The 227,153-nt window shown below is 69.3% G+C and carries 213 protein-coding genes, 1 tRNA gene and 1 pseudogene (2 of these 215 running past the window's edge); 112 read left to right on the top strand and 103 right to left on the bottom strand.

What is annotated here, in order from left to right:
• The 4 genes in view from JOD67_RS04350 to JOD67_RS04335 are tightly spaced (at most 48 nt apart) and all read right to left on the bottom strand, a layout consistent with a single transcriptional unit that may run on beyond the window.
• Positions 1–130: the 5' portion of an ABC transporter ATP-binding protein gene (locus tag JOD67_RS04350; protein WP_205115469.1), read on the bottom strand. The gene continues 893 nt to the left of window position 1, outside the view; 130 of the gene's 1,023 nt are visible here — the first part of the coding sequence; the start codon lies at positions 128–130; the stop codon falls past the left edge of the window.
• Complete coding sequence (locus JOD67_RS04345) at positions 81–911, bottom strand: ABC-2 family transporter protein (RefSeq protein WP_205115466.1); 831 nt, start codon at positions 909–911, stop codon at positions 81–83. Before JOD67_RS04345 ends, JOD67_RS04350 begins: the two co-directional genes overlap by 50 nt.
• A gap of 5 nt (positions 912–916) precedes the next feature.
• The gene (locus JOD67_RS04340) at positions 917–1,717 is read right to left on the bottom strand and encodes an ABC-2 family transporter protein (protein WP_205115459.1); all 801 of its coding nucleotides are present in this window, start codon (positions 1,715–1,717) and stop codon (positions 917–919) included.
• Between the two features lie 48 nt (positions 1,718–1,765).
• Positions 1,766–2,377, bottom strand: a complete 612-nt coding sequence (locus tag JOD67_RS04335; protein ID WP_205115453.1) for a hypothetical protein — start codon at positions 2,375–2,377, stop codon at positions 1,766–1,768.
• A gap of 139 nt (positions 2,378–2,516) precedes the next feature.
• Between JOD67_RS04335 and JOD67_RS04330 the strand changes: the two genes are divergently transcribed.
• Positions 2,517–3,545 (top strand): hypothetical protein, encoded by a 1,029-nt coding sequence (locus JOD67_RS04330; RefSeq protein WP_205115452.1) that lies wholly within the window; start codon positions 2,517–2,519, stop codon positions 3,543–3,545.
• Here the strand turns inward: JOD67_RS04330 and JOD67_RS04325 are convergent.
• Positions 3,542–5,353 carry an NHL domain-containing thioredoxin family protein gene (locus JOD67_RS04325; protein ID WP_205115451.1) on the bottom strand — a complete coding sequence of 604 codons (1,812 nt, stop codon included), beginning with the start codon at positions 5,351–5,353 and terminating at the stop codon, positions 3,542–3,544. The genes JOD67_RS04330 and JOD67_RS04325 overlap by 4 nt on opposite strands.
• Positions 5,354–5,494: 141 nt before the next feature.
• Here JOD67_RS04325 and JOD67_RS04320 point away from each other — a divergent pair, with 141 nt between their 5' ends.
• Positions 5,495–6,130 (top strand): nucleoside/nucleotide kinase family protein, encoded by a 636-nt coding sequence (locus JOD67_RS04320; RefSeq protein WP_205115450.1) that lies wholly within the window; start codon positions 5,495–5,497, stop codon positions 6,128–6,130.
• A 125-nt stretch (positions 6,131–6,255) separates the two neighbouring features.
• On the opposite strand, the gene JOD67_RS04315 is transcribed toward JOD67_RS04320, so the two are convergent.
• Positions 6,256–7,632 (bottom strand): NADP-dependent succinic semialdehyde dehydrogenase, encoded by a 1,377-nt coding sequence (locus tag JOD67_RS04315; protein ID WP_205115449.1) that lies wholly within the window; start codon positions 7,630–7,632, stop codon positions 6,256–6,258.
• A 94-nt stretch (positions 7,633–7,726) separates the two neighbouring features.
• Between JOD67_RS04315 and JOD67_RS04310 the strand changes: the two genes are divergently transcribed.
• Positions 7,727–7,939 carry a hypothetical protein gene (locus tag JOD67_RS04310; RefSeq protein ID WP_205115447.1) on the top strand — a complete coding sequence of 71 codons (213 nt, stop codon included), beginning with the start codon at positions 7,727–7,729 and terminating at the stop codon, positions 7,937–7,939.
• Positions 7,940–8,035: 96 nt separating this feature from the next.
• Positions 8,036–9,187, top strand: a complete 1,152-nt coding sequence (locus JOD67_RS04305) for an ROK family transcriptional regulator (RefSeq protein WP_205115446.1) — start codon at positions 8,036–8,038, stop codon at positions 9,185–9,187.
• Here JOD67_RS04305 and JOD67_RS04300 read toward each other — a convergent pair.
• Positions 9,184–9,888 (bottom strand): hypothetical protein, encoded by a 705-nt coding sequence (locus JOD67_RS04300; protein ID WP_205115443.1) that lies wholly within the window; start codon positions 9,886–9,888, stop codon positions 9,184–9,186. The two genes, JOD67_RS04305 and JOD67_RS04300, sit on opposite strands and share 4 nt — an antisense overlap.
• Positions 9,889–10,315: 427 nt before the next feature.
• Between JOD67_RS04300 and JOD67_RS04295 the strand changes: the two genes are divergently transcribed.
• Positions 10,316–11,194 carry a phosphotransferase enzyme family protein gene (locus tag JOD67_RS04295; RefSeq protein ID WP_205115441.1) on the top strand — a complete coding sequence of 293 codons (879 nt, stop codon included), beginning with the start codon at positions 10,316–10,318 and terminating at the stop codon, positions 11,192–11,194.
• A gap of 74 nt (positions 11,195–11,268) precedes the next feature.
• Here the strand turns inward: JOD67_RS04295 and JOD67_RS04290 are convergent, their stop codons facing one another.
• Genes JOD67_RS04290 through JOD67_RS04255 form a run of 8 tightly spaced genes read right to left on the bottom strand, consistent with a single transcriptional unit; the run spans position 11,269 to position 17,639 of the window.
• The gene (locus JOD67_RS04290) at positions 11,269–12,039 is read right to left on the bottom strand and encodes an IclR family transcriptional regulator (protein WP_205115433.1); all 771 of its coding nucleotides are present in this window, start codon (positions 12,037–12,039) and stop codon (positions 11,269–11,271) included.
• Complete coding sequence (pcaC, locus tag JOD67_RS04285; RefSeq protein WP_205115431.1) at positions 12,036–12,416, bottom strand: 4-carboxymuconolactone decarboxylase; 381 nt, start codon at positions 12,414–12,416, stop codon at positions 12,036–12,038. The genes JOD67_RS04290 and pcaC overlap by 4 nt, the downstream gene beginning before the upstream one ends.
• Positions 12,409–13,644 carry a class-II fumarase/aspartase family protein gene (locus JOD67_RS04280; RefSeq protein WP_205115424.1) on the bottom strand — a complete coding sequence of 412 codons (1,236 nt, stop codon included), beginning with the start codon at positions 13,642–13,644 and terminating at the stop codon, positions 12,409–12,411. Before JOD67_RS04280 ends, pcaC begins: the two co-directional genes overlap by 8 nt.
• Positions 13,619–14,188, bottom strand: coding sequence for a protocatechuate 3,4-dioxygenase subunit alpha (gene pcaG / locus JOD67_RS04275; RefSeq protein ID WP_205115423.1), 570 nt, complete (start codon positions 14,186–14,188; stop codon positions 13,619–13,621). The genes JOD67_RS04280 and pcaG overlap by 26 nt, the downstream gene beginning before the upstream one ends.
• Positions 14,181–14,900: a protocatechuate 3,4-dioxygenase subunit beta gene (pcaH, locus tag JOD67_RS04270; RefSeq protein ID WP_205115422.1), complete on the bottom strand. Its 720-nt coding sequence runs from the start codon at positions 14,898–14,900 to the stop codon at positions 14,181–14,183. The genes pcaG and pcaH overlap by 8 nt, the downstream gene beginning before the upstream one ends.
• Positions 14,900–16,081, bottom strand: coding sequence for a thiolase family protein (locus JOD67_RS04265; protein WP_205115421.1), 1,182 nt, complete (start codon positions 16,079–16,081; stop codon positions 14,900–14,902). The genes pcaH and JOD67_RS04265 overlap by 1 nt, the downstream gene beginning before the upstream one ends.
• A complete protein-coding gene (locus JOD67_RS04260) occupies positions 16,078–16,842 on the bottom strand; it encodes a CoA-transferase subunit beta (RefSeq protein ID WP_307782268.1) in 765 nt (254 codons plus the stop codon). The genes JOD67_RS04265 and JOD67_RS04260 overlap by 4 nt, the downstream gene beginning before the upstream one ends.
• The gene (locus JOD67_RS04255) at positions 16,839–17,639 is read right to left on the bottom strand and encodes a CoA transferase subunit A (protein WP_205115419.1); all 801 of its coding nucleotides are present in this window, start codon (positions 17,637–17,639) and stop codon (positions 16,839–16,841) included. Before JOD67_RS04255 ends, JOD67_RS04260 begins: the two co-directional genes overlap by 4 nt.
• Positions 17,640–17,830: 191 nt before the next feature.
• On the opposite strand from JOD67_RS04255, the gene JOD67_RS04250 reads away from it, so the two are divergent.
• Genes JOD67_RS04250 through JOD67_RS04215 form a run of 8 tightly spaced genes read left to right on the top strand, consistent with a single transcriptional unit; the run spans position 17,831 to position 26,559 of the window.
• A complete protein-coding gene (locus JOD67_RS04250) occupies positions 17,831–18,781 on the top strand; it encodes an ABC transporter substrate-binding protein (RefSeq protein ID WP_205115417.1) in 951 nt (316 codons plus the stop codon).
• The gene (locus tag JOD67_RS04245; RefSeq protein WP_205115408.1) at positions 18,778–19,554 is read left to right on the top strand and encodes an ABC transporter permease; all 777 of its coding nucleotides are present in this window, start codon (positions 18,778–18,780) and stop codon (positions 19,552–19,554) included. Before JOD67_RS04250 ends, JOD67_RS04245 begins: the two co-directional genes overlap by 4 nt.
• Positions 19,551–20,336, top strand: coding sequence for an ABC transporter permease (locus JOD67_RS04240; RefSeq protein WP_205115405.1), 786 nt, complete (start codon positions 19,551–19,553; stop codon positions 20,334–20,336). The genes JOD67_RS04245 and JOD67_RS04240 overlap by 4 nt, the downstream gene beginning before the upstream one ends.
• Positions 20,337–20,344: 8 nt before the next feature.
• On the top strand, positions 20,345–21,133 hold the full coding sequence (locus tag JOD67_RS04235; protein WP_205115404.1) for an ABC transporter ATP-binding protein: 789 nt from the start codon (positions 20,345–20,347) through the stop codon (positions 21,131–21,133).
• Positions 21,130–22,716: a thiamine pyrophosphate-dependent enzyme gene (locus JOD67_RS41685; protein ID WP_205115402.1), complete on the top strand. Its 1,587-nt coding sequence runs from the start codon at positions 21,130–21,132 to the stop codon at positions 22,714–22,716. The genes JOD67_RS04235 and JOD67_RS41685 overlap by 4 nt, the downstream gene beginning before the upstream one ends.
• A gap of 12 nt (positions 22,717–22,728) precedes the next feature.
• Entirely contained in the window at positions 22,729–24,189 is a 1,461-nt protein-coding gene (locus tag JOD67_RS04225) for a benzaldehyde dehydrogenase (protein WP_205115400.1), read from the top strand.
• Between the two features lie 29 nt (positions 24,190–24,218).
• Entirely contained in the window at positions 24,219–25,391 is a 1,173-nt protein-coding gene (locus tag JOD67_RS04220; protein ID WP_205115398.1) for a CynX/NimT family MFS transporter, read from the top strand.
• A 7-nt stretch (positions 25,392–25,398) separates the two neighbouring features.
• Positions 25,399–26,559, top strand: a complete 1,161-nt coding sequence (locus tag JOD67_RS04215; RefSeq protein ID WP_205115397.1) for a 4-hydroxybenzoate 3-monooxygenase — start codon at positions 25,399–25,401, stop codon at positions 26,557–26,559.
• A gap of 494 nt (positions 26,560–27,053) precedes the next feature.
• Here JOD67_RS04215 and JOD67_RS04210 read toward each other — a convergent pair whose 3' ends face one another.
• A complete protein-coding gene (locus JOD67_RS04210; RefSeq protein WP_239553715.1) occupies positions 27,054–29,516 on the bottom strand; it encodes a PQQ-dependent sugar dehydrogenase in 2,463 nt (820 codons plus the stop codon).
• 139 nt (positions 29,517–29,655) lie between these two features.
• Positions 29,656–31,098 carry a cellulase family glycosylhydrolase gene (locus JOD67_RS04205; protein WP_239554436.1) on the bottom strand — a complete coding sequence of 481 codons (1,443 nt, stop codon included), beginning with the start codon at positions 31,096–31,098 and terminating at the stop codon, positions 29,656–29,658.
• 275 nt (positions 31,099–31,373) lie between these two features.
• Here JOD67_RS04205 and JOD67_RS04200 point away from each other — a divergent pair, with 275 nt between their 5' ends.
• Positions 31,374–33,710 carry a glycoside hydrolase family 43 protein gene (locus JOD67_RS04200; RefSeq protein WP_205115396.1) on the top strand — a complete coding sequence of 779 codons (2,337 nt, stop codon included), beginning with the start codon at positions 31,374–31,376 and terminating at the stop codon, positions 33,708–33,710.
• 3 nt (positions 33,711–33,713) lie between these two features.
• Positions 33,714–34,598: a glycoside hydrolase family 43 protein gene (locus tag JOD67_RS04195; protein ID WP_205115395.1), complete on the top strand. Its 885-nt coding sequence runs from the start codon at positions 33,714–33,716 to the stop codon at positions 34,596–34,598.
• 8 nt (positions 34,599–34,606) lie between these two features.
• On the opposite strand, the gene JOD67_RS04190 is transcribed toward JOD67_RS04195, so the two are convergent.
• Complete coding sequence (locus JOD67_RS04190) at positions 34,607–34,984, bottom strand: VOC family protein (protein WP_205115394.1); 378 nt, start codon at positions 34,982–34,984, stop codon at positions 34,607–34,609.
• Between the two features lie 318 nt (positions 34,985–35,302).
• On the opposite strand from JOD67_RS04190, the gene JOD67_RS04185 reads away from it, so the two are divergent.
• Together JOD67_RS04185 and JOD67_RS04180 are read left to right on the top strand one after the other, a co-directional pair.
• Complete coding sequence (locus JOD67_RS04185) at positions 35,303–36,274, top strand: LLM class F420-dependent oxidoreductase (RefSeq protein WP_205115393.1); 972 nt, start codon at positions 35,303–35,305, stop codon at positions 36,272–36,274.
• Positions 36,275–36,288: 14 nt separating this feature from the next.
• Positions 36,289–36,708, top strand: a complete 420-nt coding sequence (locus tag JOD67_RS04180) for a RidA family protein (protein ID WP_205115392.1) — start codon at positions 36,289–36,291, stop codon at positions 36,706–36,708.
• A 55-nt stretch (positions 36,709–36,763) separates the two neighbouring features.
• Here JOD67_RS04180 and JOD67_RS04175 read toward each other — a convergent pair whose 3' ends face one another.
• Positions 36,764–38,626, bottom strand: a complete 1,863-nt coding sequence (locus tag JOD67_RS04175) for an acyl-CoA dehydrogenase (RefSeq protein ID WP_205115391.1) — start codon at positions 38,624–38,626, stop codon at positions 36,764–36,766.
• A 239-nt stretch (positions 38,627–38,865) separates the two neighbouring features.
• Here JOD67_RS04175 and JOD67_RS04170 point away from each other — a divergent pair, with 239 nt between their 5' ends.
• Positions 38,866–39,792 carry a PAC2 family protein gene (locus JOD67_RS04170; protein ID WP_205115389.1) on the top strand — a complete coding sequence of 309 codons (927 nt, stop codon included), beginning with the start codon at positions 38,866–38,868 and terminating at the stop codon, positions 39,790–39,792.
• 470 nt (positions 39,793–40,262) lie between these two features.
• On the opposite strand, the gene JOD67_RS04165 is transcribed toward JOD67_RS04170, so the two are convergent.
• The 4 genes from JOD67_RS04165 to JOD67_RS04150 are packed head-to-tail and all read right to left on the bottom strand — an operon-like array spanning position 40,263 to position 50,048.
• On the bottom strand, positions 40,263–41,297 hold the full coding sequence (locus JOD67_RS04165) for a hypothetical protein (protein ID WP_205115388.1): 1,035 nt from the start codon (positions 41,295–41,297) through the stop codon (positions 40,263–40,265).
• A 10-nt stretch (positions 41,298–41,307) separates the two neighbouring features.
• Positions 41,308–42,672 (bottom strand): hypothetical protein, encoded by a 1,365-nt coding sequence (locus JOD67_RS04160; RefSeq protein ID WP_205115387.1) that lies wholly within the window; start codon positions 42,670–42,672, stop codon positions 41,308–41,310.
• Between the two features lie 23 nt (positions 42,673–42,695).
• The gene (locus JOD67_RS04155) at positions 42,696–46,730 is read right to left on the bottom strand and encodes a hypothetical protein (protein ID WP_205115386.1); all 4,035 of its coding nucleotides are present in this window, start codon (positions 46,728–46,730) and stop codon (positions 42,696–42,698) included.
• Positions 46,731–46,748: 18 nt separating this feature from the next.
• Positions 46,749–50,048, bottom strand: a complete 3,300-nt coding sequence (locus tag JOD67_RS04150; RefSeq protein ID WP_205115384.1) for a hypothetical protein — start codon at positions 50,046–50,048, stop codon at positions 46,749–46,751.
• Positions 50,049–50,264: 216 nt separating this feature from the next.
• On the opposite strand from JOD67_RS04150, the gene JOD67_RS04145 reads away from it, so the two are divergent.
• Genes JOD67_RS04145 through JOD67_RS04135 form a run of 3 tightly spaced genes read left to right on the top strand, consistent with a single transcriptional unit; the run spans position 50,265 to position 53,381 of the window.
• The gene (locus JOD67_RS04145) at positions 50,265–51,221 is read left to right on the top strand and encodes a ribose-phosphate diphosphokinase (protein WP_205115382.1); all 957 of its coding nucleotides are present in this window, start codon (positions 50,265–50,267) and stop codon (positions 51,219–51,221) included.
• 2 nt (positions 51,222–51,223) lie between these two features.
• Entirely contained in the window at positions 51,224–51,892 is a 669-nt protein-coding gene (locus JOD67_RS04140) for a cyclase family protein (protein WP_205115380.1), read from the top strand.
• A gap of 10 nt (positions 51,893–51,902) precedes the next feature.
• A complete protein-coding gene (locus JOD67_RS04135) occupies positions 51,903–53,381 on the top strand; it encodes a purine-cytosine permease family protein (RefSeq protein WP_205115378.1) in 1,479 nt (492 codons plus the stop codon).
• A gap of 453 nt (positions 53,382–53,834) precedes the next feature.
• Here the strand turns inward: JOD67_RS04135 and JOD67_RS04130 are convergent, their stop codons facing one another.
• On the bottom strand, positions 53,835–54,377 hold the full coding sequence (locus JOD67_RS04130; protein WP_205115373.1) for a GNAT family N-acetyltransferase: 543 nt from the start codon (positions 54,375–54,377) through the stop codon (positions 53,835–53,837).
• 98 nt (positions 54,378–54,475) lie between these two features.
• Here JOD67_RS04130 and JOD67_RS04125 point away from each other — a divergent pair, with 98 nt between their 5' ends.
• Positions 54,476–56,335: an ArnT family glycosyltransferase gene (locus JOD67_RS04125; protein WP_205115371.1), complete on the top strand. Its 1,860-nt coding sequence runs from the start codon at positions 54,476–54,478 to the stop codon at positions 56,333–56,335.
• Here JOD67_RS04125 and JOD67_RS04120 read toward each other — a convergent pair.
• The 3 genes from JOD67_RS04120 to JOD67_RS04110 all read right to left on the bottom strand — a co-directional run bounded on the left by JOD67_RS04120 (position 56,332) and on the right by JOD67_RS04110 (position 59,226).
• Positions 56,332–57,861: a helix-turn-helix domain-containing protein gene (locus JOD67_RS04120; RefSeq protein ID WP_205115369.1), complete on the bottom strand. Its 1,530-nt coding sequence runs from the start codon at positions 57,859–57,861 to the stop codon at positions 56,332–56,334. The two genes, JOD67_RS04125 and JOD67_RS04120, sit on opposite strands and share 4 nt — an antisense overlap.
• Before the next feature lie 72 nt (positions 57,862–57,933).
• Positions 57,934–58,734, bottom strand: coding sequence for a hypothetical protein (locus JOD67_RS04115; RefSeq protein ID WP_205115367.1), 801 nt, complete (start codon positions 58,732–58,734; stop codon positions 57,934–57,936).
• Between the two features lie 3 nt (positions 58,735–58,737).
• Positions 58,738–59,226 (bottom strand): ATP-binding protein, encoded by a 489-nt coding sequence (locus tag JOD67_RS04110; RefSeq protein WP_205115365.1) that lies wholly within the window; start codon positions 59,224–59,226, stop codon positions 58,738–58,740.
• Positions 59,227–59,287: 61 nt separating this feature from the next.
• On the opposite strand from JOD67_RS04110, the gene JOD67_RS04105 reads away from it, so the two are divergent.
• From JOD67_RS04105 to JOD67_RS04095, 4 genes are read left to right on the top strand one after another with little or no spacing between them, the layout of a single operon-like run.
• Positions 59,288–60,127 carry a phosphotransferase family protein gene (locus JOD67_RS04105; protein ID WP_205115363.1) on the top strand — a complete coding sequence of 280 codons (840 nt, stop codon included), beginning with the start codon at positions 59,288–59,290 and terminating at the stop codon, positions 60,125–60,127.
• Between the two features lie 11 nt (positions 60,128–60,138).
• The gene (locus JOD67_RS04100) at positions 60,139–61,005 is read left to right on the top strand and encodes an aminoglycoside phosphotransferase family protein (RefSeq protein WP_307782727.1); all 867 of its coding nucleotides are present in this window, start codon (positions 60,139–60,141) and stop codon (positions 61,003–61,005) included.
• A 2-nt stretch (positions 61,006–61,007) separates the two neighbouring features.
• Positions 61,008–61,763 (top strand): N-acetyltransferase, encoded by a 756-nt coding sequence (locus tag JOD67_RS39815; RefSeq protein ID WP_239553713.1) that lies wholly within the window; start codon positions 61,008–61,010, stop codon positions 61,761–61,763.
• Positions 61,760–62,566, top strand: coding sequence for an aminoglycoside phosphotransferase family protein (locus JOD67_RS04095; protein WP_307782267.1), 807 nt, complete (start codon positions 61,760–61,762; stop codon positions 62,564–62,566). The genes JOD67_RS39815 and JOD67_RS04095 overlap by 4 nt, the downstream gene beginning before the upstream one ends.
• On the opposite strand, the gene JOD67_RS04090 is transcribed toward JOD67_RS04095, so the two are convergent.
• The 4 genes from JOD67_RS04090 to JOD67_RS04075 are packed head-to-tail and all read right to left on the bottom strand — an operon-like array spanning position 62,499 to position 67,012.
• Positions 62,499–62,924, bottom strand: coding sequence for a GNAT family N-acetyltransferase (locus JOD67_RS04090; RefSeq protein WP_205115356.1), 426 nt, complete (start codon positions 62,922–62,924; stop codon positions 62,499–62,501). The genes JOD67_RS04095 and JOD67_RS04090 overlap by 68 nt on opposite strands.
• Positions 62,921–63,628 (bottom strand): transporter substrate-binding domain-containing protein, encoded by a 708-nt coding sequence (locus JOD67_RS04085; protein WP_205115349.1) that lies wholly within the window; start codon positions 63,626–63,628, stop codon positions 62,921–62,923. Before JOD67_RS04085 ends, JOD67_RS04090 begins: the two co-directional genes overlap by 4 nt.
• A gap of 28 nt (positions 63,629–63,656) precedes the next feature.
• Positions 63,657–64,469: a PHP domain-containing protein gene (locus JOD67_RS04080; RefSeq protein WP_307782726.1), complete on the bottom strand. Its 813-nt coding sequence runs from the start codon at positions 64,467–64,469 to the stop codon at positions 63,657–63,659.
• Between the two features lie 23 nt (positions 64,470–64,492).
• The gene (locus JOD67_RS04075) at positions 64,493–67,012 is read right to left on the bottom strand and encodes an AAA family ATPase (protein ID WP_205115347.1); all 2,520 of its coding nucleotides are present in this window, start codon (positions 67,010–67,012) and stop codon (positions 64,493–64,495) included.
• A gap of 158 nt (positions 67,013–67,170) precedes the next feature.
• Here JOD67_RS04075 and JOD67_RS04070 point away from each other — a divergent pair.
• Positions 67,171–67,244 (top strand) — tRNA-Gly (locus JOD67_RS04070).
• Positions 67,245–67,497: 253 nt separating this feature from the next.
• Positions 67,498–67,983, top strand: a complete 486-nt coding sequence (locus tag JOD67_RS04065) for a GNAT family N-acetyltransferase (protein ID WP_205115346.1) — start codon at positions 67,498–67,500, stop codon at positions 67,981–67,983.
• Between the two features lie 392 nt (positions 67,984–68,375).
• Here JOD67_RS04065 and JOD67_RS04060 read toward each other — a convergent pair whose 3' ends face one another.
• The 3 genes from JOD67_RS04060 to JOD67_RS04050 all read right to left on the bottom strand — a co-directional run bounded on the left by JOD67_RS04060 (position 68,376) and on the right by JOD67_RS04050 (position 70,588).
• On the bottom strand, positions 68,376–68,915 hold the full coding sequence (locus JOD67_RS04060) for a DinB family protein (RefSeq protein ID WP_205115345.1): 540 nt from the start codon (positions 68,913–68,915) through the stop codon (positions 68,376–68,378).
• A gap of 63 nt (positions 68,916–68,978) precedes the next feature.
• A complete protein-coding gene (locus JOD67_RS04055) occupies positions 68,979–69,893 on the bottom strand; it encodes an aminoglycoside phosphotransferase family protein (RefSeq protein WP_239553711.1) in 915 nt (304 codons plus the stop codon).
• Between the two features lie 116 nt (positions 69,894–70,009).
• On the bottom strand, positions 70,010–70,588 hold the full coding sequence (locus JOD67_RS04050) for a DinB family protein (protein WP_205115341.1): 579 nt from the start codon (positions 70,586–70,588) through the stop codon (positions 70,010–70,012).
• Positions 70,589–70,729: 141 nt separating this feature from the next.
• Here JOD67_RS04050 and JOD67_RS04045 point away from each other — a divergent pair, with 141 nt between their 5' ends.
• Entirely contained in the window at positions 70,730–70,999 is a 270-nt protein-coding gene (locus JOD67_RS04045; RefSeq protein WP_205115339.1) for a hypothetical protein, read from the top strand.
• An 18-nt stretch (positions 71,000–71,017) separates the two neighbouring features.
• Here JOD67_RS04045 and JOD67_RS39810 read toward each other — a convergent pair whose 3' ends face one another.
• The 3 genes and pseudogenes from JOD67_RS39810 to JOD67_RS04035 form a co-directional block, all read right to left on the bottom strand.
• The gene (locus JOD67_RS39810; protein WP_239556677.1) at positions 71,018–71,278 is read right to left on the bottom strand and encodes a hypothetical protein; all 261 of its coding nucleotides are present in this window, start codon (positions 71,276–71,278) and stop codon (positions 71,018–71,020) included.
• Between the two features lie 44 nt (positions 71,279–71,322).
• Positions 71,323–71,982: pseudogene (locus tag JOD67_RS39805) on the bottom strand (phosphotransferase family protein); the annotation flags it as partial.
• Between the two features lie 24 nt (positions 71,983–72,006).
• Entirely contained in the window at positions 72,007–72,903 is an 897-nt protein-coding gene (locus JOD67_RS04035) for a nucleotidyltransferase domain-containing protein (protein WP_205115338.1), read from the bottom strand.
• 128 nt (positions 72,904–73,031) lie between these two features.
• On the opposite strand from JOD67_RS04035, the gene JOD67_RS04030 reads away from it, so the two are divergent.
• Genes JOD67_RS04030 through JOD67_RS04015 form a run of 4 tightly spaced genes read left to right on the top strand, consistent with a single transcriptional unit; the run spans position 73,032 to position 75,499 of the window.
• The gene (locus JOD67_RS04030) at positions 73,032–73,610 is read left to right on the top strand and encodes a hypothetical protein (protein ID WP_205115337.1); all 579 of its coding nucleotides are present in this window, start codon (positions 73,032–73,034) and stop codon (positions 73,608–73,610) included.
• Positions 73,607–74,077 carry an NUDIX hydrolase gene (locus tag JOD67_RS04025; protein ID WP_205115336.1) on the top strand — a complete coding sequence of 157 codons (471 nt, stop codon included), beginning with the start codon at positions 73,607–73,609 and terminating at the stop codon, positions 74,075–74,077. Before JOD67_RS04030 ends, JOD67_RS04025 begins: the two co-directional genes overlap by 4 nt.
• Positions 74,078–74,112: 35 nt before the next feature.
• The gene (gene dcd, locus JOD67_RS04020; RefSeq protein WP_205115335.1) at positions 74,113–74,688 is read left to right on the top strand and encodes a dCTP deaminase; all 576 of its coding nucleotides are present in this window, start codon (positions 74,113–74,115) and stop codon (positions 74,686–74,688) included.
• A 46-nt stretch (positions 74,689–74,734) separates the two neighbouring features.
• Positions 74,735–75,499, top strand: a complete 765-nt coding sequence (locus tag JOD67_RS04015; RefSeq protein ID WP_239553710.1) for an endonuclease/exonuclease/phosphatase family protein — start codon at positions 74,735–74,737, stop codon at positions 75,497–75,499.
• On the opposite strand, the gene JOD67_RS04010 is transcribed toward JOD67_RS04015, so the two are convergent.
• The 7 genes from JOD67_RS04010 to JOD67_RS03980 form a co-directional block, all read right to left on the bottom strand.
• Entirely contained in the window at positions 75,496–75,711 is a 216-nt protein-coding gene (locus JOD67_RS04010) for a hypothetical protein (RefSeq protein WP_205115333.1), read from the bottom strand. The two genes, JOD67_RS04015 and JOD67_RS04010, sit on opposite strands and share 4 nt — an antisense overlap.
• 12 nt (positions 75,712–75,723) lie before the next feature.
• Positions 75,724–76,560 carry a DUF4097 family beta strand repeat-containing protein gene (locus tag JOD67_RS04005; RefSeq protein WP_205115332.1) on the bottom strand — a complete coding sequence of 279 codons (837 nt, stop codon included), beginning with the start codon at positions 76,558–76,560 and terminating at the stop codon, positions 75,724–75,726.
• A gap of 57 nt (positions 76,561–76,617) precedes the next feature.
• Positions 76,618–77,136: a toxin-antitoxin system HicB family antitoxin gene (locus tag JOD67_RS04000; RefSeq protein WP_205115331.1), complete on the bottom strand. Its 519-nt coding sequence runs from the start codon at positions 77,134–77,136 to the stop codon at positions 76,618–76,620.
• Between the two features lie 32 nt (positions 77,137–77,168).
• Positions 77,169–78,239, bottom strand: a complete 1,071-nt coding sequence (locus JOD67_RS03995; protein WP_205115330.1) for a hypothetical protein — start codon at positions 78,237–78,239, stop codon at positions 77,169–77,171.
• An 87-nt stretch (positions 78,240–78,326) separates the two neighbouring features.
• Positions 78,327–80,483, bottom strand: coding sequence for a (Fe-S)-binding protein (locus JOD67_RS03990; protein ID WP_205115329.1), 2,157 nt, complete (start codon positions 80,481–80,483; stop codon positions 78,327–78,329).
• A gap of 246 nt (positions 80,484–80,729) precedes the next feature.
• Positions 80,730–81,743, bottom strand: a complete 1,014-nt coding sequence (locus JOD67_RS03985) for a LacI family DNA-binding transcriptional regulator (protein ID WP_205115328.1) — start codon at positions 81,741–81,743, stop codon at positions 80,730–80,732.
• Positions 81,744–82,304: 561 nt separating this feature from the next.
• On the bottom strand, positions 82,305–82,883 hold the full coding sequence (locus tag JOD67_RS03980) for a TetR/AcrR family transcriptional regulator (protein WP_205115327.1): 579 nt from the start codon (positions 82,881–82,883) through the stop codon (positions 82,305–82,307).
• 93 nt (positions 82,884–82,976) lie between these two features.
• Here JOD67_RS03980 and JOD67_RS03975 point away from each other — a divergent pair, with 93 nt between their 5' ends.
• The 4 genes from JOD67_RS03975 to JOD67_RS03960 all read left to right on the top strand — a co-directional run bounded on the left by JOD67_RS03975 (position 82,977) and on the right by JOD67_RS03960 (position 85,510).
• Positions 82,977–83,408 (top strand): hypothetical protein, encoded by a 432-nt coding sequence (locus tag JOD67_RS03975; protein ID WP_205115325.1) that lies wholly within the window; start codon positions 82,977–82,979, stop codon positions 83,406–83,408.
• A gap of 87 nt (positions 83,409–83,495) precedes the next feature.
• Positions 83,496–84,371 carry an amidohydrolase family protein gene (locus JOD67_RS03970; protein WP_205115323.1) on the top strand — a complete coding sequence of 292 codons (876 nt, stop codon included), beginning with the start codon at positions 83,496–83,498 and terminating at the stop codon, positions 84,369–84,371.
• Positions 84,368–84,928 (top strand): cysteine dioxygenase, encoded by a 561-nt coding sequence (locus JOD67_RS03965; RefSeq protein ID WP_205115321.1) that lies wholly within the window; start codon positions 84,368–84,370, stop codon positions 84,926–84,928. Before JOD67_RS03970 ends, JOD67_RS03965 begins: the two co-directional genes overlap by 4 nt.
• A gap of 30 nt (positions 84,929–84,958) precedes the next feature.
• Complete coding sequence (locus tag JOD67_RS03960; protein WP_205115319.1) at positions 84,959–85,510, top strand: DinB family protein; 552 nt, start codon at positions 84,959–84,961, stop codon at positions 85,508–85,510.
• Positions 85,511–85,524: 14 nt separating this feature from the next.
• Here the strand turns inward: JOD67_RS03960 and JOD67_RS03955 are convergent, their stop codons facing one another.
• Positions 85,525–86,985, bottom strand: coding sequence for a sulfatase family protein (locus tag JOD67_RS03955; RefSeq protein WP_205115317.1), 1,461 nt, complete (start codon positions 86,983–86,985; stop codon positions 85,525–85,527).
• Between the two features lie 11 nt (positions 86,986–86,996).
• Positions 86,997–88,439, bottom strand: a complete 1,443-nt coding sequence (locus tag JOD67_RS03950) for an aromatic amino acid ammonia-lyase (protein ID WP_205115315.1) — start codon at positions 88,437–88,439, stop codon at positions 86,997–86,999.
• 54 nt (positions 88,440–88,493) lie between these two features.
• On the opposite strand from JOD67_RS03950, the gene JOD67_RS03945 reads away from it, so the two are divergent.
• From JOD67_RS03945 to JOD67_RS03930, 4 genes are read left to right on the top strand one after another with little or no spacing between them, the layout of a single operon-like run.
• Positions 88,494–89,603, top strand: a complete 1,110-nt coding sequence (locus JOD67_RS03945) for an ABC transporter ATP-binding protein (RefSeq protein WP_205115313.1) — start codon at positions 88,494–88,496, stop codon at positions 89,601–89,603.
• Complete coding sequence (locus JOD67_RS03940) at positions 89,600–90,247, top strand: ABC transporter permease (protein WP_205115311.1); 648 nt, start codon at positions 89,600–89,602, stop codon at positions 90,245–90,247. Before JOD67_RS03945 ends, JOD67_RS03940 begins: the two co-directional genes overlap by 4 nt.
• Positions 90,244–90,999, top strand: coding sequence for an ABC transporter permease (locus JOD67_RS03935; RefSeq protein WP_205115309.1), 756 nt, complete (start codon positions 90,244–90,246; stop codon positions 90,997–90,999). Before JOD67_RS03940 ends, JOD67_RS03935 begins: the two co-directional genes overlap by 4 nt.
• A gap of 48 nt (positions 91,000–91,047) precedes the next feature.
• Positions 91,048–91,977 (top strand): ABC transporter substrate-binding protein, encoded by a 930-nt coding sequence (locus tag JOD67_RS03930; protein ID WP_205115307.1) that lies wholly within the window; start codon positions 91,048–91,050, stop codon positions 91,975–91,977.
• 57 nt (positions 91,978–92,034) lie between these two features.
• Here JOD67_RS03930 and JOD67_RS03925 read toward each other — a convergent pair whose 3' ends face one another.
• Genes JOD67_RS03925 through JOD67_RS03905 form a run of 5 tightly spaced genes read right to left on the bottom strand, consistent with a single transcriptional unit; the run spans position 92,035 to position 98,727 of the window.
• Positions 92,035–93,831, bottom strand: a complete 1,797-nt coding sequence (locus JOD67_RS03925) for an ABC transporter ATP-binding protein (RefSeq protein ID WP_205115305.1) — start codon at positions 93,829–93,831, stop codon at positions 92,035–92,037.
• Complete coding sequence (locus JOD67_RS41680; protein WP_205115303.1) at positions 93,828–95,651, bottom strand: ABC transporter ATP-binding protein; 1,824 nt, start codon at positions 95,649–95,651, stop codon at positions 93,828–93,830. Before JOD67_RS41680 ends, JOD67_RS03925 begins: the two co-directional genes overlap by 4 nt.
• Positions 95,652–95,699: 48 nt before the next feature.
• Entirely contained in the window at positions 95,700–96,668 is a 969-nt protein-coding gene (locus JOD67_RS03915; protein ID WP_205115301.1) for an N-acetylglucosamine kinase, read from the bottom strand.
• Complete coding sequence (locus JOD67_RS03910; protein ID WP_205115299.1) at positions 96,665–97,960, bottom strand: family 4 glycosyl hydrolase; 1,296 nt, start codon at positions 97,958–97,960, stop codon at positions 96,665–96,667. Before JOD67_RS03910 ends, JOD67_RS03915 begins: the two co-directional genes overlap by 4 nt.
• On the bottom strand, positions 97,960–98,727 hold the full coding sequence (locus JOD67_RS03905) for a 6-phosphogluconolactonase (protein ID WP_205115297.1): 768 nt from the start codon (positions 98,725–98,727) through the stop codon (positions 97,960–97,962). The genes JOD67_RS03910 and JOD67_RS03905 overlap by 1 nt, the downstream gene beginning before the upstream one ends.
• A gap of 70 nt (positions 98,728–98,797) precedes the next feature.
• Between JOD67_RS03905 and JOD67_RS03900 the strand changes: the two genes are divergently transcribed.
• Positions 98,798–99,511 carry a GntR family transcriptional regulator gene (locus JOD67_RS03900; RefSeq protein WP_307782266.1) on the top strand — a complete coding sequence of 238 codons (714 nt, stop codon included), beginning with the start codon at positions 98,798–98,800 and terminating at the stop codon, positions 99,509–99,511.
• Here the strand turns inward: JOD67_RS03900 and JOD67_RS03895 are convergent.
• The 3 genes from JOD67_RS03895 to JOD67_RS03885 are packed head-to-tail and all read right to left on the bottom strand — an operon-like array spanning position 99,457 to position 101,041.
• The gene (locus JOD67_RS03895) at positions 99,457–99,759 is read right to left on the bottom strand and encodes a hypothetical protein (protein WP_205115288.1); all 303 of its coding nucleotides are present in this window, start codon (positions 99,757–99,759) and stop codon (positions 99,457–99,459) included. The two genes, JOD67_RS03900 and JOD67_RS03895, sit on opposite strands and share 55 nt — an antisense overlap.
• Positions 99,759–100,247, bottom strand: a complete 489-nt coding sequence (locus JOD67_RS03890) for a hypothetical protein (protein ID WP_205115286.1) — start codon at positions 100,245–100,247, stop codon at positions 99,759–99,761. The genes JOD67_RS03895 and JOD67_RS03890 overlap by 1 nt, the downstream gene beginning before the upstream one ends.
• Complete coding sequence (locus JOD67_RS03885; protein ID WP_205115284.1) at positions 100,244–101,041, bottom strand: ArsR/SmtB family transcription factor; 798 nt, start codon at positions 101,039–101,041, stop codon at positions 100,244–100,246. The genes JOD67_RS03890 and JOD67_RS03885 overlap by 4 nt, the downstream gene beginning before the upstream one ends.
• A gap of 253 nt (positions 101,042–101,294) precedes the next feature.
• Between JOD67_RS03885 and JOD67_RS03880 the strand changes: the two genes are divergently transcribed.
• Positions 101,295–102,545, top strand: coding sequence for a YeeE/YedE family protein (locus JOD67_RS03880; protein WP_205115282.1), 1,251 nt, complete (start codon positions 101,295–101,297; stop codon positions 102,543–102,545).
• A gap of 4 nt (positions 102,546–102,549) precedes the next feature.
• On the opposite strand, the gene JOD67_RS03875 is transcribed toward JOD67_RS03880, so the two are convergent.
• Complete coding sequence (locus JOD67_RS03875) at positions 102,550–104,454, bottom strand: serine hydrolase (protein ID WP_205115280.1); 1,905 nt, start codon at positions 104,452–104,454, stop codon at positions 102,550–102,552.
• Positions 104,455–104,700: 246 nt separating this feature from the next.
• On the opposite strand from JOD67_RS03875, the gene JOD67_RS03870 reads away from it, so the two are divergent.
• The 15 genes from JOD67_RS03870 to clpB all read left to right on the top strand — a co-directional run bounded on the left by JOD67_RS03870 (position 104,701) and on the right by clpB (position 127,833).
• Positions 104,701–106,647 carry a LamG domain-containing protein gene (locus JOD67_RS03870; protein ID WP_205115278.1) on the top strand — a complete coding sequence of 649 codons (1,947 nt, stop codon included), beginning with the start codon at positions 104,701–104,703 and terminating at the stop codon, positions 106,645–106,647.
• A 45-nt stretch (positions 106,648–106,692) separates the two neighbouring features.
• A complete protein-coding gene (gene hutH, locus JOD67_RS03865; RefSeq protein ID WP_205115276.1) occupies positions 106,693–108,237 on the top strand; it encodes a histidine ammonia-lyase in 1,545 nt (514 codons plus the stop codon).
• A complete protein-coding gene (hutU, locus tag JOD67_RS03860; protein WP_205115269.1) occupies positions 108,234–109,907 on the top strand; it encodes a urocanate hydratase in 1,674 nt (557 codons plus the stop codon). The genes hutH and hutU overlap by 4 nt, the downstream gene beginning before the upstream one ends.
• A complete protein-coding gene (locus JOD67_RS03855; RefSeq protein WP_205115267.1) occupies positions 109,904–111,109 on the top strand; it encodes an allantoate amidohydrolase in 1,206 nt (401 codons plus the stop codon). The genes hutU and JOD67_RS03855 overlap by 4 nt, the downstream gene beginning before the upstream one ends.
• Positions 111,106–112,425 carry a formimidoylglutamate deiminase gene (locus tag JOD67_RS03850; RefSeq protein WP_205115265.1) on the top strand — a complete coding sequence of 440 codons (1,320 nt, stop codon included), beginning with the start codon at positions 111,106–111,108 and terminating at the stop codon, positions 112,423–112,425. Before JOD67_RS03855 ends, JOD67_RS03850 begins: the two co-directional genes overlap by 4 nt.
• Positions 112,422–113,579, top strand: a complete 1,158-nt coding sequence (hutI, locus tag JOD67_RS03845) for an imidazolonepropionase (RefSeq protein ID WP_205115263.1) — start codon at positions 112,422–112,424, stop codon at positions 113,577–113,579. Before JOD67_RS03850 ends, hutI begins: the two co-directional genes overlap by 4 nt.
• A 474-nt stretch (positions 113,580–114,053) precedes the next feature.
• The gene (locus JOD67_RS03840; protein ID WP_205115261.1) at positions 114,054–115,991 is read left to right on the top strand and encodes a M4 family metallopeptidase; all 1,938 of its coding nucleotides are present in this window, start codon (positions 114,054–114,056) and stop codon (positions 115,989–115,991) included.
• A 398-nt stretch (positions 115,992–116,389) separates the two neighbouring features.
• Positions 116,390–118,639 (top strand): M4 family metallopeptidase, encoded by a 2,250-nt coding sequence (locus tag JOD67_RS03835; protein ID WP_205115253.1) that lies wholly within the window; start codon positions 116,390–116,392, stop codon positions 118,637–118,639.
• 85 nt (positions 118,640–118,724) lie between these two features.
• Positions 118,725–119,057 carry a type I phosphoribosyltransferase gene (locus JOD67_RS03830; protein ID WP_205115245.1) on the top strand — a complete coding sequence of 111 codons (333 nt, stop codon included), beginning with the start codon at positions 118,725–118,727 and terminating at the stop codon, positions 119,055–119,057.
• Between the two features lie 43 nt (positions 119,058–119,100).
• On the top strand, positions 119,101–120,321 hold the full coding sequence (locus tag JOD67_RS03825; RefSeq protein ID WP_205115243.1) for a replication-associated recombination protein A: 1,221 nt from the start codon (positions 119,101–119,103) through the stop codon (positions 120,319–120,321).
• A 529-nt stretch (positions 120,322–120,850) separates the two neighbouring features.
• Positions 120,851–122,752, top strand: coding sequence for a molecular chaperone DnaK (gene dnaK / locus JOD67_RS03820; protein ID WP_205115241.1), 1,902 nt, complete (start codon positions 120,851–120,853; stop codon positions 122,750–122,752).
• Complete coding sequence (grpE, locus tag JOD67_RS03815; protein WP_307782265.1) at positions 122,749–123,519, top strand: nucleotide exchange factor GrpE; 771 nt, start codon at positions 122,749–122,751, stop codon at positions 123,517–123,519. Before dnaK ends, grpE begins: the two co-directional genes overlap by 4 nt.
• Positions 123,520–123,556: 37 nt before the next feature.
• Complete coding sequence (gene dnaJ / locus JOD67_RS03810; RefSeq protein WP_205115233.1) at positions 123,557–124,729, top strand: molecular chaperone DnaJ; 1,173 nt, start codon at positions 123,557–123,559, stop codon at positions 124,727–124,729.
• Positions 124,729–125,163, top strand: coding sequence for a heat shock protein transcriptional repressor HspR (locus tag JOD67_RS03805; RefSeq protein ID WP_205115225.1), 435 nt, complete (start codon positions 124,729–124,731; stop codon positions 125,161–125,163). The genes dnaJ and JOD67_RS03805 overlap by 1 nt, the downstream gene beginning before the upstream one ends.
• Positions 125,164–125,208: 45 nt before the next feature.
• Positions 125,209–127,833, top strand: coding sequence for an ATP-dependent chaperone ClpB (gene clpB / locus JOD67_RS03800; protein WP_205115223.1), 2,625 nt, complete (start codon positions 125,209–125,211; stop codon positions 127,831–127,833).
• Positions 127,834–128,079: 246 nt separating this feature from the next.
• Here clpB and JOD67_RS03795 read toward each other — a convergent pair whose 3' ends face one another.
• The 4 genes from JOD67_RS03795 to JOD67_RS03780 form a co-directional block, all read right to left on the bottom strand.
• Positions 128,080–129,333: an HNH endonuclease signature motif containing protein gene (locus tag JOD67_RS03795; RefSeq protein WP_205115205.1), complete on the bottom strand. Its 1,254-nt coding sequence runs from the start codon at positions 129,331–129,333 to the stop codon at positions 128,080–128,082.
• A 545-nt stretch (positions 129,334–129,878) separates the two neighbouring features.
• The gene (locus JOD67_RS39790; protein WP_239553708.1) at positions 129,879–130,247 is read right to left on the bottom strand and encodes an ankyrin repeat domain-containing protein; all 369 of its coding nucleotides are present in this window, start codon (positions 130,245–130,247) and stop codon (positions 129,879–129,881) included.
• Positions 130,147–130,422: an ankyrin repeat domain-containing protein gene (locus tag JOD67_RS03785; protein WP_205115194.1), complete on the bottom strand. Its 276-nt coding sequence runs from the start codon at positions 130,420–130,422 to the stop codon at positions 130,147–130,149. Before JOD67_RS03785 ends, JOD67_RS39790 begins: the two co-directional genes overlap by 101 nt.
• A gap of 56 nt (positions 130,423–130,478) precedes the next feature.
• Positions 130,479–133,259, bottom strand: coding sequence for an ATP-binding protein (locus tag JOD67_RS03780; protein ID WP_205115192.1), 2,781 nt, complete (start codon positions 133,257–133,259; stop codon positions 130,479–130,481).
• A 91-nt stretch (positions 133,260–133,350) separates the two neighbouring features.
• Here JOD67_RS03780 and JOD67_RS03775 point away from each other — a divergent pair, with 91 nt between their 5' ends.
• Genes JOD67_RS03775 through JOD67_RS03760 form a run of 4 tightly spaced genes read left to right on the top strand, consistent with a single transcriptional unit; the run spans position 133,351 to position 136,872 of the window.
• The gene (locus JOD67_RS03775; protein WP_205115190.1) at positions 133,351–134,319 is read left to right on the top strand and encodes a glutamate-cysteine ligase family protein; all 969 of its coding nucleotides are present in this window, start codon (positions 133,351–133,353) and stop codon (positions 134,317–134,319) included.
• Entirely contained in the window at positions 134,316–135,287 is a 972-nt protein-coding gene (gshB, locus tag JOD67_RS03770) for a glutathione synthase (protein WP_205115188.1), read from the top strand. Before JOD67_RS03775 ends, gshB begins: the two co-directional genes overlap by 4 nt.
• Positions 135,284–135,679: an MAPEG family protein gene (locus tag JOD67_RS03765; RefSeq protein ID WP_205115185.1), complete on the top strand. Its 396-nt coding sequence runs from the start codon at positions 135,284–135,286 to the stop codon at positions 135,677–135,679. The genes gshB and JOD67_RS03765 overlap by 4 nt, the downstream gene beginning before the upstream one ends.
• On the top strand, positions 135,679–136,872 hold the full coding sequence (locus JOD67_RS03760) for an MFS transporter (RefSeq protein ID WP_205115183.1): 1,194 nt from the start codon (positions 135,679–135,681) through the stop codon (positions 136,870–136,872). Before JOD67_RS03765 ends, JOD67_RS03760 begins: the two co-directional genes overlap by 1 nt.
• Here JOD67_RS03760 and JOD67_RS03755 read toward each other — a convergent pair.
• Positions 136,832–137,743 carry an EamA family transporter gene (locus JOD67_RS03755; protein ID WP_205115182.1) on the bottom strand — a complete coding sequence of 304 codons (912 nt, stop codon included), beginning with the start codon at positions 137,741–137,743 and terminating at the stop codon, positions 136,832–136,834. The two genes, JOD67_RS03760 and JOD67_RS03755, sit on opposite strands and share 41 nt — an antisense overlap.
• A gap of 73 nt (positions 137,744–137,816) precedes the next feature.
• Between JOD67_RS03755 and JOD67_RS03750 the strand changes: the two genes are divergently transcribed.
• A complete protein-coding gene (locus JOD67_RS03750) occupies positions 137,817–138,737 on the top strand; it encodes a LysR family transcriptional regulator (RefSeq protein WP_205115181.1) in 921 nt (306 codons plus the stop codon).
• A 39-nt stretch (positions 138,738–138,776) separates the two neighbouring features.
• On the opposite strand, the gene JOD67_RS03745 is transcribed toward JOD67_RS03750, so the two are convergent.
• The 3 genes from JOD67_RS03745 to JOD67_RS03735 form a co-directional block, all read right to left on the bottom strand.
• Positions 138,777–139,697: an alpha/beta hydrolase gene (locus JOD67_RS03745; RefSeq protein ID WP_205115176.1), complete on the bottom strand. Its 921-nt coding sequence runs from the start codon at positions 139,695–139,697 to the stop codon at positions 138,777–138,779.
• A complete protein-coding gene (locus JOD67_RS03740) occupies positions 139,694–140,191 on the bottom strand; it encodes a hypothetical protein (RefSeq protein ID WP_205115174.1) in 498 nt (165 codons plus the stop codon). Before JOD67_RS03740 ends, JOD67_RS03745 begins: the two co-directional genes overlap by 4 nt.
• 81 nt (positions 140,192–140,272) lie before the next feature.
• Positions 140,273–140,671, bottom strand: coding sequence for a hypothetical protein (locus tag JOD67_RS03735; protein ID WP_205115172.1), 399 nt, complete (start codon positions 140,669–140,671; stop codon positions 140,273–140,275).
• Positions 140,672–140,712: 41 nt separating this feature from the next.
• Here JOD67_RS03735 and JOD67_RS03730 point away from each other — a divergent pair, with 41 nt between their 5' ends.
• Positions 140,713–141,348: a GNAT family N-acetyltransferase gene (locus JOD67_RS03730; protein ID WP_205115165.1), complete on the top strand. Its 636-nt coding sequence runs from the start codon at positions 140,713–140,715 to the stop codon at positions 141,346–141,348.
• 61 nt (positions 141,349–141,409) lie between these two features.
• Here JOD67_RS03730 and JOD67_RS41675 read toward each other — a convergent pair whose 3' ends face one another.
• Positions 141,410–142,696, bottom strand: coding sequence for a YibE/F family protein (locus JOD67_RS41675; protein ID WP_307782264.1), 1,287 nt, complete (start codon positions 142,694–142,696; stop codon positions 141,410–141,412).
• A 132-nt stretch (positions 142,697–142,828) separates the two neighbouring features.
• On the opposite strand from JOD67_RS41675, the gene JOD67_RS03720 reads away from it, so the two are divergent.
• The 3 genes from JOD67_RS03720 to JOD67_RS03710 all read left to right on the top strand — a co-directional run bounded on the left by JOD67_RS03720 (position 142,829) and on the right by JOD67_RS03710 (position 147,576).
• A complete protein-coding gene (locus JOD67_RS03720) occupies positions 142,829–144,736 on the top strand; it encodes an endo-beta-N-acetylglucosaminidase (protein ID WP_205115164.1) in 1,908 nt (635 codons plus the stop codon).
• Positions 144,737–144,740: 4 nt separating this feature from the next.
• The gene (locus JOD67_RS03715) at positions 144,741–146,168 is read left to right on the top strand and encodes a family 20 glycosylhydrolase (RefSeq protein ID WP_205115162.1); all 1,428 of its coding nucleotides are present in this window, start codon (positions 144,741–144,743) and stop codon (positions 146,166–146,168) included.
• 70 nt (positions 146,169–146,238) lie between these two features.
• Positions 146,239–147,576 carry a hypothetical protein gene (locus tag JOD67_RS03710; RefSeq protein WP_205115160.1) on the top strand — a complete coding sequence of 446 codons (1,338 nt, stop codon included), beginning with the start codon at positions 146,239–146,241 and terminating at the stop codon, positions 147,574–147,576.
• Here JOD67_RS03710 and JOD67_RS03705 read toward each other — a convergent pair.
• From JOD67_RS03705 to JOD67_RS03675, 7 genes are all read right to left on the bottom strand, one after another.
• On the bottom strand, positions 147,573–148,385 hold the full coding sequence (locus JOD67_RS03705; protein WP_205115158.1) for a glycoside hydrolase family 16 protein: 813 nt from the start codon (positions 148,383–148,385) through the stop codon (positions 147,573–147,575). The two genes, JOD67_RS03710 and JOD67_RS03705, sit on opposite strands and share 4 nt — an antisense overlap.
• Before the next feature lie 85 nt (positions 148,386–148,470).
• Positions 148,471–149,490, bottom strand: coding sequence for a LacI family DNA-binding transcriptional regulator (locus JOD67_RS03700; RefSeq protein ID WP_205115156.1), 1,020 nt, complete (start codon positions 149,488–149,490; stop codon positions 148,471–148,473).
• A gap of 160 nt (positions 149,491–149,650) precedes the next feature.
• Positions 149,651–151,060: a glycosyltransferase family 28 protein gene (locus JOD67_RS03695; RefSeq protein ID WP_205115154.1), complete on the bottom strand. Its 1,410-nt coding sequence runs from the start codon at positions 151,058–151,060 to the stop codon at positions 149,651–149,653.
• Positions 151,057–152,139 (bottom strand): non-hydrolyzing UDP-N-acetylglucosamine 2-epimerase, encoded by a 1,083-nt coding sequence (wecB, locus tag JOD67_RS03690; RefSeq protein ID WP_205115152.1) that lies wholly within the window; start codon positions 152,137–152,139, stop codon positions 151,057–151,059. Before wecB ends, JOD67_RS03695 begins: the two co-directional genes overlap by 4 nt.
• Positions 152,136–153,314, bottom strand: a complete 1,179-nt coding sequence (locus JOD67_RS03685) for a glycosyltransferase (RefSeq protein ID WP_205115150.1) — start codon at positions 153,312–153,314, stop codon at positions 152,136–152,138. Before JOD67_RS03685 ends, wecB begins: the two co-directional genes overlap by 4 nt.
• On the bottom strand, positions 153,308–154,957 hold the full coding sequence (locus JOD67_RS03680; RefSeq protein WP_205115148.1) for a glycosyltransferase family 4 protein: 1,650 nt from the start codon (positions 154,955–154,957) through the stop codon (positions 153,308–153,310). The genes JOD67_RS03685 and JOD67_RS03680 overlap by 7 nt, the downstream gene beginning before the upstream one ends.
• A 100-nt stretch (positions 154,958–155,057) precedes the next feature.
• Positions 155,058–157,970, bottom strand: coding sequence for a M36 family metallopeptidase (locus JOD67_RS03675; RefSeq protein ID WP_205115141.1), 2,913 nt, complete (start codon positions 157,968–157,970; stop codon positions 155,058–155,060).
• Positions 157,971–158,392: 422 nt separating this feature from the next.
• Between JOD67_RS03675 and JOD67_RS03670 the strand changes: the two genes are divergently transcribed.
• On the top strand, positions 158,393–159,646 hold the full coding sequence (locus tag JOD67_RS03670) for a nucleotide sugar dehydrogenase (protein WP_205115139.1): 1,254 nt from the start codon (positions 158,393–158,395) through the stop codon (positions 159,644–159,646).
• Between the two features lie 183 nt (positions 159,647–159,829).
• Positions 159,830–160,960, top strand: coding sequence for a glycosyltransferase (locus tag JOD67_RS03665; RefSeq protein WP_307782263.1), 1,131 nt, complete (start codon positions 159,830–159,832; stop codon positions 160,958–160,960).
• A 3-nt stretch (positions 160,961–160,963) separates the two neighbouring features.
• On the opposite strand, the gene JOD67_RS03660 is transcribed toward JOD67_RS03665, so the two are convergent.
• On the bottom strand, positions 160,964–161,155 hold the full coding sequence (locus tag JOD67_RS03660; protein WP_205115132.1) for a hypothetical protein: 192 nt from the start codon (positions 161,153–161,155) through the stop codon (positions 160,964–160,966).
• A 120-nt stretch (positions 161,156–161,275) separates the two neighbouring features.
• On the opposite strand from JOD67_RS03660, the gene JOD67_RS03655 reads away from it, so the two are divergent.
• On the top strand, positions 161,276–161,674 hold the full coding sequence (locus JOD67_RS03655; protein ID WP_205115130.1) for a helix-turn-helix domain-containing protein: 399 nt from the start codon (positions 161,276–161,278) through the stop codon (positions 161,672–161,674).
• Positions 161,671–162,084 (top strand): ImmA/IrrE family metallo-endopeptidase, encoded by a 414-nt coding sequence (locus tag JOD67_RS03650; protein ID WP_205115128.1) that lies wholly within the window; start codon positions 161,671–161,673, stop codon positions 162,082–162,084. The genes JOD67_RS03655 and JOD67_RS03650 overlap by 4 nt, the downstream gene beginning before the upstream one ends.
• 102 nt (positions 162,085–162,186) lie before the next feature.
• Here the strand turns inward: JOD67_RS03650 and JOD67_RS03645 are convergent, their stop codons facing one another.
• Both JOD67_RS03645 and JOD67_RS03640 read right to left on the bottom strand, forming a co-directional pair.
• Complete coding sequence (locus tag JOD67_RS03645) at positions 162,187–162,843, bottom strand: response regulator (RefSeq protein ID WP_205115121.1); 657 nt, start codon at positions 162,841–162,843, stop codon at positions 162,187–162,189.
• Positions 162,840–163,961, bottom strand: a complete 1,122-nt coding sequence (locus JOD67_RS03640; RefSeq protein WP_205115119.1) for a sensor histidine kinase — start codon at positions 163,959–163,961, stop codon at positions 162,840–162,842. Before JOD67_RS03640 ends, JOD67_RS03645 begins: the two co-directional genes overlap by 4 nt.
• A 132-nt stretch (positions 163,962–164,093) precedes the next feature.
• Between JOD67_RS03640 and JOD67_RS03635 the strand changes: the two genes are divergently transcribed.
• Positions 164,094–164,999: an ABC transporter ATP-binding protein gene (locus JOD67_RS03635; RefSeq protein ID WP_205115117.1), complete on the top strand. Its 906-nt coding sequence runs from the start codon at positions 164,094–164,096 to the stop codon at positions 164,997–164,999.
• Positions 164,992–165,753: an ABC transporter permease gene (locus JOD67_RS03630; protein ID WP_205115115.1), complete on the top strand. Its 762-nt coding sequence runs from the start codon at positions 164,992–164,994 to the stop codon at positions 165,751–165,753. The genes JOD67_RS03635 and JOD67_RS03630 overlap by 8 nt, the downstream gene beginning before the upstream one ends.
• 104 nt (positions 165,754–165,857) lie before the next feature.
• On the opposite strand, the gene JOD67_RS03625 is transcribed toward JOD67_RS03630, so the two are convergent.
• Entirely contained in the window at positions 165,858–166,811 is a 954-nt protein-coding gene (locus JOD67_RS03625) for a helix-turn-helix transcriptional regulator (protein WP_307782262.1), read from the bottom strand.
• An 82-nt stretch (positions 166,812–166,893) separates the two neighbouring features.
• Here JOD67_RS03625 and JOD67_RS03620 point away from each other — a divergent pair, with 82 nt between their 5' ends.
• Complete coding sequence (locus JOD67_RS03620; RefSeq protein ID WP_205115111.1) at positions 166,894–167,292, top strand: DUF3224 domain-containing protein; 399 nt, start codon at positions 166,894–166,896, stop codon at positions 167,290–167,292.
• 18 nt (positions 167,293–167,310) lie between these two features.
• Here the strand turns inward: JOD67_RS03620 and JOD67_RS03615 are convergent, their stop codons facing one another.
• Positions 167,311–168,513 (bottom strand): DUF7373 family lipoprotein, encoded by a 1,203-nt coding sequence (locus JOD67_RS03615; protein ID WP_205115109.1) that lies wholly within the window; start codon positions 168,511–168,513, stop codon positions 167,311–167,313.
• A 98-nt stretch (positions 168,514–168,611) separates the two neighbouring features.
• On the opposite strand from JOD67_RS03615, the gene JOD67_RS03610 reads away from it, so the two are divergent.
• Positions 168,612–169,271, top strand: a complete 660-nt coding sequence (locus tag JOD67_RS03610) for a maleylpyruvate isomerase family mycothiol-dependent enzyme (protein WP_205115107.1) — start codon at positions 168,612–168,614, stop codon at positions 169,269–169,271.
• Positions 169,272–170,339, top strand: coding sequence for a winged helix DNA-binding domain-containing protein (locus JOD67_RS03605; RefSeq protein WP_205115106.1), 1,068 nt, complete (start codon positions 169,272–169,274; stop codon positions 170,337–170,339). It begins immediately after the preceding gene.
• Between the two features lie 3 nt (positions 170,340–170,342).
• Here the strand turns inward: JOD67_RS03605 and JOD67_RS03600 are convergent, their stop codons facing one another.
• Positions 170,343–171,848 carry an alpha/beta hydrolase gene (locus JOD67_RS03600; RefSeq protein ID WP_205115104.1) on the bottom strand — a complete coding sequence of 502 codons (1,506 nt, stop codon included), beginning with the start codon at positions 171,846–171,848 and terminating at the stop codon, positions 170,343–170,345.
• 208 nt (positions 171,849–172,056) lie between these two features.
• Entirely contained in the window at positions 172,057–173,226 is a 1,170-nt protein-coding gene (locus JOD67_RS03595) for a pyridoxal phosphate-dependent aminotransferase (protein WP_307782261.1), read from the bottom strand.
• Between the two features lie 87 nt (positions 173,227–173,313).
• Here JOD67_RS03595 and JOD67_RS03590 point away from each other — a divergent pair, with 87 nt between their 5' ends.
• From JOD67_RS03590 to JOD67_RS03575, 4 genes are all read left to right on the top strand, one after another.
• The gene (locus tag JOD67_RS03590; RefSeq protein WP_205115102.1) at positions 173,314–173,835 is read left to right on the top strand and encodes a hypothetical protein; all 522 of its coding nucleotides are present in this window, start codon (positions 173,314–173,316) and stop codon (positions 173,833–173,835) included.
• A gap of 5 nt (positions 173,836–173,840) precedes the next feature.
• Positions 173,841–174,620, top strand: coding sequence for an SDR family NAD(P)-dependent oxidoreductase (locus tag JOD67_RS03585; RefSeq protein WP_205115101.1), 780 nt, complete (start codon positions 173,841–173,843; stop codon positions 174,618–174,620).
• Positions 174,621–174,730: 110 nt separating this feature from the next.
• Positions 174,731–175,294, top strand: coding sequence for an orotate phosphoribosyltransferase (gene pyrE, locus JOD67_RS03580; RefSeq protein WP_307782725.1), 564 nt, complete (start codon positions 174,731–174,733; stop codon positions 175,292–175,294).
• A 15-nt stretch (positions 175,295–175,309) separates the two neighbouring features.
• Positions 175,310–176,008 carry a hypothetical protein gene (locus JOD67_RS03575; RefSeq protein WP_205115100.1) on the top strand — a complete coding sequence of 233 codons (699 nt, stop codon included), beginning with the start codon at positions 175,310–175,312 and terminating at the stop codon, positions 176,006–176,008.
• A 171-nt stretch (positions 176,009–176,179) separates the two neighbouring features.
• Here JOD67_RS03575 and JOD67_RS03570 read toward each other — a convergent pair whose 3' ends face one another.
• Positions 176,180–177,451 carry an MFS transporter gene (locus tag JOD67_RS03570; RefSeq protein ID WP_307782260.1) on the bottom strand — a complete coding sequence of 424 codons (1,272 nt, stop codon included), beginning with the start codon at positions 177,449–177,451 and terminating at the stop codon, positions 176,180–176,182.
• Positions 177,452–177,816: 365 nt separating this feature from the next.
• Between JOD67_RS03570 and JOD67_RS03565 the strand changes: the two genes are divergently transcribed.
• Together JOD67_RS03565 and JOD67_RS03560 are read left to right on the top strand one after the other, a co-directional pair.
• Positions 177,817–178,443, top strand: coding sequence for a LemA family protein (locus JOD67_RS03565; protein ID WP_205115099.1), 627 nt, complete (start codon positions 177,817–177,819; stop codon positions 178,441–178,443).
• 98 nt (positions 178,444–178,541) lie between these two features.
• Positions 178,542–179,129 carry a Uma2 family endonuclease gene (locus JOD67_RS03560; protein WP_205115098.1) on the top strand — a complete coding sequence of 196 codons (588 nt, stop codon included), beginning with the start codon at positions 178,542–178,544 and terminating at the stop codon, positions 179,127–179,129.
• Between the two features lie 268 nt (positions 179,130–179,397).
• Here JOD67_RS03560 and JOD67_RS03555 read toward each other — a convergent pair whose 3' ends face one another.
• Genes JOD67_RS03555 through JOD67_RS03545 form a run of 3 tightly spaced genes read right to left on the bottom strand, consistent with a single transcriptional unit; the run spans position 179,398 to position 182,420 of the window.
• Positions 179,398–180,090, bottom strand: a complete 693-nt coding sequence (locus JOD67_RS03555; protein WP_205115097.1) for a lytic transglycosylase domain-containing protein — start codon at positions 180,088–180,090, stop codon at positions 179,398–179,400.
• A gap of 49 nt (positions 180,091–180,139) precedes the next feature.
• Complete coding sequence (locus JOD67_RS03550) at positions 180,140–181,060, bottom strand: TIGR03619 family F420-dependent LLM class oxidoreductase (protein WP_205115096.1); 921 nt, start codon at positions 181,058–181,060, stop codon at positions 180,140–180,142.
• Positions 181,061–181,070: 10 nt separating this feature from the next.
• Positions 181,071–182,420 carry an FAD-dependent oxidoreductase gene (locus JOD67_RS03545; RefSeq protein WP_205115095.1) on the bottom strand — a complete coding sequence of 450 codons (1,350 nt, stop codon included), beginning with the start codon at positions 182,418–182,420 and terminating at the stop codon, positions 181,071–181,073.
• A 180-nt stretch (positions 182,421–182,600) separates the two neighbouring features.
• On the opposite strand from JOD67_RS03545, the gene JOD67_RS03540 reads away from it, so the two are divergent.
• Entirely contained in the window at positions 182,601–183,380 is a 780-nt protein-coding gene (locus JOD67_RS03540; protein WP_205115094.1) for an HAD-IIA family hydrolase, read from the top strand.
• Here the strand turns inward: JOD67_RS03540 and JOD67_RS03535 are convergent.
• Positions 183,377–183,985, bottom strand: a complete 609-nt coding sequence (locus JOD67_RS03535) for a TrmH family RNA methyltransferase (protein ID WP_205115093.1) — start codon at positions 183,983–183,985, stop codon at positions 183,377–183,379. The two genes, JOD67_RS03540 and JOD67_RS03535, sit on opposite strands and share 4 nt — an antisense overlap.
• Positions 183,986–184,050: 65 nt before the next feature.
• On the opposite strand from JOD67_RS03535, the gene JOD67_RS03530 reads away from it, so the two are divergent.
• Positions 184,051–184,959 (top strand): helix-turn-helix domain-containing protein, encoded by a 909-nt coding sequence (locus JOD67_RS03530; RefSeq protein WP_239553706.1) that lies wholly within the window; start codon positions 184,051–184,053, stop codon positions 184,957–184,959.
• On the opposite strand, the gene JOD67_RS03525 is transcribed toward JOD67_RS03530, so the two are convergent.
• Entirely contained in the window at positions 184,960–185,778 is an 819-nt protein-coding gene (locus tag JOD67_RS03525) for a class I SAM-dependent methyltransferase (protein ID WP_205115089.1), read from the bottom strand.
• A gap of 99 nt (positions 185,779–185,877) precedes the next feature.
• Here JOD67_RS03525 and JOD67_RS03520 point away from each other — a divergent pair, with 99 nt between their 5' ends.
• Positions 185,878–186,855 (top strand): hypothetical protein, encoded by a 978-nt coding sequence (locus JOD67_RS03520; protein WP_205115087.1) that lies wholly within the window; start codon positions 185,878–185,880, stop codon positions 186,853–186,855.
• Between the two features lie 112 nt (positions 186,856–186,967).
• Positions 186,968–187,855, top strand: coding sequence for a cobalamin-binding protein (locus JOD67_RS03515; protein ID WP_205115078.1), 888 nt, complete (start codon positions 186,968–186,970; stop codon positions 187,853–187,855).
• Here JOD67_RS03515 and JOD67_RS03510 read toward each other — a convergent pair.
• Together JOD67_RS03510 and JOD67_RS03505 are read right to left on the bottom strand one after the other, a co-directional pair.
• A complete protein-coding gene (locus JOD67_RS03510) occupies positions 187,847–188,641 on the bottom strand; it encodes an ABC transporter permease (protein WP_307782259.1) in 795 nt (264 codons plus the stop codon). The genes JOD67_RS03515 and JOD67_RS03510 overlap by 9 nt on opposite strands.
• Before the next feature lie 14 nt (positions 188,642–188,655).
• The gene (locus tag JOD67_RS03505) at positions 188,656–189,609 is read right to left on the bottom strand and encodes an ATP-binding cassette domain-containing protein (RefSeq protein WP_205115076.1); all 954 of its coding nucleotides are present in this window, start codon (positions 189,607–189,609) and stop codon (positions 188,656–188,658) included.
• 108 nt (positions 189,610–189,717) lie between these two features.
• Here JOD67_RS03505 and JOD67_RS03500 point away from each other — a divergent pair, with 108 nt between their 5' ends.
• From JOD67_RS03500 to JOD67_RS03480, 5 genes are all read left to right on the top strand, one after another.
• Positions 189,718–190,470 (top strand): TetR/AcrR family transcriptional regulator, encoded by a 753-nt coding sequence (locus JOD67_RS03500; RefSeq protein WP_205115067.1) that lies wholly within the window; start codon positions 189,718–189,720, stop codon positions 190,468–190,470.
• On the top strand, positions 190,467–191,729 hold the full coding sequence (locus JOD67_RS03495) for a cryptochrome/photolyase family protein (RefSeq protein WP_205115065.1): 1,263 nt from the start codon (positions 190,467–190,469) through the stop codon (positions 191,727–191,729). The genes JOD67_RS03500 and JOD67_RS03495 overlap by 4 nt, the downstream gene beginning before the upstream one ends.
• Before the next feature lie 10 nt (positions 191,730–191,739).
• Positions 191,740–192,228, top strand: coding sequence for a DinB family protein (locus JOD67_RS03490; protein WP_205115063.1), 489 nt, complete (start codon positions 191,740–191,742; stop codon positions 192,226–192,228).
• Between the two features lie 81 nt (positions 192,229–192,309).
• Positions 192,310–193,290 (top strand): sigma-70 family RNA polymerase sigma factor, encoded by a 981-nt coding sequence (locus JOD67_RS03485; protein WP_205115061.1) that lies wholly within the window; start codon positions 192,310–192,312, stop codon positions 193,288–193,290.
• A 57-nt stretch (positions 193,291–193,347) separates the two neighbouring features.
• Entirely contained in the window at positions 193,348–193,803 is a 456-nt protein-coding gene (locus JOD67_RS03480; RefSeq protein ID WP_205115059.1) for an SRPBCC family protein, read from the top strand.
• Here the strand turns inward: JOD67_RS03480 and JOD67_RS03475 are convergent.
• Positions 193,791–194,996, bottom strand: a complete 1,206-nt coding sequence (locus tag JOD67_RS03475; protein ID WP_239553705.1) for an MFS transporter — start codon at positions 194,994–194,996, stop codon at positions 193,791–193,793. The genes JOD67_RS03480 and JOD67_RS03475 overlap by 13 nt on opposite strands.
• Positions 194,997–194,999: 3 nt before the next feature.
• On the opposite strand from JOD67_RS03475, the gene JOD67_RS03470 reads away from it, so the two are divergent.
• Positions 195,000–195,746, top strand: coding sequence for an AraC family transcriptional regulator (locus JOD67_RS03470; protein ID WP_205115057.1), 747 nt, complete (start codon positions 195,000–195,002; stop codon positions 195,744–195,746).
• 43 nt (positions 195,747–195,789) lie between these two features.
• Here JOD67_RS03470 and JOD67_RS03465 read toward each other — a convergent pair whose 3' ends face one another.
• The 4 genes from JOD67_RS03465 to JOD67_RS03450 all read right to left on the bottom strand — a co-directional run bounded on the left by JOD67_RS03465 (position 195,790) and on the right by JOD67_RS03450 (position 198,492).
• Positions 195,790–196,302 (bottom strand): hypothetical protein, encoded by a 513-nt coding sequence (locus tag JOD67_RS03465; protein ID WP_205115055.1) that lies wholly within the window; start codon positions 196,300–196,302, stop codon positions 195,790–195,792.
• A 131-nt stretch (positions 196,303–196,433) separates the two neighbouring features.
• Positions 196,434–197,270, bottom strand: a complete 837-nt coding sequence (locus tag JOD67_RS03460) for a peptidoglycan-binding domain-containing protein (RefSeq protein WP_205115053.1) — start codon at positions 197,268–197,270, stop codon at positions 196,434–196,436.
• Entirely contained in the window at positions 197,267–197,785 is a 519-nt protein-coding gene (locus tag JOD67_RS03455; RefSeq protein ID WP_205115051.1) for a hypothetical protein, read from the bottom strand. The genes JOD67_RS03460 and JOD67_RS03455 overlap by 4 nt, the downstream gene beginning before the upstream one ends.
• Entirely contained in the window at positions 197,782–198,492 is a 711-nt protein-coding gene (locus JOD67_RS03450; RefSeq protein ID WP_205115049.1) for a hypothetical protein, read from the bottom strand. The genes JOD67_RS03455 and JOD67_RS03450 overlap by 4 nt, the downstream gene beginning before the upstream one ends.
• Positions 198,493–198,608: 116 nt before the next feature.
• On the opposite strand from JOD67_RS03450, the gene selA reads away from it, so the two are divergent.
• Positions 198,609–199,895 (top strand): L-seryl-tRNA(Sec) selenium transferase, encoded by a 1,287-nt coding sequence (selA, locus tag JOD67_RS03445; protein ID WP_205115047.1) that lies wholly within the window; start codon positions 198,609–198,611, stop codon positions 199,893–199,895.
• Here selA and JOD67_RS03440 read toward each other — a convergent pair.
• The 6 genes from JOD67_RS03440 to JOD67_RS03415 all read right to left on the bottom strand — a co-directional run bounded on the left by JOD67_RS03440 (position 199,882) and on the right by JOD67_RS03415 (position 203,195).
• Positions 199,882–200,676 carry an RNA polymerase sigma factor SigF gene (locus JOD67_RS03440; protein WP_205115045.1) on the bottom strand — a complete coding sequence of 265 codons (795 nt, stop codon included), beginning with the start codon at positions 200,674–200,676 and terminating at the stop codon, positions 199,882–199,884. The two genes, selA and JOD67_RS03440, sit on opposite strands and share 14 nt — an antisense overlap.
• Positions 200,673–201,101 carry an ATP-binding protein gene (locus tag JOD67_RS03435; RefSeq protein WP_205115043.1) on the bottom strand — a complete coding sequence of 143 codons (429 nt, stop codon included), beginning with the start codon at positions 201,099–201,101 and terminating at the stop codon, positions 200,673–200,675. Before JOD67_RS03435 ends, JOD67_RS03440 begins: the two co-directional genes overlap by 4 nt.
• 45 nt (positions 201,102–201,146) lie before the next feature.
• Positions 201,147–201,437: a hypothetical protein gene (locus JOD67_RS03430; RefSeq protein ID WP_205115040.1), complete on the bottom strand. Its 291-nt coding sequence runs from the start codon at positions 201,435–201,437 to the stop codon at positions 201,147–201,149.
• Positions 201,438–201,502: 65 nt separating this feature from the next.
• Positions 201,503–201,646, bottom strand: coding sequence for a GPGG-motif small membrane protein (locus JOD67_RS03425; RefSeq protein WP_205115039.1), 144 nt, complete (start codon positions 201,644–201,646; stop codon positions 201,503–201,505).
• A 57-nt stretch (positions 201,647–201,703) separates the two neighbouring features.
• Complete coding sequence (locus tag JOD67_RS03420; protein ID WP_205115037.1) at positions 201,704–202,522, bottom strand: class I SAM-dependent methyltransferase; 819 nt, start codon at positions 202,520–202,522, stop codon at positions 201,704–201,706.
• Between the two features lie 70 nt (positions 202,523–202,592).
• Positions 202,593–203,195, bottom strand: a complete 603-nt coding sequence (locus JOD67_RS03415) for a TetR/AcrR family transcriptional regulator (protein ID WP_205115035.1) — start codon at positions 203,193–203,195, stop codon at positions 202,593–202,595.
• A gap of 62 nt (positions 203,196–203,257) precedes the next feature.
• Here JOD67_RS03415 and paaZ point away from each other — a divergent pair, with 62 nt between their 5' ends.
• The 7 genes from paaZ to JOD67_RS03380 are packed head-to-tail and all read left to right on the top strand — an operon-like array spanning position 203,258 to position 209,275.
• Complete coding sequence (paaZ, locus tag JOD67_RS03410) at positions 203,258–205,291, top strand: phenylacetic acid degradation bifunctional protein PaaZ (protein ID WP_205115026.1); 2,034 nt, start codon at positions 203,258–203,260, stop codon at positions 205,289–205,291.
• Positions 205,288–206,214 carry a 1,2-phenylacetyl-CoA epoxidase subunit PaaA gene (gene paaA / locus JOD67_RS03405; RefSeq protein WP_205115024.1) on the top strand — a complete coding sequence of 309 codons (927 nt, stop codon included), beginning with the start codon at positions 205,288–205,290 and terminating at the stop codon, positions 206,212–206,214. Before paaZ ends, paaA begins: the two co-directional genes overlap by 4 nt.
• Entirely contained in the window at positions 206,211–206,489 is a 279-nt protein-coding gene (paaB, locus tag JOD67_RS03400) for a 1,2-phenylacetyl-CoA epoxidase subunit PaaB (protein ID WP_205115022.1), read from the top strand. Before paaA ends, paaB begins: the two co-directional genes overlap by 4 nt.
• Before the next feature lie 7 nt (positions 206,490–206,496).
• Entirely contained in the window at positions 206,497–207,339 is an 843-nt protein-coding gene (gene paaC / locus JOD67_RS03395; RefSeq protein WP_205115019.1) for a 1,2-phenylacetyl-CoA epoxidase subunit PaaC, read from the top strand.
• Entirely contained in the window at positions 207,336–207,815 is a 480-nt protein-coding gene (gene paaD, locus JOD67_RS03390; RefSeq protein ID WP_307782258.1) for a 1,2-phenylacetyl-CoA epoxidase subunit PaaD, read from the top strand. The genes paaC and paaD overlap by 4 nt, the downstream gene beginning before the upstream one ends.
• Positions 207,815–208,870 carry a 1,2-phenylacetyl-CoA epoxidase subunit PaaE gene (gene paaE / locus JOD67_RS03385; RefSeq protein WP_205115010.1) on the top strand — a complete coding sequence of 352 codons (1,056 nt, stop codon included), beginning with the start codon at positions 207,815–207,817 and terminating at the stop codon, positions 208,868–208,870. The genes paaD and paaE overlap by 1 nt, the downstream gene beginning before the upstream one ends.
• Before the next feature lie 45 nt (positions 208,871–208,915).
• Positions 208,916–209,275, top strand: a complete 360-nt coding sequence (locus JOD67_RS03380) for a Rossmann-fold NAD(P)-binding domain-containing protein (RefSeq protein WP_205115003.1) — start codon at positions 208,916–208,918, stop codon at positions 209,273–209,275.
• Here JOD67_RS03380 and JOD67_RS03375 read toward each other — a convergent pair.
• Both JOD67_RS03375 and JOD67_RS03370 read right to left on the bottom strand, forming a co-directional pair.
• Entirely contained in the window at positions 209,253–210,368 is a 1,116-nt protein-coding gene (locus JOD67_RS03375) for a sensor histidine kinase (protein ID WP_205114995.1), read from the bottom strand. The two genes, JOD67_RS03380 and JOD67_RS03375, sit on opposite strands and share 23 nt — an antisense overlap.
• On the bottom strand, positions 210,365–211,021 hold the full coding sequence (locus JOD67_RS03370) for a response regulator transcription factor (RefSeq protein WP_205114993.1): 657 nt from the start codon (positions 211,019–211,021) through the stop codon (positions 210,365–210,367). The genes JOD67_RS03375 and JOD67_RS03370 overlap by 4 nt, the downstream gene beginning before the upstream one ends.
• 93 nt (positions 211,022–211,114) lie before the next feature.
• On the opposite strand from JOD67_RS03370, the gene JOD67_RS03365 reads away from it, so the two are divergent.
• From JOD67_RS03365 to JOD67_RS03345, 5 genes are read left to right on the top strand one after another with little or no spacing between them, the layout of a single operon-like run.
• Positions 211,115–211,627, top strand: coding sequence for a hypothetical protein (locus JOD67_RS03365; RefSeq protein ID WP_205114991.1), 513 nt, complete (start codon positions 211,115–211,117; stop codon positions 211,625–211,627).
• Positions 211,628–211,629: 2 nt separating this feature from the next.
• Complete coding sequence (locus JOD67_RS03360; RefSeq protein WP_205114990.1) at positions 211,630–212,697, top strand: peptidoglycan-binding protein; 1,068 nt, start codon at positions 211,630–211,632, stop codon at positions 212,695–212,697.
• Positions 212,694–213,353: an ABC transporter ATP-binding protein gene (locus JOD67_RS03355; RefSeq protein ID WP_205114988.1), complete on the top strand. Its 660-nt coding sequence runs from the start codon at positions 212,694–212,696 to the stop codon at positions 213,351–213,353. Before JOD67_RS03360 ends, JOD67_RS03355 begins: the two co-directional genes overlap by 4 nt.
• Positions 213,350–214,558 (top strand): ABC transporter permease, encoded by a 1,209-nt coding sequence (locus JOD67_RS03350; protein ID WP_205114986.1) that lies wholly within the window; start codon positions 213,350–213,352, stop codon positions 214,556–214,558. The genes JOD67_RS03355 and JOD67_RS03350 overlap by 4 nt, the downstream gene beginning before the upstream one ends.
• Positions 214,559–214,568: 10 nt before the next feature.
• Positions 214,569–215,156, top strand: a complete 588-nt coding sequence (locus JOD67_RS03345) for a hypothetical protein (RefSeq protein WP_205114984.1) — start codon at positions 214,569–214,571, stop codon at positions 215,154–215,156.
• Between the two features lie 790 nt (positions 215,157–215,946).
• Here JOD67_RS03345 and JOD67_RS39785 read toward each other — a convergent pair.
• Complete coding sequence (locus JOD67_RS39785; protein ID WP_239553704.1) at positions 215,947–217,683, bottom strand: glycoside hydrolase domain-containing protein; 1,737 nt, start codon at positions 217,681–217,683, stop codon at positions 215,947–215,949.
• Between the two features lie 171 nt (positions 217,684–217,854).
• Between JOD67_RS39785 and JOD67_RS03335 the strand changes: the two genes are divergently transcribed.
• The 3 genes from JOD67_RS03335 to JOD67_RS03325 all read left to right on the top strand — a co-directional run bounded on the left by JOD67_RS03335 (position 217,855) and on the right by JOD67_RS03325 (position 220,927).
• The gene (locus tag JOD67_RS03335; protein WP_205114982.1) at positions 217,855–218,436 is read left to right on the top strand and encodes a TetR/AcrR family transcriptional regulator; all 582 of its coding nucleotides are present in this window, start codon (positions 217,855–217,857) and stop codon (positions 218,434–218,436) included.
• Positions 218,433–219,647, top strand: a complete 1,215-nt coding sequence (locus JOD67_RS03330) for an MFS transporter (RefSeq protein ID WP_205114979.1) — start codon at positions 218,433–218,435, stop codon at positions 219,645–219,647. Before JOD67_RS03335 ends, JOD67_RS03330 begins: the two co-directional genes overlap by 4 nt.
• A gap of 62 nt (positions 219,648–219,709) precedes the next feature.
• Complete coding sequence (locus JOD67_RS03325; RefSeq protein WP_205114977.1) at positions 219,710–220,927, top strand: cytochrome P450; 1,218 nt, start codon at positions 219,710–219,712, stop codon at positions 220,925–220,927.
• On the opposite strand, the gene JOD67_RS03320 is transcribed toward JOD67_RS03325, so the two are convergent.
• Positions 220,914–221,645 (bottom strand): carbonic anhydrase, encoded by a 732-nt coding sequence (locus tag JOD67_RS03320; RefSeq protein ID WP_205114975.1) that lies wholly within the window; start codon positions 221,643–221,645, stop codon positions 220,914–220,916. The two genes, JOD67_RS03325 and JOD67_RS03320, sit on opposite strands and share 14 nt — an antisense overlap.
• A gap of 68 nt (positions 221,646–221,713) precedes the next feature.
• Between JOD67_RS03320 and JOD67_RS03315 the strand changes: the two genes are divergently transcribed.
• The 3 genes from JOD67_RS03315 (at position 221,714) to JOD67_RS03305 (ending at position 224,944) form a co-directional block, all read left to right on the top strand.
• Positions 221,714–222,097, top strand: a complete 384-nt coding sequence (locus tag JOD67_RS03315) for a sterol carrier family protein (RefSeq protein ID WP_307782257.1) — start codon at positions 221,714–221,716, stop codon at positions 222,095–222,097.
• A 210-nt stretch (positions 222,098–222,307) separates the two neighbouring features.
• Positions 222,308–224,431 (top strand): RecQ family ATP-dependent DNA helicase, encoded by a 2,124-nt coding sequence (locus tag JOD67_RS03310; protein WP_205114971.1) that lies wholly within the window; start codon positions 222,308–222,310, stop codon positions 224,429–224,431.
• Between the two features lie 60 nt (positions 224,432–224,491).
• Positions 224,492–224,944 carry a hypothetical protein gene (locus JOD67_RS03305; RefSeq protein ID WP_205114969.1) on the top strand — a complete coding sequence of 151 codons (453 nt, stop codon included), beginning with the start codon at positions 224,492–224,494 and terminating at the stop codon, positions 224,942–224,944.
• Here JOD67_RS03305 and JOD67_RS03300 read toward each other — a convergent pair.
• On the bottom strand, positions 224,941–225,822 hold the full coding sequence (locus tag JOD67_RS03300; protein ID WP_205114967.1) for an oxidoreductase: 882 nt from the start codon (positions 225,820–225,822) through the stop codon (positions 224,941–224,943). The genes JOD67_RS03305 and JOD67_RS03300 overlap by 4 nt on opposite strands.
• Before the next feature lie 63 nt (positions 225,823–225,885).
• Between JOD67_RS03300 and JOD67_RS03295 the strand changes: the two genes are divergently transcribed.
• On the top strand, positions 225,886–226,476 hold the full coding sequence (locus JOD67_RS03295; protein ID WP_205114958.1) for a TetR/AcrR family transcriptional regulator: 591 nt from the start codon (positions 225,886–225,888) through the stop codon (positions 226,474–226,476).
• 155 nt (positions 226,477–226,631) lie between these two features.
• Here JOD67_RS03295 and JOD67_RS03290 read toward each other — a convergent pair whose 3' ends face one another.
• Positions 226,632–227,153, bottom strand: partial view of a sulfite exporter TauE/SafE family protein gene (locus JOD67_RS03290; RefSeq protein WP_205114956.1) — the 3' portion only. It continues 384 nt past the right edge of the window; 522 of the gene's 906 nt are visible here — the last part of the coding sequence; its start codon lies off the right edge, out of view; it ends in the stop codon at positions 226,632–226,634.

Raw genomic sequence — 227,153 nt, 5'->3', positions numbered from 1 at the left:
GCCGCACGAGGTTGGTCAGGGCGTCGCGGAGCTTCTCCGAACGCTGCCGTTGCTGGTAGCGCTTCAGGACTCCGCTGATCTCAACGACGGTGTCCGAAGTTGGAGTAGCGCTGCGAACCGACGCGGGCATAGTGCTGCAGCCCCTTTCTGAAGACGAAGTACGCCGCGGCCGCGAACAGCGGAGCGGCGAGCGGTGCGACAAGCCCGCCAGGGAAGAGCGGCGACACGTCGGCGATCGAACGAGCGGGCAGCCAGGCCGTGAAGCCCACGGGGATGACGGTCAGCAAGCCGCCGAGCAAGAAGCGGTTGACGCCGTCCAACGGCAGCGGCCCGAGCGAGCCGACGACGCGGTTCGTCGCGCTGTTGATCTCCTCCGCCGATCGCGGTGCCCAGAACGCGATCGCGCCCCACGCGACCTGCAACGCGAGCACGATCGCCGCGGACGCGAACAGGTTGAGCAGCAGAATGCCCAACCATACAACGGAGAACGGCCGATCCAGCAGCGACGACGTCCAGGACAGCATCGCGATCGAGATGATCAGCCCGAACGGTTGCCCGAACGGCGTGAAGCCTTCCGTCAGGAACATCCGCCACAACGGCTGCGGCTGCACAAGCATGTGGTCGAGCTGTCCGCGCCCGATCCGGCGGCTGATCATCTTGACGTTGTAGCCGAACAGCGTGTCCAGCAAGGAGTTCACGAACATCGCGTACCCGAGCATGAACAGGATCTGCGCGCGGTCCCAGTGCCCGATGCCGTCGAACCGTACGGCCAGCAGGAACGTCGTCGAGATCGACGCGACGATCAGGACGGCGTCGGAGAGCACGTACATCGCGGCGTCGCGCGGCCCGCGCAGGACCCACAGTAGGTCCATGCCCGCGAACAGCTTCCACATCCGCAGCAGTTGGCGCACCGAGATCAGCCCCCGTACCCGACGAGACGTTCCCGGGTCGCCCGCCACAGATAGCCGGCGAGCAGCCAGAGAACGAGAGCCCAACCCAGCTGCAACGCCATCAGCGGCAGCGGGTCTCCCGTCCCGGTGTAGATGCGCAGCGGCGCCGAGCCCATCGAGGCGAACGGCAACCAGCCGAACACGTTCCCCAACCCCCACGGGAGAATCGCCAACGGCAGCACCGAGCCCGCCAGCAGCGCGAGCAGGGCGCCGCGGAGCGTGTCGACGAGCCAGATCGACAGGTTCAACGCGACCGTCATAGCGCCGAGGATCACGTCCAGCGCGAGGCCGATCGCGATCGACAGCACCAGGCTGGGAACGAACCACAGCCCCGCCTGCCAGCTGTCCGGCGAGATGTCGACGCCGACGAGCGGCGCGACGACGAGAATCGGCAGCGACACCGCGACGAAGCCGAACAACCAGCTGCCCAGGAGCTGCGCGACCAGCTGGCCGACGAGCGTCATCGGGTACAGCAGCCGGCTCGCGATCACGCCTTCCCACAGCCAGCTGTCGAGCTCGGACTTCGTGAGCAGCTGTTGGGCGAAGATCTCGGCGATCAATGTGTACGTCAGCAGCCCGGCGAGCGTGAACCCGCTGACCACCTCGCCCGGCTGGACGAGCGTCTGCCAGATCGCCAGCAGAACGAGCACGCGGACGATCCGCAGGCCGGCGTCGAGCAGCATGAGCCGGCTCTCGCCGATCGCCGCCGCCGCCGACATGCCGACCGTCTTGCCGAAGGCATGCACTCGGGCTTGGGCACTGGACACTTCTGAAGGGTGCCTGACGTCGTGCCGCGGACGCGAGCGACTTATCGCTCAGCAGGAGCCGATGTCACTGAGCGTCGCTCGACCGACGGCCTTGTCGAGCACCTTGACCGTGTTCTCGTTCGCCGGCTCGCCCGCGTGGTCGTAGACGACCACCGCGACCTGCGTACTGCCGGCAGCGCTCTTGGCGAGCCGCCACTCGACCGTCGCGGCCGACCGGCCCTTGCCCGCGACCGTGCCGTCGCCTCTGACCTGCGTGAACCCGTCCTCGCCGAACGGTCCCTTCGCCAGCTCGACCAGGTCGCTGCCCTTGACCGGGCCCTCGACCTTGGCGTACTCGCCGTACACGGCGACCGTGCCGCCCGCCAGGTCGTAGGTCCACACGTCGTCGCGGCCCTGGGAGCCGTTCCAGTCGGCCGGGGGCTTCAACATGAGCATCGCGCAGTCGATCGGCAGCTGCCCGGGCTTGGGGGAGGGGGCCGCCTTCGCGCTCGAGCCCGCCTGCGGCTTGTCCGTCGGTGTGGCAGGGGCGGCCGTGGCCGTCGCGTCGCTGCCCGCGGGCACGTCGTCGAGGGTCGCCGGCTCGTACGACACCTGCTTCGAGCACCCGCCAACGGCAAGGAGCGCGAGCACGCATCCGACGATCATCCTGGCCCTCGACACGCCGGGCACTGTACCTGCCCGACCTGACCGGAGCCCACCTACCGACGGAGGTTTCCCGCCAGGTGGCGAAGCGTGCGAGCCGGCTCGTCGCGCTCCTGACCCGGTTCGGGGAGTTCGTCGACTCGCTAGGGTCGGGCGGATGAACCGCTGGTCCTCGCGCCTCCTGCAGCTCGGGTTCGTCCGCAATGTCCGTGCCTCGACGCACCTCGTGCTGTTCGTCGTCGCCGCGGTCTCGACCGTGCTGATCACGCGGATGTTCCTCGCGCTCACCGGCTATCCGCAGATCGGCGGTGGCGGGCTGCACGTCGCGCACGTGCTGTTCGGCGGGATCCTGATGCTGGTGGGGATGTTCCTGCTGCTCAGCTACATCGGCCCGGTCGTACGCCCGATCGCGGCGTTCGTCGGCGGCATCGGGTTCGGGCTGTTCATCGACGAGCTCGGCAAGTTCATCACGTCCGACAACGACTACTTCTTCCGTCCGTCGCTCGCGATCATCTACGTGATCTTCATCGGGACCGTCTTCGCCATCCAGGCGCTCCACGCCAGGCTCTTCACCGACACGCGCGAGTACCTCGCGAACGCCGTCGACCAGGCTGTCGAGGGCGTCGCCGGCGGCTTCACCCCGCACCGACGGGCCGAGGCGGACGCGCTGGTCAGGACCGCGCAGCAGGACGAATCCCACCTCGTGCACGTCGGCGGCGAGGTCAAGGCCCTCGTCGACGCCTGCCCCGCCGACGACGTCGAGGTGCCGCCGGTCGCGGACCGGGTCCGGAGCATGGCGAGGAGGCTGTTCGACGCGCTCGCCGTACGGAAGTGGACGGGTCGCGTCATCGTGATCGTGCTGCTGCTCAACGCGGTCAGCGCGATCGTCTTCTCCGCCCTGTCGAGCGAGGGCAGCGGCTTCTGGCACGTGCTGGCGTTGGTCGCGCTGATCGGCAGCGCCGCGTTCGGCATCGTGCTGACGATCCTGGGCGCCCGCCGGCTGGTCCGGGATCGCGAACGCGCGTTCCGCCGCCTCCAGCTCGCGATCCTCGCGTACCTGCTGGTCACGCACGTCTTCGAGTTCGCGTACAGCCAGCTCAGCGCCGCGATCGGGCTGCTCGTCGACCTCGTTCTGCTCGGCGTCACCGGCGCCGAGCTGCACCGGCTCCGGCGCCAGCAGACCTAGTCGGCCTCCACCGCCCCCGACAGGACGAGCGTCAGCGTCGAGTCGCCGTTCGCGGACAGCCGCACCGGAACGCCCCAGTCCTGTTGGTGAATGTGGCAGGTCGGGTGCTCCGCGTCGATGTCGCACGACGCCGCGTTCGCCGCGACATGCAGAACGCCGTCGCCGACGTGCGGATCGAGAACGAGGCGGCGCGTCAGCTCGGTGCCCTTCCCGGCGCCCTCACGTAGCAGCGCCGGCGGCGTCGCCGAGACGAACAGCCGCGTCGCCGGGCCCTCGCTGTCGTCCAGCTTCTCGCCCGGCGGCGGCTCGAACACCACGACCAGCTCCACCTCGCCCGCCGCGAGCTCGGTCGTCGGCCGCTTCGTCTGGTGCTCGAACTCCGGCACCTTCACCGACGGCGCGTCCAGCGCGATCCGGGCCAGCGCGTGCGCGGCGGACTCGACCACGACGAGTTGGTCGTCGGCGACGTACGCACCGCTCGGCTCGCTCAGTCCGAGCGCGATCGTGCTCAGCTCGCGCGTCACCGGGTCGTACCGCCGCAGCGCGCCGTTGTACGTGTCGGTCACCGCGACCGTTCCGTCCGGCAGCGCGCAAACGCCCAACGGGTGTTGCAACAACGCCTGCTCGGCCGGACCGTCGCGCAGGCCGAAGTCGAACAGCCCGGTGCCGACCGCGGTCGTCACCTCGTCGCCCTCGACGTACCGCAGCGCCGATGTCTCCGCGTCCGCGATCCACAGCCGCGAGCCGTCCGGCGACACGCTCAGCCCGGACGGCTGCGCGAACCAGGCCTGCGCGAGCGGCCCGTCGACCAGCCCCTCGTTGCGCGTTCCCGCGACCGGCGAGATCTCGCGGCTGATCGGGTCGTACGTCCACAGCTGGTGGATGCCGGCCATCGCGATCCACACCTTGCCCTGGAACCAGGCGACGTCCCACGGGCTCGACAGCGTGGTGTCCTCGTCGCCGGGCATCCACTGCTGACCGGAGCCGGCGAGCGTACGGACGTCGCCCGACGGCAGCCGGACGCCGCGCAAGGCGTGGTTGACAGTGTCGGCGACGACGAGGTCGTAGCCGACCTTCCGCGCGACGTCTTTCGGCAACAGGCACAGGCCGTTCGGCTCGCGGAAGCCCGCCTCCGCGGCCGTGCCGTCGAGGAGCCCGCGCTCACCGCTGCCGATCCGGCGTACGACGGTCGTCAGGTCGGCGCCGAGGATCGCCAACGAGTGGTTGCCCGCGTCCGCGACGACGACCTCGCCGTTCGGGAGCCGGATCGCCTTGGCAGGAAAGCGAAGCGCGGTGTCGGGCGGTGGCGGGGCGACGTACGGGGAGCTCGCGCGGTGCAGCGTCGAGCGCGCGTCGTGCGCCGGAACGAGCTCGCCCAGCAGGGACTCCAACGCGTGCGTGTGGCCCTCGCCGGAGAACTGCGCGACGACGTACCCCTCCGGGTCGATCAACGTCAGCGTCGGCCATGCCCGCGCCGCGTACGCCTGCCAGGTCGTCAACGTCGGGTCGTCGAGCACGGGATGCCGGACGGCGTACCGCTCGATCGCGGCACGGAGCGCGACCGGGTCGGCCTCGTGGGTGAACTTCGGCGAGTGCACGCCGACGACCACGAGCACGTCCTCGTACCTCACCTCGAGCGCGCGGAGCTCCTCCAGGACGTGCAGGCAGTTGATGCAGCAGAACGTCCAGAAGTCCAGCAGGACGAAGCGTCCGCGAAAGTCGGCCAACCGCAACTGCTCGCCGCCGGTGTTCAACCACCCGCCGCGACCGACGAGCTCAGGGGCTCTCACCCGCGCACGAGGCTGCATTCCGCCAGGGTAGAGCGCGGTGCCAAATGGTGGCAGTGGGCAACTCCTGCTCCGCTGGGGCGGGGCTGTTTGTCCAGAATGGACCGATGTCCGAAAGATCCCTTGTGTTGACCAGGTCGGAGGCCGGACGATAGTCCTCCCATGAGCGTCGCACGTTCGTTCACTGTCGCCGATCTGGTCGATCGGGCCCGTGGCCTGATCCAGCCGGGTCGGCGTCGCATGCTGGGCATCACCGGTTCGCCCGGCGCGGGCAAGTCGACGCTGTCCACCGTGCTCGTCGACTCTCTCGGTGCCGACGCGGTGCTCGTTCCGATGGACGGGTTCCACCTGGCGAACGCCGAGCTCGAGCGGCTCGGCCGTCGCGATCGCAAGGGAGCGATCGACACGTTCGACGCCGCCGGCTACGTCGCGCTGCTGCGACGGCTGCGCAACCCGGCCGAGCAGTGCGTGTACGCGCCGGTGTTCTGGCGCAAGATCGAGGAGCCGATCGCGAACTCGATCCCGGTGCAGGCCGACGTTCCGCTCGTCATCACCGAGGGCAACTACCTGCTCCAGGACGCCGCGGGCTGGGCGCCGGTACGCGGGCTGCTCGACGAGGTGTGGTTCCTCGACCTGCCGGAGGACGTCCGCCTCGACCGGCTGATCCGGCGGCACGAGGCGTACGGCAAGACGCCGGAGCAGGCGCGTGCCTGGTCGAAGGGAACCGACCAGCGCAACGCCGAGCTGATCGAGGCCGCCCGACACCGGGCGGACCTCGTCGTTCATCTGATCGGCTGAGCTGATTGTCGCGCTCCGCGCGCCTAGCCGGGTGCTTGAACGTGGCCTCTCCCCACCGGCCGAAAGGCCACGTGGTCGGTCGAGTACAGACCGACCGGCCGGAGGGGAAAGACCACGGCACCCGGCTAGGCGACCCAGACCGTCTTGGCGTTGCAGAACTCGCGGATCCCGACCTTCGCCAGCTCGCGGCCGTAGCCCGACCGCTTGATGCCGCCGAACGGGAGCTCCGGGTACGAGGTCACCATCCCGTTGACGAACACCGCGCCGGCCGCCAGTTCGCGCTCGAACCGCTCCTTCTCGTCGGCGTCCTCGGTCCACGCGTTCGACCCCAGGCCGAACGACGTCGCGTTCGCCACCGCGATCGCCTCGTCGATCGACGGCACACGGAACAGCGACGCGACCGGTCCGAAGACCTCCTCGTAGTACATCCGCGCGTCCTGCGTGATCTCGGAGACGACGGTCGCGGGGTACCACCAGCCGGGCTGGTCCGGGCGCTCGCCGCCGCACAGCACCTTCGCGCCGTGCGCGACCGCGTCGGCGACCAGCTCCTCGACGTCCTCGCGCCCGCCCTCGGTGGCGATCGGGCCGAGCTGGGTGTCGTCGGCCATCGGGTCGCCCATCCTCAGCGCGGACATCGCGTCGACGAACAGCGCCGCGAACTCGTCGTAGCAGTCGGTGTGGACGATGAACCGCTTCGCGGCGATGCAGCTCTGGCCGTTGTTCTGCACGCGCGCGGTCACGGCGACCTTCGCGGCCTTGGCGAGGTCGGCCGAGGGCATCACGACGTACGGGTCGGAGCCGCCCAGTTCGAGCACGGTCTTCTTCAGCTCGCGTCCCGCGATCGCGGCGACCGCTGCTCCCGCTCCTTCGGAGCCGGTGAGCGTGGCGGCTGCGACGCGCTGGTCGGTGAGGACGCGTTCGACCTCCCTGCTCCCGATGAGCAGCGTCGCGAACGCGCCTTCGGGGAAGCCGGCTCGGGTGAACAGCGTGTCGAGGTAGAGCGCGGTCTGCGGGACGTTCGACGCGTGCTTGAGCAGACCGGTGTTGCCGGCCATCAGGGCGGGTGCGGCGAACCGGATGACCTGCCACAGCGGGAAGTTCCACGGCATCACGGCGAGGACGACGCCGAGCGGTTGGTACGCGACGTACGCGCGCGAGGCGTTGACCTTGGCCGGGTCGTCGAGTGGCTCGTCGGCGAGGAACGCCTCCGCGTTGTCCGCGTAGAAGCGCATCCCCTTGGCGCACTTCGCGACCTCCGCCTTCGAGGCGGCGAGCGTCTTGCCCATCTCGGTGGTCATCGTCCGCGCCAGCTCTTCCGCGTCCGCGTCGAGCAGGTCCGCCGCCACCCGCATCCAGCCGGCCCGTTCCGCGAACGTCGTCCGCCGCAGCGCCTCGACAGCCGCCGCGGCCAGCCCGATCCGCCGGTCGATCTCCTCCGCCGAGTGCGCCTCGAACTCCTGGAGCGTCTCACCCGTCGCCGGATTGATCGTTGCGATCGCCATCGTGGCCGTCCTCTCCCGCGGAAAGTCGAACGGGTCCCATCTTGCCCAACATCCCGCCGACGTACCGACCTCGACCAAGGCATCATGGCTCGCCATGACGGGCAGCACGAACTTTCGCGACGGCCACGCCTGCACCGGACCCGGCGCCATCACCCCCGACGGCTGCCCGGTCGACCTGTACCTGCGGCTTCCAGCCGGCCGCGAACCCGACCTCATCCAGTCGGCCGTCCCCGCCGATGGCGGGCTGGTGGTCGACGCGTACCTCACCGACGACGAGTCCTGGGTCTGTGCAAGAACGGCACGCTAAGGCGCTGACCTGGGTATCGTTAGACAGTCTTTCTAACCGATCCGAGGAGGCCCGGCCGTGACCCGATTGGCGGGGTCTTCTCGCTTGCTGCGCAGCATGAACGAGACCGCGGTGCTGGCGCATCTGTTCGACCGCGGCCAGCTCACCCGCGGCGACCTGCGGGAGCTCACCGGGCTGTCCAAGCCGACCGCGTCCGAGGTGCTGCGGCGGCTCGAGGAGGCCGGGCTCGCGATCGTCATCGGCCACGAGAGCGGCGGCGGGCCGGGGCCGAACGCGGCGATCTACTCGGCCAATCCCGAGGTCGCCTACACCGCCGCGGTCTCGATCCGCGACACCGGCGAGGCCGCCGAACGTCCCGCGCTGGCCGCCGCCGTCGCCAACCTCGCCGGTGACGTCCGCGCGCGCATCGAGGTGCCGGTCGCGTTCTCCGACATCGACCCCGCCGAAGCGCTCGCCGACGCGGTCGCCGAGCTGTGCCGCAAGGGCCGCGTACCCCGCCGAAGGCTGCTGCACATCGTGGTCGGCGTCCCGGGCTCGCCGGACGAGGCGACCGAGACCATCCAGTACGTCGACGTGCCCGGCTTGTCCCGGCCCCACCTGCTCGCCCAGATCCGCGAGCGTCTCCGGACCGACGTCGCGTTCGACAACGACGTCAACCTCGCCGCGATCGCCGAGCGCGCGCACGGCGTCGCCACGGACGTCGACGCGTTCGCGATGCTCTGGCTCGGCGCGGAGGGTGTCGGGTTCGCGACCGACCTGGACGGCACCCTGCTCCGCGGCGCCCATGGCGGTGCCGGCGAGATCGGCTACCTGCCCGTGCCCCCGACCGGGACGAACGCGGTCGACTACCAGGACCTCGTCGGCGGCATCGCGATCCTCGACCTCGCGCGCTCGTTCGGGCTGGCGGAGCCGACCCCGCACGAGGCCGTCGCAGCGGCGGTCGCCACCGGCGTCGACGAGTTCCTCAAAGCGCTGGGCGAACGGATCGCCGTCGGCCTGGTGTCCGCGGTGGTCCTGCTCGACCCGCCACTGATCGTGCTCGCCGGCGAGGTCGGCCAAGCCGGCGGCAGCCGCCTCCGCGACGCCGTCGCCGAAGCGCTGCGGACCCGTACGCCACTCGGCACCAAGATCGAGTGCACCGGCCTGACCGACGACGCGGTCCTGCTCGGCGGACTCCGCTCCGGCCTCAGCGCCGTCCGCGAACGCGTCCTGTCCAGCCTCGCCGTCCCCACCGCGGCGACCAGCTAGACAAGCTCATACGCCTTCAGGTTGCGCAGGAGGAGATAGGTGCTCTGCAGCGAGCCGGACGTGTCGCCGAGCGAACGGTAGATACCCCACTTCGGGCGCACCCGGTCGGCGAGGAACGTGTCGACGCCGGTCTTCGTGACATCGAGCACCGTACTGCTACCGTTCCGGATCACCCAGCGCACCGAGCCCGCTGTGCCGGTGCCGACCTTGAGCTCGTACTCGATGTCGATCCACTTGTTCTGCAACGGCTCGAGGTCGGTGCGGCCCACGAGGATGTTCGGCTCGAAGATCTTGTGCTCGATCGTCTGCCGCCCGCTGACCCGGCGCAGTGACGTGACGGTGATCGGGCCGGTGCCCGTTCCGGGCTGCTTCGTCTGCATGATGTGCGTGAACGTGGTCGTCGCCTTGAGGCTGCTCGGGACGTACATCTGGTACGTCACCCGCCACGACTCGCCGTTGTTCCATTGCAGGAACGAGCTGCCGTTGCGGCAACCGGTGACCTCCTGCCGCTGCCGGTCGGTCGACGTGTCGCGATCGACGGTGTGCATGTTGAACCGGAACGTGTTGCCCTCGACGAAGATGTGGGGCTGGCCGGCCGGATGGGAGTCCGCCCGGTCGTCCTCGATCGTCTCGAACGCGCGGGTCCCCGTCTGCGCGGGATCGGGCGACCACCGCAACGCCCAACTCGCGGCCTTCGCCATGGACGGGAATGCTACTGCCGCGGCACCTCCGACGGCCGCGCCTAGGACCGTGCGGCGGCGCGGAAAGCTCGTGCTCATGCAGGTCACCTCCGATGATAAGTCAGTTAGTCTTCCTAATAGACAGATCATGACCTGCCGCAGCAGGGCACGTCAAGCAAGCGCTTTCCCGAACGAGAGGCACTATCCTCGACTGGCATGGGGGAGCTACCTGACCAGATCCGTGCCATGACCGCGGTGGTCAAGCGCCTCGGCTTCCACCTCGCGAGTCCAGAACCCCACACGTACGAGGAACACGGCCGCATGGTCACCGTCCTGCGCTGGGAGCACAAACCACTAGCCTCCAACGCCCGTCCCTCGCTACCGTCGTCGCGTGGCGTGATCTCCGGCAAGCACCTGGCCAACCCGCGAGCGAACACCGGAGATCGGCATGTCCACTATCCAGAACGCCACAAGCGCACTCCGCGAGATCAACGATCAGCAGCACACCGAGTACGAGCTCGGCGACCAGCCCGCCGGCGGCATGACCCGGGGCGCCTGGCGCGTGTACGACCCGAACGGCAACAGCGCGATCCTCAAGCTGGGTTCGGGATTCTCCCTCGACCACCTCCGCCGCGCCGACCAAGCCGTCAAGCACCTGCGCGCCAACGGCTACCCCACCCCCGCGTGGCTCGGCACCGGCAAGCTCGCCGACGGAACCCGCTACCACCTGCAGGAACGCCTCCCAGGAGAGCCCGGCGACCCGCTCACCGCGGACAAGGCACGCCAGCTGGTCACACTCCTCGCCAGTCACCAGGGACTCGACCCCTGGCCCGAGCGCGACTGGAACCAGTACGTCCACGAGACGTACGACCACGCCAAACGCGAGCTCCGCCGCAAAGCCCCCGCGTCCAAGGACCTCGTCGACAGGATCGACCGGCTCCACGCAGCACTCGGGAGCGTGGAGCTCCCAAAAGGCGACCTCGTCCATGGCGACTTCAACAGCTGCAACGTCCTCTTCCACCACGGGCAGCTCACTGGCGTCATCGACATCGAGGCGCTCGGCGGCGGTAGCCGCGTGATCGACCACGCCTACCTGTACCGCGAGGCCCACGCCGAGGGCAGCAAGGACCCGGAGATCTTCCACACGATCCGCACCGCTGGCGAAGCGGTCGCGGGCAAGGAGGCGTTCGCCTACTGCGTCGCGTTCAACGCCTGCGAATGGCTGCTGTGGATGGCCATTCACCTCCCCGACTCGGTGAACGAATGCCTCGGCGGTCTGCACCGGCTCATCGACGACGTGAGTCAACCCACCAAGCCCGTTTGGTAAGCGACCACGATCAGCTGCGCGCGCACGATCACCCCATCCGGCCCGTACGCCAACGCGTCGGGCGGAACGGCGGGCTAGGCGCCGCTGAGATCGGTCTCGATCGCCTGCGCGGCCTTCTGCAGAGGGGGAAGCAGCTCGCGGCGGATCGCCTCGGACGAGCCGCGACTCGTGCGCGCCGACACGTTCATGGCCGCGACCACCGCACCGCTCGCGTCGCGGATCGGCACCGCCATCGAACGCAAGCCCTCTTCGAGTTCCTGGTCGACGACCGCGAAGCCCTGCGAACGGACCCGCGACAACACCGACCGCAGCCGCTCCGGATCCGTGATGGTCCGAGGTGTCAATGCCACAAGGGAAGTCGTCGACAGGTACGAGTCCACCCACTCCGCCGGCTGATGCGCCAACAGCACCCGACCCATCGAGGTGGCATGCGCGGGGAAACGAGTACCCACGGCGATCGCGACGGCCATAATCCGCTTCGTCGGCACCCGCGCGACGTACACGACCTCGGTGCCGTCGAGCACCGACACCGAGCACGACTCGCGCACCTCGGCGACGAGCGCCTCCATGTGGGGTTGGGCGAGCTCCGGCAACGACAGCGACGACAGGTACGCGTAGCCCAGCTCGAGGATGCGCGGACGCAGCCCGAACAGCCGGCCGTCGGTCCGCATGTAGCCGAGTTCCACCAACGTCAGCAGGAAACGCCGCGCCGCGGCGCGCGTCAGGCCGGTCGCTCGGGCGACGTCGGACAGCGTGAGCTCGGGATGGTCCGCGTCGAACGCGCGGATCACGGCGAGCCCGCGTTCCAACGACTGCACGAACTCCGGGCCACGCCCGCTCGTCATCCCAGCTCCTCTGCCAACACTCGTTGTGCGATGGCGAACGCGCGGTTCGCCGCCGGGACCCCAGCGTAGACGGCGACCTGCAGCAGCACTTCGACGATCTCCTCGCGCGACAGCCCGTTCCGCACAGCGCCGCGGAGGTGCAGCGTGAGCTCGTCGTCGTGGCGCAACGCGGCCAGCATCGCCACTGTGATGCAGCTCCTGGTCTGCCTCGACAACCCTGGCCTGGACCAGATGTCGCCCCACGCGTAGCGGGTGACGAGCTCCTGGAAGTCCGTCGTCACGGCGTCCGCACGCGCGATGGACCGGTCCACGTGCTCGTCGCCGAGCACCTCCCGGCGAATGGTCATCCCGTGCTCGTACCGCGCTGCCTCATCCATGACGCCTTCCTTCCTCGTACGCCGCCAACGCGCGCTCGATCAGCTCGTCCGCGCTGCCCAGCCAGCTCGTCGGGTCCAGCGCGTGATCGAGCTCCTCGACCGAAAGCACCCCGCGTACGTCCGGATCGGCGACCAACGACGCGCGGAAGTCGCCGCCCCCACTCGCCCTCACCACGATCCTGTGCGCCTCGGTGCGACCGAGCAGGGCCGCGAGGCGGCTCGCCACGCTCTCGGCCATGACGCGTGGATCGAGGTTGGCCAGCATGCGTTCGGGATGGATCTGAAGGTTTCCTAACAGTCGCTCGGTGCGTTCGAGCGTCACGTGCGTGAGCTCGACGAGCTCGCGCAGCGGCTCCCACTCCGCATGCCAGGCGCCGGTCGCCCGGTGGAGCTCGTGCGGTGCGTAGAACGGGCCGAGCAGCCCGGGGACGCGGCGGGCGGCGGCGCCGATCAGGACGGAGCCGATCGGGTTCTGCTTGTGCGGCATGGCCGAGGAGCTGCCGCCCGTTCCCTCCGAGACCTCGCCGACCTCGGTCTGCGCGAGCAACGTCACGTCCAGCGCGATCTTGCCGCAGGCGACGACCGTGCTGGCCAGCTCGTTCGCCACGGCCCGGATCGGAGCACGGTCGGTGTGCCAGGGGAGCGCCGGCACCTCGAGCTCCAGCAGTCTGCCGAGGTGGTCGGCAACCGCGAGCCCGCGCCGGTCGGAAGCGGCCAGCGTCCCCGCCGCACCGCCGAACTGCAGGACCCCCACGATGTCCAACCGGCCGACCAGGCCGTTCAGCCAGGTGGCCGCCAGCAGCCCGAACGTGGTCGGCACCGCCTGCTGCCCCAGCGTCCGCGCGGCCATCACCGTCGACCGATGCTCCCGAACGAGCCCAGCACAGGCGTCGAGCACGCCGGCCAAGGGCATCGCCGTCACGGCTCGCTTGACGGTCAGCATCATCGCCGTGTCGAGGACGTCCTGACTCGTCGCGCCGAAGTGCACCCACGGTCCGGCTTCCGCGCTGATGGCCTCGACCAGGGGAACGACCGGATTGCCCGAGGACTCGGCCTGCTGCCAGATCGCGTCGACGTCGTACCGTTCGACCTCACAGACCGCGTTGATCCGCGCGGCGGCGGACGTCGGGACGAGTCCCATCACCGCGTTGGCCGTGGTCAGCGCTCGCTCGACGTCGAGCATCGCCTCGAAGAGCGCGCGACTAAACGGCGAAGAAGACGGTCTCATGCTCACCCTGCAACCAGATGTCGAACCGGAGCCCGTCCTCGCCCTCCGCCGCGACGAGCGATGAACGGCGCCCTTCCTCGACGGACGCCAGCACCGGATCGGCCGCGTTGGCAGCAAGCTCGTCCGGGAAGTACAGCCGGGTCACCACGCGGTTCAGCATCCCACGCCCGAACACCGAGATGTCGAGGTGCGGCGCCTCCACAGCTCCCTCGGGCGCCGGAAGCAAGCCTGGCTTGACAGTGAGAATCCACCACCGGCCAAGACGATCCGTCGCCGACCGCCCGAACCCGCGGAAGCCAGATACCGACGACTTCGCCGCCCCACGCGGATCGTCCGGATGGTCGAACCGCCCGTCCGGATCGGCCTGCCACGTCTCCACCATCGCGTCCGGAACGGGTTCGCCACGCCCGTCGAACACGAACCCGCCGATGCGCAAGGCGCCTGCCGTCGAGGGCGGAACGACGTACGGCCCGTCCGCCCACTCCAAGCCCAGATGCAGGAACGGCCCGACGGTCTGGGACGGCGTGACCCCGAGCTCAGTCATCGTCGTCGTCCTCCTCGAACGGCGTCGCGCCACGCAGCACGAGGTCGAAGCGGAACGCGAGCGCCCACTCCGGCGAGGTGCGCGCGTGGTCGTACGACGAGACCATCCGCTGCCGAGCCTTCGGATCCCTGACCGAGTTGAAGATCGGGTCCTGGGAGAACAACGGGTCGTCCGGAAAGTACATCTGCGTGATCAGCCGCTGCGTGAACGCCCGCCCAAACAGGGAGAAGTGGATGTGCGCGGGCCGCCAGGCGTTGTCGTGGTTGCGCCACGGGTAGGCGCCGGGCTTGATCGTGACGAACTCGTACCGGCCTTCCGCGTCGGTCAGCGTGCGGCCGACGCCGGTGAAGTTGGGGTCGACGGGAGCGGGCCAGGTGTCGATCGCGTGGTGATAGCGGCCGCTCGCGTTCGCCTGCCAGATCTCCAGCAGGGTGGACGGAACGGGCCGGCCGGTACTGTCGACGACGCGTCCGTGCACGATGATCCGCTGACCGATCGGCTCGGCCGCGCACTGCCGGGTGAGGTCGTGGTCCGGCTCGCCGATGCGACCGTCGCCGAGCAACGGTCCGGTGATCTCGGTCAACCGTTGCGGCAGCGCGACCAGCGGTTGCTTCGGGTGCCGCAGCGAGGTCGAGCGGTAGCCGGGAGAGTCGAGCGGCGGGTGCGCGTCGGGCGGATCCGCCTTGTAGTGCGGGAGAATGAGCCCTGCCATCAGGCCTCCAGGACCACTGCGAGGCCCTGCCCCACGCCGATACAGAGCGCGGCGAGGCCACGGCCGCCGCCGCGTCGATGCAGCTGCCACGCGAGCGAACCGAGGATGCGCGCGCCGCTGCACCCGAGTGGGTGCCCGATCGCGATCGCGCCACCCTGCGGGTTGACGATCCCCGGGTCGAGGTCGCGCCATTCCGCCAAGCAGGCAAGGGATTGCGCGGCGAACGCCTCGTTCAGCTCCACCACGTCCAGGTCGCCCCACCCGATGCCAGCCCGCCGCAGCGCCTGCTCGGCGGCGGCCACCGGCCCGATCCCGAACAGCTGCGGGTCGACGCCGGCCACACCCCGCGACACGATCCGCGCGAGCGGCTCGCGCCCAGCAGCGGCGGCGCCCGCCTCGTCGCCGATGAGCAACGCCGCGGCGCCGTCGTTCAACGGCGACGCGTTGCCCGCGGTCACCGTTCCGTCTGGTCGGAACGCCGGGCGGAGCCTCGCCAACGCCTCGAGCGACGTGTCGGCACGGATGCTCTCGTCCTGGTAGAGCGGGACATCGGGCAGGGGCGAGACCTCGTCGGCGAACGCGCCGGCCTCCCACGCAGCAGCCGCATGCTGATGGCTGCGCAGCGCGAACTTGTCCTGCTGCTCGCGGGTGATGGCGTACTTGTCCGCCAGGATCTCCGCGCCCTCGCCGAGCGAGACCGTCCACTCCTCGGGCATCTTCGGGTTGACCATCCGCCAGCCGAGCGTGGTGGAGTACATGGTCTCGTTCCCGCGTGGGTACGCGCGATCCGGCTTCGGCAGCACCCACGGCGCGCGTGTCATCGACTCCACGCCGCCCGCGACCATCAGTGAGGCGTCGCCGAGGGCGACCGCCCGCGCCGCTTCGATCGCGGCCTCCATCCCCGAGCCGCAGAGCCGGTTGACCGTCGCGCCGGGGATCGAAGTCGGCAAGCCAGCAAGGAGGATCGCCATTCGCGCGACGTCACGGTTGTCCTCGCCCGCCGCGTTCGCGTCGCCCAGCAGCACGTCCTCGATCCTGGCCGGATCCAGGTCGGGGCTGCGCCGGACGACCTCACCGACGACGTGGGCTGCGAGGTCGTCGGGACGGACGCCCGCCAGCGCGCCGCCGTGCCGCCCTATCGGCGTACGGACGGCGTCGAGGATGTAGACGTCGTTGGTCATGGGGCTCCGTTCAGCGTCGCCTCGAGCGCGCGCAACGTCGCGAGCTCGTGCTCGGTCGGGGGTTCGGTGGTCGTCACGTTCGGCGCGACCGAGAGCTCCCAGCCGGTGGCCGCGCGGACGTCGTCGACCGTCACGCCCGGATGCACCTGGGTCAGGGTGAGCTCGCAGGTCGTGTCTCTGGGCTCGAGGACGCCGAGGTCGGTGATCACGGTCCGCGGTCCGGCGCCGCGCAGACCGAGGCGTTCGCGGTAGCCGGGGCCGTCGCCGAACCCCACCGACGTGACGAAGTCGACGCGGTCGACGAACGAGCGCGGGCTCTGCCGGAGTACGACCACGACCTCGCGGCACGACGCCGCGATCTCCGGTGCGCCGCCGGCGCCGGGGAGTCGGACCTTCGGACTGTCGTACGAGCCGCCGATCACGGTCGTGTTGATGTTCGCGTACCGGTCGAGCTGCGCGGCGCCGAGGAACCCGACGTCGACCCGTCCGGGCTGCAGCCAGTAGTTGAAGACCTCCGGCACGCTGATCACCGCGTCGGCATGCTCGGCGAGCACGCCGTCGCCGATCGAGAGCGGAAGCCGGTCCGGCTTCGCGCCGAGGCAGCCGGACTCGTACACGAGCACGAGCGTGGGCGCGTGGGTCCGGCGGGCGAGGTTGGCGGCGGTGCTGGGCAGGCCGACGCCGACGAAGCAGACGGCGCCGTCGCGCAGCCGTCGAGCGGCGGCGACGGTCATCATCTCGTCGGTGGAGTAGTCGGTCACAGCACGTTCTCCCGCATCCAGCCGGTGAACGTCTCGCGCTCCCGGCTGATGGCGTCCCACCGCTGGTAGTAGTCGTTGTCGCGGGTCGAGTACCCCATCGTGTACGAGGGATGCGCTCCACCCGGCACCAGGGACACGGCCGTGATCGCCCAGCCCGGCAGGATCACCTGGTTGGGGACGGGCTCGAGCTCGTCGATGAGCTCCTCGACGGTGATCAGCGACCGCTTCGCGGCCAGCACGGCTTCCTTCTGCACTCCGGTGATGCCCCACAGCTGCACGTTGCCGTCGTGGTCCGCGCGCTGCGCGTGCACGATCGTCACGTCCGGCTGGAGGGCGGGGACGGCGGTCAGCTGCTCGCCGGTGAATGGACAGGTAATCTGCCTGACCGTCTCGGTGTGCTTCGCCAGGTCCGTGCCGGTGTAGCCGCGCAGCACCGCGAACGGCAGGCCGGACGCGCCCGCGACGTACCTGTTCGCCATGCCGGCGTGGCTGTGCTCCTCGATCTCGAGCGCGGTGGGCCAGCCGTTCTGAACGGCGTCGCGGAACCGGTGCAGCGAACCGACGCCCGGGTTGCCGCCCCAGCTGAAGATCAGCTTGCTGGCGCAGCCCATGCCGATCAGCTGGTCGTAGATGAGGTCCGGTGTCATCCGGGCGAGCGTGAGGTTTCGCCTTCCCTGCCTGATGATCTCGTGCGCGGCGGCGAACGGGATGAGGTGGGTGAAGCCCTCCAGAGCAACGAGATCTCCGTCGCGTACGAGTTCGGCGATGCCGTCAGCCAAAGAGACGACCTTGGCCATGGACCTGCCTCTCGCCGCGCTTCCTGACGTACGTTCGCATCCCGGACGCTCGTTCTCATCACGAACATACGGCCGCACTCCGGCTCCGTCAACGCGTTGACTGCCCTCGAGGTCGCGACTATGTTCTCTGTGAGAACGCTCGTTCGATATGCGAACACATCGCGGTGCACGCCTGGTCGAAGGAGACCCCCATGCGTCGACTCGTTCTCGCAGCGGCCGCCATCTTGCTGACCAGCACGGCCTGCGCCGGGTCTGAGCCCGCGACCACGAGCGACGGTGGCGTGCAGAAGATCAAGGTGGGCGCGATCCCGATCGTCGACGTGGCCCCGCTGCACCTCGGGGTGAAGAAGGGCTTCTTCAAGGAGCAGAACCTCGAGGTCGAAGTCGTCAACACGACCGGCGGCGCGGCCGCGGTGCCGGGTGTGGTCAGCGGTGAGTTCACCTTCGCGTTCGGCAACGTCGTCTCGCTGATCGTCGCGCGCTCGCAGAACATCCCGTTGAAGGCTGTCGCCGAGGGCAACTCCTCGACTGGCATGGAGGGCAAGGACTTCGGCGGCATCGTCGTCCCCAAGGACAGTCCGATCACGAGCGCCGCCCAGCTGCCCGGCAAGAGTGTCGCGGTCAACAACCAGAAGAACATCGGCGACACCACGATCCGTGCGTCCGTCCGCAAGGCCGGCGCGGAGCCGGTCGACATCCGGTTCACTGAGTTGCCGTTCCCGGACATGCCGGCGGCGATCGCCAACAAGCGCGTCGACGCGGCCTGGATCGTCGAGCCGTTCTTCACCGTCGCGAAGAACCAGGGCGCCAAGGTGATCGCGTCCAACTTCGTCGACGCCGCGCCGGACCTGACCGTCGCGGTCTACTTCACCACCGAGAAGGTGCTGCAGGAGAACGCCGACCTCGCGAAGCGGTTCACGACGGCGATCGAGAAGTCATTGCAGTACGCGCAGGACAATCCGGACGAGGCGCGTGCCGTGCTGTCGGACTACACGAAGATCGAGGCGGACGTCGCCGCACAGATGACGCTGCCGGCCTGGCCGCAGGAGGTCAACAAGGAGTCCGTACAGACGATCGCGGATCTCATGCTCGAGGACGGTCTGATCAAGGAGAAGTTCGACGTGTCGAGTGTGTTGCCGTGACCTTGCGGCCTCACACGGTGCTCGGTATCGCGGGCTTCGGCACGTTCTTGTTGCTGCTCGAGCTGGTGCCTCGGATCGGAATCGTGTCGCCGGAGTTCCTGCCACCGTTCAGCGACATGGTCGTCGCGCTCTTCCAGCAGCTGCTGACCGCCGAGTTCTGGCTCGCCCTTCTCGACACGCTGAAGGGGTGGTTCCTCGGGCTGGGCATCGCGGTGGTGCTGGGCGTTGTCATTGGCGTTGGCATCGGCATCGTGCCGGTGCTGCGGGAGCTCACCGCCTCGACGATCGAGTTCCTGCGCCCGATCCCGTCCGTGGCGCTGATTCCCCTTGCTGTGTTGATGTTCGACACGAATCTCGGCTCGGTCCTGATGCTCGTCGTCTACGCGTCGTTCTGGCAGGTACTCGTCCAGACGTTGTACGGCGTGCACGATGTCGATCCGGTCGCGCGGGAGACCGCGCGCTCGTTCCGGCTCGGTCGGTGGTCCGAGGTCCGGTACGTGGTCTGGCCCTCTGCCTTGCCGTACGTCATGACCGGCCTGCGGCTCGCCGCCTCGGTCGCGTTGATCCTCGCAATCACCGCCGAGCTGATCATCGGCGCCCCCGGGCTCGGCAACCAGATCGGCGTGGCCCAGTCCGGCGGCGCGATCGCCAGCATGTACGCGCTCGTGCTCGTCACCGGCGGGCTCGGCGTCGGTGTGGACGTACTCTTCCGCCGTCTCGAGCGATGGGCGCTTCGGTGGCACCAGTCGGTGCGCCGCGAGGTGATGGCATGACGGTCGCGAGGATCGCCTGGCGCGTGGCGATGATCGTCGCGCTGCCGGCCATTCTGCTTGCCCTGTGGTGGTTCCTGTCGGAAGGGAGCACGTCGTACTACGCGCCACCGTTGTCCAAGATCCTCAAGACCTTCGATGACGTGTGGTTCACCGGCCGCTTCGGGACCGACGTCGTACCGAGCCTGCTCCGGTTGTTGGCCGGCTTCACCATCGCCCTCGTTCTCGGTGTCGGTCTCGGCGTCCTCATTGGCTCGATCCGGTCCGTACGCGCGTTTTGCGAACCAGCGTTGGAGTTCCTCCGGGCGATCCCGCCGCCGGTGCTCGTACCGGTGTTGATCCTGCTCGCCGGGATCGGTGACACGATGAAGGTGTTCGTGGTCGTCTCCGGCTGCCTCTGGCCGATCCTGCTGAACACCGTCGAGGGTGTACGTGCTGTCGACGAGGTCCTCACCGAGACATGCCGCTGCTACCGCATCGTCGGGCGAACTCGCCTTTACCAGCTGGTGATTCGCTCGGCGAGCCCGCAGATCATGACCGGTGTGCGGCAGGCCCTGTCGATCGGCATCATCCTGATGGTGATCAGCGAGATGTTCGCCGCGAGCAACGGTCTGGGCTTCACGATCATCCAGTTCCAGCGCACGTTCAACGTCACTGAGATGTGGACCGGCATCCTCCTGCTCGGCGCGCTCGGTCTGGTCCTGGCGTTGCTCGTTCGCCTGGTCGAGTGGCGCGTGCTGCGCTGGTACTACGGCCTGCGCGCATCCCAGCGTGGGAGCGCATGATGGACCTCATGCTCGGGTCCACCCACGCTCTCGATGTCCGCGGACTGCACAAGGTCTACGACGGGCACGGCCGCTCGGTCGAGGCCGTCCGCGACCTGACGTTCGGCGTCGCGCCCGGCGAGCTCGTCTGCATCGTCGGCCCCTCCGGTGCGGGCAAGACCACGCTGCTCAAGTGCATCGCCGGACTCCTACCTGCGACCAGCGGCGAGATCATCGTCGACGGCCGCCGCGTCACCGAACCGCCGGCCGGGATGGCCGTCGTGTTCCAGGAGTACGGGCGCAGCCTGTTCCCCTGGCTCACCGTGCGGGAGAACGTCGAGCTGCCGCTGCGAGAGAAGAAGGTGCCGAAGGGGCGACGGGCCGAGCTCGTCGACGAGGCCTTGCACGCGGTCGATCTGGACGAGGCGCGATCGGCGTATCCGTGGCAGCTGTCCGGCGGCATGCAGCAGCGCGTGGCGATCGCGCGGGCCGTCGCGTACGAGCCGCGGATCATGCTGATGGACGAACCGTTCGCGGCCGTCGACGCGCAGACCCGCGCGGAGCTCGAGGACCTCGTTCGCGAGCTCTGGCGGCGGCTGCGCGTCACGATCGTGTTCGTCACGCACGACATCGACGAGGCCGTCTACCTCGGCGGTCGCGTGCTCGTTCTGTCGGCGTCGCCGACTGTCGTGATGGATGACGTCAAGGTGGACTTGCCTGACCCGCGCGACCAACTGTCGACCCGGTCGTCACCGGAGTTCGCGCGGCTGCGTGGGCACATCTTCGGCCTTGTCCAGCGGGCGAAAGGTGCACGGTGACGACGGTCCGCGAGGCGACGTTCGACGTGCTGCGTGCCTGCGGCATGGTCGACATCTTCAGCAACCCGGGATCGACCGAGGTGCCGTTCCTCGTCGACCTGCCGTCGGACTTTCGGTTCCGGCTCGCGCTGCATGAGGGGTCGGTCGTGGGGATGGCGACAGGTTTCGCGATCGCGACCGAACGGCCTGCGTTCGTTCTGCTGCACACCACCGCGGGCCTGGGCAACGCCGTTGGCGCGCTCGCGACCGCTCGCGTCAACCGGGCGCCGCTCGTCGTGGTCGTCGGCCAGCAGGACCGCCGCCATCTCGCGCTGGAACCCTTCTTGACCGGTCACCTCACGGCTTTGGCAGGACCCTATCCCGTCTGGACGTCGGAACCCGCCCTTCCGCAGGATGTGCCCTCGGCCATCCGTCGTGCTTGCCATGAGGCGGCCTATGGCCGCGGACCCGCGATAGTCATCGTGCCGCGAGACGACTGGGACGATCCGGTCGCCGATGACCTCGGCCTGGCCGCGCCCCTCGAGGTTCGTCGACCTCCCGCGATCGATCACGCGAGCGTCGCGGAGATCGCCAGCCTGCTGGCCGACTCTCGTTCGCCGGCGATCGTCGCCGGGGCCGGTGCGGACACTCCGGCGACCTGGACGGCTCTCACCGAACTTGTCGAACGCCTCGGCTGCCCTGTGTGGCAAGAGGCGTTCGGTGCACGGGCGGGGTTCCCGCAGGACCATCCTCTCTTCGCTGGTCAGCTGCCGGCAGGCAGAGTGCGTCTCCGCGAGACCCTCGCCCCGTACGACGTCGTGTTGGTCATCGGGACTGGGGCATTCCGTCAATATCCGTTCGAGCCTGGACCGCTGGTGCGATCCGGCGCGATCGTGGTCGTTGTCGCCGATGAGGCGGCGGCGGTTCACCGCAGTAGCGCCACTCTCGGGGTGGTCGCGGATCCCTCCTTGGTCTGCGGTCGACTGGTCGAGCTGGTGTCGCGACGCGAGACCAGCAGGCATACCTCTCGGACGATTCCGCCGGTGCCCGAGGGGCCGTTCTCCGCCCGCCACGTGTTCGCCGCGCTCGCCGAACAGCTGCCCGAAGATGCCGTCCTGGTGGAGGAAACGCCCTCCACCCGGCCGCTGCTCCACCAGTACGTCCCCGCTCGCGCACCCCGTGGCTTCGTGAGCGCCGCGATGGGTGGGCTCGGCTTCGCGCTGCCCGCCGCGGCCGGACTGCGCCTCGGCGACCCCACCCGGCCGGTTGTCGCCGTCGTCGGCGACGGCTCGTCGATGTACGGCATCCAGGCGCTCTGGAGTGCGGCCAAGTACGGCTGCGGCGTCCTCTACCTCGTCCTGTCCAACGGCGGCTACGCGGTGATGGACCTGCTCGCGGCGAGACAAGGCGGCAAGCCGGCCTGGCCGGGCTTCGACGTCGACCTCCGCGCGATGGCCGAAGCGCTGGGCTGTCCCGCCCGCCTCATCACCGACGAAACCACCCTGCGCGCGACGTTCGACGAGGTTCTGCCTGGACTCGCGGACCGCCGTGAACCCCTCGTTCTCGATGTCCGTGTGACACCTGAGGAGCACTTCGAACCCTGACGGAGGCCCGCCATGACCCTGCTCGACGCCGCTACCTGGACAGGTCGGATCTATAGCGACGGATGGGTCAAGTCCGCCGGGGGTGAGGTCGCCGACCTCGAGCCCGCGACCGGTGCGGAGCTCGGCCGGGTCGGCCTCGCGAACACCGACGACCTCGACCGCGCGGTCGCACGAGCGGTCGCCGCACAGCCGGCGTGGGCGGCGACCTCCTTCGAGGAACGTGCCTCCGTGCTGCGTCGGGCGGGTGCGCTGTGGTCGGATCACGCCGACGAGGTCCGCGGGTGGCTCGTTCGGGAGGCCGGGTCGATCCCGCCGAAGGCCGACGTGGAGCTGCACGTCGCTTCGCAGGAGTGCTACGAGGCCGCGGCGCTCGCGTCGACTCCGACCGGCGAGGTGTTGGCGACCGCGCGGCCGCGGCTGAGCCTCGCGCGCCGGATCCCCGTCGGCGTGGTGGGCGTGATCGCCCCGTTCAACTACCCGTTGATCCTTTCGATCCGTTCGGTCGCGCCGGCGCTCGCCGTCGGGAACGCGGTCGTCCTGAAGCCCGACCCGCGCACCGCCGTGTCCGGTGGTCTGCTGTTGGCGCGCATCTTCGAGGAGGCCGGGCTCCCGGAGGGTCTGCTACACGTGCTGCCCGGTGGACCCGACCTGGGTGAGGCGCTCGTCGCCCACCCGTCCGTGCCGGTGCTCAGCTTCACCGGCTCGACCGCCGCGGGCCGGCGGGTGGGTGAGACCGCCGGGCGGCACCTCAAGCGCGTCCACCTCGAGCTCGGCGGCAACTCCGCGCTGATCGTGCTCCCCGACGCCGATCTCGGGCTGGCCGCGTCGGCCGGGGCGTTCGGCTCGTTCCTGCATCAGGGACAGATCTGCATGACAACAGGCAGACACCTTGTCCATTGCGACGTCGCGGAGGAGTACGTCGAGCGGCTGGCCGAAAAGGCAGATCACTTGCCTATGGGCGATCCGGCGACGTCGCAGGTGGCGCTGGGTCCGTTGATCGACACGGGGCAGCGCGACAAGGTGCACTCGCTGGTGACGTCGAGCGTCTCGGCGGGCGCGCGGCTCGCGGCGGGTGGAACGTTCGAGGACCTGTTCTATCGGCCGACCGTGCTCGCCTCGGTGACTCCGGCGACGCCGGCGTGGGCCAACGAGGTGTTCGGTCCGGTCGCGCCGGTGACGACGTTCGGCTCGGTGGACGAGGCCGTCGCCTTGGCGCGGGACACCGAGTACGGCCTGTCGCTCGGCGTGCTGAGCGCCGACGTGTCCGCGGCGATGGCGTTGGCGGAACGGATCCCATCCGGCATCGTGCACATCAACGACCAGACCGTCGACGACGAGGCCGTCGCCCCGTTCGGCGGGGTCGGAGCGTCCGGAACCGGCGCTCGCTTCGGCAGTCTCACCCGCAACCTCGACGCGTTCACCCACACGCAGTGGTTCACGATGCAGGGCTCGATCGCGCCCTACCCGTTCTGACCTGGCCCGGTTCGTGATCGAATCGACGGGTGGAGAAGACGGCGCCGGTGCGACTGCCGGTCTGGGTGACGCTGCTCGGGGTCGCGCTGGTCGCGGTCAACCTGCGGGCCGCGATCGCTGCTGTGTCGCCACTGTTGCCGTCGCTCCAGGCGGATCTCGGGCTGTCCCGTGGCGCGGCGGGATTGTTAACCTCCTTGCCTGTTCTCTGCTTCAGCCTGTTGTCGGCCGCCGCCGCGGGCCTCGGCCGGCGGCTGGGGAGCGAACGGGCGCTGGTCATCGGCATGCTCGCGCTGGTGCTCGGCAGCGCGATCCGGTTCGTACCGTCCGTCCCGTGGGTCTTCGCCGGAACGATCGTCATCGGCGCGGCGATCACCGTGGGGAACGTGCTCGTCCCGAGCGTGATCAAGCAGCACTTCGCGGACCGATCCGGCCCGGTGACAGGCATGTACACGGGAGTACTCATCGCCGGTGCCGCTGCGGCCTCCGCGATCAGCGCACCCCTTGCACTGTCGGCGGGTTGGGGCTGGCGTGGGGCACTGGCGGTGTGGGCCGTTCCCGCGTTGCTCGCCGCGCTCGTATGGGTGCCGCTGTCGCGGCAGGCGCATCGCCCACCGGAGCAGACGTTCCGCGCGCGGACGGTGCTCGGCAACCCGGTGATGTGGGCGCTCGCGATCTTCATGGGCTGCCAGTCGCTGTTGTACTTCGCCGTTCTCGCCTGGCTTCCGGCCCTGCTGCACGATGCGGAGATCTCGCTCGGCGCCGCGGGCTTCGCGCTGTCCCTGTTCAACCTGCTCGGCATCGCGTCGGCGTTCGTGATGCCGACGCTCGCCGCGCGGGCCAAGTCGCAGGTCTACCCCGGCCTGCTGATCTGCCTGGGCTGGGCGGTCGGTGTCGTCGGCCTGCTGCTCGCGCCATCGCTCTACCTGGTCTGGACCTTCTTCGCCGGGCTCGCGCAGGGTGCGTCGATCTCGTTCGTATTCGCGCTGATCGTGCTGCGCTCCCGTACCCCGGATGTGGCGCGCGGGCTGTCGGGGACGGTGCAGACGATCGGGTACGTGCTGGGGGCGACGGGACCGTTCGCGATGGGCGCGCTGCGCGACTCGACGTCCGGCTGGACCGCGCCGTTGCTCGTGCTAGTCGGGGTGATCGTCGTGATGTCGGTGTGCGCGCTGGGCGCTGGACGCAACAGCACCGTGGGATGAGGTCGTGATGCGCACCCAGGTGGCGATCATCGGCGCGGGGCCGGCGGGCTTGGTGTTGTCTCAGCTGCTGCACCTGGCGGGGATTTCCTCGGTGGTGTTGGAGGTTCGGGATCGCGCGTACGTGGAGAGCCGCGTGCGGGCAGGCGTACTGGAGCAGGGCTCGGTGGACCTGCTGCGTGCGTGCGGACTCGGGGCGCGGCTCGATCGCGAGGGGATGCCGCACGAGGGGATCAACCTGCAGTTCGCCGGCGCGCGGCATCGGGTGCCGGTGACGGCGCTGACGGGGCGTTCGATCACGGTGTACGGGCAGCAGGAGGTGGTGAAGGACGCGATCGCCGCGCGGCTCGCTGATGGAGGCGACGTGCGCTTCTCGGTGTCGGACGTTCGGCTGTCCGGCCTGGCTGCTTCACCACGGGTCGCCTTCGTGGAGAACGGGCGGGAGGCATTGCTCGAGTGCGACTTCGTGGCGGGGTGCGACGGCTTCCACGGAGTGTCGCGGTCGTTCGTACCGGACGGCGTGCTGACGACGTACGAACGGACGTATCCCTTTGCCTGGTTGGGAATCCTCGCCGAAGCGCCGCCGTCGACCGAAGAGCTGATCTACTGCCACTCGCCGCGCGGCTTCGCCCTGGTGAGCATGCGGTCGCCTTCGATCTCGCGCCTCTACCTCCAAGTGGCGCCGGACGAGCCGCTGTCGGAGTGGTCGGACTCCCGCGTCTGGGACGAGCTCCAACAGCGCCTCGCCATGCCTGGTTGGGAGTTGGCCGAGGGTGTCGTGCTCGACAAGGGCATCACCGCGATGCGCAGCCTCGTCACCGAACCCCTGCAGTGGAAGCGCCTCTTCCTCGCTGGTGATGCGGTCCACATCGTGCCGCCGACCGGAGCGAAAGGCATGAACCTCGCGCTGGCCGACGTCCGCCTCCTCGGAACTGCCCTCGCCTCCTGGTACACCACCGGCTCCCGCGCCCTGCTCGACTCGTACTCGTCGGACTGTCTGTGGCGCGTCTGGCGAGCCCAGCACTTCTCCTGGTGGATGACCTCGATGCTGCACAAGTTCCCGGACCACGATCCGTACGAGGAGAAGCTCCAGCTCTCCCAGCTCCGCTACCTCACCACCTCCGAGTCCTACGCCCGCAGCCTCAGCGAGAACTACGTCGGCCTCCCCTAGCCACCGTCAACTCCCCCTTGACGCCTCACCTCCCTCTCGCCGGCCACCTACGGCGCGTCCGTCAATTCCATCTTGACGCTCTCCCTTGCTCATCGTCACCCTGTCAACCTGACCTTGACGCTCGCGCTAACCCTCCGCTCCCCCTAGACTCAGCCGTACAATCGCCGGCCCGCCGCCCGCCAGGGGCGGGCTGTCCCCAACAGTCGCTCCGCCGGGCGAGAGGCCTGTCCCCCACCTGTACCCACCGGGCTCGCATCGGGCGACCAGACTGCCTTCCGGGCAGGGCCGAGCCGGCGGCTGGCTGGAGCGACCCAAGGCCTGCCGCTGAAAATGCGACTGACCCCAGCATCGCCTCCGAGCCAGGCCGAACGGGGAGCCCGCCGAGGATCTGTGGAGAACGTCCCGAGATCGGCACCTGGGGACGAAAACCCGGTCCGTTGTAGGGATCCGACAAGGGTGGCCGCTGCCCGCGGGCGCGGCCACCCCTCCGGGTTCTAGCTCAGGTTGGAGCGAAGGAAGCGGTCCGAGCCGTCGGGTTGGCCGCCGTTGTTGTCGGCGTTCGTCGTGCCGAACCAGATCGCATTCTCGCCCGGCACCTTCGCCACCGCACGGAGGCGGCCGTACGTGCCGTTCCAGTGCGAGGTCACCGAGCCGACCGAGGTGCCGTTCAGGACGATCCGCCACATCCGTTGGCCACGCAGCGCTGCCATGAAGAGGGCACCGTTCGCGTACGCCAGACCCGAGGGCGAGGCCTCGGCCGTCGTCCAGGTGCGCTTCGGGTTCGTCATCCCGGCCACGCTGCAGTTGCCCTCACACGTGGGCCAGCCGTAGTTCTTCCCCGGCTCGATCAGGTTGAGCTCGTCGACCGACGAGTTCCCCAGCTCCGACGACCACAGCCGCCCGGCGGCGTCCCAGGCCAGGCCTTGCGGGTTGCGGTGGCCGTAGGAGTAGATCGTCGTCCCGAACGGGTTGCCCGGCGCGGCCGCGCCCGACTTGGTGATCCGCAGGATCTTGCCGTTCAGCGAGTTCCGGTCCTGCGCCAGGTTGCTCTGCTGTGCGTCGCCGGTCGACACGTACAGGAACCCGTCCGGACCGAACCGGATCCGCCCGCCGTTGTGGTAGCGGTTCTTGCGAATCCCGTTCAGCACAACGGAGTACGAGGACAGTGTCGTGCCGTTGAACGACATCTTCGCGATCCGGTTGTTGTCGCTCGAGGTGTGCATGAAGAACACCTCCTGGTCGCTCGTCCCGCTCCACGTCGGTGAGAACGCGACGCCCATCAGTCCACCCTCCCCATCGGTCGTCGCCGAGTTCGGGACCGTGCCGACCTGCGTCTTCCCGCTGCCGTTCTTGTTGATTCTGAACACCCGGAAGCTGTCCCGCTCGGTCACTAACCCGAACGTCCCGTCCGGCGACCACGCGATGTCCCACGGGATCGACCAGCCAGTCGACACCTGCGACGGCGTGCCCGGGTTGTTGCCGCCCGCGCAGGCTCCCGTCCGGAAGCTCACCGTCGGACTCTTCGCCGACGTGTTCCCCGCGGCGTCCTTCGCCACCACGTGCAGGACGTACGCGGTGTCGCAGGCCAACGTGGTCAGGGCCTTCGTCGTCGCCGGCGGCGTACCCGCCACCGAGTCGATCACCGCGTTGTTCGCGTCGTTGCGGAGGTCGTACGACGTCACGCCGCGGCTGTCGGTCGACGCGCCCCAGCTCAGCGTCGCCGAGGTCTGGCCGACGTTCGACGCTGACGGCTGCCCGGGTGCGGACGGCGGTGTCGGGTCACCCGGGTCCGCGGTCGTCGTGCACACGGCCTCGGGGCTGGTGTCGGACACGTTCCCGGCCGCGTCGCGCGCGAACACCGACAACTCGTACCGCGCGTTCGGACGCAGCCCCGTCAGCCGGTACGGCGAACCCGGCGGCTCCGGCGCCTCGGCGATCCGTTGGCCCTGGTGGTAGATGTCGTACGCCACCACGCCGACGTTGTCCGTCGACTCCGGCCACGTCAGCGTCAGCGAGTCGAAGCTGAGGTCGCTGCACACCGGCTGTCCCGGCGTCGTGGGCTGCTCGGCGTCGGCCGGCGGTACGACCTGCAGGCGGTCGAGGTTCGGTCCGCCGTTCACCGTGGACGAGACCGTCCGTACGGTGTTGGTGCCAGCTGTCAAGCTGGCGTTGACGACGAGCTCCTGCCACGTCGTCCAGGCGCCGGTGCCCTCGAACGCGCGGTCGTCGGCCACGACGGCGCCGTTAACGATGACGTCCATCGGCCGGTTCACGGTCGTCCCGTTCGCGTACCGGAATCTCAGGCCGGTCGCGCCCGCTGCCGCCGCGGTCACGGTGAACTGGACGGCGCTGCCGACCACGTTGTCGTAGTTGACGAACCCCGTGCCGGTGAAGCCCGCGTGGTTGGACTCGACGACGCCTTGGGTGATCGTCGCGGTCTCCGCCTGGTAGTCCGTCGCCGCGGGTGTGAACTCGACGTCGACGTAGTCGAGGTTCGGCCCGCCGTTCGCGGTCGTGGCCACGGCGCGGATCGTGTTCGTGCCGGCGACCAGGTTCGCGTTGACCACTGTCTGCTGCCAGGTCGTCCACGTACCCGTGCCGTTGAACGCGCGCTCGTCGGCGACGACCGTGCCGTTGACGACGACGTCCATCGGCCGGTTCACGGCCGTCCCGTTCGCGTACCGGATCGTCAACGCCGCACTCCCGGCGCTGGCCGCGTCGACGCTGAACAGCACCGAGCTGCCCACCGCGTTGTCGTAGTTGACGAACCCGGTACCGCTGAAGCCCGCGTGGTTGGACTCGACCACGCCCTGCGCGATCGAGGCGTTCTCCGCCTCGTACCTGGTGGGGGCCGCCACCGCCGGCTCGGCGCCGGTGGCGACCACCACTCCTGCGATCAGTAGGCCGGCAGCGAGCTGGGCAAGCGCTTGCCGGCGCCACGTTCGATGACGACTCATGGCCACTCCCTCGTGAAGTCATTGCGGCGACGAGCACGTGCGAACAACGATTAGACAGACTGACTAACTATTGCCAGCCGCCCTTCACGATAGCCATGAGTCGTCTCGAACGGAAGAGTCAACCGCTGGGGAGCGGCTCCTACCAGCTGTCCGCCGTACGGATCCGGTCGCGCACCCAGCTACCGGCCTCCTTCAGCCGGCTGGTGCCCGCGTACGGACCGTTCGGGCAGGTGCCCTGGGTGAACGCCGCACCCGTGCGCTCGTCGTCGGAGTAGTTCCAGTTCGTCCAGCTGATCTTCTTCTGCGCCAGCAGGTCGAGGTACTGCTGCGAGGAGTTGAAGTCGTCCGGCCCGTCACCGGTGTACTCCTGCGTGCCGAACTCCGTGACGAACATCGGGATCCGGTCCGCCGCCCGCGACAGCGCGGTCCGGTACTCCGAGCCATGCGACGCCGCGTAGAAGTGGAACGTGTACATCACGTTCGACGCGTTCACCGGCGAGTCGATGACCTCCTGCTCGTTCCCGCCGTCGGAGACGCCGAGCGAGGACCATGCGCGCGTGCCCAGCAGAACGACCGCGTCGGGATCCTGAGCGCGGATCACGGGGACGATCTGCTCGTGGTAGCTCTTGATCCGCGACCAGCTCACGCCGCTCGGCTCGTTCGCCACCTCGTACAGGACGTTCGGCTTGTCCTTGTGTCGCTGGGCGATCTCGGTGAAGAACGTCTTCGCCTTCTCCAGGTTCGCGTGCGGGTCGCCCGGGTCGAGCATGTGCCAGTCGACGATCACGTACATGCCGCGCGCCGACACCTGGTCGATCAGCTGGTGCATGAGATCGGTGAACATCCGCGGGTTGGTGTCGTACCCACCCTCCTGGATATACATCGACAGCCGCACGATGTCCGCCTGCCAGTCGTTCGCCAGCGCGTCGAGCGACGAGTCGTTCACGCACTGCCGGTACCACTGCAGGCCGTGCGTGCTCATGCCGCGCAGCTGGATCGGCGTGCCGTTCTGGTTGCACAGCTGGGTGCCGCACACGCGCAGCTGACCGTTCGCGGCGACCGGCGTCGCGCCGGGCTGGCCGGGTGAGCCAAGCTCGAGGTAGTCGACGTTCGGGCCTCCGTTCGCGGTCGTCGCCACGGCGCGGACGGTGTTCGTGCCCGCCGTCAAGTTGGCATTGACGGCGGTCTGCTGCCAATTGGTCCACGCGCCCGTTCCCTGGAACGGCTTGGCGCCGGCGACGGTCGTGCCGTTCACGATGATGTTCATGGGTCGGTTGGTGGGCGTCCCGTTGGCGAACCCGAACGTGAGGATCGCGGCACCCGCCTGCGCGGCGGTCACCTGGAACTGGACGGAGCTACCGGTCACGTTGTCGTAGTTCACGAACCCGGTGCCGCTGAAACCGGCGTGGTTGGACTCGACCAGTCCTTGCGAGATCGTCGCGCTCTCCGCCTCGTACCTGGCGGCGGCCACCTCCGCGTCGGGCGTCGAGGGTGGGCGGGCATCAGCAGCGCCGATCGGAACCAACGCCAGCGCCAGTCCGGCCATCAGCCAGACCGGCGCACGTCGTGATCGAGACAGCATTCGAGACACGGGGGTCCTCCCTTGCTTACACGGTGACAGCATCCGGCCGTTGGCGCCAAGAGGTGCATCCCGGGCCCGGGAGTTGAAACGGACAATAGGTGCTGTTCGACGGCCAAGTCAATGCAATTGTTAGACAGACTGACTATTCATTACCTGAAGGCGGCCGCCTGTCAGTCCGGCACCGGTCAGGCGCGTCGTGTGACGCGGTCTTTACAACGTTGAGCATTGCGGTTAGACACGGGACATCGATGCACCGCTCATCCCGGAGGTCGCACATGCCCGTACGACGGCGTCCGTTGACGCTCGTGGGGATCGCCGCGCTCTGCGGCGGACTCGCCGCGGTGTCCCTCGTCGCTACGCCGACGGCAGCAGCACCGAACCAGAAGGCAGAGGCCGCGGCAACGTACTCCAACCCCGTCGTCCAGGGGTACACCATCGACTTCCCCGACCCGGCCGTCATCCGCGGCAAGGACGGGGTCTGGTACGGCTACGCCACCGGCGGTCCGCACGACGAGCAGGGCACCCGCGGTTCGTCGTACAAGATCGGTAAGTCCACCGACCTGGTGCACTGGACCGAGGCCGGCGACGTTTTCAACGCCTCGAACCTGCCGGCGTACGCGGCACCCGGCACCGGCTTCTGGGCCCCGGACGTCCGCTACCTCAACGGTCAGTACCTGCTGTACTTCACCGTCCCGAACACGACGACGACCACGCAGGGCTTCGACCCCGCGATCGGCGTCGCGACCGCGCCGCACCCGGCCGGTCCATGGACCCCCAAGGCCGAGCCGCTGATCCCCGCCAGGCCTGTGGGCGGTGGCTTCGACACGACCATCGACCCGGCGCTGTTCACCGACACCGACGGCACGCACTACATGTACTGGGGTGGGTACGGCACCGGCCTCTACGTCGTGAAGATGTCGCCCGACGGCCTCGCCACGGTCGGCGAGCCGAAGCACATCGCCTCGTCCCGCTTCGAGGGCCCGAACGTGCTGCACCGCGACGGCTGGTACTACCTGTTCGCCTCGTCCGCGAACTGCTGCGCCGGCCCGACCACCGGCTACACCGTGTTCGTCGGCCGGTCGAAGAACCCGCTCGGTCCGTTCGTCGACCGTCTCGGCAAGACAATGCTGGAGAGCCGCACCGGCGGCACCCCGGTGATCGCGCCGAACGGAAACAAGTGGATCGGCACTGGTCACCACTCGGCCGCGACCGACGTCAGCGGCGAGATGTACATGGCATACCACGCGATCGACCGCAACGACCCGTGGCTCGACGTCTCGCCGGGCTTCACGATGCGGCCGATGAACCTCGACCGGCTCGACTGGATCGACGGCTGGCCGATCGTGCGCGCCGGTCTGGGTGCTTCCGAGTCGGGGGAGAAGGCGCCGATCGCGGTCGGCCAGATCGACGACCGCTTCGACGACGCGGCCGCGACCAAGGGCCGGTTCGTCGAGGTGCTCGGTGACCTCGCGAACGCCGGTCCAGACGCGCAGTCGGGCGGCTTCGGCAAGCTGTCCGGTCAGTACGCGCTCGCGCTCACGAAGAAGAACGTGTCCGACTCCGACGTCCGCGTCGAGGCGGACGTCCGTTCCGGCGCGAACGGCACTGTCGGTGTCGTCGCCCGCGCGGGCGAACCGCTCGGCGGTGTCCGCGCGGTGATCGACGCCAAGCGCAAGCAGTTGCGCGTCGAGACGTTCGTCGGCGGCCATGTGCAGTCGAAGTCGGCGCCGATTCCCGACGGGTTCGACTACGGCGCTTGGCACGTGGTGGCGCTGCAGGCGCGTGGCCGTACGGTCACCGCCGACGTCACCGACGCGCGGCTCGCCGACCCGTGGGCCGAGGTCTCGCTGAAGGTGCCGAGTCGCCTGGACCGCACGGGGCGCGCCGGCGTCACCGCTACTGGTGGCGGCGAGGTCGATAACTTCTCGGCGAACCCGCTGTACGAGCCGGTGCGCAAGGTCGTTCCGGCGCCGAAGCCGGGCAAGGTCGACAAGGCGTTCTCGGACGAGTTCAACGGCGGCGCGCTCGGCGCCGGCTGGAGCTGGGTGCGCGACGCCGACCCGGAGGCGGTCGTCACCGGCGGCGAGTTCAAGTGGCCCACACAGATCGCCGACCTCGTCGGCGACGGCACGCCGAGCCTGCTGGTCCGCGACCAACCGACAGGTAACTTTACGATCGAGACCAAGCTGTCGATCGACCTCGGCGTCGACACGGTCCGCAACTACCAGCAGGGCGGAATCCTCGTCTACGTGAACGACAACGAGTTCCTGCGCTTCGACATCGTCGCGGTGGAGAAGACGCGGATCGCGGAGTTCGGCAAGGAGACGATCTTCCAGGGCCGGCGTTCGTGGGGCGGCGGCGTCGTCGGCCCGCCGGGGGAGACGACCTGGCTGCGGCTCGTGCACACGCTCGACCCGAAGACCGGCGAGCACCGCTACCGCGCCGCGTCGAGCCTGGACGGCAAGACCTGGGTGTGGGGCCTGACCTGGACGCTGCCCGCGAACGTCACGCCGAAGATCGGCCTGACCTCGCAGGCGTCGCTGCAGGGGACGACGGACCAGTTCGGTAAGGCACTCTCCCAGTTCGACTACTTCCGCGTCTCGAGGCCGTAGTCGATGGGAGTCGTTTACGAAGGCAACTTTCCTGATCCGTTCGTCCTCCGCATCGAGGACGAACGGGTCGGGGAGGGCGCCCACTACTACGCGTACGCGACGAACGGCACGCTCGGCAACGTGCAGCTGCTGGCGTCGGAAGATCTGTCGACCTGGCGCGAGGTGGGCGATGCGATGCCTGCCCTTGCGTCGTGGGTGATTCCCGGTCGTACCTGGGCGCCTGAGGTGCTGCCGTGGCCGGACGGCCGGTACGCGATGTACTACACCGCGCACTGCCGTGCGACCGACCGGCAGGCCGTCGGCGTCGCTCTCGCGGACTCGCCGGAGGGGCCGTTCGTCGACGACACCGACGGACCGCTGCTCGACCAGGACAACGGCGGCTCGATCGACGCGAGCCCGTTCGTCGACGGCGACGGTACGACGTACCTGCTGTGGAAGAACGACGGCAACGCGATCGGCGTCGACACCTGGATCTACCTGCAGCAGCTGGCGGGGCCGCGCTCGCTCGTCGGCAAGGTGGTAGAGCTGATCAAGCAGGACGTTCCGTGGGAGGGTAACCTCGTCGAGGGGCCGTTCCTCTGGCCGCGCGACGGTCGCTACTACCTGTTCTACTCGGCGAACGCGTTCGACCGACCCGAGTACGGCGAGGGCTACGCGGTCGCCGACTCACCGCTCGGACCGTTCATCAAGGCGGCCGAGAACCCCATCCTGGCTGGGGGTACCGAAGTTGCTGGGCCCGGGCACGCTTCGATGACGACGCTCGAGGGGCGGACCTGGCTCGCGTACCACGCCTGGCAACCAGGCAAGGTGAAAGAGCCACCCGGCCGCCAGTTCTGGATCGACGAGGTCGTCTGGGAGGACGGCCGCCCTACCGTCGCCCGCGAATAGCCGCAGAGTCACACAAGCCGAGCCACCGCGCTCGGCGGCGTCGGCTTCCGGGGTCCGAGGACGGCCCCTCCGGCCGAAGGCCGCCGTCTGGTCGCCGCAAGGCCACCCGACGCCGCCGAGCACCGCGACCCGATGCCGGGGAGGCCGCCCGCGGCCGACACGTGCGAGCGGTCGCCATGAGCCCAGTGCAGCCGATTCTTCGCGGTCTTGGCCTCGGGTACGCGCAGCCACCCGATCACCGGGCCTACGCCGTCGGGATCGATGAGCGAGGCGCAGTCGTCGTCGTAGGAGCCGGGCTCGGGGACGTAGCCGAGAGCGGCGGCCCAGAACTCCGCCAGCTTGATCGGGTCGAGCGCGTCGCCGCCGAGCGTCCACTTGGTTGCCATGGCCGGCACGGTAGACGGGGTTCCGGACGATGGTCTTCCGGAACCCGCCCCACCACGCGTTGGCGTGGCGGGTTGGGGTGAGGGGCGCCCTGGTCCCATAGGTTCGGACAAGGGTGCCCCCGACCCAAGCGGTCGCCACCACTTGGCAAGCACGCCGCCAGTCGCCACCGGGCACCGGCCACCGTCACGGGCACCAGCTGCAGGTGGCCGCTGGTCGTCGCGCCGAAGGCCGGTGGGTGGAGTGCGGTCCAGGTTGTTGGCAAAGTCGTTAGCCGGCTTGTAATTTGGCGAGAAGGTCTACCGGAAAGGACTCTTGCCGTGGCACTGACCCGTCTCGGGCTCCAGATTCCCAGCTTCACCTATCCAGACACGCCGCCAGACCGGCTGTTCGAGAAGATCGCGGCGATCGCGACGACCGCCGAGGACTCGGGCTTCGACTCGGTCTGGGTCATGGACCACTTCTACCAACTCCCGCACGGCGTCGGCCCTGAGACCGACGAGATGCTGGAGGCGTACACGCTGCTCGGTGGCATCGCCGCGCGGACGCGCAAGGCGTTGCTCGGCACCATGGTCACCGGCGTCACCTACCGCAACCCGGCGTACCTCGCCAAGATCATCTCCACCCTCGACACCGTCTCCGCGGGCCGCGCGATCCTCGGCATCGGCGCCGGCTGGAACATCAGCGAGCACGAGGGGTACGGCTACGACTTCCCCTCCGACGGCGAGCGGTTGGACCGGCTCGAGGAAGCCCTGCAGATCTGCAAGGCGATGTTCACCGAGGACCGGCCGAGCTTCGAGGGCAAGCACTACCGAATCGTCAACGCACTTAACAATCCCCGCCCGCTGCGCGAGAACGGTCCGCCGATCATGATCGGCGGCGGTGGCGAACGACGGACGTTGAAGCTCGTCGCGCAGTACGGCGACGCCTCCAACATCTTCGGCAACCCGGAGCAGGTCCGGCACAAGGTCGGCGTGATCGCCAAGCACTGCGAGGACATCGGCCGCGACCCCGCGGAGATCACCAAGACCCGGCTCGGCTCGGTGATCATCGCACCAACTGCCGAGAAGGCCGCGGAACTCTCGGAGGAGGTCCGCCAGCGGTTCGACGCGCCGAAGGAGCTGTGGGCCGACCGCGTCATCGCCGGCAACCCGGACCAGGTTCTGGAGCAGGCGCAAGCGCTGGTTGACGCCGGCCTCGACGGCCTGCTGTTCAACACGCCGTTCGCGTACGATCTCGACAGCATCCAGCTGCTCGGCGAGACGCTGCGGCAGCTCAAGTTCTCTTCCTAGAAAGAGAGATCGCCTTGGTTGACGGCTACAACCCCGCCGGGATCTGGGCGCCGAACGGGCGCTCGTTCCAGCAAGGCGTGATCCAGGGCGATGGTCAGGTCGTCCACGTCACCGGCCAGGTCGCCTGGGACGCCGACAGCAACGTGGTCGGTGTAGGGGACGCGGAAACCCAACTGGAGAAAGCGTTCGACAACGTTCGCGTGATTCTCGAGGCGGTCGGTGGAAGGCTCGACGACATCGTCTCGCAGACGATCTACTTCGTCGACCGCGACGATCTCCCCGCGATCCAGCACGTCCGTTCGAGGCACTTCCCCGCGGAGACCGCGCCGGTGAGCATCCTCATCCAGGCCGCGGGCCTGGTGATTCCGGAGCTCGTCGTCGAGGTCGTCCCGATCGCGGTCGTCCCGCACGACCGCTTCCAACAACCCGCATAAGAGAACGAGGGGCACCCTCCGACAAGAGGTGCCCCTCGTTCAGCTGGCCCCGGTTTTAGAAGGCGTCCTCGGACAACGTCATCAGGTCGTTCGTGGTTCCCTCGGCGGTCGCGCGCTCCGAAGCCAACCGCGGCAGCACCTGGGAGCAGAACCACTGTGCCGCGGCGACCTTGCCCTCGTAGAACGCCTGGTCCTTCGCCGACACCTCGCCCGCGTCGAGCCGCGCGATCGCGACCTCGGCCTTGCGCAGCAGCAGCCACGCGCACACCACGTCGCCCAGCGCGAGCAGCAGACGGGTCGTGTTCTGGCCGACCTGGTACAGCGCCGTCGGGTCCGGGTTGTCGCCGGCCGGGTTGGCCTTCAGCAAGAACCCGACCATCGCGCCGACGATGCCCTGCGCGTTCTCCAGCGCCGACGCGAGCAGGCCGCGCTCGAGCTTGAGCCGCCCGTTCCCCGCCTCGGACGAGGCGAACGCCGAAACTTCCGCGGAAAGAGCGCCGAGAGCCTGGCCGTTGTCCTTCACGATCTTCCGGAAGAACAGGTCCATGCCCTGGATCGCGGTCGTGCCCTCGTACAGCGTGTCGATCTTCGCGTCCCGCACGTACTGCTCGATCGGGTAGTCCTGCAGGAAGCCCGAGCCGCCGAACGTCTGCAGCGACTCCGTCCCGAGCTGCACCCACGCGCGTTCCGAGCCGTACCCCTTGACGATCGGCAGCAGCAGGTCGTTCAGCCGCTCCGCCGCGTCGTCCGTCGTACCGTTGAACGAAGCGATGTCGATCGCGTCCTGCTGCGTCGCGGTGTAGAGAACGAGCGCGCGCAGGCCCTCCGCGTACGCCTTCTGCGTCATCAGCGAACGGCGTACGTCCGGGTGGTTCGTGATCGGCACGCTCGGCGCGGACCGGTCGCTCTGCCGGGTGAGATCGCGGCCCTGCACGCGTGTCTTCGCGTACTCCAGCGCGTTCAGGTACCCGCTCGACAGCGTCGCGATCGCCTTCGTGCCGACCATCATCCGCGCGTACTCGATCACCTGGAACATCTGCCGGATGCCGTCGTGCACCTCGCCGAGCAGGTAGCCGACCGCCGGCGTCCCGTCGCCGAAAGTCAGCTCACAGGTCGTCGAAACTTTCAGCCCCATCTTGTGCTCGACGTTCGTCGCGAACACGCCGTTGCGCTCGCCGAGCTCGCCGGTCTGCAGGTCGAAGCGCGTCTTTGGAACGATGAACAGCGACAGCCCCTTCGTGCCCGGGCCGCCGGCGCCCTCGACGCCGACCGGACGCGCGAGCACGAGGTGGATGATGTTCTCGGACAGGTCGTGCTCGCCCGCGGTGATGAAGCGCTTGACGCCCTCGATGTGCCACGTGCCGTCGGCCTGCGGGAACGCCTTCGTACGCCCGGCGCCGACATCGGAGCCCGCGTCCGGCTCGGTGAGCACCATCGTCGCGGCCCACTTGCGCTCGATCATGAGCTCCGCGACCCGCTTCTGCGACTCGGTCGCGTTGCGGTAGATCGCGGTCGCGAAGCGCGGGCCGCTCGCGTACATGAACATGGCCGGGTTGGAGCCCAGCGCGAATTCTGCCGCGGCCCAGCGCAGTGACGGCGGAACGGGCTGGCCGCCGATCTCCTGGTCGATCTCCAGCCGCCACCACTCGGAGTCGACCCAGGCGTTGAACGACGCGCGCAGCGACTCGGGCATCGTCACCGAGTGCGTCGCGGGATCGAAGACCGGGGGATTGCGGTCGCCGTCCTCGAACGAGGCCGCGACCTGGTCCTCGGCCAGCCGCGCGATCTCGCTCAGGATGCTCTTCGCGGTGTCGACGTCGACGTCGGCGTACCGCCCGGTGCCGAGCAGCTCGTCGCGTCCCAGTACGTCGAAGAGGGTGAACTCGGTGTCACGGAGGTTGCTCTTGTAATGGCTCATGACAGCATTTCCATCTCGAGTCAGGTCACGCTTGGAACTACCTGTCGGTAACTTCCCCTCCATGGTCCTACCCGGCGGTAACTTGTGCAAGTGGATCACGTCAGATGCCCGCGTCGGATGTGAGCCACGTCACGCCGCGCCAGGGCCGATGAGTTTCACCAGTCGGACCGGTCTTCCCAATGCAACGGCGCCGCCGACTCTTGTGCGACGCGATGTCCGCGAAGGGGGAGGATGGAGGAATGCTGGATCCGGGTGAGCTGTACGAACTCGAGCCCGACGTGCCCGAGCTCGACGGGGCGGTGCTGGTGCACGGCCTGAGCGGGTTCGTGGACGCGGGGAGCTCGACGCGGCTCGCGATCGAGCACCTGCGGACGACGTTGGACAGCCGGGTGATCGCGCGCTTCGACGCCGACCAGCTGATCGACTACCGGTCCCGGCGGCCGCGAATCGCGTTCGACCAGGACCACTACACGGGCTACCAGCAGCCGGTGATCGAGGTCGTGTTGGTGCGGGACCAGGACGGGACGCCGTTCCTCATCCTCGACGGCCGCGAGCCAGACGTGCAGTGGGACCGGTTCGTGTCCGGCGTCACCGAGCTCTTCGAGGCGTGGAACGTCGGCCTCGCGGTCGAGCTGCACGCGATCCCGATGGCCGTCCCGCACACCCGCCCGGTGGCGTTCACGACGCACGGCAACCGGACCGACCTCATCGCCGGCGAGCGCTCGTGGAAGCACTCGGTGCTGATCCCAGCGAGCGTCGGGTCGCTGCTCGAGCTGCGCCTGACCGAACGCGGACATGACACGTTCGGCCTGGCCGTGCACGTGCCGTATTACCTCGCCGAGTCCGAGTACGCGACCGCCGCCGCGGCCATGGTCGACTCACTCGCCAAGGCCACCGGCCTCGCCCTCCCCAGTTCCGACCTGCACGAGGCCGCCGAGCAGGCGCGCGTGCAGATCGACGAGCAGACGTCGTCGTCCACTGAGGTCGCGCAGGTGGTGACCCAGCTGGAGCAGCAGTACGACGCGTACACCGCCGAGGAGTCCAACCGCGCCGACCTCCTCCAAGCCGCCGGCGGCGAGCTCCCGACCGGCGACGAGCTGGCAGAGAGCTTCGAACGCTTCCTCGCCGAGCACGAGCGCAAGGACACCGGCGACAACCCCGACTAGCTTCGATCTTTCGTCCGGCGGTCGGTTCGCCCCGGCCCGGCCCCGCCCCGGCCCCGGGGTCAATGATCATGTTTACATGATCATTTGCCCCTTTACGTGGGGTGGACGCCAGGTAGAGCGGCCACTGGCCGGGTAAGGCGCGACACCCCCAGAAGTAAGCAGAGGCCGTCTGGACGCGGTGCACATCGTCACCCATATAGCCAACATGAATTCCTCCTGCACCACGCCCATACGGGCGCGGGGCGCCGCGCGCCATCGCGCTACGCGCGCGCCATCGCGCTACGCGCGCGCCATCGCGCTACGCGCGCGCCATCGCGCTACGCGCGCGCCATCGCGCTACGCGCGCGCCATCGCGCTACGCGCGCGCCATCGCGCTACGCGCGCGCCATCGCGCTACGCGCGCGCCATCGCGCTACGCGCGCGCCATCGCGCTACGCGCGATGACCGGCGCTCTTTGCCAGACACGACCTCTAGCCGCGCGGAAGCTCGGCCAGGATGACCTTCGCGAGGTCGCTGGGCTCTCCCCACCAGAGCCCTTCGGAAGTGGGCGCGACGCCTGCGTCCGTCACCGTCGTCCAGGCGTCACCGTTCCAACCGACGTGCACCGACGAACGGCCGGCGAGGTGCTGAACGTGCTGCCGGCCGACCGGCCAGTTCGGCTCGCGCAGGACGACCGCCGGGATCCCGCTCCGGGCTACCTTCAGCATCGCCGAGCCGGGTGAGGGGAACACGACGTCGGCCGAGCGCAGGTAGAGATCGGGATCCTGGCTCGACTCGTACCCGATCCACCTGACTCGTGCGTCGTCCGAGCGGATCCCGAGCTCGGCCGCCGCAACCGCCGAGCCGCAGAGGACGTAGAGCGCGCCATCGGACGGCGCGTTCTGCTCCCACAGGGCAAGCGCGGTTCGCAGCAGTTCTCGCTGGTACGTAAGCCGATTCGCGGTCAGTCCGCCCAGGGACACAGCGCCAACGAACGAGTCGCCGATGCCCAGTTCCTGCCGGGCGGCTGCTCGCGACATCGCGATCGGCTGCACGATCGGGCCCAGAAACTCCACCTGGTCGAGGAAAGGCGGAACGCTGTGCAGTTCCGGCCAGTCCGGGATGACGATTCGCCGAGCGCCCATGAGCATGATGTCCTGGCGTGGATCCTGGCCAGGATCCGTACCGAGGAAGCAGCTGACGAACACGCAAGGAACGCCGATCAGATCGCACAGCGCCGGCACCCGGAGCAGCTCGTCGCACACCACCAGGTCCAGCTCGGGCATGGAGGCGAGGTACGCGTGCAGCTTGGCGGTGGCGTCCTGGTCGTGATCGTCCTCATCCGGGAACCCGAGATCGTCATGGCCACGACCGCGCATCCGCAGGTACTCCGCACCAGTACCCGCGGACGCGAGCCGCACTTCGACGGCGGGATCGAGCCGGTTCAGTGCGTCGATGACCGGCAACGCCCGGGCCGCGTGACCGAAGCCGTTTCCCCTTGCGAGATAGGCGATTCGACCCGGCATGTGGCCGAGGCTACAGAATTCCGGCGCGCTTGGACGCGGGTGCCCAGATCGCGTTCCCGGCGTAGCGCGCCGTGTAGCCCAATGCCAGCACAGCGGCCAGCCGGTCAACGAGCGTCCCGCACCCGGCCGTACCTGTCGCGTCGGTTACCGCCGAGCACCGAACGGTGTTGCCCACAACGAACGAGACCGTTCGCCCGACCAACGGCTTGTTCGCACCGGTGTCCCGAAGCGTCGCCGTGAAGACGGGCGGGTTGAGCAGCACCGGAGTCGCGGTCATCACCGTCGGATACGGCGTTCGCGGGCTGGAGAACAGAGTCTGCGTGACCGAGGTCGGACCTCCGGGGTTGTTCACCGACCAGAGGGACACCACGGCGGAGTCGTTCTTGCTGTTGGAGTTCGTGCACGACGATGCGGGCGTGCTCACGTCGTACGTCTCGTCCACCTCGTACTCACCGATCGGCGCGTAGACAGCCTGCGGCCAGCAGACGTACTTCACCGAGTCCGGCGGCGTCGGTGTCGGATCGAGCCAGCTCGGTCCGGCGCTGGAGATGGCGATGCCGAGGTTCGGCGGCACCGGGTTCGCGTCGTTGTCGGCGACGACGACGTGGTTCTCGGAGGCGTTCAGGGTGTGCTCGGTCGTGCCGACAGCGGCGAACGGCCGGAAGACCGTGTCGGCCTGCTGGGTCTGGAGTACGGGCCCGTCGTCAGCGCCCGCCGCGACGTCCCAGATGTGCTGGATCTGGTAACGATCGTTGAGCGCCCACTCATAGGGCTCGATCCTGGTCGTCACCTCGATGCTCGTGTCGGCGAGCGTCGAGCCGTGCACCTCCACCGTCTCGTAGAGGTACCCGAAGTAGGCGGACCACCCCACCTCGTAGCCCGTCGTGCCGAGTTCGACTCCGAGGCGGCTCTCGTCCAGGGAGATCTCGTCCTCGTGCGTGATCAGAGGGCCTTGGACGTAGACGCGCGTCGACTCCTCGTCGCCCGGTTCGTCGGGCACGGTGACGTGCTTCACCATCAGGTAGCTGGTGCCGGGGATCCCGTTGCCGAACAGCACGTTCAGTCCGGGGCCGGCTGGGTGGTTGGGCCCCGTGAGGACGGTGAACGTGCCGTTGCCGGGTGTGCTCTGCTCGACGTACAACTGGAAGATCCCGTTGCCGACGCCGCCGGGTGGCAGAGCGGTCACCGAAGCGCCGCCGGCGACGCGAGCTTTGGCAGCCGCGCCGCGAGCGATGACGGAGGACTTCAGTTCCTCAGGCGTGGTGGGTCGGTCGGACTCGCCGGCTGCCGCCGGGCCTACCGTCATGGCGAACGGCGCGGTCGCGACGAGCGCGGCGACAACGGCGGCGAAGCGGCGAAGACGAGCCGGGCGCATGGCTTCTCCTGGAGAGACGGGGGTCAGATCTGGATGGCGTCGACGTAGACGAGGCGGCTGGTCGTGGTGTTGGTCTGGTTCTTGCCGAGTTGGTCGGACTCCTCGGCCACGAGGCGGAACGGCTTGCTGCCGCGCGGACCGGGAAGCGTCACCGTGCCGGACCAGGTGGCGAGCGGAGCGGTGGCGGTGACCGGGAGGTCGACGGTGCTCGCCGTCTCCCACGCGAGATCGCCCGGAACCCCCGTCCTGGCGGTCTGGACGAGCACCTTGACCGACGCTCGCTCAGTCGTGCCGGTGACGGGTACGTACGTCCGGCCGGTCACGGTGACCTTGACCTTCGTCGGGTCCGCCGAGTCGACGACAGCCGTCATGGTGCGGTCCGGGCTCAGCTGGGCGAACTGGGCCAGCACCACGGTCGAGAGCTCGACACCGGTGAGGGAGATCGGCTGGTAGCGGGCGAGAGCCAGCCGGATGAACGGGGTGTACGCCGTGTCCGTGCGGTTGATCGTGACGTCGCAGTACCAGAGCTGACGTTCCTTGTCGTACCCGACATCGTGAGGCGCGACGGCGACCCGGTCGGTCAGTCCGGCGTCCTTGTCGGACTCGGCGAGCTTGAGGTTGGACTTGGGCCGGATCGCCAACGGGAACTGGGTGCGCAACGGCGACACCTGAAGCTGCGGATCAGCGGCGCCAGAGTTGAACGCCGGGTCCTGACCCCAGGTGGTGATGTACCGCTCGATCCGGGCGAGCTGGATCGGATCTGGCTGCGCCTGCGGAACGATCACGCCGAGCTGCTCACCGTCGCCGGAGGAGTACCAGGGACGCCTGAGGTAGACGCGCAGGCCGTTACCCGACCGGGTGCTCGTGAACTGGTTGCCGCTGCCCGTCCGAGCCCACCCGAACGTCGGCACGATGTAGGCGATGTCCGGCGCGATCGGCCGCGCGGTGCTCGGCACGTCCACCACGGCTCGCGGCTTGGCCTCGGTGCTCACTCGTGTGATCGGCGGGGCGACGAACGCGACCTCGACCGTCGCGCCCTTGAGCGGAGGCTTCGCGGTGACCGTTCCCTTCGCGTAGTTCACGTCGTAGTCCACGCCGCGCGCGTACGTCGTGCGCGTGCCGGTCGTGGACGTCAGCGCCTCCGTCCCGGGGACGAAGCCGGCGGCCGACACCGGAGTCTCCGTACCGGGCGGGAGGAGCGCGACGTTCTTGCGCTCGACGAAGTACTCGGCGAATCGGGTGGTCGCGATGAGCTCGTAGCTGACCTTGCGGTACTTGGTGTCGTGGAACTCCTGCGTCTTGTCGAGCACCTGCAGGTCGCCGGCCTCGTCGTCGAGATCGATCGGCACCTGGTACGCCACGACCTCGCCGTTGCGCGGCTTCGGCTCTGTCTCCCCGAGGACGTCGAGCTGTTCGGTCCACCTCGCGACCAGGTCGAGCCGAACGGTGCTCGCTCGGTCGAGGGTGACCTTGTCGGCGATCTTGGCCGTGGTGTCGCCGATCTTCCGAATCGCGACCGGCTTGGTGAAGCCCGGAGCGAGGAGCGGCTGCCGAACGGCGTGCACGAGCGTCAACGTGCGGTACGGCGTGAGCTGCCACAGCTGCCCCTTGACCGCCCACTCCTCCAGGTCGGCCTGGGCCACGTCTGCTGGCAGGTCGTTGCCGTCGGCGATCCAGTTCATCAGCCAGCCCCACGGCCCGAGCAGCTCCCGGTCCGAGGCGTTGATCCGGCTGCTGTACCGAACGTCGAAGCTGCGCCCCTTGGGGATCTTGACGATCAGGACGCGCTTGAACTGGTCGAACTGTGGCTGGCCGGTTCCCTCGATGAGCTGGATGCGGAACGGTCGCGCGTCCGGCCAGCTCTGCAGCAACCCGTAGTCGAAGTCCTCGGTGTGGACCGCGTCCGCCGAGAGGCCGGGCAGGCCCACGAACGCGACGCCGCGCGCGAGCGGGTCGGGGAAGTACGGCAGCTTCAGCTGGTCGGCGTCGTAGTACCTCTGGTCCTGCCCGAGCGGGTCGGGTTTGCCGAGAGTCGCGAACGTGCCCGGATCCCTGTCGGCGATCTGCCCGTACGCGGCTCGGTTCATGCCGCCGGGATTGAGCAGGCTCTTCGGGACGTCGAACATCCCGTGCTGCTCCGCGGTCAGCTCGGCGACCCGTTGCGGTGTCAGGTGGCGCTGGCTGTCGGCCACCATCGGCTGGTTGTGGTTGCTGCGAATGACCAACCGTTCATGCGATTCGCCCTCGGTACGAGGCTTGCGGAACAGCACGCTCGGCGGATCCACCGGTTCGAACCGGCGGTACTTGATCGTCTCGCTCACCTGGGAGGCGTTGGAGGGAACGTCGGAGAGCCGGAGGCCATTGCCTGCCAGGTCGGCGGTGCGTGCGCGGAACTTGTAGGTGCGTCCGTACCGGAGCTTCGGCAACGTTCCTGGTGCCGCCTTGAAGGTCGCCTTCAGGTCGAACGAGGGATCGGGATCGGTGTCGCCGCCGACGAGCTCTCCGCTGTCGCTGGTGCCCTTGCCGGGACGCGGGGCGACCAGGCTGTAGCCCGCCCAGCGTGCCAGCGACTCGTGCAGGTAGATCGTCGCGTCCTGCTGATCCTCCTGCTCGGTGTGCGCCGGGATGATCGCGCCCTCGTCGTCGACGTTGACGGTCATGCCAGCGAACGTGTACGCGCCCTTGCGTAGGCAGAGGCTGTGCCAGGCCTTCGTGGCGTCGTCCCAGACATCGAGGCGGAACCCGCGGTTGATGTCTTCGGCTCGGACGACCATCTCGGCCAGGGTCTTCGACTGCAGGCTCGCCTCGAGGGACATCGCCTTGTTGAGCAGGGCGTCGAGCTTCTCCGCCCTGTTCGTCTGGGTCAAGGAGAGACCGCGCGACTCGAGGGCCGGCGGCGGCTGCGGGAGGGTCCTCCGCCGTGAGTCGTACGCGATCTTGGCCAACGTCTGCGCACTGGCGGAGATCTTGGCGGCGGCCGCGTCGGGGTCGATGTCGACGACGTCGAACTCCGGCCGCTCGAGTTCGAGCAGGCCGTTCTTCATGAACGAGTCCTCGCTCGCGACCGCGACGAAGGACGAGTTCGTGATCGCGCACTCGGTGGCGGGCGTCTGGTCGACGCTGTTCGCGATGTGGTCCCACACCGGACGCACCTTGACGAGAACGGACGGGCTGGCCGCGGGCAGCGGAATCGAGATGTCGCGGACGAGCCCGAACATGCGCAGCAGCGGTGGGTACTCGACGATCGATCCGACCGCGGTGTGGAAGTCGAGCCGCGGCGCCTCGTCAGCCAGCGCCTTCGGCGGCGGTGGGGGTTGGTTCGGTGGTTGTGGGTTGTTGGCCTTGTCGCGGCGGTGGAACTGCTCGACGAGGAGGAAGCTCACCTTCGCCGGGTGGATGCCGTCGAACTCTGGTTCGGTTCCCTTGACCCATCGCTGCCGTTCCAGAACCAGCTTGATCGCGCCGCTGATCTGCTCTCGCTCGCCGGACGTCAGCTGCACGCGGTGCAGCTGCAGGGTCGGCCGTCGCGGCGGCTCTCCGCCGGTGGGGCTGGGACTCGGGCTGGGACTCGGGCTGGGACTCGGACTCGCACCGTTGGTTTCGACCGTGCCGTCCGACGTTCCGCCACCGCAGCCCGGTGGGTAATAGGTGTAGCCCGTCGGCGGATCGGTCGACCACCATGCGGCGAGCGCGGAGTACTCGCCGCGCACGAGGTCCTTCACGGTCTTCGTCGGAGCCGAGCGGATCACCCGCTTGTCCAGGGCCGCGACGCGTGCCCCGTTGCTGCTGAAGACCCGGGAGTCCTTGGTGAAGAGCTTCGTCCACAGGTCGGACCGCGGGCTCGGCCCGACGAGAGTGGCCTTGACCTCGGGGGCGTCCCCGACGGTCACGTAGAACTCGAGCGGCTTCTTCGGCCAGTCATGCCAGTCGGAGAACGTCTCCAACGTGTCCTCGGGCTGGTCGGCGACGAGTCGCGGCGAGACGAACACGGAGAGCTGGAGCCGCCCGTTCTTCACGCCGTTCGGCAGGACGGTCCACGTAACTGTCTGCGAAACCATGGGGATGCTCCTGGCTTCCTAGGCGGCGAACGAGTCGCAGTAAGCGGTCCAGTCGGAATGCGTCATCAGGTCGGCGAACTCGGGCTGCTCCGCCGCGGGTGCGGCGGCGAGTGCCGCTGCCCCGTTGGCAGAGTCCGGCCCGGCGAACTGCTTACGGACCCGCAGTGTCACCGAGACGCTGAAGAACAAGATGTCGATGGAGACCTTGAGGGACGCTTCGCCCTCGACGATGTTGGCGCCGCCCGCGTTGCTGTAGGTCAGGCCAAGGTAGAACTCGGCGGTGATCGTGATCAGGCCGAGCACGCTGAGCCGACCCGTAGCCCGCAGGTATCCGGTGAGGGTGATCTCGTCGTTGTTCTCGAGCCGGAAGTAGATGCCGGCCATCACGGTGATGCTGCCGCTCGCGACGACGATGTCCAGCGACAGGTTGCCGCCGAACTCGATCGCCGCCTCCATCATCACCAGACCGCTCGGCCCGAGCTCGAGCGCGAAGAACCCACCGCCAGCGAACACGTACACGCTGACGAGGAACTTCTGTTCCCTGCTGCAGAATCCGAACCGCGCGCTCACCGGGCGGCCGTCGAACGGCAGGCTCAGCCCGGCGGAGAAGCTCAGCTGCTGCAGGGAGAAGACCCCGAGTGAGATGGTCGGCAAGGCCAGCGTGTACCCAGCGGTGATGCCGCTCGGCTGAACGTCGATGTTCGGTCCCGAGCCGCCGGTCTGCAGGTAGCGCTGCAGCGTGTTGATGAAGTTCAGCGGCCCCTTGAACATGACGGTCCCGAGATCGGGTGTCAGGTTGGGCTTGCTGTCGTTGTGCTGCTCGAAGCTGAACTTGTTGAAGACGATGGCCAGGAAGTACAGCGAGCTGTCGTTGCGATCCACGAGGTGGATGGTGAAGTTGCGCAGTTCGCCCGTGATCTTCGACGTACGTTCACCGGTCTGGAGGTTGACGCGGAACTCGCCATGCAGCTCCAGCTCGGCGGCAACTCCGTTGCCGTGCGCCTCGAACGGCCCGAACTTGTCGGGATCGGTGGCGTCCTGGTTCTGGTTCTTGAGTGCGGGGTTCCAGTCGAGCTTGGTGACGACGGCCTCGGGCAGCTGGTTCGTGTTCCCGTTCGGGTACACGACCGTCGTCTTGATCGTCGGCCCGCCGCCCTTCGGGTCCGTGACGTTGGCCGCCCCGAGGATCTCGTTGAGCGGGATCGAGCCGAGCAACTTCGTCGCTTCTCCGGTGAAGAAGTCGTTCGGGTCGAACTTCGCCTGATCTCGCAGCTCGCTGATCTTGTCGGCCGTTCCGCTGACCGGGCCGAACCGTCGAGAGAGCGCACCGACGTTGAGGTTGGGTACGGCAATCCCGCCGACGTTCTCCGCCTTGAAGGTGGCTCCGACCGTGGCGTTCGGATCCGTGCTGCCGGGCAGCTGTTGGACGTACTCGAGCAGTTCGCCCATCTTGGCGACGTTCGTCTGCACACGGGCGAAGACGTCCGGCACCTCGGCAGCGGCTGCGGCAGCACCGGCAGCGAGCGTGCTCGGTGCCTTCGCGTACGCGGGGTCGAACCCGATCGTCGAGATGGCGCCCGGCCCCGCGATCGCCTCCACCGCAGGCAGCCGCACGTCCGCGGCGAGCACTGTCGGGTAGAAGTTCGGCAGGTCCCGTTTGATGCGCTCGTCGGGAGGCATCTGCTCGTTGATGTCGGCGCCGAGGTACAAGGTCTGGACGGGATAGGCGGACTCGCCCGGCTGGAGTGGCGTGGCGAAGCCGACCTGCTGGCCCTTCAACGAGATCGCGCGCCGTTTGTCGGTCGCGAGCTGGGCGTAGCTCTCCAGACTGCCGTAGTCCTGGTAGAGCTCGGCCAGGACCGTGCCGGGTCCGCTTCCGCGCGCCTCGTCGAGGGCGGGGTTGTACTTCGCGTTCAGATCGGTCGGGCTGTAGCCGGCGAAGACGAACGCCAGCGGGCAGCTGAACTCGATCTTCCGCCCCTCCAGGTCGGTCGCGACGACGGGGAAGGCGAGGTCTCGTGGCGTGTCGCCGATCTGGACCCAGAAGCTCTGTTTCCCGGTCAGGATCAGCTCGGGACTCTGGGCCAGCGTCGGCGTCACGGTCGTGGTGAGCTGAATTCGCCGGAACGGGAACGCGTTCGGTCGAGGCTCGGCGTTGGCCGCGTCGGGGAAGGACTTGACTGGCTCCTTGACGATGATGAACAGGTTCTGGAACAGGTACGCGACGCCGTTCTCGATCCGGCGCTGGCTCTCACGTACGAGGACGGCCCGGTTGCCGAACGGGAACAAGAAGCCTGCGTTCTCCAGGCGGACGTAGTTGTCGCGGCCGATCGACGACCGATGCCGCCACTTGATCAGGGTGGCGCCCTTGGTCGTGTCCCACGTGCCCTCGAGTTCGAGGGACGAACCCAACGCGCTGAGGAGCACCAGGTCCGTGCCCGCTTCCTTGACGAACGGCGCGGAGAAGTCCGAGGTGTTCTGCACGATCTCGTTCGGGTGATTCGGGCCGAACACCGTGAAGGGGGTGCCGTTCGGTGGCGTCTCGGTGTAGACAGCGCGCAGCGAGGTCGGTCCGGACAGGACGTCTGGCCGGTTCTCGTCGTCGCGGTTGACCAGCCTCGTGTGCCAGAGCTCGGTCCGCGCGCCGTGGGTGACGGGTGCCGCGGCGTGGGTCCAGGTGGTGAGGCTGTCCGGTGACAGGTGCAGCCAGTCGACCAGCCGAAGGTCGGTCTGGAGAGCATCCGGCTCGACGTACGCCGGAGTGGGCTCGCCTGGCTCGAACGGTGGCGTTCCCGCTGGCAGTGCCCGGGGGACGACGTTCATGATCCACTGCCACCAGGCGAACAGGGCGCTCTCGGTGTAGGGGAGCGACGTCACGGTCGCCGGAACCTTGAACCCGAGGTGGCTGCTCTCCACTGCCTCCGTCTTGACCGCGCCGGGAGCTGGCCGGGGATCGGTCTCGAGGACCGGGTCCTCCATCACGTGCTGGGAGGGGAAGGTGACCACGACGTACGCGTCCTGGCCGGCGTTCTGCCGCGTCAGCTGCGGCGGGTTCGTGCTCGTCGAGAGCACGAGGTTGTAGAAGTCGAACTTCAGCCGGAGCATGTCGGCGGCCCGGGTGAGTTCGAGCTGGTGCGACGGCGTCTCGGCCGCCCACGCCTTGCCCAGCAAACCTGGCGCTGTGGCCTGGACGCCGGCGACCAGCAGGCCACCGCCGCCGATGACGAGAAAGCCACGCCGGCTCAGCGTTCCTGCGTTCAAGGCCTCGGTGATCGGTTCAGCATGACTGAGCGCGACATGATCGTCCCGTTCGGACACGAGTGCCCCCCTCGATGGTGTCCTTGTGCAGCCCTCCGATCGTGAGTATGGGCACGCGGTGTCGCCCGTTCTATCGGTGAAAGTACGTACATTTGGGCGATGGCTACCTATATTTTGGACTTGGGCCGATCGCCAGGGGTGTTATGAGCTGATTGTCCAAAACGCGATGGTGGGTGGCAGCACGATGCCGCGATGGCGACGGGTAGCGTTTGACCCGTGCGAGGAGAGATCGGTGTCTTCACCGGGAGTGCCCACCAGGAGTTCGCCGAAGAGGTCTGCACCGCGCTTGGGGTAGACCTCCTGCCGACCGCGATCCAGCGGTTCAGCAACGACTGCCTGCAGGTCCAGTTGCAGGCCAACTGCCGGCAACGTGACATCTACATCGTGCAGCCGCTCGTGCCTCCCGTTCAGGAGCACCTGATGGAGCTGCTGCTCATGCTCGACGCCGCCCGTGGCGCGTCGGCGGCCCAGATCACCGCGGTCATCCCGCACTACGCGTACGCGCGGTCGGACAAGAAGGAGGCGCCGCGGATCTCGATCGGCGGCCGACTCGTCGCCGACCTGCTCGCCACGTCCGGCGCCTCGCGCGTCCTCACCATGGCCCTGCACGCGCCGCAGGTGCACGGCTTCTTCAGCGTCCCCGTCGACCACCTGAACGCGATCGCGGAGCTCGCCGAGCACTTCCGCGGCAAGGACCTCGCCAACACCGTCGTCGTCTCACCCGACCTCGGGAACGCCAAGCCCGCTTCGGTGTTCGCGCGGCTGCTCGGGATCCCGGTCGCGGCGGGCAGCAAACGGCGCCTCGCCGACGACCAGGTCGTGATCGACGCGATCGTGGGCGACGTGGACGGCAAGGACGTGATCGTTCTCGACGACGAGATCGCCACTGGCGGCTCGATCATCGAGCTGCTCGACCGGCTCCGCGAACGTCAGGTGGGGCGAATCGCGATCGCGTGCACGCACGGCCTGTTCACCGGCAAGGCGATCGAACGGTTCGCCTCCCAGGACGACATCACCGAGATCGTCACCACCAACACCGTTCCGCTCGCGCCGGAGAAGCGGCTGGCCAACCTCGAGGTCCGCTCGGTCGCGCCGCTGTTCGCCGAGGCGATCCGCCGGATCCACCTCGGCGAGTCGGTCAGCAGCCTGTTCGGTCCACCCTCGACGCTCTAGCCGTGCGGATTAGTAAGGTCGTCGACCTGTCGCAGGTGGTCGACTCGTCGACGCAGATCTATCCCGGCGATCCCGTTCCCTCGCTGCATCCGGCGACGACGATCGAGGCCGACGGCTTCAACGTGCTGCACGTGCACATCGGGTCGCATACGGGGACGCATGTCGATGCGCCGTACCACTTCGTCTCCGACGGAGCGCGGATCGACGAGGTGCCGCTGGCGTCGTTCCTCGGTGTCGGCGTCGTCGCCGACGTGAGCGGGCGGGAGCCGCGGTCGCGGATCGGCTGGGCCGACCTCGCGCCGTACGAGTCCGTGCTCGGCCCCGGTCGGATCCTGCTGCTGCGCACCGGCTGGTCGGAGTACTTCGGGACCGAGCGCTACTACGACCACCCGTTCCTCGACGGTGACGCGGCGCGGCGGCTGATGGACCTGGGGGTACGTACGGTCGGCATCGACGCGCTCAGCCCGGACGAGACCGTGCTCGACGGCCCGCCGTCGGACTTCGCCGTGCACCACACGATCTCGCGGGCCGGCGGCATCATCGCCGAGAACCTCACCCGCCTCGCCGACATCGACTTCGCCGACCCGCTGGTCAGCCTACTGCCGATCAAGCTCGGCGGCGCCGACGGTGCACCGATCCGCGCTATCGCCAGCGAGATCATCAACAGCTAGGGTTCCGCGCATGTCCGATGCGACCCCGCCCCCCGTTCTCGAGGTCGAGCGCTACGGGATCGAGCCGATCCGGCGCGAGGACCAGACGTCGACGCCGTTCGACCTGTTCCGCATCACGTTCGGCGGCGCCAACACGTTCGCCACGATCATCCTCGGCACGCTGCCGATCGCGTTCGGCCTGAGCTTCTGGGCGGCCGCCTCCGCCACCGTGGTCGGCGTCGTCGTCGGCGGGTTGGTGCTGGCGCCGATGGCTCTGTTCGGCCCGCGCAACCACACGAACAACGCGGTCTCGTCCGGAGCCCACTTCGGCGTCCGCGGACGGATCGTCGGCTCGTTCCTCTCGCTGCTGACGGCGATCGCGTTCTTCTCGATCTCGGTCTGGGTGAGCGGCGACGCGATCGTCGGGGCGGCGCAACGGCTGCTTGACATCTCCGGCGGGAACGTCCTGCGGGCGGTTGCGTACGGCGTGATCGCGCTCGCCGTCCTCGCGGTGTGCATCTACGGCTACCAGTTCATGCTCGCGGTCAACAAGGTCGCGGTGATCGCGGCCACGGTGATGATGCTGCTCGGCGTGGTGGCGTACGCGTCGTCGTTCTCGTTCTCCTTCCCTGGAACGGGAACGTACGTGCTGGGATCGTTCTGGCCGACCTGGATGCTCGCCGTCCTCACGGTCGTGTCGAACCCGATCTCGTTCGGCGCGTTCCTCGGCGACTGGGGCCGCTACATCCCCGACACGTACCGTCCGGTGCAGCTGATGGCGGCGCCGTTCCTTGCCCAACTGGCGACGCTGGTGCCGTTCCTTTTCGGCGTCGCGACGGCCACGCTGGTGGCGGACCCGGCGAACTACATCGGCGGCTTGGCGGCCATTTCGCCTTTGTGGTATGCGATTCCGTTGATGATCGTCGCGCTCGTCGGCGGCATGTCGACCGGTGTGACGTCGCTGTACGGAACGGGGCTGGACTTCTCCTCGATCTTCCCGCGGCTGTCGCGCGTGCAGGCCACGGTGCTGATCGGGACCCTCGCGGTGCTGTTCATCTTCATCGGCAACTTCGTGTTCAACATCGTGCAGAGCATCAACGCGTTCGCCGTCCTCATCGTGATCTGCACGTCGCCGTGGATGGTGATCATGATGATCGGCTGGCTGGTGCGGCGGGGTTGGTACAGCCCGGACGACCTGCAGGTGTTCAACCGCGGCCAGCGCGGCGGGCTGTACTGGTTCGCCGCCGGACTGAACTGGCGCGGGCTGGCGGCGTGGATTCCGGCGACGATCGTGGGGCTGTGCCTCGCGAACACGCCGCTGATCGCCGGTCCGCTCCGCAACATCGCCGGCGGGATCGACCTCAGCCTCGTGGTGACGATGGTGCTCGCCGGCGTGATCTACCTGGTGCTGCTGTTCGTGTCCCCGGAGCGCCGCGGGGTCTTCGGGCCGGACGGTCCCCGGTTCGTGCCGGCGTCGGATCGTCCAACCGAGCCGATCACCGCGGGCTAGGGCGTGTCTCTCAAAGAGCGTCGGCAAAAGCGCGCGTAGCGCGCGTACGCGCGGCGCCCCGCGCCCGGCTGGGCGTGGTGCAGGAGGAACTCATATTGGTTATATGGGTGACGAGGTGCACCGCGTCCAGGCGGCCTCTGCTGACTTCTGTGGGGTGTCGCGCGCCCGGCGATCTTTGACAGACACGGCCTAGCCTCGGGATCTCAGATGTTGGTGGGCGAAACTGGCCTGTGAAGGACAGAAGTGCCTGTCCTGCTGGGGAGACTGGGCGTGCGACGTCCAAGCGATCCGAGCGGGATGGCACTCCGTAGGTGAAGCGTCGTGGTCGCCTTACCCGGCCAGTGCCCCCTCTACCTGGCGTCCACCCCACGTAAAGCGGCCAATGATCATGTAAACATGATCATTGGGCCCAGCGCGGACCGGTCGAACCCACCGCCAGATGAAAGATCGAGGCTAACGCAGTCCGACGGAGTCGTAGGCCCAGAACGTGTCGGAGTAGACGAACGTGCCGGTCATCCAGTCCTCGTACGTGGGCAGCGGATAGACCTGGAATGCCGGCTCGGGGATGCGCAGCGAGGGACGCCGGAAGCCCAGCGAGCCGGCCGCGACGAAGTCGTACCGCGCGTAGAAGCTCGGGTCGCCTTCCAGGAAGACGAGCGGCTCGACCCCTCGTTCGGCGGCCGCCGCGAGCCCGTGGCGTACGAGGCGCGTCGCCACTCCCTGGCCCTGATGCGATGGATGCACGGCCAGCGGGCTGAGCGTCAGCACGTCGACCAATCGCGCGGGCGCGTCCAGCCGGCAGCGGGTAAACAGGACCTGCCCCACCACGTCCTCGCCCGCCACCGCCACGAACGACAGCTCTGGCACCCAGCCCGGCGACGTCCGTAGCGCGTCGACCAGATCCGCCACGTGCGGGCCGCCGAACGCCGCCTCCACGACCGTACGGATCGCCGCCTCGTCGCCCTGCTGCTCTGTCCTGATCGTCACCGAGTCCACGGACGGGGACCCTACGAGAACGGCCGGTCACCCGCATCTCCAATAGCCCCGCTCGGTAGTCTCGGCGGACCGGGACGACCAGACCGACAGGACACACAGTGGTATCTAGCGCGGCCGCCCTCGAGACCCAGCGCGCCAACACCCCCAGCCGAGGCACGACCGCGAGCCTGGTCGCGCTGGTCGCCGCGCTCGCCACGTCGGCAGCCAAGCTCACCGACCTGCTGCTGCACGCGGTGGCGATCGACCGCAGCAGCCCCGCTCCGCTGCTCTGGCTCCCGGCCCTCGGATGGCTCGTGTTCATCCTGCTCCGCGGAACGCTGCCGGCCGCGCGACCCGCCCAGCTGCGAGCGGTCGCCGCCGTTCTCACGCTGATCCTCGGCGCCGCGACCGTCGCCTACCTCGTGGCCTACGGTCTCAGCGCGCAGTCGGAGGGTTTCGACCTGATCGCGGCCACCCTCGTCTGCGTGGTCATCCTCTGCGCGCCGGCGCGAACGCTCGACCTCGTTAACAGGATTCGCCTTCCTACCAACGCGGATCTGCGCGGGCGGCGCCTCCCTTCGCCTCGCACGCTCGTCCTGATCACGCTGGCCGCGACCGTCGTCGTCTGGTTCGTCGCGAGCACGGCCAACCTCTACATCGGCCACGACGAGTCGGTGTACGCGAACAAATCGCGCTCCTGGATCACCGATCTCCCCGACGTCGGCTTCATGGAGACGCGGCCGCTCGTCCTGCCCGCGCTCGGGTCGGTCGCCCTCGCCATCCACAACAGCCTGTTCTCGTTCCGCGTTGTCGGCCTGCTGCTCACCCTCGGTACTTTGCTCGCGCTCTATCTCGTCGGAGCGAAGCTCGCGTCGAAAGCCCAAGCGGCGTTGACGGTTCTCGTCGTGCTCAGCATGGCGCCGTTCGTCGTCCGAATGTCAGAAAGCCTTACTGACATTCCCTCGAGTGGCCTGCTGCTCGTCGTGGCCTACCTCGTGATCCGTACACAGGAGCGTCCGTACCTGCTCTTCGTCGCGGCCGGTGTCGCGTTGCTGACGTTCTATCTGCGGTACGGGGCGATCAGCGGCATCGCCGCGATCGTGCTCGCGGCCTTCCTCGCGTACGGGTGGCGCTCCTGGTGGCAGCGGCGCTGGCACGTCCTCGGCGCCGCGGTGATCTTCCTCGGCGGCATGGTCCCGCATTTTCTCCACGCACAAAGGGAGTTCGACTCCCCGCTCGGCATCATGACGGCGGCAGGAACGGGTGCGGGCAGGCAGTACATCGGGCAAGGCCTGGTCGACTACGTACGTTGGCTTCCGGACCGACTCGGCGGAGATCTCGGCGGCGTCCTGATCCTGAGCGGCCTCCTCCTGGGGGCACTGCTCGTCTGGCGCCTGCTACGCGGCCGGATCGCCCAGCACGAGCGGTGGATCGTCGTTCTCACGCTCGCGTCGAGCTTCCAGTTCCTGCTGCTCGGGATCAGCTCTCATGGGGAGCAGCGGTTCGTCTTCTTCGCGATCATGGCGCTGACCCTGTTCGGGATCCACCTGCTCGCGACGCGAGCCGGCAAACACTCCGGCGTGCTGCTCGTCATCGCCGCGGTGCTCGCGGCCGTGCAGGTCGTCGGCACCACGATCACGCTGGACCGGACGCTCGAGATCACCGAGGCGCGGCGCGGCCCGCTCGTCCAGGCGTCGAAGGAGCTCGGCCTTCAGCATCCGTGCACGATCGTCGGACCCTCGTACACGTTCAACATTCCGACCGAGGTCGGCTGGTACGCGAAGTGCTCGGTGCTGGGCTTCTCCCAGCTGTACCGGCTCGACAAGTCGCACCCGATGGTGATCTTCCACTATCCGTCCCAGCCGAACCCGGCCGCCGACGCCGTGATGACGCAGCTGATCGGCGACCGGCCGGTCTCGCGGACGCTGTACGGAACGACGGGCGACGTCAACTCGGTCGAGGTCGTGCGCTTCCGCTAGATGTCGCGGAACGTCTCGATCTGCGCGCCGAGCTGGTTGAGGCGTTCGGCGAGTTCCTCGTAGCCACGGTGGATCACGTACACGTTCCGCAGCACCGACGTACCCTTCGCCGCCATCATGCCGAGCAGGATCACCACGGCCGGACGGAGCGCGGGCGGGCAGATCACCTCGGCCGCGCGCCAGCGGGTCGGGCCTTCGACGTAGATCCGGTGCGGGTCGGCGAGCTTGACTGTCGCGCCGAGTTTCGTCAACTCCGTAAGGTGAAGCGCGCGGTTCTCGTACACCCAGTCGTGGATCAGCGTCGACCCGTGCGCGACCGCAGCGATGCCGGCGAAGAACGGGATGTTGTCGACGTTCAGGCCCGGGAACGGCATCGGGTGGATCTTGTCGATCGGCGAGTGCAGCCTGGACGGGCGGACCTCGAGGTCGACGAGTCGCGTGAAGCCGTTGGCGGCGACGTACTCATTGCTGCGCGAGTAGTCCAGTCCCATCTCCTCGAGGATCGCGAGCTCGATCTCGAGGAACTCGACCGGCGCGCGCCGCACGGTGAGCTGGGAGCCGGTGACGATCGCCGCGGTGAGCAGGCTCATCGCCTCGATCGGGTCCTCCGACGGCGCATAGTCAACGTCGGTGGAGATTTCCTCGACGCCCTGCACGGTGAGCGTGGTGGTGCCGAGGCCGTCGATCTGGACGCCGAGCTTCTGCAGGAACACGCAGAGGTCCTGCACCATGTAGTTGGGGCTGGCGTTCCGGATGATCGTGACGCTCGGATTGCGGGCCGCGGCGAGTAGGACGTTCTCCGTGCCGGTGTCGCTGCGCTCGATGAGCACGATCGGGCGCTTCGGCGAGACGGAGCGGTCGACCTCGGCGTGGTAGAAGCCGCCGGTCGCCTTGACCTCGAGGCCGAACGGGCGCAGCGCGTGCATGTGCGGCTCGATCGTGCGCGTACCGAGGTCGCAGCCACCGGCGTACGGGAGCTTGAACCTCGTCTCGTCGTGCAGCAACGGGCCGAGGAACATGATGATCGAACGCGTACGTCGCGCTGCTTCGAGATCGAGCGCGTCAAGGTCGAGTTGCTCGGGGCGGACGATCTCGAGGTCGTTCTCCTCGTTCAGCCAACGAGTCTTGACGCCGATGCTGTGCAGGACGTCGAGGATCCGGTTGACCTCCTCGATGCGGGCGACCTTGCGGAGGGTGGTGCGGCCCTTGTTGAGCAGGCTCGCGCAGAGGAGGGCGACGCCCGCGTTCTTGCTGGTCTTGACGTCGATCGCGCCGGAGAGCTGGCTGCCGCCGACGACGCGCAGATGCGTAGGCGTCGTGTGACCGAGCGCGACAATCTCGCTGTCGAGGGCCGCCCCGATGCGGGCGATCATCTCCAGGCTGAGATTCTGGTGCCCGCGTTCGATCCGGTTCACCGCGCTCTGGCTGGTGCCGAGCGCCTCGGCGAGCTGGGTCTGCGTCAAGCCACGGTGCTTGCGCGAGTCCCGGATGAGATTGCCGATCCGGGCGAGGTAGTCCTCCGTCATGCGGGAGAACGTATCTCACATGTGACGTACTCGCATGTCGTGGGGGATGTCTCGGCGTGTCGTGGGACGTCGCTAGGTGCCTCTAACCCGTGTCGTGACGTTGCGGTAGTGCTCCAGGAGGGCGTCGCGCCTCGCCGCCTTCTCCTTCGCCCAGTCCTGCGAGAAGCTGACGCTGCCGAAGTGCTGGACGCCTGCTTTGGAGCGCCGCCACGTCTGGCCGTGCGTCTTCATGACCTGCGTGAGCAGGCCGAGCGTGTCCCACCACCGCCCGCCGTTGACGCACTCTGTCATCGCGGGGGAGAGGCCCACGTTCTGTACGACGCTGCGGAAGACCGGATTGTTGCGGATCAGCGTGCAGAACGGGTGGACGCGGTCGCCGATCGTCACCTGGTACTCGACCGGATCCGACCAGGGCTGGTCGGCGCCCGGGCGTACGGACTGCCTGATCCAGGGCGTCTGGACGGCGTCGCTCCCGACGAACTCGGTGCCGTCCTCGAGCAGCCACCTTGCCTGGATGGCGAAAGTGTCGTCATCTGCCTCGAGCTCGTCGGCCATGGTGTCGATCGTGTGGTCCGCGGTGAAGCAGACGTCGGCGTCGACGAACAGGTAGGCGTCGGTGTCGGGCTTGGCCAGGACGGCGTCGCGGAGGATCTCGCCGTGGGTGGTGACAGGCACGTCGAGCGGGTAGCCGGTGTGCGTGACGTCGACGCCTTGTGTGGTGGCCCAATCGAACGGCGTGAGGTCCTCGTCGCCGCTGCAGAGCAGGCTGACGTCGAGGTCGGGGTGGTCGCGGTGGTGGGCGAGGAGGGAGCGCAGCATGAGCTCGGCGTACTCGTTCGTCCCGTGGTTGACCGAGATCGCTTGGATCCGCATGTGTTAGGGATTCTTCCTTACCCATTGCAGGATTCGCCGAGCGAGTGCGCTGGCGTCCTGGTCGTCGGTGTCGAACCTGGGCGCGATCAACGAGCGGAGCGCCTTCGCGTCGACCATCGCATCCTCGATCTCCTCCTCGACCCAGCCGCGGGCCTCGAGCCGAGTTCTCCGTAGCGCGTCGGCGCAGTCGAGTCCTGCCCAGTGCACGTCTGCCGTGAGCTCGTCTTCGTCGGGGACAGCGGAGAGGAAGATGACGGGGTGCCCGGCTCGCCTTACGGCGTTGATGATTCGTTCCCACATCCGGTTGTAGGCGGGCCAGATCGGCGCGGCCTCCATGGTGGCGATGGGTACGCCGATCAGGCTGCCGTCCTCGAGGAGCTCGTCGGTGTCGAAGACCACCTCGCCGTCCGCCTCCGCGACAAGCGCTGGGAGCAGCGTGGTCTTGCCGACGCCGGGCGCGCCGGCGACGACGTACAGCCGTTCCAGTCCCATGGCGGGACCCTAGCCGGAATTGCGTGGCGCTCGCCTCGTCATTTCGCCTACGTTGCTGGACGTGGACTCAGAGCTCGCGCCGCTGCTGACCGCGATCGAAGCAGAGGATCGCGGCGTGGATCTGTCCGGCGCGGTGCTCAAGTCCGGCTGGGAGAGCCTGGTCGTAGAGACGCGGGACGGCTGGATCCTGCGCTTCCCGCGGCCACATGTGGACTTCGCCCGCGAGCTCGCGGTGTTGGAGCTGCTTGCCGCGCGGGTGCCCGTTCCGATCCCGCGGGTGGAGTGGGTCGGTCGGCTGCGGCCGTTCGCGGCGTACCGGAAGCTCACTGGCCAGGAGTTCGCCGCCACGCGGTTCTACTCGCTGTCGCCGGTACGGCAGAAGGTGCTGGCGTCGTCGTTCGCCGAGTTCCTGCTGGCTGTCCACTCGGCCCTCTCGCCGGCGGAGATCGCGTCGTTGAACCTTCCCGTTCTCGACCACGCCGGCGCGGTGGCGGGTCTGGAGGAGCGTCTCCCGCTCGTCCCCGCGTCGGCGCGTCCGGCGGTAGATGAGCTGATCGCCGAGGTTCGTGCTTACTGGGTTGACGTTCCAGCGCCGGAACGTCGGACCGTGCTGCACAACGACTTCCACTTCGGCAACCTCGTTCTGGACGAACGTACCGGCGCCGTCGCCGCGGTGTGGGACTTCTCCTGCGTGAGCCTGGGCGAGCCCTCGTTCGACCTCCGCTACCTGATGAAGGCGCCGCGGCTGGTCGAGCTGCTGTCGAACACGTACACGATCCGCGGTGGCCATCCGCTCAACCTTCCGGCCGCCGAGAACGCTCGCCGGCTCGAAGCCGTCACCGATGCCTTGGACCTGGGCGAACCAGAGACCATCCCCGACCTCGTACGGTCCTGGAGCTGATCTTGGGACTCGTGCCGGCCGGCCTTGCCGAGCGCATCGTCGCGTACCACGAGGACGGCGCGGCGTGGCTCGACGAACTGCCCAGGCTCGTTTCCCGTTGCGCCGAACGATGGGAGCTGTCCGTTCTCGACGCGTACGAGCCCGGCGGCGACGCGAGCTGGGTCGCGCCCGCGCGGCGGCGGACGGGCGAGCTCGCCGTTCTGCAGATCACCGTCCCGTCGGCCGCGATGTCCGATCAGGTCGTCGCGCTGCGCGCCTGGGGCGGACGGGGCGCGGTCGAGCTGTTCGAGTACGACGAGACGGTGCGGGCGTCGTTGTTGGAGTGTTGCGTCCCCGGGGACCACGCGAGCGAGCTGGCGACGGCGGAGGCGGACGAGGTGGCGGCGGCTGTGCTCCCGCAGCTATGGGCCGCTTCGCCTCCGGACGCGATGCCTCTGCTCGGAGAGATGTGCCGATTCCGCAGCAGGGTGATGGCCGGGCGTGCGGAGTCGTCCCCGGAGAACGCGGTCGCGTACCTGGAAGCGTCGCGGCTGTACGGTTCGCTGCCGGCGTCTGCGCCGCGAACGGTCTTGCTGCACGGCGATTTCCATCGGCGCAACGTTCTGCGCTCTTCGCGTGGCTGGCTCGCGGTCGACCCCGGACCATGGCTGGGCGATCCCTCGTTCGACGTCGCCTGCTTCCTGCAGCACGACATGGACGACCCCGCGACGATCGCGCGGGCGGACCGGCTGTCGGAACGACTGGACCTCGATCCCGTGCGTACGCGGCAATGGCTGTTCGCGGTGGCGGTGCAGGCCGCTTCGTGGTTCCTCACCGTCGGCGACGAAGCCCAGCATCGGGCGATCATGACGGTGGCCTCCCGGCTGGAGGACGAGTGAAGGTGCGGCTGCGTTCGGGGCAGCCGGTCGAGATCACGACCGTGGCCGAGCGTCCTGAGCTGGTGGGGAAGGGCTTCGACGCCGGGCCGTGGGGCACTTTCATGCAGTACAACCGGGTGGCGGACGCGCACTACTTCATGTCGGTGAAGGTGTTCCCGGAGCTCTGTCTCGTCGCGACCGATGAGGACGGCTCGGTCGTCGCCAACGCTCACGCGGTGCGGTTCGCGTTGCGTGGCGAGCTTCCTCCGGGCGGGTACGAGCAGCTGCTGGTGTGGGCGTACCAGGACCATGAACGCGGCAGCGCGACTGACGCTGCGGGTGCGCTCAACATCAGCGTGGCCGCGGGACTTCAGGGGCAGGGGCTGTCCGGGTTGATGCTCGGCGCGCTGCGTTCCGCCGTTGCCGCCGCTGGGCTGGATCGGCTGGTGGCGCCGGTGCGGCCGACGTGGAAGGACCGCGAGCCGCGGACGCCGATGGCCTCGTACGTTGCCCGCCTGCGCCCGGACGGTCTGCCGTACGACCCGTGGCTCCGTACCCACGTCCGCGCGGGCGGCCGCATCGTTGGCATCGCTTCGACGTCGTGGCTGATCGCCGGGACGCTCGCCGAATGGCGTGCGTGGACTGGACTTCCGTTCTCTACCGACGGCTTTGTCGAGGTTCCGCACGCCCTCGCTCCCGTGCGCTGCTCGGTTGCCGACGACTACGCGGTCTACGTCGAGCCGGGCGTGTGGGTCGAGCACTGCGTGCGGTCGTCGTGAGCGCTGTCGAGGAGCTCTGTGCCCTCTGGGGGTTGGAGCTGGATCCGGGGCAGCGCGCGTTTGGTGACTGGAACCTCGTCCTGCTCGCGCATCGGGGCAGTGAGCCGTGCGTTCTCCGCGTGTCCGGACCCGAGGTCAACGCGGTCGAGGAGGTGACGGCTCTGCGAGCCTGGAACGGACGCGGTGCCGTGCGGGTGCTCGAGGCTCGGTCGGACGCGATGCTGCTCGAGCGGCTCGATCCCCATCGTTCGCTTCGGACAGTCAAGTTGCCTGACGCTTTGGAGATCGCGGGCGACCTCATCCGTACCCTCAGCGTGCCGGCGCCACCGGGGCTGCCGCTGTTGGTCGACATCGCGCGGGAGTACGCGGAGGGTCTGGATGCGTGGCAGCTTGCGCAGGGCTCGCCCGTACCGCCGGCCTGGCTGGATCGTGCGCGTACGTTGGCGATCGAGCTGACCTCCGACCCGGGCACCGACCTCGTGCACGGCGACCTGCACTTCGACAACATCCTGGCGGGCACCCGTTCGCCGTGGTTGGCGATCGACCCGAAGCCGTTCGTAGGCCACCCGGAACGTTCGGTCGCCGAGCTCATGTGGACTCGCCTCGACGAGGTCACCGACGTGCACGGCACACTGGCCGCCGTGGTCCGCGCGGGCGGCCTCGACGCGGATCGTGCGCTGGCGTGGACAATTGTTCAGACGACTCACTATTGGCTCTGGGCCCTCGGCGCAGGCCTTACCGAAGACCCGGTTCGCTGTCACCGGCTTCTCGAGGCGCTCCTTGGAACAGGCGGAGACCGGTGATCTCGCGGTGCGTGAAGCGGCGGTAGAACTCCTCCGACTCGGGCGTGCTCAGCAGATCCATGCGTACGGCCTTGCTGGCTTGGAACCCCGCTTCGATGAGGCGCTTGCCGATGCCTTGACCGCGGGCTTCGGCGGCGACGACGAGAATGGCCAGGTAGGCCTGGTGGCCGTCGGTCAGCAGCTGTGCGGCTCCGACCACCTTGTCGTTCTGTACGGCGACGAGGCCGACGACGCCGGGAGCGGTGAGGAGACGGGTCACCCGCTCAGCGTCGGAGAACGTCGGCCACCCCTCCGCTTGGGCGAGCGCGACGACGCCGTCCGCGTACTCGCGGCCGAACGGCCGGATCTCCACGCTCATGCGGCGGGCGCGACAGTAGCCGACTGGTGAGCCCGGCGAAGCGAGTCAGCGACGAAGCCGTTCGCCTTGAGCTCCTCGACGAGATCGTGGAGGAACTGGAGGGTCGCCGGACTCTTGTCCTTCGTCGTGCCGACGGCCTGCTTGATCTGCATGAACGGCTCGTCGATCAGGCGGACTTCCGGATGCTCGGCGACGAACGCGGTCAGCGGCTGCCGGATGCCCGCGGCAGCCTCGAGCCCCTGCGTAACGAACGTATCGACGCCGTCGTCGCTACGGACAAGCGTGGCGTGCTGGAGCGTGCGCGTGAGAAACAAGTCGTACGCAGAGCCCTGGTTGATGCCGACGCGCACACCCTCGCGATCAACGTCAGCGGTGGTGCGCAGGTCCGAGTCACCGGGGACAGCGAAGACCCCCTCAATCACCACGTAGGGCGCCGTGAAAGCAATCTCCGCCGCCCGAGCCGGCTCGTTGGCAAGGAACCCCAGATCAGCCGACCCGTTCGTCATCGCCTCGAAAGACTTCCTCGCCGCATCGAAGCAGACGAGCTCGAGTTCGAGGTTGAGCCGTGTGGCGACCTCGCGCGCGATGTCGACCGTCACCCCAGTGGGCGCCTCGGGCGTGCCCTGCGCGAGGACCGGGTTGCCGAGGTTGATCGAGGCGCGCAGAACGCCCGACGGCGCGAGATCCTTGGCTACGTTCTCCATAATCGGAAGCCTAGTTGCCAGTCCGACGTCAGCCGCGCCGCCACAGGTCGTACGGGTGGCGGCCGGGGCGGAAGCCGATCGACTCCACCATCGCGACGGCCTCGGCGAACCCGTTCGCCAACGCCATCGGCTCGTGGGCGTCGCTCGCGAACGTGATCGCGTCCCCGCCCTCCTGGCGCCACCAGCGCACGATCTCCGGGTGGAGCGGCACGCGGGTGTTCACCTCCAACGCCCGTCCGCTGCCGGCGAGCGCTCGCAGGACGTGCCGGAACTCGTCCTCGAACGCCCACGGGTCGAACGGCCCCACGTTGACCACCCATCCGCGGACCGCGTAGTCGATGTGGCCGAGCACCGCGAAGACGTCCGAGGACTCGATCAGCCGATGCACCTCGGCCAGGTACGCGTGCATGATCTCGGCCGGCGGCATCAGCAGGTAGAGGTCCGGGATCTCGTATCGCTGCGACCCGACCTGGAGGCAGTGCTGCGAGCCGAGGACCCGGTCGAACTGGCCGGCCTCGAGCAGCGTCGCCACGGCGTCGGCGTGCCAGTGCGCCTCGCCGAGCTCGACGCCGGACAGGATCTTCAGGTCGGGGTACTTGTCGCGGCACCGCTGCACGCTCTCGAGGTAGCCGGTGAGGTCCAGCGGCGGCGCTTGCAGCGTCCGGTCTTCCGCGACGAGGTGGCCGTGCGCCTGCTCGAAGAAGCTGCCCTCCGGGATCGTGAGCCGGGTGTGGTCGGCGTGCTCGGTGAACGCCACGGCGGGCAGGCCGAGCTCGACGGCCCGCGTGCAGGTCCGTTCCATCGACCCCCTGCGCGCGTCCCAGGACCACTCGCTGTGCACATGACTGTCTGCCGGAAGAGCCGTCAAAGCGCCAACGCCTTCGCTTCCCAGACCACGGCGCCGAGGGCGCGGAAGCCCCTCGCGGCGGCTGCGATCGCCTGCTTGTCGCCTGTCCCTAGCTGGCCGAACGTGAGGTCGTTGCGCGCTACCTGGAACGGTTCGTACGACTCCCACCCTTCGGCAGAGGTGTAGGGCCGGAGCTCCTCGATCGCCTGGTCGACCTGCCCCTTCGCGGCGAGGACGAGCGCGCGGCACCTGGCCCTGACGCCGTGCGCCTCGACGCGGCCGAGTTCCTCGACGGCCTGCTCCCACGGCTCCATCGCGGCCTCGGCCACGGCGACCTGGCCGGTCGCGACCAGGGCTTCGACGAAGTCCGGGAGGTAGAGCGCGCCGGCGGGATCGCCGCTCTGCCGCAGCTTGTCGCTCTCCTTCAGCATCGCGACCGTGCCCTGCGTATCGCCCTCCGAGAGCGCGACGAACCCCAGTATCCACCGGGCGAGCGGCACCCAGGTGCGTTCGCCCGTATGTTCGGATACAGTTATCGAATCGATCGCGTCAGTGCGGGCGCGGTCGAGGTCGCCGAGGTGCGCGGCGACCATGGAGCGGAGCCAGAGGAACGCGCCGCGGGTGCCCCACCCGAGCTGGTCGACGAGTTGTACGACCTGCTCGGCGGTTGCTCGCGCCTCGGTCCAGTGACCGGATCGCCATTCGGCGATGCCCCGGTGATAGAGCGCGTACGTACGGGTGACGGCGTCGTCGGGGACGGCCTCGTCGATGATGCGGCGCACGAGCGGTAGGGACCGGTCGGGGCGGCCGGACCAGGTGCGGATCAGGACCTCGGTGAGTCGCACCGAGCCGTTCTGAACCGGCAGGTGGTGCTCGCGTTCGAGCGCGACGCCACGTTCCAACAGGTCCTCGGGGATACCGAGGCCGGAATTGAAATGGAGGTGAGCGAGGGTCGCGATGCATTCGGACTGGATAGCTGGGTCGGTGACCTGGTCGGCGAGCTCGACCGCCGCTTGAGCGTGCTTGAGCGCGGCGCGAGGGCTTTCGACGTAGCGCGTGACCACGGCGAGGTCGCGGTAGAGGAGCGCACGTTCGCCCCGGTCGGTCGTGAGTTGGATGGCGAGCTCGTACTTGGGGAGCGCGTCGGCGATGCCGTCGCGTTCGAGTTGGATGCGACCGATGCGGTGGATGAAGCTCCCCGCCCTGTCCTGGGGCGCGGAGTGGAGCGCGCGTTCGGCGAGGTCGAGCGCGAGGTCGGTGTTGCCGGCGCGGAAGCGCGCGTCCGCGGCGAGCCCGTACCGGTCGGCGCGGCTGGTCTCGTCGTCCGCCGGCGTGAGCCGGGCCGCCTCCTCGGCGAGTGCTGCCGCGGTGGCGGGTGCGCCCCGGAGGGAGGCCTCCTGGGCGGCGTTCGCGACGTCGTCGGCGATGCGCTGGTCGGGCTGTGCGGCCGAGGCGGCGAGGTGTGCCGCGCGTTCGTACCGGTCGGTGACCAGCTGGGCGAGGCGCTCGTGCAGGCCGCGCCGGGCTGACTCGTCGAGCCGGTCGAGCAGGTACGCGCGGGCGAGCGGGTGGAAGATCGCGAGCTCTTCGCCCTGCGTCTCGACGACGTTGGCATCGACCGCTGCCTGCAGTCCGGAGAGGACTGCTGGGCCGGGGAGCGCCTGGCGAAGCAGGCCGACCGTCGGGCGGGTGAGCGCGGCGACGACGGTGGCGACTTGCCTCGCGGCCGGCGTGATCGTGTCGACGCGGTCGGCGAGCGCGCGCTCGAAGCGGTCCGGGAGCGGGAGGTCGTCGACGAAGTCGAGGACGCCTTGTCGCCCGGTCGCGAGGACGCGGGCGATCTCGAGCGCGAGCAGCGGGTTGCCGTTCGTGGCCTCGTGCAGGCGGATCGCCGTGGAGACCGAGAGCAGCGCGCCGAGCTGTTGACGGACGATCGCGACGAGCTGGTCGACGGTGAGGCCCTCGACGGCGCGCTCGCGTACCGTGTCGCGCCCCAGCAGGCTGCCGAGCTCGAACGCCTCGTCCTTCGGCCCACGCCGCGCGGCGGTGATCGTGGCGATCGGCTCGGCCTCGATGCGTCGGAACGCGTACGCGAGGACGCTGCGCGAGGACTCGTCGAACCACTGCAGGTCGTCGAGAATGAGCACGGTCGGGCTCGCCTCGGCCGCCTGCCGGAGCAGCCCGGTCACCGCGGCCGCGACCGCGTTCCGCTCGACGCCCTCCTTGGGAGGAGCGGCCTCGGCGAGCACAGCGACGGCGAGCGCCTGCTGCTGTGTCGGCGGCAGCTTGTCGACCAGGCTCGCGATCGGCGCGACCAGGTCGGCGAGACCGCCGTACGGCACCGCGCCGTGATGCTGCGTCGCGGTGGCGACGAGTACGGTCCGGTCGCCCTGCTCCTTGGCCATCGTCCTGGCCGCGCGCAGCAGCACCGTCTTGCCGACGCCCGCGGGCCCGACCAGATGCAGCCCGGCCGGCCCGTTCCGGCCAGCCGCGAGCACGCCAGCAACCTCGGCCAGCTCCGTTTCCCGGCCGATCACCTCAAGACTTGTCCACCCCTGCCCCGTTTTCTCCCCTTTGTCTGTCGCAGAATCCTGCCCATTCCCCGATGCCCACATACCCACGCGGACCAGCATCCCGCAGGAGCGACCAACTCTGGGTAGTATTCTGAGCGCTCGTCCGCTTCGGGCAGCATCACGCGGGTGTAGTTCAATGGCAGAACATCAGCTTCCCAAGCTGACAGTGAGAGTTCGATTCTCTTCACCCGCTCCACCACGAAGGCCCAGGTCAGAACCGGTTCTCCGGTCACCTGGGCCTTCGTGATGTGGCGAGTTCACCCCGCTCTGTGCCATTAGCGGGCCATTACCCCGCGCGTCGTCGACGAAGGTGCGGCCGACCAAGAAACGGCAGGTCAGGCCACTACGGCGCGCCCGCCTCGGCGCTCGGCCCTTGCGGGCGGGCTTGTGGCCTGTCCTCGGCCGGGCCGGGACGCACCAATAGGGCGAGAGCCTGCATACTCGCGGCCATGAGCGACTACCTGATACGCAGGACTTCGCCGCATGATGATCCAACCTTGGCGATGTTGCGACGGGCAGATGCGATCGAGCGCCGGGCAGTCGCCCACGATGCGGATCCCGGCTTCGAAACTCGGTTCGCGACCTGGGCCGAAGAGACCCGCGCCATGAGCGTCGCGTGGCTAGCCGAGCTGCGCGCTGAACCAGTCGGCATGCTGCACATGTTCGTCCACGCCCGAATGCCGATGCCTGATCGCGACACAGCTGGCTGGGGCTACATCGGCCTCCTCTTCGTCCTGCCCGCCAACCGGGATTGTGGACTCGGTGGACGCCTGCTCGACACGGCACTGAACTACGCACGCGAGCACCACCTCTCCCGCATCCTGCTGCACCCGACCGAGCGCGCGGTCCCCCTCTATCGCAGGACCGGCTTCGATCCCGCCGGCCAGTACCTGGCCTGGACCGCAAACGAACCCCTGCCAGCTCCCATCGCCTGACAGCCGACTACGGCGACCCGGGGGAGCCGTCCTCCTCGCACGCCAGTCTCCGGCCTGCACTTCACGCGTCAAGGGCGGCTACGCCGTCACTTCGTGATCTTCGACCCTTGACCCATTCGACCGTGTTTCTCGGGATCGTCGAGGGCCATACAGGCCATCTGGACAGGCGTGCTCGCGGTCCAGCACACGGGGTGTTGTCCGTTCCCAAGCTGACAGTGAGAGTTCGATTCTCTTCACCCGCTCCACGTCAAGGCCCAGGTCACACCGGACATCCGGAGACCTGGGCCTTCGTCATCCCGATGTCGACGGCGCGGCTTCACCAGGCACACCTTGCAAGGCACGGATTAAGGCTGCCAAACCCCTCGCCGGCCGCCGGTCTTCGACCTGCCCCATCACTCCCCGATGAGGCCGTCCACCGACTCCCGGATGAGGTCGGCGTGTCCGTTGTGCCGCGCGTACTCCTCGATCATGTGCATCACGATCCACCGCACGCTGGCTGTGCGACCGTCCCCAGTGGGGCGTCGTGCCGGCCGGTCTAGTCCGCCGTCGGCCAGGGCTTCGGAGAGGATCTCGCGGGAGCGGGACACCGCGTCCTGCCAGAGGGCGTGCAGCTGCTCGGGGGAGTCCTCGGCAGCTGTGTTCCAGTCCCAGTCGGGGTCGGCGTCCCAGTCGACGGCGTTCCACAGGGCCTGGGGCTGGTTCCCCCCAATGCGGTGGGAGAACCAACGGTCCTCAACCTTGGCCAGGTGCTTGAGCATCCCGCCCAGCGTCATCGTCGAGGCACCCACGGTCGCCTTCAGACCGGCCGCGTCCAGGCCAGCGCACTTCCAGGCGAACGTCGCGCGATGGTAGTCCAGGAAGCCCACGAGGGTCTCGGTCTCACCGGACGCGAGCGGTGTCTCCGGGCGGCCCTGCTCGTCTAGGACGGTCATGGGCAGGAGTGTATGGCTGCCGCCTCAGGTCGGCCATCTGCTCGCGAACGTCGTCGTTGGACCTCATCGAGGAGCTGCGAGCACCTCGCGGATCACGTGCAGCTTGGTGTTCGCCATCGCCGGTTTGGTGTCCTTGAAGTGCGGCAACGTAATCAGGGCCTGGGACAGCACCCGCCCGCGGCCGCGGAGCCAGGTCGCGTCGTCCACGTCCAGCGCCGTACGGAACTCGTCGCGGAGGCTCGCGGGCAGCAGGTTCCACACGACGAACAGGTCGCACGCCGGATCGCCGACACCGCACGACTCGAAGTCGAGCACCGCGGTCAGCCGGCCCGCCGCCGAAACGAGCAGGTTGCTCGGCGTCAGATCCGAGTGCACCCACACCTCGCGCCCGTCGTACGGCGCCGCGAGCGACTCCTCCCAGGACGCCAGCGCTGCTCGAGTGTCGATCAGGCCGTCCAGCTCGCCGATCGCCTTCCGCGTCAAGGAGTCCATCGAGTCCATCGGAGCGCGCGTCCTGCGCTCGCCCGGGTACGCCGGCGGCCGGTCTGGCAGGTCGATCCGCCGGAACGCGTCGACGAACGCCGCGAGGTCCATCGCCAGCCGACGCGGGTCGGCGAGCGCGTCGGGGGAGGGGTGCGAACCGGTGAGCCAGCGGTGGACGGCCCACTCGCCCGGGAACGCGTCAGTGGGTGAGCCGATCGCCTCGACAGAAGGGATGGCCACAGGCAGGAACGGCGCGAGTGCCGCGAGTTTCGCCTGCTCCCGTTGGACTTCGTCGGTGGTCGAGGGCCGGAGCGGCAGCCGTACGGACAGGTCGGAACCGAGGCGGTAGATCGCGTTCACCATCCCACCGGAGTCGACCGGCTCCAGCGGCAACGCGGCCCACTGCGGGAACTGAGCGTCCACCAGCTCACGGACCAGCGGCGTATCGATGTCGGCCTGATCGGCGTGGATCTTGCGGGGACTCACGAGCGCCATCCGAACGGTCCGACCCGTCCGCTGTCAACGCGGTTTCGGATCGAGCGGTCCCACGTGACGAAGCCCGGCGCTCGGCCTTGTGGGCGGGCCGGCCCCCACCAGCAGTCAGAGGTGATCTAGCGTTCAGCGGCCACGCGGGCAACGGTTTCCAGCCGGGCCACGTACTCTCCCCAGTCCCAATCGTCTGCGTCGGGGAGTCCGGTGGCGTTCCGCCCGCCTCCTGCCGCGCCGTCGATCAACTCGCGCACGATGTCGACGTGCCCGACGTGCCGTGCGGTCTCCCCCACCATCATGACCAGAATCGCGCCCAGCGTTGTCTCCCGGCTACCTTCGTCCCACCACGGCACCGAGCCCACCGCCTCCAACTCCAGCGCCCCGATCGTTTCGTCCGCGTGGGCAGCGGCGCGGCGGTAGAAGCCCACGATGTAGTCCGCGCTCTCATCCGGGGCCGCCCACATGTCGGCGCCCTCCCAGACCGACCCGTCTGCGAAGCAAGCAAGCTGCTCCGGAGCCGGGCGTCCGAAGACCTCGCCCAAGTAGCCGTACTCCTCGGCCGCGACGTGCTTCATCACGCCAAGCAAGTTCGTACCGGTCCGTGTCATCGGCCGACGCAGGTCGTACTCGCCCAGGCCTTCCAACTTCCACAAGAACGCCTCACGGGTGCCGCGCAGCGCTGACCACAGGTGCTCTTTCATGCACCTACCGTTCCATCGGGCACCGACATGCCAGTCCAGCCCGACGCTCGCTCCACCGTCATGGTCCCGTGGTACCTTGGGACCATGACGACAGCAGGCGAAGAGACGCCAACGGTTGTGCGGGTTCAGCTTGGAGTCCGCATGGAGCGGAATCTGGTCAAGGTCCTGAAGGGCCTGGCCGAGTTCGAGAACATGACGCTCGGGCAGCTACTCGAGAAGATCGTGCTGCACTCGTTCGAGCCGGTGCCCGGCGAGGAGGGCGAGCAGGCGTGGAGCGCGCTCGGTAAGCGCTCACTTGCCGCTGTCGCCGACCTCAAGCGCGTCTACGGCCTCGACTACGACATGCACGCCTTCCGACGCTTCCGCGAGACGGAGCAGGAGCTCAGCCAAGACGCGACGAGTGGCGCCTAGCCACGCCGCGCTGAGCGGTCAGGCGCCGGTCGAGGGCAGCGGACCGCGTTCGAGAATCTCCGCCAGGAGCTCGGCAGTGGCGGTGAGATGTTCCTGCTTCCAGGTCCCGAGGTTCCAACCCAGGTGGGTGAAACCGATCTGCAGCTCGTAGCAGTGATGGCGTACGGCGGCGTCGACGAGCGCGCTCTGGTCGGCGCGTAAGCCTGAGTCCTGGAGCAGTAAGGACAGCGGGTCGATGGCAGCGATCCCCGGATAGAACACCGGCCCCAGACACTGCACCAGGCGGCGTCGTAGAGGAAGTCGCCGCGTACCGAACGCTTCCAGGAAAGCACCGCGTCAACCCGGCGACAGTCCGGGCTCACCAGCACGTTGCCGTGCAGGAGATCACCGTGGATGAGGTCGCGGCGTTCGGGGCAGGCCTCGATCAGGGTGCGGATCCGGTCACAGACCGCCGTGGCCAGGGCCGCGAGCTTCGGGTCGGCGTCCAGGACGGCGCGCCACCCGTGCTCCCGATTCGCCGGATCGTCCACCAGTTGGTCGAGGACGAACTCCCGCCAGCTGCGGACCGGCGCGCCTGCCGGGTGCCACCTCATCGGGATACCGGGGGACGCGGGTACCCGGAAGAGCGCCACGAGCAGCCGGGTGAGGGTGGGCGCGACAGCATCGGCGCGCTCGACCGGCGTGTCCTCCAGGAACGGCCCGTAGTGACGTTCCGAGATCGCGTACGCCTGGCCAGAAGGTGTCGTCCCCACCTCCCTGACCCGCGGTACCGGCAGATCCGGCCCGGTGAAGGCCATGGCCATCCGGTCGGCTTCGTACCAGGAACGTTCACGGCCGAAGCGGATCACCAACGCTTCCCCACCCGCTCGATAGGCCCATGCTGACGACCACGCTCCGCCGGTGAGAGGCTCCAGGTCGGTGGCAGCGCCGCCTGAGTGCCGGGCGAGGAACGCGGCAACCTCCTCGTACGTGGGCTCTCGCATCCCGCAAGTATCCGCACAGCGCCGCTACGGGCCGTGGCGCGTCGCGTGTCGGGCGTTCCACACCTCCATGTTCCAGGCGCGGCCGGGCTCGTCATGCGCACGGATGAAGGCTTCGTCGATGGGCTCGGCGTCCCCGTAGACCCCGTCCGCGACGAGGCGTTCCAGGAGCTGGTTCGACAACAGCTTGAGCGCCTCGGCCCGACCGAGGTACGCGTCGCGATCGTCGCCGGAGCCGCCCAACGCTGCCGCCATGATGTGCTCGTCGAAGACTGTAGGAAGCCACGGCAATCGCGTCAGCGCCGTCATCTCGCGGTTGCGCCAGCCTCGCCACTGACGGTTGTACGCGAAGAGCGCGCGGACCAGGTACTCGTACACGCTCTGCAGCCGATCACCAGCCACCAGCGGCCCCAACGTGTCCCAGCAACGGGACACCACGTCCTCCGCGAGATGGTCCGAGATCAACGGCATGGCGTCGTCGAGGATCCGTTGCCGTTCGTCGTCAGGGTAGGTCGTTCGCTCATCGATCAGGCGGCGTACCTCTCCGTCTCGATCGAACGCGATCCATCCGTTGGCTAGTTCCTGGCGAGAAGGTTCGGGCCACCTGTATGCGGGATCGCGCCAGACGCGGAGGTCGATGCGATGAAGGTCGAGCTGTATGCCGTCACGGTCCAGGGTGTGATCGCCCGACATGATGCTGTGAAAGGTGTCGTCGCTCGGCCGCCAGATGGACTCGGCCGGAACGAGGTAGAGGTCGAGCGGATCCATGAAGACGACGGCATCGATGTCCGAGCCTGGGCGAGCGGTCCCCGTCGCGATACTGCCCACGCCGATCACCGCCCGGATCGCCGAATGCGGCGCCAGCTTGCGGTCGATGAAGTCGACCAGCTGCCTACGCTTGTGTTCGGTTGCGGGGTTCACCATGCGCATCGCTCCCACCTCGTTGTACGGCTGGCCTAGAAGCAGATCGGGTGCCCGGCCGGATCGGCAAGTCAACCAGCCCATGCGCAATTCGCTGGCGCTGGCATCGTCCGGCCGGGCAGGATCCACCCGTGGCTGAGCGCGACTGGCACGTTCTGCTTGTCGGTGGCCCATCTGGGACCGGCAAGAGCACCGTCTGTGGTGCACTGATGCGCCAGTACGGGGTGGGCGCCAGCGAGATCGATGACATCGAGACCGCGGTGCAGGCGATGACGACGCCGGAGCAGCAGCCGATTCTGCACCACTGGTCGGCGCACGCGGAGTCCCGAGAGTGGACGGCGGAGGAGATCTTCGATCTCACCCTCGCCGCCGCCGAGGCGCTGTCGCCCGCGGTCGAGGCGGTCGTCCAGTCGCACCTGAACCACGGCCCGCCGGTGATCATGGAGGGTGACTACCTCCTTCCGGCTTTGGCGGGCAGGATCCGCAGCCCGCGGGTACGGGTGGTCTTTCTCTACGAGCCGGACGAGGCCCAGCTCGTCGCCAACTTCCTCGGGCGGGAGCAGGACGAAGGCCCGCAGTACATGCGAGCCCGCGTGAGCTGGCTGTTCGGCCAATGGCTGGCGGCGGAAGCGCCCAAGCACGGAGTCGCGGCGATCCCGGTGCGGCCATGGGACACGTTGTCCGAACGTCTCCAGATCGCTGTGAGATGAGACGGAGCGAACGGGCACGGGTGGTGCTGCTCGACGACGCGGACCGGATCCTGCTGTTCTCGTTGCGGAACGAGGACGGCTCGAGCCGCTGGTTCCAGCCGGGCGGTGGGCTCCAGCCGGGCGAGACCCACGAGCAGGCCGCCCTGCGAGAGCTGCGCGAGGAGACCGGGCTGACGGACGTTGCGCTCGGCCCGGAGGTCTGGCGCGGGCGGCCGTGGACGGCGGTCTGGAGCGGGGTCGAGTACGAGGTCTGGCAGCGCTACTTCCTCGTTCGGGTCCCGGCGTTCGAGATCGACACCTCCGGATTCGAGGAGGTCGAAGGCGCCTCGATCACCGGGCACCGCTGGTGGACGCTCGCCGAGCTGACCGCGACCACAGACCTGCTGCGACCCGCCGAACTGCCCGAGCTGATCGAGAATCTGCTGGCCGACGGCCCGCCAGCCGAGCCGATCACCGTGGCGGGGTGACCAGTGCCGCTGTCGGGTTCGGTAGATTCCTGAGGATGCTGCTCTCCGACCGCGACATCCGTGTCGAGATCGACAAGGGGCGGGTCGTGCTCGATCCGTACGACGCGGACCTGATCCAGCCGTCCAGCGTCGACGTTCGCATGGACCGGTTCTTCCGCGTGTTCGAGAACCACCGCTACCCGCACATCGATCCCGCTGAGGAGCAACCCGATCTCACGCGGCAGGTCGAGCCGGACGGGAACGAGCCGTTCATCCTGCACCCGGGCGAGTTCGTGCTCGCTTCCACGTACGAGGTCATCACGCTCCCCGACGACATCGCCGCGCGGCTGGAGGGCAAGTCCAGCCTCGGCCGGCTCGGGCTGCTCACCCACTCCACCGCCGGCTTCATCGATCCCGGCTTCTCCGGCCACGTCACGCTCGAGCTCTCGAACGTCGCGACGCTTCCGATCAAGCTCTGGCCCGGCATGAAGATCGGCCAGCTCTGCTTCTTCCGACTCTCCTCGCCCGCCGAGCACCCGTACGGCTCCGGCGTCTACGGCTCGCGCTACCAGGGCCAACGCGGTCCCACGCCCTCGCGCTCGTTCCAGAACTTCTACCGGACCGGTACCTGACGCAACCATGTTGATCGGACCAGTGGAATCACCAAGCCTGCATGTGATGTCGTTCAACCTGCGCAACGCCGGCGACTGGGGCGACGACCATTGGTCAGGCCGCCGCCCCATTGCCAAGGCATTGCTGAACGACGAGCTGCCCACCATCATCGGCACCCAGGAAGGCGTCTACGAGTCCATCCAGGACGTCAAGGCGGACTTGCCTCCGCAGTACGACTGGATCGGGCTCGGCCGCGAAGGCGGCAGCAAGGGCGAGTTCTCGGCCGTCTTCTTCAACTCGCATCGCTTGCGGGCAAGGGAGTTCGACCATCTCTGGTTGTCCGACACCCCGAGGCTCATGGCCTCGACCACCTGGGGCAACACCTGCGTCCGCATGGCCACCTGGGTCAGGTTCACCGACCGTGTGACTGGCAAGGAGTTCATCGCCCTCAACACCCACCTCGACCACGAAACGCAGGCAGCACAGGTCAACGGTGCGAAGTTGCTGGTGGAGGAGCTGTCGAACTTCGGCGAGCTCCCGATCGTCGTGACCGGTGACTTCAACGTTCCCGCCGAACACTCCGAGCCCTACGAGATCTTCGTCGGCAAGGGCGGCTTGGCAGATACCTGGTTGACGGCCGAACGGCGACTTTCCTCAACGGTGGCTACGTTTCACGGCTATCGCGAGGCAGTTCCAAGCGGCGAGAGAATTGACTGGATACTTACCAGTCCATCCGTGCGGACCAGGGTGGCGGCGATCAACCAGTTCGCCTTGGACGGACACTTCGGGTCCGACCACTTCCCGGTCCAGGCCGTGCTCGAGTTGCCTTAGGCCGCCCGGCGCTGGGCCGGCACCCGCAGGGCGGAGCCGGGCTCGATCGCCCCGGCCAGCCGGTGGAGTCCGCGAGCGGCGGCGAGTCGTACGGAGTCCCAACGCTGCTTGCGGTTCCGGCGCGCGAGCCGCTGGGCCGCAAGCTCGCGTTGTCGGTCGGCGATCTTCGTCTCGTGCAGGATCTTGTGGAAGAGATAGCTTGTGTCAGACACGACACTGTCCTTTCAGGCGCGGTGGACGCGGACGTCGCCGCTGACGGAGTTGACGCGGATCTCGACCTGGGTGTCGGACTCGTCCGGGCCGGGCGCGTCCTGGAGCGACGTCGTGACGTCGCCGGTGAGGGAGTGAACGTCGAGCCATGCGGCGGTTCCGGCCGCGATCCCGATGCTGATGTCGCCGGACGCGCTCTCGACCTTGACCTGGCCGGAACGTACCGAGGCCAAGGACACGTCGCCAGACGCGGAGTTGGCCTTGACCGAGCCGCCGATCGTGCCGATCTGGATGTCGCCCGACGCCGACTGCACGCGGACGTCGGAGCCGACGCTGGGGAGGTTGATGTCGCCGGACGCGGAAGACAGCGACACGTTGCCCTGAACAGGCGCGACGTCGATGTCGCCGGACGCGGTCTCGATCTTCGCGTCGCCGCCGACGGGGCCCACGCTGATGTCGCCGGAAGCGGCGTTCAACGTCACGTTTCCAGTCGCTTCGCTGACCCGCTGGTCGCCGGACGCCGTGGTGATCTCGACCTCGCTCACCCGGCCCTCGACGCGGATGTCGCCGGACGCGGCGGCCGCGCTGATCCGCGAGTCCTCGGGCAGGCCGACGATCACGCGGATCGACCCGTTCTTGCCGCGGTGGTCATCCGGCGCCTCGACCACGATCGCGCCGTCGCGCTGCTCGACGCGAGTCTGCTCGGCGGCCTCGACGTCGCGCTGGCGGCTCGAGTTCTCCGGCAGCACCTCGACGACGGTGTCGGTACGGGCGGACGCGCTGAGGACGGCGTCGCCGGAGGCGAACCGGACGCGCAGGCTGATCGGCTCGGGGGTCTGGAAAGTGGGCATGCTCGTATCTCCTGACGGTGAGGGAGGTTTGTAAGGGAGGTGAACTGTTCGGACTGGCTAGCGCACCCAGCCCGTGACGTGCTGGCCGATACCGAACGAGCCGCGCCGCGAACGACCGCGGCCCCGGTTGTCGTCGGGCGGCAGGTTGAGCGCCTGCAGGACCGCGCGCACGAGCCAGGCGTTGACCGAGACACCCTCCTTGGCGGAGGCCTCCTCGATGCGGGGCTTGAGCGACTCGGGCAGCCGGAGCGTGAGCCGAGCCGTACCGCCCTCGTCGCCCTCGGGCGGCAGCGGCGGAGGCGGGGGCGGCGGCGCTGCCGGGGGAGCGGGCGCCGGCGGCCGGGTCACGACGAAGTCCGGCTCGCGGCCGCGAATGCGGAGCTCGACCGCGCCGGGCGCGAGCTCGCGGGTGATGACGTCCGTGGCCGCCGACAGTGCGTCGATGATCGAGAGCCGAACGGAGGAGTCGAGGGCGGCGGACAGCCGGTCGGCCGCCGCGGCGGCCTCCGGTCCACCCACCTCCGCGGCCGCTGTGAGGTCGCGGCGGATGCTTTCGATGTACGGTCCAAGGTCCATGTGCATCAGCATGACGTCATCGTGACGTCATGTCAAGCGCCGGAGTGACGTCGTTCGGCGTCAGGGTCGCGACGACGCAGCCAGTAGGCGACCACAGCCGACCCGAGCAGCGGTCCCCAGACCGGCGCGGGCACGAAGAGCGTAGCCACGAACGCGTCGACCACCGGCATCGTCGCGAACCAGTGCGCGACCATGCTGGGCGCCGAGACGCAGACCACCGTCGCCACCACCAAGCCGGGGACCACGGCGAGCCAGACGGGCACCGCGCGACCGCCCACGAAGGGCAACCACTGCGGGAAAGTCTCGCCCCACCGGCTGACCAAGCCCAGCGTCAGGATGGCACCGACGAGTCCGGCGACCCCGAGCGACGCGCCCTGCAGCCGGGTCGCGAACGAGTCGAATCGCTCGTCGAGCCCGATCGCCCAGGGCGTGAGCCAGCTGAACCGGACGACCGCGTACGGCAACGGGCACAGCGCCGCTGCGACGGTGATCGCCACGACCCAGCCGCGGGCGGGTCGTGCGGACGCCAGCCACTCGCGGACCCGGCCCGTACGTACGGCGACGAACCCCCACCACACGGCCGACGCCGCCATGGCGAGCGCCCACCCCATGCGGACCCCGTACGTCCCCATCCCGCGTCCGACATTGCGCCAGAACCCGAGGACGTTCGTCGAGCTGACCAGTCCCGTGGCGATGCCGAGGGCGAGCAGCACCACGATGGCTGCGGCGGCCGCGTACCCGATCCGGTTCCACCGGACGCAGGCGACCACGACGAGCGCGAGGATCGCCAGCGGCGCCGCCACCGCAAGGGAGTAGCCGAACGCCGACAGCACCGAGGCGTCGGACCAGAACAGCCCGAAGTACGCGGTCAGCAGCGCGCCGCCGACCGGCACCGTCCGCTTCCACAGAAGCGTCGTGAGCACCCCGGTAACACCAGCACCGATCATCAGCCAGCCCGCGGCCGCTGCCTCGACGAGATGGGTGAACGACATCGTGACGCGGTCGGCCGCTCCGAACGGGTAGGTGCCCTCGTTCGTCAACCACACAAGGCCGAGTGCGAGAGCGCCGACGGACCACAGGGCACTGGCGATCCTCAGTCTCATGGTCACCAGCCTCGCGGCCGAAGCGGGCTCGCTGCCTCTACCGAACGGCCGATCGTGCGCCCTGGCGGCTGTCGCCGCCTCGGCCGTTCAGCCGGGCTGGCCGTCTCCTCTGCGTACCGACTCCAGCAGCAGCTGGGCGACATCGACGACCTGGACGTCCTCGCCGGCAGTGCCGTCGGCCTGCTTCTGGGTCAGTCCGTCGGAGAGCATCACGCGGCAGAACGGGCACGCGGTGGCGATCCGTTCGGCGCCGGTCGCGACCGCCTCGTCGGAACGTTCCAGGTTGATCCGCTTGCCGATCGGCTCTTCCATCCACATCCGCGCGCCGCCGGCACCGCAACAGAAAGATCGGTTACCTGACCGTTCCATCTCGCGGACCTCGACGCCCGGCAGTGCGCCGAGCAGCTCGCGCGGCGGTGTGTAGACCTGGTTGTGCCGGCCGAGGTAGCACGGGTCGTGGTACGTGATCGGCATCGCTGCGGTGTCGTGCGCGGACGGCGCGACCGGACGGAGCTTGCGCTCGCGGACGAGCCGGTTGAGCAGCTGCGTGTGGTGAACGACCTCCAGCTCGAGGCCGAGCTGCTGGTACTCGTTCTTGATCGTGTTGAAGCAGTGCGCGCAGGTCACGACGACCTTCGACGCGCCCGCCACCTTCAGCACCTCGACGTTCTGCTGCGCGAGCATCTGGAAGACGAACTCGTTGCCCGCCCGTCGGGCGGGATCGCCCGTACAGGTCTCGCCCTCGCCGAGGACGGCGAACGAGACGCCCGCCGCGTCCAGCAGCTCTGCCATGGCCTGCGTCGTCTTCTTCGCCCGGTCCTCGAACGCGCCGGCACAGCCGACCCAGAACAGGTACTCCACTTCGCCGAGCGATTCGACGTCCGCGCCGAGCACCTTGACCTCGAAAGGAAGGTCCTTTGCCCAATCGAGCCGGCCGGACGGGTTCAGGTTCCAAGGATTGCCCTTGCTTTCCAGGCCTCTGAAGAGCTGGTTGAGCTCACTCGGGAACGACGATTCGACCAGCACCTGATAGCGCCGCATGTCGACGATGTGGTCGACGTGTTCGATGTCAACCGGGCATTGCTCCACGCACGCGCCGCACGTCGTACAGGACCAGAGCACGTCGGGGTCGATGACCGCGCCGCTGTCGAGCGGACCGACGAGGACGCGTTCGCCCTCGGCTTGGACGTGCTCGGGGAGCTCCTTGCGTTCGGCCTCAGTCGCTTGCAGGTAAGGGGCTTTGGCGTACGCGTGCTGGCGCAGGTCCATCATGAGCAGCTTCGGCGAGAGCGGCTTCTCGGTGTTCCACGCCGGGCACTGGGACTGGCAGCGGCCACATTCGGTGCAGGTGGTGAAGTCGAGCAGCCCCTTCCAGGTGAAGTCCTCCACGTTCCCGACGCCGAAGATGTCGTCCTCGCCAGGGTCCTCGAAGTTGATCGGTTCGCCGCGCGAGTGCATCGGCTGCAGCGGGCCGAGCGCCGTACCGCCGGTGGCCTCGCGGCGGAACCAGATGTTCGGGAACGCGGTGAAGCGGTGCCAGGCGACGCCCATGGTCAGGTTCAGCGCGATGGTGAGGAACCAGGCCATGGAGACAAGGATCTTTACTGTTGCGGTGACCCAGATCGCGTTGGCGAGGGCGCCGTCGCTGAGGCCGCTGAAGAGGACGGCGAGCGGGTAGCTGAACGCGAAGTGCAGATCCCACGGCGTATCGACGCGGGCACCCTCGAAGCCGCGGAGCAGCATGATGCAGACACCGATCGCGAGGATCGTGTACTCGACGTAGTACGCCTGCCAGAACCGGCTGCCGAAGAAGCGGCTCTTGCGCCCGAGCGTCCGCGGGTGGTTGCGCTGCCGGATCGCGATCAGCGCGACGATCGCGACGAGCATGATCACGGTGATCAGCTCGGAGACGAACTCGTAGGGCCAGAAATGACCGATGATCGGCAGTGCCCAGTCGGGATGGGCGAAAACCTGCCCGTACGCGGTGACGAGCGTGAAGAACAGCAACCCGAAGCCGACGAACACGAACCAGTGCGCGGCGCCGATCAGCGTCCACTTCAGCATGCGCGTGTGGCCGAGGGTCTCGGTGAGCATGGTGACCCAGCGCTGCGTCGGGTTGTCCGTACGGCCGACGGCAGGCTGCCCGAGCCGTACGGTCCGGACGATCCCGGCGCCGCTCTTCGCGACGAGCGCGACGGCGACGAGCGTGCTGACTGCGCAGATGATGATCGCGGCGGCTTGCAAGGGGTGCCTCCTCTTCCGGCGCGCTCAGCTCACTCCATCAGCGCGCCGCGCGCCCGCGCAACACGCCGAAGCCGATGCTACTCGAAAGTAACTTAGCCCACCGGCCGGGGTTCGGCTGCCGGCTTTCTGTCCACAGCCGGGTCTTTCCGCAGGTTGTCCACAGCTCGCCTCCAGCCGGTCGCGTTTCCCCTTCTCGCGATGAAAGCTGGGCGTCACAACGGCACCTTGACAACTCAACAGCGTGAACTACCCACGGGAGCCCGGAGGGGCGATGGAGTCGCGGGGGCGGGGTTCGGGCGTCAGAACCTTGCGGCGGCTCCGGCGGCCGTCGTCGATCGCGCGCACGACGCGTTCGACGACGGCCGCGACGAGCTCGTCGATGGGCCAGGCATAGGAGGAGAGCGGCGGAGTCAGGATGCGCGACATCGGCTGGTCGTCGTATCCGAGCACCGACAGCTGCCGCGGGATCGACAGGCCCAGCGAGCGGGCGGCGTCGTAGACCCCGTACGCCATCGAGTCGGCGAGGCAGAACACCGCGGTTGGCCGTGGCTGCATGCTCAGCACGTCGAGTGCGACCGCGGCCGCGCCGTCGAGGTCGTGCGGGCAGTCGACCAGGGACGCGGTGATGCCCAACGCGGGCGCGACCTGCTGAACGACCAGCTCGGCAGGGCGGTCCGGGGTGCCGGCGCGCGCCGGGGTGAAGACGGTCACGCGCGTGTGTCCCGCGGCCGCCAGCGTACGCAGCGCCTCGGTGACGCCGGTCGTGTTGTCGAACACGATCTCCGCCGCCGTCGACGCGTCCGGCAGTGCGTCGCCGATCGCGACGAGAACGGTGCGCGACGCGGCGTCGGTCCAGTGGGCCGAGCGCGGGTCGACGGGCAGGGTGATCAGGGCGTCGACGCGCTGGTCGAGGAGGTGCTTCGCGAGCGCTGCCTCGCGGGCCCGGTCGTTCGCGGCGTCCACGATCAACGCGTTGCGGTCGGCGCCCAACAGGCCGCGGCCAAGCTCGGCGGCGACGGACTGCTGCCAGCCGTCGGCGAGCGATCCGCACAGGACGCCGACCAGGCCGGTACGTCCGGACGCCAGCGCTCGGGCGATCGGATCGGCCTCGTACCCCAACCGCTCGGCCGCCTCGCGGACGCGCTGCTGCGTCTCCTCGGGAACCTGCAATCCGCGCAGCGCGTAGGACACGGCTGCCGGAGACAGCCCTGTCTCCGTTGCGATGTCACGGATCGTCGGTCGCTTGCGGCGGGCCGGCATCCCCGCAGCCTATGCCGTACCCGATCGGTCGCACCGGTCGGCGGCATGAGGCGTCGCCTTCTCGACCGCGGGCACCGATGGCGGCTGCGTCGAAGGTGAGAGGTCCCGGCCATGGGCCGTCGGTGCACGGGTGGAGTCGAGAAAGCAACGCCGCCGCCGACTCTTGTGCGACAAGGCCGTGTCTGGCAATAGCGCCGGTCGTCGCGCGTAGCGCGATGGCGCGCGGCGCCCCGCGGCAAGGCGGGACGCGAGGTGGCGCGCGCCAGGCGATCTTTGCCAGACGCTTCGCTAGCCTCGATCTTTCGTCCAGCGGTGGGTTCGACCGGTCCGCCCCCACCCCCCTGGGCCAATGATCTTTACATGGTCAGCGGCCGCTTTACGTGGGGTGGACGCCAGGTAGAGCGGCCACTGGCCGGGTAAGGCGACCACGACACGCTTCACCCACGGAGTGCCGTCCCGCTCAGCTCACTCGAGACGTCGCCACCCCAAGTCTCCCCAGCAAGACAGACACGCCCGGCTTTCACACGCCGAAGTCGCCTACCAACACCTGAGATCCCGGGGCTAGGTGGCGTCGAACGCGCGACGCACCTCCGCCACAGCTGCGTCGCCGGCCGCGGCCATCGCCTCGGTCGTCCGCGCGGCGCGGCAGAGGATGAACGCTCCCTCGAGCAGCATCAACAACGTCTGCGACAACGTCCGTGCGCGTTCCGCGGGCAGGCCGGCGGAGACGAATCGCTCATGCAGGTTGGCAAGCCAGCTCTCGAAGACCTCGTGCGTCGTGACGCGCAACGTCTCGTTCGTGCTCGCGACCTCCAGGGCCACCGTCGCGATCGGGCAGGCGTCCGCGTAGTCGGTCTCGACGAGGGTCTCGCCGGCGCTGTGGAACGCGAACGCGATCGCGGTCTCCACGTCCGGCGCCGGGTCGAAGAGGGAGTCGATCAGCTGCCCGTACAGTCCGCCGGACCAGCGGATGACCTCCTCGCCCAGCTGCACCTTGCCGCCGGGGAAGAAGTGGTACAGCGAACCGAACGGAGCGCTCGCCTCGGCGACGATCTGCTTCAGGCCGGTCCCGTTGTAGCCGCGTCGGCGGAACAGCTCCGCGGTCGTCGCCATGATCCGCTCTCTGGTCTCGGCAGGCATGGGTCCCCTCTCCGAGGTATGGCGTTGCGCTGGTCGTATGAGGCAGTCTAGCCTCTGACTAGAGCGATCTATCTAGAGAACGGGAGAGTTCCCATGACCGACGGTCTGCGGAAAGCGCTCAACGTCGTCTTCTGGGTCTCGGTGGGGCTGTCGATCCTGCACTACACGGACAACACGGTGCGGTTCGCCGCGTACGACAAGGGCGACAGTCCGCTCGTCGTCGGCGCGTGGCAGATCGTGCTCGGCTGGGTGATCTTCACCACGATCGGCGTGCTGGCGTATCTCCGCACGCGGCAGGAGCGCTGGTGGCCAGCGGTCGTGTTCATGGCGATCTACTCGCTCACCGGGCTGATCAGCCTCGGCCACTACGGCGAGGCGCCGCCGTCGGCGTTCGACGGGCTGCAGACGGTGCTGATCTGGACCGACGTCGCCTCCGGCGTCTCGGTGCTCGCGTTGGCGCTGTGGATGATGTTCAAGCGGGCGATCCCGGCGCGGATCGAGGCGGAGAGCGCGGTTGTCCGGTAGGTGGATGGGCCTTGACGACCAGACGGTGAAGCGGTTCACTGAAGCCGTTCAGTGAACCGCATCACCAACCTTGGCCCCGGGGCGGACATGGAAGCCATCGATGTGCACCAGCATCTGTGGCCGGTCGCGCTGATCGAGGCGTTGCGGTCGCGGCCGAGACCGCCGCGGCTGGTCGGGTGGCGGCTCGAGCTCGACGGCGAGGCGCCGTACGACGTCGATCCCGCCGCGCACGACGTGCCGAAGCGGGTCGCCCTCGAGACCGACGACGGCACGGGGCTCGCGCTCGTCGCGCTGTCCGCGGCGCTCGGCGTCGAGGATCCCGACCTGCTCGCCGCTTGGCACTCCGGCGCGCTGGAGCTGCCGGCTCCGTTCAAGGCCTGGGCCGCGGTGTCCGTACGAGAGCTCGATCCCTCAACCCTGCAGGCGAATCTCGACGCCGGCTGCGTCGGGCTCGAGCTCCCGGCGACCCCGCTGGGGACGCCGGACGGGCTGGAACGGGTCGGCCCGCTGCTCGAGGTCTGCGAGGCGGCGAACAAGCCCGTCCTCGTCCATCCCGGACCCGCAACGCCGCGGGACAACGTGCCGGGATGGTGGCCCGCGGTAGTCGACTACGTCGGCCAGCTGCACGCCGCCTGGTGGGCGTGGCACGTCGCCGGACGTGCGCAGTTCCCCAAACTGCGTTTGTGTTTCGCCGCCGCGGCGGGACTCGCGCCTGTTCATCATGAACGCCTCACGGCCCGCGGCGGCACGTACCGCCGGATCGATCCGGACGTGTTCGTCGACACCTCCTCGTACGGACCGCGCGGGCTCGACGCGGTGATCCGGGTGCTCGGCATCGACACCGTCGCGTTCGGCACCGATCGCCCGTACGCGGAGCCCACCAACCCCGAGCTCGGCGCGGCCGCGACGGCGGCCATCCGCAGGACCAACCCGCACCGCCTCCTGGAAGGAGGACTGCCATGACCGCCGAAGCCGACTACGTCCCGGCCCACTCCGCCGAACTGTTCGCCGGCCTTCCTGTTGATCTGCACCTCGATGACCTGCCCGACCGCGACCTGGACAAGCACGAGCTGAAGCGGTTGGTCGCCTCGGTGGCCGCCCAGTCGTATCGCTGGGAGGACCAGCTCGCCTGGAGCGACGACGAGCGGCACTACGTCTGCCTGCACCGCGACGCGCACGTCGATGTCTGGGCGCTGTGCTGGACACCGCGGAACGACACCGGCTGGCACGACCACGACATCTCCTCCGGCGCGGTCGCCGTGGCGCAGGGCGCGCTGGTCGAGCACAACCTCGCGATCGGCCGGCCCAGCCTCGCGACGGTGATCGAGGCCGGGAGCGTCTTCTGCTTCGGCCCCGATCACATCCATCGGGTGACCGGCTATCTGCCGCGGAGCGTGTCGATCCACGCGTACTCGCCCGCGCTCTGGCGGGTCGGCCAGTACACGGTGACCGGCAGCGGGGTGCTCCAGCGCGCGTCCGTCTCGTACGCCGACGAGCTCCGTCCGCTTACCGGAAGCTGATCGTCCGGAACGGGTCCTAGGCTGCGTGCCATGACCGAATCGCACCTGACCGAGCCACCCGTCGCGGGCAACGAGGCCGACACCCTGGTGGGCTCGCTGGAACGCATGCGCCGCACGTTCATCTGGAAGGCCAGCAGCGGCGTGGACGCGGCTGGCCTGCGGGCGACGACCGCGGCCTCGTCGATGACGCTCGGCGGACTGATCAAGCACATCTCGCTCGTCGAGGACGACTACTTCTCGCACCGGCTCTGGGGGAACGACTATCAGCCGCTGTGGAACGTGGACTGGGACTCCGACCCGGACTGGGAGTGGCGAACGGCCGCCGACGACTCACCCGAGGAACTGCTGGCGTTGTGGACCGAGACCGTCGCCCGCTCGCGTGCGCTGATCTCCAAGGCGCTCACCGAAGGCGGTGGGCTCGACCGCCCGCAGGTGTACACCTGGTCGGACGGTCGCACGCCGACGCTGCGACGGATGCTGGTCGACATCATCGAGGAGTACGCGCGGCACACCGGACACGCGGACATCATCCGCGAGTCCGTCGACGGGCTGGTGGGGGAGGACCCGCCCAGCGAGGCGTAGCCGCGGCAGGAGGCCTACGGTTCGTCCGCCCACCGCCAGTTGTGGGGGGACCTCTTCGGCGTGTAGGCCGCCTGCGGAAGATCGTCGACAACGCGATTCGCCCACAGCAGCAGGCGTTCCAGCAGTTCGGCGCGGACGTCGGGACGGGTGGACCAGAGGTTGTCGAGTTCGTACGGGTCCGTGCTCAGGTCGTACAGCTCGCCCGTTCCGGCGTTGTCGTACAGCAGCTTCCAGTCGCCGGTGCGGAGCATGCGAGTGAAGCCGCTCTGGGTGACGGAATTGAGCTCGTCGTACGTCTCACCCTCGTAGGAGAAGTGCAGTGGTGGGTGCTCGTCGGGTTCGTACGGCACTCCGCCGTACCCGCGCTCGGCGTAGCAACTCGCGAACTCCTCAACGGGGTAAGGGCTTCCGGTCAGCACTGGCCAGAGGCTGCGGCCCTGCACGCCGAACGGGATCGGCTCGCCGACCGCCTCGCACAGCGTCGGCAGCAGGTCGGCGAGCGTGACGTAGACGTCGTCGGCGCCGGCCACGACTCCCGGCCCGGCGACGACGAACGGGATGCGCATCAGCACCTCCGGCATCCCCGCGCCCTTGCGCTGCAGGCCGTAGTCGCCGACGTAGTCGCCGTGGTCGGCGATGAAGCAGACCAGCGTGTTCTCGGCGAGCCCGTTCTTGTCCAGGTACGCGAACAGCCGCCGCAGCTGGTCGTCGATGAGCCGCAGCATGCCGCAGTACGTCGACCGGTAGCGCCGCCACAGGTCGTCGTACCCAGGGCGCTTCGACTCCTGCAGCTCACGCAGCCAGCGGTACATGCCGCCCTTAGCCAGCGCGGCCTCCGGACCGTGCGCGCGGTCGGGCACGTCGGGGAACATCGAGAAGTACGGCTCTGGCGCCTGGTACGGGTTGTGCGGCTCCGGGAACGACAGCCAGCTGAAGAACGGTTTGTCCTTGTCCCGTTGCTCGAGCCCGGCGATCGCGTCCGACACGATCCGGTACGGGAACTCCCGCTCGAGTGGGAACGGTGTCGGCTCGAGGGCCGGGCCGTGGTCGATCGAGCGCATCCAGTCCGCGAACGCCGCGTCCTCCGGCGTCGCCTCGGGACCGGTCTCGTGCCAGTACGGACCGGCGAACGTGTCGAAGTCCTCGGCCTTGCGGTACATGTGCGTCTTGCCCGCGAAGTGCAGCGAGTAGCCCGCGCCGCGTAGAACATCGAGCAGGTCGTCGCCGCGCACGACGTGGGAGACCGCGGAGTTCTGCCGGACCCGATGTGCCGACGGATAGCGGCCGGTCAGCAGGCTCGTCCGCGCCGGGACGCAGGCCGGGGCCGTTGTGTACGCGTTGCGGATCCGCCTGCCGCGCGCGGCGAGCGAGTCGACGAACGGCATCGTGTCGAGCTCGAAGCCCGCGCCGAGAGTGAAGTCAGCGCGTTGCTGGTCGGTCATCAGGAGCAGCACGTTCGGCCTGGTCGCGCTCATGATCGACCACCCTAGCGAGCGACGAGCAGTGCCTCGGCTTTCGCGATGTCGATTGTCAGGGGTCGGTCGCCGAGGTCCGGAGGTAGCTCGTCGTACGCGCGTTGGTACGCCTCACCCACCCCGGACGGCAGCAGGTCGGCGGGCTTCGCGCCGGCCAGCCGGAGCGCCCGCGTCGCGGTGACCAGCTCGCACGCGAGCACCGTACGGAACGGCTGCACGCTCTCCCCGGTCAGCCGAGCCGCCTCGGTCGAGAAGCTCGCGTGGTCCTCCGCGCCGCGCGACATCCGGGCCGTCGAGAGGCTCGCGGGAGCGGCCAGCGAACGCAGCCGCGCCAGCGCCGCGTGCTGGACGTACTCCACCCCCATCGCTCCCGACGACCCCGCCGGGCCCTCGGCGAGGAACGACGTGAGCGCGGTGAGGTCCGGGTTCATCAGGCTCGCGGTGCGCGCGACCGACAGCGACGCGACCGAGTGCAGGGCGAGCCGAGCCGAGTCCAACGCCAAGGCGACCGGCGCGCCGTGCCAGTTGCCGTGGTGCAGAACGTCGCCGCCGGCCTCGGTTCGTACGACGAGCGGGTTCTCGGCGCGCGAGTTGAGCTCGATGGTCAGGACCTCCAACAGCCGATCGAGCGCGTGGACGGCCGGACCGTGCACCTGGGGAAACGATCGCAGGCCGAACGGGTCCTGGATCCGCAGCGGTGTCGTCGGCCTGCCACCGGCGAGCAGGTCGCGGACTGCCTTCGCCGCCTCGGCCTGACCGGGTTGCGGGCGGGCCTCGTGCACCCGGGCGTCGAACGCTTCCGGGTTGCCGCCGAGCGCGACGAACGACAGCGCGGTCACCGGGTACGTGGCGGTGAGCAGCTCGGCGAGGTCGATCGCGGCGACGATCGCCTGCGCCACGGTCGCGGCGGTGCTCGACAGGAACGGCAGTACGTCGAGGTCGGTGAGCGCGACCACCGGCGGCGCCCCCGACCGCCAGGGCAGCTCGCCCGCGAGTTGCAGCCCGAGCTCGGCGAGTGCGGACAGATCGCCCGTACCGATCCCGGTGTAGCCGTGCAGCAACGGCGCCGCGCCCAGGCCGATCGCGACGACGAGTCCGTCGAGCACCTCGGCCCGCGTGCCCGATCCGCCCGCTGCGAGCTGGTTCGCCCGGACGACGAGCACAGCCCGCGCGACCTCGTCCGGCAGTGCGTCGCCGCCGGCAGTCGCGTGGCTCAGCAGGATGCGCTGGCCGTGGCCCGCTCGTTCGGCCACGACGTCGCGGTTCGCGCCGACGCCGGTGGTCGCCCCGTACACCGGACGCCAGGCGACGGCCTGCTGCACGGCCCTCGCCGTGGCCTCGACCCGTGCCCGTGCGACCGGGTCGAGGGCGACGGTCGCACCGCCTCGTACGACGGAAACAACGTCGTAAGGTGTCAACGACTCTCCGTCGAGGAAGATGTCTGTCGGTCCCACATGACTAGTGTGGTCCTCTGGCCATTGTGCTTCCGTCGACCGAGGAGTGCCGGCGTGATCGAGTTCGATTCCGTCACCAAGCGTTACCCCGACGGCACCGTCGCGGTGAACGAGGTGAATCTGCAGGCTCCGTCCGGGAAGATCACCGTGTTCGTCGGACCTTCGGGCTGCGGCAAGACGACCTCCCTCCGCATGATCAACCGGATGATCGAGCCCACGAGCGGGCGCATCCTGATCGACGGTGACGAAACGGGAGGTAAGGACCCTGCCACGCTGCGGCGCGGCATCGGGTACGTGATCCAGCACGCGGGCCTGTTCCCACACCGGACGGTGGTCGACAACGTCGCGACCGTTCCGCTGCTGCTCGGCTGGGACAAGGCGAAGGCGCGCAGCCGTGCGCGCGAGGTGCTCGAGCGCGTCGGCCTGCCCGGTGCGTTCGCGCAGCGCTATCCGTCGCAGCTGTCCGGCGGGCAGCAGCAGCGCGTCGGCGTCGCTCGCGCGCTCGCGGCCGATCCGCCGGTGATGCTGATGGACGAGCCGTTCTCCGCCGTCGACCCCGTCGTCCGCGAGGGTCTGCAGGAGGAGTTCCTGCGGCTGCAGAACGAGCTGGACAAGACGATCGTGTTCGTCACGCACGACATCGACGAGGCGATCAAGCTCGGCGACCAGGTGGCGGTGTTCCGCACGGGCGGCATCCTCGCTCAGATGGCGACGCCCGCGGAGCTGCTGGCCGACCCTGCCGACGACTTCGTCGCGGGGTTCGTCGGACGGGACCGCGGCTACCGGGCGCTGTCGTTCATGCAGGCTGACGGGATCGAGCTCGACTCCGAGCCGACCGTGAAGTTGGGGCAGACCGCCGCCGAGGCACGTTCGGCCGCGACCGACGGCTGGGTGCTCGTCCTCGACGATGGCCAGCGCCCGCAAGGCTGGATTGACGTCGACCGGTTGGACGACGAGGTGACGCCGGACGTCCTCAACCGGGGCGGAACGGTGGCGTCCGTCGACGGATCGCTGCGCGGCATCCTCGACGCCGCGCTGTCCTCGCCGACCGGCCGCGGCGTCGTCACCGACGGCCAGGGCCGGCTGCTCGGAACCGTCGTCGCGGGCCGCGTCCTGGAGAAGGTCGACGAGGCGCACCCGGGAGTTGCCGAGGTCACCGGATGAACTGGTTCGAGTGGTTCTCGAGCAACGCCAGCGAGATCTTCACGGTCTTCGTCCGGCACGTCTACCTCACGCTCGTTCCCGTGGTGATCGGCCTGGTGCTGGCGATCCCGTTGGGCTGGGTGGCGCGCCGGTTCCGCTGGGTCTATCCGCCGATGATCGGCATCACCGGCCTGCTCTACACGATCCCGTCGCTGGCGTTGTTCGTGATCGCTCCGGTGATCTTCGGCTTCGGCATCCTCGACGACGCGAACGTGATCGCGGCGCTGACCGTCTACTCCGTCGCGTTGCTCGTCCGTACGGTCGCTGACGGTCTCGCGGCGGTGCCCGAGGACGTCCGGCAGGCGGCGCAGGCGATGGGCTACAAACCGTTCCGCCAGTTCATCTCCGTCGAGCTCCCGGTGGCGGTCCCGTTCATCGCCGCCGGCCTCCGCGTGGCGGTCGTGTCGAACGTGAGCATGGTCAGCGTCGCCTCGCTGATCGGGGTCTCTCAGCTCGGCAGCCTGTTCATCGACGGGTTCCAGCGCAACTTCCCGGCCCCGCTGCTCACCGGGCTCGTCCTGTCGGTCGCGTTGGCGCTGGCGCTCGACGCGGTCGTTCTGGTCGGTACCCGAATGCTGACTCCCTGGCGAAGGGCGCGCGCATGATCACCGGATTCTTCGACTGGCTCAGAGATCCCGTCAACTGGTCCGGCATCGACGGGATTCCGAACAGGCTCATCGAGCACATCGGCTACTCGGTGCTCGCGCTGATCCTCGCCGCCGCGATCGGCATCCCGCTCGGGCTGTACATCGGGCACACCGGCAAGGGGAAGTTCCTCGTCGCCGGGCTGGCGAACGCGTTCCGCGCGCTGCCGACGCTGGGTCTGGTGATCCTCGCCGCGATCATCGTGGGTCCGCTGCTTCCCGGAGACGCGGCCTACCTGGTGCCGAGCATCTTCGTCCTCGTGGTGCTGGCCGTTCCGCCGATCCTCGCGACGACGTACGCGGGAGTCGAGGGCGTAGACGAGGCGGCGCGGGACGCCGCGTACGGGATGGGGATGACCGGCGGGCAGGTGTTGTTCAAGATCGAGACGCCCTGCGCGTTGCCGCTGATGATGTCCGGCATCCGCAGCGCGATGCTGCAGATCGTCTCGACCGCGACGATCGCCGCCGTCGTCTCGCTCGGTGGCCTGGGCCGGTTCGTGCTCGACGGACTGGCCAACCAGCAGTACCAGGTGATGCTGGGCGGCGCGATTCTGGTGGCTCTGTTGGCGGTGGCGTTCGAGCTGGTGCTGGCGTTCGTGCAGTGGCTGCTGGTCCCGCGCGGACTGTCCAAGCGCACTGGACGGCGCGACCTGGTGGCGGAGACCGCCGCGGAAAGCGACGTGAAGGAAGAAGAGCTGGTCGCAGCACGTTGATGGCATGCGTACCGAACCGGTAGCAGCAACGAAGGAGAGAACTCCCAGATGAAACCGTTCCAGAGACTCGCCGCGGGGCTCGCGGTCGGGGCGCTCGCCCTCGTTGCGGGGTGCGGTGCGGGCGGGGACCCGCTGGCCACGCCGAGCGGCGACACCGACAGCTCGAAGGCGCCGACCGACACGATCGTGGTGGGATCGGCGAACTTCCCGGAGAACGTCGTGCTCGCGGAGATCTACGCTGGCGCGCTCGAGGCGAAGGGCGTCAAGGTCACCAAGAAGCTCAACATCGGCAACCGCGAGGCGTTCATGCAGGCGCTCGAGGACGGGTCGATCGACCTGATCCCGGAGTACTCCGGCGTGCTGCTGCAGTTCTTCGACAAGCAGACGGCCGCGGTGACGCCGGACGAGGTGTACGACGCGATCCCGGCGAAGCTGCCGGAGACCCTGACGGTGCTGGACAAGGCTGCCGCGGAGGACAAGGACGCGATCGTCGTCACGCAGGAGGTCGCGGACCAGTACAAGCTGAAGTCGATCGAGGATCTTGGCCCGGTGGCCAAGGACATCGTCATCGGCGGACCGCCTGAGTTCCGTACCCGGCAGACCGGCCTCGTCGGGCTGAAGGAGAAGTACGGGCTGGAGTTCAAGCAGTTCCGTCCGCTGGACGTGGCGGGGCCGCTTTCCGTGCAGGCGTTGAAGAACGGGCAGGTGCAGGCCGTCAACCTGTTCACCACGCAGTCGGCGATCGCGGAGAACAACTTCGTCGTGCTCGACGACCCGAAGAGCCTGTTCGCGGCACAGAACGTGGTGCCGTTGATCACCAAGTCGAAAGCTTCGGACACCGTGAAGGAAGCGCTCAACGCGGTGTCGGCGAAGCTCGACACCCCGACGCTCGCCGACCTGGTGAAGCAGGCCGAGGTGGACAAGAAGAACCCCGACGACATCGCGAAGGCGTGGTTGGACGGCGCCGGCCTGAGCTAGGGCCGAGAACGTCGAGCACCCTCGTCCCGCGGCTGGGACGAGGGTGCTCGGTCTTTCTCACCTGTAGCCGCGTGCCTGCAGGTGGTAGAGCTCCGCGTAGACACCGTCCCGGCGGATCAGCTCGTCGTGGCTCCCCTGTTCGAGGACCCCGGTGTGGCCGAGAACGACGATGTGATCGGCAGCCCGTACGGTGGAGAACCGGTGCGAAACGAGCAGGGTCACCCCGTTCGAGGGACGGCTTCGACGGGCTTCGGCGGCGTACCGGGCGAACAATGCGTCTTCGGTCTGCGCGTCCAGGCTGGCGGTGGGTTCGTCCAGCACGGTCAGGAGTGGGTCGTCGCGCATCAGCCCACGGGCCAACGCGACCTTCTGCCACTGGCCCCCTGACAGGTCGGTGCCGCCGGGCCAGGTCGTCCCGAGCTGGGTGTCGAGTCCATTCGGCAACGTGCTTGCCAGTTCGGCCGCCCCAGCCGCGGCCAGCGAATCCTCCGCGGCGTCGCGGTCACCGAGCCGGTCGAGGTCGCCGATGGTGACGGCGTCCCGGACCTGGAGCTCCAGCCTCGCGTGGTCCTGGAACGCTCCCGTACAGCGCTTGCGCCATTCCCGCGGATCCAGCTCGCGGAGATCGGTTCCGTCGACGAGGACCGCGCCGCCGGTCGGCTCGTACATTCCGCAGAGCAGCTTGACCAAAGTGCTCTTCCCGGCTCCGTTCTCGCCGACCAAGGCCACCACGCTGCCCGCGGCCAGAGTCAGCGTGACGTCGTCCAGGATCACGCGGTCGGTCCCGGGGTAGCCGAACGAGAGGTTCTTCAACACCATGCCCTGCTTCAACCGGGCCGGCACCGGCGCGGTCGCGGCCGGTTCCTCCGCCCGACCTCGCTCGACCAGCCAGAGGAACCGCTGGCCGGTCGCGAGGCAGTCGACCAGCCAACGCGTCATCCCGACCACCATGCCAAGATTGTGGCTCATCGTTCGCGCGAGGACGAGCGCCAGTGCGAGGTCGCCGACGGTCGCCGTTCCACGCGCGACGGAAAGGCCGACGAGAACGAGCACGCCAACGAAGCCGACGGCGAAGAACGCCGACGTGGCCACCTGCCAGCCGGTGCCCTTCCACGCGACGCGCGTTTGGATCGCGTGCTCCTTCGACCACTCCACTCGACTCAACCGGACCAGCTCACGTTCCAGGCCGAAGACCCGAATCTCCTTGCCCGGCGAGGAATCCGTCCCCAGCTTGACGAAGTGCCGCTGCCGGCGTCGGTGCGCGGCGGTGCCTTCCTCCGCGCGCTTCTCTCGCAGCGCCGCAGCGCGAGCGGCGAGGAGGGCGGGTATGCCGAACGCGGGCAGTAGCGCGAGCGCCGGATGGATGCTCACCAGCAGGGCGATGGTGAACGCGGCCTGCGCGAACGCACCAAGCGTCTCGGCGAGGGCCTCCAACGTCCAATGCACGATCCAGGCTTCCTTGCGGAGTGGGTCGAGCCGATCCACGTACCGGGGCAGCTCCAGGTACTGGATCGAGTGGGTGCCGGCCGCGACGTGGATGAGCTCGTGCTCGAGGTTGACTCCCGCCTTGTCCTGCAGCGTCTCGTTGAAGCGCCGACCGAAGGTGCCGACCATGAATCCGCCCACCCACGTGACCACCATGAGCGTGCAGGCCGCGATCACGCCGCGCTGGTCCGCGCCGACGACCGCGTCCACGAGCAGCTTGAGCCAGAGGCCGAACAGCGTGCCGCTCACCCAGCCGAGCGGGATCAACAGTAGGCCGCCGGCCGCTACCTTCGGGTCGGTGCGCATCGCGGCTCGGACGGTGTACGCCAACGTACGCAGCAGTCCCGGCAGCTTGTCCGAGTCCGTCATGGTCGTGGTTCCCCCGCGAATCTGTCGGCCTGCAAGCGGAACATCCGTGCGTACAGGCCGTCGGCCGCCAGCAGCTCGTCGTGCGTCCCGGTCTCCCGTACGCGACCGCGGTCGAGAACGGCGATCCGATCGGCGTGGCGGACGGTCGAGAGCCGGTGCGTGACGAGGATCGTCGTCGTACCGGCGGTGAGCTCGAGGAAGCGGTCGAACAGCTCCGCTTCGGCGCGGACGTCGAGGTTGGCGGTGGGCTCGTCGAGTACGAGCAGCCGGGCGCCGCCCTCGGCGGCGCGCAGGGTGCGGGCCAAGGCGATTCGCTGCCACTGCCCACCGGAGAGGTCGACGCCGCCGCTGTACTGGCGCGCCAGCGTGGTGTCCCATCCAGCGGGGAGCGACTCGACCACCTCGCGTGCACCGGCACGTTCGGTCGCCTGCCGGTTGGCGTTCTCGTCGGTCGCGGAGTCGAGCCGGCCGAACGCGACGTTGTCGCGAGCGCTCAGCTCGTACTTCACGAAGTCCTGGAAGATCACGGCGAGCTGGCGCCGCCAAGAGGTGACGTCGTACTCGCGAAGGTCCTTGCCATCCACGAGAATCCGGCCTTCGTCGGGCTCGTAGAGCCGGGCGAGCAGCTTGAGCAGGGTCGTCTTGCCGGCGCCGTTGTCGCCGACGATCGCCAGCGAGCTGCCCGCGGGGATGGTGAGGTCGAGGCCGTCGAGTACGGGCCTGCCGTTGTAGCCGAAGCGGACGCCTTCGAGGCGGATCTCGTTGCGGGGCGCGCCTGTCGCGGTCGTGGTGCTGCGTGGCACGGCCGGGCCGAGGTCGCGGCGTTCGAGTCGGAGCAGGTGCGGGATCGTCGACGTGCCTTGGTAGACCCACCAGAGGTCGGTCGCCCCGGAGCCGAAGCCGAGCATCACGATGCCGCCGATGGCCTGGACGTAGACGGTCAACTGGCTCGGGCTGACTTGTCCGTCGAGCGTCGACATGGCGAGGTACGTCAGGACGACTCCGTGTGCGATGGCGATGGTCGCGACCGTACGGAGTGCGGGGCCGCGCCCGAGCCGGCGGGCGCGCCAGAGGTGGGAGAGGAACTCGAGCCGGAGCCCCCTGGTCCGGTCGGCGAGGAAGCCTGCGAGGCCGAACAGCCTTGTTTCCTTGGCCATCGGCGGATCGAGCGACAGCTGACGGAAGTAGTCCGCGCGCCGTTCGATCCCGACGTACTCCTCCTTCTCCCGTACCTGTTTGTACTCATCGCCATGCATGAAGACGTGGGTGAGCGCCGCGGAGGCGAGCAGGACGATCGGTGCCCACCAGACGAGCTGGGCCAGGAGGATGGCAGAGCCGATCGCGGCGGTGAGCAGCCCGACGAACTTGGCGAGCTCGCCGACGATCAGGGTCAGTGGGCCGATGTCCCATTCGATGTCGCCCGCTCGGCGGATCTCGTCGGCCAGGGTGGGGTCTTCGAGGTGGCCGATCCCGTACGGGCGCAGGGTTGCGGCCAGCAGCCGTTCGCGGCGCTGCTGACCCATCGCCGAGCCGATGGACGCACCGATCGTGTCGCGTACCGGTGCCAGCGCTTGGTCGGCGGCGAAGAGCACGCCGACCAGGACCAACGCCGCCAGCAGCCCTTGTCCCGCGGCCGAATCCATGCCCGAGGTGGCCGCTCGTTCGGCGCGGGCGACAACGAGTCCGGTCGCGGCCATCAGCGCGGGTGTCAGCGCACCGCCGAGGATCGCCAGCGTGGCAAGGAATGCCGAGCGGAGGGGTGCCGTGCGCACGACGAAGCCGACCAGCAGGCCGAGCTTGACCAGGAACGATCCGGACACGCTCGAAGCTACTGCGGCTACCTCTCCTCGCGCACCAGGTTTTCGCTGCTACAGCGTGGGGATCGTAGCGCGCAGCTCGTCCACGATCGCTTCGGTCAGCTCGACGCTGGACTCGGCGAGGGCGTCGAGGGTGGCTCCGGCGATGGGTGGGAGGGTGGAGATTGTCGTGTGGGCGTTGGGGAGTTGGCGGGGGAGGGCGGCGGCGATGGCGTCTGCCACGCACTCGCCTCCGGCGACGACCGAGCCGGCGAGGACGATCGGCATCGGGTCCGTCGCGGCGTAGCCGACCCTGCGGGCGACGAACGCGGTGTAGTCCGCGAGCCGTTCCGCCATCTCGGTGACGATCTCGCGTGCGACGGCGTCGCCACTGGCGGCGGCACGGGTGACGAGGGGAGCGAGCACGGGCCGGTCGCGCGGCTCGCGCGGACCTTCGCGTGCCGTCAGCAGCTCCAGCAGGCTCTCGGCGTCGTCCTGCCCGAAGTGCGCGAGCAGCGTCGGCGTGAGGGTGGTGGCCGGACCGATGCCGGCGGCTTCGTGGAACACCGCCCGCAGCGCCGCCGCTCCGAGGCCGGCGGCGCCGTTCTCCTCCTGGATCCAGAACGAAGCGCTGAAGCTCGTGCCCTTCGGTCCTCGGCCGGCGACGGCGTTCCCGGTGCCGACCACGATCCCGAGCCCGATGCCGGAGAGCGAGCCGCATCGGATCGCCGCGAAGCCGTCGTTCTCGATGGTCACCGATCGAAGGTCAGGAAGCTTGTCTGCCAGTTGCTTGCGCCAGAACGCCTCGTCCGCCGGCCAGTCGATCCCGGCCAGCCGGAACGCGGCACCGTCGACCTCGGCGAGGTCGATCGAGGTCGAAGCGATCGCCGCCAACACCGTGTCCACCGCCGTGTCGGCGGTCGCGGCGCCGTAGATGTCGCCGTTCCCGCTGCGCCCGAACCCCACCACCTCGCCGGTGGCCGTGCAGACCATCGCGAGCGTCTTGCTGTTGCCCGCGTCGACGCCGAGGTAGTACGTCACCGAGGGAGCAGCCGTTCCGGTAGGTGTTCGGCGTGTGCCTTCGCCAGGTCGGCGTACAGGTTCTCCGCCACCGTCAGCGAAGGCACCAGCGGGTGCGAGGCGAGTGCGCGGACGCCGTCGCGGTGGTCGCCCTCCCAGGCCGCGTGCGCGGCGAGGACCTGGTGCTCGGCCAGTGCCTGCACCAGCCCGCGCACGGTGTGCGGCAGCGGCGGCTGCGGCAGCGGCGTGAAGCCGGAACGGTCGATCCGCGTCGGCACCTCGACGACCACGTCCCAGTCGAAGCCGGGCAGCACGCCGTTCGCGTTGGGCAGGTTGACCGGCAAGATTTCGCCGGTGTCGTTGAAGAAAGCATGCATCGCGTCGATCGCGAGCTCCAGCTCGTGGATGCCGCCGCGCGACCGCGCCGGGTCCAACTGAGGGTCGTCCGACTCGGCTTGCTCGCGGTAGTGCGCCCAATACGACGGCACCTCGGCCATGATCTCTTCGGCCCGAGTCCGGGGCGCGGCGAGCTGCTCGCGGAGAACGTCGTCGCGGTAGTAGTAGTTGAGGAAGTAGTACGACGGGATCGACTCCATCGTCGTCGCGAGGTGGAGGATGCGCCGATCGTGTTCCGACAGGTCGGTGCGTTCCGCTTCCGCCTTGTGCAGAAGGGGAATCAGGTCTTCGCCCTCGTAGGTGTGCTGCACGCTCCAGCACAGGTGGTTGAGCCCGACCATCGTCGACTCGAGCTTGGCCGGGTCGAGCCCGGCGGCCCCCGCGACTCCCAGCGGGAAGATCTTCGGCCCCTCGCACAGCGAGATCGTGGGGATGTCGGTGTACGTCGTCATCGCCTGCGCGACGAGGTTGACCGGGTTGGTGTAGTTGAAGATTCGTACGTTCGGACATACTGCCGCGATGTCGTCGGCGACCGACTGCATGACCGCGATCGACCGCAGCGCCATGAAGAAGCCGCCCGGCCCCTGGGTCTCCTGGCCGATCACCCCGTGTTTCATGGGGATGCGTTCGTCCAGCGCTCGTGCCTCGAACCCGCCGGGCCGGAAGCTCGACAGCAGCGCGTCGCAGTCGCGGAGCCCCTCCCGCCGATCGGTCGTCGCGGTGATGGTCAGCTCGAGGCCGGCGCGCTTGACCATCCGTTCGGCAAGTTGCTTGATAAGCGCGAGCCGGTCGGCGTCGAGGTCGATCAGCACGACCTCCGAGCCCGCGAACCGCTCACCGCCGTGGATGAACGACGCCATCGTCCCCGCGGCGCGCGTCGATCCCCCGCCCAGGTAGGCGAGCTTGATCCTGGCCATCAGTCGTCTCCAGCCTCTCGTGCGCCCGGCCCATCGGCCGCGGCCTGGTCGATGAACAGTTCGGCTTCCTGACAGTCGGCGGCGATGGTCGCCGGCCACTCCGGGTCGTACGTCCTCGCCGCACGCAACCGGGTGGCCGCCTCGGCCTTGTGCGCCCCATGGACGACCATCACCGCGCTGCGCGACAGCCGTCGGATCGTGTCGATGCCCACCGTGAGGCCGAAGCGCGGCACGTTCTCGATGCTGCCGAGGACGGGGAACGTGCCGAGGTTGTCCTGGCGGGTGGCCTCGGCGAGCGCGACGACCCGCGTTGTCGAGTCGCTCGGGCTGCCCGGCGGGTTGAACCCGATGTGCCCGTCCGACGCGCCGCTCGCGAGCAGGAACAGGTCGATGCCGCCGAGCTCCGCGAGCCTGGCGTCGTAGTCGGTCTCGAGGTCCGGGACGAGGAAGCGGTCGTCCGGAATCCCCAGCGGGCCTGCGATGTGCTCGCGGCCGAAGCGCCGGCAGCTGTACGGTTCGGCGGCGTCGACGAGCCGGCGCGGACCGTCCAGCACGTACTCGTCCATCATCGCGATCACGACGTGGTCGAGGTCTCTGCCGGTGACCAACTCCGCGAGGGCGGCGTACGTGGACACCGGCGTGCGCCCGCCGGGGCAGCCGAGCACGAACCGTCGCCCGTCCGCTCGGGCAGCGGCGAACTGCGTCGCGATCCGCTCGGCGAGGGCACGGCCGAGCGTGATCGGATCGGGGAAGACGGTGTCGTCCACGGGCTCTCCGACTGGTCTAACTGGTCTGCTTCCGGCTCGACGCTAACACAGATTGGTACGGTCCGAGCTTGTGACAGCGAGCCAACATGCGTACGCCTGGCTGAGCGACGCGCTCCGCCGGGGGATGTTCGCGCCTGGCTCGCGGCTGCCCGGCGAACGAGCTCTCGCCGAGCGCATCGGCGTGAGCCGGGAGACGCTGCGGCAGGCATTGACCCGGCTCGCGGAGGACGGGCAGCTGAGCGCGTCGTCGCAGCGCGGCTGGTACGTCACGCGCCAGCTCCTCGGCGAACCACCGAGTGTGCTGCAGAGCTTCACCGAGATGGCCGCCGCGCGCGGACTCCAAGCCTCGTCGCGGATCCTGCGCCAGATCCGGCGGCCGGCGACGATCGATGAGGCGACCCGACTGCGCATCGCGCCGTCGGCGCCCGTGCTGGAGGTGCGCCGGGTTCGCGGCATGGACGGTGCGCCGCTGTGCGTCGATACCACCGTGCTCGTGGCGGCCCGCGCCGCCGGGCTCGAAACAGTCAACCTGACTGACCGTTCGCTGTACGAAGCGTTGCTCGTCGAGTGCGGCGTGCGGGTGGCCCGGAGCGCGTACGCGGTGCAGGCGCAGGCCGCGGACGGCGAGGTCGCGACCTTGCTCGAGCTGGTCGTCGGTGCGCCGGTGCTGGTCGGCGACGAGGTCACCTACGACCTCGACGGCGTCCCGGTTCTGCTCAGCCGGACGGTCTACCGCGGCGACGCGTACCGGTTCGAGGCAGACCTGTTTCGCCCGCTGACCTGACTCGGCCTGGTGAACTGAGCCTGCGCGACCTTGCGGAACGCGGTGACCAGCCGGCGGCGGTCGCCGGCGCGGGTGGCGAGGACGACGTGGCTGGGCTCGACGCCCTCCAGCGGAACCGCCGTGAGGTCGGGGCGGAGGCCGCGCAGCTCCGCTGGCGCGATCGCGATCGCCTGCCCGGCGGCGATGACCTCGAACTTGTCCTCGATCGCGTGCAGATCGGTCTGCACGCGGACCTCGAGGCCGGGCACTACTTCTCGTCGTGAATCTCGTTGGACTGTTGGGTTCTCCGATCGACGACCCGGCCGCCCGTGGCGCTCTCCATCCGGACCGGCATGCCGGGCATCGAGCGAGCGAACCAGAACGTGTCCACGTCGTCCCCGTCGCGGCGGACGTAGCGCAGGCAGTCCAGCCGGCCGAACGGCGTGTCGAGCTCGACCTCGTCGCGGGTCGTGGTCGCGACCGGGAACGAGGCGTGCGCCTGCAGATCGAGCCAGGCCGACTGGAACTCCTGCGGCTCGGACAGCCGGATGCCCTCGGGACTTTCCTGCCAGGCCTGGCGAATCGCACCCTCGGAGTCGCACGAGTCGTACCGCGTCACCGTCAGGTACGGGCCCTCGCCGTCCGACTCGACGAGCACGCGAACGGTCTTCCCGGGTGGGCTGGCGTCGCGGATCTCGGCGGCGGTGAACGGTGTCGGCAGGTGGTCCGGCTCGAGCTGGCGCGGGTCGTTCGTCATCGCTCGACCACAGCGCGCAGCGCCGCTTCGAAGTTCGAGACGTCGCCGTACTTGTAGATGCTCGCGGCCTCCTCCGGCGACATCGGGCCGACAGCGACCTTCGACACCCGCACGATCGTCTCCGCGCCATCGGGGACGAGCTCGTACTCCGTGTCCAGGATCGTGCCGGGCATGAGGCGGCCGCGCGTCGACCAGGCCCGCGGCGGGTCCCAGCCGGTGACGTGGCCGTACAGATGGCCGGCGCCGTCGCCCCAGTCCTCGTAGTGGAGACCGCCGACGCGCGGCTCCATCACGACGGCCTTCGTCCGCGTTTCGCCATAGCTCGTGGGAAACCACTCGAGCGTCTCCTCGGTCATCGCCCGGAAGATGCGATCGGGTGTGGCCCGGAACCGGAGCTCGTTCTCGATCCGTACGACCCGGACCTCGTCCACCTCAATGGTCATCTCCGCCCCTCCTTGCTCTGTTTCGACGTGCCGCCTCAGCGCGAGCAGCTCGCCCGCGGTGCGGTCGGCCAACGGGGTCACCCAGCGCTCGTACCACTCGCGGAGCGGCGCGGGGTTCAGGTGGTTGTAGCGATAGCGGCCGCGCCGCCGGACGACGACGAGCCCGGCCTCCTCGAGGACGCCGAGGTGCTGCATGACGGCGTACCTGCTCAGGTCCTGGTTCGCGGCGGCCAGCTCGGCGGTCGTGCGCGGGCCGCGGCCGAGCTCGTCCAGCAGCTGCCGCCGGAACGGGCTCGCGAGCGCGCGCCAGACGGGCTGCGAGGCCTCCTCGGCTGGTGCGGCCGCTGTCATGTGACAGAAATATCACCTGTGGGGCTGCCGGCGCAGCCGTTCGCTGGAATTGGCGCGGGAGTCCGCATCGTGAACTCCGCCTCTCGCTAGGTGGGCTGCGTGCCTAAGGTGACGAACGTGCGCAATCTGGCCGGCCAGCTCTGCCTGGCCCTGTTCGCGGTGACGCTCGTCATCGTCGACGACGCGCTCTGTCGCCGCTGAGCCCGCACCTCTGCCAGCCCGCACCACCTCCTCATTGCTCGGAGATACTCCTGTGGCCACCACGACGTCCCTGTTCAAGTACGTCACGTCCGCCCCCACGCCGAAAGCGCCGCCGCTGCGGCCCGCCAACTGGGTCCCGCTGGCCGTCGCGCTGGCGGGCGGGCTCGCGCTGGTCGTCTTCGTCGCGGCGAACCATGGCGTGAAGTCCGCCGTGCTGTTGGCGCTCGGCCTCGGACTGGGTTTCGTCTTGTTCCATTCGCGATTCGGCTTCACATCGGCGTGGCGGCAGCTGGTCGCGGTCGGCAACGGAACGGGTCTGCGGGCGCATGCCGTCCTGCTCGGCACGACGGCCACCTTGTTCGCGCTGATCATCGGGACGGGCGCCGGGCTGTTCGGCAGTACGCCGACGCCGTCGGCAGGTCCGCTCGGCGTGGGGCTCGTGCTCGGCGCGTTCCTGTTCGGGCTCGGCATGCAGTTGGGTGGCGCGTGCGCGTCGGGAACGTTGTTCGCGGTGGGCTCGGGGCAGTCGACGATCGTGTTGACGCTGGGTGGGTTCATCGTCGGGTCGGTGCTGTTCGCGTGGCAGTGGGAGCTCGTGCGCGACCTGCCCGCGTTGCCTCCCTTCGTGCTGTCTGACCACGTGGGTTGGTTCGGCTCGTGGGCGATCACGATCGCCGTGCTGGCCGGGATCGTGCTGGTGACGCGGTACATCCAGAAGCGGCGCGTGCCGCCGCCGGTCGACGTGGTGCCGAGCGCGTCGGGTCTCGCGCGCGCTTTGCGTGGGTCGTGGCCGCTGTGGGTGGGTGCGCTCGCTCTCGCCGCGCTCGGCGGTCTGGTGCTGCTCGTGTCGGGTGGTGCTTGGGGGATCACGAGCGCTTTCGGCTTGTGGGGTGCGAAGTTCCTGCAGGTGCTGGGTCTGCACCCGGAGACGTGGGCGTTCTGGCAGCAGCCCGCGCAGGCGAAGTCGTTGGCGGCGCCGATCCTCACTGACAAGACGAGCTTGACGGACATCGGGATCATGTTCGGCGCTGCTGTCGCGGCCGCGGCGGGCGGTGCGTGGACGTTCCACAAGCGGATCCCGTGGCGTACGGCGCTCGCGGCCATCCTCGGCGGGATCATCATGGGCATCGGCGCGCGGCTGGCGCAGGGCTGCAACATCGGCGCGTACCTCGCCGGCATCGCCTCGGGCAGCCTGCACGGGTGGATCTGGGGTCTCGCGGCGCTGGCCGGGACTTGGGTGGGCTTGCGTGGCCGTACCTTGTTCGGCCTGCCCAATCCCAAGCCCCGGGACTCGGTCTGCTGAGGCCTTACCAGGGCCAGGCGAGGAAGTTGTACTCGTACGCGATGGTGAAGAAGCCCAACACCGCAAGGGCGATCGCGCTGTACTGAACGCGACCGGCGATGCTCCACCAGCCCTTGCGCCAGGCTCGTGCGGCGTTGACGATGACAGCTATGCCCAGCACTGCGGCGACGAGTGGCAGCGTGAGCAGTGCGTTGAGCGTCGTCGAGCCGGCGAGGAGTTGGTCGATAAACGTGTCGATGTTGCTGAGGTAGTACGCGAGGCCGCCGAGGAACGCGGTGAGGACGAGCAGCATCGCTCCGGCGACGAGGCGGGCCGCGCGTCCCGGCCTGGTGCCGCGCCGGACGAGCGCGATGACCGGCCAGGCCAGCATGGTGAGCAGGACGAGGAGGCTGCCGACGATGACCGCGAGGTGCAGGCCGGGCTGCTCGTACCAGCGCAGCTTCGTCCAGCCGACCGTCGGGTCCTCGCCGAGCGACATCACCGTTTCGCCGTTGCTGGCTTGGGTGAACGCGAGTTTGCCTGCACCGCCCTTCTCCTGGTACAGGCGGTCGTCGACCGGGAGCCAGGTCACGTCGGTCCTGGTCGGGTCGACGGACATGCGTCCGGTGGTGGTGAGCGTGCCGTCCTGCTGGGCGTCGACGGTGACGGTGGTCTCCATGATCGCGAAGCCGCGTGAGATGTCGGTGTCGCTGATGCGGCCGTAGCGGTACGTTCCTTCGACCTGCTCGCTTCTGTTTGCTGGCTTGACGATGGGCGCTTGCGCTGGCTTCGGGTAGAAGTGGCGGACGAACTCGTGCGCGAGGCGTTCGACGACCGCGGTGCCGCCGACGCCGGTGCCGTCGCCGTTCACGACGATGTAGATGCCGGCTTGTCGTTCGGGGATCAGCGTGAGGAGGCCGTGCGTGCCCGCGCCGTCACCGCCGTGCTGGAGGGTGCGTTCGCCGGAGACGTCGCCTTCGTAGAAGCCATACGCCATGCCGGGGAGTCGCTCGTCGGGAGTGAACTGCTTGCTGTGCATCTCGTTTGCTGTTACCTGGTTGAGGATGCGGTCCTGGCCAACGCCGAGGTGCGCGAGCATGAACTCACTCAGGTCGGTGACGGTCGCGACGGCAGCGCCTGCCGGCGCGAGGATGTCGTACCCGTCGTCGACCGGTCGATTGTGGTCGCCGTCCGGGCGATGGCCGGTGGCGAGGTTGCGCTTAAGGTCGGGACTCGGCGGTTGGTCGAACGTGGTGTGCTTCATGCCGAGCGGCTCGAGGATGTGTTGCTGGACGTACTGCTCGAAGGTCTGCTTACTCTGGGTCTGCACGACGAAGCCGGCGAGGGCGATGCCGTAGTTGGAGTAGGCCGGGAGGATGCCCGGCGGCCTTACCCGCTTGGGCTGGTGCTCCTTGAGATAGGTGTCGAAGTCCGGGTGGTCGTCATCGGTGCCGGCGAACGTTCCGGCGTTGAGCTCCTCGAATCCGGCGCTGTGCGTGAGCAGGGCGGCGAGCGTGATCGGCTTGCCCTCGAACGTGTTTGGCACACTGACCTTGGTACCTGTCAAGTATCTGTTGACGTCCGTGTGGAGGTCGACCTTGCCCTGCTCGACGAGCTGCATGACCGCGGTAGCGGTGAACAGCTTGGAGACCGAGTCGATCGGGAACAGGGTCTTGTCCGGCTCTACCTTCTGCTTGGTCTCGACATTGGCAAGTCCGTACCCCTCCGCCGCGACCGGCCTGCCTCTGGCGACAACGGAGACCGCCGCGCCTGGGATGCGCTCGTCCGCGAGCAGCTCGGACACCCGTTCGTCGAGGAACGCCTTCACCTGCTCCGGATCCGTCACATCCGGCGGCGCGGCACTGGCAACTCCACCGGTCACACCAAGAGTCGCGAGCACCGCGGCACCCACGACGATTCGTTTCCACATAGTCCGCTGACTCCCCGCGTCGTTGTGATCGTGGGAACGACGCTATGAAGGATCTGCTTCACATTCGATCCGGCCAGCCCGAGAACGAGAGGTAGCGCCACCTCTACCTCTTGCGGACGGGGCCTCTTCCTGCCACGATGCGCGCAGTGTCACCCAGGGGAGGGGTTCCACATGGGGTGGGTTACTCACGCGCGCCGCGCCACAGTCCTGTCACTAGCCATCACCGCGCTCCTAGCCGCGGCGCCCATGGGCCAGGCAGCCACCAACCGCCCGCCGAACGTGCCCAACAACCTCCGGATCGCCGCCCCCCGGGATGTGCACTGCGGGCCGGACCACCGCCCCACTTTGGTACGGGACACCCCCGCGATCCAGGCAACCCTCACCGACCCCGACGGCCGCGCCCGCCGGCTCAGCCTCCGGGTCGAGGTCTACTCCGGGCTCACGGGCAGCCGCATCTGGGTCGGCCTCAGCCCCAGAGTCCTGAACCCGTCGACGGTCCGGATGTCCCTGTCGTCGAGGAAGGTCACCCACCCAGGTGTCTACCGCTGGCGAGTCCGGGCCGACGACACGATCATCGCCGGCAAGTGGTCGACGTTCTGCTACTTCAAGATCGACCGCCAGACCAGCGGGTGGATCGACTCCGTCGACTATCCGCGCTACCGCGGCGCCGAGCAGGGCTGGAATCCCGAGGAGGGTCGTGACAGGGCGTACGGGAAGCCTGGTCAAGCCGGCCGGTTCCGCCTGGTCGAAGACGATCGCCGCGGCGCGTTCTTCAAGTACCGCCTGAACAACGATCCGTGGCGGACCGCGACACCCACCGAGAGTGATCGTAGCGCGGTCGTCAGCGTGACCCCTTGGCGTTTCGGGCTGAATACCTTCAGCGCGTACGTGATCGACGAAGCCGGCAACACCTCGCAGGTGAACAAGTGGACGTTCCGCGTGGGTGGGGCGCCGCAGCCAGTCGCAGCCTGGCGGTTCGACGAGCGCTCCGGTGCCACCGCGGTCGACTACGTCGGCGATCACGACGCGAGGGTCACCAACGCCACGCCGACCTGGGAGAACACGGGGCGGCTGAACGGCACCCTGCGGCTCGGGTCCGGCGGCACCGCGGCGACGACCGGAGCGGTGGTCGACACCTCGAAGAGCTTCAGCGTGTCGGCGTGGGTCCGTCTCGACGGGACGCAGGACGCCAGGGTCGTCAGCCAGCCCGGGTTCGCGCTGCTGCGTTCCGGTGGCGCCTGGTCGTTCCAACGGCAGAGCACGGCGACGTTCGTCACCAAGGTCGCCAAGGGCCAATGGACCCATCTGCTCGGGGTGTACGACTCAGTCGCGCACGAGCAGCGGCTCTACGTCAACGGAAGACTCGAGGCGGAGGTTTCCGCCTTCGGGGGCAGCAGCGCGGCCGGGCCGCTCACGTTCGGGGCGCTGACCGGGGCGATCGACCACGTCAAGCTGTGGAACCGAGCCCTGCCGAGCGATGAGATCCGGCCGGTCTTCGACGTAGAGGACGGCGCACAGAAGCCGCAACCTGAGCTCGTGGCGCATTGGAAGTTCGATGAGGGAGCCGGCCCAGCCGCGGCCGACTCGAGCGGGCACGGCCACGCGGTCGACGTCGGCGCCGGGGTCGACTGGGTCGACGCCGGTGGCGGCTACGGCACCGCGCTCCGGCTGAACGCGCGCTCGGAAGGCACGGCACGAACCAAGGGACCGGTCGTCGACGGCACGGGTAGCTTCACGATCACCGCGCGCGTCAGGCCGCTCCGAGCCTCGGCGGTAGGCCCGGTCATCGCGCAGGGCGGTGCGGTTCCTGCCGGCTTCAGCGACCGTCCGAACGTCGAGCTGGCGATCACCAAGCCGGAGTGGTGGTGGACCTACGCATGGGCCATGTCGCGGAGCTCGAACTTCCTTGTCGATCGAAAGGAGAAGGGGAGCGACGGAATCTGGGGCCAGTGGCGGTACGCGGCGCTCGTTTACGACAGTGCTCGCGGCCTCCAGCGGAGCTATTACCTCACCGACCGTAGCTTTACCGACCTCGTGCCGAAGGTATGGCACAGCGATGAGCCGCTCACGTTCGGGGAGGTCCTGCCGAACAGCGAGTCCACGACGGCGTTCGTGGGGGACGTCGACGACGTCCGGGTGTACGCGGGGATTATGACCGAGGAGCAGGTGCGGGCGATCATCGACGCGGACTGATCCCCTCGCGCGGCGTTGGTTGGGGGATCGCGCACCATGTGGGGCATGACTAGCGTCGTTGTTGGGGTTGGGCCGCTGACCGAAGCGGACGTCGTTGCTGTCGCGAGGGGTGGTGCGGCGGTTGAGCTGAGTGCTGAGGCTGTGGCGGCCATTGAGGCGAGTCGGGCTGCCGTCGAGAAGCTGGCCGCGTCGCCGGAGCCGGCTTATGGCATCTCCACGGGGTTCGGGGCGCTCGCGACCAAGCACATTCCGGTCGAGCGGCGGGCCCAGTTGCAGCGGTCGCTGATCCGTTCGCACGCCGCCGGCTCCGGGCCTGAGGTGGAGCGGGAGGTCGTACGGGCGCTCATGCTGCTCCGGCTCTCCACGCTCGCCACCGGACGCACCGGCATCAGACTCCAGACAGCAAGGACCCTCGAGGCCCTGCTCAACCACGGCATCACGCCCGTCGTTCCCGAGTACGGAAGCCTCGGCTGCTCCGGCGACCTCGCCCCGCTCTCCCACGTCGCCGTCGTCCTCACCGGCGAGGGCACAGTCAGGCTCGACGGCCAGCTGCGACAGGCGGCCAACGCTCTCCGAGAGAAAGGCATCGAGCCCGTCACCCTCGCCGAGAAGGAGGGGCTCGCGCTCATCAACGGCACGGACGGGATGCTGGGCATGCTCGCGCTCGCCAGCCACGACCTCGAGATGCTGCTCAAAACCGCCGACCTCACCGCCGCGATGTCAGTCGAGGGCCTGCTCGGCACCGACCGCGTCTTCGCCGCCGACCTGCAAGCCCTCAGGCCGCACCCCGGGCAAGCTGAGGCGGCCAGGCACATGCGACAGCTCCTCGACGGCTCCAAGATCATGGACAGCCACCGCACCCCCGACTGCAACCGCGTGCAGGACGCCTACTCGCTCCGCTGCTCGCCCCAGGTGAACGGCGCCGCGAGAGACACCCTCGAGCACGCCCGCACGGTCGCCCAACGGGAGCTCCAAGCCGCCATCGACAACCCCGTCGTCCTCCCCGACGGTCGCGTGGAGAGCAACGGCAACTTCCATGGCGCTCCCGTCGCGTACGTCCTCGACTTCCTCGCGATCGTCGCCGCCGACGTCGCGAGCATGTCCGAACGCAGGACGGATCGGTTCCTCGACACCGCAAGAAGCCACGGCCTCAACGCGTTCCTCGCCCACGACCCCGGCGTCGACTCCGGCCACATGATCGCCCAGTACACCCAGGCCGGCATCGTGACTGAGCTCAAGCGCCTCGCCGCCCCCGCCAGCGTCGACTCGATCCCGAGCAGCGCGATGCAGGAGGACCACGTGAGCATGGGCTGGCACGCCGCCCGCAAGCTGCGCAAGGTCGTCGACGGCCTGACCAGGGTCCTCGCGATCGAGCTGCTCACCGCTGCCCGCGGCCTCGATCTCCGCGCACCCTTGACGCCTGCCCCCGCCACGAAAGCGGTCGTCGACAAGCTCCGCGAGACCGTCCCCGGCCCCGGTCCCGACCGCCTCCTCGCTCCCGACATCGAGGCCGCCGTCGAACTCGTCCGCAACGGCACCGCAATCGCCACCGCGGACCTCGTAGTGTCGGGGCAGGAGGTGAGCCGATGAACGAGGGACCCCGGACAGTCACCGCCCCGCGCGGCACGACCGTGCACGCCCAGGGCTGGCCGCAGGAAGCCGCGCTGCGGATGCTGCAGAACAACCTCGACCCCGAGGTCGCCGAGCACCCCGACGAGCTCGTCGTCTACGGCGGCACCGGCAAGGCCGCAAGAGACTGGCCCAGCTTCGAGGCGCTGATCCGTACGCTCGAGCACCTCAAGGGCGACGAGACCATGCTCGTGCAGTCCGGCCGCCCGGTCGGCGTGTTCCAGACGCACGAGTGGGCGCCGCGCGTGCTGCTCGCGAACTCCAACCTGGTCGGCGACTGGGCCAACTGGGAGGAGTTCCGCCGGCTCGAGGCACTCGGACTCACGATGTACGGGCAGATGACCGCGGGCTCGTGGATCTACATCGGCACGCAGGGCATCCTGCAGGGAACGTACGAGACGTTCGCCGCCGTCGCCGCCAAGCGGTTCGACGGCGACCTCGCCGGCACGATCACGCTGACCGCCGGGCTCGGCGGCATGGGCGGCGCGCAGCCACTCGCCGTGACGATGAACGGTGGCGTCGCGCTCTGCGTCGAGGTCGACGAGAGCCGCATCCGCCGCCGGATCGACCAGGGCTACCTCGGCGTCATGGCCGACTCGCTCGACCACGCGCTGCAGCTCGCGGAATGGGCCAAGCGTGAACGCAAGCCGCTCTCGATCGGCCTGCTCGGCAACGCCGCCGAGATCCACCCGAAGATCCTCGCGCGCGGCGTGCCCATCGACATCGTCACCGACCAGACGTCCGCGCACGATCCCCTTGCGTACTTGCCGATGGGCGTCGCGTTCGAGGACTGGAAGGCCGAACGGGAGAAGGACCCGGCCGCCTTCACCGAGCGCGCCCGCGAGTCGATGGCCAAGCACGTCGAGACCATGGTCGCGTTCTCCGACAACGACGCCGAGGTGTTCGACTACGGCAACTCGATCCGCGACGAGGCGCGCAAGGCCGGCTACAGCCGCGCGTTCGACTTCCCTGGCTTCGTGCCCGCGTACATTCGTCCCTTGTTCTGTGAGGGAAAAGGCCCGTTCCGCTGGGTCGCGCTGTCCGGTGACCCGGCCGACATCGCGGTGACGGACCGTGCGGTGCTCGACCTGTTCCCGGAGAACGAGCCGCTCGCGCGGTGGATTCGGCTCGCTGGCGAGAAGGTGCAGTTCCAGGGGTTGCCGGCCCGGATCTGCTGGCTGGGTTACGGCGAACGTGACAAGGCTGGCTTGCGCTTCAACGAGCTCGTCGCGTCCGGCGAAGTCAAGGCGCCGATCGTGATCGGCCGCGACCATCTCGACTGCGGCTCGGTCGCGTCGCCGTACCGCGAGACCGAGTCGATGCTCGACGGGTCCGACGCGATCGCGGACTGGCCGCTGCTCAACGCGATGGTCAACGTCGCCTCCGGTGCCTCGTGGGTCAGCATTCACCACGGCGGTGGCGTCGGCATGGGCCGTTCGATCCACGCCGGCCAGGTCTCGGTCGCTGACGGCACGCCGCTCGCGGCGCAGAAACTCGAACGGGTGTTGACGAACGACCCGGGCATGGGCGTGATCCGTCACGTCGACGCCGGGTACGAGCGCGCGTCGGAGGTCGCGACGGAACGTTCCGTCCGCGTGCCGATGCACGAGCACCCGCCCGAGGTGTCGTGACGTTCGACCAGCTCTGGACGGACCTGCATCCCGTCGGGCGTGATGACCGCTCTGGTGGATACCGCAGGTTCGTCTGGAGTGCCGAGGACCTGCAGTGCCGCGAGTGGTTCGTGGCCGAGGCGGCGAGGCGGTCGCTCGACGTCGTGACCGACCGCAACGGGAATCTCTTTGCCTGGTGGGGGAATCCCGACGCCTCCGGTCCGGGAGTGGTGACCGGTTCACATCTCGACTCGGTGCCGGACGGCGGCGCGTACGACGGTCCGCTCGGGGTCGTGTCGGCGTTCGCCGCCGTGGATCTCCTGCGTAGCAAGGGATTCCAGCCTGCCCGGCCACTCGGCGTCGCCGCGTTCGCCGACGAGGAAGGCGCTCGATTCGGCATCGCCTGCGCGGGATCGCGGCTGCTGACCGGCGCGTTGACGCCGGCGCGGGCGCTCGGTCTGACCGACAACGAGGGTACGACGTACGCGTCCGCGATGAGCGCCGCCGGCCACGACCCCGGCGGCGTGGGGCGGGACGAGGAGACGCTGCGGCGGATCGGCACGTTCGTCGAGCTGCACGTCGAGCAGGGCCGCGGCCTGGTCGACCTCGACGCGCCGGTCGCGCTCGCGGAGAGCATCTGGCCGCACGGACGTTGGCGTTTCACCTTCCGTGGCGAGGCAAACCACGCCGGTACGACGCTGATGGAGGACAGGCACGACCCGATGCTCACGTACGCGATGACCGCGCTCGCCGCGAACAAGCAGGCCCGCCTCGCCGGCGCCCGGGCGACGTTCGGGCGGATCGAGGTCGAGCCGAACGGGACGAACGCCGTGCCCTCGGAGGTGCGAGCCTGGCTCGACGCGCGCGCGGCCGACGACGAGACGCTCGGCATCCTCGTCGGCACGATCGGCAAGCAGGCAACGGATCGCGCCAGCCGCGACGGCACCACGACCGAGGTCACGCCGGAGTCGCTGACGCCGCTCGTCATGTTCGACCACGCCCTCCGCCAGCGGCTCGACGAGCGCCTCGGGGGCGTACCCACCCTGCCGACCCAGGCCGGGCACGACGCCGGCATCCTCGCCGACGCGGGCGTACCGGTCGCGATGCTGTTCGTCCGCAACCCGACGGGCGTCTCGCACTCGCCCGCGGAGTTCGCCGAGCGCGACGACTGCCTCGCCGGGGTCGACGCGCTCGCCGCCGTCCTCGAGGAGCTGCTCGCGTGACCACGTACTGGTGTGAGCACGCCTGGCTGCCTCCCGGCGTCGTGGCGGATCGGGTACTCGTCCACGTCGAAGGCGAACGGATCGTCGCCGTCGAGGCCGACGTCGATCCGTCGCCGGACGCGCACCGGTTCGCCGGCCTCACGTTGCCCGGGCTCGCGAACGCGCACTCCCACGCGTTCCATCGCGCGCTCCGCGGCCGGACCCACGGCGGCCGCGGCAGCTTCTGGACCTGGCGCGAACAGATGTACGACGTCGCCGCCATGCTCGACCCGGACAGCTACTACGAGCTCGCGCTCGCCACGTACGCGGAGATGGCGCTGGCCGGCGTCACTTGCGTGGGCGAGTTCCACTACCTGCACCACGCGCCCGGCGGCGTCCCGTATGCCGACCCGAACGCGATGGGCGTCGCGCTGATCGAGGCCGCGCGGGAGGCCGGGCTGCGGATCACGCTGCTCGACACGTGCTACCTGTCCGCCGGGTTCGGGCGGCCGCTCGACGGGGTCCAGCAGCGCTACGGCGACGGCGATGCCGACCGCTGGGCCGAACGCGTCGCCGAGCTGGACGGTGCGCCCGACCTCGTCATCGGCGCCGCCGTCCACTCCGTTCGCGCGGTGCCCGTCGACCAGCTGCCGGTGGTCGCGGCCGCGCTCCCGGACGCGCCGCTGCACGTCCACCTTTCGGAGCAGCGCAAAGAGAACTCCGACTGTCTCGCCGCGTACCGCACCACGCCGACGCAGCTGCTGAACGACGCCGGCGTCCTCGGGCCGCGCTCGACCGCCGTGCACGCGACCCACCTCGAGGCCAGCGACATCCGGACGTTGGGCGGCAGCCGTACGGCGATCTGCATGTGCCCGACGACCGAACGCGACCTCGCCGACGGCATCGGCCCCGCGCCCGCTCTCGCGCTGGCCGGCAGCCCGGTGTGCGTGGGCTCGGACAGCCAGGCGGTGATCGACCTGTTCGAGGAGGCGCGGGCGCTGGAGCTGAACGAGCGGCTGCGTACGGAGGAGCGCGGACACTGGTCACCGGACGACCTGCTGCGTGTCGTGACCGAGGACGGGCACGCGGCGCTCGGGTTCGCCGACGCGGGGATGCTCGCGCCGGGCGCCTGGGCCGACCTGGTGACCGTACGGACCACGACCGCCCGGACGGCGGGCGCCGAGCTCGACAGCCTCGTCTTCGCCGCGACCGCGACGGACGTGCACTCGGTGGTGTCCGGTGGGCGGGTCGTCGTCGCCGACGGGCAGCACGTGCTGGGCGACGTGGGTGAGCTGCTCGACCGTTCTCTTGGAGCGATCTGGAAGGCACTGGCATGAGCACGACCGCGCTGACGGGGATCGGCCTGCTGGTGACGAACGACCCGTCGCTCGGGTCCGGGCCGCTCGGCGAGATCCCGGACGCGGCGCTCGTCGTCGAGTGGGAGCGGGTCGTGTGGGTCGGTCCGTCCAGCCGGGTGCCGGACGCCGACCAGCGCGTCGACGCGGGCGGGCGCTGCGTGCTGCCGGGATTCGTCGACAGCCACGCGCACCTGGTGTTCGCCGGCGACCGATCGGCGGAGTTCGCGGCGCGGATGGCCGGTGAGTCGTACGCCGCTGGCGGCATTCGGACCACGGTGGCCGCCACGAGATCGTCCGCAGACGAACAACTCTCGGCGAACATCGCACGGCTCGTCGGTGAAATGCGCCGGCAAGGCACGACGACGTTCGAGATCAAGAGCGGATATGGCCTGACGGTGAACGACGAGAAACGTTCGCTTGCATTAGCCAAGGAATTCACCGAGGAAACCACGTTTCTCGGCGCCCACGTGATTCCCGAGGAATTCACCGGCCGTTCGGACGACTACGTCGAGCTCGTCGCGGGGCGGATGCTCGAGGCCTGCCGGCCTTATGCCCGCTGGGTCGACGTGTTTTGTGAGCGGGGCGCGTTCGACGCCGACCAGAGCCGCGCCGTGCTCGCGGCGGGCGCCGCGGCGGGCCTGGGCGTACGCGTGCACGCCAACCAGCTCGGTCCCGGGCCTGGCGTCCAGCTCGCCTGCGAGCTCGGGGCGGCCTCCGCCGACCACTGCACGCACCTCACGGACGCCGACGTGACCGCGCTCGCGGACTCCGGCGTGGTCGCAACCTTGTTGCCAGGCGCGGAATTCTCCACCAGATCGAGCTATCCGGACGCGCGGAGGCTGCTCGACGCGGGCGTCACCGTGGCGCTGGCGACGGACTGCAACCCGGGGTCGTCGTACACCTCGTCGATACCGTTCTGTATTGCTCTTGCCGTACGGGAGATGCGGATGACGCCTGCCGAGGCGGTCTGGGCCGCCACGGCTGGGGGCGCGCGGGCGCTGCGTCGCCAGGACGTGGGGGTCCTAAACCTGGGTTCGAGGGCCGATTTGGTGATCCTCGCCACACCGCACTACGTCCATCTGGCGTACCGGCCCGGTGTCCCTCTCGTCGCAGATGTCTGGATGTCAAGGTAAATCAAAATCGGACATATCCCGTTATAAAACGCATTGATTGGTCATTCTGAGTAGTGGTTTCGGTACGGTCCGAAGTCGTCCGGTGTTAATCCACAGGACTCGCCGAGTGGACTAGCAACACATCGGTTGATTGCCCTAGGCTCCGTGCTTTCTGTTATGTCCTCAAACCACCTCTTGGGGGGTCTCACCGTGAGATCGCGTCGCCTGGTCGGCGGCCTGGCAGCGTTCGCAACCGTCATCGGCGGCTCGGCGTTCGTCGCACTCGCTACGCCGGCCAACGCGGGCTCGAATCTGGGCATCGCGTTCGGCAGCAAAAGCCCGAGTTCCATCACTACCGAAAAGGGCAGTGACGGTCGGGTACACGTTCTCGAGGCCAAGGGCGGAACGATTGCTCGTCCGAGTGGCATTTCGGCGACTGACAAGCCGGAAAAAGCTGCCACGGCCCACCTCTCCCGTTACGCCGATGCCTTCGGCGTGAAGGCCAAGGACCTGAAGCTCAAGAAGTCCGCGGCCCTTACCGGGGGAAGCACAGTCCGATTCGACCAGGAAATCGATGGCGTCAAGGTCTTCGGTGGACAGCTGGTCGCGTCGCTCGACAAGGAGAACAACCTTCAGGCCATCGTGGGCGAGACGTCCTCGGCGACCTCGAAGTCGTTCCCCGCGCTGAACAAGCTTCAGCAAGGAATGCTCCGTGACACGGCTCGCAAGGCCGTGGCCATCAAGCAGAAGCTCACGAACAGCCGTGAGCTGAAGGCTGAGGCCCAGGGCCCGGAGTGGTTCGACCCGACGATCCTGGGTGCGCCCAAGAGCTTTGGGACGGACACGCGTGGTGTCTACCGGTTCGAGGTCACGAACCCGGCTGACGGCACGCGCTTCGGCGTTCTCGTCAACGCCAAGACCAAGAAGGCCGAGCTCGTCTACGACCTCGACCCGAAGGGCATCAAGCGCGTCATCTGCGACGCCAACAAGGCGCAAATCGACACGAGCGACCCGGCGAACTTCGCCTGTGGCCCGACGCTTCCGGTGAAGCGTGCCGAGGGCTCCGGCAACTCGGGTGTCGCCGACGTCGACAAGCTCTACCAGTACATGGGCGACACGTCCGTGCGCTACGCGAGCTACGTCAACGTCGACCTGACCGCTCTGATCGGCTTCGACTACAAGGACGGCAAGGGTAAGGCGCTTCGCGGGACTGTGAACCTCTGCACCCCCGACGACTGCCCGTACCCGAACGCGTTCTGGAACGGCCTGCAGATCACGCACGGCGAAGGCACCGCGGAAGACGACATCGTCGCCCACGAGCTGACGCACGGTGTGACCGAGCACACGAGCGAGCTGGCGTACCTCTGGCAGTCCGGTGCCCTCAACGAGGGTCTGTCGGACGTCATGGGTGAGCTGGTCGACCTCGGCAACAAGAGCGCTGACGACACCGCCGCCAACCGGTGGAAGATCGGCGAGGGTTCCTCGCTCGGTGTCATCCGCGACATGAAGGACCCGGAGGCGCAGGGACAGCCGTCGAAGATGACGTCGGCGGCGTGGGAAGACGACCCGCAGTTCCTCGACAACGGTGGCGTCCACACCAACAGCGGCGTGCTGAACAAGGCCGCGCAGCTGCTGACGGACGGCGGCAACTTCGGTGGGTACGACGTCAAGGGCATCGGCCCGGCGAAGGCGTTCAAGATCACCTGGACTCTGCAGAACCTGCTGACCCCGGGTGCGGACTACAAGGACGTCCTGCACTACTACCCGCTGTCCTGCCGCAAGAACATCGACCGCGCCAAGTCGTACATCACCGAGTCGGACTGCCAGCAGGTCGACAAGGTCGTTCGCGCGACCGAGATGTACAAGGACCCCGTCCAGGGTGCTCCGAGCAACGTCGACTACTGCGACAACGGCACCGTGAAGAGTGCTTACGTCCAGGGCTTCGAGAACAAGAACAGCGGCTGGAGCTTCCAGACCAAGGACCACGGTGCTGACGGTCTGAGCGGTTGGTTCCTGTCGGCTGAGGTGTTCTCGCGGTACGCCTCGGTGGGCGAAGAGGCAGCTGTTGCCTGGACGCTCGAGGGCGACGACGTGTACCTGACCCAGTCCGCTGGGGTCAAGGTGCCGGCGAACGGCTGGGTCCGGTTCGACCACGCCGACCTCATTGCTCCTGAGGACGGCGCCGAGCTGGAGTACTCGACCGGTCTGACCTGGAACGCTGCTTCCGGTCTGCCGAACACGCACGGCGAGTCCGTCGACAAGGCGTCGGTGGGTGGCAAGAGCTTCGACGGTGTGTCGAACGGCTGGAGTGCAAGCCGCTACGACCTGTCCAGCCTGGCTGGCCAGACCGTGAAGTTCCGCTTCCACGTCAACACCCCGACGCGGGACTCGGTGTTCTGGGTCGACAACCTCAAGGTGTACAGCTGCAGCTAGGTGAACACCTGGGTTACCCGGTAACTCAGTAGCGAAAGCAAGGCCCCTGCGGCGCTCCGGCGCCGGAGGGGCCTTCTTTCCGTCCACAGGGCCGTCGAGCGGCGAGTTGTCCACAGACCTCGTTCGGCTGGTCGCTTCCGGCTCGCGCATGCCGCAAGCTGGGAGTCACCAGGGCACCTTGACAACTCCACAGTGAGAGCTCGTCCCGTGGGTCGACGGTCCTCTTCAACGTTGACCCTCCGTCACGAATCCCGGTCGCCGTAGCGTCTGACCTGCGCGGAAAGCGCCGTTTCGTACCCGTACGTGACGGCGCGACACGCCGTGCTAGGCATGTCCGATATGAGGCATTAGGCTGCGCTCGCACTGTCAGTCCTAATTCCTCGTGATCGGGGGTTGTTGTGAAGTACCGACGCACAGTCGGCGGCATCGCCGCGCTGGCGACGGTGGCGAGCGCATCGGCGCTTGTTGCTTTCTCCTCGCCGTCCTATGCCGGCTCGACCACGGACCTGTCTTTTCTCGACCAGACGGTCCGCGGCCTCGAGAAGACCACTGACAACACCGTTGAGAAGCTTCTGGGCAGTAACGGTGATGTCAGTGTGATCAAGGCGAAGGGCGCGCCCATCGCACTTCCCAAGGGTGCTCCGGCATCCCCGACGGCCGAGCAGGCCGCCAAGATCCAACTCGACGCGCACGGGAAGCCGTTCGGCGTCAGCACCAAGGACGTCAAGATCATCAGCACCGCCAAGGTCGGCGATGGCGATGTCGTGAAGTTCCAGCAGTACAAGAACGACCTCCCGGTGTTCGCCGGCGAGGTCGTTGCTTCGATGGACAAGAAGGGCGGGCTCGAGGCCCTTCTTGGTGGCACCGTCAAGGGCGCGGTCGACTCCGTGCAGAACGTGGTGCCCAACCTGCAGTCCGCTCGTACCGCCAAGGAGTATGTGGCCAAGCGCGCCGACGTCTCCAAGGCCTTGCTGCTGACCGAGAGCAAGGGCAAGTGGATCTACAACCCGTCGACGCTCGGCGCCCCTGGCCCGTCCGTCAACCGGGTGGTCAACCGGTACGACGTCAAGAGCGTCGATGGACTCGTCGACTGGACCGTTCTGGTCGACCGGGGCTTCGGCATCGTGGCTCTCGGCTACAGCAACCACCACTACGCGGTGAACCGCAAGGTGTGCAACAACGCCAACAAGGCGAACGCCGACCTCGAGCAGAACGTGTGCGACGGCAAGACGCTGAAGTACGTCCGTTCTGAGGGCCAGGCGGCTGTCGGCGACGAAGAGGTCGACGACATCTACGACCAGCTGGGCAACACGGCGAAGTGGTACGCGCAGTACGGCGGCACCGACCTCACCGCTCTGGTCGGCACGGGTACCGATGGCAAGGCCCTGCGGGCGACCGCTCGGATCTGCGCGACGAACCAGCAGCCCGAGTGCCCGATGCAGAACGCGTTCTGGGGCAGTGGCCAGATGTACTTCGGTGAGGGCTTCGACCTGCTCGACATCACCGGGCACGAGGTCACGCACGGTGTGACCGAGAAGACCTCGGCGCTGCGCTACGCGTACCAGGCCGGTGCGATCAACGAGTCGATGTCCGACGTGTTCGGCGAGTACATCGACCTCGCGACGAACCCGTCGAAGGTCGGCACGGACCGCGCGTGGATCCTGGGCGACGACGACGCGAACCTGGGCTTCTTCCGCGACATGGAGGACCCGACCAAGTCGAGCGACCCGCAGCCGGACAAGATGACGTCGAACCAGTGGTTCAACGACGCCGAGTTCCGTGACTTCGGTGGCGTTCACGCCAACAGCGGTGTGGGCAACAAGGCCGGCTTCCTGCTCGGCTCTGAGGGCACGACGAAGTTCAACGGGTACGACGTTCGCGGTCTCGGTTTGAAGAAGGCGTGGAAGGTCTACTGGGCGACGCAGAACGTCCTGACGTCCGGTAGCGACTACAAGGATCTGTTCTACACACTGCCCGTCGCCTGCCGGAAGCTGGTTGGCAAGTCGGGCACGCAGGTCACGGCGGACGACTGCCGCCAGGTCGACAACGCCGTTCGCGCGACGGAGATGTACAAGAACGCCGCGTCCGCTGCGCCGGTCGCGACGCCGTACTGCGGCAACAAGGCGAAGGTCGCTGCCTCGACGTCGCAGGGCTTCGACGGTCCGAAGAAGCCTTCGGACTGGAACTTCGAGAAGGCCGCGCTGCTGAGCAACGCCGAGGCCGAGGTCGACTACGCGAACCGCGGCGCCGACTCTGCTCTGCTGTTCACGCAGGTCGCGGGTGGCGGTGCTCCTGAGGTGACGAGCGCGACCCTGAGCTCGGACCCGAAGGGCGTGCCGTCGAAGAGCCTGCTGCGCTTCGACTACGTGGCGTACTTCGGTTGGGCCGCGATCGACAACGTGACGTCGGCGCGTCTGGAGTACCGCGTGGGTGGCGGTGCCTGGAAGGCGGCCTCGGGCCTGGCCGGTGCGGTCAACCCGGGACCGTGGAAGGGTCACTCCTTCGGCTGGTCGTCGGCCAAGTACCCGCTCGACTCCCTCGCGGGCAAGCAGGTCGCTTGGCGCTTCGTGATGACCAAGGCGCCCTCGGACGCCGCGCAGATCGCGACGCTGAACGTGGACAACTTCAAGATCTACACCTGCAAGTAGTCCACTAGCTCCACCTGGTTACGCCGAGCCCCGGGATCCCTCGCGGATCCCGGGGCTTCGTCGTCGCTTGGGCCAGAATGTTGGAATGTCGTCCGGTGAGCTGCGAACTTTGCTGGTTGACGGATTCCGCTGGCTCGGCGATCGGACGGACGACGTCAGGTTGGCGGACCTCACCGGCTGGTGGCGTGATGCCGCGGTGTTGGCGGCCTTGGGGCCTGCGCTGGCCGCGCCGTTCCGCGACCTGAGTCCGACGGTGGTCATCGGACCCCAGTCGCGCGGCTGCCTGCTCGGCCCTCTGGTCGCGACGTCCATGGGTGTCGGCTTCGTCGAGGTGCGCAAGGATCCGGTCCGCGGGCCGGACAGCGAGCTGCGCCGGACCCTCCAGCTGAAGTCGCTCCTCCACCACTACGACCTCTAGGCCGAAGGGCTCACGGTTGATCAAACTGAGCTAGCTTGAGCAGATGGCTGACGCGCCACTGGCGGCACGGATGCGGCCGCGGACGGTCGACGAGATCGTCGGGCAGGAGCAGGTCATCGGACCGGGCAGGACCCTGCGCGCGCTGATCGAGCGCGACGAGCTGCGGTCCGCGATCCTCTGGGGGCCGGCAGGTACGGGCAAGACGACGATCGCGCACATCGTGGCCGACCGGACGAACGCGCCCGTCGAGAAGCTCTCCGCGATCTCCTCCGGCGTCGCCGACGTACGCAAGGTCATCGCGAACGCCCGCAAGGTGGGGCGGACCGTACTGTTCCTCGACGAGATCCACCGCTTCAACCGGGCGCAGCAGGACGCGTTCCTCGGCGCGGTCGAGGACGGCGTCATCGTGCTGATCGGCGCGACCACCGAGAACCCGTTCTTCGAGGTCAACTCCCCACTGCTCTCCCGCAGCCTGCTGTTCCGCCTCGAGCCCCTGTCGCCAGAGAACGTCGTCACGTTGCTCCGCCGCGCGCTCACCGACGAGCGCGGTCTCCCCGGCACGGCCGCTGACGACGAGGCGCTCGCATGGATCGCGGACAAGAGCGGCGGCGACGCACGTACCGCGTACAACGCGCTCGAAGCCGGCGCCGAGCTCGCGGCCGCCCGCGGCGACGACCGCGTCACGCTCGACGACGCCCAGCAGGCTCTCGCCCGGCGCGCGATCCGGTACGACAAGGCGCAGGACCGGCACTACGACGTGATCTCGGCGTTCATCAAGTCGATGCGCGGCTCCGATCCGGACGCGGCTCTGTTCTGGCTGTTCGAGATGATCGAGGGCGGCGAGGACCCGAAGTTCATCGCTCGCCGGATGATCGTTCTCGCGTCGGAGGACATCGGCCTCGCCGACCCGCAAGCCTTGGTGATCGCGACGGCGGCGGCGCAGGCGAACGAGTACGTAGGTCTCCCCGAGTCGGCCTTCGCCCTAGCCCAGGCGGCTGTGTATCTGTCACTGGCACCCAAGTCGAACGCGATCATGCGCGCGATGATCAAGGCCAAGGAAGACGTCGCGGCGCGGTCGCACGAGGTCCCGGCCCACCTGGGCGGCTCCGACAAGGCGCGCGGTCGGAAGCTCGCCAGCCAGGGCAAGGGCTACAAGTACCCGCACGCCTATCCCGACGGCGAGGTCGAGCAGTCCTACCGCCCGCCTGAGCTGGAGGGTAAGACGTACTGGGATCCGGAGCCTGACCACACGTTCAAGAAGTAGCGGCAGATGGAGCACGTCCCGCACGCCCACCCCACGCGGAGCAGGACCACCGCCCACCCATGCTGACCCACGTCAGGAAGATTCGCTACCAAGCGTCAGGGCGAGCTCGTCCGATGTCAGCGTGCGCATCTCGCGGAGGATCAGGACGCTCGCGATGCGAGGCGTATGGCAGGTCGTGTTCGTTTGGTCGCCGGTGCAGTATTCATTTGGCCATCGTGCTCATATTCGTTTGGTCGCTAAGTTGATGTGCGTTTGGTCGCTAGGTGCGTGGCCATCTGGTCGCAGGTTCGCTGGACAGGTAGCCGCAGATTCGCTGGACAAATGGCCGCAGGGAGATGGCCGGGGAACAACGGGTGGGTGCCGAGAGTTGAGCCCAGTAGACTCAGCTTGGTTGACTGGCTGAGTCGCGACAAAGACGACCCGGCGCGCTACGCTCGACCCGTCTCACGCGGGCGTGCGATCGCGCCAGACAGGAACCGGCGAGGGGCCAGACCGGCCGACTCCCGGACAGATCAGTGGAGGAAGCACCATGGCCCGAGCGGTCGGTATTGACCTTGGTACCACGAACTCCGTCGTCGCGATCCTCGAAGGCGGCGAGCCCACGGTCGTGACGAACGCCGAGGGTTCCCGGACGACGCCGTCAGTGGTGGCGTTCGCCAAGAGCGGCGAGGTCCTCGTCGGCGAGGTCGCCAAGCGGCAGGCGGTGACGAACGTCGACCGCACGATCCGCTCCGTCAAGCGCCACATGGGCACCGACTGGAAGCAGCAGATCGACGACAAGAGCTTCACCCCGCAGCAGATCTCCGCGTTCATCCTGCAGAAGCTCAAGCGCGACGCCGAGGCCTACCTCGGTGAGACCGTCACCGACGCGGTGATCACCGTTCCCGCGTACTTCTCCGACGCGCAGCGCCAGGCCACGAAGGAAGCCGGCGAGATCGCCGGCCTGAACGTGCAGCGCATCATCAACGAGCCCACCGCCGCCGCGCTCGCGTACGGCCTGGACAAGGGCTCGGACCAGACCATCCTCGTCTTCGACCTCGGCGGCGGCACGTTCGACGTGTCCCTCCTGGAGATCGGCGACGGCGTCTTCGAGGTCAAGGCCACGAACGGTGACAACCACCTCGGCGGCGACGACTGGGACCAGAAGATCGTCGACTGGCTGGTCGTCCAGTTCAAGAACAAGCAGGGCATCGACCTGAGCGCCGACAAGATCGCCAAGCAGCGCCTCACCGAGGCCGCGGAGAAGGCGAAGATCGAGCTCTCCAGCGCCAGCGAGTCCAACATCAACCTGCCGTACATCACGCTCGGCGAGTCCGGACCGCTGCACCTCGAAGAGAAGCTGACGCGCAGCCAGTTCCAGCAGATGACCAGCGACCTGCTCGAGCGCACGCGGCGTCCGTTCGAGCAGGTGCTCAAGGACGGGGGCATCCCCGTCGACAAGATCGACCACGTCATCCTGGTCGGCGGCAGCACCCGCATGCCGGCCGTCGCGGACCTGGTCAAGGAGCTGACCGGCGGCAAGGAGCCCAACAAGGGCGTCAACCCCGACGAGGTCGTCGCCGTCGGTGCGTCCCTGCAGTCCGGCGTCCTCAAGGGCGAGGTCAAGGACGTTCTGCTCCTCGACGTCACCCCGCTGAGCCTCGGCATCGCGACCAAGGGCGGCGTGTTCACCAAGATCATCGAGCGCAACACCACGATCCCGACCAAGCGCTCCGAGGTCTTCACCACGGCCGAGGACAACCAGCCAAGCGTGATGATCGAGGTCTTCCAGGGCGAACGTGAGATGGCCCGCGACAACAAGAGCCTCGGCAACTTCGAGCTCACCGGCCTCCCGCCGGCGCCGCGGAACGTCCCGCAGATCGAGGTCGCGTTCGACATCGACGCGAACGGCATCGTGCACGTCTCCGCGAAGGACCTGGCCACGGGTCGCGAGCAGCGGATGGCCGTCACCGGTGGCTCCGCGCTGCCCAAGGACGACATCGACAAGATGATCCGCGACGCCGAGCAGTACGCCGAGGACGACCGCAAGCGCCGCGAGCAGGCGGAGCTGCGCAACACCTCCGACACGCTCGTCTACCAGACCGAGAAGTTCCTCGCCGACAACCCCGACACGGTTCCGGCCGAGGCCAAGACCGAGGTCGAGGCCGACATCCAGGCGCTGAAGAAGGCGCTCGAGGGCGAGGACAACGACGTTCTCAAGACGGCGTTCGACAAGCTCTCCGACTCCCGCACGCGGATGGGTGCCGCGATCTACGCGAACGCCCAGCAGCAGCAGACGAGCGAGGGTGGCGAGGCGCCGCAGGGCGACGCGACCACGACCGACGAGAACGCGACCAGCGACGACGACGTCGTGGACGCCGAGATCGTCGACGAGGACACCAGCGACACCGACGGGAAGACCGACACCGACGGGCAGGGTGGTCAGAAGTGACGCAGGAAGGCCGGGACCCCGAGGCCGGTGAGCAACGCGGCCACGTCGTTCACGACCGTCGGCGTATCGACCCCAAGACCGGAGAGGCACGCAAGGTGCAGGGAAGAGGAGCGCCCGCCGACGCGGCGGCGGCCAGCGGGATGACCGCGGGCCAGCCGCCGGTGGACGCCGCTGGCGAGGCGCCGGCGCAGGTCGCGGAGCTCGAGCAGAAGCTGGCCGAACGTACTGCCGACCTGCAGCGCCTGCAGGCGGAGTACGTCAACTACAAGCGGCGCGTCGACCGGGACCGCGACGTCAACCGGGAGCTCGCGGTGGCGAACGTGCTCACCGAGCTGCTGCCGGTCGTCGACGACATCGGCCGCGCGCGTGAGCACGAGGAGCTCCAGGGCGGGTTCAAGGCGGTGTCCGAGGCGCTCGAGACGATCCTCGGCAAGCTCGGCCTGGTGCGGTACGGCGAGGTCGGCGACGCGTTCGACCCGCGCATCCACGAGGCGCTGATGCACGCGTACTCCGACGAGGTCGACGGGCCGACGTGCTCGGCGATCCTGCAGCCGGGCTACCGGCACGGCGAGCGAGTGCTGCGCGCCGCGCGCGTCGCGGTCGTCGAGCCGACGGTCGGACTGCCGCCGCAAGCGGCCGCCCAGCCAGAGGCCGCGCCGGAGGCAGCGGAGACGACCGAGGCAGCCCCGGAGGACCTGGGCGATCTCGGTGACATCCTCGCCGGCGACGACGTCACCTCCGAATCAGCCGAAGATGAGAAGAAGTAGCCAAGAGCGCACGTCTACAGGGAGGTGATGAGCGCCGATGGGCACGAAGGAATGGCTCGAGAAGGACTTCTACAAGGTGCTCGGCGTCTCCAAGGACGCGTCGCAAGAGGACATCAAGAAGTCGTATCGCAAGCTGGCAAGGCAAAACCACCCCGACGCCAACAAGGGTGACACCAAGTCGGAGGAACGCTTCAAGGAGGTCTCCGAGGCGTACTCGGTGTTGTCCGACCCGGCGAAGCGCAAGGAGTACGACGAGGCGCGCTCGCTGTTCGGCAACGGTGGCTTCCGGTTCCCCGGTGGTCAGGGTGGTGGCCAAGGCGGCGGGTTCAACTTCGACCTGAACGACATCTTCACCCAGCGGCAGGGCGGCGGCGGTCAGGGCGGCGGTCTCGGCGACATCCTCGGTGGCATCTTCACCCCGGGTGGGCGTACGACGACCAGGACGCCGCCCGGCGCGCGCCCGCGCCGGGGTGCCGATGTCGAGACCGAGGCCACGATCGGGTTCACCGACGGGGTCAACGGCGTCACCGTTCCGCTCCGCATGACGAGCGAGGCGGCCTGCCCGGACTGCATGGGGACGGGCGCGAAGGCCGGCACCGTTCCGCGCGTCTGCCCGGAGTGCGAGGGCGTCGGCATGAAGGCGACCACGCAGGGAGGCACGCTCTCGATCACCGAGCCGTGCCGCAACTGCAAGGGGCGCGGGCTCGTCGTCGACGACCCGTGCCCGACCTGCCACGGCTCCGGCCGCGGTACGTCGTCGCGCACGATGCAGGTTCGCATCCCGTCCGGCGTGGCCGACGGGCAGCGGATTCGCCTGCGGGGCAAGGGCGCTCCCGGTGAGCGCGGCGGCCCGGCCGGCGACCTGTACGTGACCGTGCATGTCAGCGCGCACGAGAAGTTTGGCCGCAAGGGCGAGCACCTCACGTTGACCGTGCCGATCTCGTTCCCCGAGGCGGCTCTCGGCGGCGAGGTGCAAGTGCCGACGCTCGAGGGGCCCGAGGTCAAGCTGAAGATCCCGGCGGGCACGCCGAACGGCCGGACGTTCCGCGTACGTGGCAAGGGCACGGCACGGCGCGACGGTACGAAGGGCGACCTGCTGGTGACGGTCGAGGTGGTCGTCCCCGATCACCTCGACGAGAAGGCGAAGGAAGCCCTGGACGCCTACCGACGCGCGGTGGGTGACCCCAGCGCGGCACAGGGAGGTAGCTGATGCCCACCGAACGCCGCCGTCCGTTCGACGTCACGCTGGACGAGGACACTCCGGTGTACGTGATCAGCGTGGCGGCTCAGCTCACCGGTCTGCACCCGCAGACGCTTCGCACCTACGACCGGCTCGGCCTGGTGTCCCCAGGCCGGACCGGCGGGGGCGGGCGGCGGTACTCGCTGCGTGACATCGAGATCCTTCGACACGTCACGCAGCTGACCGCAGCGGGGATCGGGCTGGAGGGCGTACGCCGCATCCTCGAGCTGGAGCACCTCGTCGAGGCGCTGCAGGATCGAGTGTCCGACCTGGAGGAACAGCTGGAAAGCACCCAGGTCGCGATGGAACGCGCGTACGAGCAAGCCGCGTTCCTGCCCGAGCTCCTGCCGCAACAGACGCAGGCGGTCGTGCTCTGGCAGGGCAAGCGGCGTCGACGGCGCTAGTGGGAACACCCAAGATCCGCAGCACCTTAGGGGACTCAGAAACGTATGGACGCACAGAAGCTGACCACGAAGAGCCAGGAGGCGTTGTCGGCGGCGGTGCGTGAGGCTTCGACCGCGGGCAACCCGTCGGTCGAGCCGATGCACCTCCTGCACACGTTGCTGGCTGTGCCAGAGAGCACCGCCGGCGGACTCCTCGAAGCGGTCGGCGCGGACCGCAACGCGGTCGCGCAATCCGCGGTTGACGGGGTCAAGCGGCTGCCTGCCGCGAGCGGAAGCTCAGTGCAGGCGCCGAATCTTGCCCGCCCGCTGTTCCAGGTCCTGTCGATCGCGCAGGACCGCGCGACCGAGCTGGGCGACGAGTACGTCTCGACCGAGCATCTGCTCGTCGGACTCGCGACCGTCGGCAGCCCGGCCAAGGACATCCTCACGAAGGTCGGTGCGACTCCCGAGGCCCTGCTCGCCGCGTTCGCCAAGATGCGCGGCTCGCAGCGGGTGACCTCGCCCGACCCGGAGAGCACGTTCAAGGCGCTGGAGAAGTACAGCGTCGACCTGACCGACCGAGCGCGCGAGGGCAAGCTCGACCCGGTGATCGGGCGGGACACCGAGATCCGTCGCGTGATCCAGGTGCTTTCCCGGCGTACGAAGAACAACCCGGTGCTGATCGGTGAGCCCGGCGTCGGCAAGACCGCGGTCGTCGAGGGGCTGGCGCAGCGGATCGTCGCGGGCGACGTCCCCGAGTCGCTGAAGGGGCGGCGGCTGGTGTCGCTCGACCTCGGCGCGATGGTGGCGGGCGCGAAGTACCGCGGCGAGTTCGAGGAGCGGTTGAAGGCCGTCCTCGCGGAGATCAAGGACTCCGAGGGGCACGTGATCACGTTCATCGACGAGCTGCACACCGTCGTCGGCGCCGGCGCGACCGGCGACGGCTCGATGGACGCGGGCAACATGCTGAAGCCGATGCTCGCGCGCGGCGAGCTGCGGATGATCGGCGCGACGACGCTGGACGAGTACCGCCAGCGCATCGAGAAGGACCCCGCGCTGGAACGCCGGTTCGCCCAGGTGTACGTCGGCGAACCGACCGTCGAGGACACGATCGCCATCCTGCGTGGACTTTCCGAGCGGTACGAGGCGCACCACAAGGTGCAGATCTCCGACGCCGCGCTGGTGGCGGCGGCGACGCTGTCCAACCGGTACATCACCGGACGCAAGCTGCCGGACAAGGCGATCGACCTCGTGGACGAGTCGGCGAGCCGGCTGCGGATGGAGATCGACTCGAGCCCGATCGAGATCGACCAGCTGCGGCGCCAGGTCGACCGGATGAAGATGGAGGAGCTCGCGCTCTCCAAGGAGGACGACCCGGCTTCGCAGGAACGCCTTGCCCGCTTGCGTGGTGAGCTCGCGGATCGCGAGGAGCAGCTGCGCGGGCTGGAGGCGCGGTGGGAGAAGGAGAAGTCCGGCCTCAACCGTGTTGGTGACGCGAAGCAGCAGTTGGACGACCTGCGGGTGCAGGCCGAACGGGCGCAGCGTGAGGGCGACCTGGAGACGGCTTCGCGGATCCTGTACGCGGAGATTCCTCAACTGGAGAAGGAGCTCGACGACGCGGACTCTTCTTCGCCGTCCTCGGAGGAGGCCCTGGATGAGGTGCCGCCGATGGTGCGCGACGAGGTCGGGCCGGACGAGATCGCCGACGTTGTCTCTTCGTGGACGGGGATTCCGACCGGGCGGCTGCTCGAGGGGGAGACCGGGAAGCTGCTCCGGATGGAGGACGAGCTCGGGAAGCGTCTGATCGGTCAGAAGCGCGCGGTCGCGGCGGTGTCGGATGCCGTACGTCGTGCGCGGGCTGGGATTTCCGATCCGGACCGTCCGACGGGGTCGTTCCTGTTCCTGGGTCCGACGGGTACGGGCAAGACGGAGCTGGCGAAGGCCTTGGCGGAGTTCTTGTTCGACGACGAGCGGGCGATGGTCCGGATCGACATGTCGGAGTACTCCGAGAAGCACTCGGTGGCGCGGCTGGTGGGTGCGCCGCCGGGATATGTGGGCTACGAAGAGGGCGGCCAGCTGACCGAGGCCGTGCGGCGGCGTCCGTACTCGGTGATCCTGCTCGACGAGGTCGAGAAGGCGCACCCGGAGATCTTCGACGTGCTGCTGCAGGTGCTGGACGACGGGCGGCTGACCGATGGGCAGGGTCGTACGGTCGATCTGCGGAACGTGATCCTGATCCTGACCAGCAACCTGGGCTCGCAGTACCTCGCGGATCCGGCGATGCCGGAGGACAAGAAGCGCGAGATGGTGATGAACGTCGTGCGCAACTCGTTCAAGCCGGAGTTCCTCAACCGGCTCGACGAGGTCGTGCTGTTCGACGCGCTGGGCAGCGAGGAGCTGACCCGGATCGTCGACCTCCAGGTTGCGTTGTTGGCGCGCCGCCTTGCCGAGCGGCGGATCATCCTGGACGTGACCGACGGCGCGAAAGAGTGGCTGGCCCTGACAGGCTACGACCCGGTCTACGGCGCCCGGCCGTTGAAGCGTCTGGTGCAGTCGGCGATCGGCGATGAGCTGGCGCGCAAGCTGTTGGCTGGCGACGTGCGGGACGGGAACACGGTGTTCGTGGACGTCAACGAGGACAAGGACTCCCTGGAGATCCGCACCGAGTCGGTGCCAGCCATCCCGGCCTAGTGCCTGTGACGAAGGTGGCTGGAGCGAAGCGGTGGCGTCTTGGCATGGCTGACGAGCAGGCTGGCCCCTGGTGTTCCTAGGTGGCTCCTCGGTGGCTCCGGCGCAACTCCCCGGTGCAAAGGGCCGTTGATCATGTTTACATGGTCATTAGCCCCTTTACGTGGGGTGGACGCCAGGTAGAGGGGTGGTTGGCCGGGTGAGGTGCCCCCCAGCCGGCGGCGCGCACTCCGCCGGCCCCGGCCATGGTTAGGCGGCCGGGGTGAGGCGGTGGTTGCGGAGTGGTCGGCGCTGGGAGTCGATCCAGTCCGGGGGTAAGAACTCGGGTAATCCGTCGAGTGCGATTCGGATTTGCCATGCGCCTTGGTGGATGAGGCGGTGGTGGTAGCCGCAGAGCAGTACCCCGTTGTCGCGGGTGGTGGGTCCGCCTTTACTCCACGGGACAACGTGGTGGGCGTGGCACCAGCCTGGTGGCCGGTCGCATCCGGGGAAGGCGCAGCCGCCGTCGCGGAGTTCGAGGATGCGGCGGAGTTTGCCTTGGAACAGCCGCTGTTGGGTGTCGGTCAGCAGTGTGACTCTGCCAGGCTGGTCCTCGGGCTTCACGAGGTAGGTGCGGTCGGCTTCGCACATGAGTTGGTCGACGAGTTTGCGGGACAGTTCGATCCCGGTGTGCAGGGTCCGGCCACCCGTGCGGGTGACGGTGACGACCAGCTGGGTGGGATTCCCGCCATGAGAGGGCACCAACCGCTCAGCGAGCAGTCGCCGGCAGGCCTCGTCCAGAGCATCCACATTGCGCTGCTCGGGGAGGCGGGTGTCACGTCCGTCGGGTCCGGGCTGCGGTGCGGCGAGCGGGTCGAGAACCAGCTTGAGGCGTTCCCCGACCACCTTCGGCAGCCGGGCGGTGACCCGCCACGTGCCTGACGTGGCGTCGAAGGACATACGCAGGAACCGGTCGCGTTCGGCGCTGGCTTCTTCTTGTTTGAGCTTCAGTTCCAGGACCTGGTCGGCAAGGTCCGGAGCGACGGTCTCCAAGAGCCGGTTCCCGACCTTCGACAAGACCTTCGGGTCGAAGGTGGCTGCGCTCTCTAACAGGGTGGCTTCGACCTCGGAGCGGAGTTCCGGGGTCGAGATCTGCGGCGGCAGCATCGTCACGACCCGCGAGATCACCCGCGCATGCGGAACAGAGATCTCGCCCTCAGCTAACGCCCGCGCGGTGGCAGGAAGCTCGGCGTCGAGGTGGCTGGCGAGCTTCACCATCGCACCCGCCTCAGCCGAAGGAACACGAAGGACGCCGGCGACCCATTGCGCGGTGTTCGCCGCACCCGCCGACACGGCGAGGTTCCGGGCGTCGGCCTCGCGGATCAGCTCGAGCCGGCGGGCTTCGTGCCGGTGGAGGGCGGCCTGGTTGTCGAGGAGTGCGGTGGCGAGTTGGTCATCAGACATCGACCACGCCGACACACCATCGGCGCCGCCGATAGTGTTCGAGCAAGTGGTCGATTCCATAGCACAATTCTACCAGCCGAATCAGGCTAATGCCCAACCCAGCAAGGGCAACCTCCCGGCTCCATCCGAGCCACGAGCAAGCCCGGGGGCTCCACAAGCAACCCAAGCACGGCAGCAAACCTGGAGGTAAGCAGGCCTTGCCCGGGACACTGTTCCGGGGGCAGGGGCGGCGCGTGAAAATCTGGTGGCCGGGCCGGGGCGAGTCAAGGGCCGCAACGCGGTCGCGAAGCGACGTCGCCCATCTGCGAAGCCGCCGCGGCGCCCTTGACGCGCCCCGGACCGGCCACCACAATCGACCGCCGCCACAGCCCGACCAGCTAGCCCGCCCAAGCACAGCAAGGCAATGCAACAGCCCGACCAGCTAGCCCGCCCAACCACAGCAAGGCAAAGCATCAGCAAAGCCAAAGAATCAGCCCGAAGCAGAAGAAGCCGCCCGACCCCAAGGAGTGAGAGTCGACGGCACGTGACGTGAGACCGAGCAAAGCAGCGGCGGGTGTGAAAGGCAAGGCGACGGGCGAAGGTGACGCGACGACATAAGCCAGGTCCTAGACGTCGACCGCGCCGCTTTGGCGGAGTAGGGCAGTGATCACGTCGGCCGTGTCGCCGGCGAACTTCGTGGCCTGTAAGGGAGTCTGGCCGTTGCCGGCCGGCGCGTTCGGGTCGGCGCCGCGGTCGAGCAGGAGCTGAACGGTGGCCACCTGGCCAGCCGAGACCGCCGCGATGAGCGGTGTCGGCCAGCCGATGGCGACGTCAATGACCCGGGGAACCCGGTCACGATCGCGTTCAGTCCGAGCTTGGCTCCGTCGGAGGCGTTCAGGCCCACACCGTTCTGGAGCAGCAAGCGCACGATGGCGACGTGCTGGAAGTTCCGCGCCCACAGGACGGGCGGGGGCCGCATGGTGAGCGTCCCGCATCGCGGTCGGCGCCGGCCGCGAGCAAGGCTGAGGCGACTTCGAGTGAGCCGGCGGCTGCCGCGTGGTGCAGGGCGTTCGCGCCGCCGTCGTCGAGCACGTTCGGGTCGGCGCCCAGCTCGAGCAGCAAGGTGCCCGCCGCGCCGTAGAGCTCGCGGACATCGGCAGCAGAGTCCATGACCAGATGCTTGCAAGATTCAGCAACAATTGGCAAACATTACAACTCCGCTGAGCCTAGAGGTCCTGCTGCTCGAGGTGCCAGCGGACGAGTTCGGTGCGGGTGGTGAGCCCGGTTTTGGCGAGGATGCTGCGCACGTGGCTCTCCACCGTTCGCTCGGACAGCACCAGCCGCGAGGCGATGTCGCGGTTGGAGAGGGCTTGGGCGACGAGGGCACTCACCTCGCGTTCCCGCGGTGACAGCGGGGAGGCGGAACGTGAAGCCGCCGCCGCTTCGGTGAGGAAGGCATCCGCGGCGCGTAGGAGGCCGGGCATGTCCAGCCGGCGGGCCTCGGCCGCGGCGGCGCGGGCCAGGGAGACGGCGCGGGGGAGGGATGACGCGAAGAGGGCGCGGGCCAGGCCGAGGCTGCCGAGGGCGACGTACGGCCGGGCGCCGAGCAACGCGTCGACGCGCAGCCCCTCCTCGTAGTGCGCGACAGCGGCCGAAATCTCGCCGCAGCCCAAGTCGAGCTCGGCGAGCACGCGTCCGAGCGAGCCCAGGTACGCCACCGTGCCCGCGCCGATCGCGACGGCGCCGCCGAAGATGTCCTCCAGCTGGGTACGAACGCCGCGACACCCGTCCGGATCATCGAAGGCCACCGCGAGCTCGGCCAGGTACGACAGAGCGGGCGGGCCCAACCCGGTGCGCATCTCGTCGAGCCGCCCGATCAGCGACCGGTACAGGTCCAACGCCTCATCCGAGCGGCCGGACAACCGCAACCCGACGGCCATGGCGGTCTGCGCGACCAGCGGATAACCCCGCACGCCGCCGAGGAAGTCCGTCCACCCGGGCATCAGGTCCGCGGGATCGTCGCGCAGCAGCGCCAGGCTGAGCGACTGGCCGAATCTGGTGAAGCGGATCGACACGTCCTGCCAGTCCCCGGCGATCTCGTTGGCCCGCGCGGACCGTTCGCGGCTCGTCCCGAAGTCGCCTACCAGGGCGGCGATCGTGGCCTCGCGGCGCAGCACATGCCAGCGCACCAGCGGCAACCGCGTGCGGTCGGCGAGCGTACGCATCTCGCCGAGCTCGCGCTGCGCCCAGGCCATGTCCGCCTGGTGGATCGCGGCGTCCGAACGCCAGGTGTGCGCCCACAGCGCCGAGAGGGGTCGAGCCGTCCGGGCGGCCAGGTCGATCGCCCGCTGGCCGAGCTCGATCACCTCGGGATCGTGCCGAGGCTGCCGATACCGCCAGGCGTACGCGCGGATCGCGTCCAGCTCGGCGTTCGGGTCGCCACTGGCCGTCGCTCGCTCCAGCGCGTCCGCAGCCCACTGCGCTGCCTCGTCGTCGGCCTCCCGCTCGAACAGCGCGCAGGCCAGCTGGGCCTCGACCCGCGCCCGCAACTCCGGCGCCATCTCGCAGTCCGGCATCCGCAGCGCCCGCCGCGACAGGTCCTCGAGCCGCTGGTTGACGTCCGGGTGGCCGACGCCCTGGATGACGATCGCCGCCCGCCCGACCACCTCCGCGCGGCCAGAGAGCTCGCCCTCCACAGCGGCCTGAACGCAGGCCTCCGCGCTCTGCTGGATCCGCCCCGCGAGGTACAAGGCCCGGGCAAGATCCAGCAGCAGCTCCGCCCGGTCGGCGGTGGAACCGGTATCGAGTGCCAGCTGAAGATACGAGGCCGCGTCCTCGTACGCACCCGCCGCCAACGCAGCCGCCGCCGCGCGAATCGCCCACCCCACAGCACGTTCCGGCTCCTCGGCGAGCAGCCAGTGCCGGGCCACCGTGCCCGCCCGCTCGTCTCGCCCCACCGCGAGTGGTTCCAACAGCTCAGCGGCAAGACGGTGCAGCGCGGTACGCCGCGACGGTGAGAGCGAGGCGTACGCCGCGTCCCGCACCAGCGCGTGCGCGAACCGCACCCGGTCGCCGGAGTGGACCTCCATCAGGCCCGCGGGTACGGCCGGCAGCAGCCGCTCGACCACCGCGCTGGCCGAAAGAACGCCGAGCAGCCGCGCGACCACGTCCGGCTCCATGACGGGACCGAGCACGCTCAGCGCCTCGATGTCCGCCGCGACCCGCGGTCCCGAGGCTCGCATCGCGGCCGCGACGAGGTGGCGGAGCTCCGGAGCGGCGCCGGTCGCGCCGTCCCAGTCTCGGTCGCCGCGCAGCGCCTCGACCGCGACTTTCGTCAACGTACGCAGGTAAAGCGGGCTGCCGCCGGAGAGCTCGACCGCACGCCCGATCGCCGCCTGGTCGGCACCCTCGACGGCGGTGGACAGCATCGCGGCGGCCTCCGTCGGCGACAGCGGTCCGAGGTTCACCACCTCCGCCGAACGGTCCGCGGGCAGCGCCGCGGCGTCACGATGCGTCCCGACGACGAGCAACGGCAGCCGCCGGATCTCCGCGCCGAGCCGGTCGAGCAGGCGCAGCGTCGCCGCGTCCGCCCACTGCAGGTCGTCGAGGACGACCACCAGCCCCGGCGACGCCGCGGCCTGCTCGGCGAGCGCGTCCACCACAGCGGTGTCGGCGGTGAACGTCGACGCCGCGGCCTCCTCGGCGGAGCCGTACCCGTGCTGCGTGGACCCGCCGACCAGGGCAGCAACGGCATCGCGCGGCGACGGCCAGTCGCGTACGGCCCGGACCCACGGCCAGAGCGCGGGCATCCCCGCGTCCACGAGACCGGCACCCCAGCCGACGACGGGGCAGTCCCGCACGAGTTCCTCGACCAGCCGGGTCTTACCGATCCCGGCGGGCCCGCTCACCACGACCAGGTGACCCGACCCGGCACGGGCGGACGCAAGCCGGCGCCGCAGGAGGGCGAGCTCCTCCTGGCGTCCGACCAGCGCGTCCGTCGAGGTCATGCGTGAAGTATCAGGGTTCAGCGTTGTCCTCAGTGCCCGATTGCGTACCAGCACTGATGTGGCGCGCCGCCGTTCGCGGGAACGTGCGGGCATGGACATCGCAGACGCCGTCGAACGGCTCTTCGCACCGGCCCGACGCCCCGGAGGGGTGGGCGTCGAGATCGAGCTGATCACCGTGACCGACACGGCCGAGTCGTGTCCCGTCGACCCGGCCGTACTGGCAGCGGGCTTCGACGCCGCCTTCGTCGAGGCCGCGCGCCCGACGTTCGAGCCCGGCGGGCAGCTCGAGCTCAGCCCGCCTCCGAGGTACAGCCGCGCACGCCTCATCCACGACGTGCACACCCTGATCGGACGAGCGACCGCCATCGCCCACGAGCGCGGCGTACGGCTGGAGACGAAGGGCGTCAACCCGTACCACTCCTGCGCGGACGTCCCGCTGCGTACGCCGAAGCCGCGCTACCTCGCGATGCAGGAGGCGTTCGACGAGGTCGGGCCGGAGGGCCGGCGGATGATGCGGCTCACCGCGTCGCTGCAGATTGCCGTCGACCTGTTCCCGGGCGAGGCCGGTCACGAGCAGTGGCTCGTCGCCAACCTCGCCGGCCCGGCGCTCGCCGCCGCGTTCGACAACTCCCAAGGCGAACGCACGAGGATCTGGCAGCGCGCCGACCTCCGCCGCACCGGCTACGACGGGCGGTACCTCGACCCGACCGACCCGATCGGGGCGTACCTGGACTTCGCGAAGGCCGCACCCCAGCTGCCGATCCCGGAGACCGAGGACGCGTGCTACCACCTCACGACGCTGTTCCCGCCCGTCCGGCCACGCGGTGGCTACCTCGAGCTCCGCTACCTCGACGCCCAACCGCTCGAGCGCATCGGCGAAGCGATCACCACGGTCGAGACGCTGCTGTACGACGCGCAGGCGAGGCGGGCCGCGCTGGACCTGCTGATGCCGCGAGTCGGCGACCTGCAACAGGCGTGGAACGAGTCCGCCGCCGGGCGGTCGCCGCAGACCGCCGACCTCCTTGAGATCGTCCGCCCGAGCCTGGTAGGTGCCGCATGAATATCGCGTTCGTCGTCGACCCGCTGGAGTCCCTGGACGCCTCCATCGACACCTCCGTCGGGCTCATGCACGCCGCGCAGGAACGGGGCGCGGACGTCTGGGTCACCGAGGCCGGACAGCTCGAGGCCGTGAACGGCCGAGCCCGCGCCACCGCGCGCCGCGTCCGACTGGCGCCGTCGCGACCGAGCGAGGGGCACCGCTGGACCGTGCCCGACCCCTGGTTCACCGCGACCGTGCCGCAGCAGGTCTGGCTCGACGACATGGTGGCGGTCTTCGTACGCACCGAACCACCCGTCGACGACGTCTACACGACCGCGATGCTGATCTTGGACCTCCTCGACCCGTCGCGCACCGCGATCGTCAACGACCCCACCGGCATCCGGGTCTGCAGCGAACACCTGCTCCCGTTGCGATTCCCCGACCTCATCCCGCCAACGATCGTCACCGCCGACGCGCGCACCATCCGGTCGTTCGTCGCCGAGCACGACGGGGCAGTCGTCAAGCCCGTCGACGGATTCTCCGGTCGCGGCGTGCTGAGGCTCGACCGCCACGACCCCAACCTCACGTCCCTCATAGAGATCGCCACGGGCAACGGCGACCACGCGGTCGTCGTCCAGCGCTACCTCCGCGAGGTCGACGCCGGCAATAAACGGATCTTCATGTTCGGCGGCGAACCGGTCGGCGCACTGCACCGCTTCCCGGTCGCCGGCGACTTCCGGATCGGCAACCCGACCGCTGAAGCGCCGATCACCAAGCGGGACAGGGAAATCTGCCAACGCCTCGCGCCGACGTTGCGCCGGTACGGCATCCACCTGGCCGGCCTCGACGTGATCGGTCCCTACCTCATCGAGGTCAACGTCACCAGCGTGGGCGCGCTCCGCAAGGCCGACGCGCTCCTCGGCTGGACGCTCTGCGCCGACCTGCTCGACGACGTCCTCGCACCCCACACCCACAGGAGAACAGCATGACCATCGCCCTCATCTGCACCGCGATCCTCGCCGCCCTGGTGTTCGTCCTCGGCTTCAACGTCTCGCGGATGCGCGGCGTCACCGCGAAGACGGGCGGCTCCCAGATGCCGACCGACCCGGCCAGCCCGCTGCTGATCGCCCAACGAGCGCACGGCAACGCCGTCGAGTACATCCCGATCCTGATGGTGCTGTTCCTGCTGGTCGGCGCCCGCAGCCCGATCGTCGTGGCCATCCCGCTCATCGCCGGTGCCACCCTCGCCCGGCTGCTGCACGCGTACGGCATGATCACCGCGCGCACCCTGGCCGCCGAGGGCAAGCTGCGCATGGTGGGCGCGATGGGCACGTACCTGTTCGGCGTCGCGCTCGCCGTCGCCCTGGCCTTCAGCCTCTGATGGCCGGCGCCCACCCGGCGGTCGCCGCACTGCGCGTCCCGGCCTTTCGGCGTTACCTGGCAGGGCAACTGCCCTCGGTCACCTGCTCGTGGGCACAGGTGGTCGGGCTGTCCTGGGTCGTCGTCCAGCTGGATCCCAGCGCGCTCGGGTGGGTGGTGGCCCTGCAGTACGCGCCCAGCCTGGTGCTCGGGCCGTGGTTCGGCGCGCTCGTCGACCGGTACGACCGCAGGCGGCTGCTGATGCTCGCCGAAGCCGGGCTCGGGCTGGTCGCGACCGCGTACGCCGTCCTGGCGTACGCGGGTGGGCTGACCCTGCCGTGGGTGTTCGTGCTCGCCGCGGTCTGGGGCGTGATCAACGCGCTCGACACCCCGGCCCGGCGGGCCCTGGTGCCGATGCTCCTCCCGCCCGAGCTCGTGTCGATCGCGTCCGCACTCACCGGCACCCTGATGTTGCTCGGCATGAGCGTCGGCTCCGCGCTCGGCGCGGCGCTAGTGGCAGCGGTCGGGCCGACGGTCGCGTTCGCCGTCAACGCGGTGTCGTTCGGCGTGGATGTCGTTGTTCTGTGGACGATCCGGGTCGGCCCGTCGCCTCGGGTGGCCCGGGCCCCAGGCCAGATCCGAGAAGGGCTGCGGTACGTCTGGCAGGCGCCGGCGTTGCGTACGGCGATGCTCGCGATCGCCGTCGTCGCCACGCTCGGCTTCACCCTCCAGGTGTCGGTACCGATCTTCGTGGAGGGACCGCTGCGTGGCGGACCGGGGCTGGTCGGGATCGCGTTCACGACCTCGGCCACGGCGAGCCTGTTCGGCGCGATCACGGCGGCCGCCCTGGGTGGACCGGGTCCGAAGGCGATCCTCCGGGCCAGCCTCGGTATGGCCGCGGCGTTGGCCGTCGTCGCGGCGGCGCCCACGTTCCCGGTCGCGCTGGTCGGCCTGGCCGGGGTGGGCTTTGCGTGGTCGATCCTCATCACCGCGGTGATCGCCGTCCTGCAGTCCGCCGAACCGTCGATGACCGGCCGGGTGATGGCCACGTTCAGCGGCGTCCTGATCGGCGGGATGGCCGCGGGCGGGCCGATCACGTCGGTCATCAGCACCTACGCCGACCCACGCGCGTCCTTCGCGCTGGGGGCCGTCGCGTGCGTCGTGGTCGCGCGGCTCAGCCTGGCGTCGCGTAGGAGTCGCGTTGCGGCTCGGTGACCGGCTCGGCCTTCTTCCTCCGCAGCCGCAGGCTCGTCAGCGCCACCCCGCCGACGATCAGCACGCCAGCGACGATGCGCGTCGGCGTGATCCGTTCGTCCAGGAACACCGCCGCGGACGACAGGCCGAAGATCGGCACCAGCAGTGCGTACGCCGCCACCACGCCGGCGTTGTAGCGGCGCATCAGCACGCCCCAGATGCCGTACCCCACCAGCGTGGAGATGTACGCGATGTACGCGAGCGACGCGATCCCCGGCAATGACAGGTTGCGCAGCGCCTCGAGGTCGGCCCGCGGCCCTTCGAAGACCAGCGACAACGCGAGGAGCGGTACGGGCGCGAGCAGGCTGACCCACACCCACATGTTCAGGATGTTCGTCGCCCGCGCCTTGCGGATGCCGACGTTCCCGACGGCCCACGCCGCCGCGGCGCCGATGCACAGCGCGAACGCGACCAGCGGGCTGCCCTGGCCGAGGTCGAACCCGACGAGCGCGATGCCGCCGAACGCGATCGCGAGCCCGAGGACCTGGCGCAGCTGGATCCGTTCGCCAAGGAAGATCGACCCGAGGACGAGGGTGAAGATCGCCTGTGCCTGCAGCACCAGCGACGCGAGGCCGGCCGGCATGCCCGCGTGGATCGCCGTGAACAGCAGGCCGAACTGGCCCGCGCAGACGCCGACGCTGATCAGCAGGATCCACCGCCACTGCACCTTCGGCATGCCGACGAAGAACACCGCCGGGATCGCGACCACCGCGAACCGCAGCGCGGCGAACAGCAGGGGCGGGAACTCGTTCACACCGACGTCGATCACGACGAAGTTGAAGCCCCAGATCGCGGCGACGATCAGCGCGAGCAGGACGTGGCGGGGGCGCATATGTCCCAGTCTTCGCCCGCCATCGTTTAAGGACAAGCGAGTATTGGTGGACCCCATTGGTTAGCATTGCTACATGCTCCAGGTCGACCGCCTCCGCGCGCTGCACGCCGTCGCGACCCACGGCTCGGTGAGCGCGGCCGCCGCCGCGTTGCACGTCACCACCTCCGCGGTGTCCCAGCAGCTCGCCAAGCTCGAACGCGAGACCGACTCCCAGCTGATCGAGCGGAACGGCCGCGGCGTACGGCTCACCGACGCCGCCCGGCTGCTCGTCGAGCACGCCGACGGCATCCTCAGGCTCGTCGAGCGGGCCGAGTCCGACTTCGAGGCGCATCGCGGCCAGGTCGTCGGCCAGCTCTCGATCGGCGCGTTCGCGACCGCGGCACGCGGACTGCTGCCCGAAACCCTCGGCGTCCTCGGCGAGCGCTATCCCCGGCTCACCGTCTCGATGCAAGAGGTCGAGCCGCCGGCCGCGCTGCGGGACGTGGTGCGAGGCGGGCTCGACCTGGCGATCGTGCAGGACTGGCACAGCCTGCCGCTCGGCCTGCCCGACGGCCTGGAGCGCGCGACGTTGCTCGACGACGTGGCCGACGTGGTCGTTCCGGCAGGGCATCGATTCGCCGATCGCGAGGTCGTCGACGTGGCGGAGCTCATCGGCGAGCCGTGGGTGACGTCGCCGCCCGGCGCGGTGTGTCACGACCTGCTCGTGCACACCGTGCGTTCGTACGACGCCGAGCTGCGGATCGTGCACATGGCGGCGGAGTACGAGACTCAGTTGAAGCTCATCGCGGGCGGGTTCGGCCTCGCGATCTACCCGCGGCTAGGGCGCGGGCCGGTGCCGCCGGGCGTGGTGTTGCTGCGTACGGAACCCAGGCTGCTGCGTTCGGTGTACGTCGTCTGGCGCAAGCAGGTGGGCACGCGGCCGGCGATCTCCGCCACGGTGAAGGCGCTGCAGTCGGTCGCGGATGTCGTCAGCGCTAGGGCAGATACACGCTGAGTGGTCAGCGAACGCGTGAGCACGCGCTGTTTGTCAGCGCTAGGGCAGATACACGCTGAGGTCGCCGATCGCCGCGCGCACCGCGGTGGGCAGCATGCCGGCGAACTGCAAGAACGCGTGCGGGGTGTCGGCGTACTCGACGTACTCCGTCTCGACGCCCGCGTTCTCCAGCGCCTTGGCGTAGTCGCGGGCGTCGTCGCGGAGCGGGTCGCGGCCGGCGCCTATTACGAGCGCTCTCGGGAGATCCGCGTGGCTTGGCGCCTGGAGCGGGGCGACGTACGGCGTGACCTCCTGGCCGGCGAGGTAGAGCTCGTCGAACCAGTGCGAGTGCTTGCTGTTCAGGACGACGCCGTCGAAGAGCCGTTGCGACGCGGTGTCACGGTGCATCCCGACGGAGGGATAGCAGAGCAGCTGCCTCGCCACGCGCGGGCCGCCCTCGTCGCGGGCGCGCAGGCAGGCCGCGGCGACGAGGTTGGCGCCGGCGCTCTGGCCTCCCGCCAGCACCTCGCCGTCGCCACCGAGTCTTGCCTTGTGCGTGTGCAGCCAGGCGATCGCGTCGTACGTGTCGTCGAGGCCGGCGGGGAACGGGTGCTCGGGTGCGAGCCGGTAGTCGAGCGAGACGACGTTCACCCTTGCCTGCTTGGCCAAACCGGTGCAGACGACGTCGACGTCGTCGAGCGCTCCGGCGACGAAGCCGCCGCCGTGCAGCCACAGCAGCAGCGGCGCCGGTGTCTCCGCGTCGTCGCGATAGAGGCGGGCGCGGACGTCGCGGCCCGGGAGGTCGAGGACGAGGTCCTCGCGGATGGCTATCGGTGGCGCCGTCCCGAACAACGCGGGGTTGCGCGGCGCGGTACGGCTGGCGACGAGGTCGTCGAGGCTGACGGGCTCGTCCCGCGGGCCGAGCAGCTCGAGGAACGCCTCGGTCTCGACGGCGAACCGCGGGTCACTGCGGACGCTCACAGCATCCCGAGGTGGATGGCGGCGTGCCAGAACGCCGGGTTGTTCGGCACGGTCATGACGTACTCGGCGAGCGAGCCGACGCTGTGCTCCTGTGCCAACTCGAGCTTGACGTCGTCGTTCCAGCCGTCCGACTGGAGCTCGTCGAGCAGGGCGGCGCGAACGCTCTCGTACCGGTGCACCAGCAGCTCCGTGGGGACCTCGCGGCCTGCCGCGACGCCGCTCTGGTTGAGCAGCAGTCCAGCCTCGCTGGTCTCCCAGCGCTGGTCCAGACTCCAATGGGTACGGGCGTTTCGGGCATCGGTGAGCACGGCGAGGCTGATCTCGTCCCACATCAGCACGTGGGCGACGAGGTCGTGCAGGCTGTCGCAGAAGTCGCCGAGCGGGCCTTCGTTCACGAGGTACGGCTTGGTCAGGTCGTCGACCGCGGCGATCTCGTTCGCCAGCACCGCATGGTCTTCGCAGACACGCCGGATCGCTTCGGCTTGGGGGATCACGTTCTCGACGCTAGGACTGGTTGTCCGCGTGGACAAGCGAGCGTTGCGCATCGATGCGGTGCGCGTCGCGCATGCCTCATCTCACTTCGCGCGGGCGCGCCGGACGACCAGGCCTAGGACCGAGCCGGCGGCGGCGGTGGCGCCGTACGCGAGCAGCAGTACGAGCGCGCCGATCGGCCAGAGGTTGGCGCCGATGGTCTCGGCGTCGGCCATCCGCCACGCGGACAGCGCGACGATCGGGACGACGACCATCAGCACGGCGGCGAACGGGCGGCCGCGCAAGCCCAGCCAGGCGGCGCCGACGAGCACGGCGATCCCGACTAGGACCCAGTCGAGCGTGCTGTGCGGGTCGGTGAAGTCGTTCGGCGTACCGGCCGGCACGACGTCCCAGTTCCAGCCGAGCACCAGCCACCAGACGCCGATCGCGAGCAGCGCGACCAATGACAGCTCGGCCGGTCCGGCCTTGCTCTGCGCGTTCATCCCCGTTCCCATCCTTCGTCGTCGACCGGCATACTCCCGGCATGGATCAGTCTCCCTGGCCGCTGCGCGATCTGCGCATCACCACTCCGGGGCTCGAGCTCCGGTTTCCGAACGACGACGACCTGATGACGCTGGCCGCGCACGCCGCCAAGGAGGACTACGACCCTTCGGTCCCCGCGTTCGCGGTCAAGGAGGACACGCCGACGCTGCGGTCGCGGCGGTTCCTGCAGCGGGCCTGGAACGCGTGGTCCGGCTGGAAGCCCGAGCAGTGGGTCCTCGACCTGGTGGCGGTCGTCGACGGCGAGACGGTGGGGCACCAGCTGGCTTGGGCGCGGGGGTTCGATGTCTTGCGCGAGGTCGAGACGGCGTCCTGGGTCGCGCGTGCGCATCAAGGGCGGGGCTTGGGGACGCTGATGCGGGCGGCGATGCTCGGGTTCGTCTTCTCGGGGTTGGAGTCCTCGTACGCGACGTCCTCGGCACGGACGGACGCCAAGGCTTCGCATGCCGTGTCGCGGAAGCTCGGGTACGTCGAGGACGGGATCCTGCGGGTGGCGACGAACGGCGAGGCCTTCACGCTGCAGCGGTATCGGATCTCGCGGGAGCAGTTCGAGGCTCGCGGGTTCGCGCCGGTGGAGATCCACGGGCTCGAGGCCTGCCGGGACATGTTCGGTCTCTAGCCCGGACGTTTCGAATGAAGGGCACCTTCATTCGAACCTATTGAATGAAGGTGCCCTTCATTCAACTCCGGGTCGGCGTCGTGCCCACGGCTTTGACCACCGCTACGGCGATCGCCGTGGTGATGGGGATCGCCAGGACGAGACCGATCGAGCCGACCAGCGTTCGGACCACCTCTTCGGCCAGGTCGCCGCTGGTGATCGCGGTGGTGAACGGTCTTTGGTACAGCGAGATCAGCAGCAGGACGGGGAGTGCGGCGCCCGCGTACGCGAAGGCGATCGTGTAGACGGTCGACGCGATGTGGTCGCGGCCGATGCGCATCGCGCCAGCGAACAGGCGCTTGGCGGACATGGTGGGCGACAGCTCGTACAGCTCCCACACCGCCGATGCCTGGGTGATCGTCACGTCGTTCAACACGCCGAGGCCGGCGAGGATGATCCCGCACAGCACGATCTCGGACAGGTCGAGCGTCCGCGACGACGAGAGCAAGATCCACGCGTTGTCGCCGCCGATGCCGGAGAGCTGCGTCGCGTCGGTTGCCCACCAGGCCAGTAGCGCGGTGACGATGAGGCCGAACAGCGTTCCCAGTAAGGCCGTTGTCGTCCGTGCTGACAGTCCGTGCGCGAGATAGAGCACCACGAACATGATCGCCGACGAGCCGACAAGCCCTACCAGCAAGGCGTTCTCGCCATCGAGGAGCGCTGGCAGCATGAACAGTACGAGCATCACGTACGCCAGGCCGAGGCCCAGCAGCGCGCGCAGGCCGCGCAGTCTTGCGACGGCGACGACCACGATCGCGTACGCGATGGCCAGCCAGATCATCGGAATGCCGCGGATGAAGTCGACGAACGCGTAGTAGTCCTCCTGGTCGTCGCCGACCGGGACGTGCAACAGCCTGATGCGGTCCTTGGTGTCGATGCCGGCGCGGTTCAGCTCCGGCGGCAGGTCGATCGTGACGGTCTTGCCCTGCTGCGGGCCGGTGTCAAGGTGGACTTGCGCGCGGACGCAGGTGAGGTCGTCGTCGCCCGGGGTCTGGGGCGCGTCGTCGCCCGCGCCGCAGGGGAACGTCTCGAGCTTGGTGACGGTCGCGTCGAGGAGGGTGCCGCCGGGGGTGACGTACGTGGTGTCGAGGTTGCGGTCCTGCGGGCCGTTGCCGTCGGGCCAGAGCAGGAGGACGCCCAGCGCGGTGGCCATCGCCAGCGGGACGACGATGAGCAGCAGCATCGTGGTCGCGCGGCGACGTACGGCTGCGATCTCCGGTGTGGGCGGCTCGTCCGGCGTTCCGCCGTGGCCGTGTCCGTGGCCTTCGTTCTCATGCCGCGGCGTGTCGGCCCGGTGGCTGGGGGTCACAGGTCTCGACCCTAGCCGGGTGCCGTGGGCGGGCCGGTGAGCGGCTCGGGGTCCTTTACGGAACGTTGGTCGAACCCGCAGGATGGGCTGCCGGTCGTCGTGGGTGTCGTTGTCGACTCAGGGGAGGCAGCCGTGAAGCTGGTCCGGTTGGTCGGAGTTGTCATGGTCGCCGCGGCGGTCTCGGCGTCTGCCCTGCTGCTGCCGTCCGAGCCTTCGGCCGGGGCGGCCGTGGCCGGACCCGGCCAGCCGTACGCGCCGAACTGGCATCCGCGCGACCTGCTGACCTGGAGTCCCGCGACGGATGCCGACGCTCCGTTCAACAGGAGCGTGACGCCGCTGGTGCCGCGGGTGCAGGACGCCCTGACGACCGCGAACCCGTCCGCCGCCTCGCGCCGGTTGCTGGCGTTGTCTGTCTTCGCCAACACCGACGGGAACCCGTCGCAGGGGTCGGCGAACTTCGACTACTACACGTCGGAGTTCTGGCAGTACATCGACACGCTGGTGTTCTGGGGCGGCTCGGCGAGCGAGGGCCTGATCCTGGCGCCGAACCCGACCGTGACCGATGCCGCGCACCGGAACGGCGTGCCCGTGTACGGCACGGTGTTCTTCCCGCCGGTCGTGTACGGCGGGCAGCTTTCGTGGGTGCAGGACCTGTTGGTGCGCGACGCTTCGGGGTCCTTCCCGTTGGCTCGAAAGCTCGCGGAGGTGTCGCGGTACTACGGGTTCGAGGGGTGGTTCATCAACCAGGAGACGGACGGGACGGACGCTGCCTCCGCCGCTCTGATGCGCGACTTCATCGTGGAGCTGAAGGCTCACGGGTCTCGGGTGGTCTGGTACGACGCGATGAACGAGACCGGTGCTGTCGGGTGGCGTGGGGCTCTGGATGACTTGAACGACTCGTTCTTCGCTGCTTCGGATCTGATGTTCGTGGACTTCCGGTGGGATCTGCCTGACCTGCCTGCTTCTGCTGCCTACGCGCGGTCTATGACGCGGTCGCCTGCTGAGCTCTTCTTCGGGGTGGATACGGGGTGGCGGCAGTTCGCTGTGCAGCCTGACTTCGATGCGATCTATCCGGCTGCTTCTCCTTCTGGCGCGTCGGTGGCGTTGTATCGGCCGGACTTCACGTTGACGGGGACGGAGGACAAGACGCAGTTCGCTGCTCGGGAAACGCGCTTCTGGGTGGGTGCGGATCGCGATCCCTCCTTGTCTGGTGCTGACGCCGACGGATGGCGGGGTGTGTCGTCGAAGATCGGTGAGTCTTCGCCGGTGACGAGGTTGCCGTTCGTGACGTCGTTCTCCACGGGGCGTGGGCTGTCGTACGCGCGGGACGGCCGGGTGTTGCAGCGGCTGCAGTGGAACGACCTGGCTGCGCAGGACGTGCTGCCCACCTGGCGGTGGCTGGTGCGGGGTGCGCCGTTGACGGTGGACTACGACTTCGCTTCTGCTTGGAACGGCGGCTCTTCGCTCCGGCTTTCTGGAGCTTTGCCTTCTGCCGCTGACGTTCCCTTGTTCGCCGCGCGCGCCCGCGTGCCGCATGGCGCTCGCCTGTCCGTGGTGGCGTCGGGCTCGGTGCGCCTGTCGGCGGTGCTGCGCTTCGCCGACCGGCCGGGCCGCGATGTCGTTGTCCCGTTGGGCAAAGCTCGTTCCAGCTGGACCTCGCTGTCGGCCTCGCTGTCGAAGTACGCGGGCCGCACGCTGACGAGCATCGGCCTCCGCCTGTCCTCTTCGTCTGCTTCGTCGGTCGACGTGCACGTCGGCGAGCTGGCATTGCGTACGTCCTCCTCCCACCCCTCCGCGCCCTCGCGTGTGCGGGTGGTCCCGTCCACCGACGGCGGCCTCCGCGTGACCTGGAAGGCGTCGTCGACGAAGAACGTGCGCTACAACATCTTCGTCAAGGACACGTCCGGCAACCGGCGCTGGGCCGGAACGACCTCCTACCCAGCCAAGTACGTCGGCCCCGAGCTCCACGCCCAGCCCAACGACGTCGAGATCGAAGCCATCGACCCCAACGGCAACCGCAGCCGCCGAGCGAGCAACTGATCACATGGTGGAGATCGTTCCCGCACCGGTGGTCGCGGAGGTTGGCGAGGGGCGGCTGCACGATCCTCCGGTCGAGGTGGTGCTGCGCGACTTCACTCCCGACGAGCTGCGCGTCCTGCCGACGACGTTGGGGCGGCGGGCTGACCTGGGTGACCCGCAAGGGGAGCGGTATGGGTTGACTGCGGCGGATGGTCGGGTCGAGGTCTTCGCTCCCACCGCTGAGGGCATCTTCCGTGGGCTCACCACGCTGCGGCAGCTGGACCGCGACGGGGTGGTGCCGGCGGTGCGCGTTCTGGATGGGCCGCGGTTCGCGTGGCGCGGGCTCTCGCTCGACACCTCGCGGCGGTTCTTCCCGCCTGACGAGGTGCGGCAGGTGATCGAGCTGCTGGCGCTCTACAAGGCGAATGTTCTGCACCTCCACCTCACCGACTCCGAGGGGTGGCGGATCCAGATCGACGCGTGGCCCAAGCTGACCGGGGCCGATGGCTTCTACACGAAGGACGAGTACCTGGCGCTGGTCGCGTACGCCGCTGAGCGCTTCGTGACGATCGTTCCCGAGATCGACCTGCCCGGCCACACGGGTGCTGTCTTCGAGGCGTATCCCGAGCTCGCCGCGGAGGGCGTCGACGGCAACCCGTTCCTGACCTACCTGCATCCCGACCATCCGCAGGTCGCCGGCTTCGTCAAGGACGTGTTGACAGAGCTCGCCGCGCTGACGCCGGGTGCGTACCTCCACCTGGGTGGCGACGAGACGTTCGGGATGCCGGAGGAGCTGTACGAACGGTTCATGGCGCTCGTCCGGCCGTACGTTCCCGCGCTCGGCAAGCAGCTCGTCGTGTGGCAGGAGGCGACCCGCAGCGGTGCGCTCGAGGCGGGCGATCTCGTGCAGTACTGGCTCGAGTTCGCCGGACCGCTGCCGACAGAGCTTCCCACTGAGCCGATCACCCTGCCCGACGGCAAGACGATCGAGCCCGAAACCCTGGTCGCGATGCTGCAGGTGCTCCCCAAGTCCCAGGGCGACATCGACCGGGCCATGGCCCTCGGCAACGACGTCATCGTGTCGCTGAGCACGAAGGCGTACCTCGACACGCCGTACGCCGAGCCTGAGGCCGACCCGCGCCTCGGAATGCCGTTCTATCCAAGGCAAACCGTCGCGGAGTTCTACGACTGGGACCCGGCGACCGTGCACCCGCGCTTGCCCGAGTCCTCGATCGCCGGCGTCGAAGCAGCGCTCTGGTGCGAGTCCGTCAAGTCGTTCGCCGACGCCATGCACCTCATCCTGCCCCGCCTCCCCGGCATCGCCGAGCGCGCCTGGAGCCCCACCGGCGGGACCTGGGAGACGTACGCACCTCGCCTCGCCGCCCAGGTCCCCTTGTGGGACAGCCAGAATTGGCCCTACTTCCGCTCTCCCTCGATCGGATCCATTGACTAAGCCCGACCGGGTCTGCGATGCTGCGCAAGCTTTGCCAGGGTTGGGGAATCTTGCGCCGGGGGGTGCATCGATGGGTCGTGTCTTCCGTCGTGTCGTGGTGGCCGTCGCCATCGGTGGCATGGCCGTTCTCGCGTTGCCGAACGCGAACGTGAGCGCCGCCAAGCCGGAGCCGTCGCCCGCGGGAGCGGCATCGGTACGCACGTACGGCTCCTGGCTGACGGTGTCGAGCAACGGCGAACGTGCCCTCAACGACACCACGAAGCACGCGGACGTGGGCCTCTACGCGTCGACGAAGAAGGTGTCGCGACCGTTCTACCGCTTCTCCACCTCCGCGCTCGCCGGCAAGCACATTCTCTCCGCCACGTTCCAGCACAAGCTGATCCATTCGCCGAACGAGGACTGCGAGGCGACGACGTTCGGGCCAGCGGTCGAGGTCGGGCGGACCGAGAACTTCACCTCGACGACGGCGTGGCCGGGCCCGAAGTGGCTGCAGACGCTCTACTCCAACTCGACCGTGCACGGCCAGCAAGGCAAATGCCCCGGCGCGAAGACGCCGGAGTGGGACGTCGAGGCCGGCGTGGAGGCCGTCGCGGCAGCTCGTCAGCCAGTGATCGTGCTCGGTCTCCGTTCGGCGAACGAGAAGGATGGCAACGGCTGGCGCGTCTTCGACAACGACACCGAGCTGCCAGCCCCGTACCCGAATCTCATCGTCGAGTACAACACCCCGCCGAACGTTCCCACCGAGCTGAAGCTGCCAGCCGGGGCGCCGTGCGGGACCGACCTGTTCCCGACGCCGATCTCGACCAGCACGCCTCGGCTCCAGGCGCTGGTGACCGATCCCGACGACGCCGGCATGGGTGTCTCCGGGTTGGTCCCACGCTTCGAGCTGACCGCCGCGACGGGCGGGCCGGCACTCTGGAGCTACGCCGCGACCACCACCTACTCGGGCGGTCGACCGATGGTCAACGTGCCCGAAGGCACCATCCGGAACGGGTCCACCTACCGCTGGCGGGTCAGAACCGAGGAACCCACCGAGGAAGGGACGGACCTGTCGGCGTGGAGCCCGTGGTGCTCCTTCAGCGTGGACACCGTGGCACCCACGATGCCGTCCGTACACTCCTCCGACTACCCCGACACGAGCTCCGGCGGTCCCACCGGCAGCGGCGGGGTGGGCGTTCCAGGGCGGTTCACGTTCAGCAACGGGCTCCGCAGCGACGTCACCCAGTACACCTACGCGTTCAACGGCGGGCCGCACAGGACGGCGCGACCTTCCGCTCCCGGTCGGCCGGTGACGGTCTCGTTCACTCCTGAGCGCATCGGAGTGAACACCCTCGTCGTCTACGCGTCCGACCGGGCCGGGAACGGAAGCCTGAGCCGGTACTACAGCTTCGAGGTCGCTTCCAACTAGACCGCGTACTCGCGGTACCAGTCGAGCTCATACGTCGCCGGCGTCATGTCGCCGCCGTAGAAGTTGTCGAGCTGGATGGTCTGGTGGCCGGACGCCATGCACTGGATGCATTCGCGGACGTCGTTCGCGCCGCCGGAGAAGCGGAACCACTCCTCGCCGTCGATGAAGCCGGCGACGTGTTCCGCGGTCCACTCGAACGCGACGTTGTGCCACTCCGTCAGCGGCGCGCCGCAGTCGGACTCGCGGCTGAACTCCTGCTGCACCGCCACGTTCGCGTCGTGCGGGTAGTGGATGAACGACTCCGCGCAGTCCGCTCCGGGCGCGCCGTTCTCGAGGTAGTCGTACTCGCCGTCCTCCGGCCACTGCTCGGAGTCCGGCCAGATGATCAGCAGCGGGTGGTATTCGCGGCCGTTCGCGCTTCCTGTGTTGGTCGAACGGATCCGCGCCTCCCATCGGCCGTACTGCCGGCCGCTCTTCGAGGCGAGCCAGCCGGAGTCGCCGTCGGCCTCGCCGGTCTGCCGCAGGAAGCCGCCGAAGACGCGGGTGTTCGCGTCGCAGCGGCGGCCGTTGCCGGCGTGGCCCGGCCAGCACTGGTCGACGCCACCGCCGGCGAGGCTCCACTTGGACTGGTCGGGAACGGCCGGCGCGGACTCCGAGCCGTAGTTGAACTCGTCGGAGCCAGCCAACGGGTCACCCCACCCGAACCGCTCGGCGGCGGTGTCGCCCGGCGCGGCGTTCGCCGCCGGCGCGAGCAGGGAAACGATGAGAAGGCTGGCACTGGCCAGAATGAACCTACTGCGCGCTTTCATTGACGACCCCCGTGGAATCGTGTGCGTGCATTGATGGTTTACCGGTATACCTCAATCGGGCCAACCGTCGCAAGTGGTACGTACCTCAGTTCGAGGCCCGCCAACGGATCTCCGCCGGCAGCAGCGTCTGCCGCTCGACCGCGTTGCCCGCCATCGTCGAGAGCAGCAGTTCGGCGGCGGTCCGGCCGAGCAGGCGGTAGTCGCAGCGCACCGTCGAGAGCGTCGGCGAGGTGTGCGAGGCGAGCTGGATGTCGTCGAAGCCGACGACGGCGATGTCGTCCGGAACGTTCAGGCCCGCGTCCTTGAGGACGGCGAGCCCGGCGACGGCCATCACGTCGTTGGCGTAGAAGATCGCGGTGGGCCTTGTTTTGTTGGCGATCAGCTTCTGCGTCGCCGCCGCGCCGCCTGCGGCGGTGAAGTGCCCGACTTCGAGGTTGCCAGGGGTGAGTCCGAACTCGGCGACTGTTTTCCGCCACAGGCGCTCGCGATCCTTAGCGTGCCCGAGGTCGGGCGCACCCATCACGTGGGCGATTTCCCTGTGTCCGTTGATAATGAAGTGGACGAGGAGCTGGCGTACCTGCGCCGCGCTGTCGGTGTCGACGCTCGGGAACGGGCAGCCGCGGCCGGGCTTGCCGACGACGACCACGCGGGCGTCCTGGTCGGCGAGCAGCTTGAGGCGGAAGTCGGGCTGGCGGAGGTCGTTCAGCAAGAAGCCATCCACGCGTCGTTCGGCGATCAGCTGCTGGTAGGCGGAACGTTCCTGCGCGGCGTTCTCGACGAACCGGAGGATCGCCGAGTACTGGTGCCGCGCGAGCACGGACTCCACACCGGCGAGGAACGCGGGGAAGAACGGGTCGAGCTCGAGCAACTCCGCCGGGCGGCGCAGGATCAGCCCGATCGCCTGCGCCGGTGCCCCATTGATCGCCCGCGCGGCGGCACTCGGCATCCACCCGAGCTGCGCGGCCGCGGCATGGATCCGCTCCCGCGTCGCGGCGCTGATTCGCGCACCACCGTTGAACGTTCGCGACACAGCGCCCTTCGACACCCCGGCAGCGGCCGCGACATCGGCGATCGTCGGCCGGCGCTTGGGGGGACGGGGTGCCATCCCCGAAGGATAGAGCTACGCAGCGGCCGCATCCCGGATGAGCGCGGTGGGTCGCCTCACACGGCCTGTAGCCCCTCTACCTGGCGTGTACCCCGCGTAAAGGGGCCAATGATCATGTAAACATGATCATTGGCCCGGGGGTCGGACCGGCGGCGTGGCGCTAGGCGGGGGTGGCGACGGGGGTGGCGTTCTCGGGCCAGCGGTACGCGTCGCGGGCGATCTCCATGCGGCGGGTGCGGTAGGCGGGGGAGGTGCCCGGGAGGATGTGCTCGACGGGGTGGTCGGCCATCAGCACCGCGGGGTTGAGGTCCTCGGTCACCACGGGGTGGATCGCCAGCGGGCGCGAGGGCCCGGCGACCGCCACGCGGCCCAGAGCGCGACGGACCAGCGTCGTCCCATGCGGGCCGAGGCCGCGCATCGCGGCGGCGCGGGCGGCGAGGTCGACCGTACGCAACCGCTCACCCGTCGAGGCGCGGTGGCCGTCGAACGTCTGCGCCAGCTCAGAAAGCAGCGACGCCGTCGCCGAAGCGCCCGTGTGGGCCGGCAGCTGAGCGCACAGCAGCCGCAGCCGTTCGCGCGTCGCGGGGTCCAGCAAACCCTTCACCGCCGACTCGATCGAGCCCGGAGATCCGTCAGCCCGCAAGGCCAAACCGACGTCCGCGGCCCACTGCGACCGCGTCAGCTGGTCGTCCGTCGCCGTCGACAGGTTCGGCACCAGCACGGTCGGCACCCGCGCCGGCAGCAGCTCGTGCACCGCGTTGTAGCCCGCCGCCGACACCGCCGCGTCGAACGCCGACAGGTACCGGGCCAACGGGTACACGTCCACCAGCTCGCGCACCCGCGCCGCGTCGGCAGCCGGCAACCCGGCCTTCGCCAACGGAGCCCGCGTCACCGCGACCTGCCAGTCGGGATCGGCGAGGAAGGCGCGGATCGCCTCCACCGCCGGCGTCACCACGTCATTGATCGACCCCGCGCCCAGCGTCACCAAGGCCGCCGGCCGGTCTGGGTCCAGACCCAGAGCCGCACAAGCCTCCGCACGGGACAGTAAGGGCGCCTGCTCGAGCACGGTGATCGGCGGCACGCGTACGGCGTCCTCCAAGGACGACGTCGCCCCAGCGTCGGCATCCGAGGCGATGTCCCCGGGCTCCACGACCAGGTCGAAGAACGGCCGCGCCGCCAGTGCTCGCTCGTTCGCACCAGCCCGCCACATCCCGCGCCGCACCCACACGAACGCCACGTCCGGGTGTGCGGCCCGCGCCCGCAAGAGCCCCAGGTACGGCGAGACGCCGTCGAAGACGAAGACCCGCGCCGCCGTCTCTTCAAGAAGAGCGCCGACCCGTTCGCCGAGGTAGCGGTGCCACACCATGTGCGGCATCCAGCCGCGGTGGTGGCTCGGGCAGTACTCCGCCCGCAGCCCGTGCCGGCCGACCACATGCACCGCGGTCGACAGCGAGAACACGACCGGCTCCGCGCGATCGCCGAGCGCGATCCCGACCGCCGCCTGCCGGGCCAGGTGGCCCATGCCCGTGCCGTTGCTGGTCGCGAGCACGATCCGGGGCGCCGCGTTCATGATCGGCCAGCCAACCAGGTCACGACGACCTCCGCGATCCGCTCGCCCGCTTTCCCATCCCACAAAGGCGGAACGGGCCAGGTTGCCGGCCGGCCAGCCTCGACGACCGCGCGCAGCTCGTCCGGCAGCGCCGCCGCGGTGACCAGCTTGTTGGTCCCCGACGTGATCGTGATCGGGCGTTCGGTGTTGGGCCGCAACGTCAGGCACGGTACGCCGAGCACCGTGGTCTCCTCCTGCACACCGCCGGAGTCCGTCACCACCGCAACCGAGCCGCGCACGAGCGACATGAACTCGACGTACCCCAGCGGATCCACCACCCGGATGCCCGCATGGTCGCCGAAGCCCAGGTCCATCAAGCGGGCCCGTCCGCGCGGATGCAGCGGGATGAGGATCGGCACCACGTCGGCGGCCTTGTGCATCGCCTGGATCAGCGCCTGCGCGGATGCGACGTCGTCGACGTTCGCCGGACGGTGCAGCGTCGCGACGGCGTACGGGCCGGTCAGCGCGTGAGCTGCCTGGACGGGCGCCGGGTCGAACCGGTCCAGCTGCCCGAGCAACGTGTCGATCATCGGGTTGCCGACGAAGTGGATCTTGGAGTCCGCGACGCCCTCGCGGGCGAGGTGCCCCCACGCCTCCGGGCTGGTGATCAGCGCGAGGTCGCACAGAGCGTCGGTGACCTTGCGGTTGATCTCCTCCGGCATCGTGAGGTCGAAGCTGCGCAGCCCGGCCTCGACGTGCGCGAGCGGTACGCCGATCTTCGCGCAGACCATCGCGGCGGCGACCGTGGAGTTCACGTCGCCGTACACGACCACCAGCGAAGGGCGCGAAGCGAGGAACAGCTCCTCCAGCGCGATCATCACCGCGGCGGTCTGCGACGCGTGGCTGCCCGAGCCGACGCCGAGGTTGACGTCCGGGCGCGGCAGGTCGAGCTCGCGGAAGAAGATCTCCGACAGCTTGTCGTCGTAGTGCTGACCCGTGTGAACGAGGCGCTGCTCGAGACCCCGTGCGGCGAGTGCGCGGATGACCGGCGCGGCCTTGGGGAAGTTCGGCCGCGCCCCGGTGATGTGGACGACTGTCACAGTGCCCTTTCGCTGTCGAGCCAGTGCCGAACTGCCGCGGCGAAGGCCCCGGACACACGCGCTGGGGCATGCCGCTCCGCCGCTTCCGCGGCACTCGCGCGCGCCTCCGGCGTCAGCAACCGCCGCGCGTCGGCAAGCGCGGCGACCAGCCCGTCGGGATCTTCGCCGCCATACAGGATGCCGTATGACGACTCGATCCGCGCGCCCTCCCCTCCGTCGTCACGCACGATGACGGGGAGGCCGAACGTGAGCGCCAGCGACAACGCTCCGGAGTTGAGCGAGCGTCGGTACGGGAACACCGCGACGTCCGCGGCCTTGCAGAACACCTGCAGCTCCTGGTCGGAGAGCTTGCGCAACGCTCCGTGTGCGGTTGGGTGGGCGAGCAGCCGTTCCTTGAACGCCTTCGTCTCGTCCTCGTGCCCGGGCGGACCCGCGACGAGCAGCTCGTAGCGACCGGGTTCCCGCTCGCTGAGCGTGTCGAAGGCGTCGAGCAGCTCGGTGATCCCCTTGTACGGCTTCACCCGGCCGACCAGCAGGAACACGATCGTGTCCGGCGAGATGCCGAGCTGCTGCCGGGCCTGCGCGCGCGGCATCCAGGTCGGGTAGACGCCGAGGTACGACGGGTGCGGAACGGGCATCAGCTTGTCGTCGGGGAGGTCGAACCACGGCGCGACGAGCTCCTGGGTGCGTTCGCTCATCACGTGGATCCGTTCGACCCGTTCGACGACGCCCTTGCGCAGCTCGACTTCGAGGTCGGTGAAGTGGGCCTCGTGCGGGAGGATGTTGTGCACGGTCCAGAGCAGCCGCGCGCCGCGTTCGCGCAGGTCGTCGAGCTGGCCGAGGTACCGCTTCGAGGCCTCGCGTGCCTCTGCCTCGTCCTTCGCCTTCGCCAGGACGACGTTCAGCCAGTGCAGGTGGACGACGAGGTCGAGGCCGCTGCCTTCGAGCGCGAGCGCGACCTGCTTGGTGGTCTGCGGGTCGTGCGTCGGGACGGGCGTGAGGTTGGCCGCGTCGAGCCCGCTGTAGAGCAGCGCCTGGAACGGGTTGCCGACGTTCACCGGGAAGTACGCGAGCAGCCCGCCGCGCTCGCGGGTCCAGTCGCGCTCGAGCAGCGCCCGCAGCGCGTCGTCGTGCGCGACGACCTTGTCGGCGCCGAACTGTCTCGTGATCAGCATGCCTTGGCCTTGTCCAGCAGGTCGTCGTACGCCTTGGCGAACGCTTCGGCGACGGCGCTCCACGAGCGTTCCTTCGCGACCCACGCTGCGGCGGCTTCGACGAGTTTCTCCCGCTCTGCTTGGTCGTCCTGGAGCTTGGCGGCTTGGGTGGCGAGGTCGTCCGCGTCGCCCGTACGGAACGTGTGGCCGCGCTCGTTCGTCCCGGTGATCTCGGCGAGCGCGGGCAGATCGGCCATCAGCAGCGGGACGCGCATGGCCATCGCCTCGAACGGTTTCATCGGCGAGACCATGCGCGCGGCACGTTCGTCGATGCGGGGAACGACAAACAGGTCGATCTGCGCGTAGTAGCCGGCGACCTCGTCGAATGGGACGTTGCCGGTGAACACCACGCAGTCCTTGACCCCGCGCCGGCGGGCGAGGCCTTCGAGCTCCTGCCGGCGGCTGCCGTCGCCGACGATCAGCGCGGTGACCTTGCGGCCTTGGCTCTTCAGCTTCGCGACGGCCTCGATCAGGACCTCTTGGCCTTCGCGCGGATGGGACAGGTTGCTGACGTAGCCGAGCGTGAACGAGCCCGTCAACCCGAGCTTGCGCCGGAGCTCCTCGTCGCGCTCGCGTGGCGTGAACCGGGACAGGTCGACGGCGTTCGGGACGACCCGGACGTTCGCCTCGTCGACGCCGTGCTTGTGCACGATCTCGTCGCGCATCGGGCCGGACAGTGTGATGACCAGGCCCGCCGCGCGCATCATCCGCGTCTCGGTGTCGAACCGCCGGTGGTAGTACTCGGCGCTCTCGACGTAGCGCGCGTCGTCGGTCCACGTCGTCTCGAAGAAGCTGCGGACCTCGTACAGCCAGGGGATGCCGGCCCACTTCGCGACCGCGCTGCCGGCGAGCGCGCCCTCGTACCCGCGGTGCCCGGACGCGATGTGCAGTAGCGCGGGCCGGTATGTGGCGACGGCGCCGGCGAGCGTACGGGCGGTGAGCTCGACGTACTCGTCGTACGCCAGGTCCGCGAGGTACCTGCCGGCGTGCGGGAGGAGGTGGTGGTACGTGACCTCCTCGACCTCGCTGTGGTCGGGGGCGTCGTCGACGCCGAGGATCCCGGGGAAGCCGGGCATCGTGACGCCGCGCACGTCGCGGCCGAGCCTGATGAGCGCCTGCAGCGACTCGTGCGTACGCGTGCAGAAGCCGTTGTGGAGGAAGGGCCGGGACTCCTTGGCGAGGTAGAGCACCGCGTTGCCGTCCGGCTTGGCCGGCGCGCTCGCGGTCAGCGCGGGCAGCCAGCGGGGGTCGGTCTCGCGGACGCGGCCGACCAGCTTGCGGGCGTACGTCCAGTGGTCCAGGTCGCCGGTGAGCTCGGCCCTGCGGACCGCGTGCTTGCCGGCCGCGGTGAACTCGCCCCGCTTGGCCGCGACCTTGGCGGCGAGGTCGAGGGCCGGGAGGTTGTCCGAGGTGCGGGCGAGCACCTGGGCGACGGTGGCGGCGGCCTCGTCGTACGCGCCGGCACCGAAGCTCGCCTTCGCCCCGGCCAGGCCGGCGTTGTTGCGGCGCCCGATCACGGCGTGCTGCAGCTGGCGCAGCCGGCGCCTCGCGCCGCGCGGGAGCAGGGCGCGGCCAGCGTCGGTGAGCCGGTGCGCGAGCGTCATGGGGGTCGAATCTAGTAGAGCCCCCCGAGAACGGCGTTGCCCCGGCACCGTAGGAACGGGTGCCGGGGCAACGACTCAGCTACTCAGCCGGGGCTGGCGGTCACGGCGCGCCGTAGACCGCGATCTCGGTCGAGTCGACCCAGTCGCATCCGGAGAACGCGCCTGGGCAGGTGCCGCCGAGGTCTTCGACCTGGGTCGACAGCATCGTGTAGCGGAGGAACTTGACGTCGGCCGTGCCGCTGCTGAGCGCCACGGGCGTCGCCTTGCGGTCGTCCACCCCGAAGTCGCCGCTGGTCGCGACCCAGGTGGTCCCGTCCACCGACGTCTCGAAGGTGAACTTGCTGGTCGAGGCGCTGCCCGCGTCACCGCAGGTGTTCGACGGGTTGATCGTCACCTCGGAGACGTCGATCGCGGTCGGCAGCTCGAGGATCACCCACCGCGGCTCGATGTCGAGCGGGCCGGGACCCACGTGCTCGGCGACCGCCGACCAACCGTTCGTCTGCGACATGTCGAACATCGCCGCCGCGCCACAGCCGAACGGAGCGCCGGAGTCGTCGTTCGTGTCGACCACGGTCGCACCGCCGGCGAGGGCTGCCCAGTCGCGGCGCAGCTGCCAGTTGGCGGTGTTCGCGCCGTTGCTGATCGACTTGGTCGCCACGACGACCTCGTAGCCAGGTCCGCGCGAGAACACCTTCGGGTACGTACCAGCGAAGATGCCGCTGATCGTGTACGTGCCGTCAGCCGCGGTCACGGCCGCGTAGTCGCCGCCGAACCCAGAGTTGTGCCCACCGAACGCGACCACGGCGCCGGCCACCGGAGTACCGGCGTCGGAGTCGGTGACCGTACCGGACAGCGTGCCGGTCGGCGTGTTCGCCTTCGGCGGCAGCGCGAACGACTCCACCGGAGCCTGGTCGTCACCGTCGACCGAGCCCGCGAAGTAGCCCATGCCGCGCTGCGCGAACACCTTCCAGATCGCCTTGTGCGCCTTGCCACGGTTGACGACCTGGTCGGCCTGCAGGATCGAGTTCCGCATGTCGAGGAACGACGGGTTTCCCGGCGACAGCTCCATCGCCCGCGTCACGAGGCTCTCGGCCTTCTTCGTGCCGATCTCCTCGCGCAGGTCCCACAGCGTCTGGACCCAGATCTCACCGTCGGAGTGGACCTCGGGACCGCCGGAGATCTTGCCGTAGTCGCCGTAGGTGAACCCACCCGGACCGCCGCCCGCTGTGCCGGCGCAGTTCGGCGAGGTGCTGCCCACCTTGCAGTCGACTGGCTGCTCGCGGATCTGGTTGCGGCCCGCGCCGACCCACTGGCCGACCCGGAGCTCGCCCTCGGCCTTGGTGTCGCGCTCGTAGCCCTCGTTGTTGAGGAAGTCCATCGCGTACCAGTCGCTCCACGCCTCGCCCATCGCGCCGGCCTGGGCGCTGCCGAGCGTGGAGATGCCGTCGGCGTCGACGACGAGCCGGTTGGACAGGCCGTGACCGTACTCGTGGTAGACGATGTCGGCCGCGTACGAGCCCATCGCCGCCACCCACGGGTCACCGGGGACCGCGGGGTTGCGGAACAGGTACATCTGCATGCGCGGCGACGTGCCGTCCGGCGGGGTGCCGAAGTTGGCGTTGTTGATGTGGTTGCCGTCGGGCAGGCCAGCGGCGGTGTTGGCGCCGTCGAGGTCGTTGCCCTCGACCGCGTCGCCGTCCACGGCCTCGAAGTTGCCGGCCTCACGGGTGAAGCTGATCGGCTTCTTCGCGAGGTGGTCGTGGAACTTGCTGATGTAGTAGAAGAGCTGCGTGCCGGAGCTCTTCCGGTTGGTCTCCCACGAGTTCGGGACCGTCGAGTCCCACGTGCACACGAACGCGGTGCAGTCGGGGTCGGCGAGCGGGAACCGGGTGAAGGGGAACGTGAACGAACGCGGCGCGGCCTTGGTGATCTCCTCGTTGGGCTGCGCGAGGTTGTCGTCGTTCAGGTCGGACCAGACGTGCGCGGGGTTGCCGGCGAGCCGCGGGGAGTTCTTCGGCAGCCACTTCGCGGGGAGGTCGACGTTCTTGAACTTCCCGCCGCGCGGGGCGCCGGGGTAGTTCTCGACGACCTTCGCGCTGTCGTGCTGGATCAGGTCGCGGCGGTACAGAACGCGACCGGTCGCGGCGTCGATGACGTGCATGAACATCTGGTCGTTCGACGGGCTGGTGATCGTCTGCCACGCGGTGCGCAGACCGGACGGGGCCTTGAACTGCACCAGCTTCGCCTGGTCGCCGCCGGCGAACTCGGTCGTCTTGGAGGCGTTCTTCGCCGTGGTCGCCTTGGCGGCCTTGGGCTTGGCGAACGCGTCCTCGACCGCGGCGCCGCGCGCCTGGGTCGGCGTGAGCTTCGGCGCGGCGGCGCTGGTCGGGAGACCGGCGACGGGCGAGCCGTCGATGCTGACCAGCCGGCCGTCCTTGGCGACGTGCGCCTTGAGGCCCTGGCCGAACACCGTGACGCCGTTCACCGTCTGGATGAACGACAGGTGCCGGGTGCCCTCGACGTCGGTGTACGTCTTGCGCAGCGTGAGCCGGTCGACGTCGGCCGCCGAGAGCCCGAAGGCGGCGGCGTTCTTCTTGACGTACGAACGGGCGATGGACTCCGCGCCGGCCTTGCTCGCGCCGGTGAGGAAGCCGTCGGTCCGCGCGACCTGCTTCGGCGTACCGGTGAGGCCGTCGATCGCGACGATGCCCTCGACGCCGAGGCCCTTGCGGTAGCTCTTCACGCTCGGCTGGGCCGCCTTCAGGGCCGCCGCGCGCTGCAACGCCGGCTTGACCGAGGGTTCCGTCCGGGCGTCGTAGTTGCCGAGCGTCTCGCCGGCGACCTTCGCCTCGGTCGCGGCGCTCTTCCCTGCCTTGGCCGAGTCGCCTCCTGCGGCCACCGCGCCGGTGGGCGCGAGGCTCACTGCGATCGCGACAGCTGCCGCGACCCCTCCCAACAGGACCGGTTTGCCGCGAATGTGACGCTTCGACCGGCCAGACTTCCCGAAATGCATGGTGGTGCCCCCTCCGAAGAGATCCCCACGAGCTTCCTGGGGTGTGGGAACGCGAATGCCGCGCGGGATGAAAACTACGACCACTGACCGCCGTCTGCTGGCGTTTGGCAGGTTCAGGACGTCCCAAACTTTGAGACCGTGTCGCCGAGTCGCACCGGTCGGCGGCCTTAGCCGTCGCCTTCTCGACGTGGGCATCTACGGCGCAGCAGCCCATATTGGTGACTCTCCGTGAGATCTCGCCGTAGATGCAAGGGGGTCGAGAAAGCAACGGCGCCGCCGACTCTTATGCGCCAGACCCATCGCGAGCCGTATTCAGGCGCCTATGTAACAGTGAGGGAACAAAGCCCAGCTCCCGCGTGTCTCTATCCGGTCGGACATACTTGCCCACCGAACTCTGTATCTCCTTGGAGGAAGTCAGCGCCATGTCGGTCGACCTCGTTGTCATCGGGTTGGGCTACGTCGGCCTGCCCCTGGTGCGTGAAGCGTGCCGATCGGGTCTCGGCGTCGTGGGTCTCGACGTCTCCGAGCGGGTGGTCGCGGGCCTTTCCGCTGGCCGTTCGCACGTCGACGACATCTCCGACGACGACGTCGCCGCGATGCTTCGCGCCGGGTTCACCGCCACGACCGACGACCAGGTGCTCTCGCTCGCCGACGTCGTCGTGATCTGCGTACCCACGCCCCTCGATGAGGACATGGGCCCCGACCTCGCCGCGGTGAAGTCGGCGGTCGAGAAGGTCGCCCAGTGGATCCACCCGGGGATGCTCGTCGTCCTGGAGTCGACCACGTACCCGGGCACGACCGACGAGGTCGTGCGGCCGATCCTGGAGTCGTCCGGGCTGCGGGCCGGGCGCGACTTCTGGCTGGCGTTCTCGCCGGAGCGGATCGACCCGGGCAACCCGACGTACGGCCTGCGCAACACCCCGAAGGTCGTCGGCGGTCACACGCCGGACTGCGCGCAGCGGGCCGAGGAGTTCTACGGGAAGATCTGCGACCAGGTCGTCCGGGCCGCGGGCACCCGCGAGGCCGAGATGGCCAAGCTGTTGGAGAACACCTATCGGCACGTGAACATCGCGCTGGTCAACGAGATGGCGATCTTCTGCCACGAGCTCGGCATCGACCTGCGGGACGCGATCAAGGCGGCCGCGACGAAGCCGTTCGGCTTCCAGGCGTTCTATCCCGGTCCGGGCGTCGGCGGGCACTGCATCCCGATCGACCCGAACTACCTCTCCTACCGCGTGCGCCGGCTGGGCTACCCGTTCCGCTTCGTCGAGCTCGCGCAGGAGATCAACCAGCGGATGCCGGCGTACGTCGCGCAGCGGGTGCAGGACCTGCTGAACGACCACGCCAAGGCGGTCCGCGGGTCGACCGTGCTGCTGCTCGGCGTGACGTACAAGCCGGACATCGCCGACCAGCGCGAGTCGCCTTCGCAGCCGGTGGCCGCGCGGCTGCGCCGGATGGGCGCGGACCTCGTCTTCCACGACCCGTACGTGACGGAGTGGGAGGTCGAGGGCGAGTCCGTCCCGACCGTTCCCGACCTCGCCGCGGCGCTCAAGACCGCCGACGTGACCGTGCTGCTGCAGAACCACACGGCGTACGACGCCGACACCCTGGCTGGCGCCCAGCTCATGCTCGACACCCGCGGGCACGTCCGCGGCGAGCACGTCGAGGTGCTCTAGGCCGTGTCTCTTAACTATCGCCTGGCGCGCGACACCTCGCATCCCGCCTGGCCGCGGTGCACGTCGTCACCCATAGGACGAACTATGAATTCCTCCTGCACCACGCCCAGCCGGGCGCGATGCGCCGCGCGCCATCGCGCTGCGCGCGATGACCAGCGCTACTTAAGAGACACGGCCTAGCCCGTGGACCCGGCTGACGGGCCTCGGCCTGCGCTGCGCGTGCTGGTCTGCACGATCGTGCACAACCCGCACGACACCCGGATCCTGCATCGGCAGATTCGCTCGATGCTGGACGCCGGCTACGCGGTGACGTACGCCGCTCCGTTCAGCGCGTGCGGGGCCACGCCTTGGCCCGAGCTGACCGCGGTCGACCTGCCTCGGGCCGTCGGACGGAACCGCCTCGGTGCCCTGCGCGCCGCTCGGGGCGTGCTACGGCGGTACGGCCGGGACGCCGACGTGGTGATCCTGCACGACCCGGAGCTGCTGCTCGCGCTGCCCGGCCTTTCGCTTCCGGGCGCCGTGGTGTGGGACGTGCACGAGGACACTGGGGCGGCGCTGGTCGCGAAGCCCTGGCTGCCGTCAGTGCTCCGGCCCATCGCGGGTGCGGGCGTGCGGGCGGCGGAGCGGTTGGCCGAACGGTCGCTGCGGCTGATGCTCGCGGACGCTGGCTATCGGGAGCGCTTCGGGCAGGCGCATCCGGTGGTGCCCAACACGACGTTCGTCCCGGAGGCCGTCGTGCCGTCTGGTGACTCGCGCGTGGTCTACATCGGGCACCTGGCGAAGGCTCGTGGCGTGGCGACGATCGTGGAGACGGCGCGGAAGCTCGCCGGGAGTGGGATCTCGGTCGACGTGGTGGGGGCGGGCGACGGGTTTGCCCGCGATGCCCTGTCCGCGGCGGCGGCCGAGGGCGTGCTGAACTGGCATGGCTTCGTTCCTTTCGATCAGGCGATGCGATTGTTGGATGGGTCGCTCGCGGGGTTGGCGCTGCTGCGGGACATGCCGAACTTCCGGCCCTCGACGCCCACGAAGGTGATCGAGTACATGGCGCACGGCGTCCCGGTGATCAGCACGCCGCTGCCGCTGGCGAAGGCACTGGTGGAGCAGCACGGGTGCGGAATCCTGGCGCCGTTCGACGACCCGGTGGCTACGGCGGATGCGATCTTGCGGTTGCGGGATCACGCCGAGGAGCGGGCGGAGATGGGCCGGCGCGGGCACGAGGCGGCGCGGGAGCTGTATCACTGGCCCAATGCCGCTCGGGCGTTCCTCGACACGCTCGAGGGCTGGGCGGCCGAAGCCGCCGCCCAGCGTCGCTGAGGCTCATCGGTCGACCTCGACGGTCTCGTCGATGGGCTGCCGCTGGCGCGGGATCAGCGGGACGCTGCCCGCGGTCTCGGGCTCGGCTTTGTGTCGAGGGTCGTCCTGGACGTACTTCTGCAGCAGCGTGGCCGCGATCGCCACGCTGACCCACAGCGCGCCGATGACGATGCTGGCGATGACTCCCTTGTCCATGTCAGATCTTCCTGGTAGTTCCGGATTTCGTTCGCTGTCGCAAGCCTAGACCAGGCCACCGACAACCGCAGATGTTCCTGATTCCGCCGTAACGTTCCGGACGCTGCTAGGATCGCCTTCATGGACACGACCGACGTACGCAGCCGCGGCCGGGTGCGCGCACGGCGGGCGGTGCAGGCCGAGCTCGCCGCCGCCGGGTGGAATCCAGCCGACCTGGCGAAGAAGGCCGAGCTCGATCCGGGCACGGTGGACGACTTCGTGTCCGGCGACCGGTGGATCAAGATCAGGACGCAGGGGCGGATCGAGCAGGCGCTGGGCTGGCCGCCGGGCACGATGGCGGCGATCGTCGAGGGGGAGGAGCCGCCGGCTGTCGGTGCCGGCCGGCAGGATGACGACGCACCCGACGAGCTGCGGTTCCGTCGCCCGCCCGACCTGTCCGACGCGGAGTGGGCACGGCTGCGGGCGTCGCTGCAGGACTACCTGGAGTTCCAGATCGAAAGGGCTGCCCGGGACCGATGACCGCGCCGTACGACCCGGGGCGCGACGCCGCTGAGCGCTACCCGGACTGGGTGATCAGGCACCGGCCGCTGCACGGTGTCCCCGAGGTGCTGTCCTGGAAGCACCGCACGATCCTCATCGACTCCGACCAGTCCTGGGCCGCGAAGCGCTGCAGCCTCGCGCACGCCCTCGCGCACCTGGACCTGGACCATCGGGAGACGCTCGGCGGCCGGTACGAGCGGCGCGAGGAGCAGCAGGCCGACGAGCTGGCGGCGACCCGGATGATCCCGTTCGACGCGCTCATCGAGGCGGCAGTGTGGACGCGGGACGTGGACGAGCTGGCCGAGGAGCTGAACGTCGACCGCACCCTGCTGGTCGTGCGGATCGAGGGGCTGTCGCGCGAACAACGGTTCCGGCTCGACGTCGCCTAGTCCACCAGCGGTGACCTCATCGTCATGGGCAGACGAGCCCAACGCGACTGGCTGCACTCGGTACCGAAGCAGACCAGGCCAGCCGGTTTCAGGCCAAGCAGCTCAGCTCGGGCTGACCAACCGGGCCTCGTACGCGGCGATCACCAGCTGCGCGCGGTCGCGGGCGTCGAGCTTGCGGAGCAGCTGGCCGATGTGCGACTTGACCGTCCCCGGGCTCACGTTCAGCTGCGAGGCGAGCTCGGCGTTGGACAGGCCGCGCGCGATCAGCGCGAGGACCTCGCGTTCCCGTTCGGTGACGCCGTCCAGCCGGTGCGCCGTGACCTCGGGTGCGGCCGGCTTCGCGGCGAACGCGGCGATCAGCCGGCGCGTGACGGTCGGTGCCAGCAGCCCGTCGCCCGCCGCCACCACCCGGATCGCCGACACCAGATCGGCCGGCGGCGCGTCCTTCAGCAGGAACCCGCTCGCCCCCGCGCGCAGCGCCGTGTAGACGTACTCGTCCAGGTCGAACGTGGTCAGGATCAGCACCCGCACGTCCAGCCCCGCGTCGGAACGGATCAGCCGGGTGGCCTCGATCCCGTCCAGCTCCGGCATCCGGACGTCCATCAGGACGACGTCCGGTCGCTCGGAACGCGCCAGCCGCACCGCCTCGAGCCCGGTAGACGCCTCGCCGACGACCTCGAGCTCGGCCTGCGTCTCCAGCAGCACGCGGAAGCTGCCGCGCAGCAACGCCTGGTCGTCCGCGATCAGCACGCGGATCATCGCGACCCCGCGTACGGAAGCAAGGCGTGCACGGCGAACCCGCCCGAGTCGCGCGGCCCGGCGGAGAACGTGCCGCCGTACGTCGCGACCCGCTCGCGCATGCCGACCAGCCCGTGCCCGCCGCCATCAGGCAGAACGCGGACGCCGGGACCGTCGTCGGTGACGTCGATGCGGACCTCGGTCGCGGCGAGCTCGATCCGCACCAGACACCGCGCCGGCGCCGCGTGCTTCATCACGTTCGTCACCGCCTCCTGCACGATCCGGTAGACGGAAAGCTCGACGCCGTGCGGCAGGTCCGCAGTCCCGCGAACGTCGAGGTCCACCCGCACCCCGGCCATCCCCGCCCGCTCGACCAACTCGTTCAGCCGGGAGAGCCCGGGCGAAGGCGCCAACTCCGTCGGCTGGCCGTCGGAACGGAGGACGTCCAGCAGGTGCCGCATCTCCCCGAGCGTCTCGCGACCGGTCCGCTCGATCACCCGCAACGCGTCGACGACCTCCGATGGCCGGTCGGCGGCGACATGAGCCGCCACGCCGGCTTTGACCGTGATCACGCTCATGCTGTGCGCGACGACGTCGTGCAGCTCGCGGGCGATCCGGAGTCGTTCCTCGGTCACCGCCCGCTCGGCCTCCTCCTCGGCGACCCGCGCGATGTAGTCCCGGCGGTCGCGGACCGCGCGGCCGAGCGCCCAGCCGACGCAGACCACCGAGAAGCCGAGGACGAACTCGCCGAGCAGCTGGCCCGGCTGGACGGGCAGCCATCCCACCGGCCCGACGGTCGCCGCGGCGACCAACCCGACGCCACCCAGCACCCCGATCAGGCGCGTCGGCACCCATCGCCGCTTCGGCAGCATGACCGCCACCGTGTAGAGCGCGAACGCCACCGCGAAGAACGGCTCGGCGACGACCCCGAATCCCACCGAGACCGCCGTGGCGAGCAGGGTCAGCCCGAGCACGGGCACCGGCCAGAGCCGGCGGACCGCCACCGGGAGCGCGGCTATCGCAGGCAGCAGCCCCGTCCAGCCGCCGGACGTCGCACCGATCGTGACCAGCACGAACAGGGCCACCGCCACGCAGTCGAGCACGACCAGCTGGCGGCGGGTCCACCGTTCGAACAGCACGCGTCGACCGTAGCCGGCCAGGCCGGCGCCGCGCGTCGGACCACGGTCCGACATCCCGTGGTCGGAGCCGGCGGCGCAAATCCGGACCTCGCTCAGATGTCGCGGAACGCCGGCTCCGGGAGCGTTGCCGGCATGTTGCAGATCCGAAGTCTCAGCAAGCGGTACGGGTCCACCGTCGCCGTCGACGACCTCTCGTTCGAGGTGAAACCCGGCCGGGTCACCGGCTTCCTCGGTCCGAACGGTGCGGGGAAGTCCACGACCATGCGCATGCTGCTCGGCCTGGACCGGCCGACGGCGGGCGAGGCGCTGGTCAACGGCCGCCACTACGCCGAGCTGCGCCGCCCGATCCACGAGGTCGGCGCGCTGCTCGACGCCAATGCCGTGCATCCCGGGCGGAATGCGTACGACCACCTCAGCTGGCAGGCGGCCAGCAACCACATCGACCGCCGTCGCGTGGTCACGTGCATCGAGCAGGTCGGGCTCGCCGGCGTGGCACGCAAGCCGGTCGGCGAGTTCTCGCTCGGCATGAAGCAGTGGCTCGGGATCGCCGGCGCGCTGCTGGGCGACCCGGGCGTGCTGATGTTCGACGAGCCGGTGAACGGGCTCGATCCCGAGGGGGTGCGGTGGATTCGCGAGCTGCTGAAGGGATTCGCGAACGAGGGCCGCACCGTCCTGCTGTCCAGCCACCTGATGTCGGAGATGGCGCAGACCGCGGACGACCTGGTGATCCTCGGCCGCGGCCGGCTGGTCGCCGAGACCACCGTGCAGGACCTCGCCGACAGGTTCGTGCAGGGCGTGTTCGTACGGTCGCCACGGCCGGGCGAGCTGGCCCAGCTGCTGCGGTCGGCGGGCTACGAGGTCGACGACGGCGACTCTCTCGTCCGCGGCGCGACCGCTGAGGAGGTGGGCGATCTCGCTGCTGGGCAAGGGATTCCGATCCATCAGCTCGTCACGCGGTCGGCGTCGCTCGAGGACGCGTACCTCGAGCTGACGGCCGACAGCGTCGAGTACCGAGCCGGAGGTCCGAGCGATGACTGACCTGGTTTCCGCCGAGTGGGTGAAGCTGCGCTCGGTCCAGTCGACCTTCTACGCGGTGTTCGCGGTCGTGATGTTCGTGGCTATGAGCGGGCTGATCGCCTGGCAGACCGCGGGGAGGTGGGACGCCGCCGACGCCACGCAGCAGGGGGAGTTCCACTCGATGACGCCGGAGAGCGGCCTGCTGATGTTCGTGCAGCTCTGCGTCGCGGCGCTGGGCGTGCTGGCGGTCACGTCGGAGTACGCGACGGGCATGATCCGTACGACGCTCACCGCCGTACCGCAGCGCGGCTGGATGCTCGCCGCGAAGGCCACCCTGATCGGCGCCATCGCGTTGGCCATCGGGCAGGCCAGCGCGTTCGCGATGTTCTTCCTCAGCCGGCTGATCGTCGGCGACCGCCCCATCCCGGGCTACCTGACGCAGGTCTTGGACGAGGTGCCGCGACTGCTCAGCCTCGGGCTGTCGGTGATGGTCGTCGGGCTGGTCGGACTCGGGCTCGGCGTGATCACCCGTTCGACCACGGGCGCGTTGACCGCCGTCGTCGCGCTGCTGTTCGTGTTCCCCACGCTCGGTCAGCTGCTGCCGAAGCCGTGGGACGAGCGCTTCGTCGCGCTCACGCTCAACGCGCTGCCGAGCCAGTTGGCCGGCGCCGAGGGCTCGTACTTCTCGCCGGGGGTGGCCCTCGCGGCCCTGCTCGGCTACGTCGTCCTCGCGCTCGGTGCCGCCTGGGTCGTGCTCCGCGGCAACGACGCCTGATCCCTAGGAGGGACTGTCATGAACGGCAAGCTGAAAATGGGACTGATCCTGTTCGCGATCGTGGTCGGCCTGGCCGCGGTGTTCGCGCTGCTGGGACCCGGACCTCAGTGATAGATCGCGTGGACGGCGGTGGCGGTCTCGGCCATCAGCGTGCGGAGCTCGGGCGGTTCGAGGACCTCGAGGTCGGCGCCGAAGCGGAACAGCTCGAGCCGCGCGTGGGTGAGCGACTCGATCGGGACCGTCGCCTGGCGCCACCCGTTCTCGTCCTGCTCGGTGGCGGACTCGCGGGCGCGCTTCGCGACCGCGCCGCCGAGGTAGTAGCCGAGCAGGTCGTACGCCAGCGGTGAGAGCCGAACGGTCGCCTCCTCGGGGTAGAGGCGGGCCTGGAACTCCTCGGAGTACGCCGCCCAGAAGGACCCGAGGTCGAACGCGTCGGGCCGCTCGAACGTGTCGGACAAGACCTCCAGCGCGAGGACGCGGGAGATCCGGTACGTACGCGGCTCGCCAGCTGGCGGCCGGGCGATGAGGTACCAGGTGCCGTTCTTCAGAACGAGGCCGAGCGGCTCCAACGTTCGGACCACCTCGGTCCGGCCCCAGCGGCGGTAGCGGATCTCGATCATCCGGGCGTTCCACACCGCGTCCGCGATCGCGGACAGGTGCGGCGGCCGTTCGACGGTCCTGAACCAGCCCGGTACGTCCAGGTGGAACCGCTCGGAGATCCGCCCCGCCCGCGAGCGCAGTTCCGGGGGCAGGGCCGCCATCAGCTTGAGCTGGGCCGCGGCCAGCACCGAGCCCAACCCCAGCTCGGCCGCCGGCCCGGGCGCACCGGCCAGGAACAGCGACTCCGCCTCGTCCGCGGTCAGCCCGGTCAGCCGGGTCCGGTAGCCCGCCAGCAGCTGGTAGCCACCGAGCGGGCCGCGGTCGGCGTACACCGGAACGCCGGCCGCGCCCAGCGACTCCACGTCCCGGTACACCGTCCGGACAGACACCTCCAGCTCCTCCGCCAGCTCCTGCGCGGTCATCCGCCCGCGGGTCTGGAGGAGGAGCAGCAGGGACACCAGCCGGCTCGCTCGCACAAGAACCAGAGTCTCGCATAATTCCTGACAGGACCTGACAGGTATAGCTGACAGAGTTCCTCTCATGACCAACACTTTCAAGTTCACGAGCTGGGACGAGGCACCCGCGCCCGAGGGGCATGAGGGCCCGCGAACCGTCCACGCTCACACGACCAACGAGTTCGCCGGCGTCATCGAGGGCACGAGCGTCGCCGACCACGTCATGTTCTACTCAGGCCAGGGCGAGGGCTGGGGGTCCGGCATCTACTACGGCTTCGAGCAGATCGCCGGCTCCGTCGACGGACGCAAGGGCAGTTTCGTCCTCCAGCACGTGGGAAGTTTCGATTCGACCACAGTGCGGGCAACGTGGACGGTTGTCGAAGGTTCCGGCACGGGCGAGCTGGAGGGCCTCGAGGCAACCGGTGGCTTCGTCTCCGTCCACGGCGAGGGGGATTCCACCACGTATACCTTTGAGCTCAGCTAGCTCATGATCACGCGCCGCTCAACTGCCCGTCAGAACGAGGTACTGCGCGCTGATCAGCTGCTGCGCCTCCAGCAGCGACTTGCCGCTCGCCTGGGCGACGTAGCGATCGACGGCTACCTGGCAGGAGAAGGCTGGTCTCAGGCCCGGCTGCCCGCGCTTCAGGGAGAAGCACGCCGCCTGTCCGAGACCCTTCGGAGGCGCCGCGACGGCGTACGCGAACTCGGTGGCGGCGGCGAGGCCGGTGTGCAGGCGCTGTGCCTGCACGTGGCTTCCGGCGCGCAGGACGGCGGCGCGGTTGGCGGCGATGGCATCGACCCCGGCGGCCCGGAAGATACCGATGACTCCCTGCGGTTCGGTGACGAAGTGGGTGGCGGTCAGCGGTCCGCCGGAGAAGGCCGTGGGTGCCAACGACCCCTTGGCGTCGCCGGCCAGCGTCTTGCCCAACAGTCCCCTCGGGTCGACCGGAAGTGCCGCCACTGTCGCCGTCCCCTTGAACTGGCCGAACAGTTGTCTCTGCCGTACCAGCACGCTCGCGACGACGGTCTGCAGGGTCGCGAACGACTTGGTCTTGCTGGTCGCGTAGATGATCAGCAAACCCCTGCCGGACGCCTCGACCGCGGTGACGTCCCGATCTCCGTAGTTCGTCTGGGCCGTGACGAGGGCGCGCGGATGGGCTCGGAGGACGATCTTCCGATCGTGCTGATCGTTCTCGTTGGTGGACTCGAGGTACTTCGTGTGCAGGCCCCGCGCCGCCTTGGCCGCCTCGGCCGGACTCCGGAAGAGCAGCACCGAGGACGAGACCTCCTCGGCCGGGGTCTCCGTTCGCCGGGTGGCGCCGAAACCCGTCACCCACTGCTTGAGCGGGGCTGTGAAGTAGTACATGTTGGACAGGGCAGCGCCGTTGGCGACCACGGTCGACGGTTGCCCCGGCTTGGTCAGGGTGCCGTCGAAGTCGTACGGATCGACGACGTACTCCGCCAGCCGGTAGCCCTCGGCGACCTCGCCGGCCTCTTCGTCCGCAACGACCGCCGGGACCTTGCTCGCCGTGGGCGTGAACTCACCGAGGTCGAGCTCGGCGGCGGGCACGGCCGGCGTCGTGCTTGGCGTGCTCGGTGTACTCGCGGTGGTGGGCGTCGTGGTCGTGCTCGGTGCTGTGATGGTCGGTGGCGTGCTGCCCGGAGCCTCGGCGGTCGAGCCGCACGCTCCAAGCGTCACCAGCACTGTCGCAAGGACAAGACCACGAGTGATCGGCGCCATCTGTTCTACCCCGTAAGTCGATGTGTCCGTGCACTCTAACGACGAGGCAAAGGAGGACGACGATGGACAGCGCCAAGCTGTACGACGCCACGCGTGGGCGGATCGTCGAGCTGTTGGGCGGCGCTGATCCGGCGACGCCCGTCGAGGCGTGCCCGGGCTGGAACGTTCGGGACCTGGCGGCACATCTCGCGGGCGGTCTCGCCGCGTTCGTCGCGCGGGACTTCGACGCCGGCGAGCACGAGAACTTCGGCGAACGGATCGTCGCCGAGCGCCGCGGCCAGTCCATCGAGGCGAGCGTCGCCGAGTGGGCGAAGAGCCGCGAGACCGCCGACGAGGCGATCGAGTCGCCGATGGGCGCGGTGCTGGTCGCCGAGGTCGTCGGGCACGAGCAGGATCTGCGGACCGCGCTCGGCCAGCCCGGCGCGCGTGACGACCAGGCCGTACGCGTCGCGCTCGACCGTCCGCTGCAGGAGCTCGCGAAGAAGCTGGCGAGCGACGACCTCGCGCTGCGGATCGTTCTGGACACGGATGCTTCTGTGTATGGCGAGCGTGCGCCGAGCGTCACGCTGACCACCAGCGCGTACGAGCTCGGCCGCGTCATGGGCGGCCGCCGCACCGAGGCGGAGGTCAGGGCGCTCGACTGGGGCGGCTCCGACCCCGAGCCGTACCTGCCCGCGCTGATGCTGTTCGGCACGTTCCGCGAGACCTCGTTGGAGGAATAGATGAAACGCGAACAGGTCCTCGCGTACCGCTGGCAGGCACACGGGCTCGGCCGGGACGGCGACCTTGGCGTGCTCGATCTCGGCATCCCGGACACGCCGTACGGCTCGGCGCGCGCCGCGCTGGCGGCGCGCATGGACGACACGCCGGCCGAGGACGCGGACGGGTACACGCTCGCGTGGACGTTCCGCGGCGCGCCGCACCTGCACCGAACGGCGGACATTCCTCAACTGGCCAAGGCGCTCTGGCCGGTGAGCGACGCCGACGCTACGTCGCGGCTGGTGGCCGAACGCAAGCCGTTGAAGGAGGCGGGCATCGGCGGGCTCGAGGCGTTCGTGACCGCGGCCAAGGCGATGCGGACCGTCGTCAAGAAGGCGATGCCCAAGGGCGAGGTGAGTGCCGCCGTCACCAAGGAGCTGCCCGCGGCGTACTCCTACGAGTGCCGCGGCTGCGAGGCGACGCACATCTACGGCGGCCTGTTCCAGCAGGTCGGCCTGCCCGGCGGCGTACGGCTTGTGCCCGGCGGCAAGACCACATTGACAAAGGCGTTCGACACGTATCCGCTGCCGAAGAAGGCCGAGGGCTTGGAGAACGTGATCCGCGCGTACCTCAGGCTGCACGGGCCGGCCACGCTCGCCGAGGCCGCCGGCTACGTCGGAACGAGCCAGGCCGGCGCCAAGCACGCATGGTCGCAGGACGGCCTGGCCGACTTCGAGCTGAACGGCAAGCAGGTCTGGCTTCCCGAGGAGCAGCTCGACGCGCTCAGCAAGGCGAAACCAGGCAAACAGCTCCGCCTGATCCCGCCCGGCGACCCGTACCTGCAATTGCGCGACCGCGACCTGCTGGTGCCGGATCGTCAACGGCAGAAGGAACTCTGGCGCCCACTCGGCAACCCCGGAGCCGTACTCGTCGGCCCCGAGGTCGCCGGCACGTGGCGGACCCGGATGAGTGGAAAGAAGCTCACGCTGACCGTGCAGGCGTTCGACGGCAAGTTCCCCGTCAAGGCGCTGCAGGCCGAGGCCGAACGGCTCGCCGCCGTCAGAGGGGCGGCGACCGTCGACCTCGCCTGACCGCTACCGAACCAAGCCGTAAGGCCCGACCGGGCTGGGCTTGCGCTGGCTCCGCACGCCCTCGCCGAGACCGGGCTTCTCCATCGACGGGCACCGCAGCCCGCGCTTCGGCACCTTCAGGTCGATCAGGTACGCGTCGACCGCGTTGTCGACGCAGGACGTGATGCCCCAGCCGTAGGCCGTGTGGCCCCAGCCCTCGTACGTGACGAGGTGCGCGCCGCTCTGCCGCGCCGCGGCCTTGTTCCACTCGTACACGGTGGCCGGATCGTGCACGTTGCCGACCATCACCAGCGGCGGAGCGTCCTTGATTCGCAACCGCTGCTGGGGATTGGTGTTCTTCGTGCCACTACCCACGCAGGTCATCGCGTGGTCGACGTACGGCGACCACTGGATGTTCGGGAAGTGCATCGCCAGCAGCTTCCGCAGCCCCTTGTAGTGCGCGTAGTTGCGTACGGGATAGGACCAGTCGCTGCACCAGATCGACGGGTAAGGCTCGTTCACGATCGGCCCCGCGAACCGCACCGCCTTCGCGGCCCTGCCCGCGCTCAGGTCGGCGAAGTACTTCGCCAGCTCGCCCCACGAGCCAGGAGACATGACGCCGAACGCCATGCCCGCAAGGTCGTAGAACGAGATCGGGGTGCCCTCGGAGTCGACGAGCGTGCCGGCCTTCGCCTGCTTCCGCAGCTCGCCGTAGACCTTCCTCGTGTTCTTACCGTACAGCGCGCACTGCGGCGTCTTGTCGCACCACCGGGCGAACTCGACGAACCCGTCCTCGATCGGCTTGGTCTCGGTCCGCATGAACTCCCACGCGGTGCGCAGGCTGTGGTCCATGTTGCCGTCCATCACCAGCGCGCGAACGCGGTGCGGGAACAGCTCGGCGTACTGCTGACCCATCAGGCTGCCGTACGAATAGCCCACGTAGGTGAGCTTCTTCTCCCCGAGCGCCGCGCGGATCGCGTCCATGTCGCGCGCGGTGTTGAGGTTGTCGACGTGGCTAGCGAGCTTGCCCGAGTTCGCCCGGCAGCTGTCGTGCAGCTTGCGGTTGATGCGGGCCAGCTTGTCGAACTCGGCCTGGCTGGTCGGGTGCTTCGCGGCGTCGGACGCCTGCGCGAGGTCGGAGTCGCAGCGCAGCTGGCTGCTGGTGTTGATGCCCCGCGGGTCGAAGCCGACCTGGTCGAACCGTGCCCGCACCTTGGCGGTGAAGACCTGGGTGTACTTCACGAAGTCCACGCCGGAGCCGCCAGGGCCACCGGGGTCGACCAGGACCGAGCCGATGCGCTTGCCGGGACCGGTCGCCTTGCGGCGGGCGAGGCCGATCGTGATCTTCTCGCCGTTCGGCTTGGACCAGTCCAGCGGAATCTCGAGCGACCCGCATTCGGCACCCTCGGCTTCGGCCTCGGGACAGGGCTTCCAGCTGATCGACGACGTGGCCGCGGTGGCCGGTGCGATCGTGCCGCCGGTGAAGGCGACAGCCACCACCAGCGCCCCGACCAGTGTTCGGGAACGCATGTATCCCCCGTTCATGATTCGGATCAGAACGGGGCCTATCTTGCCTGTTTCTGCTTGGTCGCACCGGTCGGCGGCATGAGCCGTCGCTATCTCGGCGGATGGCACCGACGGCGCCACGCCTGCGGCAAAGTAGTCGTTGGATGGTCGGCGCCGTCGATGCACCGGGGGCCGAGATGGCAACGGCGCCGCCGACTCTCTTGCGACGGGTTTACCTGGTAAAGGCCTTTTGCAACCGTTCGACCGCCTCGTCCAGCACCTCGTCGCGCTTGCAGAACGCCCAGCGCACGAGCGGCCGTCCGACCTCGACGTGGTCGTAGAACACCTCGTGCGGGATCGCGACGACGCCGCAGCGCTGCGGCAGCATGCGGCAGAACTCGACACCGTCGTCGTACCCGAGCGCCCGGACGTCGGTGGTCACGAAGTACGTGCCCTGCGGGCGGAACACGTCGAAGCCGACCTCGGCGAGTCCTGCGCACAACCGGTCCCGCTTCGCCTGCAGCGACGCGCGGAGCTCGTCGTAGTACTCGTCGCCGAGCGCCAGCGCGGTCGCGACCGCCGGCTGCAGCGGACCGCCGGAGACGTAGGTGAGGAACTGCTTCGCCGTCCGTACGGCCGTCACCAGCTCCGGCGTCGCGCAGACCCAGCCGATCTTCCAGCCGGTGACCGCGAACGTCTTGCCAGCAGACGAGATCGACACCGTACGTTCCCGCATCCCCGGGTACGTCACGAGCGGAACGTGCGGCGCGCCGTCGAACGTGAGGTGCTCGTACACCTCGTCAGTGACGACCAGCAGGTCGTGCTCGTTCGCGACCTCCGCGATCGCCCGCAGCTCGTCGGCGGTGAGGACCGTGCCGGTCGGGTTGTGCGGCGAGTTGATCAGCAGCAGCTTCGTCCGCGGCGTGATCGCGGCGCGCAGCGCGTCGACGTCGAGCCGGAAGTCCGGGACGCGCAGCGTCACCGGCACGCGGACGCCGCCGGCCATCGCGATGCCCGCGGCGTAGGAGTCGTAGTACGGCTCCAGCGCGACGACCTCGTCGCCGGGCTCGACCAGCGCGAGCAACGCCGACGCGATCGCCTCGGTCGCTCCCGCGGTGATCAGCACCTCGGTCTCCGGATCGAAGTCGAGGTCGTAGAACCGCTTCTGGTGCTGGCTCACGGCCTCGCGCAGCGGCGCGATGCCCGGGCCGGGCGGATACTGGTTGTGCTTGCCCGAACGGATCGCGGCGACCGCGGCGTCCAGCATCACCTCGGGGCCGTCGGTGTCGGGAAAGCCCTGTCCAAGATTGATCGACGAGGTCGCGACCGCGAGGGCGGACATCTCGGCGAAGATCGTCGTTCCGAGACCCTCCAGGCGGGCCGCCAGCTTGTGGTGGCTCACAAGCTCGGAGCGTACGCGTCCGGGTCCGGTCGCGGCGATCGGGGCGGGAGAGTGTAAAGGTTGGGGCAACACATGGAGGATTCGACGATGAGCGAAGATCGGCCGAGCAAACCGATGCCCAGCTGGCCCAGCGATCCGAAGGACGCTGTGGTCGCACCTTCCGATCGGCCGAGGCTTGTGCTGATCTCGGTGATCCTGATGTACGCCGGTGGCGTGGTGTCCGCTGTCGCGGGTGCGCTCACGTACTTCATCGCCCCGCGCGAGGCCCTGCGGCAGGCCGCCGAGCAGTCCCTGCGACAGCGCAAGCAGGCCGTGACGCCAGCGGCCGTCGACGCGCTCGTCAACTCGACGGTCACGATGGTGGTGACGATCATGGTCGTCTCGGCCGTGGTCTGGGCGGTGATCGCCTACTTCACCAGCAGGCGCATGAACTGGGCCCGCATGATCGCGACCGTACTCGGCGTGCTGAACGTCTTCGCGACGTTCACGTTTTTCGGGCGTACGCCGTCCGCGCTGCTGCTGATGCTGATCGGTCTGGCCTCGGTCGCGTTGCTGTGGACACAGACCTCCCGGCAGTGGTTCGGCTCGACACCCAAACTGAAGGTCTGAGGCGGATGCCCACCGCGCTCGTCACCGGCCCGACCGTCGGCATCGGGAACGCGTTCGCCGACGCGCTGGCCCGACGCGGCTACGACCTCGTGCTCGTCGCTCGCGACGAAGAACGGCTGAAGTCGGTCGCCGCGGACCTCACCGAGCGGTATCGCGTTGCTGTCGAGGTGCTGCCGGCCGACCTCGCGGACCGTGCGCAGCTGACCGCCGTCGAGGAGCGGCTGCGGTCGCCCGGCGAGGGGCAGGCGCATGTCGACCTGCTGGTGAACAACGCCGGGTTCACGCTCAAGGAGAACATCGTCGACTCCTCGTCCGACGACGAGGAGCGGCTGCTGGAGGTGCTCGTCGTCGCGGTCATGCGGCTGGCGAAGGCGGCGCTGCCGGGCATGATCAGGCGGCGCGCGGGCGGGATCATCAACGTCTCGAGCGTCGCGGGCTACGCGCCGTACGGCACGTACGGGGCGGCGAAGATCTGGGTGACCACGTTCACCGAGGGCCTGTCGTTCGACCTGGAGGGCACCGGGGTCCGGGCGATCGCGGTCTGCCCGGGGTACGTGCACACCGAGTTCCACCAGCGCGCGGGCGTGAAGGTGGTCGCGCCGGAGTTCATGTGGATCCCGGTCGAGACGGTGGTGAACGAGGCGCTCGCGTCGCTGTTCCGCGGCACGGGCTCGCCGGTCGTGATCCCGTCGCCGCAGTACAAGGTGCTGATGGCCGCGGCGAAGCTCGCACCCCGCAATCTCGTGCTGAAGATCGCCCGGGGCCAACGGGAGAAGCGCGCTTAGCCCAATCGATTTGGTAACCAAAAAGCGGTCAAACCGGCGTGATCACGGCGGAATCGCGAGGATGTCCGGTCGCGGACCGGCAATCAGGACTACTCTGCTGAGTCGTGTCGATCGATCAATCCGTGCTGTCCGCCGCCCGCGACGAGCTGCGCTCGCTGATCCAGGCGCGGGCCGTCGTCCGCGGCCGGGTCACGCTCTCCTCGGGCAAGGAAGCGGACTGGTACGTCGACCTGCGCCGGATCTCGCTCGACGGCGAGGCGGCCCCGCTGATCGGGCCGCTGATGCTCGACCTGACCCGCGACCTCGAGTACGAGGCGGTCGGCGGGCTCACGCTCGGCGCCGACCCGATCGCGACCGCGATGCTGCACACCGCCGCCGCGCGCGGCGACCGGCTGGACGCGTTCGTCGTCCGTAAGGCCGAGAAGAAGCACGGCCTGCAGCGCCAGATCGAAGGCCCCGACGTGAAGGGCCGCCGCGTCCTCGCCGTCGAGGACACCTCGACCACCGGCGGGTCCGTTCTCCAGGCCGTCGAGGTGCTCCGCGAGTACGGCGCCGAGGTCGTCGCCGTCGCCGTCCTGGTCGACCGCGACACCGGAGCGCGGCAGAAGATCGAGGCAGCCGGCCTGCCGTACCTCACCGTCTATGGCCTCGCCGATCTCGGCGTGGAGACGTAAGGGCTGGGGCGAGTCATGCTCGGGCGCGACGGGGTCATCGCGGGCATCGTGCTCGTGTTCGTCGTAGGTGCGGTGATCGCCGGCGTGATCTGGTACCTCGCATTGCGGGCCGCGAAGGCGCGTGTGCAGCTGTTGCGCAGGCTCGCGTCGAGCCATGGTTGGACGTTCACCGGCGAGGTGCCGGTCTACACCCGCCAGCGCGCCGGCGGCCCGTTCGGTCGCGGGCACTCGCGGACGGCGCGGAACGTCATCGCTGGCCGGCATCGCGACCTCGACGTGGAGGTGTTCGACTACGCGTTCAAGACCACCGAGACGCAGGACCAGACGACGTCGACGCAGATGAACCGGTTCGGGATCTGGTCGGTGGGGCTGCCCGCGAAGCTGCCGTTCCTCGAGGTGGGGCCGGAGGCCTTGCTGGGTTCGGGGAACGGGTTCGTCTCGCTCGACCTGGAGAACGCGGAGTTCCGCCGTTCGTACCGGGTCCGCTGCGACGACCCGAAGTTCGCGACGATCCTGCTGTCGCCGCGCCTCACCGAGCTGCTGGTCGCGTACGGCGAGGTGTGCTGGCGGATCGACGGCAACATCCTGTGGTCGTGGGACGCCGAGCACCCCGGTCCCGAGGAGATCGTCGACCGGCTCGACCTGCTGGCCGACGTGGTGGGCATGATCCCCGTCGTCGTGTGGGCCGAGTACGGACCCTCCGAAGCGCTGTGACCCGCCCTCCGGTTCTCCGTGCTCTCTGGCGCCACCCACCGGTCCGCCGCCGTGCCAATGATCATGTTTACATGATCATTAGCCCCTTTACGCCGGGTAGACGCCAGGTAGAGCGGCCACAGGCCGTGTGAAGCGACCCACCCGGTCAGGGCAGGATCTCGCCCGCGCCGCTCAGGTGGTTGAGGGCTCGCGTTCGGTCCAGCGTTCCGGCGACCTGACGTACACCCGGTGCCACAGCAGGGCGAGGAGACCGCCGAGGATCAGGACGCCGAGGCCGAACCAGCCGACGGTCGCGGGCGAGCCGACCTGGTCCGCGACGATGCCGCCGATGAACGGGCTGAAGCCGGAGGCCGTGCTGAGGCCGGTGTTGCTCAGCCCGATCATCTGCGCGCGGCGAGAGTCCGGGACGGCGAGCGTGTACGACGCCGTCGCCTGCATGACCGCGACCGTCCCGAACGCGCCGGCGATGACGAACAGCACGCAGGACAGGACGATGTTCGGGCTGAGGAACGCGAACAGCAGCGGGATCGGGCAGAGGACGGTGACGAGGCCGATCGTGCGCGGGCGTACGCGTTCGGGCACCCAGCGGGAGTAGGCCCAGGCGCCGATCACGCTGCCTAACGGGTCCGACGCGAGCAGGAAGCCGACGGCGATCGTGCCGGCGCCGATGGCCGCGGCGTACGGGGCGGCGAGTCCCTCGTACACCGTGCTGAACGCCATCAACCAGATGATGAAGCAGAGCGTTCGCAGCCCCCTGTCCGCGAACATCGCCTTCGCCGAGACGCCGATCGAGGCGAGGAACGACTGGCGCCTCTCGTTCGCCTCGTGCGCGGGTGCGGGCCGGAACTTGATCCCGAACCTGACCAGAAGCGCCGACGCCAGGAACGTCGCGGCGTCGAGGGCGAGCGCGATGCGCGGGTTGATGACCGTGATCAGCAGGCCGCCGCCGAGGAAGCCGGCGAGCTGGGCGGTCTGCATGGTGATGTTCCGCAGCGCCATGCCGACGAGGAACTGGTCGCTGGTGAGAATGTCGGGGAGCTGGGAGATCTGTGCGGCCTTGAAGAGCGGGTTGAGGAACGAGACCAGGCCGACGAGCACCCACAGGCCGGCGAACGGCATGCCGGGAAACGCGACGAGCAGGATCAGGAGCGCTCGGACGGCGTCGACGGCTGCCATCACGTTCCGCCTGGGGAACCTGTCGGCGATCCCGGGCAGGATGATCCCGCCGAGCAGGCTCGGTGCGAACGTCAGCGCGTACGTCAGGCCGGTGAGGGCCGCGGAGTTGGTCGCCTGGTAGACGAGCACGGACAGCGCGACCCGGGCCATCTGGTCGCCGGCTTGTGACGTCAGCTCGGCGAGCCACAGCGCGCGGAACTCCGACACGCCGAGGACCTCGCGGAACGTGACGCGACCCTTCTTCGGAGAACCCCCGCTCTCTGGCACGCGTGCACCCTAGGGCGTGTCTCTCAAATATCGCCAGGCGCGCGACACCCCACATCCCGCCTGGCCGCGGTCCAGCTCGTCACCCATATAACCAATATGAGTTCCTCCTGCACCACGCCCAGCCGGGCGCGGGGCGCCGCGCGCTCGCGCGCTACGCGCGCTTGTCCGACGCTCTTTGAGAGACACGCCCTAGACGCTGGCGCTGACTTATCGCTGACGCCGAGGTGCTGCTGTGGACGGTCTGTGGGTGGTCTGTGGACGGCTTGTGGACGGCTTTCGGCGCTTTCGGTGACCCGTTCTGGTCACGGCTTCGGGGTGTCTCAGTAGGATCCGGTGAGCCGACCGTCCGACAAACGGGGGTAAGCGTGACCTGGATCATCATCGCCATCGTCGTCGTTGTGGTGTTACTCCTCATCGGCGTGGTGGTGTCGTACAACCGTTTCGTCAGCCAGCGGAACCTCGTCCAGGAGTCCTGGCGGCAGATCGACGTTGAGCTGCACCGCCGGTACGACCTGATTCCCAACCTGGTCGAGACCGTCAAGGGCTATGCCTCGCACGAGCAGTCGATCTTCAACGAGGTCGCGCGCCTGCGCTCGGCCGCGACGGCCGGCGACTCGGGCTCGTCGCTCGCCGACCGGGCCTCGGCCGAGACCGCCCTGTCGGCCGGCCTGCGGCAGCTGTTCGCGGTGGTGGAGAACTACCCGGACCTGAAGGCGAACTCGAACTTCGGCGAGTTGCAGCGGCACCTGGCCGAGACCGAGGACCGCATCGCCGCGGGGCGCCGCTTCTACAACGCGAACGTGCGCGCGTACAACACGCGGGTGGAGTCGGTGCCTTCGAACATCATCGCTTCGACGTTCAAGTTCGCGAAGGCGGAGTACTTCGAGGTGGAAGAGGCCGAGGTGCGGGCCGCGCCGACGGTCGACTTCGGCACACCGGCGGCCGGCCAGGTGCCCCCGTCCTCGCCTCCGCCGCCTGCCGTGGAGAGCTGAGCTTCTCCCTTATCCACAAGCGCTGTTGGCCGGCCGACCTCTGTCGGCCGGCCATGTGATTATTGGGGCACCCGGAGATGAGAGGAGGTGATCTGGAGATGAGCGTGCAACTGAGACCCGGGCGGATGACTGTGCGGGAGTTCATGGACTTCGAGTACGACCGTGAGCGTTTCCGCTATGAGCTCCAGGAGGGGAACCTGGTCACCAAGTCGAGCCCGGTACCGAGGCACAACGTCGCCTGCGCCCGGCTCTTTGGGCAGCTCGAGGCTCAGTTCCCGGCCGGCTTCATGGTGGTGACGGACATCGACGTCGACCTCCAGCTCGCACCGGCGGATGGACCGGGCACGGTCCGGCAACCGGATGTCGTCGTCTTCCGCACCGAGGAGTACGACAGGGTCCACGAAGAGCACGACATGATCCGCGCCTCGAGTTTGGTCCTCGCGGTGGAGGTCCACTCGCCCGGCTCCGTCCGAACGGACCGGGTGATCAAGTTCATGGAGTACCGGGACGCGGGAATCGCCCAGTACTGGATGATCGACCTCGACCCGCCGGTCACGCTGCGCCCCTACCACCTCGCCGGCCCCTTCAAGTACCTCCCCGTTGGCCCGGAAGCCGTCGAGACCTACCAGACCGTCGAGCCATTCCCGCTGACGATCGACCTCGACGCCCTGGTCCGCACGCGCTAGCTTCGGGATTTCGTGTGTTGGTGGGCGACTTTGGCCGTCGAAAGACAGAAGTGCCTGTCCTGCTGAGGAGGCTTGAGAGTGCCGACGTCTCGAGTGAGCTGAGCGGGAAGGCGCTTCGTGGGTGAAGCGTCGTGGTCGCCTTACCCGGCCACAGTCCCCTCTACCTGGCGTCCACCCCACGTAAAGCGGCTAATGATCATGTCAACATGATCGTTGGCCCCAGGTTGGTCCGGACCGGGCGAACCAACGGCCGGACGAAAGATCGAGGCTAGAGGTCGGCGGTGGCTTCGGCGTAGGCGGCGGCTTGGGCTTGGACGCTGCGGAGGTAGTTCTCGGTGTCGTTGTAGCTCAGCACGGCCCGCGACCAGCCGACGTCGGTGTCGAGGTCGCCGCCCTCGGCGCAGAGGTAGCGGCCGGCGGAGACGGCGGCGTCGTCGAGGTCCTGCGGGTCGGCGCGGCCGTCGTCGTCGCCGTCGGTGGCCCAGTCGGCCCAGGACGAGGGGATGAACTGCAGCGGGCCGACCGCGCGGTCCCAGGTCGCGTCGCCGTCGAACTCGCCCGCGTCGGTGTCGCGCACCGACTCGAACCGGGAGCCGTCGAGCCGCGGTCCGACGATCGGTTGCGAGGGCCGGCCGTCGGCGAGCAACGTACGCGAGCCGTGCCGCCCGTGGTCGGTCTCCACCGCGCCGATGCCCGCCAGCGTCACCCACGTCAGGTCGCACGACGGAGCCAGCGACGCCAACCGGGACTCCGCCACCGCGTACGACTGCAGCGCCCGCGCCGGCACGTCGGTCCGCGATGCGACCTCGGCAGCCCACGTGGCGAACTCCGCCTGCGGACCGGCAGCAGCGGCCGACGGCACGGGCGTAGGAGGTGGTACGACGGGCAGCGGAGCGGGCCCGACAGGGGGCGCGGAGCATGCGGCGGCCACGAGCAGGGCGACAACGCCGAGCGACCTCAAGGAACCTCACCTCAGACGAAGAACGATGAAGGAGGGCTGAGGTGTGGACTCACCCTAACCCAGGCGCCAGCGCCTCCAACAGCTCCGAAGCCCGGTCCGTCGCCGCGGCAGGATCGGCTGAAGGCGACCCGATCAGCGGATCGAAGTTCAGGTCGTAGAACACCTCGGTCACGCCCTGCGTCCCCAGCCATGCCACGTCCGCACGGATCTGCTCGACCGACCCGCTCAACCGGCGCCGCCCGCCCTCGGGCAACCCCGACGGCACGACCTCCACCACCCCGCGGCACACGAATCGCAACGCGGCAGGATCCCGCCCGGCCTCCGAAGCGGCCGCACGGATCACCGCGACATCCGCGCCGATCCGCGAAAGGTCGGCAGCCGACCGGCTGATCCACCCGTCCGCCAACCGCCCAGCCCGCCGCAGCGCGGGCTCGGCCGACCCGCCGAACAACACCGGCGGACCCGGTCGCTGCACCGGCTTCGGCAGGATCCGGCTCGAAGGAACGGTGTAGAACGCGCCCTCGTGCGACGTCAGCTCCGTCGTCCACGCGGAACGCAGCACCGAGACGTACTCCGCCAGCCGCGCCCCGCGACGTTCCATCGGCATGCCGACCGCCGCGAACTCCTCCGGCTCCCAGCCAAGCCCCAGCCCGAGGTCCAGCCGCCCGCCGGACAGCACGTCGACCGACGCGGCCTGCTTCGCCAGGTACGCGGGCGACAGGAACGGCGCGTTCAGCACCGCGACGCCGAGCCGGATCCGCGACGTCCGGGCCGCGGCGAACGCCAACGCCACCATCGGGTCCAGCACCGACTCGTACACCGGGCTCAGCCGCTGACCAGCCCCGACGAGCAGCCGCTGGAACGTCCACAACGACGCGTACCCGAGCGACTCCGCCCGCGCGGCGAACGAGCCGAGGTTCGAAGGAGTCGCCCACGCGCCCGCCACCGGCGCACCGAATCCGATCCGCACGCCCATGAATCTAGACCACCTCCGCGGCCTTGCGCGCGGCGATCAGCACTGGGTCCCAGACCGGTGAGAACGGCGGCGCGTACGACAGGTCGACCATCGCCAGGTCCGCCACCGTCATCGCGTTCCACAACGCCATCGCGCAGATGTCGATCCGCTTCGCCGAACCCTCCCGCCCCACCAGCTGTGCGCCGAGCAGCCGCCCGGTGCCGCGTTCGGCGAGCAGCTTCACCGTGATCGGCGCCGCGCCCGGGAAGTACCCCGCCCGCGTCGTCGACTCCACCGTCACCGCCTCGTACGACAGCCCGGCCCCGCGCGCGTCCGCCTCGAGCAGCCCGGTCCGCCCGACTTCGAGGTCGCACACCTTGCTCACCGCGGTCTTCACGATGCCCGGGAACGTCGCCGAGCCGCCGCCGAGGTTCGTACCAGCCACGCGGCCCTGCTTGTTCGCGTGCGTGCCGAGCGGCACGTGCACGTACCGGCCGGACACCCTGTCGTACGTCTCGACGCAGTCGCCGGCGGACCAGATGCCCTCGTGGTCGCGCACGACCTGCCGCTCGTCGACGCGGATCGCCTTGCTCGCGCCGAGCGGCAGCCCAGCCTCGGCGGCGAGGGAGGAGTTCGGGCGTACGCCGGCGCCGAGGACGACCAGATCCGTCTCGTACGTCGTGCCGCCGGCGACGACCGCGCGGACCTCGCCGGCGGAGGTGGTCTCGAACGCGTCGACCGATGTGCCCGTGACGACATCGATGCCCATGCCCTCCATGGCTTCGTGGACGAGCTTCCCGAGGTCGGGGTCGAGCGTGGTCATCGGCTGTTCGGCGCGGTCGATCACCGTCACTGTCAACTTGCGCCTGACAAGCGCCTCGGCCATCTCGATGCCGATGTACCCGGCGCCGACCACCACCGCGCGGCGCGGAGAATTCGCAAGTCTGTCTAGCAAATCCTCACCATCGGCGAGCGTTTGTACGCCGTACACGCCCTTGGCGTCCACGCCGGGAACCGGCGGCCGCAGCGGCGTCGCGCCGGTCGCGATCAGCAACTGGTCGAAGCCGAGCTGCTCCGACGTCCCGCCGTGCCGCACCTCCACCTTGCGCGCGGCCACGTCGATCGCGACGGCTTCGGTGCCCAGGCGGACGTCGATCCCGTTCTGCCGGTGCTTCTCCGGCGAGCGGGCAATGAGCTTGTCCCGTTCGGTGACGTCGCCGGCGACCCAGTACGGGATGCCGCACGCGGAGTACGACGTGAAGCGGCCGCGCTCGACCACGATCACCTCGAGGTCGTCGCCCCGCAGCCGCTTCGCCTGACTGGCGGCCGACATCCCCGCCGCGTCCCCACCGATCACCAGCAGTCGCTCACCCATGCCGCCCAGCCTGCCACCACCACGTGATCATGAAGGCAAACCCGGCGTATATGACCGGTTCGGCTTCATGATCACGTTCATGATCACCCGGGGGGGTGGCGTGGGAGGGGCTGGTCGCGGGGTGCTGTTGGCGGTCTCGTTGCCACCGGAGGGACACCTCAGACCGCTACCGTGGGCCGCATGGCTGAGCAGAAGGCGATCGAGTGCTGGCTCGCCGACATGGACGGCGTGCTCGTGCACGAGGGGCGGCCGGTGCCGGGTGCCGCGGAGTTCGTGCGCAGGCTCAAGGAGCTCGGGCGGCGGTTCCTCGTTCTCACCAACAACTCCATCTACACCCCGCGCGACCTCCGGGCGAGGCTGCTCGCGGGCGGCCTCGACATCCCCGAGGAGTCGATCTGGACCTCCGCGCTCGCGACCGCGAAGTTCCTCGCCAACCAGAAGCCGGGCGGCTCGGCGTTCACGATCGGCGAGGTTGGGCTGACGACCGCGCTGCACGCCGTCGGGTACATCCTCACAGACAACGACCCCGACTACGTCGTGCTCGGCGAGACCCGCACGTACAGCTTCTCCGCGATCACGACCGCGATCAGGCTGGTCGGAGGCGGCGCGCGGTTCATCGCGACGAACCCCGACCCGATCGGCCCCTCGCCCGAGGGACCGCTCCCCGCGTGCGGCGCCGTCGCGGCGCTGATCACGAAGGCGACCGGCGTCGAGCCGTACTTCGTCGGCAAGCCGAACCCGCTCATGATGCGCAGCGCGCTCAACCAGCTCGAGGCGCATTCGGAGAGCACCGCGATGATCGGCGACCGCATGGACACCGACGTGATCTCCGGCATCGAGGCCGGCCTCACCACCGTGCTCGTGCTGACCGGCGTGACGCAGCAGCACGAGATCGACCGGTTCCCCTACCGCCCGTCCCGCGTCGTCGACTCCGTCGCGGATCTCATCGACGACCTTTAGCCGACCGCGTGCTGGCGGATCCAGGTGTGCATGGCGATCGCGGCCGCCGCGCCGGCGTTGATCGAACGGGTGGAGCCGTACTGGGCGATCGACAGCACTCGCTCGCACGCCGCGCGCACGGGCTCGGACAGGCCCGGACCCTCCTGCCCGAAGACCAGCACGCACCGCCGGGGCAGGTCGGCTGACTCGAGCGGGACCGAGCCTGGCAGGTTGTCGATGCCGAGCACCGGCAGATCCTCGCCACGCGCCCACGAGACGAGCGCCGCGGCGTCGGGATGGTGGCGAACGTGTTGGTACCGGTCCGTCACCATCGCCCCGCGCCGGTTCCACCGCCGACGGCCGACGATGTGCACCTCGCGGGCGAGGAACGCGTTCGCCGTACGGACGACCGAGCCGATGTTGAAGTCATGCTGCCAGTTCTCGATCGCGATGTGGAAGTCGTGCCGCCGCAGGTCGAGGTCGGCGATGACGGCATCGCGCCGCCAGTAGCGGTACTGGTCGACGACGTTCCGCCGGTCACCGTTCGCCAACAGCTCCGGGTCGTAGCGCGGATCGTCCGGCCACGGTCCTGACCACGGCCCGACGCCGACCTCCAGCTCGTCCATGCTGCGGAGACTAACGAGCAAGCACGATCAAGCCAGCCAGGCCGTCGCTGATGCACGATGTGCCCATGGACCCGCTCGCCGCGTACGCCGAGGTACTTGCGGTTGCCCTGGACGAACACGAGGCGACCAGCGCCGACCTCGCGAAGCGGCTGTACCTGTCGCCGTCCCACTTCGCCCGGGTGATCGCGGCGAGCGCGGGCGAGCCGCCCGAGCGGATGCGGCGCCGGATCCTGCTGGAACGCGCCGCGTACCGGCTGCTGAGCACGGACCGCTCGGTGCTCGAGGTCGGCGTCGAGGCGGGCTACTCCAGCCACGAGGCGTTCACCCGGGCGTTCGCACGGGCGTACGGGTCGCCGCCCGCCAGCTGGCGCCAGCAGCCCACGCGGTTGCCCCTCGGCGACCCGAACCGCGTGCACTTCCACCCGCCGGACAGCCTGCGGCTGCCCGCCCAGCAGAAGGTGAGCTCGATGGACGTTCTCGTCACGATGGTGGAGCACCACGTCTGGGCCGTCGGCGAGATGCTGACACAGGCGGAGAGAATGAGCGACGATCAGCTCGACGCGCGCATAGAGCTGTCGGTGGAGGGCATCGACAACGAGCCGACGGTACGTACGTTGCTCTCGCGCCTCGTCGGCCAGCTGGACATGTGGGGTGCGGCGATCGAGGGACGGGCGCAGGATCTCCCTGTCCCACAAGGTGAAACCGTCGCACAGCTGCAACGACGGCTCGGCGCGGTCGGCCCGGCGTTCCTCGAGCAGGTCCGCACGGTGTGCGCGCAAGGTCGGCTTGACGAGGCCGTCGTCTGCCCGGGGGAGCGGCCGGAGGTCTACACGTTCGGCGCTGTGATCGCCCACGTTCTCACGTTCGGCCCGCACCGTCGCACCCTCGTCGCGGGAGCGTTGCACGATGCCGGGCTGGACGATCTCGACGGCGGTGACCCGATCCGCTGGATCACCGAGCGCGCAGCGGGCTGATCAGTACGCGAAGCGCAGGATCTTGCCGACGTCTCGGAGGCCGGGGAGGTACGACATGATCCTCAGGCTCACGCGACCCGAGAGCGGCAGGCTGTCCAGGCCGGGCATGTCCACACTCAGCAACGCGTCCAGACAACGCAGGCCGGGATGGAACGACTCCAGCTCTCGAGGATCGTCGATGCCCCAGTGCAGCGTCGCGCCCGCGTTGCGGACCGCCGGAACGAGCTTCTGCAGCTTGATGCCGAACGAGCCGTAGCAGTCGAACAGCAGCTGACCGGACGGGAATCGTCCACAGATACGGGAGATCAGGCTGCGCCCCTCCTCCGGCGTGAGGTACATCGACAGGCCCTCGAAGACCGCGACCGTCGGCCGGTCCGCGGGGAGGTCCTCCAGCCAAGCGGAGTCGGTGACCGAGGACGCGACCAGGTGGTAGTCGCCGGGAGGCGCGGTCATCAACCGAGACCGCAGCGCGATCACGTCCGGGAAGTCGACGTCGTACCACCGCACGTCCGGGCCAGGAGCCAGCCGGTGGACGCGGGTGTCGAGCCCGCAGGCGAGGTGCAGCACGTTCGCGGACGGGTGCGCGGCGAGGAACTCCCGCGTCCAGTCGTCGAGCACCTTGGCGCGGATCGCGACGCCGACGGCCGAGGTCGGTGTCATCCGAGTCCGAGCGAAGTCGTACTCGATCCGCTCGACCGTCCGGGCCGCCTCGTTGTCGTGCAGGACGGAGTTGGGCCGCTTGCTGTCCAACGCCCGCCCGTACAACGTGGCGAGCATCGTCGCCGGTGCGCCGGTCAGGGTGATCTTCTCGCGCTCCACGGTCGGTCACGCTACTCCGCTTCGTGGTCGCGCAAAGCCGCGAAGCGGAGTACGGTCCGGGCCGTAAGTACCCATCGGGTCCTCGGGGAGGAACGCTTCATGCGCGCAGTTCTCGTCATCGCGGCCGCGGTCGCCGCGACAGCAGCATCGATCCCAGCGGCGGTGGCCGCACCCGCGCCTGCGCAGCCGGCGGCGAAGACGTGTGTGCGGCACGACCTGCCGGTGCCGGCGGGCGCGACGTACGCCGACGTGCGGAGCTCCGATCCCGCCGGCGCCTACCAGCTCGGCACCTGGCGGAAGGGCACCAGCGAGAACCGGATCTTGCTTTGGCACCGTGGTGTTCCGGCCGATCTCGGAGCGCTCCCGGAGGAAGAGGGCGTCTCGCTGGTCTCGGGTCGCGGCGAGATCGTCGGGAACGACAACCGGATCGAGGACCAGCACAGCTGGCGGCTGAAGAACGGGGTGAAGACGCGGCTGCCCGTCCCGGCCGAGGCCGCCGACGTGGCGCCGACGGCGATCAACGCCAAGGGCGAGATCGCCGGCCTGTACGCCGTGCGCGCTCTGGAGGTGCAGCGGGCGATCGTCTGGCACGCCGACAACTCCTACGACGTGCTGCCGATCCCGGCCGGCTTCACCAGCTCGCGGGCGGACGCGATCGACGACGACGGCACGGTGCTCGGCATGGTCGGCAACGACGTGCAGAGCCGGCCGATCGTGTGGCGCGGCGAAAGCTACGAGCTGCTGCCGCCGGAGGAACCGTCGTACGTCTACGCGTACGACCTCCGCCACGGTGTCGCCGCGGGCCAGCTGGAGGGTGCTCCGGCGATCTGGGACCTCGCGTCCGGCCAGGTCACGTCGCTGCCGGGGGAGGGCCAGTTCTTGCACATCAACCGGCGCCGTTCGGTGCAGGGGCGGGTGAACGATCGCGACGTGCTGATCAACCGGCTGGGCATCGAGTGGAACCTCCCGGCCAGCTCGGAGCAGGGCATCAACGTGGTGGACCTGGACGACGCGAACAACGTGTACGGCTGGGACTGGGGCAGCAACGTCTTCGCCATCCGCTGGAGCTGCCGCTGACCCAGCCCGGTGATCATGTACGTGATCATGAAGCCAAACTGGTCGTATACGACGGCTACGGCTTCACGATCACGTACATGATTACGGCGCCAGAGGGGTAGCGTCGAGCAGCATGCGGATCGTGTCGTTGCTGCCCTCGGCCACGGAGATCCTCTTCGCGGTCGGGGCCGGCGACCACGTCGTCGGCGTGACGTTCGAGTGCGACTACCCGGCGGGGGCACGACGCAGGCGGATCGTCTCCACCAGCATGCTCCCCGAGGGCCTCACCCCGCAGCAGATCGACCAGCACGTGAGCGAACGGATGGCCGCCGGCGAGGACCTCTACCACCTGGACGAGGGCGCCCTCCGCGACCTCGACGCCGACCTCGTCGTCACCCAGGACCTGTGCGCCGTCTGCGCGGTGGACGTGTCCGTCGTCGACGACGCGCTCGCCTACCTCGGCTGCCGCGCCGACGTCCTCACGCTCGACCCGCAGACCCTCGACGACGTGCTCGCGACCATCACCGAAGTGGGCGAACGCGTCGGCAAACCCGCACCAGCACACCAGCTCGTCGACAGCCTGCACAGCCGCCTCAAGACAGTCGCGCAAGCAGTCGAGGGAAGGGAACGACCGCGAGCGATCGTGCTCGAGTGGACCGACCCGCCGTTCGCCCCCGGCCACTGGGTGCCCGAGATGGTCACCCGCGCCGGCGGCGAGAACGTCCTCGGCCAGGCGGGCAAGCGCTCCGAGCGCACCACCTGGGCGGCCGTACGCGACGAGCGCCCCGCCGTCGTCGTCGGGGCGCCCTGCGGCTACGACCTCGCAGGCTCGGCCAAGCTCACCGAGGCGATCAAGCACGAGCTACCAGGAACGGCAGAGCTGTGGGCCGTCGACGCCAACGCCTCGTTCGCCAGACCCGGCCCGCGCCTCGTCGACGGCATCGAGGCGCTCGCCGCGATCCTGCATCCAGGTGCGGGAATCCCCGAGAACCCGCACCTGGCCCAACGCATCTCAGCGTGACGTCTTCCGGCGGAACAGCCAGGTTGCCCAGGCGAACGCCGCCAGGAACAGTCCGCCCGCCCAGGCCACCGCGAGCCAGCCGCTCGACCCGATCGGCGTGCCCGTCAACAGCCCGCGCACGGTCTCGATGATCGGCGTGATCGGCTGGTTCTCCGAGAACACCCGCAGCACCAGCGGCATCGTGTCCGTCGGCACGAACGCGCTCGACAGGTACGGCAGGAACATCATGAAGAACGTCATCGCGCTCGCCGACTCGACGCTCTTGGCCGCCACACCGATCGCCGCGGCCAGCCAGGAGAACGCCAAGATGTACAGCGCCAGCACGAGCACCGCGAGCAGCCAGTCCAGAGCCGTCGCGTTCGGCCGGAACCCCATCAACACAGCGGTCGCGAAGACGATCGCCGTCGCCAGCGAGTTGCGCGCCAACGAGGCCGTCACGTGCCCGGTCAGCACCGCGAAGCTGCGGATCGGCATCGACCGCAGCCGGTCGATCATGCCGTGCTCCATGTCGTGCGCCACGGACACAGCGGTCTGCGAAGCGCCGAATCCCGCACACAGCAAGATGATTCCGGGTACGACGTAGTTGATGTACGCGGTCCCGGTCTCGATCGCGCCGCCGAACACGTACACGAACAGCGCCATCATCAACAGGGGCAGCGCGATCGACATCAGCAGCGTCTCGACGTTGCGACGCGTCAGTCGGATGCTCCGCCCGATCATCGTCAACGTGTCGTTGACGGCGTTTCCGAAGCCGGTATGACGAACCGGCAGAACCTCAGTACTCACAACGAGAAGTCCCTTCAGGCGGGCTGAGCTTCGAGCTCAGGGTCGAGGGCCGGCTTCTTGCCGGTCAGGCTCATGAACACGTCGTCGAGCGTCGGGCGGTGCGACGAGACTCGCGACACCGCGATGCCGTGCGCGCGCAGCGTGTCGAGGACGCGATGCAGGTGGGTCACGCTGCCGTCCGACGGGAGGGCGAGTACGTGGTCGCCGCCCGCCGGCGCCGCGGCGGCCCCGAGCAGCGAGGCGGCCCGGGCGAGGTCGGTGGCGCTGTCGAACCACAGCTCGAGCCGTTCGCCGCCCACCTCGGCCTTCAGCGTGTCGGCCGTACCCTCGGCGGCGACCTTGCCGTCGTGGATCAACGCGATCCAGTCCGCGAGCCGGTCGGCCTCCTCGAGGTACTGCGTGGTGAGCAGGATCGTCGTGCCGTCGCGGACGAGATCGCGTACGACCGCCCACATCGTCGTCCGGCTCGCCGGGTCGAGCCCGGTCGTCGGCTCGTCGAGGAAGATCACGCGCGGCCGGCCGACCAGGCTCATCGCGAGGTCGAGCCGCCGGCGCATGCCGCCGGAGTAAGTCTTCACGCGCCGGTCGAACGCGTCGGCGAGGTCGAACCGTTCGATCAGCTCGACCGCGCGCGTTCGCGCGGCGCGGCGGCCGAGGTGCATGAGCTGGCCGATCATCACGAGGTTCTCGCGGCCGGTCTGCTCGTCGTCGACCGCGGCGCTCTGCCCGGTCAGGCTGATGACGCCGCGCACCGCGAGCGGCTCGCGGACGACGTCGTACCCGCCGACGTGGGCGGTCCCGCCGTCGAGCTTCAATAGCGTGGTCAGGATGCGGATGGTGGTGGTCTTGCCGGCTCCGTTCGGGCCGAGCAGCGCGTACACGGTGCCTTCGGGCACGCGGATGTCGACGCCGTCCAGCACCCGGTTCGTGCCGAACGCCTTCTGGAGGCCGGTTGCCTCAACGATCATGTGCCCCTCCCGAGGAGCTTGGTTACTGCGTATGAGGTACGCTGATTAGCGTAGCAGGTACGCAGTTATTGGCAAGAGGCCATACTGAGCGATCGTGGAGGCCCAAAGATGAGTGAGCAGCCCGACCCGGCTGAGCTACCCGAGGACGTCGCGCTGCTCTGGGGGCTGCGGTCCAGCACCAGGCGCGGGCCCAAGCCGACGCTGAGCGTCGACGACATCACCAAGGCGGCCGTCGACCTCGCCGACGCCGAGGGGCTCGCCGCGGTGTCGATGGCGCGGGTCGCGCAGAAGCTCGGCAACTCGACGATGGCGCTCTACCGGCACGTGAAGAGCAAGGACGAGCTGCTGCTGTTGATGGCGGACGCGGCACTCGAGGAGCCGCCGGAGTTCCCGCCGGACGAACGAGACTGGCGCGCGGCGCTCACGACCTGGTCGAACGGCGTTCTCGCCGCGATCCGCAGGCACGCCTGGTGGGTGCAGATCCCGACCAAGGGGCCGCCGATCGGACCGCACAACCTGGCCTGGTTCGACCGCGCGCTGTCGACGTTCGCGCACACGTCGCTGCGGGAGGACGAGAAGGTGCAGCTCGTCATGTCGCTGCTGATGTACATCCACGGCGAGGTCTGGCTGGGGACGCAGCTGCCCGAGCAGGGCGCGCAGTTCGTGACCGACTACGGGACCGCGCTGGGCGCCGTCGTCGACCCGCGGAAGCTGCCCTCGTTGGCGAACGTCGTCGCGGCGGGCGTCTTCACGGTCGAGCCGGGGGAGATCGTGGACTCGGGCGACGACTGGGACTTCGGACTGAACGTGGTCCTCGACGGCATCGGCGCGTACATCGCGCGCCGCGAAGGGTCAGCGTGACGACGGTCGTCCTGTTCACCCGGGACCTGCGGGTGCGCGACAACCCGGCGCTGGCCGCGGCGTGCCGGGACGACTACGTGGTGCCGTTGTTCGTGCTCGACCCGCGGCTGCTCGAGGCCTCGCCGAACCGGACCGCGTTCCTCGTCGACAGCCTCGCGTCGCTGCGTACGGAGTTGCGCGACCGGGGTGGGGATCTCGTCCTCCGTTCCGGGGAGCCGGTCGCCGAGGCTTTGTCGCTCGCCGCTTCGGTCGGGGCTTCGCGGATCGTCGCGAGCGCCGACGTCAGCGCGTACGCCGGCCGGCGGGAGGCGCGGCTGGCGGCGGCCGACGTGGCGTTCGCGACGTACCCAGGCGTCACGGTCGTGCCGCCGGGGGAGCTGCGGCCGACGGGCGGCGACCACTACCGGGTGTTCACGCCGTACTGGCGCGCCTGGGAGCGCGCGAGCTGGCGGCCGGTCGAGCGGGCGCCGGCCCGCGTCCAGCTGCCGGGCGGCCTGGCGGTGGGCCGGCTGCCGGCAAGGCCGACGGACGTCTCGCCTCTGCTGCCGCGCGGTGGCGAGGACGTCGGGCAGCGGCTGCTCGCCCGGGTCGGCCCGGGTGATCGGGACGCGCTTGCCGCGGACGAGACGACGAGGTTGAGCCCGTACCTGCACTTCGGCTGCGTCTCGCCGCTCGCCGTGGCGACCCGGCTGCGCGGGAAGGCGGACGAGGTCGTGCGGCAGCTGTGCTGGCGGGACTTCTTCCACCAGGTGACCTCGGCGTTCCCCGCGATCGGGACGCGCGACTACCGCCCGGGGCGGCGCTCGTGGGCGTCGGGCCAGGAGGACGCGATCGAGGCGTGGCGGCAGGGGCGTACGGGCGTGCCGATCGTCGACGCGGGCATGCGGCAGCTCCTCGCCGAGGGTTGGATGCACAACCGGGCGCGCATGGTCGTGGCGTCGTTCCTCACCAAGCAGCTGAACGTCGACTGGCGGATCGGCGCCGCGCACTTCCTGCGCTGGCTGGTCGACGGCGACGTCGCGAACAACTCCGGCAACTGGCAGTGGGTCGCGGGAACGGGCAACGACACCAGGCCGAACCGGGTCCTGAACCCGCTGCGGCAGGCGTACCGCTTCGACCCGACCGGGGACTACGTCCGGCGGTACGTGCCGGAGCTCGCCGAGGTCTCGGGGAAGGGGGTCCAGGAGCCGTGGAAGCTCGAGCCCCCGCCGCCCGACTATCCGCCGCCACGGATCGATCCTGTCCCCAGTCGCGGGTAGCGTCCCCGCCATGAGCCCCGACGACCGCCCGCGACCGCCCCGGGTCGGCGACGAACGCACGACGCTGGACGGCTTCCTCGACTTCCACCGAGCGACGCTGCTGTGGAAGTGCGAGGGGCTGACCGACGAGCAGCTCAAGCTGCGGGCCGTACCTCCGTCCGACCTGTCGCTGCTGGGCCTGGTCCGGCACGTGACCGAGGTCGAACGGGGTTGGTTTCTCTGGTTCGCCGAGGGCGAGCAGCCGGCCGAGATCTACTGCACCGAGGAGCAGCCAGACGGCGACCTCGTCCTCACGGACGCCGATCCGGCGGCCGACCTGGCGCGGTACGAGGCTGAGATCGGCACGATCCGGGCGAGGCTTGCCGGGCTCTCGCTCGACGACGTGCGCGACGGTGTCGGGCTGCGGTGGCTCTACGGACACCTCATCGAGGAGTACGCGCGGCACAACGGGCACGCCGATCTGCTTCGAGAGGTCATTGACGGTTCCACGGGGGAGTGAGGAAGTCCGCACGCTGCGTTCATCGCCTTGGCCGGTGTCGGATGCTTAAGGTGTGCTGGGCATTGAAATGGGAGGTGGGCGATGAGCACGGTGGAAGCCAATCCGGAGCTGAGTCTGGACGAGTACCGCGGGGAGCTGCTCGGCTACTGCTACCGGATGTTGGGCTCGGCGTTCGACGCCGAGGACGCCGTGCAGGAGACGATGATCCGCGCCTGGCGGAGCCAGAGCAGCTTCGAGGGGCGGTCGTCCGTACGGTCCTGGTTGTACAAGATCGTCACGAACGTCTGCCTCGACATGATCGAGAGCCGCAAGCGCCGCGCGCGGCCGATGGATCTGTCGTCGCAGGCGTGGCAGCCGGTCGAGGCGTCGCTCGCCCACCGGCAGCCGGAGGACACCTGGCTCGAGCCGATGATGGACGCCCAGATCACGCCGATCTCCGCCGACCCGGCCGACATCACGATGGGCCGCGAGTCGATCCGGCTCGCGTTCGTCGCCGCGCTGCAGTACCTCCCGGCCCGGCAACGCGCCGTCGTGATCCTGCGCGAGGTGCTGCGCTGGAAGGCCGACGAGGTCGCGACGCTCCTGGAGACGTCCGTGGCCTCGGTCAACAGCGCGTTACAGCGGGCGCGGGCGACGCTGGACGAGCGCGGGCTGAGCGCGGGACGGTCGTACGACCCGCTCGACGACGATCAGCAGAAGCTGCTGGCGGAGTACATGGCGGCGTTCGAGGCGTACGACGTCGACCGGTTCGTGAAGCTGTTGCACGAGGACGCGACGCAGAACATGCCGCCGTTCGAGCTGTGGCTGCAAGGCCCGGAGGACATGATCAAGTGGATGCTCGGTCCGGGGATCGGCTGCGTGGGCTCGAAGCTGAAGCCGCTGGTGGTCAACGGCGCGCCAGCGTTCGCGCACTGGAAGCCGGGGCCTGACGGCAAGCACGTCCCGTTCGCGATCCAGGTGCTCGAGATCAACGAGGGCAAGGTGGTGGGCATCACCAACTTCCTCGAGCCGAAGCTGTTCCCGCTGTGGGGTCTGCCGGAACATCCCGACGACGACCGATGAGTTTCCGCCTCCCGTTCGGTCTACCGGCTAGTCGCCCACCGAACGGGAGGTCTCGTCGTGCCACTCGCCACCACCGCGTCCGCTCGCTACACCTGGGACCAGCGCCTCGCGCTGACCCTGGAACGCCGCTACACCGCGTCCGCCGACGACCTCTGGCAGGCCATCATGGCCGGCGCCTGGCTCGACGAGCCGATCCGGCTGGAGCCCGTGGTCGGCGGTGAGGTGTCGCTCGGGTCGCTCGGAACGGGTCGCGTCCACGGCCTCCAGCCTCGCCACCTGCTCGTCTTCACCGCCGGCCGGAACGTCTACCGCTGGGAGCTCACGCCGTCGGGTGAGACCTGCCTGCTCGTGCTGACCGACCTGGTCTGCGGCGTGGGCGAGCTCCCGACCACCGCCGCCCGCCTCCAGCTCGCCCTCGAAGCCCTCGCCGCCCACCTCGGCGACCCTTCGGCTGAGCTGCTCGAGCTGGACGAGCTCGTCCGTCAGCACACCGAGGCCCTTCACGTCGCCTGAGCTGTCTCCAACGGCGCGGGCTCCCTGAGCCGGTACGTGAGCAGGCTCGCGCCGAGCGGCAGAACGACGAGGGCGGCGAGCATCCAGCGCAGCGACGTCTGCTCCGCGAGCAGGCCGAGCGCCGGGGCGAAGACGCCGCCGACGCTGACGGCGAGGCCGAGGGTGACGCCGCTCGCAGTACCGATGCGGTTCGGCAGGTAGTCCTGGCCCAGCGTGATGTGCAGCGAGAACGGGACGTACAGCGCGATCGCCGCCACCGCGATGAACGCCAGCAACGCCGGACCCGGCACGAGCACGATGCCGATCACCGCGCCCACCGCGACCGCGTACGCCGCGCGCATCGTGCGCACCCGGCCGAAGCGGGTCGCCAGCCGGCCGCCGAGGATGGTGCCCACTGCGCCGCCGGCGAACAGCAGGAACAGCGCGACCGCGCTCACCGTGTGACCAGGCCCGACCCGCTGCTGCACGTACAGGCTGAGGAACGTGCTCAGCCCCACGTACAGCACCGACCGCAGCACGATGATCGCCGACAACGTACGGAACCTCGGCCAGTCGTCGACACCGCCCGCCGTCGACCGGCGCTTGCCGGCCACCGGCCCGGAGCGCAGCAGCGGCAGCATGACCACCGCGCCGAGCACCGCCGGCACCAGCAGCCACGGCGTCGCGGCCAGCCCGCCGGCCGCCAGGATCGGCGCGGCGACCAGCGGCGCGAGCGCGAAGCCCACGTTCCCGCCGAGGGAGAACCAGCTCATGCCGACGTGCGTCCCGCCGGTCACTGAACGCGCGAGCCGCGCCGCCTCCGGATGGAACGCCGCGACGCCGAGGCCGGAGATCGCGACCGCGACCAGCGCGGCGACGTACGACTCGTGCAGACCGACGAACGCGACGCCGGCACCCGCAGCGAGCATCGCCAGCGGCACCAGCGCGGGGAGCGCGAACCGGTCGGTGAGCAGGCCGAACGCCGGCTGCACGACCGACGACAGCAGCGTCGCGGCGAGCACGAAGCCGGCGACCTGGACGTAGCCGTACTGCCGCTCGGCGACGAGGAACGGGACGAGCACGGGCACGATGCCCTGGTAGATGTCGACGCTCCCGTGGCCGAACACGAGGAGTCCGGTCGGGAGCCGGCCAGTGGTCCGCACGTTCTCCAGCATCGCGCCGGTCGGGCGGTCCCGCTTCCGATAACCTGCCATTCAATGTCGATTTCCCGCCACCAACCCGTCGCACCTACGAGCCTGCGCGAGCTGGCCGCCGGGGCGGGGATCGACCCGCACCGGCACGACGACCATCAGCTCGTCTACGCGGCGAGCGGGGTGCTGTCGCTGACGACCGACCGCGGCCGGTGGATCGCGCCAGCGACGCGGGCGATCTGGATCCCGGCGGGGACGACACACGAGCACCGCGCGTATGGGCGGACCGAGCTGCACCTCGTCGGCCTCCCGACCAGCGCGAACCCGCTCGGGCTGACCGAGCCGGCGGTCCTCGCGGTCGGACCGTTGCTGCGCGAGCTGATCGTCGCGTACACGAAGGCGCCGGACGCGTCGACGCCCGAGCGCACCAGGCTGCGGGCCGTGTTGCTGGACCAGCTGCGCGAGTCGCCGCTCCAACCGATCGTCCTGCCGGCTGCGCGCGATCCGCGACTCGCGGCCGTTTGCGCTGTGCTGGAAGCAGATCCCGGCGACAACCGCCCGCTCGCGGAGCTCGGCGGCGAGGTGGGAGCGAGCGAACGGACGTTGTCCCGGCTGTTCCGCGCCGAGCTGGGCCTCACGTTCCCGCAGTGGCGTACGCAGCTGAGACTGCAGCAAGCCCTGATCCTGCTCGCCGAAGGCCAGCCCGTGACGACCGTCGCCACCCGCTGTGGCTGGGCCACCCCGAGCGCGTTCATCGACGTCTTCCGCCGCACCCTCGGCACCACGCCCGGCACCCTCACCCGCCGCGTTTGAATGAAGGGCACCTTCATTCAATAGGTTGGTATGAAGGTGCCCTTCATGAGAACCAGCTGAGGGCGAGGAGGGCGCCGATCGCCAAGCAGACAACGATCTTCAGCGTCGGCAGCACCCGCGACACCCACCCGTCCCAGCGCAGCTGATCCGCCGCCGCGTACCGGGACACCAACGTCACCGCGCGCCCGAGACCGAAGCCGAGCCCCGTCACCACAGCCACCCACACCGACGGCGACGACAGCAGCAACGCCAGCGCCACGACGTACGGTGCCGTCGCCGACACGTACGTCCGCACGCCCGTCCCCAGCTCGAAGCCGAACTGCAACGACCCCCGCCACAGATGCCGCTGCAAAACGTCCTGCGGCACCTGCCGCGTGTTCTGCGGCAGCCAGAACCGCACCACGCCCGCGTCCCGCAACGCCCCGACCACGGCAATCGCCAACACAGCAACGTGCCGCCACGTCAGTGGAACGAACGAGCCCAACCCCGACAGCAGGAACAACACCAGCGCCGACACGACCCCGCCGAGCAACAACCCGAGCGAGAACAGCGACACCGCCAGGTGCTGGTAGACACCTCCCCGCCCACCTGGCGAGGTCAGCGCGAGCGCGCTGTTACGCGTTCAAACCGAGCCCGACAACGCATAGCCCGCGAGCCCACCGACAACAGCCCACACCAGCAGAACGGTCACGCCGATCCCGTCAGGATGCGCCAGGTGTTCTGCCCCACGACGCCGTCCGCGGTCAGCCCCTTCGACGTCTGGAACGAGCGCACCAGCGTCTCCATCGACGAGGAGAACGTCCCGTCCACGGTGATGACGAGCCCGAGCTTGTTCAGCTGCCGCTGCGCCGCCCGGACCGCCTCGCCGGAGTCGCCCCGGCGGACGGTCACGACCAGCAGCGCCCAGGTCGCCGCATCGACCACGCCGTCGGCCGCCAGCCCCTCCGCGGTCTGGAACTCCATCACCTGGGCCTCGGTGTCGACGCCGAAGATCCCGTCCACGTTCGTCGCGTAGTCGTGGTAGGGCACCAGGTGCTGGACGGTCTGCACGTTCGGCCCGCGCTCGCCTCGTTCGGTGTCCGGCCAGGTCACTGTGGTCGGGCAGCCGCAGTCGGTGTTGAACCGGCAGATCGACCGCACCCAGCCCGACGACGTCCGCCGGTAGCCGTCGTGGCAGCGCCGCTCGATGTAGCAGCCGCACGCCCCGCAGGCCGCCTCGTACCGCCACAGCCAGCCGTCGTACGTGCCGCCGAAGCAGCCGTTCGGACGCAGCGTCCAGGTCGTGCCGTCGTTCTTGTGGAAGCCCGCGTTCGCGCCGCTCGTCTCGCACGAGTCCGCGTAGACCGTGCTCGGGCCGCAGCCCGGCGAGCAGTCGTGGGAGGACGCGTACGACGGACAGGGGCCGTCGTAGATGTCGTAGCCGTCCGCGTACGCCTTGCGCGCGGCGGGGAACACGCCCAGCGCCGCGAAGCCCAACGCCGTACCGGCCTGCAGCACGCGCCGGCGGGTCGTCGCCCAGCTCACCGCGAACCTCCCAGCGGGATGGAGTGCGAGAACGACTGCACGAGCAGCCGCCGCAGTGCGTCTCGCGACCCGATCGGCTCCGACCGGACCACGTTCGCCGAGCGGTCCAGGACGACGGCGAACGGCGTCGCGACCGCGTCGTACCGCTCGAACAGGTCCGCCTTGCCCTCGTGCACGGTGACCCTGTCTCCCGCTGTCGGCGCGGCGCCCTCATACAGCACGTGCAGCAGGGGAACGCCCGGTCGCCCGGCCTGTTCCGACGCCTCGACGAGGACCTCCGAGCAGGTCGAGCAGATCGCGCTCAGGAACAGCAGCACGGCCGGCTCGCCCGCCGGAATCCCCAACTGGGCAAGGGCAGGCGCCGACGAGCCAGGCAGGATGCCGACCCGGTCGGGACGGCGTGGACCGGTGCCCGACTCCAGCCGGTGCACCTGGTGAACGAGACGGGCGACGACCAGCGCGAGCAGGATGATCGCGACCCAGCTGAGGATCAGTGCGCTCGCGAGAAACGTCATCTCCGCACTCCTCCGTTGGCATGAGCTCGGACTCGGAGCCGTTCGACCAGGCTCGGCATCTTCTCGGCGGCACTGCCGGCGAGCGGGACGACGGTCATCCAGACGCCCGGTGCGTCGAGGATGAAGTACGGACTCCCGTCGGTCAGCCAGTCGGCGAACAGCTCGCCGCTCGCGGTCGCCTTGGAGTCCAGGCCGGCCAGCTGCCGGCGGCGGTCGTTCGTCGGCGTGGACAGCTCGAGCAAGCCGAGCCCCGGGACTTCCTTCATGATCGTGGCCGGGTTGGCGAACTGGCAGCCGGCTCTGGGGTCGGGCCTCAGCACCAGGCCGTCGTCACGTTCGGCGACGTTCAGCGCCCGCAGGATGCCGAGCAGCTCCGCCGTCGATCCGCGCGGTAGCTGGGTGACGAGCGAGTGCTTGGTGCCCAGCCAGGCACCGATCAACAGCTCCTCGACCAGCATCGCCTGGTTGTCGTAGGTCCGTTTGGTCGCGGTGTGGAGGGTGCCGCCCTGGTAACCGAGCCGCTCGGTGAACGCGTCGATCCCGACGGTCGCCGCGACGTCGCGGCCGAGCGTGGGCGCGCCGGAGGTGAACTCGTGCAGGCGGTCACCGATCATGACCTCGGCGACCGAGGTCGCCGGGCAGCTGAGGTCCAGCTCGCCGTCGAGGAGGAACTGGACGCCGTCCAGCGCCCTGTGCACTGCCGCCATGCCGAACCGCCTCTCGGGCTCGGAGCTAACTACCAGGGCGTAACCGTTCGCTGTCAATATATTGCGAAGGTGACGCCGGATCGACCATCCTGCAGCAAACGGCCAGAATGGCCGCGATGGTCGATCCGCGCCGGTTGGTGCCGAGGACGGACACCGTGCTCGGTGCGCCGGAGCTCGCCGATGCCCTGGCCGCGTACGGACGCGAAGCGGTGAAGGCCGCTGTCGGGGTGGCGCAGGAACGGGTACGCGCCGGCTCGATCGCTCCGAACGAGGTCGTCAACGCGACCTTGACGGCGCTCTCACCTGCGGCGACTCTGCGGCCGGTGATCAACGCGACCGGCGTGCTCGTCCACACCAATCTCGGCCGCGCAGCGCTGTCGGAGGCCGCTCGGGTTGCTGTCGTCGAGGCGGCGGGGAGTACGGACGTCGAGTTCGACCTCGCCACCGGAGCTCGCGCGCGGCGCGGTCGGGGTGCGCTCGCGGCCCTCGCGGCCGCCGTTCCGGACGCCGAGGCCGTGCACGTCGTCAACAACAACGCGGCGGCGCTGCTGCTCTGCGCGCTCGTCCTCGCGCCCGGTCGCGAGATCGTGCTGAGCCGCGGCGAGCTGGTCGAGATCGGAGACGGGTTCCGCATCCCGGAGTTGCTGGCGTCCACAGGTGCGCGGCTGCGCGAGGTGGGGACGACGAACCGTACGTCGCTCGCCGACTATCGCGGGGCGCTCGGGCCGGACACTGGCTTCGTGCTGAAGGTGCACCCGTCGAACTTCCAGGTGACCGGCTTCACCGCCACGGTGCCCGTACCGGAGTTGGCTGGACTCGGCGTTCCGGTGGTCGTCGACATCGGGTCGGGGCTGCTGCGCCCACATCCGTTGCTGCCCGACGAACCGGACGCTTCGACGATGCTCCGCGACGGCGCCGCGCTGGTCACGGCGAGCGGGGACAAGCTGCTCGGCGGCCCGCAGGCGGGCCTGATCGTCGGACAGAAGGACCTCGTGGAGAAGCTGCGACGGCAACCTTCGGCGCGGGCGCTGCGCGTGGACAAGCTGACTCTCGCCGCGCTGGAGGCGACGCTGACCGGGCCGACGGTGCCGGTCGTACGGGCACTCGAGCTCACCGCCGACGAGCTGCGCCCGCGCGCCGAACGGTTGGCGAAAGCCCTTGCAGACAAGGGAATCGACGCCTCCGTCGTGGCCTGCGCGTCAGCCGTCGGCGGTGGTGGCGCGCCCGGCGTCGAGCTGCCCAGCTGGGCCGTGAGCCTCCCGGAGCCGTACGCAGCCGCGCTTCGGCAGGCGACGACGCCGGTGGTGGGCTACGTACGCCACGGACGCTGCCTCCTCGACCTGCGCACCGTGGAGCCGGCAGAGGACGCGGCGGTCGAGCAAGCTGTGCTCAGTCTTCGGTGAGGAGCTGCTCGCGCAGCTGTCCCAACGTCCGAGCGAGCAGCCGGGACACGTGCATCTGCGAGATGCCGAGCTCGGTCCCGATCTGCGACTGCGTCATGCCCTTGAAGAACCGCATCAACAGGATCTTCCGGTCGCGCTCGGGCAGCTGCTCCAGCAACGGCCTCAACGACTGGCGGTTGTCGACGCACTCGAGCCCAGGGTCGATCGTCCCGAGTCGCGCGGACAGCTGCAACGAGTCGTCGGAGTTGTCGGGAGTGTCCAACGGCACGGTGGCGTACGCGTTCGCGGACTCGAGGCCCTCGAGCACGTTCTCCTCCGAGACCCCGATCCGCTCGGCGAGCTCGGCGATCGTCGGAGATCGACCGAGCTGCTGGGTCAGCGTCGTGGTGGCCGCCGAGAGTGACATGCGAAGCTCCTGAAGCCGCCGCGGTACGCGTACCGACCAGCCCTTGTCCCGGAAGTGGCGCTTGATCTCGCCGAGGATCGTCGGCGTCGCGTAGGTGGAGAACTCGACGCCGCGCGTCGGGTCGAACCGGTCCGTGGCCTTGATCAGGCCGATCGTTCCCACCTGAATAAGGTCTTCCAGCGGCTCGTTGCGGTTCCGGTAGCGACGCGCGATGTGCTCGACCAGCGGTAGGTGCAGCAGGATCAGCTCGTCGCGGATCGACTGCCGTTCCCATTCGTCGGTCTGGGGCTGAGACAGTTCCCTGAACAGTCTCTTCGTCTCGGTGCGTTGGCCGTGAGCATCGCGTGTCGGGCGCGCGACGATGGTGGCCGTCATGAGTCACGTCCCGTGAGAAGTCGCAACCCAAGGCGTCTCGGCTCGCTGTGGTCCACTTCCACCGCCTTAGTCAGACTTCGCAGGATCTGCCATGCGAACGAGGTGTCGGCTGGCATCGGTCGGGCGCCGGCGGGAACGGACAGCGCGACCAGCAGCTGGTTGTCGAGCTGGAATCGGCAACTCAGCCTGGACTTCGGGTCGGCGAGCTCGATCAACATCGCGGCAGCCTCGTGCACGGCGATGCGCAGGTCCTCGACCTCGTCGATGGTGCAGCCGAGACGAGCGGCGAACGAGACGGCGGTCGTACGGAGCACCGATACGTACTCGACCTCTGCCGGTATCTCGAACTCGGCAGTGACGGTGTCGAAGTCGTGATCGGACAGCTGTTCCGTACCTCCCATCGCGTCTCGCCACCTCGTCGTCATGAGTCACTCGTACCCACAGGAGCGGCGGCCAATCGCCAATCTCGGTTAGGGATTGACCCAGCCGTGCGGGTCCTGGAGGTCCGGATCGCTTAGCAGATATGCGGTTGCGGACGGTTGAGCTGCACGTTCGTCCAACGTGCCATAGAAGATCGTGACCCGGACGCGAGCGCTCTCTTCGGGAGCCTGGTCGAACGGATCCTTGTCGAAGACGGTCACCCGGCCGCCGCCCACGAGCCGGCTCGGGTTGTCGATGATCCAGTCCTCGAGGATCGCCCGAGCGACCTCAGTCGCCGGGCGATCCTCGACGGTGCTGTCTTCCGCGACCGCGTCCCGCACCCAATCGTCCTTGACGCGTCGATCGATTTCGTAGGTGTACGGCACGGACACGGCTCATACCCCCGTTAGGTGAACAGACTGACGCCACCAGGCCCGACGAGCAGTCCCACGATGATCAGCACGATGCCCGCGATCATTTGGCGACGTACGAGTGCGACGATGCCGGCAATGACCAGGATCGCAGCGATAATCCACAGGATGGTTCCCATCCAGTTTCACCTCCTCGGCCTCGCCAGGGAGGTTCCCTCGGGGGACACCAACAAACGTCAACGAGCAGTGCGACCCCAGGCGCCTACGAGGGTCGGCAGGACGAACGTGGCGTTGGCCTCGGCGACCTCGGCGGCGATCCGATGCCGCAACGTCTCCAACCCGAAGTCGGGGGAGTCGACGAGCCCCGAGTGCTCCATCAGCGGCAGCATCGTCGAGACCAGCCCGGTGAGCGCCTTGGCGCCGTCCTTCGTGGTGGTGAACGGGCGGAAGCCGAGCGCCTCGGTCTCGGTGATCCCGGCCTCGTCGAGCACGCCGTCGAGCCGTGCTCCGAGGGCCGGATCCATGCCGGCGTGCCGTACGGCGGCCGCCATCAGCGCGACCGTGCGATAGACCGTCGGGCAGAACGGGTCGGCGCGCGCGGTCAGGTAGTCCCACTCCATCGCGAGGTAGAGCCCGCCGGGCCTCAGCGACGCGGCGTGGTGGCGTACGACCCTTGCCGGATCCTTGCAGAAGACCAGAACGAGGCGGCCGACGACGGCGTCGAACTGTCCGCCGGTGTCCCACTCGCCTGCTTCGCCCTGTTCGAACCGGACGTTGTCGAGGCCGCGGGCTCGGGCGCGCTCGCGGGCTTGGCTCAGCGCCTCCGCGTCCCGGTCGACGCCGACGACCTGCCCGTCTGGGCCGACGAGCTCGGCCGCGGTGAGCGCGGCGTCGCCGAGCCCGGTGCCCACGTCGAGCACCCGCATGCCGGGCCGCAGCCCGGCGACCTGCATGATCGCCCGGGTCGCCGGCTCCAACAGCTTCGCCTGCTGGTCAATCCGGAGCAGCTCGGACGTCGTGTGGCCGATGACGTACTCGTCGTTGATCGTCGCCATACCAGCATCGTGGGTTCGTGACCGGGTGCCCAGCCATGGGACCGGCTCCTTAGATCCGGCCTCAGTTGCCTTATTTCGGCGCGCGACCTGTGGTGATGCCGTCGAAGGCGACCTTGCAGACGGCGTCGGCCAGGGATTCGGGAGAGAGGCCTCGGGGGCGGTACCACTCGACGAGCGAGTTCACCATGCCGAACAGCAGGCGGCTGGTCACGGCGGGGTCCACGTCGGGGCGGATGTCCCCCTCCGCCTCGGCCTGCCGGACCAGGTCGGTGACGATGCGGTCGAACTGCCGCCGCCGGGCGAGCGCCGCGCGTTCGACCTCGGTGTTGCCGCGGGCGCGGAGCAGCAGCGTGACGAACGGCAGCCGCTCGACGAGCACGACCACCGCGCCCCGGACCAGCCGCTCCAACCGCGCGAGCGCCGGACCGGACGCCCCCGACACCTCGTCGGCGACCTCGAACAGCCCGTCCAGTGCCCGGTCGGTCGCCAGCCGCAGCAGCTCGTCGCGCGACGACACATGGTGGTAGATCGCGGCCTTCGTCACGCCGAGCCGGCGCGCGAGGTCCTCCATCGAGGTGCCGTCGTAGCCGCGCTCGTTGAACAGGTCGACGGCGACAACGAGCAGCGACTCCAGGTCGTACCCGGGTCTGCCGCGCCGTGCTGCCGTCTTCACAGCGACCACGCTAGCATGATTAACTGACCGTACGGTTGGTTAATCGTCGAGAGGTCGAGCCCATGCCCCTGCTGCGCAGCTACCTCGCCGGTCGCTGGCACTCCGCGCCCGACGAGGGCCAGCCGCTGTACGACGCCGCCACCGGCGAGGAGGTCGCGCGGATCTCCGCGACCGGCGCCGATCGGGCCGCCGCGCTGGCGTACGGACGTGACGTCGGTGGGCCCGCGCTGCGGGAGCTCACGTTCCACCAGCGCGCCCAGCTGCTGAAGGTGCTCGCGTCCCACCTGATGGAGCAGCGCGAGGAGCTGTACGCGCTCTCGCATCGCACCGGCGCCACGCTCGCGGACTCGAAGATCGACATCGACGGCGGCATCGGCACCCTGTTCGGCTACTCCAGCAAGGCGCGCAAGGAGCTGCCGAACGACACCGTGTACGTCGAGGGCGCCGTCGAGCCGCTGGGCAGGCAGGGAACGTTCGTCGGCCAGCACATCGCGGTGCCGCTGCACGGCGTCGCCGTGCAGATCAACGCGTTCAACTTCCCGATGTGGGGACCGCTGGAGAAGTTCGCGCCCGCGTTCATCGCCGGCGTCCCGAGTTTGATCAAGCCAGCAAGCCAAACCGCCTACCTCACCGAACGCATGGTCGAGCTGATCGTCGACTCGAAGATCCTCCCCGAGGGCTCGATCCAGCTGCTGACAGGCAGTGCCGGCGACCTGCTCGACCACCTCACCGCGCAGGACCTGGTGAGCTTCACCGGCTCCGCGTCGACCGCGCAGAAGCTGCGCGCGCATCCCGTCGTCATCCGCAACTCCGTGCGCTTCAACGCCGAGGCGGACTCGCTGAACTGCTCGATCCTCGGTCCCGACGCGAAGCCCGGCACCACCGAGTTCGACCTGTTCGTCAAGCAGTTGGCGTACGAGATGACCGCCAAGGCCGGGCAGAAGTGCACGGCGATCCGGCGCGCGATCGTGCCCGCCCGGTTGCTGGACGACGTCGCCGAGGCGACCCGCGAACGGCTGGGCAAGGTCGTCGTCGGCAACCCCGCCAACCCCGACGTACGCATGGGCGCGCTCGCGAGCCTCGAGCAACGCGAGGAGGTCCGGCGGTCGCTGAAGGCCTTGCAGGACGCGGGATCCGCCGTGTTCGGCGACCCGTTGCACGTGGACGTCGTCGATGCCGACGCCGAGCGTGGCGCTTTCCTCTCGCCGGTGCTGCTGCGCGTCGACGACGTCGACCGCGCCGAGCCACATGAGGTCGAGGCGTTCGGGCCGGTGAGCACGCTGCTGCCGTACGACTCGACCGAGCAGGCTGTCTCGCTCGCCGCACGTGGGCTCGGCAGCCTGGTGGGCTCGATCGTCAGTGCGGACACGGGATTCGTCCGCGAGGTCGTCCTCGGCGCCGCGCCGTGGCACGGGCGGCTGCTCGTCCTCGACGCGACGGACGCGAAGGAGTCGACGGGGCACGGATCCCCGCTGCCGATGCTGATCCACGGCGGACCTGGTCGGGCTGGCGGCGGTGAGGAAATGGGTGGCGTACGCGGGATCCTGCACCACCTGCAGCGCACCGCCGTGCAGGCCTCGCCGACCGTGCTCGGCGCGGTGACGAACCGGTACGTCGCGGGTGGCGAGCGGAGGTCGGACGGGACCCACCCGTTCCGGAAGTCCCTTGCGGAGTTGAAGGTTGGCGACTACGTGACCGCCGGGCCGCGGGTCGTGACGAAGGAAGACATCGACCACTTCTCCGACTTCGCCGGCGACAAGTTCTACGCGCACACGGACGAGGAAGCTGCGAAGGCGAACCCGATCTTCGGCGGCATCGTCGCGCACGGCTACCTGGTGATCTCGCTCGCCGCCGGCCTGTTCGTCGAGCCGTCGCCGGGTCCCGTCCTTGCCAACTACGGTCTGGAGAACCTGCGTTTCCTCACGCCGGTCTATCCCGACGACGCGTTGACGGTCACGTTGACCGCGAAGCAGATCTCGCCCCGCGTCGACACCGACTACGGAGTGGTCACCTGGGACGCCGAGGTGACCAACCAGAACGGCGAATCGGTCGCGAAGTACGACGTCCTCACCCTGGTCGCGAAGGAGTCCGCATGACCGCGACGGTGGAAGAACACTTCGAGGCGACGGTCGCCGCCGACCAGCGGATCGAACCGCGGGATTGGCTGCCCGACGCGTACCGCAAGACGATGATCCGGCAGATCGCACAGCACGCGCACTCGGAGATCATCGGCATGCAGCCCGAGGGCAACTGGATAACCCGCGCGCCTTCCCTTAGGCGTAAGGCGATTCTGCTCGCGAAGGTGCAGGACGAGGCGGGGCACGGGCTCTATCTCTACTCCGCCGCGGAGACGCTCGGCGCCGACCGGACCGAGCTGACGGAGCTGCTGATCAGCCGGCGGCAGAAGTACTCGTCGATCTTCAACTATCCGACGTTGACATTCGCCGACGTCGGGGTGATCGGCTGGCTCGTCGACGGCGCGGCCATCTGCAACCAGGTGCCGTTGTGCCGCAGCTCGTATGGGCCGTACGCGCGGGCGATGATCCGCATCTGCAAGGAGGAGTCGTTCCACCAGCGGCAGGGGTACGAGCTGCTGATGACGATGATGCGCGGCACTCCGGAGCAGCAGGCGATGGTGCAGGAGGCGACGAACCGGTTCTGGTGGCCGTCGTTGATGATGTTCGGTCCGCCGGACGGCGACTCACCCAACACCGCGCAGTCGATGGCGTGGAAGATCAAGCGGCACACGAACGACGACCTGCGTCAACGCTTTGTTGACATGTCCGTTCCGCAGGCCGAGGCACTCGGTGTGACGTTGCCGGATCCGTTGCTGGCTTGGAACGAGGACCGTGGACACTACGACTTCGGCCCGATCGACTGGTCGGAGCTGAAGCGGGTGATCGCGGGCGACGGGCCGTGCAACGCCGAACGCGTCGAGCGGCGCCGGCGGGCGCACGAGGACGGTGCGTGGGTGCGTGAAGCGGCGTCTGTCCATGCTGCTAAGGAGAGTGAGCGATGAGCTGGCCACTGTGGGAGGTGTTCGTGCGCGGCAAGCGCGGGCTCAACCACGTTCACGTGGGGTCGCTGCGCGCCTCGGATGCCGAGATGGCGTTGCGCAACGCGCGCGACGTCTACACGCGGCGCAACGAGGGTGTGAGCATCTGGGTCGTGCGGGCTGCGGACATCACCGCGTCGAGCCCGGACGAGAAGGACTCGTTCTTCGAGCCGTCCGGCGACAAGGTGTACCGGCACCCGACGTTCTACGAGATCCCCGACAACGTTCCGCACATGTGAGCTGACGATGCCTTTCGACAACGCGTACGAGGCTCTCGCCGACGCGCACGACGACGCCCGGTGGGCATACGGCACGGGCTTCGCCGACCCGCTGGCGAGCGTGCCCGCGGACGTACCGGACGGGGTGTCGCGGCCGGAACTGGCGCGACTGTGCGTGGCGCTGGGCGACGACGCGCTCGTGATGTCGCACCGGTTGCAGCAGTGGTGTACGAACGCGCCGGAGCTGGAGGACGAGGTCGCTCTCGCCAACATCGGGCTGGATCTGCTCGGCCAGGCACGCTGGCTCTACACCCGTGCTGGCGCGGTGGACGGGACGGGGCGGTCGGAGGATGATTTCGCCTTCCTGCGTTCGGAGTCGGAGTTCCTGAACGTGCGGCTGGTCGAGCTTCCGAACGGCGACTTCGCCGAGTTGGTTGCGCGGTTGCTGGTGTTCTCGACCTGGCGGCTGGCGGTGTTGACGCGGCTGGTGTCGTACGTCGACCCGGTGGTGGCGGCGATCGCCGCGAAGGGCGTCAAGGAGGTCACGTACCACCGCGACTACGCCGCCCGCTGGTGCGTGCGGCTGGGCGATGGGACGGCGTACTCGCGGGAGCGGATGCGGGCCGGCCTCGACACCGTGTGGCCGTTCGTCTGGGAGCTCTTCGATCGTGCGGAGCCGGACCTTCGGGTGGAGTTCGACGAGGTCCTCGGGCGTGTGCTTTCGGCCGCCACGCTCGCGGTGCCGACCGTTGCCGATCGGGCGGACGTGTTGGGCAAGGTCGGGCGCGACGGCGTGCACACCGAGGCGATGGGCTATCTGATCGCCGACCTGCAGAGCGTCGCCCGCGCGAACCCGGGAGCGGTCTGGTGAGCGCCCTTACGGTGGCCGAGACGGTCGTCGACCCGGAGCTGCCGATGCTCACGCTCGCCGACCTCGGTGTGCTCCGCTCGGTCGACGAGTCCGCCGAAGGCGTCGTCGTGACACTCACGCCGACCTACCTCGGCTGCCCCGCGCTGGAGACCATGCGCGCCGATCTCGTTCGCGCCCTTGCCTCGGCGGGCTACGCCGACGTGGAGGTACGGACCGCGCTGCACCCGGCGTGGAGCTCGGACTGGATCTCCCCAGCGGGCAAGGCGAAACTCGCAGAAGCCGGCATCGCCCCACCCGGTCCCGCGCCGCGCGGGCCGATCCCCCTGACGCTGACCGCGCCCGCGTCGAACGTCGCCTGCCCGCGCTGCGCGTCGACGAGAACCGAGATCCTCTCCGAGTTCGGCTCCACCGCCTGCAAAGCGCTTGTCCGCTGCCGCGACTGTGGCGAGCCGTTCGAACGCGTGAAGGAGATCTGATGCGGTCCTCCTTCCACGAGCTGACGGTCGCCGGGATCGAGCGGCTCTGCGACGACGCGGTGGCGGTGAGCTTCGACGTCCCAGCTGAGCTGACGGCCGACTTCGCGTTCGCGCCCGGCCAGAACCTCACGCTCCGGCGGTTCGTCGGCGAGCGCGAGGAACGCCGGCAGTACTCGATCTGCGCGCCGGCTGGAGCGCGGCCGCGGATCGGCGTACGCGAGGTTCCGGACGGGCTGTTCTCGTCCTGGCTGGTGCGGGAGCTGCAGCCGGGCGACACGATCGAGGTGCAGGCGCCTAGCGGCTCGTTCGTCCCGGACCTGGAGACGCCGGCGCGACACGTACTGATCGCGGCCGGCTCGGGCATCACGCCGGTGCTGTCGATCGCGTCGTCGGTGCTGGCCGTTCCGGGCAGCGAGGTGACGTTGCTGTACGGGAACCGGCGCAGCTCGACGGTGATGTTCGTCGACGAGCTGGCCGATCTGAAGGACCGCTACCCGTCGACGCTCGAGCTCGCGCACGTGCTGTCGCGCGAGCCGCGCGAGGCCGAGCTGTTCACGGGACGGCTGGACGCCGCGAAGCTCCGCCAGCTGCTGCCCGTGCTCACGTCGCCCTCGGACGTCGACCACTGGTGGGTGTGCGGGCCGTTCGAGATGATCGTGTCCACGCAGGAGGTGCTCGTCGAGCTGGGCGTGCCGGTCGAGCGCGTGCATCGCGAGCTGTTCTTCGTCGACGTACCGCCGGAGCCGGTGAAGCACGAGGAGCCAGGCGTCGTCGGTCCGAGCAGCGAGGTGACCGTGATCCTCGACGGCCGTACGACCTCGCTGCCGCTGGCCCGCGACACGACGGTGCTGGAAGGCGCGCAGCGCGTCCGCCCCGACCTCCCGTTCGCCTGCAAGGGCGGCGTCTGCGGAACGTGCCGCGCCCGCCTCACCACCGGCGAGGTCCGCATGCGCCGCAACTTCGCCCTCGAACAAGCCGAGCTCGACGCCGGCTTCGTCCTCACCTGCCAGTCCCTCCCGATCTCCGACGAGCTGACCGTCGACTACGACACCTAACCACCGCTCGCCATCCCCAACCCCCTCCACTTCCCTAACCCAACTGTGAATTCACGCCCGATTTGCCCCAGTATTCTTGGCCGCCAACCCCGTTTCGGTAAGGGAAGTGGCTCAGGTTGTGGAGAGGGGAGGAGGTGGCAGGCGATCCCGGAGGCCACGCCGGGAGGCTCGATCGGCGCGCTGGTCAACGCCGGCCTCGACGCGTTCGTCCAGGCGGCGACGCTCGACCTCACCCGAGGCATCCGGCTGAACGCCGTCTGCCCGGGCAGGGTGCGCGAGACGCTCGTCGTGCTGGGCATGGATCCCTCTGCCGGCACTCCCGCGGCGGACGCCGCGTGCGCCTACGTGGAGGCCGTCGAGGGGACGATGCAGGGGCAGTCGATCATTCCCCGACCGGCAAGCTGACCTTGACGATCAGGCCGCCGTCGTCCCGCGGGGTAGCGGTGGCGGTGCCGCCGTGGGCCTGGGCGATCGCGCGGACGATGGACAGGCCGAGGCCGAAGCCGCGATCCGGCCCGGCGCGGCGGTCGCCGAGTTGCCGGAACGGCTGGAACAGCGACTCCACCTCGTACGCCGCCACGACCGGGCCGGTGTTCTCCACCGTCAACACCGCGTTGGCACCCTCGACCGCCGTCCGTACCGACACCCAGCCGGGCGGCACGTTGTAGCGGACGGCGTTGTCGACGAGGTTCTGCGCCAGCCGCTCGATCAGCACCGGGTCGCCCGACGTCGGCGCCGGCGCGAGAGACCGTCGCATCGACGCGGAGGCGACCCGGGCCGCCACGTCGGCGAGGTCGACGTGCGAGCGCGTGGTCACCGCGTTCTCGCTGTCGGCCAACGTCAGCAGCCCGTCGATCAGCCGCTCGTGCCGCTCGTTCACCTCCAGCAGTGACGTCCCCAGCTGCCGCAGGTCGGCCGACGCCTCGGGTCGCGTCACCGCCAGCTCGACCAGCGCGCGGTTCAACGCCAACGGGGTACGCAGCTCGTGCGACGCGTTCGCCACGAACCTGCGCTGCCCGTCGAACGACCGGTCCAGCTGCTCGAGCATCGCGTCGAAGCTGTCGCCCAGCCGGCGCACTTCGTCCCGCGGCCCGGCAAGCGCGAGCCGCTCGTGCAGTCCCCGGCCCGATGATGCCGCGATCCGCTGCGCGGTCTCGGTGATCCGGTGCAACGGCCGCAACGCCCGGCCCGCGACCAGCCAGCCCAGGCCGGCCGCCGCCGCACCCACACCGACCAGGGCAAGGCCGCCTTGCGTCAGCAGCGAGCCCAGCGCGGCGTCGCGCAACGCCTCCTGGTCGCGGCGCGCCTGCTCGAGCACGCCGTCCGGAACGCCCTGAGCGCGCAAGGCCGCCGCCCGCGCGTCCAGGCTGCCGCTCAACTGAGACTCCAGCGACGCCTGGACGAGCAGGTACGTCAGCCCGAGCAGCACCGCGCCGGCGAGGAAGAACAGCACGCCGTACAGAACGGTCAACCGCGTACGCAACGTCCAGCGGCTCATGACACCCGGTACCCCGCGCCGGTCACGGTCTGGACCACCGGCGGTTCGCCGAGCTTCTTGCGGAGCTTCATCACCGTCACCCGGACGACGTTCGTGAACGGGTCGATGTGCTCGTCCCACACCCGTTCGAGCAGCTCCTCGTGCGACACGATCGCGCCGTTCGCGCGGAGCAGCTCGACCAGCACGGCGAACTCCCGGTTCGCCAGCTCCACCGGCTCCCCGTCCCGCCACACCGCGTGCCGCAGCGGGTCGAGCCGGATGCCCGCACGTTCCAGCACCGGCTGCTGCGCGGGCTGGTTGCGTCGCATCAGCGTGTGCACGCGCGCCGACAGTTCGGCGAACGCGAACGGCTTGGGCAGATAGTCGTCCGCGCCGATCGCCAGCCCGGCCACACGATCCCGTACGGCGGCCGCCGCCGTCAGCATCAGCACGCGCGCGGTCGCGGGCGACGAGACGATCGACCGGCACACCTCGTCGCCGTGCACGACGGGCAGATCGCGGTCGAGCACGACCACGTCATAGCTGTTCACAGCAAGCCGTTCCAGTGCCGCGCCGCCGTCGTACGCGAGGTCCACCGCGAACGACTCCCGCCGAAGCCACTCGGCGATCGCGTCCGCGAGGATCCGCTCGTCCTCGACGACCAAGATGCGCATGGCGACATCCTCCCGTAAAGGACCTAACCACCGCATAACTTCGCGGCATGACGGTTACGCGGTGGTTATCGTCCGGTCGATCTACTCGACGCCATGAGAACACTCAAACTCGCGATCATCGCTGCCGTTGCCCTGCTCGGGCTGAGTGCCTGCGGCGGGACACCGGATCCGCAGCTGCCCACCGCCCAGGGGAGCGCGCTGCCCACCAGCGCGGCGCCCGAGCCGGGCGGATTGGCGTTCACGCAGTGCATGCGCGACAACGGCATCGACCTGCCGGACCCCGATCCGGACACCGGGCTGCCTCAGCTCGAAGGCGACGACGTCGACCCGAGCAATCCCACGTTCCAGAAGGCGATGGCGGTCTGCGAGTCGCTCCAGCCCGAGGGCGGCGTGCGCGGCGAGGGTGAAATGGGGCCCAAGGAACTGGACAAGTTCCAGGCATACGCCGAGTGCATGCGGGAGAACGGGCTGCCCGACTTCCCCGACCCGCAGCCGGGCGGCAGCGGCGGGATGTTCGGCGACAGCAACGTCGACCGCAACAGCCCGGCCTTCCAGAAGGCGAACGAGAAGTGCGGCGACCTGCTCGCCGGAGTCGCGGGAGGATGACGATGCGCAGACGCCTCCTGCTCGCGGCCGGATCGCTCGTCGTCGCCGCGGGGCTGGTGCTGGCGGCCAAGGGCTTCGGCGGCGTCTCGCCGGCTCCGGTCGCTTCGGCCGACGGGCTGCCGCCGGCGACCGCGAAGGTGGTCGAGGCCGACCTCGTCCAGACCGAGCACGTCAGCGGGACGTTGTCGTACGGGACACCCGAGGCGCTCACGGCCCCGGCCAAGCCCGGCACGATCACCTGGCTGCCACCGTCCGGCTCGATCGTCAAGATCGGCCAGCCCGTCTACAAGATCGACCAGGACCCGTTGATCCTGCTGCGGGGAACGATTCCGCCGTACCGCACGATGAAGGTCGGGATGTCGGGCTCGGACGTCAAGCAGCTCGAACAGAACCTCGCCGCGTTCGGCTACACCGGCTTCAAGGTCGACAACGACTTCACCGCGAAGACGAAGAAGGCCGTGCAGCAGTGGCAGGAGGACCTCGGCGTCGAGGAGACCGGTCAGGTGGACGCCAGCCTGATCGTGGTCGCGCCGGGCGACCTGCACATCGGGCTGCCGGCGATCGGCGTCGGCGATGTCGTCGGCGAGACCAACCTGCCGATCCTGACGGTCAGCGGCGCGAAGCAGAAGGTCACGGTCGCGCTCGACGTCGCCAAGCAGCATCTGGTGAAGAATGGCGTCAAGGCGACATTGACGCTGCCGTCGGGCAAGGCGGTGGCGGGCACGGTGACCAGCGTCGCCAAGGTCGCGACGGCTCCGGAGGGTACGGACGGTCAGCAGACGGGCTCGCCGACGATCACGGTGGAGCTCGAGCTCGCGGATCCCAAGGCTGCAGGCGGTCTGGATGCCGCGCCGGTCGACGTCGCGCTGGTATCGGCCGAACGCAAGGACGTCTTGACAGTGCCGATCACGGCCCTGGTCGCGCTGGCTGAAGGTGGGTACGGCGTCCAGGTCGTCTCGGGGACGTCGGTGTCGTACGTGAAGGTGCAGCCCGGCATGTTCGCGGGCGGGAAGGTCGAGATCTCCGGTGCGGGCATCGAGGCCGGCACGCTTGTGGGGGTGCCGACATGATCGTTCAGCTGCAGGAGGCGACGAAGGAGTACGCGGGTGGAGTCGTCGCGCTTCGTCAAGCTACGTTGGCGATTCGGCCCGAGGAGCTGGTCGGGATCGTCGGGCCGTCCGGGTCGGGGAAGTCGACGATGTTGAACGTGGTCGGCACGCTGGACCGCCCGACGTCGGGCACGGTCCGCATCGACGGGCACGACGTGTCGGCGTTGACCGACCGGCAGCTGTCGGCGCTGCGGTCGCGGACGATCGGGTTCGTGTTCCAGCAGTTCCACCTCGCGGTGGGCTTGACCGCGTTGGACAACGTGGCGGACGGACTGCTGTACGCGGGCGTACCCCGACCTCGGCGGCTGAAGCGTGCAACGGTCGCGCTGGAACGGGTCGGGCTGGCGCATCGCCTCGCCCACCGCCCGCACGAGTTGTCCGGCGGCGAACGTCAGCGGGTCGCGATAGCTCGCGCGGTGATTGGCGAACCCTCGTTGCTGCTCGCCGACGAACCCACCGGCAACCTCGACTCGGCCTCGGGCGCGGGCGTGATGACCTTGCTGCGCGAACTGAATGCCGGCGGGACGACGGTCGTGGTGATCACCCACGACCTCGACATCGCCGCGACCCTGCCGCGACAGATCTACATGCGAGACGGGCAGGTGATGAGCGGATGACTGCCAAGACGACGTTGACACCGGCGCGGCTCGGACCGGCAGACGTGGCTCGCGTCGGCGGGGCAGGCTTGCGGAGCCGGCCGATGCGGGTCTTCCTCTCCGCCTTGGGCATCGCGATCGGCATCGCGGCGATGATCGCGGTGGTCGGGATCTCCACGTCCAGCAAGGAAGATCTCAACCGCCAGCTCGAGGCGCTCGGCACGAACCTGCTCACCGTCGGTCCCGGCCAGAACCTGTTCGGCGAGGACTCCCATCTCCCGAACGAGGCAGTCGCGATGATCGACTGGATCGAACCGGTCGAGTCCGTCACCGCCACCGGCCTGATCGGCGACGCGAAGGTCTACCGCAGTGACAAGGTCCCGGCACCCCAGTCCGGCAGCATCTCCGTACTGGCTGCCCAGACTGACCTGCTCGACACGGTTGGCGGCGAGCTCGCGATCGGTACGTTCCTCAACGGGGCAACGGCAAAGTACCCGGCTGTCGTCCTCGGCGCCAAGGCCGCGGATCGCCTCGGCGTCGGCGCGGTGGGTCCGGATCAGCAGGTCTACCTGGGCGGGCACTGGTTCACGGTCGTCGGTGTGCTCGAGCCTGTGCCCCTTGCGGCCGAGCTCGACACCGCCGCGCTCGTGGGGTGGCCCGTGGCGAAGGAGCTGCTCGGCTTCGACGGCTACCCGACCACGATCTTCACCCGCGCCGCCGAGACCGCGGTCGAAGCGGTGCAGGGCGTTCTCGCGGCCACGGCGAATCCCGAGGCGCCGAACGAGGTCGACGTGTCCCGGCCCTCCGACGCCCTGGCCGCGCAGCAGGCCACGGACGCCACCCTGTCCGCGCTCCTGCTCGGCCTCGGCGGCGTCGCGCTGCTCGTCGGAGGTGTCGGCGTCGCGAACACCATGGTGATCTCCGTTCTGGAACGTCGCACGGAGATCGGCCTGAGGCGGGCGCTGGGAGCGAGCCGCGGGCAGATCCGGCTGCAGTTCCTCGCCGAGTCGTTGCTGCTCTCGGCGATCGGCGGCCTCGCCGGCGTACTCCTCGGTGTCGCCGTGACCACCGGCTACGCGACGTACCAGGCCTGGCCCGTCGTCGTCCCGCCGTGGGCGATGATCGGCGGCCTCGCGGCGACGCTGCTGATCGGATCGCTCGCCGGCCTCTACCCAGCCGTACGGGCAGCGCGGCTTGCGCCGACCGAGGCGTTGGCCGCACCTTAGGCGGATGCCGATGCGCAACCGCGTGACCCCGCTGGGCGACCTCGTCGCGATCCCGATGCGCGGCGCCTGGACGGGGAACCGCGGTTGCCTGCACGAGGGAACCGAGGTCGTCCGGTTCCACCGGAGCCAGCTCTGGATCACCTGCGCGCTCTCGTTCCGCGGCTGGCGGCTCCCGCAGTGGGCACCGAGGCGGTTCACCGTGCTGTTCTTCCACGACGAAGCGGTCTCCTTCGCCGCCGGCCACCGCCCCTGCGCCCTCTGCCGGCGCGAGGCGTACGAGGCGTTCCGCGCCGCGCTGGGCGAGCCGTCGCTGAAGGCGAACGAGCTCGACCGCAGGCTCCACCGCGAGCGCATCATCCGCGGCACCCACCGCCGCCAGCTCCACCAGCGGCCTTGTGGCGAGCTGCCGACCGGGGCGTTCGTCATCCACGACGACACGCCGCATCTCGTCAGGGACGACGCCCTCGTGCCGTGGACGTACGAGGGGTATGGAAGCCCAATCACCAAGCCAGGCAGCGGAATGGCCACCCTCCTCACCCCACCAACCGCCATCGCAGCCCTCTCCGGCGGCTACCACCCCCAGCTCGCGATTGAATGAAGGGCACCTTCATACGAACCTATTGAATGAAGGTGCCCTTCATTCAAAAGGAGGGGACGGAACGACCCCAGCTTCATCTGAACCACAAGGGACCGGGGGAAGCCCCAACAAGCAACGCAAGCACGGCAACAAACCCCAGCAACAAGGAACCTGGCCCGGGCACCCGTTCCCGGGGGCAGGGGCGGCGCGTGAAAAACAGGTGGCCGGGCCGGGGCGAGTCAAGGGTCGCAAAGCGATCGCAAAGCGACGCCTCTCTCCGTCTGCGCGAAGCGCCCCCAGAGAGGCGCCCTTGACGCGCCCCGGACCGGCCACCAAAATCGACCGCCGCAACAGCCCACGGCGAGCACCAACGGCCGGACACCTCGCCAAAGAACAATCGAGCCCACCCGCCAAGAACAACAGCGATCCGCCCAGCCAGAGGGCCATCGACGATGGCCAACCGATGGGTGTGACACCGCTGGTCCGAGAGGATGGCCGACCAATGGTCGGCTGGGTCCGCCGGCCGGCAGTGAGGACGAGGGGACGGCCGAGCCGCCGGTGAGGGGATGGCCGAGCAACGGCGCTGGGTCGAGCCGGAGCGCCGACCGACGAATCGTCAAGGAAACAGCCGACCGATGGTCGATGGCCAAGCGGCGCTGGGGATGGCCAAGCGGCAGGCGGCGTGGCCGGCCAACGGGCGGGGGCGACCTCGAACGCCCCGCACCACGATCCGCCCGCGCCCCATTAAATGAAGGGCACCTTCATTCCATAGGTTCGAATGAAGGTGCCCTTCATAAAAACACCCGAGCCGTCAACGGCCGGCTTGCAGCGCCCCCCAGGTCGCCGGCCCGACGATGCCGTCCACGCCCAGGCCGCGCGTCGACTGGTAGTCGCGCGCCGCCTGGTCGGTGATCGGCCCGAACGCGCCGTCGATGCCGACCGTCCGCCCCAAGGCCGAGGTCAGCGAACGCTGCAGCCGCGACACATCAGCGCCCGACGAGCCGCTCCGCAACGTCGGCGTCGATCCTCGCGACAGCAACGCCGTCCAGGTGTTGGAGTTGATCACGCCCGTCACCGGCAGCGACTTCGACGTCTGGAACGAGCGCACCGCCGTCTCAGTCGCCGCGTCGAACGTTCCCGACGGCGTGCCCGCCGGCATCGACCCCGCACCCTGCAGCAGACACTGCGCGGCCTTCACCAGGTTGCCCGTCGCGCCGGACTGCTGGTTCGGGTACGCCGTCGCGTCCAGCGACACGCCCGCGCACGGGGGCGGCGGGCCGCCGTTCGCAGTGTCGAAGAAGTCGCGGTCGATGTTGATCTGTACGCCTCCCCACGTCTCGGAGACGTCGCCCGCGTACTGCTTGACCCGCTGGTGGTTGCTCCACATGCTCGCCGGGATGTACTGGCCCCCGTCGGTGTTCGCGACGTTGTTCCACCAGGCGAAGAACACGTGGTCGGGCCGCGTGTAGGTCGAGCTGTTGTAGTTGTTGACCAGGTCCGTGATGCCGGACGAAGCGCTGGAGTAGACGCCGGACAGGTAGCCGCGGGCGTGCAGCTCGTCGGTCCAGCCGTCGAGGAACGACATCACCGCGGTGATGCAGGCGGCTTCGCGGCCGTACTGCTCCATGTCGTTGTAGAGGACGCTGCCGGCGACGATCCCCAACGCCTGGGCGGCGTTCACCGACTCGACACCGGCCTGGTGGCCCTGGTTGCGGGCGGTCGCGGGATCGCCGGACATCTTGTGGCCGCCGCCCGGTCGGCACGGCGCCTGCAGACCGACGTGCAGGGGCAGGAACTTCCAACCCCGGTTGTGCTGGTTGGTGATCCACGTCGACGTCAGGTTCGGCTGCGCGCACCCGCGCTGGATGCCGCTGATGTAGATGCCGACCGCCTTGTACGGGGAGGAGTTCCACCAGGTGTCCATCGTGGACTGCGAGGGCGCCGCGCACTGGTCGAAGCCCTTGCCGTTGAACGTTCCGGGCGCCACCACGGCCGCGGTCGGCGTGATGACGGCGGACGTCTTCGCCGCCTTGTCGAGCGTGATCGCGCGGCCGCCGGCGACGAGCTTGCCGGTGCCGAGGATGCTCCGAACGGCCGCCTCGTCCGACGGGCCGTGCGCGGCGGTCACCAGCACGCCGGCGCCCTCGATCGCGACCTGCAGCGTGCCGCTCGCCGACGTCGCCGCCGCGGCCACGGCAGTGCCGGACTTCGCGCGAACGATGCCGGGGCGGGCGGCCGACGTGCCGTTCAGCGGCTCGATCAGCAGGCCGGCGGCACGGCCGACCACGTTGGCCGGGCAGCTCTCCTGGTAGTTCGGCGAGCCGAGGTAGACGGCCGGCTTGTCGAACCGGACGCAGGCCTTGTCCTTCGCGAGGTCGACCACCGGCCAGGCCTTGGGCACCGCGACCTGGTAGCCGTGGTACGAGACCAGCTTGCTGTCCGGTGGGGGCGGCGCGGCTCCGGCGGAGGAGCCGAACGTACTGGACATTGCGACAACGGCGGCCAGGGCGAGGCCGGCTCGGGCAAAACGATGGGACGTCGGCGACATGACGCACTCCTCGTCGTGGGGCCACGGCAGGCAGCAACGTCGAGCGCCACTGCGCTGTAGAAAACTTCCCACTCCGCCGCCGCCCCGTACAGGTCCCCGGCACCTTCCTGCCGCTGCCGGCCACAGGCCAGGCCCAAGCGTCGGTGCGAACAGTTGTGTACTGTAGTGAACATGACTGTTCACGCCTCCGGCCGCACACGGCATCAGGCACCCGCGCCGCGGGAGCTGCTCGACGTGGCGGCCGAGGTGCTGGTCGCGCGGCCGAACGCGTCGCTCGCCGACGTCGCCAAGGCCGCCGGCATCGGTCGTACGACGCTGCACAAGCACTACCCGACCCGCCAGGACCTGCTCGTCGCCGTCGCGCACGACTCCCTCGACCGGTGCGACCGCGCGATCGCCACCGCGCTCGAGGCCGCGGACGAGGACCCCGTCACCGTCCTCCACCACCTCGTCGAGAGGCTCGTCCCGCTCGGCCCGCAGCTGCAGTTCCTCTTCCGCCAGCCCACGCTCGACGACGAGCCCAAGGTCATGCGCCGCATGTCCGAGCTCGAGCCGCCGCTGCACGTCCTCGTGCGCCGCGCCAAAGAGCAGGGCCAGGTCCGCGCGGACATCGCCGAGTGGTGGTTCGTCTCCGCGCTCTACGGTCTGCTCTACACCGCGTGGGAGGGTGTCGCGTACGGCTGGCTCGCCGCCCGTGACGCCCCCGACCTGGTCGTACGCACCCTCCTCGAGGGCATCGGGCAGCGCGCATGACCGACGTACGCACCAGGACCGAACGATCGCGCGTCCCGCTCGCCGGCCTCATCTCGGCGACCGCGCTCTCCTACACCGGCAACCAGATCGTCGCCGTCGTGATGCCCTGGCTCGTCCTCGCGAAGACCGGCAGCGCCTCGCTCGCCGGCCTGGTCGGCGCGGCGGCGGTCGCGCCGATGGTGCTCTCCACGCTGTTCGGCGGTGCGCTCGTCGACCGCGTCGGACGCCGGTTCGCGAGCATCTGCGCCGACCTGCTGAGCGCCGCCGCCGTTGCCGCGTTGCCCTTGCTGGACAGTACGGTCGGCCTCGGCATCGCGCTCATCCTGATCCTCGTCGCCCTCGGCGCGATCTTCGACGGCCCCGGCGCGGCCGCCCGCGAGGCGATGCGCCCCGACGTCGCCCGCCGGGCACTGATGCCGCTGGAACGCGTCAACGCCTGGGGCGAGGCGGCGGAGAACGTCGGCGCGATCCTCGGTCCCGGTCTCGCCGGGCTCCTGCTCGCGTGGATCGGCGGCTTCGGCACGCTGTGGGCCGCGGTAGGGCTGTTCGTCGCCGCGGTCGTCTTCACCGCCACGACGGTTCCGCGCGGGATCTCGCCCGAGCCGCACCGCGGCGAGTCGTTCCTGCGTTCGATCGTCGTCGGCCTGAAGTTCGTCTGGAACGATCGCGCGATCCGCGACGTGAGCATCGCCGCGATGATCGCGATGCTGTTCCTGACACCGCTGACGCTCGTTCTCACCGCCCACCTGCAAGACGTCGGGCGGGCGACCGACCTCGCGCTGGTGCTCAGCTCGTTCGCGATCGGCGGGCTGGCCGGCGCCATCGGGTACGGCGTCGTCGGCCACAGGCTGCCGCGCCGTGGGACGCTCGCTGGCGCGGTTGCCCTGGTGGGGTTGGGATTCTTCGGTCTCGCGTTCCTGCCGCCGGTGTGGGGGATGGCCGTCATCGCCGGCGCGATCGGCATCGTCGCGGGTCCGATCAACCCCGTGGCCGCGGTGATCATGCAGGAACGTACGCCCGAGCACCTGCGCGGGCGTGTGATCGGCACGTTCGCCTCGCTCGCCATGGCGGCGGGGCCGCTCGGAATGCTCGTGTTCGGGCCGGTGATCGAGTTCGGCGGCGCGGGCATCGCGTTCGCCGCGATCGGCATCGGCTGTCTGGTGTCGGCGATCTACGCCGCCGCCAGTCGAGGTCTACGGGAGGGCGTATGACACTGAAGGCGGATCTTCAACTGGGGTGGCGGATTCGGTCGCAACGGGCCGGTCTGTGGTTCATGGGGAACGTGCTGGGCGATCCCTTTGTCAAGCTGATGTTGCGCGAGGGGCACGAAAACCCGTACCCGATCTACGAGCGCCTGCGCGCCGAGGGCCCGCTGTACCGAAGCAGGATCAAGATCTGGTCGACGACAAGCCACGAGCTCTCCAACAAGATCCTGCGCGACCGGCGCTGGGGCGTCCGAGCCAACACCGGCGACTACTCCGGTGTCACCGTGCTCCCCGAAGGCGAGAGCGAGGGCTTCGACTTCTCGTTCCTCGAGCTCGACCCGCCCGACCACACGCGGTTGCGGCGGCTGGCGACGCCCGCGTTCACCGCGAAGCGCATCCTCGGCTACCGCGCACGGGTCGAGGAGGTCACGCATCGCCTGCTAGACAAGGCGATGCGCAAGGGCTCGTTCGATCTCATCACCGACTTCGCCAACCCGCTGCCGATCGCGGTGATCGCCGACCTGCTGGGGATTCCGGAGGTCGACTACGAGGTGTTCGCCGGGTACGGCCGCATCGTCGGCAAGGCGCTCGACGGCGTCGACTCCGTACGCCACTCCAAGGAGCTCGCCGGCGCCCGCCGCGACCTCGCCGCGCTGTTCACCCGGCTGCTGCGGGAGCGGACGAGGGAGCCGAAGGACGACGTGATCAGCATCCTCGCCGCCGCGTTGGGCGAGGAGAAGCTCACCGAGTACGAGCTGATCACCTGCTGCCAGCTCTTGCTCATCGCGGGCTTCGAGACGACCGTCAACCTGATCGGGAACGGCATGCTCGCGTTCCTCTCCCACCCTGCCCAGTGGGCGCTGCTGCGCGAAGACCCGTCGCTTGCGGCGAAGGCGGCGGAGGAGGTGCTGCGGTACGACGCGCCGGTGCAGAACACGATGCGGATCGCGCACGAGGACCTCGAGCTCGGCGGGCGGCTGTTCCGGACCGGGTCGCACGTCATCCCGCTGCTCGGCGCCGCCAACCGCGACCCGGAGGTGTACGAGACGCCGGCACGGTTCGACATCGCGCGCGAGGCGCCGGCTGAGCATCTCGCGTTCTCGTCGGGCATCCATTATTGTGTCGGCGCTCCGCTGGCGCGGCTGGAGGGAACGGTCGCGTTCGAGGCGCTCGCCGAACGGCTGCCGCGGCTACGGCTGGTGGGCAAGCCCGTACGCCGTCAGACGACGACGATCCGTGGGCTGCGTTCGCTCCCGCTCGAGGGAGCGCTGGTCACAGCTCCTTGATCTTGCCGCTCTGCAGGTCGTACGTCGCCGCGATCACCCGGGTCTTGCCGGCCAGGATCGCGGCGTCGACGACCTCGGAGCGCTCCGGCAGCTCGACCGCCATTCGGCGCGCCTGCTCGTCGACGCACGCGGCGAGGAACTCCTCCTCGTTGTCGTTCTCCGGCGTCGCGAGCACGGCCGCTTCGATCGCGCGCACGAGCGCGCTGACCTCGCCGTGCACCTTCTCCTCGCCCTTGACGACGTCGATCGTCGCCTGGACGGCACCGCAGTTGGAGTGGCCGAGGACGACGACCAGCGGGATGTTCAGGTGGTGGACGCCGTACTCGATGCTGCCGATGACCGCGTCGTCGAGCACCTCGCCGGCCGTACGCACGGTCAACAGGTCGCCGAGGCCCTGGTCGAAGACGATCTCCGGCGTCACGCGCGAGTCCACGCAGCCGAGGACGCAGGCGAACGGGGTCTGCTGCTTCCCCGCGACCGCCTGTCGCCAGGACAGCTCCTGGCGGGGTCGGATCTGCTCGCCCTGGGCGAACCGTTCGTTGCCGGTGAGCAGGCGCTTCCACGCGTCGTCAGGCACAGGACCTCCGGACGGACTGGACTTCGCGGGCTGGACCCGTTGGGCTATCTGGTCTGGCTGGCTACAGCTCACCGCCGTCAAGGCGAGCGCGCCCAGCACCAGCATGCCGCGCCTGGACAGGCCGGCGGGTGATGTCGACATTCGGTTTCCCCGTTCGCGCGCGTCGACACTGACGCGTCGTCCGCATTATGGGGCATTACCCTCGCGACGTGCCTCGTCGCTACCAGCCCGCCCCCGCCGCCGACGTGGCCGCGGCCTTGTCGCGGGTGCTCGCTTCCGGCGCTGCGGCGCCTCGGGACGACCTGAAGCTGCTCTCCAGGCATTTCGCCGCGGTGCTGTTGGCGCGGGCTCCTGGCCGGTCGGTGGAGCTGCGGGTCCCGCCGTATGCCGCGATCCAGTGCGTTCCCGGTCCTCGGCACACGCGGGGGACTCCGCCAGGGGTGGTCGAGACCGATCCGCTGACCTTCGTGCTGCTCGCGAGTGGGCAGCTGACCTGGGACGATGCCCGTTCGTCGGCCCGGCTCATCGCCAGCGGCGAGCGGACCGACCTGTCGGCGTACTTGCCGTTGACGGAGCCTTTCGAAAAATCTTGAAACTCTTGGGAACCGTCGGAACGTGGCCGCCGTCCCACCCTCGGTGGTCCGAAGCCATCGCGATGAGGCCCCCGCGCTACCCCCCGACGCGGGGGCCTCTTCATGCCCTCATTCAGGTCGTCATGGCCACGTTTCGTCCACAGCCCCGCTTGTCCACAGTGCGACGACGGCTGGGTGGCGGTGTCGGCTTGGCCGGCTAACGTCAACGCCATGACTGAGACCACGCCGACCACCGACCTGCGAGCCCAGGGTGACGCTCACCTGCGGCGGCTCGTGGGCGTGCCCGACGCCGAGTTCCGCGACGGGCAGTGGGAGGCGATCGAGGCCCTCGTCGCCGAGAGCCGCCGCGTGCTCGTCGTCCAACGCACCGGCTGGGGCAAGTCGGCCGTCTACTTCGTCGCGACCGCACTGCGCCGCGCCGAGGGAGCCGGACCGACGCTGATCGTGTCGCCGCTGCTCGCGCTCATGCGCGACCAGGTCGCGGCGGCCGAGCGCGCCGGCATCCGCGGGGTGACGATCAACTCCGCGAACGCCGAGGAGTGGACCGACATCTCCAAGGCGCTCGAGGCCGACGAGGTCGACGTCCTGCTGGTGAGCCCGGAACGCCTCAACAACCCGCGCTTCCGCGACGAACAGCTGCCCGACCTCGCCGCCCGGGCCGGGCTGCTCGTGGTCGACGAGGCGCACTGCGTCTCCGACTGGGGCCACGACTTCCGGCCCGACTACCGGCGCATCCGCGACCTGCTCGACGACCTGCCCGCCGGCACGCCGGTGCTCGGCACGACCGCGACCGCGAACGCGCGCGTGGTCGCAGACGTCGAGGAGCAGCTGGCGTCCGGCGGCGCGGACGTCCTCACTCTCCGCGGCCCACTCGCACGTGCGAGCCTCCGCCTCGGTGTCCTGAGACTGGCGACGCCGCAGCAACGACTCGCCTGGCTCGCCGCCCACCTCAACGACCTGCCGGGCAGCGGCATCGTCTACACGCTCACGGTGTCCGCCGCCGAGGACATCGCCGCGATGCTGCGCGACGCCGGCTTCCCCGTGCTCGCGTACACCGGCCGCACCGACCAGGCCGAGCGGCTGTTCGCCGAGGACGCGCTGCGTAACAACCAGGTCAAGGCGCTGATCGCGACCAGCGCGCTCGGCATGGGCTTCGACAAGCCCGACCTCGGCTTCGTCGTCCACGTAGGCGCGCCGGCGTCGCCGATCGCCTACTACCAACAGGTCGGCCGGGCCGGTCGCGCGACCGAACGAGCCGACGTGCTGTTGCTGCCCGGCATCGAGGACCCCGACATCTGGAAGTACTTCGCGACCGCGTCGATGCCGCGCCAGGAGCAGGCGGACGCCGTACTCGAGGCGCTGGCGTCCGCGGGCAAGCCGCTGTCGACGCCGGCGCTGGAGGCGATCGTCGACGTCCGCCGGACGCGGCTGGAGCTGCTCCTCAAGGTGCTCGACGTCGAGGGCGCGGTCCGCCGGGTGGGCGGTGGCTGGGAGAGCTCCGGCCAGCCGTGGGTGTACGACGCGGAGCGGTACGACCGGGTGGCACAGGCCCGTTCCGACGAAGCGAAGTCGATGCTGGAGTACGAGCGCAGCGACGAGTGCCGGATGGCGTTCCTGCAGAAGGCGCTCGACGACCCGACGGCCTCGCCGTGCGGGCGCTGCGACCGGTGCACCGGTCCGTGGTACCCGACCGAGGTGTCGGCCGGAGCCTCGGAGGCGGCTGCCGCGCGGCTGCGCCAGGTCGGCGTCGAGCTCGAGTCGCGTGCGATGTGGCCACCCGGTGTGAAGCGGCTCGGGGTCGACGTGTCCGGCCGGATCGCGGCCGACGACCAGGCCGGCACCGGGCGGGCGGTGGCGCGGCTGACCGACCTCGGCTGGGGACAGCGACTGCGGACGTTGCTCGCCCCGGGTGCGGAGGACGCGCCCGCCGACGAGGCGCTGCTCGGGGCCTGCGTGGAGGTGCTGAAGACCTGGGGCTGGTCGCGCCGGCCCGACGGGGTCGCGTGGATCGAGTCGCGCGGCCGGCCGCAGCTCGGACGTTCGGTGGCCGAGGGCATCGCCCGGATCGGCCGGCTGCCATTGCTGGGTTCGGTGGTGCCGCAGCACGGTGGGCCGACCGGCGAGCCGGGAGGCAACAGCGCGTTCCGGCTCGCGGCCGTGTGGGACCGGCTCGCGGTGTCGGACGAGCTCCGGGCGAACCTGGGCTCCGCGCCGACGGTGCTGCTCATCGACGATCTCGCCGACTCGCGCTGGACGCTCACCGTCGCCGCGCGCGAGCTCCGCAAGTCGGGTGCGGGGGAGGTGTTGCCCTTCGTTCTCGCCCTCGTTGCCTGATCGGATAGATCTCCGCTCGTTCGCAAGTCAGCGGCAAGTTCGTCGGCTTACCGTCGAAGTTTGCGGGGACCTTCGAAGACCTCAGCGTGGCGCCGCGGGCAACTGCGGATCAAGGCGCTGGAGCTGGACGAGGTCCACCTCGCTGGACTCGTCGCCGGCTACGCCGCAGTGGAGCGCGACATCTTGCTCAGCGAGCGAGCACCGGCCAAGGGCGGTCCGCTGCTCCGGCCGGAGCACCGTTCGGCCGAGGAGGAGCGACTGCTCGGCGCGATCGCGTTCCTCATGCAGGCCGCCACCGAGATCGGCGCCGAGGGAACGTGGCGCGACCCCGACCAGCGTGCCCACGACGACCACGCCGCCAACACGCTGATCCAGGTCGAGTACGGCGAGACCCAGGGCGAGCGGGTCGGCAACGCGATCGTCGCGACGCTGAGGCTGATCAACGACCTCGAGGTCAACGAGCAGGTTCTCTATGCCCGCATGGAGAACGTCGAGGAGTCGACCCTCAGCTAGGCCGCTTTGGCGAGTTGGGGAAACCGCACGCCGGTCAGGTCCTCGGACACGGTCCACAGGCGCTTGGCGTCCTCGACGTTGCTGGCCAAGCGCGTCCGGCCGACCAGCGTCGGCGCGCCGCGCATCTCGAACGCGCCCTCCGGCCCGAGGAAGCTCGCACCCGGCACGTCCCAGGTCGCCGCCGCCAGCGTGGGCCAGGCGCCCGCTTCGTTGGACTGCGCGAACAGCCGGTTCGCCAGGCCCGCGCCGGCGTTGAGCCACGCGTACGCCGTCCGGTTCTGCAGGTTCGTCGCCGCCCAGCCGGGGTGCGCCGCCGTCGAGCGGACCACGGACCCGGCCAGCGTCAGCCGGCGCTGCAGTTCCAACGTGAACAGCAGGTTCGCGAGCTTCGACTGCGAGTACGCGCGGGTCGGCGAGTACGCCCCGGTCAGGTTCAGGTTGTCGAACTGGAGCTGCCCGGCCCGGTGCGCGCTCGACGACACCGTCACCACGCGGTCGGTGACGTACGGCAGCAGCAGGTTGGTCAGCGCGAAGTGGCCGAGATGGTTCGTGCCGAACTGCAGCTCGAAGCCCTCCGCCGTCTGAGCCTCCGGGATCGCCATCACCCCGGCGTTGTTGATCAGCAGGTCCAGCGGACCGTCCCAGTCCGCCGCGAACGTACGAACCGACGACAGGTCGGCCAGGTCCAGCCGGCGGACCTCGGCGCTGCCCCGGACCGAAGCGGCGGCGGCCTTGCCGCGTTCCAGATCGCGAACGGCCATGACGACGTGGGCGCCGGCCGCGGCCAGCGCTTGGGTAGCAGCAATACCGATGCCGCTGTTGGCACCGGTGACGACCGCGGTGCGGCCGGTCAGGTTCGGAAGCGAGAAGCTCGTCATATCTTCGAATGTAGACAGTGACAACAAAGATGTCAATGCCAACATTGCCGGTAGGCTGAAGTCATGCCGGCACGCCCCTACCACCACGGTGACTTGCGCACAGCCCTCCTCGACCGCGCCGAACAGACGGTTCGGGACAAGGGAGTCGAGGCGCTGTCGTTGCGCGAACTCGCCCGCGACATCGGCGTGAGCCACGCCGCCCCGAGCCGCCACTTCAAGGACAAGCAGGCGCTGCTCGACGCGCTGGCGCAGGCGGGCTTCGACCGGCTCAGCGGCGCGCTCGAGCGCGCGAACGCCGTCGAGGGCGGGATCCGGGAACGCATGCACGCCACGGCGCGGGCGTACGTGGACTTCGCGGTCGAGGACGCCGCGCTACTCGAGCTGATGTACGCGCGCAAGCATGAGGCCGGCGCGTCACCCGAGCTGGTCAGTTCGGCGTTCCGGCTCGGCGAGCCGTTGCTGGAGCTGATCCGCGACGCGCAACAGGCCGGCGAGATCCGCGAGGGTCCGGTCGAGGTGGTGGCGCTGGCGCTGTTCGCCAGCATCCACGGCTATGCCGCGCTGTCCGTGAGCGGGATCCTGCCGCCGGACTGGGCAGTGCGAAACGGTCTCGACGAGATCGTCGAGACCGTCACGCGAGGCCTAAGACCTTAGCCTCGATCTTTCGTCCGGCGGTGGGTTCGCCCGGTCCCGGCCCCGCCCGCCCTGGGGCCAATGATCATGTTTACATGATCATTGGCCGCTTTACGTGGGGTGAACGCCAGGTAGAGCGGCCACTGGCCGGGTAAGGCGACCACGACGCTTCGAGGCTAGGCCGGAACGGAAGCCTGCTCGTCCGCCGCGTCCTCGGCCTTCTCCCGCCGGTAGGCGCGCACCGACCACACCACCGCGGCGATCCAGACGAGCAGGATCCCGACGTACCAGGTGTACTGAACGCCGTCCGAGGCGTCGACGAGGTCGGACCGCAGGATCGTGCGGACGTTGGTGAGAACGATCAGCCCGCCGACCAGCGAGCCGAGGATGCGGCTCGGGATGAGCCGGACCAGGTACGCCGCGATCGGCGCGGCGATCAGGCCGCCGATCAGCAGCGCGGCGACCGCGCCGAAGGAGATGCCCGCCGAGCCGATGCCGATGATGAAGCCCACACTGGCCGCGACGGAGACGACGAACTCCGACGTGTCGACCGAGCCGATGACCTTGCGCGGCTCCATCCGCCCGCTAGCCAGCAGTGCCGGCGTCGCGACCGGGCCCCATCCACCGCCGCCGCTCGCGTCGACGAAGCCGGCGAAGATGCCGAGCGGAGCGAGGAAGCGCTTGCGGACGGGCTTGCC

Origin of the sequence: Tenggerimyces flavus (assembly GCF_016907715.1) — a bacterium.
Classification (GTDB): domain Bacteria; phylum Actinomycetota; class Actinomycetes; order Propionibacteriales; family Actinopolymorphaceae; genus Tenggerimyces; species Tenggerimyces flavus.
Note: the sequence above shows the minus strand (reverse complement) of the source record. Positions and strands in the feature narration are given on the sequence as shown.

Coding starts and splice junctions, on each gene's coding strand:
- JOD67_RS04330 (WP_205115452.1), top strand. CDS start 2,517: ATGAACCGCTGGTCCTCGCGCCTCCTGCAGCTCGGGTTCGTCCGCAAT.
- JOD67_RS04325 (WP_205115451.1), bottom strand. CDS start 5,353: ATGCAGCCTCGTGCGCGGGTGAGAGCCCCTGAGCTCGTCGGTCGCGGC.
- JOD67_RS04320 (WP_205115450.1), top strand. CDS start 5,495: ATGAGCGTCGCACGTTCGTTCACTGTCGCCGATCTGGTCGATCGGGCC.
- JOD67_RS04315 (WP_205115449.1), bottom strand. CDS start 7,632: ATGGCGATCGCAACGATCAATCCGGCGACGGGTGAGACGCTCCAGGAG.
- JOD67_RS04310 (WP_205115447.1), top strand. CDS start 7,727: ATGACGGGCAGCACGAACTTTCGCGACGGCCACGCCTGCACCGGACCC.
- JOD67_RS04305 (WP_205115446.1), top strand. CDS start 8,036: ATGAACGAGACCGCGGTGCTGGCGCATCTGTTCGACCGCGGCCAGCTC.
- JOD67_RS04300 (WP_205115443.1), bottom strand. CDS start 9,888: ATGGCGAAGGCCGCGAGTTGGGCGTTGCGGTGGTCGCCCGATCCCGCG.
- JOD67_RS04295 (WP_205115441.1), top strand. CDS start 10,316: ATGTCCACTATCCAGAACGCCACAAGCGCACTCCGCGAGATCAACGAT.
- JOD67_RS04290 (WP_205115433.1), bottom strand. CDS start 12,039: ATGACGAGCGGGCGTGGCCCGGAGTTCGTGCAGTCGTTGGAACGCGGG.
- pcaC (WP_205115431.1), bottom strand. CDS start 12,416: ATGGATGAGGCAGCGCGGTACGAGCACGGGATGACCATTCGCCGGGAG.
- JOD67_RS04280 (WP_205115424.1), bottom strand. CDS start 13,644: ATGAGACCGTCTTCTTCGCCGTTTAGTCGCGCGCTCTTCGAGGCGATG.
- pcaG (WP_205115423.1), bottom strand. CDS start 14,188: ATGACTGAGCTCGGGGTCACGCCGTCCCAGACCGTCGGGCCGTTCCTG.
- pcaH (WP_205115422.1), bottom strand. CDS start 14,900: ATGGCAGGGCTCATTCTCCCGCACTACAAGGCGGATCCGCCCGACGCG.
- JOD67_RS04265 (WP_205115421.1), bottom strand. CDS start 16,081: ATGACCAACGACGTCTACATCCTCGACGCCGTCCGTACGCCGATAGGG.
- JOD67_RS04255 (WP_205115419.1), bottom strand. CDS start 17,639: ATGGCCAAGGTCGTCTCTTTGGCTGACGGCATCGCCGAACTCGTACGC.
- JOD67_RS04250 (WP_205115417.1), top strand. CDS start 17,831: ATGCGTCGACTCGTTCTCGCAGCGGCCGCCATCTTGCTGACCAGCACG.
- JOD67_RS04240 (WP_205115405.1), top strand. CDS start 19,551: ATGACGGTCGCGAGGATCGCCTGGCGCGTGGCGATGATCGTCGCGCTG.
- JOD67_RS04235 (WP_205115404.1), top strand. CDS start 20,345: ATGCTCGGGTCCACCCACGCTCTCGATGTCCGCGGACTGCACAAGGTC.
- JOD67_RS04225 (WP_205115400.1), top strand. CDS start 22,729: ATGACCCTGCTCGACGCCGCTACCTGGACAGGTCGGATCTATAGCGAC.
- JOD67_RS04215 (WP_205115397.1), top strand. CDS start 25,399: ATGCGCACCCAGGTGGCGATCATCGGCGCGGGGCCGGCGGGCTTGGTG.
- JOD67_RS04210 (WP_239553715.1), bottom strand. CDS start 29,516: ATGAGTCGTCATCGAACGTGGCGCCGGCAAGCGCTTGCCCAGCTCGCT.
- JOD67_RS04205 (WP_239554436.1), bottom strand. CDS start 31,098: ATGCTGTCTCGATCACGACGTGCGCCGGTCTGGCTGATGGCCGGACTG.
- JOD67_RS04200 (WP_205115396.1), top strand. CDS start 31,374: ATGCCCGTACGACGGCGTCCGTTGACGCTCGTGGGGATCGCCGCGCTC.
- JOD67_RS04195 (WP_205115395.1), top strand. CDS start 33,714: ATGGGAGTCGTTTACGAAGGCAACTTTCCTGATCCGTTCGTCCTCCGC.
- JOD67_RS04190 (WP_205115394.1), bottom strand. CDS start 34,984: ATGGCAACCAAGTGGACGCTCGGCGGCGACGCGCTCGACCCGATCAAG.
- JOD67_RS04175 (WP_205115391.1), bottom strand. CDS start 38,626: ATGAGCCATTACAAGAGCAACCTCCGTGACACCGAGTTCACCCTCTTC.
- JOD67_RS04170 (WP_205115389.1), top strand. CDS start 38,866: ATGCTGGATCCGGGTGAGCTGTACGAACTCGAGCCCGACGTGCCCGAG.
- JOD67_RS04165 (WP_205115388.1), bottom strand. CDS start 41,297: ATGCCGGGTCGAATCGCCTATCTCGCAAGGGGAAACGGCTTCGGTCAC.
- JOD67_RS04160 (WP_205115387.1), bottom strand. CDS start 42,672: ATGCGCCCGGCTCGTCTTCGCCGCTTCGCCGCCGTTGTCGCCGCGCTC.
- JOD67_RS04155 (WP_205115386.1), bottom strand. CDS start 46,730: ATGGTTTCGCAGACAGTTACGTGGACCGTCCTGCCGAACGGCGTGAAG.
- JOD67_RS04135 (WP_205115378.1), top strand. CDS start 51,903: ATGTCCGATGCGACCCCGCCCCCCGTTCTCGAGGTCGAGCGCTACGGG.
- JOD67_RS04120 (WP_205115369.1), bottom strand. CDS start 57,861: ATGACGGAGGACTACCTCGCCCGGATCGGCAATCTCATCCGGGACTCG.
- JOD67_RS04115 (WP_205115367.1), bottom strand. CDS start 58,734: ATGCGGATCCAAGCGATCTCGGTCAACCACGGGACGAACGAGTACGCC.
- JOD67_RS04110 (WP_205115365.1), bottom strand. CDS start 59,226: ATGGGACTGGAACGGCTGTACGTCGTCGCCGGCGCGCCCGGCGTCGGC.
- JOD67_RS04090 (WP_205115356.1), bottom strand. CDS start 62,924: ATGAGCGTGGAGATCCGGCCGTTCGGCCGCGAGTACGCGGACGGCGTC.
- JOD67_RS04085 (WP_205115349.1), bottom strand. CDS start 63,628: ATGGAGAACGTAGCCAAGGATCTCGCGCCGTCGGGCGTTCTGCGCGCC.
- JOD67_RS04065 (WP_205115346.1), top strand. CDS start 67,498: ATGAGCGACTACCTGATACGCAGGACTTCGCCGCATGATGATCCAACC.
- JOD67_RS04060 (WP_205115345.1), bottom strand. CDS start 68,915: ATGACCGTCCTAGACGAGCAGGGCCGCCCGGAGACACCGCTCGCGTCC.
- JOD67_RS04055 (WP_239553711.1), bottom strand. CDS start 69,893: ATGGCGCTCGTGAGTCCCCGCAAGATCCACGCCGATCAGGCCGACATC.
- JOD67_RS04050 (WP_205115341.1), bottom strand. CDS start 70,588: ATGAAAGAGCACCTGTGGTCAGCGCTGCGCGGCACCCGTGAGGCGTTC.
- JOD67_RS04045 (WP_205115339.1), top strand. CDS start 70,730: ATGGAGCGGAATCTGGTCAAGGTCCTGAAGGGCCTGGCCGAGTTCGAG.
- JOD67_RS04035 (WP_205115338.1), bottom strand. CDS start 72,903: ATGGTGAACCCCGCAACCGAACACAAGCGTAGGCAGCTGGTCGACTTC.
- JOD67_RS04025 (WP_205115336.1), top strand. CDS start 73,607: ATGAGACGGAGCGAACGGGCACGGGTGGTGCTGCTCGACGACGCGGAC.
- dcd (WP_205115335.1), top strand. CDS start 74,113: ATGCTGCTCTCCGACCGCGACATCCGTGTCGAGATCGACAAGGGGCGG.
- JOD67_RS04015 (WP_239553710.1), top strand. CDS start 74,735: ATGTCGTTCAACCTGCGCAACGCCGGCGACTGGGGCGACGACCATTGG.
- JOD67_RS04005 (WP_205115332.1), bottom strand. CDS start 76,560: ATGCCCACTTTCCAGACCCCCGAGCCGATCAGCCTGCGCGTCCGGTTC.
- JOD67_RS04000 (WP_205115331.1), bottom strand. CDS start 77,136: ATGGACCTTGGACCGTACATCGAAAGCATCCGCCGCGACCTCACAGCG.
- JOD67_RS03995 (WP_205115330.1), bottom strand. CDS start 78,239: ATGAGACTGAGGATCGCCAGTGCCCTGTGGTCCGTCGGCGCTCTCGCA.
- JOD67_RS03985 (WP_205115328.1), bottom strand. CDS start 81,743: ATGCCGGCCCGCCGCAAGCGACCGACGATCCGTGACATCGCAACGGAG.
- JOD67_RS03980 (WP_205115327.1), bottom strand. CDS start 82,883: ATGCCTGCCGAGACCAGAGAGCGGATCATGGCGACGACCGCGGAGCTG.
- JOD67_RS03975 (WP_205115325.1), top strand. CDS start 82,977: ATGACCGACGGTCTGCGGAAAGCGCTCAACGTCGTCTTCTGGGTCTCG.
- JOD67_RS03970 (WP_205115323.1), top strand. CDS start 83,496: ATGGAAGCCATCGATGTGCACCAGCATCTGTGGCCGGTCGCGCTGATC.
- JOD67_RS03965 (WP_205115321.1), top strand. CDS start 84,368: ATGACCGCCGAAGCCGACTACGTCCCGGCCCACTCCGCCGAACTGTTC.
- JOD67_RS03960 (WP_205115319.1), top strand. CDS start 84,959: ATGACCGAATCGCACCTGACCGAGCCACCCGTCGCGGGCAACGAGGCC.
- JOD67_RS03955 (WP_205115317.1), bottom strand. CDS start 86,985: ATGAGCGCGACCAGGCCGAACGTGCTGCTCCTGATGACCGACCAGCAA.
- JOD67_RS03940 (WP_205115311.1), top strand. CDS start 89,600: ATGAACTGGTTCGAGTGGTTCTCGAGCAACGCCAGCGAGATCTTCACG.
- JOD67_RS03935 (WP_205115309.1), top strand. CDS start 90,244: ATGATCACCGGATTCTTCGACTGGCTCAGAGATCCCGTCAACTGGTCC.
- JOD67_RS03930 (WP_205115307.1), top strand. CDS start 91,048: ATGAAACCGTTCCAGAGACTCGCCGCGGGGCTCGCGGTCGGGGCGCTC.
- JOD67_RS03925 (WP_205115305.1), bottom strand. CDS start 93,831: ATGACGGACTCGGACAAGCTGCCGGGACTGCTGCGTACGTTGGCGTAC.
- JOD67_RS03910 (WP_205115299.1), bottom strand. CDS start 97,960: ATGGCCAGGATCAAGCTCGCCTACCTGGGCGGGGGATCGACGCGCGCC.
- JOD67_RS03890 (WP_205115286.1), bottom strand. CDS start 100,247: ATGACGAACGACCCGCGCCAGCTCGAGCCGGACCACCTGCCGACACCG.
- JOD67_RS03885 (WP_205115284.1), bottom strand. CDS start 101,041: ATGACAGCGGCCGCACCAGCCGAGGAGGCCTCGCAGCCCGTCTGGCGC.
- JOD67_RS03875 (WP_205115280.1), bottom strand. CDS start 104,454: ATGTGGAAACGAATCGTCGTGGGTGCCGCGGTGCTCGCGACTCTTGGT.
- JOD67_RS03870 (WP_205115278.1), top strand. CDS start 104,701: ATGGGCCAGGCAGCCACCAACCGCCCGCCGAACGTGCCCAACAACCTC.
- hutH (WP_205115276.1), top strand. CDS start 106,693: ATGACTAGCGTCGTTGTTGGGGTTGGGCCGCTGACCGAAGCGGACGTC.
- hutU (WP_205115269.1), top strand. CDS start 108,234: ATGAACGAGGGACCCCGGACAGTCACCGCCCCGCGCGGCACGACCGTG.
- hutI (WP_205115263.1), top strand. CDS start 112,422: ATGAGCACGACCGCGCTGACGGGGATCGGCCTGCTGGTGACGAACGAC.
- JOD67_RS03830 (WP_205115245.1), top strand. CDS start 118,725: ATGTCGTCCGGTGAGCTGCGAACTTTGCTGGTTGACGGATTCCGCTGG.
- JOD67_RS03825 (WP_205115243.1), top strand. CDS start 119,101: ATGGCTGACGCGCCACTGGCGGCACGGATGCGGCCGCGGACGGTCGAC.
- dnaK (WP_205115241.1), top strand. CDS start 120,851: ATGGCCCGAGCGGTCGGTATTGACCTTGGTACCACGAACTCCGTCGTC.
- dnaJ (WP_205115233.1), top strand. CDS start 123,557: ATGGGCACGAAGGAATGGCTCGAGAAGGACTTCTACAAGGTGCTCGGC.
- JOD67_RS03805 (WP_205115225.1), top strand. CDS start 124,729: ATGCCCACCGAACGCCGCCGTCCGTTCGACGTCACGCTGGACGAGGAC.
- clpB (WP_205115223.1), top strand. CDS start 125,209: ATGGACGCACAGAAGCTGACCACGAAGAGCCAGGAGGCGTTGTCGGCG.
- JOD67_RS03795 (WP_205115205.1), bottom strand. CDS start 129,333: ATGGAATCGACCACTTGCTCGAACACTATCGGCGGCGCCGATGGTGTG.
- JOD67_RS39790 (WP_239553708.1), bottom strand. CDS start 130,247: ATGCGGGACGCTCACCATGCGGCCCCCGCCCGTCCTGTGGGCGCGGAA.
- JOD67_RS03785 (WP_205115194.1), bottom strand. CDS start 130,422: ATGGACTCTGCTGCCGATGTCCGCGAGCTCTACGGCGCGGCGGGCACC.
- JOD67_RS03780 (WP_205115192.1), bottom strand. CDS start 133,259: ATGACCTCGACGGACGCGCTGGTCGGACGCCAGGAGGAGCTCGCCCTC.
- JOD67_RS03775 (WP_205115190.1), top strand. CDS start 133,351: ATGGACATCGCAGACGCCGTCGAACGGCTCTTCGCACCGGCCCGACGC.
- gshB (WP_205115188.1), top strand. CDS start 134,316: ATGAATATCGCGTTCGTCGTCGACCCGCTGGAGTCCCTGGACGCCTCC.
- JOD67_RS03765 (WP_205115185.1), top strand. CDS start 135,284: ATGACCATCGCCCTCATCTGCACCGCGATCCTCGCCGCCCTGGTGTTC.
- JOD67_RS03760 (WP_205115183.1), top strand. CDS start 135,679: ATGGCCGGCGCCCACCCGGCGGTCGCCGCACTGCGCGTCCCGGCCTTT.
- JOD67_RS03755 (WP_205115182.1), bottom strand. CDS start 137,743: ATGCGCCCCCGCCACGTCCTGCTCGCGCTGATCGTCGCCGCGATCTGG.
- JOD67_RS03750 (WP_205115181.1), top strand. CDS start 137,817: ATGCTCCAGGTCGACCGCCTCCGCGCGCTGCACGCCGTCGCGACCCAC.
- JOD67_RS03735 (WP_205115172.1), bottom strand. CDS start 140,671: ATGAACGCGCAGAGCAAGGCCGGACCGGCCGAGCTGTCATTGGTCGCG.
- JOD67_RS03730 (WP_205115165.1), top strand. CDS start 140,713: ATGGATCAGTCTCCCTGGCCGCTGCGCGATCTGCGCATCACCACTCCG.
- JOD67_RS03715 (WP_205115162.1), top strand. CDS start 144,741: ATGGTGGAGATCGTTCCCGCACCGGTGGTCGCGGAGGTTGGCGAGGGG.
- JOD67_RS03710 (WP_205115160.1), top strand. CDS start 146,239: ATGGGTCGTGTCTTCCGTCGTGTCGTGGTGGCCGTCGCCATCGGTGGC.
- JOD67_RS03705 (WP_205115158.1), bottom strand. CDS start 148,385: ATGAAAGCGCGCAGTAGGTTCATTCTGGCCAGTGCCAGCCTTCTCATC.
- JOD67_RS03700 (WP_205115156.1), bottom strand. CDS start 149,490: ATGGCACCCCGTCCCCCCAAGCGCCGGCCGACGATCGCCGATGTCGCG.
- JOD67_RS03695 (WP_205115154.1), bottom strand. CDS start 151,060: ATGAACGCGGCGCCCCGGATCGTGCTCGCGACCAGCAACGGCACGGGC.
- JOD67_RS03685 (WP_205115150.1), bottom strand. CDS start 153,314: ATGCTGATCACGAGACAGTTCGGCGCCGACAAGGTCGTCGCGCACGAC.
- JOD67_RS03680 (WP_205115148.1), bottom strand. CDS start 154,957: ATGACGCTCGCGCACCGGCTCACCGACGCTGGCCGCGCCCTGCTCCCG.
- JOD67_RS03675 (WP_205115141.1), bottom strand. CDS start 157,970: ATGCATTTCGGGAAGTCTGGCCGGTCGAAGCGTCACATTCGCGGCAAA.
- JOD67_RS03670 (WP_205115139.1), top strand. CDS start 158,393: ATGTCGGTCGACCTCGTTGTCATCGGGTTGGGCTACGTCGGCCTGCCC.
- JOD67_RS03660 (WP_205115132.1), bottom strand. CDS start 161,155: ATGGACAAGGGAGTCATCGCCAGCATCGTCATCGGCGCGCTGTGGGTC.
- JOD67_RS03655 (WP_205115130.1), top strand. CDS start 161,276: ATGGACACGACCGACGTACGCAGCCGCGGCCGGGTGCGCGCACGGCGG.
- JOD67_RS03650 (WP_205115128.1), top strand. CDS start 161,671: ATGACCGCGCCGTACGACCCGGGGCGCGACGCCGCTGAGCGCTACCCG.
- JOD67_RS03645 (WP_205115121.1), bottom strand. CDS start 162,843: ATGATCCGCGTGCTGATCGCGGACGACCAGGCGTTGCTGCGCGGCAGC.
- JOD67_RS03635 (WP_205115117.1), top strand. CDS start 164,094: ATGTTGCAGATCCGAAGTCTCAGCAAGCGGTACGGGTCCACCGTCGCC.
- JOD67_RS03630 (WP_205115115.1), top strand. CDS start 164,992: ATGACTGACCTGGTTTCCGCCGAGTGGGTGAAGCTGCGCTCGGTCCAG.
- JOD67_RS03620 (WP_205115111.1), top strand. CDS start 166,894: ATGACCAACACTTTCAAGTTCACGAGCTGGGACGAGGCACCCGCGCCC.
- JOD67_RS03610 (WP_205115107.1), top strand. CDS start 168,612: ATGGACAGCGCCAAGCTGTACGACGCCACGCGTGGGCGGATCGTCGAG.
- JOD67_RS03605 (WP_205115106.1), top strand. CDS start 169,272: ATGAAACGCGAACAGGTCCTCGCGTACCGCTGGCAGGCACACGGGCTC.
- JOD67_RS03600 (WP_205115104.1), bottom strand. CDS start 171,848: ATGCGTTCCCGAACACTGGTCGGGGCGCTGGTGGTGGCTGTCGCCTTC.
- JOD67_RS03590 (WP_205115102.1), top strand. CDS start 173,314: ATGAGCGAAGATCGGCCGAGCAAACCGATGCCCAGCTGGCCCAGCGAT.
- JOD67_RS03585 (WP_205115101.1), top strand. CDS start 173,841: ATGCCCACCGCGCTCGTCACCGGCCCGACCGTCGGCATCGGGAACGCG.
- JOD67_RS03575 (WP_205115100.1), top strand. CDS start 175,310: ATGCTCGGGCGCGACGGGGTCATCGCGGGCATCGTGCTCGTGTTCGTC.
- JOD67_RS03560 (WP_205115098.1), top strand. CDS start 178,542: ATGAGCGTGCAACTGAGACCCGGGCGGATGACTGTGCGGGAGTTCATG.
- JOD67_RS03545 (WP_205115095.1), bottom strand. CDS start 182,420: ATGGGTGAGCGACTGCTGGTGATCGGTGGGGACGCGGCGGGGATGTCG.
- JOD67_RS03540 (WP_205115094.1), top strand. CDS start 182,601: ATGGCTGAGCAGAAGGCGATCGAGTGCTGGCTCGCCGACATGGACGGC.
- JOD67_RS03535 (WP_205115093.1), bottom strand. CDS start 183,985: ATGGACGAGCTGGAGGTCGGCGTCGGGCCGTGGTCAGGACCGTGGCCG.
- JOD67_RS03530 (WP_239553706.1), top strand. CDS start 184,051: ATGGACCCGCTCGCCGCGTACGCCGAGGTACTTGCGGTTGCCCTGGAC.
- JOD67_RS03520 (WP_205115087.1), top strand. CDS start 185,878: ATGCGCGCAGTTCTCGTCATCGCGGCCGCGGTCGCCGCGACAGCAGCA.
- JOD67_RS03515 (WP_205115078.1), top strand. CDS start 186,968: ATGCGGATCGTGTCGTTGCTGCCCTCGGCCACGGAGATCCTCTTCGCG.
- JOD67_RS03505 (WP_205115076.1), bottom strand. CDS start 189,609: ATGATCGTTGAGGCAACCGGCCTCCAGAAGGCGTTCGGCACGAACCGG.
- JOD67_RS03500 (WP_205115067.1), top strand. CDS start 189,718: ATGAGTGAGCAGCCCGACCCGGCTGAGCTACCCGAGGACGTCGCGCTG.
- JOD67_RS03490 (WP_205115063.1), top strand. CDS start 191,740: ATGAGCCCCGACGACCGCCCGCGACCGCCCCGGGTCGGCGACGAACGC.
- JOD67_RS03485 (WP_205115061.1), top strand. CDS start 192,310: ATGAGCACGGTGGAAGCCAATCCGGAGCTGAGTCTGGACGAGTACCGC.
- JOD67_RS03475 (WP_239553705.1), bottom strand. CDS start 194,996: ATGGCAGGTTATCGGAAGCGGGACCGCCCGACCGGCGCGATGCTGGAG.
- JOD67_RS03470 (WP_205115057.1), top strand. CDS start 195,000: ATGTCGATTTCCCGCCACCAACCCGTCGCACCTACGAGCCTGCGCGAG.
- JOD67_RS03455 (WP_205115051.1), bottom strand. CDS start 197,785: ATGACGTTTCTCGCGAGCGCACTGATCCTCAGCTGGGTCGCGATCATC.
- JOD67_RS03450 (WP_205115049.1), bottom strand. CDS start 198,492: ATGGCGGCAGTGCACAGGGCGCTGGACGGCGTCCAGTTCCTCCTCGAC.
- selA (WP_205115047.1), top strand. CDS start 198,609: ATGGTCGATCCGCGCCGGTTGGTGCCGAGGACGGACACCGTGCTCGGT.
- JOD67_RS03440 (WP_205115045.1), bottom strand. CDS start 200,676: ATGACGGCCACCATCGTCGCGCGCCCGACACGCGATGCTCACGGCCAA.
- JOD67_RS03435 (WP_205115043.1), bottom strand. CDS start 201,101: ATGACGACGAGGTGGCGAGACGCGATGGGAGGTACGGAACAGCTGTCC.
- JOD67_RS03425 (WP_205115039.1), bottom strand. CDS start 201,646: ATGGGAACCATCCTGTGGATTATCGCTGCGATCCTGGTCATTGCCGGC.
- JOD67_RS03420 (WP_205115037.1), bottom strand. CDS start 202,522: ATGGCGACGATCAACGACGAGTACGTCATCGGCCACACGACGTCCGAG.
- paaZ (WP_205115026.1), top strand. CDS start 203,258: ATGCCCCTGCTGCGCAGCTACCTCGCCGGTCGCTGGCACTCCGCGCCC.
- paaA (WP_205115024.1), top strand. CDS start 205,288: ATGACCGCGACGGTGGAAGAACACTTCGAGGCGACGGTCGCCGCCGAC.
- paaB (WP_205115022.1), top strand. CDS start 206,211: ATGAGCTGGCCACTGTGGGAGGTGTTCGTGCGCGGCAAGCGCGGGCTC.
- paaC (WP_205115019.1), top strand. CDS start 206,497: ATGCCTTTCGACAACGCGTACGAGGCTCTCGCCGACGCGCACGACGAC.
- paaE (WP_205115010.1), top strand. CDS start 207,815: ATGCGGTCCTCCTTCCACGAGCTGACGGTCGCCGGGATCGAGCGGCTC.
- JOD67_RS03375 (WP_205114995.1), bottom strand. CDS start 210,368: ATGAGCCGCTGGACGTTGCGTACGCGGTTGACCGTTCTGTACGGCGTG.
- JOD67_RS03370 (WP_205114993.1), bottom strand. CDS start 211,021: ATGCGCATCTTGGTCGTCGAGGACGAGCGGATCCTCGCGGACGCGATC.
- JOD67_RS03365 (WP_205114991.1), top strand. CDS start 211,115: ATGAGAACACTCAAACTCGCGATCATCGCTGCCGTTGCCCTGCTCGGG.
- JOD67_RS03360 (WP_205114990.1), top strand. CDS start 211,630: ATGCGCAGACGCCTCCTGCTCGCGGCCGGATCGCTCGTCGTCGCCGCG.
- JOD67_RS03355 (WP_205114988.1), top strand. CDS start 212,694: ATGATCGTTCAGCTGCAGGAGGCGACGAAGGAGTACGCGGGTGGAGTC.
- JOD67_RS03350 (WP_205114986.1), top strand. CDS start 213,350: ATGACTGCCAAGACGACGTTGACACCGGCGCGGCTCGGACCGGCAGAC.
- JOD67_RS03345 (WP_205114984.1), top strand. CDS start 214,569: ATGCGCAACCGCGTGACCCCGCTGGGCGACCTCGTCGCGATCCCGATG.
- JOD67_RS39785 (WP_239553704.1), bottom strand. CDS start 217,683: ATGTCGCCGACGTCCCATCGTTTTGCCCGAGCCGGCCTCGCCCTGGCC.
- JOD67_RS03335 (WP_205114982.1), top strand. CDS start 217,855: ATGACTGTTCACGCCTCCGGCCGCACACGGCATCAGGCACCCGCGCCG.
- JOD67_RS03330 (WP_205114979.1), top strand. CDS start 218,433: ATGACCGACGTACGCACCAGGACCGAACGATCGCGCGTCCCGCTCGCC.
- JOD67_RS03325 (WP_205114977.1), top strand. CDS start 219,710: ATGGGGAACGTGCTGGGCGATCCCTTTGTCAAGCTGATGTTGCGCGAG.
- JOD67_RS03320 (WP_205114975.1), bottom strand. CDS start 221,645: ATGTCGACATCACCCGCCGGCCTGTCCAGGCGCGGCATGCTGGTGCTG.
- JOD67_RS03310 (WP_205114971.1), top strand. CDS start 222,308: ATGACTGAGACCACGCCGACCACCGACCTGCGAGCCCAGGGTGACGCT.
- JOD67_RS03300 (WP_205114967.1), bottom strand. CDS start 225,822: ATGACGAGCTTCTCGCTTCCGAACCTGACCGGCCGCACCGCGGTCGTC.
- JOD67_RS03295 (WP_205114958.1), top strand. CDS start 225,886: ATGCCGGCACGCCCCTACCACCACGGTGACTTGCGCACAGCCCTCCTC.